The following is a 228103-nucleotide window of genomic DNA, read 5'->3' as shown; positions in this document are numbered from 1 at the left end:
GCTGACGTCGATGGCCGCCTCGGTCGGGCCATACAGGTTGTACAGGGAGGCACCCGGCAGACGCTGGAAGGTGCGCACTTGCAGCTCCGCCGGCAGGGCTTCACCGCTGCAGATAACGCGAGTCAGGCTCTGGCACTGCTCCACATCCGGGTGCAGCAGGAAGGCCTGCAGCATGGACGGCACGAAGTGCAGCGTGCTGACGCGGTGGCGTTGGATCAGCTCCACCAGCTTCTGCGGATCGCGGTGGTCGCCCGGCGCGGCCACGGCCAGGCAGGCGCCGGTGATCAGCGGCCAGAAGAACTCCCACACCGAGACGTCGAAGCTGAACGGGGTCTTCTGCAGCACCACGTCGCCAGCGCCGATCTGATAGGCCTCTTGCATCCACAGGATGCGGTTGGCCAGCGCGTCGTGGCTGTTGCCGGCGCCCTTGGGCTTTCCGGTAGAACCGGAGGTGTAGATGACGTAGGCCAGATCGTTGCCCTGCAGGCTGACTGCCGGCGGCGTGACCGGCTCGGCACTGCAGTCTTCGCGATCCAGGCCCAGGGCCTTGAGCCCGGCCGGCAGCGGCAGGCGCTCGACCAGCGCGCTGTGCGACAACAGCAGGTCGACGCCGGAATCCTCCAGCAGATAGGCCAGGCGTTCCAGCGGGTATTCCGGGTCGAGAGGCACGTAAGCACCACCGGCGCGGACGATGGCATGCAGGCCGATCACAAGCTCCAGCGAGCGCTCCAGGCTGATACCGACCAGGCTGCCGCGCTGCACGCCAAGGCTGCGCAGACGGTTGGCCAGCTGGTTGATACGTTGCTCCAGCTCGACGTAGCTCAGCGTTTGTTCGCCGAACACCAGGGCCGGTGCCTGCGGCGTGCGCGCGGCCTGCTGGCTGATGCGCTCACTGAGGTTGACCTGCGGCCCGTAGTCCTTAGCCGTGTCGTTCCAGGTGGCGAGCTGCGCCTGCTCGTCTTCCTCCAGCAACGGCAGCAGGCCGATGGGCTGACTCGGGTCGGCGCAGATGCCTTCCAGCAGACGCACGAAATGCCGCGCCAGACGAGCGATGGTGCGCGCCTCGAACAGCTCACCGGCGTAGCTGACGAAGCCGCTGAGGCTGCCGTCGGCCGCTTCCTCGGTATCCAGCGCCAGGTCGAACTGGGCACCAGCGGCGCCCGGGTCATGCGGTTGCACGCGTAGGCCCGGCAGGTTGCCGAGGGCGCTGAAGTCCACCTGCTGATGGTTGAACGCCACCTGGAACAGCGGGTGATGACTCAGGCTGCGCGTCGGTTGCAGCGCTTCCACCAGTTGGTCGAACGGCAGTTCCTGGTTGGCCAGGGCATCGCGGCTGGCCTGGGCCAGTTCGCCGAGCAGTTCGCGGAAGGGTTTCAGCCCAGCCGGCTCGCCACGCAGCACCAGGGTGTTAATGAAGCAACCGAGCACGCCGTCCATTTCCGCCAGGCTGCGTCCGGCTACCGGCACGCCGACACGGATATCTTCTTGGCCGCTGTAGCGATGCAGCAATGTCTGCCAGGCTGCCAGCAGCAGGCTGAACAGCGTGCTGCCCTCTCGCTGAGCCAGGGCACGCAGCTGTGCGGTGAGCAACGGCGACAGCTCGAAGCGCCAACGCAGGCCCTGGCGCGCCCCCTGAGCCGGGCGCGGATGGTCGGTAGGCAACTCCAGCAGCGGCTGGTGTTCACCCAGGCGTGCCTTCCAGTAATCCAGTTGGCGCGTGGCTTCGCTGGATTTCAGCCAGTCGTGCTGCCACTGGGCATAGTCGGCGTACTGCAGCGGCAGCGGCGCGAACTGCGCGGTACGGCCCTCGGCGAACGCCGCGTAGGCGGCGGCGAACTCGCCGATAAAGCGCTGCATCGACCAGCCATCGGAGACGATGTGGTGCTGGACCAGCAGCAGGCGGTACTCCTGATCGGCCAGGCGCAGCACGGCAACCCGCAGCAGTGGCTCGCTGGCCAGGTTGAACGGTCGCTTGAGCAGCTTCTGTGCGTAATCGCGGGCCTCGGCCTCGCGCTCGTTGGCGGCCAGCTCGCGCAGGTCGACCCAGTCGATACGCTGGCCCTGGGCAGGCAGAATGCGCTGGCGCGCTTCGCCGTTCACTTCGACGAAGCGGGTACGCAGCGCCTCGTGGCGCGCCTCCAACTGGTCAAAGGCGGCCTGCAGTGCTTGGCGATCCAGGCGGCCCTGCAGATCGAGGCCGGCCGGCATATGGTAGGCACCGTTGTTCGGGTCCAGGCGATTGAGGAACCACAGGCGCTGCTGGGCATGCGACAGCGGCAGATCACCGCAGCGCGGCAGCGCGCGCAGTACCGGTGCATCCGAAGCCTCGCGTTGCAGGGAGGCAGCACAGTCGGCCAGGCGGCTCTGCTCGAACAGTGCCTTGAGCGGCAGCTGCAGACCTTGCTGGCGAATGCGGCTGACCACCTTGAGCGCGACGATGGAATCGCCACCCAGCTCGAAGAAGTGGTCCTGGCGCCCTACTCGCTCCACACCCAGCACTTCGGCCCAGATGGCGGCGAGGATGCATTCGTTGTCGGTCTGTGGCGCCTCATAGCTCTGGCTCTGCCAGGTCGGTTCCGGCAGTGCGGCGCGATCCAGCTTGCCGGCCGGAGTCAGCGGCAGTTTGTCCAACGCAATGATCTGCGCGGGAACCATATAGTCCGGCAGCACCTTGGCCAGCACGGTTCTTAGCTCTCTCTCCCCTTGGGAGAGGGCTGGGGTGAGGGATGCATCGTGCAGCTCGGTAGCACCCTCACCCCCGTCCCCTCTCCCATTGGGAGAGGGGTGCTTCACTACTACGTAACCAACCAGTTGCTTGCCGGTAGGCGTCTCACGAGCGATCACCGCCGCTTCCTGCACGCCGTCCAGGGCCAGCAATTGGCTCTCGATCTCGCCCAGTTCGATGCGGAAGCCGCGGATCTTCACCTGGTGGTCGACCCGGCCCAGGTAGTCCAAGGTGCCGTCTTCACGCCAGCGCACCAGGTCACCGGTACGGTACATTCGCTCACCGGCAGCACCGAAGGGATTGGGCGGGAAGCGCTCGGCGGTCAGCTCCGGGCGCTGGAAGTAGCCACGGGCCAGGCCGACTTCGCCACCGATATACAGCTCGCCGGCCACGCCGATGGGCAGCAGGTTGAGCTCGGCATCCAGCACATACAGGCTGCGCGGGCCGACCGGGTTACCGATGGGCGCATAGGCGGCTTCGAAGCTGTCGCCCGGATAGGCCTCCCAGATCAGCGGGGTTACCACCGTCTCGGTCGGGCCATAGCCATTGATGATCCGTTGCGGTTGCAGGACTTTCTGCAGGCGCTCGTAGGTCTCGCGGGTAAAGGCTTCGCCACCCAGCGTCCAGGAACGTACCGGCAATTTCAGACCCTGCGACTCGACCCAGTCCAGCAACTGCTGGGCATAGCTCGGCGGCAGGCAGGAGATGGTCACGCCTTCGTCGGCGATCACCTGGCAGGTCTTCTCGGCGCTCCACAGCTCCTGGTCGCGAATGACCAGGCGGCTGCCAAAGGCCAGCGGCACCGTCCAGCGCTCCAGGGCGCCGTCGAAGCTGATCGAGGCGAAGTGCAGCTCCACATCATCCGAAGTCATGCCATAGCGCTGGCCGATAGTCTGCACATGCATGGTCAGGCCGAGGTGGTTTACCGCCACGCCCTTGGGCTGACCGGTGGAGCCGGAGGTGTAGATCAGGTAGGCCAGATTTAGCGGATGCTGCTGTACCGCAGGAGCAGAAGCCTCGAAGGCGCTCAGATCGAACTGATCCAGATACAGCGGCTCGACGCCCTCGCCCAGCGGCAGGCGCTTGGCCAGATCGGACGAAGTTATCAGCCACTTCAGCCCCGAGTCCTCGACCATATAGCTCAGGCGCTCACGCGGGTAATCCGGATCGAGCGGCACGAAGGCTCCGCCGGACTTCAGCACCGCCAGCATGGCCACGATCATCGCGTTGCCACGTTCCAGCGACACGCCAACGCGGGACTCCGGGCGTACGCCGTGGGCCACCAGCAGATGGGCCAGGCGATTGGAGCGAGCTTCTAGTTCAGCAAAGGCAATCCGCTCGCCACCATGTACCAGGGCGATGGCCTCCGGGCGCAGGCGCGCCTGCTCGGCGATCAGCTGCGGCAGCAGACGCGCAGCATCGAAGCCTTGGCGCGGCTTGTTCCACTCGTTCAGTAGGAACTGCCCGGCCTCGTCCAGCAGCGCCAAGCTGCCCAGTGGCTGGGCCGGATTGCCGCATACCAGTGTCAGCGCCTGGCGCAGCAGTGCCTCGACCTGAGCGATGCCATGGGCATCGAAGTGCGCGCGGTCATAGGCCAGCAGCAGCTCCAGGCGGCTGCCCGGCAGCACGGCCAGGGTCATCGGGTAGTGAGTGAACTCGTGGCTCTGCGGCATGCCAAGGCGCAGCTCGCCGCGCTCGGCCTGCTTGAGGGCGTCGCCTAATGGGTAGTTCTCGAATACCAGCAGGCTGTCGAACAGCGCCTCGCCGGCGCTGCCGACCCAGCGCTGGATATCGTGCAGCGGGCTGTGTTCGTGCTCGCGCAGTTGCAGGTTCTGCACCTGCAGCGCAGCCAGCCAGTCGCCCAGCGGCTGTTCGGCCGGCAGTTGCACGGCGACAGGAAGACTGTTGATAAACAGGCCGAGCATCTGCTCGCTGCCGGTCAGTTCGGTCGGACGACCGGCTACGGTGGCACCGAAGCACAGGCTGCGCTTGCCGGTCAGGCGCGCCAGCAGCAAGGCCCAGGCGGCCTGTACCACGGTGTTGAGGGTCAGACCATGGCGCTGGGCGAAGCCACGAATCTGTTGTTCGCTGGCGGCGTCCAGCGGCAGCGGATGGCGGGCATGGCCCTGCTCCGGTGCGCGGCACGGCAGGCAACCGGCGATGCGGGTGGCGCCATCCAGCGGGGCCAATTGCTCGCGCCAGAAGGCCTGTTCGACCGCGGCATCCTGGCCGTCGAGCCAGCTGATGTAATCACGGAACTGCCTGCTCGGTGCCGGCAGGCGATCACCGTGGTACAGGGCGAGCACTTCGGCGAACAGCAGGCCGTTGCTCCAGCCGTCCAGCAGCAGGTGGTGCAGGGTCCAGGCCAGCACGAAGTCGCCGGCGCCACGCTGGATCAGCGCCAGGCGCAGCAGCGGTGCCTGGTCGAGGGCAAAGCCGCGCTCGCGCTCGGCGCTGCAGAAGGCCTGCAGCTGCGCGTCGAAATCGGCGACGCCGCGCCAGTCGAGATCCTGCCAGTCCAGCTCGACTTCGGCCTGCACCAGTTGCAACGGGCGTTCGCCCAGCAGGAAGCGGCTGCGCAGCACGCCATGACGCGCCAGCACCTGGCGCCAGGCGCTCTGCAGACGAGCCGGATCGAGACCGGTGAACGGCAGCAGCAACTGGCTGACGTAACTGCCAGCGCCCTCCAGCTGGCTGTGGAACAGCAGGCCCTGCTGCAGCGGCGACAGCGGGTGGATATCTTCCACACCGGGCAGCGCATCCAGCTCGGCCTGGCTCAGGCCGGCCAGCGGCACGTCGCTGGGGGTCAGGCTCGCCGGGGTTTTCTGGCAGTGCTGGGCGATAGCGCGCAGTTCGTCCTGCAGGCGGGCCAGCAGACCTTCCAGGGTCGGTCGCGCCAGTTGCTGCGGGTTGAAGTCCAGGTGCAGATGCAGGGCGCCGCCACGTTGCTCGGCGTTGATCACCAGCGGTGCGTCCAGCGGCGCATTGGCTTCGCGCCACAGGCCGCCTTCGCGCAGGCGCAGGCCATTGCCACCCTCGTCGAACTGACCGAGGTAGTTGAACAGCAGTTGCGGGGCTCGCTCGTTCAGTTGCTCGCGCTGGCGCAGCAGGCCGTAACCGAGGCCCAGGTCGGGCACGGCGCGCAGTTGCTCCTTGATCGCCTTGAGGCTGGCAGCCAGCTCGGCTGCGGGCTGCAGGCGCACGGGGTAGAGGCTGGTGAACCAGCCGACGCTGCGCGACAGGTCGATATCGTCGAATAGCGGCGCGCGGCCATGGCTTTCCAGGTGCATGGTCAGCGCTGGCTGCTCGCTCCAGCTGCACAGCACGCGGCTCAGGGCGGTCAGCAGCAGCTCGTCGGCGCGCAGGCGATAGGCCTGCTGGCCAGCCTGCAGCAGGTCGCGGGTAAAGCCGGCGTCCAGGCTCAGCTCCAGGCGCTGGCGAGTGCCCTCGCTACCGGCCTCGCTGCTCAGCAGCGGCAGTTCGCCACCGGTGGCCTGCTGGGCCTGCCAGTACGGCAGTTGCGCGCCCACGTTCCAACCGACCAGGCGCTCGCCCCAGGTCTTGAAGGCGCTGGTCTTGCTCGGCAGTTGTACCGCTAGGCCGCTGGCCAGTTGCAGGCAGGCGCGCTGCAGGTCTTCCAGCAACACGCGCCAGGACACACCATCGACTACCAGGTGGTGGATGGTCAGCAGCAGGCGATCGGCCTGGTCTGGTTGTGTCAGGTAGAGGCCGCGCAGGTGCGCGGCGCTGGCCGGATCGATGCTGCGCTGGGCTGCGTCGTAATGCGGCTGAGGGTCTTCACCGGCGGCCAGTTCGACCTGTTGCAGCAGAGGGCTGCCGGTTTCGCTGGCATGCACTTGCTGCCACTGACCGGCGTGCTGCTCGAAACGCAGGCGCAGGGCATCGTGGTGCTGAACCAGAGCTCGTAGGGCCTGTTCCAGCTGGGTGGCCGGCAATGGCTCGGCCAGCTCCAGCAGCAGGTACTGGTTGCACGGGGCCAGGCCCTCGCGCTGCAGCAGGCGCGCCTGGATCGGTAGCAGCGGTGCCGATCCGGTCACCGGGCCCTGTTCGGCCAGCGGCGCGGCGACGCTTTGGGCAACGCCGGCCAGCTGCATAAGAGTCTGTTGCTGGAACAGATCCTTGGGCGTCAGACCCAGGCCCTGCTGGCGGGCGCGGCTGACCACCTGCAACGCGACGATGGAGTCGCCGCCCAGCTCGAAGAAATGGTCCTGGCGCCCTATCCGTTCCACACCCAGCACTTCGGCCCAGATGGCGGCGAGGATGCGTTCGTTGTCGGTCTGCGGCGCTTCGTAGCTCTGGCTCTGCCAGGTCGGTTCCGGCAGCGCGGCGCGATCCAGCTTGCCGGCTGGAGTCAGCGGCAGTTTTTCTAGCGCGATGATCTGCGCGGGAACCATATAGTCCGGCAGCACCTTGGCCAGCTCGGTTTTCAGCTGAATGGTGTCGGTGCCATCTTTGGCCACGACATAACCCACCAGCTGCTTGCCGGTCGGCGTCTCACGGGCGATTACCGCCGACTCCTGCACGCCATCCAGGGCCAGCAACTGGCTCTCGATCTCGCCCAGCTCGATACGGAAACCGCGGATCTTCACCTGGTGGTCGACGCGACCCAGGTAATCCAGGGTGCCGTCCTCGCGCCAGCGCACCAGGTCGCCGGTGCGGTACATGCGCTCGCCGGCTGCGCCGAAGGGATCGGGCAGGAAACGCTCGGCGGTCAGCTCCGGACGCTGAAAGTAGCCGCGGGCCAGACCGACTTCACCGCCGATATACAGCTCGCCAGCCACACCGATAGGCAGCAGATTTAGTTCGGCGTCCAGTACATAGAGGCTGCGCGGGCCGACCGGATTGCCAATCGGCGCATAGGCGGCTTCGAAGCTGTCGCCTGGGAAGGCTTCCCAGATCAGCGGAGTCACTACCGTTTCGGTCGGGCCATAGCCGTTGATGATGCGTTGCGGTTGCAGCACTTTCTGCAGGCGCTCGTAGGTCTCGCGGGTAAAGGCTTCGCCACCCAGGGTCCACGAACGTACCGGCAGTTTCAGGTTCTGCGACTCGACCCAGTCCAGCAGTTGCTGGGCATAGCTCGGTGGCAGGCAGGAGATGGTCACGCCTTCATCGGCGATCACCTGGCAGGTTTTTTCCGCGCTCCACAGCTCCTGATCGCGAATCACCAGGCGGCTGCCAAAGGCCAGCGGCACGGTCCAGCGCTCTAGGGCACCATCGAAGCTGATCGAGGCGAAGTGCAGCTCTACATCTTCCGAGGTCATGCCGTAGCGCTGGCCGATGGTCTGCACATGCATGGTCAGACCCAGGTGGTTCACCGCTACGCCCTTGGGCTGACCGGTGGAGCCGGAGGTGTAGATCAGGTAGGCCAGGTTTAACGGATGCAACTGCACTGCAGGAGCCGAAGCGTCGAAGGCACTTAGATCCAGTCGATCCAGATACAACGGCTCGACGCCCTCGCCCAACGGCAGGCGCTCAGTCAGGTCGGATGAAGTGATCAGCCACTTCAGGCCCGAGTCCTCGACCATGTAGCTCAAGCGCTCGCGCGGATAATCCGGGTCCAGCGGCACAAAGGCGCCACCGGACTTCAGCACCGCCAGCATGGCCACGATCATCGCGTTGCCGCGCTCCAGCGACACGCCGACGCGGGACTCGGGCTGCACGCCGTGGGCCACCAGCAGATTGGCCAGGCGATTGGAACGAGCTTCCAGCTCGGCAAAGGAAATTCCTTCGAAGCCATGCACCAGAGCGATGGCCTCGAGGCGCAGGCGCGCCTGCTCGGCGATCAGCTCAGGCAGCAGACGCGAAGCATCGAAGCCCTGCTGCGGCGTGTTCCACTCAGCTAGCTGCGCCAGTTCCGACGCGGTCACCAACGCCACTTCGCCCAGTGCCGCCTGGGGCTGGCTGGCGAAGCCGTCGAGTATCTCGAGCATGCCGGCAATCAGCCGTTCAATGCTGCTCTCGGCGAACAGGTCGGCCGCATAGGCGAAGTTGATCAGCAGCTCGTCACCACGGTCGCGCACGGCGTCCAGGGCCAGGTCGAAGGGAATCTGGCTGGACGGCAGCTCTGCCAGCTGGGTCTCGATGCCCGGCAGCCAGTTGGCCGCCAGCGGGTGTTGGCGACGGTAGTTGAAGGCCACCTGGAACAGCGGCTGCTGGCCCAGGCTGCGGCTCGGAGCCAGCTCTTCCACCAGGCGCTCGAAGGGCATTTCCTGGTTGGCCTGGGCCTGTTTGAGGCCAGTGCGGGCCTGCTCCAGCCACTCGGTGACCGACAGCTCGGGTCGCGGCTCGGCCTTGAGCACCACGGTGTTGACGAAGAAACCGACCAGACGCTCGAAGCCCTTGGCGCGGCCAGCCACCGGTACGCCGATGCGCACTTCGCGCTGGCCTGACAGGCGCGCCAGCTGCAGCTGCAGGGCCGCCAGCAGCACGGTGAACAGGGTGGCGCCATTGGCCTTGGCCAGATCGCTGAGGCGCGCCACCAGGCTCGGCTCGACCCTGAGCGTGCGGTAGGCAGCACGGCGCGCGGCCTGGGCGTTGTGCGGATAGTCCGGCGTCAGGCTCAGCGGCGGCTGCTCGCCTCCCAGGCGCTCGCGCCAGAAGGCCATCTGCTGGGCGCCGGCCTCACTGTCCAGCCACTCGCGCTGACCCACTGCATATTCGCTGTACTGCAGCGGTTGCGGGGTCATGAAGGGTTGGCGATTCTGCAGGCGGGCGCGATAGAACTCGGCCATCTCCTCCACCAGCACCCGTACCGACCAGGCGTCGGAGATGATGTGGTGCATGCCCACGGCCAGGGCGTGGCTGTTCTCGCCCAGGCGATACAGGGCGCAGCGCACCAGCGGGCCGCGGGTGAGGTCGTAGTCGGCCTCGATGAACTCGCGAGCCAGGGCTTCGACCCGCTCGGCGCCGCCCTCCAGTTCGATGATTTCCAGCGGCATGCAGCCCGTCGGCAGCACCGCCTGCTGGGCCAGGCCGTCATGCTCGCGGAACACGGTGCGCAGCGCGGCGTGGCGGGAATACACCTGATCCAGGCCGTGGCGCAGGCTGTCCATGTCCAGTTGCCCTTCGAAACGCAGCACCCCGCCGATGTTGTAGGCGGTGCTGCCACTCTCCAGGCGACTGAAGAACCACAGCCGCTGCTGGGCGAAGGACAGCGGCGCCCATTCCAGGGCAAAGTTCGACGGGACTTGCGCGTTCATCACAGCACCTCGCAAAGAGTGGCCTAGGCGCCCAGGGGCATGCCGGCCGCCTCGCGCCGCAACAGGCGCGTGGCATGGAATTCGATCAGGGACAGCAGTTCGTCTTCCTGGGGGCGCAGGTAGGCGTGGTCGCCATCCAGCCATTCCAGGGTGAAGGGACCGCGGGTCTCGCGGCGCCAGGCGCGCAGGTCGTCCTCGCTCAGGCAATCGCGGCGCGCGCCGAGCACATGCACGGCGCAGGGCAAGGGCGTGCGGCGCTGGTAGCGGTAGCTTTCGGCCAGAGCGAAATCGCTGCGCAGCACCGGCAGCAGCTCGCGGCGGAACAGCGGGTCGGCCAGCAGCTCGCGTGGCAGGCGGGCGAAACCATCCAGGCCGGCGAACAGTTCGCCGTCGCTGCGCGTGGTCATGCGCGGTGCCTGCAGGCGGCGCGATGGCGCGCGGGAGGCCGAGGCGAACAGCGCCAGTGGTGCTGCATGGCCATCGGCGATCAGCGCCTGGGCCAGCTCGAAGGCGAGCATGGCGCCCAGGCTATGGCCCCACAGCAGGTACGGACCGCTGCACTCGCGCAGCCAGGCCTGCTTGAGGTCGGCCAGCAGCGCCGGCAGCTCCTGGCATAGCGGCTCGCCCTCACGGGCACCACGGCCTGGCAACTCCAGCGGGCAGACTTCCAGCCAACGCGGCAGGCGCTTGCGCCAGCGTGCATAAGGCATGGCGCTGGCGCCGGCATGAGCCAGGCAGAACAGCTGCATCAGGCGTCCATGGCCTCGCGCAGGCTGCGCGGGCGCATGTCGGTCCAGACGCTGGCGATATGCGCCAGGCAGGTCGGCTTGTCGCCGCGCACGCCGTCTTCGCGCCACCCGGCGGGAACGGCCTTGTAGGCCGGCCAGATGGCGTACTGCTGCTCGTCGTTGACCACGACCAGGAAGGTGGTTTGCGGATTATCCAGACTCATGGGGTATCCCTCGTAAAAGGTGGCACGCTTTAAAGACGCACGAAGCTGCGAATAATTTTCATTTAATTCGTTTGCACGGACATGACAGTGCCCTGCCCCTGTTACCAGGGGCGAAGAAGACTGCAATCAGGCCGGGATGGAGCCGCCGATTTCCCTGACCGCGTCCTGGGTGGCGCGGTCCCGGGCTTCGCCGGTGAGCTCGGACAGACGACCGCCATCCATCTTCACCAGGCGGTCGGCCTGGTCGAAGTAATGGTCGTCGTGGGTGATGGCGAGCACGGTCTTGCCGGCGGCCTTCAGCTGCGGCAGCAGCTCGCGGTAGAACAGGCGGCGGAACAGCGGGTCCTGGTCGGCGGCCCACTCGTCGAGGATCAGGATGTCGCGGTCCTCGAGCATCGCCAGCATCAGCGCCAGTCGCTTGCGCTGGCCTTGGGAGAAGCGCGTGTCGGCCAGGCGGCCGGCGGCAAACTTGACCTTGTGGCGCAGGCACAGGCGATCCAGCCACTGGCCGACCAGCGACTCGTCCACCTCCGCTGCCGCCGGACCGAGCAGACGGGAGAACAGGTGGAAATCGGTGTATACGCTGGCGAACAGCTGGCGATAGGACTGCCACTGGTGCGGTTGCACGACGCGACCGTCCAGTCGGATCTCGCCAGCGGCCGGGCGATGCAGGCCGGTGAGCAGGCGCGCCAGGGTCGACTTGCCGCTGCCGTTGCCGCCGACCAGGAACACCAGTTCGCCACGGCGCAGCTCCAGGTCGATGGGGCCGACATCGAAACCAGCCTCCTCGCCCTCGCCCGGATAACGGTATTCGATACCGGCCAGCTGCAGGCTCTGCCATTCGCCGAGACCAGGCACCGCGGCGATATCGCTGGTTTCCGGCGCCAGGTCCAGCGCCTCCAGCTTGTCCAGCGAGATGCGCGCGGCCAGCAGGCTGGGCAGTGCGGCGACGGTGGCGACCATCGGCGCACGCAGGAACAGCACGGTCAGGGCGAAGGTCGCGGCGACTTCGCCGGAGGCCCAGCCCAGGCCGCTGGCGCAGAAGAACACCAGACCGATGCTGCCCAGCACCATGACGTTGGCCCAGTTGCCGGCCAGGCCGTTGAAGATGTCGGCGCGGGTGACGTTGTCGCGGTAGGCACGGGCGTCGCGGTCGAATTCCTCGTCGTAGAGCATGCGCGCGCGATCACGGTTGAGCGCCAGCTCCTTGCGACCGTCGATGATCGCCTGATAGTCCTGGTACAGGTGGTCTTCCGCTTCGCGCAGCAGACGGATGTGGTGGTTGACCTTGCCGACGAAGAACCAGCCCACCAGCAGGGTCAGGCCCAGCCAGCCGGCGGTGATGCCGAACAGCGCCGGCGACAGCCAGGCCAGGTAGCTGAAGGCGGCGATGCTGAGGATCAGGCCGTAGGTCAGCTCCGGCATATAGACGAAGGCGATGGTGATATTGCGGATGTCGCTGGACAGGCTGGCAAGGATGCGCGCGCCGCCGATCTGCTCCAGGCGCTCGATGTCGGTGTCCAGCACCCGGCGCACCAGGCTGCGACGCAGGCGGTAGACGAAACGATGGCCGAGGGTGTGCAGCGCCACCTGCCCTGCTCCCGAGCTGATCATCAGCAGCGCCAGCAGGCCGAGGAAGCTGAGCAGCGTGGTGACCAGCTCGCCTTCCAGACGGATCAGCTTGAGGTTGATGAAGGCGATCACGCCGACGCTGAGCACCGCGCTGCACAGGCTGAGCAGGACGATGCCGGAGAGCGGCAGGCGGTTGTCGCGGAACAGCAGCTTGAGCAGTTTCATATCGGATCCAAAACGGCGAAGGCGTCAGGCCGCCTCGGTGTCGAGGCGGCTCCGGCAATGGCTGAGAGCATCGCGCAGAAGGAAATGCACCAGGGTCGGCGAAGCGCTGAGGTGGGTGGCCACCTCGCGCTGGCTGTAGCCTTCCAGCTGGCTCATGGTAAACACGGTGCGGGTGCGCTCGGGCAGCTCGCCCAGGGCATGCTGCAGGCGCTGCCACTCCAGCTGGCCGATGGCGCGCTGCTCGGGGCCGGACTGCGGCGCCGGCAGCTCGTCGAGCGCATCCTCGTCGGCGCTGTAGCGACCTTCCAGGGCCTGGCGGCGCAGGCGGTCGATGGACAGGTTGCGCACCATGCGGAACAGGTAGCGGAGTGGGTCTTCGATGGCGTGGCGGTCGCCGCTTTCCCACAGCTTGAGGAAGGCATCGTGCACCACATCCTCGGCGCGCGCACGGCAGCCGAGCACGCCTTGAGCGGCGTCTATCAGTACCCGCCGGTGTGTGGCGTAGAGACAGTCCAGCCCGTTGTTCCTGGTGTCGGAGGCCAAGCGTACCGGTGTGCCGGCGGGCTCCCCCCAACGATGAAACGTTCCCATAGCCCGATCCTCGGCTGCAACGTGCTGCGCATCTTAATGATAATACTTATCAATTCAAGCCTCGAGTCAGTATTTTTCCTCAGAAATGCAAACGCCGCCCGAAGGCGGCGTTTTGCCAGCAGGATCACGCTGCTTATGCCGGGATATTCATCACCACCCGGCCACCAGCCGGACAGGTCTCCATGAACTGATTGGCGGCGACAAAATCCTCGAAGGCGAAACTCTTGGCGATGGTCGGCTTGAGCAGGCGGTCGGCCGTCATCTGGTTGATACGGGTCAGCGCCTTCTGCACCGCCTCCTCGTCGCGCTGCAAGCCCAGCTCCGGCTGGCCAGTGAAGTCCAGCACGCAGTGACGGAAGAACTGCAGGTGCTTCTTGAACGCCGCACAGGCAGGGAACGCGGCATCGTTGCCACCGTTGACGCCGTAGATGATCAGCTTGCCGCGAGTCGCCGCGACGTCGCCGAGCAGTTTCATCTGCGGGCCGGCGCACTGGTCCAGTACCACTTCCACGCCCTTGCCGTCGGTGAAGCGCTCGACCTCGAGGACCAGGTCCTGCTCTTCGGTGTCGATCACCTTGTCGGCGCCCAGCTCACGCAGGTAGGCACGGGTCGAGCCTTCGCTGGTAGCGGCTATCACCACGGCGCCCAGCGCCTTGGCCATCTGCACGGCCTGGGGCGCGAGGCAATGAGAAGCCTCGGTGACCAGCACGCGCTGGCCGGGCTGCACATCGGCCAGTTCGGCCAGGGCGAAGTACGCCAGCATATAGGGGGTGTAGTGCACCGCCGCTTCTTCCGGCGTCAGCACGTCGGGATAGCGGGTCAGCGCGCTGCGCGGCATCAGCACCAGATCACCCCAGGCCGGGTACTGGTTGGGGCTGAAGGCCGGGAAGCTGGCAACCGCCACGCCAGGGGTTAGATCGTCGACCCCAGGGCCAACGGCCTCGACCACGCCGGACAGCTCGAAGCCGACACCGGCCGGCAGCTGCGCCGCCTGATCGGGCGCCAGGTTCTGCCGCCACAGTACGTCACGCCAACCGACACCAAGCGCCTGGGTGCGGATCAGCACCTCGCCGTGGCCGGGTTTCGGGGTCGGCAATTCCTCCAGACGCAGCACGCTGGCATCGCCGAACTGGTGGAAACGGATCATGCGGGACATCACACACCTCGCCGTGGACTCTATGGCCCCGGACTCTATATGGGCTTATCCATCGACACCACCCGCGCACATTGATAGTCACCATAAATGTGGATGATCGGGCCGGCCGATGGCCGAGGCTGACGATAAGGTCAACCTCGCTCTTGACGTTATCTTGCCACGGCCGCACCTTTCACACACCCAACACGGAAGACAGTGATGAACCGCAACGACCTGCGCCGCGTCGATCTGAACCTGCTGATCGTATTCGAGACGCTTATGCACGAGCGCAGCGTGACGCGTGCCGCGGAGAAACTGTTCCTCGGCCAGCCGGCGATCAGCGCCGCCCTCGCCCGCCTGCGCAGCCTGTTCGACGACCCGTTGTTCGTCCGCACCGGACGCAGCATGGAGCCCACCGCGCGGGCCACCGAAATCTTCGGCCTGCTCTCCCCGGCGCTGGACTCCATCTCCACCGCCGTCAGCCGCGCCACCGACTTCGACCCCGCCACCAGCAACGCGGTGTTCCGCATCGGCCTGTCCGACGATGTGGAGTTCGCCCTGCTGCCGCCGCTGCTGCGCCGCCTGCGCGCCGAGGCCCCCGGGGTATCTATAGTGGTGCGGCGTGCCAACTACCTACTGATGCCCAACCTGCTGGCCTCCGGCGAGATCTCGGTGGGCGTCAGCTACACCGAGGAACTGCCGGCCAATGCCAAGCGCAAGGTGATCCGCCGTGGCGGTTCGCGCCTGCTGCGCGCCGACAGCGTGCCGGGCAACCTCAGCCTGGACGACTTCTGCGCCCGCCCGCACGCCATGGTGTCGTTCGCCGGCGGCCTGATCGGCTTTATCGACGAGACCCTGGAGAAGCTCGAGCGCAAGCGCCGCGTGGTGCTGGCCGTACCGCAGTTCAACGGTCTCGGCGCGCTGCTCGCCGGCACCGACCTGGTCGCCACCGTGCCGGACTACGCCGCCTCGGCGCTGATCGCCATCGGCGGCCTGCGTGCCGAACCCCTGCCGTTCGAGAGCAACACCTTCGAGCTGCACATGGTCTGGCGCGGCGCCCAGGACAACGACCCGGCCGAGCGCTGGCTGCGCTCACGCCTGCAGATGTTCTGCGGCGATCCCGACACCCTCGCCTGATTTCCCCAGGCGCTCTGCGACGGGCGCCACAGCCACTATTAACGCCAGAGCATGAATCATCATTCCGGATGATATTCAAATTCGGATCGTTCGATTCGTGCCTTCAAACTGCGCCGAGCAGACTCCGCCCATTCACAAATCCGACTGGCGGAGTCAAACATGGAACAGTCAAACAATATCTCCTGGCGCTTTCCCCTGGCCCTCGCGGCCGTCCTGGTGTTGAGCGCCTGCGGCAAGGGTGAAGACGCCAGCCAGCAGATGCCGGCCGCCAAGGTCAGCATCGCCGAAGTCATCGAACAGCCGATCAACGAATGGGACGAGTTCACCGGCCGCCTGGAAGCCCCGGAGTCGGTCGAGGTGCGCCCGCGTGTCTCCGGCTACATCGACAAGGTGGCCTTCGATGAAGGCAGCCTGGTGAAGAAAGGCGACCTGCTGTTCCAGATCGACCCGCGCCCGTTCGAGGCCGAGGTCAAGCGCCTGCAGGCCCAGCTGCAACAGGCCCGCGCCAACCAGACCCGCGCCGCCAATGAAGCCCGCCGTGGCGAGCGTCTGCGCCAGAGCAACGCCATCTCCGCCGAACTGGCCGATGCCCGCGCCAGTGCCGCCACCGAGGCCCAGGCCGCGGTCGCCGCGACCCAGGCCGAGCTGGAGAACGCCCAGCTCAACCTCAGTTTCACCCGCATCACCTCGCCGATCGACGGCCGCGTCAGCCGCGCCGAGATCACCGAGGGCAACCTGGTCGGCGCCGGCCAGTCGCTGCTGACCTCGGTGGTGTCCACCGACAAGGTCTACGCCTACTTCGACGCCGACGAGCGCGTGTTTCTCAAGTACGTCGAGCTGGCCCGCAAGGCCGGTAGCGACGCCCGTGGCGCCAGCCCGGTGTACCTCGGCCTGACCAGCGAGAACGGCCACCCGCACGAGGGCCAGCTGGACTTCCTCGACAACCAGGTCAACCCGCGCACCGGCACCATCCGTGGCCGCGCCGTGTTCGACAACCGCGACGGCCGCTTCACCCCCGGCCTCTACGCCCGCCTCAAACTGGTCGGCAGCGGCACCTACCCGGCCGCGCTGATCAAGGACGAAGCGGTCGGCACCGACCTGGGCAAGAAGTTCGTCCTGGTCCTCGGCGACAAGAACACCGTGGACTACCGCGCCATCGAGCTCGGTCCGAAGCTGGAAGGCCTGCGCATCGTCCGCAGCGGTCTTTCCAAGGGCGAGAAGATCGTGGTCAACGGTCTGCAGCGCGCCATGCCCGGTGCCACGGTCGACCCGCAATCCGTGCCGATGGCCGACGAAGCCACCCTCGCTCAACTGGCGCGCCTGCGTCAGGCCGTGGATGGCCGCGACGCCCCGCGCGTGGCCGAACAACAAGCCAAATCCAGCAACGCACCGCGCGGCTGAGGTAGAACGCCATGAACTTCTCCCAGTTCTTCATCAAGCGGCCGATCTTCGCCGCCGTGCTGTCCCTGCTGGTGCTGATCGCCGGTGCGATCTCGCTGTTCCAGCTGCCGATCAGCGAATACCCCGAAGTGGTGCCGCCCACCGTGGTGGTGCGCGCCAACTTCCCCGGCGCCAACCCCAAGGTGATCGGCGAGACCGTCGCCTCGCCGCTGGAGCAGGCCATCACCGGCGTGGAGAGCATGCTCTACATGTCGTCGCAGTCCACGGCCGACGGCAAGCTGACCCTGACCATCACCTTCGCCCTCGGCACCGATCTGGACAACGCCCAGGTGCAGGTGCAGAACCGCGTGACCCGTACCATGCCGACCCTGCCCACCGAGGTGCAGCGGCTCGGCGTGACCGTGGACAAGGCTTCCCCCGACCTGACCATGGTTGTGCACCTGACCTCGCCGGATCAGCGCTACGACATGCTCTACCTGTCCAACTTCGCCGCGCTCAACGTCAAGGACGAGCTGGCGCGCCTGGACGGCGTGGGTGACGTGCAGCTGTTCGGCATGGGCAACTATTCGCTGCGCGTATGGCTGGACCCGAACAAGGTGGCCTCGCGCAACCTCACCGCCTCGGATGTGGTCGCCGCCATCCGCGAGCAGAACCGCCAGGTCGCCGCCGGTGCCCTCGGCGCGCCGCCCTCGGACGCCGGCAACAGCTTCCAGCTGTCGATCAACACCCAGGGCCGCCTGGTCAGCGAGGAAGAGTTCGAGAACATCATCATCCGCGCCGGCGACGACGGCGAGATCACCCGCCTGCGTGACATCGCGCGCATCGAACTGGGCTCCAGCCAGTACGCCCTGCGCTCGCTGCTGAACAACCAGCCGGCCGTGGCCATCCCGGTGTTCCAGCGCCCCGGCTCGAATGCCATCGAGATCTCCGACGCCGTGCGGGCACGCATGGCCGAGCTGAAGAAGAGCTTCCCGCAGGGCGTGGACTACGAGATCGTCTACGACCCGACCATCTTCGTGCGTGGCTCCATCGAGGCGGTGGTGCACACCCTGCTCGAGGCCATCGTGCTGGTGGTGCTGGTGGTGATCCTGTTCCTGCAGACCTGGCGCGCCTCGATCATCCCGCTGGCCGCCGTGCCGGTGTCGCTGATCGGTACCTTCGCCGTGATGCACCTGTTCGGCTTCTCGCTCAACGCCCTGTCGCTGTTCGGTCTGGTGCTGGCCATCGGCATCGTGGTGGACGACGCCATCGTGGTGGTGGAGAACGTCGAGCGGAACATCGGCCTCGGCAAGACGCCCATCGAGGCCACCCGCCAGGCCATGAAGGAAGTGACCGGCCCGATCGTCGCAACGGCACTCGTTCTTTGCGCCGTGTTCGTGCCGACCGCGTTCATCTCCGGCCTCACCGGGCAGTTCTATCAGCAGTTCGCGCTGACCATCGCCATCTCCACCGTGATCTCGGCGTTCAACTCGCTGACCCTGTCGCCGGCCCTGGCCGCCGTGCTGCTGAAGGATCACCACGCGCCGAAGGACCGCTTCTCCCGCGTGCTCGACAAGCTGTTCGGCGGCTGGCTGTTCAACCCGTTCAACCGCTTCTTCGACCGCGCCAGCCATGGCTATGTCGGCACCGTGAAGCGCGTGCTGCGCGGTAGCTCGATCGCCCTGCTGGTCTACGGCGGCCTGCTGGTGCTCGGCTACCTGGGCTTCTCCAGCACCCCGACCGGCTTCGTGCCGCAGCAGGACAAGCAGTACCTGGTCGCCTTCGCCCAGCTGCCGGACGCCGCCACCCTCGACCGTACCGAGGCGGTGATCAAGCGCATGTCGGAGATCGCCGGCAAGCACCCGGGCGTGGAGAACACCGTGGCCTTCCCCGGCCTGTCGATCAACGGTTTCACCAACAGCCCGAACAGCGGCATCGTGTTCACCCCGCTGCGGCCGTTCGACGAGCGCACGGACCCGAGCATGTCCGCCGGTGCCATCGCCGCCGAGCTGAACGCCCAGTTCGCCGAGATCCAGGACGCCTACATCGCCATCTTCCCGCCGCCGCCCGTGCAGGGTCTCGGCACCATCGGTGGCTTCCGTCTGCAGATCCAGGACCGCGGCAGCCTCGGCTACGAGGAGCTGTACAAGCAGACCCAGAACATCCTGGCCAAGGCGCGCGCGCTGCCGGAGCTGAACCCCATGTCGGTGTTCACCAGCTACCAGGTCAACGTGCCGCAGATCGATGCCAACATCGACCGCGAGAAGGCCAAGACCCACGGTGTGGCCATCAGCGACATCTTCGACACCATGCAGGTTTACCTGGGTTCGCTCTATGCCAACGACTTCAACCGCTTCGGTCGTACCTACCAGGTCAACGTTCAGGCCGAGCAGCAGTTCCGTCTGGAGCCCGAGCAGATCGGCCAGCTCAAGGTACGCAACAACCGTGGCGAGATGATCCCGCTATCCACCTTCGTCAAGGTCGATAGCGCCTCGGGCCCGGACCGGGTCATGCACTACAACGGCTTCCTCACCGCCGAGATCAACGGCGCGGCAGCCCCCGGCTACAGCTCCGGCCAGGCCGAGGCGGCCATCGCCAAGCTGCTCAAGGAGGAACTGCCCAACGGCATGACCTACGAGTGGACCGAGCTGACCTACCAGCAGATCCTCGCCGGCAACACCGCGATCTTCATCTTCCCGCTCTGCGTGCTGCTGGCCTTCCTGGTGCTGGCCGCCCAGTACGAGAGCTGGAGCCTGCCGCTGGCGGTGATCCTGATCGTGCCGACCGTGCTGTTCTCCGCCATCACCGGCGTAATCCTGGCCGGCGGCGACAACAACGTGTTCACCCAGATCGGCTTGATCGTGTTGGTGGGCCTGGCGTGCAAGAACGCCATCCTCATCGTCGAGTTCGCCAAGGAGAAACAGGAAGAAGGCCTCGACCGCATGGCCGCGGTGCTGGAAGCCTGCCGCCTGCGTCTGCGCCCGATCCTGATGACCTCCATCGCCTTCATCATGGGCGTGGTGCCCCTGGTTCTCTCCAGCGGTGCCGGCGCCGAGATGCGCCATGCCATGGGCGTGGCGGTGTTCAGCGGGATGATCGGCGTGACCTTCTTCGGCCTGCTGCTGACTCCGGTGTTCTACGTGCTGATCCGCGGCTTCGTGGAAAAGCGCGAAGCGCGCAAGGCCAACCAGATCGCTCACGAGGTGCATGCATGAAGCCGTTGATTCCCGCCCTGCTCGCCCTCGCCGTCAGCGCCTGCGCCGTCGGCCCGGACTACCAGGCGCCAGAAACCCAGCCAGCGCGGATCACCGCGCTGGAGGCCGGCGACTACGACCGCACCGACTTCGAATCGGCCTGGTGGGAGCAGTTCGACGACCCCACCCTGAGCCAGCTGGTACAGCAGTCGCTCAAGGAAAACCGCGAGCTGCGCGTGGCCTTCGCCCGCCTGCGCGCTGCCCGCGCCATCCGTGACGACGTCGGCAACGACCAGATGCCGGTGATCACCAGCCGCGCCAGCGGTGAGTTCGGCAAGGCGCAGCAACCACCGACCAGCGAAGAGCGCATCCGTCAGGAACGCTACGACCTGGGCCTGGACATGGCCTGGGAGCTCGACTTGTTCGGCCGCATCCAGCGCACCATCGAGGCCAGCGACGCCCAGAGCGAGGCCGCCGAGGCCGAGCTGTACCAACTGCAGGTCAGCCTGATCGCCGAGCTGGTGGATGCCTACGGCAATTTGCGTGGCGCCCAGCTGCGGGAGCGGATCGCCCGCGACAACCTGAAGAACCAGAGCCAGTCGCGCGCCCTCACCGAGCAACTGCGCGACGCTGGCATCGGCAGCGAACTGGACGTGCTGCGTGCCGATGCGCGCCTGGCCGCCACCGAGGCCAGCCTGCCGCAACTGCAGGCCGAGGAGGCACGCGCCCGTCACCGCATCGCCACCCTGCTCGGCCAGCGTCCGGAACAGCTGACCGTCGACCTGTCGGACAAGCCGCTGCCGGTGATCGCCAAGGCGTTACCAATCGGCGATCCGGCCGAGCTGCTGCGCCGCCGTCCGGACGTACGCGTCGCCGAGCGCCAGCTGGCCGCCGCCACTGCCAATGTCGGGGTGGCCACCGCCGATCTGTTCCCGCGGGTCAGCCTTTCCGGCTTCCTCGGCTTCACCGCTGGCCGCGGCTCGCAGCTCGGCGCCGCCGATGCGCGGGCCTGGGGCGTGGCACCGACCATCAGCTGGGCGGCGTTCGACCTAGGAAGCGTGCGGGCCCGCCTGCGCGGCGCCGAGGCCGACGCCGATGGCGCTCTGGCCAGCTACGAGCAGCAAGTGCTGCTGGCCCTGGAAGAGTCGGAAAACGCCTTCAGCGATTACGCCAAGCGCCAGCAGCGCCTGGTCTCGCTGGCGCGCCAGTCCGAGGCCAGCCGCGCGGCGGCGGCCCAGGCCGCGGTGCGCTACCGCGAAGGCACCGAGGACTTCCTGGTGCTGCTCGACGCCGAGCGCGAGCGCCTGGCCGCCGAAGACGCCCAGGCCCTGGCCGAGATCGAGCTGTACCGCGGCATCGTCGCCATCTACAAGGCCCTCGGTGGAGGCTGGCAGCCCAACGCCTGATCAGATCCGGACCGAGCACGCTCGGGCCAAACAATCCCTCCTGGGCCGACCCTGCCCTTGTCGGCCATTGCGCTCCCCGCGGCTCGCTCCTGACCGCGGGGATTTTTTTGCCTGTAACTCAACGCGCCATGCCGATCTGTTGGCGCAGACGGCGGTTCTCGCGGTGCAGTTCGCGTTGCTGGAAGGCTTCGCGCAGCTGGTTGCGCAGGTCTTCCGGCTCCCAGGGGGTGGTGATGAAGCGGTAGATCACGCCTTCGTTGACCGCCTTGAGGATGCTGCCGACCCGGGCCGCGTCGCTCAGGGCGAGGCGGATGGCGTCCGGGTAGATGCTGCGGATCTTGCGCAGGAATTCCACGCCGTGCATATCCACCAGGCTCAGGTCGGTCAGCACCACGTCCACCGGGTAGAGCGCCATCAGATTGAGCGCGGCGGCGCCGTCGCTGGCGGTGAGCAGCTTGTAGCTCTCCAGCCGCAGTACGCGACGCAGGGCCTCGTGGCTCTCGGCGCTGCCATCGACGATCAGCAGATAGCGCTCGGTGCCGTCGAGGATATTGGCCGGCAGGCTCAGCGGCGCACCGCTCTGCAGGAACTGCATGCAGGCCAGCGGCGGCAACGGCGGTGAGTAGAAGTAGCCCTGCATCTCGTCGCAGCCGGCGGCGCGCAGGAAGCTCATCTGCTCCGATTGCTCCACCCCTTCGGCAATCACCTTGATCCCCAGGTTGTGGCCGATGGAGATCATCGAGCGGGCCAGCGAGGCGCTGTCCGGTTCGGTGAGGATGTCGGTGATGAAGCTGCGGTCGATCTTCAGCTGGCTGAACGGGAAGCGCTTGAGATAACCCAGGGAGGAATAGCCGGTACCGAAGTCATCGATGGAGAAGCGCACGCCCTGTTCGCACAGGTGCTGCATCTTGCGCTGCACCACGTCGGCGTCGCTGGTCAGGATGGTCTCGGTCAGCTCGATCTTGATCCAGCGCGAGGGAATGTTCTGGCTCCTCAGCACACTAAGGATGCGCTCGATGAAATTCTCGTCGGCAAAGCTGATCGCGGAGAAGTTCACCGCCACGCTGAGGTCCTGGCTGAAGCTCTCGCGCCAGATCGCCAGCTGCTTGCACACCATCTCGAACACGTAGAAATCGATATCGACGATCCAGCCGGTTTCCTCGGCCAGCGGTATGAATTCGCCCGGTGAAACCATGGTGCCGCCGCGGTTCCAGCGCACCAGTGCCTCGAAACCGCACAGGCGGCCGTTCTGCAGGTCCAGCTGGGGTTGGTAGAAGACGATGAACTCCTGGTTCTGCAGGGCGTGGCGGGTCTGCTGCTCCATGGCCAGGCGCGCTTGGACCTGCTCGTTCATCGCCGGCATGAAGGCGCAGATGCGGTTACGCCCCTGGTGCTTGGCCTGGTACATGGCGGTGTCGGCGTTGCGCAGCAGGGTGCCGGCGTCGCGCCCGTCGCTGGGGAAGCAGCAGAAACCGATGCTGCAGCTGACCGCCACTTCCTGGCCATCCAGCATCATCGGGCTGGCGATGCTGTCCTTGATCTGCTCCAGCAGGGCGAGTTGCTCGCTGAGCTGGTCGGTGTCGGCCAGCAGGATGATGAACTCGTCGCCACCCAGGCGTGCCACCGTGTCGATATCGCGCACGCTGGCGCGCAGGCGTGCGGCGATCTCGATCAGCAGCTGATCGCCGCTGCTGTGGCCCAGACTGTCGTTGACCACCTTGAACTGGTCGATATCCATGAACGCCAGGGTGAACTGGCCGCTGCCACGGCTGGCGAAGGCGATGGCCTGGCCGATGCGGTCGTTAAGCAGGTTGCGGTTGGGCAGGCCGGTGAGGCTGTCATGGTTGGCCTGGTGCTCCAGTTCCTCCTGGTAGCGCTTGCTCTCGGTGACGTCGTGGAGGATGCCGACGAAGTGGCTGACCTTGCCGCGATCATTGACCACCGGTGCTACCCGCAGGTCGTTCCAGAATTCCGAGCCGTCCTTGCGGAAGTTGCGCAGCAGGGCCGCGCCCTCCTCCTTCGCCGCCAGGGCACGGCGGATGCTGTCCAGCTCCGCCTGATCGTGGTCCTTACCCTGCAGGAAACGGCAGTTGCGCCCCAGCACCTCGTCCACCGAGTACCCGGTGATGCGTTCGAAGGCCGGGTTGGCATAGACGATGGGCTGATCCGGATGCTCCGCGTCGGTGATGATCACCGCGTTGACGCTGGCCTCGACCGCCCGCGTGCGGATGCGGATCTCCAGGTCGCGGCGGCGCTGTTCGGTGATGTCCTGGATCACCACGATGGCACCCTGGATCACCCCACTGGCGTCACGAAACGGCACTGCCGAGTTGAGGATGGTCTTGCGCTCGCCCTTGAAGGTCTCGATGTCGACCACTTCGTTGCGCGACACCCGGCCTTGCTGCACGGCACGCATCATCGACCAGCCCGACTCGGTGATGCGCTCGCCGGTCTCCGCCCACCAGCCGCGGTAGTGGCCGTAGCCGTCCGCGCCGCTCGGGTGGGCGCCGCCCCAGATCAGGCTGCTCTCCGGGTTGCTCATGATCAGGCGGCCCTGCTGGTCGGTGACGAACACCCCCACCGGTAGACTGTCCAGCACCTTGCGCAACAGTTCCTCGCTCTTGGTCAGCGCCTCGGTGCGCTGCTCCACCAATTGTTCCATGCTCTCGAACAGGCGCACGCGGCCCAGGGCCATGGCCAGTTGGCGGCCGATGGAAGCCAGGGCGCTGAGCGAGTCTTCCGACCAGGGCTGTGCGTCGCGCTGCACCACGTTGAGCATGCCGATGATCTCGCCGCCCATCTGCAGCGGGATGCTGGCGTGGATGGAGTCGCCCGGTTTGTCGAGCAGCGCCGGGCAGTCGCTGATGTTGGTTGGCCGCGACAGCTTGTCACTGACCCAGGCATGTCGGCACGGGCAGTTGCGTGCGCAGCTGTCCAGGTCATGCTTCGAATAGTTCTGCCCTCGCGCGCAGGCGCCGGCCACATGGGCCGGCTCGTGCGGTTCGTTGGCGTCGGCCAGCAGCAGCCAGGCACCGACCGCGTCGGGGAATTCCAGGATGCGGCGCAGCGCGGCGTCAATGACATTGCGCTCGCTCTTGGCATCGGTCAGGCCGCTGGTGAAGTGGAACAGGCAGTTGAGCAGCGAGTTGGTCCGCGCCAGCTCGTCGTGCTTGGCCTGCAGTTCGTTGTTCAAGCGCACGCCCTGCTCGTAGGTGGAGATCAGCAGGTCGAGGATCTGCTGGCGACTGGCGGTGATGAAATGGCGCTCGCCCTCCAGCACCACCTCGACCCCCATCTGCACACGCTCGTGGGTGCGCAGTTCGAGGTTGACCAGGAAGTAGCGGATGCGCGACATCAGGTACTTCTCGTCGAAGGGCTTGACGATGAAGTTGTCCGCGCCCGAGGCCAGGCCGTGCACCACGTCGCGGGCGTCGGCCAGGGCGGTGACCAGGATGATCGGGATGCCCTGGGTCAGCGCCGAGCTCTTCAGCTGGCGGCACAGCTCATAGCCGTCCATTTCCGGCATGACGATGTCGCTGATGACGATGGTCGGTTTGCGCACCGCCACCATCTCCAGCGCTTCGCGGCCATTGCTCGCCACCCGCACCTTGCAGCCAACGGCTTCGAGCATGTACTGCAGTTCGGTGGCCTGGGTGTGGCTGTCCTCGACCACCAGAATTTCGGCGTCTGCATACATGGTCATTCCCTCCCGTTACTTCCGTTTACTGCGGCCATGTGGGTAGCAATCGCGTTGAGCAGGTCGGCAATGCCTTCCGGCGGCAGCACCTGGCGGGCGGCCTGCAGGCCGATGGCGGCCTTGGGCATGGAGTCGATCACCGCCGTGCTTGGCTCCTGTACCAGGGTCAGGGCGCCGGCCTGGCACATGTCGGCCAGGCCCTGGGCGCCGTCGCGGCCCATGCCGGACATCTGGATGCCGATCGCCTGCTTGCCGAAGTGGCGGGCGACCGAGCGGAACAGGTAGTTGGCGGCCGGACGCACGTGTTCTTCTGGCGGCGCGTCGTCGAGGATCACGCTGCGGTTGGCGGCGAAGCCCAGGTGATGACCGTCCGGCGCCAGGTGCAAAGCACCCGGAGTCAGGCGCTGGCCGGCCTCGGCGATTACGATGGGTAGCGGCGTCAGCGTCGCCAGCCAGTCGCGGAAGCTCGGCAGGAAACCCGGCGCGATGTGCTGCACCAGCACCAGTGGCCAGGGCTGCAAGGGAGCCAGGGCTTGCAGGAAAGCCTTGATCGCCATCGGGCCACCCGCCGATGCGGAGATCGCCACCAGCTGCGGTGCGCACGCCGCCGTCTGCGCCACCAGCGGTGGGGTATCGGCAGAGCTGATCTGGCTGGGACGGCGCTTACGCCGCACGATCTTCACCTGGACCATGCTGCGCAGGGTGCGCAGCAGTTCATCGATACGCTCCTCGAAGTCGCTGGCGGTCGGCCCCGACGGCTTTTCCAGCACCGCCAGGGCGCCGGCCTCGAGGGCGCGCATGGCCGTGACCGAGGCCTGGTGGTTGACGCTGGCGGACAGAATCACCACCGGCAAGGCGTAGTGCTCGAGGATGCGCTCGGTAGTCTCGTAGCCATCCATGCCGGGCATGTGCACGTCCATGGTGACGATGTCCGGGGTGAACCCGGTGAGCACCTGCAAGGCCTCGCCACCGGTGCTGGCCTCGCGCACATCGTAGCCCTCCCCCTCGAGCACGGCGCGCAACAGCATGCGGCTCACCGGTGAATCGTCCACTACCAGCACACGCATTCCCTTCCCCCCTCAGATAAGCCGGCGCACCGCTTCGAGCAGGTTGTCCTGCTCGAAGCCGCTCTTGGCCAGATAGGCGTTGGCCCCCGCCTCCAGACCGCGGGCGCGGTCCTCGGCGGAATGCAGGGCGGTTACCAGCACCACTGGCAGATCCGCCAGGGTACGGTCGGCGCGAATGCGGCTGGTCAGGGTGAAACCATCCAGCCGCGGCATCTCCACATCGGACACCAGCAGGTCGAACTGTCCCTGCTTGAGTGCGTTCCAGGCCTCCAGGCCGTCGTTGGCGGTAGTCACCCGGTAACCCGCCGCCTCGAGAATGGCCTTGAGCAGGCCGCGTGAAGTAAACGAGTCCTCGGCGATCAGCAGGCGTTTCACCACCTCGCTGCGGCGCGGCTGCGCCTGCTGGCTGAGGCTGGAGTCCTGGGACTCCAGCGCGCTGCGATAGAGATCGGCGGGATGCAGGATGGGCACCAGCTGGCCATCGCCTAGCACGGTGGCGCCCATCAGGTTGCGCACCCGCTGCAACTGGCGGCCGAGGTTCTTGACGATGATTTCCTGGTCCCCCAGCAGCTCCTCCACCAGCAGCACGAAGCGCTCGCCGCGCACCTTGAGCAGCAACAGGGTCAGCTCGCTGGCGATGATCGGTGGCTGCGCCAGGCCGAGCACGTCGGCCAGTGGCCAGAGCGGCAGCACCTCGCCCTCGAAGGCCACCGACGGACGATTCTCCAGGGTGCGGATGGCACTCGCCGGCAGGCGCAGGCAGCGTTCCACCGCCAAAGCCGGCACTGCGAACACCCGCTCCGCGTTACGCACGATCACCGCGCGGAAGGTCGACAGGCTCAGCGGCAGATGCAGGTGGAAAGAGGTTCCGCTGCCACGGGTGGAGTCCAGCTCGATGCGCCCGCCGAGGCGCTCCACCGTGTCCTGAACGATGGGCATGCCCAGGCCGCGGCCGGAGATATCGGTGATCATGCCGCTGGTGGACAGCCCCGAGAGGAAGATCAGCCCCAGCGCCTCGCGCTCACCAAGGGCCTGCGCCTGCTCTGCGCCGAGCAGGCCGGCGGCCAGCGCCTTGGCCTTCAGCCCGGCGGGATCGATGCCGGCGCCATCGTCACTGACCCGCAGCTCGAAGCGGTCCGCCGATTCCTGGACCAGCTCCACCAGCAGCTTGCCCACCGGGTTCTTGCCCTGGCTGGTGCGCTGCTCCGGGGTCTCCAGGCCGTGGTCGATGGCATTGCGCAGCAGGTGGGTGAGGACGATGCGCAGCTCGTCGAGGATGCGCTTGTCGATCTGCAGGCTCTCGCCGCGCACCTGCAGCTCCGCGCGCTTGCCGGCCTGGCTGGCGATGTCCTGGACCATGGCCGACACGCCCTCCAGCAGACTGCTGCCGGACAGCAGCAGCGCGCCCTGCATCTCGCCGATCAGCGACTCGGACAACTGGGCCAGCCCCAGGGCCATCTGCGTTCCGGACTTGGCCAGGCGCGCGGCGCCGAAGTGCAGGCGGTCGAGCTGCGACAGGCTCCAGTCGAGATAGTCGAGCACGCTCTTGAGGCCGTCCTGGGCGCTGCTCGGCAGCTCGTCGAGGTTCTCGCGCAGCTGTTTGAGCGCGCCGGAGCCGAGCATGCGTTTGGTCCGCTGCGGTTCGAAGGCCAGCGCATGTTCCTGCAGGCTGCGCGCGTGGGCCTGAGCCTCCAGCTTGTGCTGCAGCAGCACCTCGCTGTGGAACAGCAGCGCATCCAGGCGCTCGGTGGCCACGCGCACGGTGGTCGGGTCCTGCGGCAGTTCGGCAATCGGCGCCTCCACCACCGGCAGCTCCACCTCCTGGCCCAGGGTGCTGTCGTTGAGGCTATCGATCATCTGCGCCAGTTCGTAGCCATCCACCTCCTGGCCCGCGTGCAGGCGCTGCACCAGCTTGAGCGCCAGGCGGCACAGCTCCACCCGCTCCGGCGTCAGTTCGATATCGGCGTGGCGCACGGCACCGAGCAGGCTCTCCCAGGCGTGGCAGATGCGCTCGATCTCACCGATCCCGGCGGCTCGCGAGGCGCCCTTGATGCTGTGCACCTCGCGAAACAGCGACTCGATGCCCTGCTCGCTGGTGCCGCCCTCGCGCCAGTTGGCCAGGGTGTCGGCGAGGATCGCCAGGCGCTCGGCAGCCTCGGCGCGGAAGCTTGCCTGCAGCCGCTGCCGAAGTGCGTCGCGATCGAAGCTCACGGGCGTCTCACAGCTTGAACCGGGCCGCCAGGCCCTTGAGCTTGAGGCCGAGCTGGTGCAGGTTGCGCGCGGCCATGTCCACCTGCCGCGCGCCGGCCACGTTGTCCTGGCTGGCCTGGCGAATGTTCTCCATGGCGCTGCCGATCTGGTCCATGCCGATCATCTGCTGCTGGCTGGTGGCAGCGATCTGCAGGGCGATATCGCTGGACTCCTCCACGCTGCTGCCCAGGGTGCGAATCGCCTCGCCGCTGACCTGGGCGCGCTGATAGCCGCCCTCCACCGACTTGCTGCCCTCCTCGGCGAGGATCACCGCCTTGGTCATGGCCTTCTGGATATCGCCGAGGATGCCGCGCACCTGGGCGGTCGCCTGCTTGGACTGATCGGCCAGGGTCTTCACCTCCTGCGCCACCACCGAGAAGCCCTTACCCGCCTCGCCGGCCTTTACCGCCTCGATCGAGGCATTGACGCCCAGCAGGTTGGACTGCTCGGCCAGGTCGTTGACCGAGGCGACTATCTCGCCAATGGTCTGGCTCTGCTCGCCCAGGCGCATGATGCTCTCGGCCACCGCCTGCATCTGCTCGCGGATCAGGCCCATGCCGCGCAGAGTTTCATCCACCGACTGGCGGCCGCTCTGCACCACCTGCCGGGTGCGCTCGGTGCTCTCGCTGACCGACTGCGACTTGTTGCCGGCCAGTACCGCCGTCTGCTTGACCTCCTCCACCGTGGTGGCGATCTCACTGATCGCCGTGGCGGTTTCCTGGGTGCTGGCCGCGACCTGGGTGGTCACCGCGATAATTTCCTCGCTGGCGCTGGCCACCACCGAGATGCTCTCGTCGAGCTCCTGGACCAGCTCGCGCAGGTACTGACTCATGTTGACGAAGGCCTGGCCCAGGCGCCCGACCTCGTCCTGGCGCGTATGTCCCGGCAGCTCGCGGGGAATCTCGCCACGGCCGATCTGTTCGGCCAGGTTGGTCAGCCGCGCCAGCGGCTGGGCGATGTGTCGGCTGAGCAACCAGGCCAGCAGCGCACCGCCCAGCACCAGGGCCAGGCCGGCCTGTAAGATGTCGCTGCGCAGTTTCTCCAGTTGCTGATGCGACTGGATGGTGCCCTCGGTGATGCGTTGGTTGGTGCGCGCCACCAGCTGCTCGGCCAGGTCATGCAGGCGCTCCACCCGCTGCCGCTGCGGGCCGGCAACCAGCGCCCGCACTTCGTCCAGCTTGCCGGCCTGCAGCAATGGCAGCAGCTCGTTGTCACGGCTGCGTACATAGCCGGCGCGCAGGCTCTGCATCTGCTTGAGCAGCTCGACGGTGACCTCGTCGCCTTTTACGGCGGACTGCAGGCGTTCCAGACGGCGTTCGTTCAGCTCGCTGCCGGCGCGAATGCTTTCCTCCAGCACCTGAGCATCGCCGCCCAGGGTGCTGAGCATTTCCACGCGCTGCAGGTTGATGCTGATCAGCAGGTCCTTGACGTCGGTCACCCGCGCATAACGCCGGGCGAATTGTTCCTCCTCGCTCTTCTGCAGGGCGACGAATTGCTCCAGCGTGGTGAACAGCAGCAATGCGAAACCCAGGATCAGCGCGGCGAATGCCAGCATCAGCTTGCTACCAATACGCAGGTTCAACAGGTTTGCCAGCATGAATCCTCCTTGCATGGTCCTTAGTCGTCGGCGTGGATGCGTAGGTTCGGGTCGCCGAGCAGGCGAGCGCCATCCAGCACCGTGGTCTGCTCCGCGGTAACCCCCAGCAGGTAGTTCGCGCGGATGCCGGTCAGGTTGGCCAGGCCCGCCTGCAAGCTGTCGCGCGGGATCTGCTCGATACCGCGGATGCGATCGGCCAGCAGGCCGAATTCCATGTCCTGATTGCGCAGCACCAGCAGGTAGTTCTTGTCGGAGAGACCCTCGATCGGCAGTTCGAAGAACACCCGCAGGTCCAGCACCGAGACGATGTGCCCGCGCACGTTGACGATGCCCAGCACGAAGGGCGGCGTACCGGGCAACGGGGTGAAGTGCGGCAGCGGCAGCACAGCGCCGACATGGCCGGTCTCGATGGCGTAGAGCTCCTCGCCGAGGGTGAAGCTGAGCAGCTCGATCAGGCTGTCCGGCCGTGTCTCTTCGACGCTGCGCGCCCACTCACGGGTGCGCTGCGACAGGCGTTCCTGATGCTCGCCGGGGTCGGCAGAGAATTCCTGGTCGATGCGCTGCTCGAACTCCGCGAGACGCTCGCGCAGCTGCGTCCAGCGCTCCTCGACGTTGCCTGGCTCGCTCATGCGGCGCCCTCCAGCAATTGTTCGCAGAGTCGGCGCAACTGGCCGGCGCTGAGCCCATCGCCGAGCGGGACCTGCGCATCGGCGGCAGCGGACTGCAGCAGGCCCAGACAGACGCGCAAAGCCTTGTCGCCCGGCTGACGGCGGCCGGCCTCGCGCAGCAGCAGCCCCTGCTGGAAATGCAGCATGCTGCAGTCCGGATCGAGATAGAGCGCCTTGTGCAGCGCCTGCAGGGCCGCGAGAACATCGCCCTCCTGGCGGGCCAGCAGCGCTTGCAGCCAGTAGGCCGGCAGCGCGGCAGAGTCCTGATCGAGGGCGCGCTGCAGCCACTCCCGCGCCTCGCCGCTGCGCTGCTGGTCGGCCCAGCTGCGCGCCATCAGCAGGCAGGCGTCGTAGCGCCTGGCCGAAACCAGCCCGGGTTGAGCCAGGTAGCTATCCAGCAGCTCCCGCGCCCGTTCCGTGCGGCCCTGCGCCAATGCGGCCTCGGCGTCGCGCCACAGGGCGTCGGGCTCGACCTGCGCCGGCGCGCTGGCAATGGGCTCGGGAAGCGCCGGCGGCACGAACTTGAATTGCGTCACCGGGGGCGGCGTCGGCAGTGTCTTCACTGTCGGTGGCGGCGAGGCCCGCAAGGCCGCGCCCGCGGCCAGGGCGTAGTTGCTGCCGGCCCAGAAGCCGTTGAGGCCGGCCTGGGTGGCGAGGCCCGCTTCCACCGCGCTGAGCACCAGGATGCCGTCGTCGCTGAGGCAGGCCAGCAGCCGGCGCAGCGCGGCCGTGGCATGTTCGGTGGAGAAGTACATCAGCACGTTGCGACAGAGGATCAGGTCGACCCCGGCCAATCCGCGGCTGGGGTTGGGCAACGCCTTGTCGGCCAGGTTGTGGCGCAGGAAGTGGATGCGCCCGCGCCATTCGGGGCGTACCCGCCAGCTGCGCTCGTCGGCCTGGAAATAGCGGGTGCGAAACGCCTCCTCGTTGCGCCGAAAGGCGTTCTGCCCGTAGAGCCCCTGTTCGGCGCGGGCGAGGAAACCTGCGTTGATGTCGCTGGCCAGCAGTTCCAGCGTCCAGCTGGCTGCCTCGGCGCCCAACAACCCGTCGAGCAGGAACAGCAGGCTGTAGGCCTCCTCGCCGGTGCAACAGGCCGCGCTCCACACCCTCAGGTAGCGCTGGCCGGCGGCGCGCCGGCGCTGCAGCAGTGGCGCCAGATGGTGCCGGGCCAGCCAGTCGAGGGCCTCGGCATCACGGCGGAAGTAGGTTTCGCCGACGCTGAAGGCGGAAATCAGGGCCTGGATCTGCGCATCGTCCCACTCGGCGAAGGCCAGGCTCTCCAGCCAGGTCGCCGGGTCATGCTGCTGCTCCACGGCCAGCTGGCGTAGGCGCCGCAGCAGCTCGGCCCGACGTGGCCCGCCGAAGTCCATGCCCAGGTGCTGGTGCACCTTGCTCGCCAGCACCTCCAGCAGCCGCGGCGAACAGATCGGCTCAGCCTGGCGCATGGTTCGCTCCGCTGACATCCAGGGCGCGCTGCAGCTCAAGCTCGTCGGCGTCGGTCAGCAGCTGCTCGACGTCCTGGATCAGCAGCATGCCCTCCTCGGTACGCAATACGCCGCGCACCATCTCGCTGGGTACCCGGGGTTGCGCCGAATCGACCACATCCGTGGCGGAGCACTGGGCCGCCGTCTCCACGCCATCGACCGGTACCAGCAGCTCGCGAGTGCGGCTGCGCAACCAGAGGAACGGCTGCCACAACGCGAGCGGCGCCGCCGGCCAGGCGAAGCGCCGTGCCAGATCCACCACCGGGACAATCTGCCCGCGCACATTGGCCAGGCCGAGAACGGTCTGCGGTGCACCCGGCAGCGGGGTGCACTGCAACGCCGGGATCACCCGGATCACGTTTTCCAGAGGAACCGCCAGATGCTGCCCCGCTAGCCGGAAAGGCAACACAGTAAATCTGTCCATAGAGGCGTCCAGTGCCGCTAGCTGTCTCCATTACCCTAGCCCAGCACGGCGGCACGTCCAGCGAACCGGTCCATCCGGTCAACTAGTGCCAACCCCTTGGCATCTGGCGTTCCCGCAAGCGCAGCGGCGAGAGATCAGCCCTGACAGACCTCCATGGCAGATGTAGGCACACCGAACAGCAGATCGAAGGCCCACTGGAACGCGAAGGCATAGAAGAAGAAAAACAGCAGCAGCCCCAGATCGGCCACCAAGGCCTGCAGCCAGGAGATGTCCAGCCACCAGGCCATCAGCGGTACCAGCATCAGCGCCAGGCCACCCTCGAAGCCCAGAGAGTGCAACAGGCGCCGCCCCAGGGTGCGGGTGCGGCGTGCCTGGCGCGCCTCCCAGTACTCGAACAGGCTGTTGAACAGCATGTTCCAGCTCAGCGCCACCAGCGACAGCAGCAAGGCCAGGGTGCCGGAATAGACCATGCTCTCGTCAAACGCGAAGGCGATCACCGGCGACACGAACAGCGCGCCGACCAGCTCGTAGAGCAGCGCCTGGACCACTTTGCGTTTCGCGCCTTGCATAGTTCACCTCACCCTTATCAGCGCCACCAGTGGCCCTTTGGTGTCGCTGAATCTATGAGTGATCAGACCTGCGAACAAATGACCTATAGTTCGCCAGGATGAATCCAACTCACCTGTTGATGAGCCGCCCATGTTCGCCCGCCTGCCTCTCACCGCCCTGCGCACCTTCGAATCCGCCGCGCGCCTGGCCAGCTTCCGCGCCGCGGCGCTGGAGCTGAATGTCACGCCCACCGCCGTGTCGCACCAGATCCGTGGCCTGGAGCAGTGGCTCGGCACCCTGTTGTTCGAACGCCTGGGCCGTGGCGTGCGCCTCACCGAAGGTGGCGAACGGCTGCGCCGCAGTCTGCATGGCGCCCTGCTGGAGATCGACCGCAGCCTGGAGGCATTGCGCCCGCAGGCCGGCGAGCACAGCCTGAGCCTGAGCACCATGCCAGCCTTTGCCGCGCTCTGGCTGATCCCTCGCCTCGGCCGCTTCTACCGGCGCCACCCGGGCATCCGCGTACGCATCGAAACCAGCAACGAGCTGGTCGACCTGCAACGCGACGCCAGCATCGACCTGGCCATCCGCTGTGGTCTGGGCGAGTACCCGCAGCTGTTCCAGCAACCACTGATGGAGGAGCGTTTCGCCGCCTATGCCGCGCCGCAGCTGCTGGAGCGCCTGCCGGCGCAGCGGCCGGAGCTGATCGGCGTGGGCTGGGAGGCGCCACTATCCGGTCTGCCGGCCTGGGAGACCTGGGCCGCCGAGGCCAACGCACCCTGGATCGTCGAAGCCATGCGCCGCGACTATCCGGACGAGCACTACGCCCTGCAGGCCGCCATCGCCGGCCAGGGCCTGGTGCTGGCCAGCTCGGTGCTGGTCTCCGACAGCCTGGCCAGCGGCCTGCTACAACCCTATCGTGCCGACATCAGCCTGCCCGGCGCGCGCTACCTGGCGCTGTGCGTACCGGGCCGCGAGCGCCAGCCGGCGATCAAGGCGCTGCTCAACTGGCTGGCGGAAGAAACGGCGCAGGAAAGCCAGCGGCCTGTCGATTGAGGCGCTCGCCGTTCGACCAGGAGCAAACCACCTCGACGGAGACCCACCGCATGGCCCTGGAACTCTACGCCCACCCCTTCTCCTCCTACTGCCAGAAGGTACTGATCGCCCTCTACGAAAACGCCATTCCCTTCGAATACCGCCTGCTGGCGCCGGAGCAGCCGCAGCACATGCAGCGGCTGGCCGAGCTGTGGCCCATGCGCCGCTTCCCGCTGCTGGTCGACGACGGGCGGATGGTGGTGGAGTCGAGCATCATCATCGAGCACCTGCAGCTCAACCATCCCGGGCCGGTGCGGCTGCTTCCGGACGATCCGCAGCAGGCACTGGAGGTACGTTTCATGGACCGGGTGTTCGACAACTACGTCTCCACCCCGCAGCAGAAGTGCGTGTTCGATGCCCTGCGCGCGCCGGAGGAGCGCGACGGCTACGGTGTGATCGAGGCGCGGCGCATGCTGGACACCGCCTACGCCTGGCTGGAGCAGCGTCTGCAGGGGCGCACCTGGGCCGCCGGCGAGGCCTTCAGCCTGGCCGACTGCGCGGCGGCGCCCTTCCTGTTCTATGCCGACTGGACCCAGCCGATCGGCGAGGCCTTCCCGACCGTGCGCGCCTATCTCCAGCGCCTGCTGCAGCGGCCGTCCTTCGCCCGGGCGGTGGATGAGGCGCGGCCGTATCGGGCGTTCTTCCCGCTCGGCGCGCCGGACCGGGACTGAATCCACACCTCGCACGACGGCGGGGTTCCTTTTGCCGGCGCGATGCCGCTAGCATCGGCCATCCGTATCCGTGCTTTACAAGGAAGGTCGATGAAAAAGCTCGCGCTGTCCCTGCTGTGCCTGTTCGCCCCGCTGGTCCACGCCGATCCGGCGCTGACCGAAAACAGCATCCGCAACCTGTACGCCCAGATAGCGGCCGACGCTTCGAAGCGCGATATCGACGCCACCCTGGCGCACATGAGCGACGACGTGCGCATCCACATCACCGCCGCCAAGGGCAGCATCGAGCTCGACGCGGACAAGTACCGCCAGCTGCTCAAGCAGGGCTGGTCCGGCCTGGACAGCTACAGCATGGAAGTGGACATCGAGTCGATCGAGATCGCGGACGACGGCCAGAGCGCCACGGTCAAGGACACCACCAAGGAAACCCTGAGCATGCAGGGCCACGAGATGAGCACCGGCATGCAGGAAACCGCCAGCCTGCGCCTGATCGACGGCGAGCCGAAGATCGTGCGTATCGAGGCGACCATCCAGCCTTGAACTGATGCCGGTGGTGCCTCTAGTGCTCGCTCCCACTGATTGGTTCTCGTGAAAGCAGAACCAGCGGATCAAGGCACTCGCGCAGTGGCCAGAACACCAACCCGAATGGTGCTGCGGCCACCATCACCCCGGCTGCGTTTACTCCCCATTCGGCCATCTGCGCCTGCGTTTCTATGACGGCCTCGACCGTACCGATAGTCCGCCCATGTTCCAGGGCGACACGGTCACCCCGAGTAATGGCCTCACCGGTCAGATAATTCATCTGTCCGCCAACTACTCTTCCGCCGGCAGCCCCTGCCAGCCACCACCCAGGGCCGCGATCAGTTGCACGCTGGCGGTCAGGCGACTGCCCTGCAGGGTCAGGCGGGTACGTTCGTTGGACAGCGCGGTGGTCTGCACGCTGACCACGTCTGTGAACTCCACGGTACCGGCGCGGTACTGGTTGAGCATCAGCCGCAGCGATTCGCGGGCGGCGTCCAGCGCCTCCTGCTGCACCACCGCCTCGCGCTCCAGTACGGCCAACTGCACCAGGTAATCCTCCACTTCGCGGAAGCTGCCCAGCACCGTCTGCCGGTAGTCGGCCACGGTCTGGTCGTAGCTGGCCTCGGCCTGCTCGACGCGAGAGCGGATCAGGCCACCATCGAACAGATTGAGGGCGAAGGCCGGACCGATGGACCAGAAGCGGTTGGGCGAGCTGATCCAGTTGTCCAGGCCCCCGCTGCGGTAACCTCCGGAAGCGGACAGGCTCAGCTCCGGATAGTAGGCGGCCTCGGCCACGCCGATCTCGGCGTTGGCGGCCATCACCCGGCGCTCGGCAGCGGCCACGTCCGGGCGGCGCTCCAGCAGGGTCGATGGCAGGCTGACCGGCACGCTGGGCAGTGCCGGTACGTCATCGCGCACCGCCAGCTCGAACTCGGACGGTGCCACCCCCACCAGCACGGCAATCGCGTGCTCCAGCTGGGCGCGCTGGTACTCCAGGTCCACCGCCTCGGCCTCGGTGCCCTTGAGCTGGGTCAGCGCCTGGGTCACGTCGGACTTCGGCACGATGCCGGCCTTGTACTGGTTCTCGGCGATGCGGAAGGCCTGCTTGTAGGCGGCGACGGTCTCGTTCAGCAGACGCTGCTGCTGGTCCAGCACCCGCAGTTGCAGGTAGTTCTGCACCAGTTCGGACTGCTGGCTGAGACGTACGGCGGCCAGGTCGGCCGCGCTGGCGTCGAGCCCGGCGTTTTCCGACTCCAGCTGGCGGCGCAGCTTGCCCCACAGGTCCAGCTCCCAGCTCACGCCGAGGCTGGCTTCGTAGCTCTTGGATACCTGCGACTGACCGCCGCCGCTGACGCTGATGCCACCGGTGGTGCCGATGGTGCTGTCGCCGCCACCCTGGCCGGCACGGGTCACGCCGGTGTTGAGTCCGACGGTCGGGAAGAAGCCGGCACGCGCGCCGCGCACCAGGGCCTGGGCCTGGCGGTACTGGGCCTCGGCGCTGGCGAGGTTCTGGTTATTGGCATTGAGGCGCTCGATCAGGCCATCCAGCTCGGCATCGCCGTACAGCTTCCACCAGTCGCCCCGCAGCTCGGTATCGGCCGGTGCGGCGGACTTCCAGCCGGCGGCCTGCTTGAACTCGGCCGACGGCGCGCTATCCGGGCGCAGATAATCCGGGCCGACGGCGCAGCCGGCCAGGGCCAGGGCAGCGAACAGGAAGGAAATGCGGGGCAATGACTTCATAGCGGAGTTTCCAGGGCGGCGTCAGTGCGCATACCACGCCAGCGGTTGACCCGATGGCGCAGACGGTCGAGGTACAGGTAGACCACCGGGGTGGTGTAGAGGGTGAGCAACTGGCTGAGGATCAGCCCGCCGACGATGGCCAGGCCCAGCGGCTGGCGCATCTCGGCGCCTTCGGCCTGGCCCAGCAGCAGCGGCAGTGCGCCGAGCATGGCGGCCAGGGTGGTCATCATGATCGGCCTAAAGCGCAGCAGGCAGGCGCGGCGGATCGACTCCTGCGGGCTCAGGCGTTCGTTGCGTTCCAGCTCCAGGGCCAGGTCGATCATCAGGATGGCGTTCTTCTTCACCACGCCGATCAGCAAGAACAGGCCGAGCAGCGAGACCATGCTGAACTCGCCGCCGGTGAGCAGGATCGCCGCCAGCGCGCCGACGCCGGCCGAGGGCAGCGTGGAGAGGATGGTCAGCGGGTGGATATAGCTCTCGTAGAGGATGCCGAGGACGATGTACACCACCAGCAGGGCGATCAGCAGCATCACCGGCTGGCCCTGGGCCTCCTTCTCGAACTGACCGCCGGTGCCGCCGAGCATGCCCTGCACCTCGGTGGGCAGGTTGAGCTCGGCCACCGCCCGGCGTATCGCCGCGTTGGCCTGGTCCTGGGTGACCTCCGGGGCCAGCGAGTAGCCGATGCTCTCGGCGGCGAACTGGCCCTGGTGGTTGACCCGATCCTCCTCCAGGCTGCGCTCCCAGCGGGCGAAGCCGGACAGCGGCACGCGCTGGCCATCGGCGCCGATCACCTGGATCTGGTCCAGCGCCTCCGGGTACTGGGCGTACTTGGGATCGATCTCCATCACCACGCTGTACTGGTTGAGCGTCTCGTAGATGGTGGAGATCTGCCGCTGGCTGAAGGCGTTGTTCAGCACGCTGGTGATCATCGCCATGTCCACGCCCAGGCGCTGGGCCGTGGCGCGGTCCACCACCAGGTTGATCTGCTGGGCGCCCTCGCCCTCGTTGGCGTCGATGTCGGTCAGCTCCGGCAGCGCGGCCAACGCATCGCGCACCTTGGGTGTCCACTCTTTGAGCAGGTCGAGTTCGCTGGCCAGCAACACATACTCGTTCTCCGAGCTGCGCCCCTGGCGGCCGCCGAACTGCAGGTCCTGGTCGGACATCAGCATCAGCCGTGCGCCGGGCACCTTGGGCAGCTCGTCGCGCAGGCGGTCCATCACCTCGCGGGCCGAGATGTCGCGCTCGGCGATGGGCTTCAGGCGCACCACCAGGAAGGCATTGTTAATGCCGCTCTCGCCGCCGATGAAGCCGGCCACGCTGTGGATCGCCGGGTCTTTGAGCAGGCCGTCACGGAAGGCGTCCATCTTCGGCTGCATGACCTGAAACGACAGGCCGTCGTCGCCGCGCACGAAGCCGATCAGCTGGCCGGTGTCCTGTTCCGGCATGAGGTTCTTCGGCACCGTGGCGAACAGGTAGAAGTTGCCGGCGATGGTCAGCAGCAGGCTGAACAGGGTCAGCCGCGAATGCGCCAGCGCCCACTCCAGGCTGCGTCCGTAGAAGGCCAGCACGCGCTCCTGCACCCGCGCGCCAAACTGCTGCAGTCGGCTCGGCTCGTGTTCCTCTTCCTCGGCCTTGAGCCAGCGGGCGCAGAGCATCGGCGTGAGGGTCAGCGACACGGCCAGGGAAATGAGGATGGCCGCCGTCAGGGTCACGGCGAACTCGCCGAACAGGCTGCCGACGATGCCGCCCATGAACAGGATGGAGAGGAACACCGCCACCAGCGACAGGTTCATCGACAGCAGGGTGAAACCCACCTCCTCCGAGCCCTTGAACGCGGCGGCCATGGGCTTCTCGCCGGCCTCGATATGCCGCGAGATGTTCTCCAGCACGACGATGGCGTCGTCCACCACCAGGCCGGTGCAGATGATCAGCGCCATCAGCGACAGGTTGTTCAGCGAGAAGTCCAGCAGGTACATCACCGCGAAGGTGCCGACCAGCGACACCGGCACCGCCAGCGCCGGGATCAGCGAGGCGCGCCAGCGGCCGAGGAACAGGAATACCACCATGATCACCAGCGCCACGGCGATCAGCAGGGTGCGCTCGGCCTCGTGCAGGCTGGCGCGGATCACCGGTGAGCGGTCCATCGCCACTTCCAGCTTGGCGCTGGCCGGCATCACCGCCTCCAGGGCCGGCAGTTCGGCGCGGATGTCCTCGATGGTCTGGATGATGTTGGCCCCCGGCTGGCGGTTGACCACCAGCAGCACGGCCTTCTCCTCGTTATAGAAGCCGGCGCTGTAGCGGTTCTCCACCGAGTCGCCGACCTTGGCCACATCGCTCAGGCGTACCGGCGCATGGTTCTGGTAGCGAATGATCAGGTCCTGGTAATCGGCGGCCTTGTGCAGCTGGTCGTTGGCCTGGATCTGCCAGTGGCGGTCGGCGTCGGCCAGGTCGCCCTTGGGTCGGTCGCGGTTGGCCTGGGCGATGGCCGTGCGCACCTCGTCCAGGGCCACGCCGTACTGATCGAGCAGGCGCGGCTCCAGCTGCAGGCGCACGGCCGGCAGCGAGCTGCCGCCGATCTGGATCTCGCCCACGCCCTGGACCTGCGCCAGCTTCTGCGCGATCACGGTGGAGGCCATGTCGTACAGCTGGCTCTTGTCCAGCTGCGGCGAGGTCAGCGACAGCACCATGATCGGCGCCTGGGACGGGTTGAACTTCTTATAGGTCGGCATGCTGCGCATGCCGCTGGGCAGCAGATTGCGCGCGGCGTTGATGGCCGCCTGCACCTCGCGGGCGGCGGCGTCCACGTTGCGGCCGATCTTGAACAGAATGACGATCTGCGTGTTGCCCTGACTGCTGCGGCTGGTCATCTCGCTGATGCCGGCGATGCTGCCCAGTGCACGCTCCAGCGGCGTGGCCACACTGGAGGCCATGGTCTGCGGGCTGGCGCCGGGCAGGCTGGCCTTGACCACGATGGCCGGGAAATCCATGTTCGGCAGCGGCGCCACCGACAGCAGGCGAAAGCTGACCAGCCCGGCGAGGATGATCGCCAGGCTCAGCAGCAGCGTCGCTACCGGCCGGCGAATGAAGGGCGCCGAGAGGTTCATGGCGCCAGCGCCACTCCCGAGGCGCTACGGCCCAGCAGGCGCCGCGACAGGCGGTCGAAGGCCAGGTAGATCACCGGCGTGGTGAATAGCGTGAGCACCTGACTCAGCAGCAGGCCGCCGACCATCACCAGGCCCAGCGGCTGGCGCAGCTCGGCGCCGGAGCCCGAGGCCAGCATCAGCGGCACTGCGCCGAACAGCGCGGCCAGGGTGGTCATCAGGATCGGGCGGAAACGCAGCAGCGCGGCCTGGTAGATGGCGTCCGCAGGCGCCATGCCCTGGTGCCGTTCGGCCTCCAGGGCGAAGTCGATCATCATGATCGCGTTCTTCTTGACGATGCCGATCAGCAGGATGATGCCGATGATGGCGATCAGGCCCAGGTCGTTGCCGGTCAGCAGCAGCGCCAACAGCGCGCCGACACCGGCCGAGGGCAGCGTCGAGAGGATGGTGATCGGGTGGATATAGCTCTCGTAGAGCACGCCGAGCACGATGTACATGGTGACGATGGCCGCCAGGATCAGCAGCAGAGTGCTCGACAGCGAGGCGCGGAAGGCCTCGGAGGCGCCCTGGAACTGGGTCTGGATGCCGGCCGGCAGGCCGATCTCCTGCTCGACCCGTTCGATCACCTGCACCGCCTCGCCCAGCGACACGCCCGGCGCCAGGTTGAAGGACACGGTGACCGCCGGGAACTGGCCGATATGGTTGACCAGCAGGCTGGCCGGGCGCTCTTCAACCCGTGCCAGCGAGGCCAGCGGCACCTGGCCGCCACTGGCGGTGGCCACATGGATGCGCTGCAGCGCCTGCGGGCCCATCTCGCCAGCGCCCATGCTCTCCAGCACCACGCGGTACTGACTTGCCTGGGTGAAGATGGTGGAAATCTGCCGCTGACCGAAGGCGTCGTACAGCGCGTCGTCGATGTTGCCGACAGTCACGCCCAGGCGCGAGGCGGCGTCGCGGTCGATATTGAGGAACACCTGCAGGCCCTGGTTCTGCAGGTCACTGGCGATGTCGCGCAGCTCCGGCTGCTCGCTCAGGGCGCTGATCAGCCTGGGCGTCCACTCCTCTAGCAGCTTGCCGTCCGGCGACTCCAGGCTGAACTGGAACTGGGTGCGGCTGACCCGATCCTCGATGGTCAGGTCCTGCACCGGCTGCAGGTACAGGGCGATGCCCGGCACCTTGGTCAGCTCGGGGCGCAGGCGCTCGATCACTTCGCTGGCGGTTGCGTCGCGCTCGCGGTGCGGCTTGAGGTTGATCAGCAGGCGGCCGCTGTTCAGGGTCGGGTTGTCGCCATCCACGCCGATGTAGGACGACAGGCTGGAGACGTCCGGGTCCTGCAGTATCACGCCGGCCAGGCGCTGCTGGCGCTCGCTCATGGCCTTGAAGGAGATCGACTGCGGCGCATCGGAAATACCCTGGATCACCCCGGTGTCCTGCACCGGGAAGAAGCCCTTGGGCACCGCCAGGTACAGCAGCACGGTGAGCGCCAGGGTGCCGATGGCCACCAGCAGGGTCAGGCTCTGGTGACGCAGGGTCCAGGTCAGGCCCACCGCGTAGCGCTCGATCAGACCGTCGATAAAGGCGCCGGCACGCTTGTAGAAGCGCCCCTGCTCCTCTTCCTTCTCGGCCTTGAGCAGGCGCGCGCACATCATCGGCGTCAGGGTCAGCGACACCACCAGGGAAATCAGGATGGCCACCGCCAGGGTGATGGCGAACTCGCGGAACAGTCGCCCCACGACGTCCGCCATAAACAGCAACGGAATCAGCACCGCGATCAGCGAGAAGGTCAGCGAGATCAGGGTGAAGCCGATCTGCCTGGCGCCCTTGAGCGCGGCGTTGAACGGCGTCTCGCCCTCCTCCAGGTGGCGGGCGATGTTCTCCAGCATGACGATGGCGTCGTCCACCACGAAACCGGTGGCGATGGTCAGGGCCATTAGCGTCAGGTTGTTGACCGAGAAACCGGCCAGGTACATCACGCCGAAGGTGCCGATCAGCGACAGCGGCACGGCGATGGACGGGATGATGGTGGCGGAGACCTTGCGCAGGAACAGGAAGGTCACCAGCACCACCAGGGCGATGGCCAGCACCAGCTCGAACTGCACGTCCTTGACCGCCGCGCGGATGGTCTGGGTGCGGTCGGTGAGCACCTGCACCTCCAGGCTGGCCGGCAGCGCCGCGGTGATCTGCGGCAGCAGACGCTGGATGCGGTCGACCACCTCGATGACATTGGCGCCGGGCTGGCGCTGGATGGTCAGCAGTACCGTCTCGTTGCGGTCGGCCCAGGCAGCCAGGCGCTCGTTCTCGGCGCCATCGACCACGCTGGCCACGTCGCGCAGACGCAGGGCCGCGCCGTTGTCGTACTTGAGGATCAGGTCCTGGTATTCGGCGGCAGACTTGAGCTGGTCGTTGGCGTCCAGCTGCGACACGCGGGTCGGGCCGTCGAAGTTGCCCTTGGGCTGGTTGACGTTCTGCGCGGCGATCAGCTCACGCACGTCGGCCAGGTTGAGGCCATGGCTGGCCAGCGCCTCGGGATCGACCTTGATGCGCACGGCCGGACGCTGGCCGCCGGCCAGGCTGACCAGGCCGACGCCGCTGATCTGGGCGATCTTCTGCGCCATGCGCGTGTCGATCAGGTCGTGCACCTGGGTCAGCGGCAAGGTGTTGGAGCGAATAGCCAGGGTCAGCACCGGGGTGTCCGCCGGGTTGACCTTGTTGTACACCGGCGGCGCCGGCAGGTCGTCGGGTAGCAGGTTGGTGGCGGCGTTGATGGCCGCCTGCACTTCCTGCTCGGCCACGTCCAGATTCACCTCCAGGCTGAAGCGCAGGGTGATCACCGAGGCACCGCCCGAACTGGTCGAGGACATCTGCTTCAGGCCCGGCATCTGGCCGAACTGGCGCTCCAGCGGCGCGGTCACCGAACTGGTCATCACCTGCGGGCTGGCACCCGGGTAGAGGGTGAGCACGCGAATGGTCGGGTAGTCGACTTCCGGCAGCGCGGAAACCGGCAACAGGCGGTAGGCGATCAGGCCGGTGAGGAAGATCGCCACCATCAACAGCGTGGTGGCGACCGGCCGCAGGATGAACAGGCGCGAGGCGTTCATGCGCCCTGCTTCTGTGAGGCCTGGCCCTGCGGTTGGGCCAGGGCGCCCGGCTCGTTGCCGATCACCTGCACCTGGCTGCCTTCCTTGAGCTTGTCGGTGCCTTCCAGTACCAGACGCTCGCCGACCTTGACGCCCGAGTCGATCAGGCTGGTGGCGCCATCGCTGGCAGCGACCTTGATGTCGCGCAGCTGCACCTTGTCATCGACGCCGAGGACGAAGACGAAAGTGCCTCGGGCGCCGAACTGCACAGCGGCGGATGGGATCAGCGTGGCTTGCTGGCGCGTTTCCACGCGCAGGCGCACGTTGACGAACTGGTTGGGGAACAGCAGCTCGCCGGCGTTGCTGAAGCGGCCCTTGAGCTTGACGGTGCCGGTGGCCACGTCGATCTGGTTGTCCAGGCTGTGCAGTTCACCTTCGGCTAGCAACTGCTGCTCGCCACGATCCCAGGCCTGCACCAGCAGCTTCTGGTTGGCGCGCACCTTGGCCAGCACCGGCGGCAGGTCCTTCTCCGGCAGGGTGAAGTTGACGGCGATCGGCTCGACCTGGGTGATCACCACCAGCGGCGTGGTGTCGCTGCTACGCACCAGGTTGCCGAGGTCCACCTGGCGCAGGCCGAGGCGGCCAGAGATGGGCGCGCGGATACGGGTGAAGTCGAGGTTGAGACGGGCATCGGCAACGGCGGCCTGGTTGCTCTTCACCGTGCCCCTGTACTGGCCGACCAGCGCCTGCTGGGTGTCCAGGGTCTGCTTGGCGATGCTGTCCTCGGCGTACAGACCCTGGTAGCGCGCCAGGTCGATCTCGGCGTTCTTCAGCTGCGCCTGGTTCTGCGCCAGGGTGCCCTCGGCCTGCTGCAGCGCCACCTGATACGGGCGCGGGTCGATCTGCGCCAGCAGGTCGCCGGCCTTGACCAGCTGGCCCTCCTCGAAGAACACCTTGACCAGCTCGCCGTCCACCCGCGAGCGCACGTTGACGGTGTTCAGCGCCGTGACGGTGCCCAGGGCCTTGAGTTCGATATGGAAGTCGCCACTGCCGACCTCGGTCAGGCGCACCGGCACCGGGCCTTCCCAAGGGCTGTTGCCCTCCGTCTTCTGTTCCGGCTTGCCGGGCAGCAGCCACCACACCAGCACGGCGCCGAGCAGTACGGTCAGGGCGATCAGCCAGGGGCGAGAGAGTCTGGGAAAACGACGGGATTCGGGCATTTGCGAGATCACTATCCTGGGGAGGGTGAACGATAAGTACTCCCAGCAGCCAGGCAAAGGGTCTTTACCGCCTTTTTACCCTTCTTAGACGTAACAAGAAGTTGGAAATTTAGAAACGACAACGGCCTGCAGATGGCAGGCCGTTGTGTGATACGCGCAAATTACTTCAGTGCGGCGATGGCGGCCGCGTAGTTCGGCTCATCAGCGATCTCGCCGACCAGCTCGCTGTGCAGCACCTTGTCATGCTCATCCAGCACCACCACGGCGCGGGCGGAGACGCCGGCCAGCGGGCCGTTGGCGATGGCCACGCCGTAGTCCTTGAGGAACTCGGCGCCACGCATGGTGGACAGATTGATCACGTTCTCCAGGCCTTCGGCACCGCAGAAACGCGCCTGGGCGAACGGCAGATCGGCGGAGATGCACAGCACCACGGTGTTGGCCAGTTTGCTGGCCTCGGCGTTGAACTTGCGTACCGAGGTGGCGCAGGTCGGGGTGTCCACGCTCGGGAAGATGTTCAGTACCTTGCGCTTGCCGGCCAGGCTGGCGAGGCTGACATCGGACAGGTCCTTGGCCACCAGCTTGAATGCCGGGGCCTGCTGACCGGCTTGCGGCAGCTGGCCGTCGACCTGAATCGGGGTGCCCTTGAGGGTTACTTGAGCCATTGCGAGTCCTTCTTTGGTTGAGTTACATACGGTCTAGCGAGCTAGAGCCAGGCTAGACGGGAAAGGGCCGAGGGCGCGGAGTTTACTGATAGTAAATGAGCACCCGAGGCCCTTTTCCAACGACGCCTGGCCGACGCGCAGCAGACCGTCAGGCGCTTGCCTGCTGCGCGGGCTGCGGATTGGGGTGGAAGAATACATGTTCGCGGATCGGTCCGACCGCCACTTCGCCGATTTCTTCGTAACCCTGGCGCTTGTAGAACTCCAGGTAGTGGGGGTTGCCGGTGTCCAGCACCACGCCTTGCGAGCCGGCATCCTCGGCGCACCATTCATGCAGCGCGGCGAGCAGTTGTTCGCCGAGCTTCTGGCCCTGGAACTGAGGGTGCACGCCGAGCAGCGGCAGCACGTGGTACGGCCCCGGCGGCAGGCAGGCGAGCACGGCATCGTGGTATTCCAGATAGCGCTTGGTGCAGCGGAAGCCGGTGGTCATCAGCATGCGTAGACGCCAGCCCCAGCTTTCGGTGATGCCCAGCCGGCGGATCGGCGGGGCGATCAGCGCGATGCCCACCAGGCGTTCCTCGATCAGCAGGCCGATGGCCGGCAGATCCTCGGCGAAATGCTGCTGTACCAGCTCGCGCACGGTGGCCCGCACGCGCTGGTCGAAGCCAGGGCGCTCGCTCTCGAACAGGTAGGCGAAGGTCGGATCGTGGCGGTAGGCGTGGTACAGCAGCGAGCGGGCCTCACGGCTGTAGCCATGATCGAGCAGGCGGACTTCGGCGGTACGGTGGGGCATCGGGCTGACCTCTTGTTGGGAGTTTCTTGTTGTTATGCATCCGACGGGTCGCCAGCCAAGGTAGCACCGCCGCCCCACCCTCGCCAGACGCTGGCCGCCGCGCGGGAGCTGGGCTAGCATCGCGGTTTTCCCTGTCGGTAGCCCTCCATGAAGATCGTTTCCTTCAATATCAACGGCCTGCGCGCCCGCCCGCACCAGTTGCAGGCGCTGATCGAGAAACACCAGCCGGACGTGATCGGCCTGCAGGAAACCAAGGTCTCCGACGACCAGTTCCCCGAAGCGGAAATCCGCCAGCTCGGCTACCACGTGCACTACCACGGGCAGAAGGGCCACTACGGCGTCGCCCTGCTCTCGCGCCAGGCACCGCTGGAACTGCACAAGGGCTTCCCCAACGATGGCGAGGAATCCCAGCGACGCTTCATCTACGGCACCTTCGCCGACCGGCACGGCAACCCGGTCACGGTGATGAACGGCTACTTCCCCCAGGGCGAGAGCCGCGACCATCCGGTGAAATTCCCGGCCAAGCAGCGCTTCTATGCCGACCTGCAGCAACTGCTGGTGGAACGCTTCGACCCGGCCCAGGCGCTGGTGGTGATGGGCGACATCAATATCTCCCCGGAAGACATCGACATCGGCATCGGCGAGCCCAATCGCCTGCGCTGGCTGAAGACCGGCAAGTGCAGCTTCCTGCCGGAAGAGCGCGAGTGGCTGGCCACCCTCAAGGGCTGGGGCCTGACGGACAGCTTCCGTCACCTCAACCCGGCGGTGAATGACCGCTTCAGCTGGTTCGACTACCGCAGCCGCGGCTTCGAGGACGAACCCAAGCGCGGCCTGCGCATCGACGTGATCCTGGCCACCGCGGCCCTGCAGGCGCGCTTCAAGGACGGCGGCATCGACTACGACCTGCGCGGCATGGAGAAGCCCTCGGACCACGCGCCGATCTGGCTGGAACTGAGCTGATCTGTCGCGCCCGAACCAGGCCACCAGCAAGGTGGCCTTTTTTATGCCCAGCCCGCATGCCAGAGCGGCGCACTGTAACCTGACTGCAACTTAACCGACTTATTCTGCGCGCACTTTCCCAGCCTCCTAGAAGGTGTCTGCTACATGTCGCGCGCCCTGCCAGTCAGTGATCGGCACAACCTCGGCCATGTCTACGCATGGCTGTTCCTCGGCTTCATCTGCTACGCCCTGCCCTGGTCGGTCTTCGCCGCCGACGGCACCACCCTGATACGCATCCAGGGCTCCAACACCATCGGCGCCAAGCTCGGCCCGGCACTGGTCAGCGGGCTGTACGAAAGCCAGGGCTTTGCCAATGTGCGTATCGAGAAAGGCGCGGAGAACGAGCAGCGCGTGCTGGCCGAGGACAAGCTGGGCCGCACCCTGCAGGTGAACGTGGCCGCCCACGGCTCGGGCACCGGCTTCGTCGCCCTGCAGGACGGCAGCGCCGACCTGGCCGCCTCCTCGCGGCCGATCAAGGATGCCGAGGCCACGACCCTGCAGCCCCTTGGCGATATGCGCGGTGCCAGCGCCGAGCAAGTGATCGCCATCGATGGCCTGGCCATCATCGTCCATCCGGGCAACCCGGTCGGCGCGCTGACCACCGAACAGCTTGCCGCCGTGTTCGCCGGCGAGATCAAGGACTGGAGCGCGCTGGGCGGCAACCCCGGGGCAATCCAGCTGTACGCCCGCGACGACAAGTCGGGCACCTTCGATACCTTCAAGGAGCTGGTCCTGGCCGCCCACGGCAAGAGCCTGGGCAGCGCCAAGCGCTTCGAGTCCAGCGACCAGCTGTCCGACGGCGTCAGCCAGGACCCCGGCGGCATCGGTTTCATCGGCCTGCCCTACGTGCGCCAGAGCAAACCGCTGGCGATAGCCGACGGCCAGTCGCAGCCGATGCTGCCGAGCGCCACGCTGATCGCCACCGAGGATTACCCGCTGTCGCGCCGGCTGTTTCTGTACAACCCGCCGGGTACAACCAACGAGTGGGTGCAGTCGCTGGTGCAGTTCGCCCATAGCCCGGCGGGACAAGCCATCGTGGCCAAGACCGGCTTCATTCCGCAGACCGTGCAGGCGGTCAAGGTCGAAGCCTCTGCGCAGATGCCGGCGGACTACCGCAAGCTGGCCGACGAGGCCCAGCGCCTGTCGGTCAACTTCCGCTTCCAGGAAGGCAGCGCCGAGCTGGACAACAAGGCGCAACGCGACATCGACCGGCTGCTGGACTACCTCAAGGCCAACGACAAGCTGCGCCAGAAGGTGGTACTGGTCGGCTTCGGCGATGCCAAGAGCGATCCGCAGCGCGCCGCCCTGCTGTCCAAGCTGCGCGCCATGGCGGTGCGCCGTGACCTGTCCAAGGGCGGCGTGATCTTCCGTGAGATCACCGGCCTCGGCGAGCAGATGCCGGTGGCGGCCAACAGCGCTGAAGACGGGCGCCTGAAGAACCGCCGCGTTGAGGTGTGGGTATATTGAGCAACGCATTCCCCCTCTCCCATTGGGAGAGGGCTGGGGTGAGGGACTGACAGGCAGAGCGCCCTCACCTTCCCTACGGGCACCCTCTCCCGCTGGAAGGAAACATTCAGGAACTTTCGCCGAGTTGCTGCCCCGAACCACTGGACTAGCCTTGTTCCTGACGGCTGCATGCGCAGCCTTCAGTGACGCCGGGCCCCTCTGGCGGCGAACCCTCGCCGCGATGTCGGAGTCACTGTCTGACTGACAGCGACGGAGGGGCCGATGGGCCAGCTACTCGAATTCCTCAATACCCCCATGCTCGGCACCGCCACCTGGCTGTGGCTGAGCTTCCTCGGCATCGTCGTCGCTCTGCTGGTGCTGGACCTGGGCATCCTGCATCGCGACCAGCACGAGATCGAGATGCGCGAGAGCCTGCTGCTGTACAGCGGCTACTTCAGCGTCGGCGTGCTGTTCGGCCTGTGGGTCTGGTACGAGCTGGGCGCCCAGAGCGCCCTGGAGTTCTACACCGGCTTCCTGGTGGAGCAATCGCTGTCGATGGACAACGTGTTCGTCATGGCGATGATCTTCGGTTTCTTCGGCATTCCCCGGCGCTACCAGCACCGGGTGCTGTTCTGGGGCATCATCGGGGTGATCGTGCTGCGGGCGATCATGATCGGCCTGGGCACGGCACTGGTGCAGGAGTTCGACTGGATCCTCTATATCTTTGGCGCCTTCCTGCTGTTCACCGGGGTGAAGATGATGTTCAGCCGCGAGGAGCAGCATCCCGACCTGTCGCAGAACCCCATGCTGCGTTTCCTGCGTCGGCACATGCGGGTCACCGACGAGCTGCACGGCGGGCACTTCTTCATCCGCAAGCGTCCGGAAGGCGCCAGCAAACACCTGCTCTACGCCACGCCGCTGTTCCTCGCCCTGGTGCTGATCGAGCTGGCCGACCTGGTGTTTGCCGTGGACAGCGTGCCGGCGGTGTTCGCCATTACCCAGGACCCGTTCATCGTCTACACCTCGAACATCTTCGCCATCCTCGGCCTGCGCTCGCTGTACTTCGCCCTGGCCGCACTGATGCACCGCTTCATCTATCTCAAGTACGCCCTGGCGCTGGTGCTGATCTTCATCGGCGGCAAGATCTTCCTGCACGGTTTCATCGGCAAGATTCCCGCCCTGCTCTCGCTCGGCGTAACCTTTGGCCTGTTGGCCGGCGGTGTGCTGCTGTCGCTGCTGAAGACCCGCAACCAGGAGACCGGGCCCTGATGCCTGATGTGCGTATCGAGCTGCGTGAAAGCAAAGGCCGCACCCTGTGGCTGGTATGCCTGGGACGCAGGACCCTGACCTTCCATGAGGAACTGGCGGCGCGCACCTTCGCCGCCCAACTGCACCAGCGCTTCAGCTGGTTGCGCCAGCAGTGGCGCGATGAGGGTGGCGACGAGCACTGAGGTGGGCTGCCGCTGCGCGGCGAGGCCACCCTACAAGCGCAACGAATAAATCGCTACAAACGACAAGGCCCGCTTATGCGGGCCTTGTGCATTGCAGCGGCTATGAATCAGCGGCTGGCTTTCATCGCTTCACGCGGCACGTACTTGCCGATCTCGAACTTGCCGATGGCGGCGCGGTGTACCTCGTCCGGGCCGTCGGCCAGGCGCAGGGTGCGCTGCATGGCGTAGAAGTAGGCCAGCGGGGTGTCGTTGGAGACACCGGCGCCGCCATGGATCTGGATGGCGCGGTCGATCACGTTGAGCGCGACGTTGGGCGCCACCACCTTGATCTGCGCGATCTCACTCTGCGCCACCTTGTTGCCCACGGTGTCCATCATGTACGCGGCGTTTAGGGTCAGCAGGCGGGCCTGGTTGATCTCGATGCGCGAGTTGGCGATGTGGTCGATGTTGCCCCCCAGGCGGGCCAGCGGCTTGCCGAAGGCGGTGCGGCTGACGGCGCGCTTGCACATCAGTTCCAGCGCGCGCTCGGCCATGCCGATGGAACGCATGCAGTGGTGGATGCGGCCCGGTCCGAGGCGACCCTGGGCGATCTCGAAGCCGCGGCCCTCGCCGAGCAGCACGTTCTCATAGGGCACGCGCACGTTCTCGAACACCACTTCGGCGTGGCCATGCGGGGCGTCGTCGTAGCCGAACACCGGTAGCGGACGGAGGATTTTCACGCCGGGGGTGTCGCTCGGCACCAGGATCATCGAGTGTTGCTGGTGGCGCGGCGCGTCCGGGTTGGTCAGGCCCATGAAGATCATGATCTTGCAGCGCGGGTCGCAGGCGCCGGAGGTCCACCATTTGCGGCCGTTGATCACCCACTCGTCGCCGTCACGCACGGCGTTGGCCTGCATATTGGTGGCGTCCGAGGAGGCCACGCCCGGCTCGGTCATGGCGAAGGCGGAGCGGATCTCGCCGGACAGCAGCGGCTCAAGCCACTGCTTCTTCTGCGCCTCGGTGGCGTAGCGCACCAGGGTCTCCATGTTGCCGGTGTCCGGCGCCGAGCAGTTGAACGGCTCGGAGCCCATCAGCGAGCGGCCCATGATCTCGGCCAGCGGCGCGTATTCCATGTTGGTCAGGCCGGCGCCGTACTCGGATTCCGGCAGGAACAGGTTCCACAGTCCCTCGGCTTTAGCCTTGGCCTTGAGCTCTTCCATGATCGCGGTCGGCTGCCAGCGGTCGCCTTCGTTGACCTGCTGCTCGAACACGGCTTCGTTCGGGTAGACGTGGGCTTCCATGAACGCGGTGACGCGCTCACGCAGTTCCTGGACCTTGGGGGAGTAGGCGAAATCCATGGGGACACCTTGTGGTTGGCTTCGATGTGGAAATGATGCTAGAACAGCACCCACGATTTATCTAAGCTATTTTCCTGCCTTATCAACATTCATAAGCAATATATGATGAGGCTCGATCCCGCGGAGAGAGACCATGAACTTGAACAAGGTAGACCTCAACCTCTTCATCGTCTTCGATGCCATCTATACCGAGGCCAACCTGACCCGCGCCGGACAGATCGTCGGCATCACCCAGCCCGCCGTGTCCAACGCCCTGGCGCGCCTGCGCGAGACCTTCAACGATCCGCTGTTCGTGCGTACCGCCCAGGGCATGGTGCCCACGCCGATGGCGCAGAACATCATCGGCCCGGTACGCAACGCCCTGCAGCTGCTGCGCGTATCGGTGCAGGAAAGCCGCACCTTCGACGCCAAGCAGGCGAACAAGACCTACCGCATCAGCATGACCGACCTCTCCGAGCAGATTCTCCTGCCGGCGCTGTTCCAGCGCCTGCGCCGCCTGGCTCCGGCGGTGCAGATCGAGAGCTTCCAGTCCAAGCGCCGCGAGACCACCAAGGAACTGGCCGCCGGCCGCCTGGACTTCGCCGTGGACGCGGTACTCAATACCGACCCGCAGGTGCGCCACGTCAAGCTGATGGAAGACCGCTACGTCTGCGCCCTGCGCCCGGGCCATGCGCTGGCCAAGGACAAGATCAGCCTAGACGAATACCTGTCGCTGACCCATATCCAGATCTCCAGCCGCCGCAGCGGCCTCGGCTACATCGACCTGTCACTGGGCAAGATGGGCCTGCAACGCAAGGTGGCCCTGCGCTCGCAGCATTACCTGATGGCCTCCACCGTGCTGCACAACACCGACATGGCGATGACCGTGCCCGAGCGCTTCGCCCGTCGCCACAACCTGCATTACGTGGAGCTGCCGGTGAGCGACGTGCCGGCCCTGGAAACCCACCTGTACTGGCACGAGAGCACCGACCAGGACCCGGCCAACCGCTGGATGCGCGAGCAGCTGATCGAGCTGGCCCAGCAGATCGGCGTCCAGGAGAAGAAGGCCGCCGAGCAGGCCTGAAAAAAACGAAGGGGCCGAACGGCCCCTTCTTCACGGATAAACGGCGCCTTCGAGGGAACCGGCCAGCTGGCCGGAGGTGGAACGAGTCCACCCAGCGCAAGGGGGAGTAGTCGTTACAGGCTGCGCGCGATCACCATCCGCTGCACATCGCTGGTGCCCTCGTAGATCTGGCACACGCGCACGTCGCGGTAGATGCGCTCCACCGGGAAGTCCTTGAGGTAGCCATAGCCGCCCAGGGTCTGGATCGCCGCCGAGCAGACCCTCTCCGCCATCTCCGAGGCAAACAGCTTGGCCATCGAGGCCTCGGTCAAACACGGCTGGCCGGCTTCACGCAGCGCTGCGGCGTGATGCACCATCTGCCGCGCCACGGCGATCTGGGTGGCCATGTCGGCCAGGCGGAAAGCCACGGCCTGATGCTCGATGATCGCTTTACCGAAGGTCTTGCGCTCATGGGCGTAGTCGCGGGCCGCCTCGAACGCGGCGCGGGCCATTCCCACCGACTGGGCGGCGATGCCGATGCGTCCGCCTTCAAGGTTGCTCAGGGCGATGCGGTAGCCCTCACCCTCCTCACCCAAACGCAACGACGCCGGAATGCGCACCTCGTCGAGCTGGATCTGGCAGGTGTCGGAGGCATGCTGGCCGAGCTTGTCTTCGACCCGCACCACCGAGTAGCCGGGGGTATCGGTCGGCACGATAAAGGCGCTGATGCCCTTCTTGCCGGCTTGCGGATCGGTCACGGCGAACACGATCACCATCCCGGCGTGGCTGCCGGAGGTGATGAACTGCTTGGCGCCGTTCAACACGTAGTGGTCACCGTCGCGCCGCGCGCGGGTACGCAGATCGCTGGCGTCCGAGCCGGCCTGCGGCTCGGTCAGGGCGAAGGCGCCGAGCATGGCGCCGCTGGCCAGGGGCTGGAGGAAGCGCCGCTTCTGCTCGTCGCTGCCGAACTTCAGAATGGGCATGCAGCCCACCGAGTTGTGCACGCTCATGATGGTGGAGCAGGCGCCGTCGCCGGCGGCTATCTCTTCCAGAGCCATGGCGTAGGCCAGGTGGCCGGTGGCTGCACCACCCCACTCCTCTGGCACCAGCATACCGAGGAAGCCGAGGTCGGCCATTTCCTTCAGCGCCTCGGCGGGGAAGCGGTGCTCGCGGTCCCAGTCGGCGGCAAAGGGTTTCAGGCGCTCCTGGGCAAACTGGCGGGCCATGTCGCGGATCAGGATGTCCTGTTCGCTGGGTAGCATCTGGCTCGTCTCCTCAATTGATCAGTTCGATGGCCAGCGCGGTGGCCTCGCCGCCGCCAATGCACACGGCCGCCAGGCCGCGCTTGAGGCCGTATTGGCGCAGGGCGGACAGCAGGGTCACCAGAATGCGCGCGCCGGAGGCGCCGATCGGGTGGCCCAGGGCGCAGGCGCCGCCATGCACGTTGAGCTTGTCGTGAGGGATGCCGAGGTCGCGCATGGCGACCATGGGCACCACGGCGAAGGCCTCGTTGATCTCGAACAGGTCGACCTCGCCCAGCGACCAGCCGGTGCTGGCCAGCAGGCGCTGGATGGCGCCAACCGGCGCAGTGGTGAACAGGTTCGGCGCCTGGGCCGCCGAGGCGTGCCCGGCGATCCGTGCCAGCGGGGTCAGGCCACGGCGCTCGGCCTCGGACTGGCGCATCAGCAGCAGCGCGGCGGCACCATCGGAGATCGAGCTGGCGTTGGCCGCCGTCACCGTGCCGCCCTCGCGGAAGGCCGGCTTGAGGGTCGGGATCTTGTCCGGGCGCGCCTTGGGCGGCTGTTCGTCCTGGCTGATGGTGACCAGCTCGCGGCCGGCTTTCGCCTGCACCGGCACGATCTCCTCGGCGAAGCGGCCCTCGGCGATGGCGCGCTGGGCGCGGGTCAGCGAGGCGATGGCAAACTCGTCCTGCTGCTCGCGGCTGAAGCCGTAGCTCTGCGCGCAGTCCTCGGCGAAGGTGCCCATCAGCCGGCCCTTGTCGTAGGCGTCTTCCAGGCCGTCGAGGAACATATGGTCGAGCACCTTGCCGTGGCCCATGCGGTAGCCGGCGCGGGCGCGCTCCAGCAGGTAAGGCGCGCCCGACATGCTCTCCATGCCGCCGGCCAGCACCACCCGGGCGCCGCCGGCCAGCAGCAGGTCATGGCCGAACATGGCGGCCTTCATGCCGGAGCCGCACATCTTGTTCACCGTGGAGCAGACCACCGACTGCGGCAGCCCAGCGCCGAGCACCGCCTGGCGCGCCGGGGCCTGACCCTGACCGGCCTGCAGCACGCAGCCCATGATCGCCTCGTCCACCGCATCACCGGCCACGCCGGCACGCTCGAGCGTGGCGCGAATGGCGGCGGCGCCCAGCTGGGCGGCCGTCAGATCCTTGAAGTCGCCGAGGAAGCCACCCATGGGCGTGCGCGCAGCGCCGACTATCACCACCGGATCGTTGTGCATGCTCGTGCCCTCACTTGGCCGCCATGCGCAGCGCGCCATCCAGGCGGATGACCTCGCCGTTGAGCATGGCGTTCTCGACGATATGGCGGACCAGCGCGGCGTACTCGGCCGGCCGGCCCAGGCGCGGCGGGAACGGCACGTTGGCGGCCAGGGAGTCCTGCACCTCCTGGGGCATGCCGGCCATCATCGGCGTCTCGAAGATGCCCGGCGCGATGCACATCACGCGAATGCCCGAGCGCGCCAGATCACGCGCCGTCGGCAGGGTCATGGCGGCCACGCCGCCCTTGGAGGCCGAATACGCGGCCTGGCCCATTTGCCCGTCGAAGGCCGCCACCGAGGCGGTGTTGATGATCACGCCGCGCTCGCCATCGGCGTTCGGCTGGTTCTGCGCCATGGCCTCGGCGGCCAGGCGCAGCATGTTGAAGCTGCCGATCAGGTTGATCTCGATGGTGCGACGGAAGCTGTCCAGGCCATGGGCGCCGTTGCGCCCAATGACCTTCTCGGCCGGCGCCACGCCGGCGCAGTTGACCAGCCCGTGTACGGCGCCGAAGGCCTGCAGCGCATTGGCCACGGCGGCGCGGCCATCGGCCTCGCTGCTGATATCGGTGCGCAGGAAGCGCGCCCGCTCGCCCAATGCGGCAGCCGCCTTGGCGCCGGCCTCGGCATTGATGTCCAGCAGCAGCACCCTGGCGCCCTGACCGACCAGCTCACGCGCAGTAGCCAGGCCAAGGCCCGAGCCGCCGCCGGTGATCAGGAACACGGAATCTTCGATACGCACAAGCCAACTCCTCACCCAGCATGAATGTCGATCGGACGCACCGGCGAGGCCGGAGCCCGAGATTGACAGTCAGACTGGCACAGGTTTACGTTAACGTAAAGGTAAACGAGAGTCGGCCATGTCCATCACCTATTCCATCTCCGATCTGGCCCGCGAGCTGGACGTCACCACCCGCGCCATCCGCTTCTACGAGGAGCAAGGCATGCTGGTGCCCGAGCGCCGCGGCCAGGAGCGCATCTACCGGCCCAAGGACCTGGTGACCCTCAAGCTGATCCTGCGCGGCAAGCGCATCGGCTTCTCGCTGGCCGAGTGCAAGGAGCTGATCGATCTCTACGACCCCAGCAGCGGCAACCGCAAGCAGCTGGAGACCTTCATGGCCAAGATCGCCGCCCGCCGCGCGCAGTTGGAGCAGCAGCTGCTGGACATCGAACAGATGCAGCTGGAGCTCGACACGGCCGAAGAGCGCTGCCTGGCAGCACTGGCAGAAACCGTTTCAGATCAAAGCGTTACTTCCTGAACTTAATCCAATAATTCACAGGTGGAACTCATGAGCTACCCAACCCTCAACTTCGGTCTCGGCGAGACCATCGACATGCTGCGCGACTCGGTACATCAGTTCGCTCAGGCCGAGCTGGCCCCGCGTGCGGCGCAGATCGACCGCGACAACGAGTTCCCCATGGACATGTGGCGCAAGTTCGGCGATATGGGCCTGCTCGGCATGACCGTGGAAGAGGAATACGGCGGCACCAATATGGGCTACCTGGCTCACGTGGTGGCGATGGAAGAGATCAGCCGTGCCAGCGCCTCGGTCGGCCTGTCCTACGGCGCGCACTCCAATCTGTGCCTGAACCAGATTCGCAAGAACGGCACCCACGAGCAGAAGGCCAAGTACCTGCCCAAGCTGTGCTCCGGCGAGCATATCGGCGCCCTGGCCATGAGCGAGCCCAATGCCGGTTCCGACGTGGTGTCGATGAAGCTGCGCGCCGAGAAGCGTGGCGACCACTACGTGCTCAACGGCAACAAGATGTGGATCACCAACGGCCCGGACGCCAACACCTACGTGATCTACGCCAAGACCGACATCAATGCCGGTTCGCGCGGCATGACCGCGTTCATCGTCGAGCGCGACTACAAGGGCTTCTCCCGCCACCAGAAGCTGGACAAGCTGGGCATGCGCGGCTCCAACACCTGCGAACTGGTGTTCGAGGACGTGGAAGTACCGGAGGAAAACGTCCTCGGCGGCGAAGGCCGCGGCGTGGCCGTGCTGATGAGCGGCCTGGACTACGAGCGCACCGTGCTCTCCGGCGGCCCGACCGGGATCATGAGCGCCTGCCTGGACGTGGTGCTGCCCTACGTGCACGAACGCCAGCAGTTCAAGCAGTCGATCGGCGAGTTCCAGCTGGTGCAGGGCAAGCTGGCCGACATGTACGCCGGCATGAACGCCTCCAAGTCCTACCTGTACACCGTGGCCAAGGCCTGCGACCGCGGCGAGGAATCGCGCAAGGACGCCGCCGCGGTGATCCTCTACACCGCCGAGATGGCCACCAAGATGGCCCTCGACACCATCCAGCTGCTCGGCGGCAACGGTTACACCAATGAGTACCCGGCCGGCCGCCTGCTGCGCGACGCCAAGCTGTACGAGATCGGCGCCGGCACCAGCGAGATCCGCCGCATGCTGATCGGCCGCGAGCTGTACAACGAGACGAAATAACTTTCAAACAACGCCGACATTCCCCTCTCCCATTTATGGGAGAGGGCTAGGGAGATGGGCTCTGAGTCGCCAGTTCACCCCTCTCCCCCGGCCCCTCTCCCGCAAGCGGGCAGAGGGGAGATAACAGCAGAATCGGAGCGCGCCAGATGGCCATCCTGCATACCCAGATCAACACCCGCTCGCCGGAGTTCGCCACCAACAGTGCGGCCATGCTCACCCAGGTCAGCGACCTGCGCGCCCTGCTCGCCCGCGTCCATGAGGGCGGCGGCGCCAAGGCCCAGGAACGCCACACCTCGCGCGGCAAGCTGCTGCCGCGCGAGCGTATCAACCGCCTGCTGGACCTCGGCTCGCCCTTCCTCGAAGTCGGTCAGCTGGCCGCCCACGAGGTGTACGGCGAAGACGTGCCGGCCGCCGGTGTGGTCGCTGGCATCGGCCGCGTGGAAGGCGTCGAGTGCATGATCATCGCCAACGACGCCACGGTGAAAGGCGGCAGCTACTACCCGCTGACGGTGAAGAAGCACCTGCGCGCACAGACCATCGCCCAGCAGAACCGCCTGCCGTGCATCTACCTGGTGGACTCCGGCGGCGCCAACCTGCCGCGCCAGGAAGAGGTTTTCCCGGACCGCGAGCACTTCGGCCGCATCTTCTTCAACCAGGCCAATATGAGCGCGATGGGGATTCCCCAAATCGCGGTCGTGATGGGTTCCTGCACCGCCGGTGGCGCCTATGTGCCGGCGATGAGCGACGAGACCATCATGGTGCGCAACCAGGCCACCATCTTCCTGGCCGGCCCGCCCCTGGTGAAGGCCGCCACCGGCGAGGTGGTGACTGCCGAGGAACTCGGCGGTGCCGATGTGCACTGCAAGACGTCCGGCGTGGCCGACCATTACGCCGAGAACGACGAGCATGCCCTGGCCTTGGCCCGCCGCTGCATCGCCAACCTCAACTGGCGCAAGCTCGGCCAGCTGCAGACCCGCGCCCCGCTCGCCCCGCTGCACAGCAGTGATGAGCTGTACGGGGTGATCCCGGCCGACGCCAAGCAGCCCTTCGATGTGCGCGAAGTGATCGCGCGCGTGGTCGACGGCAGTGAATTCGATGAGTTCAAGGCGTTGTTCGGCACCACCCTGGTGTGCGGCTTCGCCCATATCCACGGCTATCCGGTGGCGATCCTCGCCAATAACGGGATCCTGTTCGCGGAAGCCGCGCAGAAAGGTGCGCACTTCATCGAACTGGCCTGCCAGCGCGGCATCCCGCTGCTGTTCCTGCAGAACATCACCGGCTTCATGGTCGGCAAGAAGTACGAGGAAGGCGGCATCGCCAAGCACGGCGCCAAGCTGGTCACCGCCGTGGCCTGCGCCCGGGTACCGAAGTTCACCGTGATCATCGGCGGCAGCTTCGGCGCTGGTAACTACGGCATGTGCGGCCGTGCCTACGACCCACGCTTCCTGTGGATGTGGCCCAACGCGCGCATCGGCGTGATGGGCGCCGAGCAGGCTGCAGGCGTCTTGGTGCAGGTCAAGCGCGAACAGGCGGCCCGCGCCGGCCATCCGTTCAGCGACAAGGAAGAGGCGCGCATCAAGCAGCCCATCGTCGCCCAGTACGAACAGCAAGCCCATGCCTACTACTCCAGCGCCCGCCTGTGGGACGACGGTGTGATCGACCCGGCGCAGACCCGCGACGTACTCGGCCTGGCCCTGTCCGCCAGCCTCAATGCGCCCATCGAGCCGACCCAGTTCGGCGTATTCCGGATGTAAGCCATGACCGACTTCATCACCGTACAGCTGGAAAAAGACCCGCGCGGCTTCGCCACCCTGTGGCTGAACCGCCCGGACAAGAACAACGCCTTCAACGCCGAGATGATCCGCGAGCTGATCCTCGCCATCGATGCGATCGGCGCCGACAAGACCTTGCGCTTCCTGCTGCTGCGCGGGCGCGGCAGGCACTTCTCCGCCGGCGCCGACCTGGCCTGGATGCAGGCCTCGGCCAAGCTCGACTACAACGCCAACCTGAATGATGCCCGCGAGCTGGCCGAGCTGATGTACAACCTCAACGCCCTGAAGATCCCGACCCTGGCCGTGGTCCAGGGCGCGGCCTTCGGCGGTGCGGTGGGCCTGGTCAGTTGCTGCGATATGGCCATCGGCGCGGACGACGCGCTGTTCAGCCTGTCCGAAGTGCGCATCGGCCTGGCCCCGGCGGTGATCAGTCCCTTCGTCGTGCAGGCCCTGGGCGAGCGCGCCGCGCGCCGCTATGCGCTGACCGCCGAGCGCTTCTCCGGCAGCCGCGCCCGCGAGCTGGGCCTGCTGGCCGAGGCCTACCCGGCCGCCGAGCTGGCCGCCCAGGTCGAGAGCTGGATCAGCAACCTGCTGCTCAACAGCCCGCAGGCCATGCAGGTGAGCAAGGACCTGCTGCGCGAGGTCGGCAGCGGCGTGCTCAATCCGCCGCTGCGCCGCTACACCGAGAACGCCATCGCCCGTATCCGTGTCAGTCCCGAAGGCCAGGAAGGGCTCAACGCCTTCCTGGAAAAACGCACGCCCGCCTGGCAGGAGCCACAAGCATGAGCCGCAAGCACATCGACACCCTGCTGGTGGCCAACCGCGGCGAGATCGCCTGCCGGGTGATGCGCACCGCCAAGGCCCAGGGCCTGAAGACCGTGGCCGTGCACAGCGCCATCGACGCCAACGCCCGCCATGTGCGCGAAGCCGACCTGGCGGTGAACCTCGGCGGCGCCAAGCCGGCCGAGAGCTATCTGCTGATCGACAAGATCATCGCCGCGGCCAAGGCCAGCGGCGCCCAGGCCATCCACCCGGGCTACGGCTTCCTCTCTGAGAACGCCGGCTTCGCCCGCGCCATCGAGGCCGCCGGCCTGGTGTTCCTCGGCCCGCCGGCTTCGGCCATCGACGCCATGGGCAGCAAGTCCGCGGCCAAGGCACTGATGGAAGACGCCGGCGTGCCGCTGGTGCCCGGCTACCACGGCGAAGCCCAGGACGTGGAAACCTTCCGCGTCGCCGCCGAACGCATCGGCTACCCGGTGCTGCTCAAGGCCGCCGCCGGTGGCGGCGGCAAGGGCATGAAGGTGGTCGAGCGCGAAGCCGAGCTGGCCGAGACCCTGGAATCTGCCCAGCGTGAGGCCCAGTCCTCCTTCGGCGACTCGCGCATGCTGGTGGAGAAATACGTGCTGCAGCCGCGTCATGTGGAGATCCAGGTATTCGCCGACAGCCATGGCAACTGCCTGTACCTCAATGAGCGCGACTGCTCGATCCAGCGCCGCCACCAGAAGGTGGTCGAGGAAGCCCCTGCCCCAGGTTTGAGCCCCGAGCTGCGCCGCGCCATGGGCGAGGCGGCGGTCAAGGCCGCCCAGGCTATCGGCTATGTCGGCGCCGGCACCGTGGAGTTTCTGCTCGATGCCCGCGGCCAGTTCTTCTTTATGGAAATGAATACAAGGCTCCAAGTTGAACACCCGGTCACCGAGGCCATCACCGGCCTCGACCTGGTGGCCTGGCAGATTCGCGTCGCCCGTGGCGAAGCCCTGCCGATCACCCAGGACCAGGTGCCGCTCAATGGCCACGCCATCGAGGTGCGTCTTTACGCCGAGGACACCGACCACGACTTCCTCCCCGCCTCCGGCGACCTCAAGCTATATCGCGAACCGGCCGCCGGCGAAGGCCGCCGCGTTGACAGCGGTGTAGCTGAAGGCGACACCGTCTCGCCCTTCTACGACCCCATGCTCGGCAAGCTGATCGCCTGGGGCGAGGACCGCGAACAGGCTCGCCAGCGTCTGCTGGCCATGCTGGAAGAGACCGCCGTCGGCGGCTTTGCCAGCAACCTGCCCTTCCTCCGTCGCGTGCTGGCCCATCCGGCCTTCGCCAGCGCCGAGCTGGATACCGGCTTTATCGCCCGTCACCAGGCGCAGCTGCTGCCGGCCGTGACTGAACTGCCGAGCGAGTTCTGGCAACTGGCCGGCGAAGCCTGGCTGCAGAGCGAGGCGCTGCGCCGCAGCCACGAGGACTATCACTCGCCCTGGAGCGGCAACCTCGGCTGGCGCGCAGGCCTGGCCAGCGAGACCGACCTGCAGCTGAGCTGCGGCGAGCAGCGCCAGACCGTGCACCTGCGCGGCGCGCTGCAGTCGCAGCTGCTGGGCGAGCAATTGTGGATTGAGCAGGACGGCCTGCGGCGCAGCTACCGCGCCATCCGCCAGGGCGACGCACTCTATCTGGAATGGCAGGGCCGCCTGCACGAGGTGCGCCGCGTCGACCCGATTGCCGAGGTCGAGGCCAGCCACGCCCAGCACGGCGGGCTGACGGCGCCCATGAACGGCAGTATCGTGCGCGTGCTGGTCGAACCCGGCCAGCGGGTTGAGGCCGGCGCCGCTCTGGTGGTGCTGGAGGCCATGAAGATGGAGCACAGCATCCGCGCGCCCCACGCCGGCATAGTCAAGGCGCTGTATTGCGCCGAGGGCGACATGGTCGGCGAAGGTGCCGCCCTGGTAGAGCTGGAAGAGGCCTGAGGGCCACCCACGAAGCGAGAGAGAACGCGATGAACCTGCCGCAACACGTCCGCCTGGTCGAAGTCGGCCCGCGCGACGGCCTGCAGAACGAGAAACAGCCGATCAGCGTGGCCGACAAGGTGCGTCTGACCGACGACCTGAGCGCCGCCGGCCTGAGCTATATCGAGGTGGGCAGCTTCGTCTCGCCCAAGTGGGTGCCGCAGATGGCCGGCAGCGCAGAGGTGTTCGCCGGCATCCAGCACAAGCCCGGCGTGGTCTACGGCGCGCTGACGCCCAACCTCAAGGGCTTCGAGGCTGCGGTCGAGGCCGGCGTGAAGGAAGTAGCGGTATTCGCCGCCGCCAGCGAGGCCTTCTCGCAGAAGAACATCAACTGCTCCATCGCCGAGAGCCTGGAGCGCTTCGTGCCGGTGATGGAAGCGGCCAAGGCCCACGGCATCAGCGTGCGCGGCTATGTCTCCTGCGTGCTCGGCTGCCCCTACGAAGGTGACGTGGCGCCGGAGCAGGTCGCCGCCGTGGCGCGCGAGCTGTTCGCCATGGGCTGCTACGAGGTTTCGCTGGGCGACACCATCGGCACCGGCACTGCCGGCAGGACCCGCCACATGTTCGAGGTGGTCGGCCGCGATATCCCGCGCGACAAGCTGGCCGGGCATTTCCACGATACCTACGGCCAGGCCCTGGCCAATATCTACGCCAGCCTCCTGGAAGGCATCGCGGTGTTCGACAGCTCGGTCGCAGGCCTGGGCGGCTGCCCCTACGCCAAGGGCGCCACCGGCAACGTCGCCACCGAGGACGTGCTCTACCTGCTGCAGGGCCTGGGCATCCACACCGGCATCGACCTGGACAAGCTGATCGACGCCGGCGCACGCATCTGCCAGGTGCTCGGCAAGGACAACGGCTCGCGCGTGGCTCGCGCCCGCCTGGCGTCGCGCTGAACGCCAGCGCTGCGACCAAGGTCAGATTGCCCGATGACCAGCGCCGGTTAAGCTCCACCCCTCTTACCGCCTGCAGAGATCGCTGATGAAAGACGCCTCCACCCTGCGCGACTACCAGCACGTGCGCCTGCTGGCGATCCGCTCGCTGTTCGAGATCGTCGAGCAGTCCAGCGAGGGCACGGTGATCGTCGACAAGGACGCGCGCATCGTCTGGATGAACGAGCGCTACGCCCGCCGCTATGGCCTGGACGACGCCAGCCAGGCCATCGGCCAGGAGGTGGAGAAGGTCATCCCCACCAGCCTGCTGCGCCAGGTGGTGGAGACCGGCGAGCCGATCCTGCTGGACATGCTCGATACTCCCGGCGGCCCGCTGGTGGTGATGCGCCTGCCGGTGCACGACGACGCCGGCGCGGTGATCGGCGCCATCGGTTTCGCCCTGTTCGACCAGCTGCGCAACCTGGCGCCGCTGGTGACCCGCTTCATGCAGATCCAGGAGGAGCTGGCCTCGACCCGCTCGTTGCTGCAGGCGCGCCAGGCCAAGTACAGCTTCGCCCACTTCATCGGCGCCAGCGCCGCCAGCCTGGAGGTCAAGCGCCGTGCCCGCCGCGGCGCGGCCAGCGAGTCGCCGGTGCTGCTGCTCGGCGAGACCGGCACCGGCAAGGAACTGCTGGCCCACGCCATCCACAGCGCCTCGCCGCGGGCGCACAAGCCCTTCGTCAGCGTCAACTGCGCGGCGATCCCGGAGACCCTGCTGGAGGCCGAGTTCTTTGGCACCGCGCCCGGCGCCTTCACCGGCGCCGACCGCAAAGGCCGCCCCGGCAAGCTGCAGATTGCCCAGGGCGGCACGCTGTTCCTCGACGAGATCGGCGACATGCCCTTGGCCCTGCAGAGCAAGCTGCTGCGCGTGCTGCAGGAGAAGGAGTTCGAGCCGGTGGGCTCCAACGAGGTACGCCGCAGCGACGTGCGCCTGATCGCCGCCACCTCGCTGGATCTGGAGGCCGCCGTGCAGGAAGGCCGCTTCCGCGCCGACCTGTACTACCGCCTAAACGTCCTGCCGATCCAGCTGCCGCCGCTGCGCGAACGCCTGGACGACCTGCCGGCGCTGTGCGAGGCGATCCTCGACGAGCTGCCTGGCCACCACGAGCTGGACGCCGAGGCGCGCGCCCTGCTGGCCAGCCATGCCTGGCCGGGCAATATCCGCGAGTTGCGCAATGTGCTGGAACGCGCGGCCCTGCTCGGCGATGAACCTCTATTGGGTGCCGGCGCCCTGCGCGCGGCCATTGGTCGCCTGGTACCGCTACCCAGCCAGGTGGCGCCGGCCGCACTGGCGATTCCGCTCGGCGATTTCCACAGCGCCCGCGAGGCCTTCGAGCGTCAGCTGATCCAGGCCGCACTGGTCGAGCAGGCTGGCAATGTGGTCGAGGCCGCCAAGCGCCTGGGCCTGGGCCGCTCGACCCTGTACAAGAAGATGGTCGCGCTGGGCATTTCGTCTTGATAAAGAGACAAGTCTCAATAAAGAGACTTTTCAGCCGTACCAGTTTTTTCGGCTTTCCGCCCGGGATCGCCGGCCGCCGTGTCTCAATTACGAGACAAACGCTGCAGCCGAATCTCTCGAAAAACGTAGAAAATCCTTATAAATCAGCATCTTGTATTGTTGGCATAGAACTGGCTAAAGGCCTTGCGCGGCCAGACCGCAGCCGAAATAACAACAATACCGCTGCACGTAGCACGAACTTTGCTCCCGGGACGCCACGGCACCGTCTCCGTTCGCTACGCCGCCGCGCCAGGAGATATCCGATGAGCAAACTCCCGCTCAGCCATGCCGTCGCCCTCGCCACCCTCGGCGGTATCTGCACGTCCAGCCAGGCCGCCTTCCTCGAAGACAGCAAAGCCAGCCTTGAGCTGCGCAACTTCTATTTCAATCGCGACTTCCGCCAGGACGACGCCAGCCAGTCGAAACAGGAAGAGTGGGCCCAGGGCTTCCTCCTGCGCTACGAATCCGGCTTCACCGAAGGCGCCATCGGCGTCGGCGTGGACTCCCTCGGCATGCTTGGCGTCAAGCTCGACTCCAGCCCCGACCGCGCCGGCTCCGGCCTGCTGCCGCGCGACAAGGAGAGGGTCGACGGCGCCCAGGACGAATACGGCGAGCTGGGCCTGACCGCCAAGTTCAAGGCCGGCGCCAGCGTGCTCAAGGTCGGCACCCTGCTGCCCAAGCTGCCCACCGTGCTGGCCAACGACTCGCGCCTGCAGCCGCAGACCTTCCGCGGCGCGCACCTCAACTCCACCGACATCGCCGGCCTGACCCTCGATGCCGGCCAGCTGCGCCAGGTCAGCCAGCGCGACTCATCCGACAGCGAGGACATGACCGTCACCAGCGGCAGCGCCCGTGGCATCGTCGCCAGCGGCGACAGCGATCGCTTCGACTTCGCCGGCGCCAGCTACAAGTGGAACGACCAGCTCACCACCGGCTACAGCTACGCCAAGCTCGACAAGCTCTACGACCAGCACATCGTCAACCTGACCCACCTGCTACCACTCGGCGCAGGCCAGTCGCTGAAGAGCGACCTGCGCTTCGCCCGCTCCGACGACGACGACCACAGCAACGTCGACAACCGCGCCTTCGGCGCCATGTTCACCTACGGCCTCGGCGGCCACGCCTTCGGCCTCGGCTATCAGCGCATGAGCGGCGACACCGGCTTCGCCTACATCGGCGGCACCGACGCCTTCCTGGTCAACTTCGTGCAGATCGGCGACTTCGCCAACGCCGAGGAACGCTCCTGGCAGGCGCGCTACGACTACAACTTCGCCGCCATCGGCATCCCCGGCCTGACCTTCATGACCCGCTACCTGTCCGGCGACAACATTGAGCTGGGCGCCGGCAAGCCTGAGGGCAAGGAATGGGAGCGCAACAGCGACATCGCCTACGTGTTTCAGGACGGCCCGCTGAAGAACTTCGGCATCAAATGGCGCAACGCCACGCTGCGCTCCAGCCACTTCGGCAATGACCTGGACGAGAACCGCCTGATCCTCAGTTACGTGCTGCCGCTCTGGTAATGGACCAGCAAGCCCCCGACGTGACCCAAGACAACAAGATCGCTGCGCGTGAACGCCACGCCGCAGCACAGGAGATAGCTCCATGAGCGTGATCATCGCCCTCGCGGCCCTTGCCCTGCTGATGTTGGCCGCCTACCGCGGCTACAGCGTCATCCTCTTCGCCCCCATCGCCGCCCTCGGCGCCGTGCTGCTCACCGACCCGTCCGCCGTGGCGCCCGCCTTCACCGGCGTGTTCATGGAGAAGATGGTCGGCTTCATCAAGCTGTATTTCCCGGTGTTCCTGCTCGGCGCCGTGTTCGGCAAGCTGATCGAGCTGTCCGGCTTCTCGCGCTCCATCGTCGCCGCCGCCATCCGCCTGCTCGGCACCGGCCAGGCCATGCTGGTGATCGTGCTGGTCTGCGCCCTGCTCACCTACGGCGGCGTGTCGCTGTTCGTGGTGGTGTTCGCCGTGTACCCGTTCGCCGCCGAGATGTTCCGCCAGAGCAACATCCCCAAGCGCCTGATCCCGGCCACCATCGCCCTCGGCGCGTTCAGCTTCACCATGGATGCCCTGCCCGGCACCCCGCAGATCCAGAACATCATCCCCACCACCTTCTTCGGCACCACCTCCTGGGCGGCGCCTTGGCTGGGCGTGATCGGCACCCTGTTCGTGTTCAGTGTCGGCATGCTCTACCTGAGCCGTCAGTTGAAGAAAGCCAAGCGCAATGGCGAGGGCTACGGCACCGAGCTGCGCAACGAACCGGAAACCGCCGAGGACATCGCCCTGCCCAATCCCTGGCTGGCGCTGTCGCCGCTGGTGCTGGTGGGCCTGTCCAACCTGTTGTTCACCCGCTGGATTCCGGAGATCTACGGCAAGACCCACAGCCTGCAGCTGGCCGGCATGGCGCAGCCGGTGACCAGCGAAGTGGCCAAGCTGACCGGCATCTGGGCCGTGCAGGCGGCGCTGCTGCTGGGCATTCTGCTGGTGCTGATCTGCGGCTTCCGCGCGATCAAGGTCAAGCTCGCCGAAGGCACCAAGACCGCGGTCGGCGGCGCGCTGCTGGCGTCGATGAACACCGCGTCGGAATACGGCTTCGGCGCGGTGATCGCCTCCCTGCCCGGCTTCCTGGTGCTGGCCGATGCGCTGAAGAGCATCCCCAACCCGCTGGTCAACGAGGCGGTCACCGTCACCCTGCTGGCCGGCATCACCGGTTCGGCCTCGGGCGGCATGAGCATCGCCCTGGCGGCCATGTCCGATACCTTCATCGCCGCCGCCAACGCCGCCAATATCCCGCTGGAAGTGCTGCACCGCGTGGCCTCGATGGCCTCCGGCGGTATGGACACCCTGCCGCACAACGGCGCGGTGATCACTCTGCTGGCAGTCACCGGCCTGACCCACCGCGAGGCGTACAAGGACATCTTCGGTATTACCCTGATCAAGACCCTGGCCGTGTTCGTCGTGATCGGCGTGTTCTACGCCACCGGCATCGTCTAACCGTAGGGCGGGTGTAGCCCGCGACCGGGCCGCCGAGGCGGCCCGTGCAACAGGAGAAGCACATGAATCTGCAAGGCAAGACCGCCCTGGTTACCGGCTCCACCAGCGGCATTGGCTTAGGGATAGCCCTCAAGCTAGCCGAAGCCGGCGCCAACCTGGTGCTCAACGGCTTCGGCGACGTGGAGGCGGCCATTGCAGCCGTCTCCGCCCACGGCGGCCAGGTGCGTCACCACCCGGCGGACATGAGCAAGCCCGCGGAGATCGAGGCCCTGGTGCGCTTCGCCGAGGAACAGTTCGGCGGTGTCGACATCCTGGTCAACAACGCCGGCATCCAGCACGTCGCGCCGGTGGAGGAATTCCCGGTGGAACGCTGGGATTCGATCATCGCCATCAACCTCAGCTCCGCCTTCCACACCACGCGCCTGGCGCTGCCAGGCATGCGCACGCGCAACTGGGGGCGAATCATCAACATCGCCTCGGCCCACGGCCTGGCGGCCTCGGCCGGCAAGAGTGCCTACGTGGCGGCAAAGCACGGCCTGGTCGGCCTGACCAAGAGCGTGGCGCTGGAAACCGCCACCACGGGCGTCACCTGCAACGCCATCTGCCCCGGCTGGGTGCTGACCCCGCTGGTACAGAAGCAGATCAACGACCGCGCCGCCGCGGCCGGCGGCCTCGATCAGGCACGCCATAACCTGCTGGCCGAGAAGCAGCCGTCGCTGGAGTTCGTCACCCCCGAACAGCTCGGCGCGCTGGCCCTGTTCCTCTGCAGCGACGCCGCCGAACAGGTACGCGGCGCCGCCTGGAACATGGACGGCGGCTGGCTAGCCCAGTAACTCCGTAACCTACAATCGACACATAAAGAAGTCAGGATCGACCCGATGATCGCACCGCTCTGGACCCCCTCCGCCGAACGCATCGCCGCTACCCGCATGGATGCCTTCCGCCTCTTCGTCAACCAGCGCCACGGCCTGCAACTGGCCGACTACCCGGCCCTGCATGCCTGGAGCGTGGGCGAGCGCGAAGCGTTCTGGCAGGCCATCGTCGACTTCTTCGAGGTGCGCTTCACCGCCCAGCCCGAGGCCGTTTTGCGCGAAGGCGCCGCCATGCCCAGCGCCCACTGGTTCCCTGGCGCCACCCTGAACTTCGCCGAACACCTGCTGCGCCGCCGTGATGATCACCCGGCGCTGGTCGCCATCGGTGAGGATGGCTCGCGCGAGCAGCTCAGCTATGCCGAGCTGGCCGCCCATGTCGCCGGCCTGCAGCGCAGCCTCAAGGCCGCCGGCGTCGGCATTGGCGATCGCGTCGCCGCGTTCATGCCCAACACCTGGCAGACCCTGGTCGGCATGCTCGCCACCGCCAGCCTCGGCGCCACTTGGTCAAGCTGCTCGCCGGACTTCGGCACCCAAGGCGTGATCGACCGCTTCGGCCAGATCGAACCCAAGGTGCTGATCGCCGCCGCCGGCTACCGCTACGCCGGCAAGAACCTCGACCTGACGCCCAAGCTCAACGAAATCCTCGAGCGCCTGCCCAGCCTGCAGCAGCTGGTGGTGGTGCCCTACTCCAACCCGAACGCCCAGCAGGGCGACTTCAAGACGGTCGCGCCTGTGGCGCTGTGGGGCGACTTCTACCAGGCCGGCGGCGAGCCGCAGTTCACCCCAGTGCCGTTCGAGCAGCCGCTGTACATCCTCTACTCCAGCGGCACCACCGGCGTGCCCAAGTGCATCGTCCATGGCGCCGGCGGCACCCTGCTGCAGCACGTCAAGGAACTGGGGCTGCACACCGACCTGCATGCCGACGACACCCTGTTCTACTACACCACCTGCGGCTGGATGATGTGGAACTGGCTGGTCTCGGGCCTGGCCCTGGGCGCCACCCTGGTGCTGTTCGACGGCTCGCCGTTCCACCCGGGTGCCGAGCGCCTGATCGACCTGATCGACGCCGAGAAAATCAGCATCTTCGGCACCAGTGCCAAGTTCATCGCCGCCCTGGAAAAGGCTGGCGCCAAGCCGCGCGAGACGCACAAGCTGAACCGCCTGAAGGCCATCCTCTCGACCGGCTCACCGCTGGCCCACGAGAGCTTCGAGTACGTCTACCGCGACATCAAGCGCGATGTCTGCCTGTCCTCCATCTCCGGCGGCACCGACATCGTTTCCTGCTTCGCCCTCGGCAACCCGGTGTTGCCGGTGTGGCGCGGTGAGCTGCAGTGCAAGGGCCTGGGCATGGACGTGCAGGTATGGGACGACGCCGGCAAGGCGGTGATCGGCGAGAAAGGCGAGCTGGTCTGCGCCAGGCATTTCACCTCCATGCCGGTGGGCTTCTGGAACGACGCCGACGGCGAGAAATTCCGCAGCGCCTACTTCGACACCTTCCCCGGCGTCTGGGCCCATGGCGACTATGCCGAGGAGACCGAGCACGGCGGTCTGGTCATCCATGGCCGCTCGGATGCCGTGCTCAACCCCGGTGGCGTGCGCATCGGCACCGCCGAGATCTACCGCCAGGTGGAAAAGGTCGAGGAAGTGCTGGAGTCCATCGCCATCGGCCAGGAATGGCAAGGCGACGTGCGCGTGGTGCTGTTCGTGCGTCTGCGTGAAGGCGTGGTGCTGGATGACGAGCTCAAGCAGCGCATCTGCTCGGTAATCCGCGACAACACCACCCAACGTCATGTGCCAGCCCGGATCGTCGCCGTGGCCGACATCCCGCGCACCATCAGCGGCAAGATCGTCGAGCTGGCGGTACGCAACGTGGTGCACGGCAAGCCGGTGAAAAACACCGACGCCCTGGCCAACCCGCAGGCGCTGGAGCTGTACCGCGACCTGGCCGAACTGCAAGGCTAAGCTGCACCCGCGAAACCGGCGGCGCCCCGCTCCGCCGCCGGCTTGAGCAGGACAGCAGCACTGGGGCAGACTGCAACTCTCGCAGCCCCACCTCGGTGACAATATGGACGTTGTCAAAACCCTCAAGCCCGGAAAGCCTGGCACCAAGCTCCTACAAGAACGCTACGGCGATAAACTCGTCGCCGTGCGCTACCGCCTCGACCGCAAGACCCGCACCCACTACACCACGGTCGAGCTCATCGTCGAGCAGAAGTACGCCCTGATCAAAGGCCAGCCTGGCCCCTCCACCTTCACAGCCTCCTCCGCCACCAACGTCGCGCTACGCATCCACCGGCACGAGACCGACCTGCAGCGTCTGGTCAAAAGCGCAGGCGGCAAATGGCACCGGGACAACCTTGTCTGGCTTATCGCCTCAGACGAGGTAGAGCGGCTGGGGTTGCAGGAAAGGATTATCCACAGGGATGCCTAGATATGGATATCGGAATGCCTAGATACAGACATAACACCCAGATAAGGACATCATGCCTAGACCAAGGCATGTCGTATAAACACTAGTTATGGTAATACCGCCATGGAGCAATTCATCAAATCCAAGCTCCTGAAGGCTGATCTAAAAGAGATAGATCAGCAGCTTTCAGAGAATGGATTCAAAAACATGAGCAGCATGCTGCTCGTGAAGCAAGCACTCTTAACGGTATCAAACCTGGTCGATTTTGAAGTCACCATCAGAGAAGTCTACAAAGAGCATCGAGTTCTTTCTGAGAAATACAGAGCCTTTGAGAAAAATTATAAATTTGCTAAATACCTGCGAAATAAATTTATCGGACATATCAAGCAAGAATTAATTCAAAAATCTATCGAGTGGAAACCGGAGCTAAGGTACCTGCTCAAAGACTCAGATGAGAGCAATACAATTTTTGCATTCAATTTGTTCGTGCTAGAAACCGCTATAAACACATATGTCAACCCTGATGGCAGCCACCAACTCTTCGATTCAGAAACGGACTTAATATACCCTCCAGATATGAAGAGATTTCTCACATATCTTTCAGAAACAGTGAAGTCAGCAATAGATTACCTGCATGATCTAGGGCAAGCACTCGGCAAAAACATCGAAATGCTTGACCCTTCCGAGCAGAAGCTTGAACACTGGATGGCTGCTGGAAAAACAAAATTCGAGTTCATAAAGAAGTAGCCATAACAACTGGTTCAAGCCGTTCGCTTCGCTCACTCGGGACCGGCTAAAGCCGGCCCCTTAACCAAACGTTACGCACTAAGGAAAGTAATGCGCTCAGCCAACCTCATCATCACCGGCGGAATTGCAGCATTCACCACCCTTCTGGCCATCTATACCTCGCCAGTGGGAGATCGTGAGTTGCACTATTGGGCCATGAGCCTTGGGCTTTTCTCTAGTGCGGCACTCGTATCATGGCTTTTCTTTGCCACATTACTAACCTTCAAAAGCAATAAACTGAAGGGCCAATTACTCATTTTGCTTAGCTACGCAGGTGCTTTAATTTGCAGCATAATCTCCGGGGCTAGCTTCGGAACTATCTACTTCATAATGCAGGCAGAGAACACTACCTTTCAATCCGCCTTCCAATCTGTATCAATCGTCATGGTTGGCGGCTATTCAATTGCTATAGCAGTTCTAGCAGGCGTATGCATTTACCTATACAAACAAAACAACTCAGCGAAAAGCGCATAACAATGCGCTCAACTGTCGCTCACTTCGCTCGCTGGACAGCCAAAAGCTGCGCTTTTGTCTGCCCGTTAGCTTAATCGTTAGGCACTATGCGGGATACTCATGAATAAACTCATACTAAGCGTCTGCGCCCTGCTGTTATCAGGCTGTATAAATATAGCCGTAAGCCCTCAAGCAAAAGGAAGGGTAACAGACTCTGAGGGGAACCCAGTCTCGGCAACCATAGTGCTTCAACACAGCCAACTTGAATCCAGTTCAGAAACAACAGAAACCGATGAAGATGGCACATACTCTGTCGGAGAACTGCGCGTTTGGACGCCGATACCCTTCGCAGCTATAAAAATCGCCTGCACTATCACAATTAGTGCGCCAGGGTTCAAGTCAGCAAGCTATGAAGCTACTGGGTATGATGAACTCACAAGAGATATAGTCTTGGAGAGAGAGTAATGCCTAACAATCGGTTCAAGATCGTTCGCTTCGCTCACTCGGGACCGGCTAAAGCCGGCCCCTTAACCAAACGTTGGACGCCCGTTAGCTTAATCGTTAGAGAAAAACATGGAACGTAACCCGATACTACTTGGGCTGGCCGCAGCAGCGATTGCATTCCTGGTCGTTAAGCTTGTCAAAATCACACTGGGCAGCCACCTTGCAGACTTCATGCTAGAAGCTATCTATAACCTTCCATGGTTAGCTGGCGGCTTTGTCACTGGATACAAATCTAAATTTTCCCCACTCAAAAATGGTGCTATCGCTGGTGCGTTTTATGGATTCATTTTCTGCCTAATCGGAATAGCTCTGATTTCAGCTCAAACCTATGGGGTGCAAGAGAAAATTTCACAGCTTGGCTTCTCAGCGTTGGCCATTATAAGGTTTGCCTTTATGTTCTCCTTGGCGTCCGCCTTCGGATATTTACAAAAATTACCGCGTGCAGTTCTCTAACAATGCGCTCAACTGCCGCTCACTCCGTTCGCTGGACGTCCAAAAGCTGCGCTTTTGGCCGCCCGTTAGCTTAATCGTTATGTTCAAGCGCAAGAGATCGCTCACCACCATCAAACCGGGCTTCTTAAGCGCACTGTAGTTACCGGCAGAAGTCGGTGACATGGAGAATCGCCTGCGCCGCGTTCGGCAGGCGTGATGTAGTGGACATGTGTCTTGTGCGAGAAGGCGTAGGAATGATGGACGCCGAAGAACCCGCTGTAGCAGCGGGACAGATGTGCCGCATCGCTGAATCCTGCAAGCCTGATTGCCTCCGCGGCAGGAACCCCAGCCAGGCTGAGCCTGACGAAATCGAGCAGTCGATACCAGAGCCGGTGCCTGCGTAACGGTACCCCCACCTGCAGGGCGAATAGCTTGGTCAGCCCGGACTCGGAGAGCCCCACCTCAGCTGCCAAAGCGCCGACCGAAGTATTGAGCGCAGCATTGCCGCGCAGCCGCTCGACCACTCGAACCACCCTTGGATCAACCTGTGGCAGCGGCGCACCAGTGCCCCGATAGATCATGGTCTCGACACGCTGCTGGGCCTCGGTGTAGCCCGGCGCCTCGTCACGCAGGTTGGTCAGTGTCTCCACCAGGTAGCGAGCCTGCCGGTGGTGATAGTGAATGCCCTGGCAGGTCGCCGCCATCTGTCGGCGCAACACCGCGAAGTCGGGCCTGGCCGCATCCAGATAGCAGGCCGCCAGCACGGCGTCGCGGTTGTCGATGGCAATGCGGCTGCCCGCGGGAATCAGAACGCTGGCGCTGCTGAGCCACAACTCATCACCCGGCGTGCGAAAGCGCACCTCCCCCTCCAGACAGACAAGCAAGGACGCCGCTCCCGAATGCAGGTCGCGGATAGGTAGGCGGCCGCGCCCCAGATACAGGTAGCGTCGGTTCGAGACATACACCAGTGCAGGCAATGCGTTTCGCTCGGTGGGCATTTGAGAGTGCTCTTTTAACGAGTAGAAACATGCGACCAGATTCCAGATGGCAAGTTTGTTTTATTACTGAAAGCTGTCAACGAGACGATTACCGGACACTCTTGCAACACATATAAATGCAGCCTAAAGAGTGACAAACAGAGCTGCACTAATACTCAGGAGCTACACGGCTCTACTGACGCGCGCCATTCCTAGGCACCGAGGCAACCAGGCCATTCAGCGCACATACGACACAGCGCCATCAATTTCTCAACACTGCATTTCTTGTATGAATCGGGACGACTCGATTGTTGTTGCGCAACTTCCTCGTTGTTAGTTTCCAGCCGCGCTTGCAAATAAGCCGAAACCAATCGTCATGACGTAACAACAAAACAAACGAGGTAATGACATGGGAATCAAAGTAACGACTGCCAAGGCCATAGTGATGGCCGCCACGCTATTGGCGAGCACTTATGCCTTTTCCGCCCCCGGCCCCTCCGCGCCCTGCAGCAACTGCACCCGGGGCCCGGCACCAACGGCTAACGCGCTGAAGGCCTCAACCGGCCCCTTCACCACGGCCAGGTTCTCGGTGTCCGGCTTCCTCAAGGGCTTTGGCGACAGCACCGTGTATTACCCAACCAACACCACCGGGAAAATGGGCGCCATCGCCGTCATCCCCGGCTATCTCTCCTACGAAAGCAGCATCGAATGGTGGGGCCCGCGCCTCGCCTCCCATGGTTTCGTGGTGATGACCATGAACACCGAGACCATCTACGACCAGCCGGATAGCCGCGCCTCTCAGCTCAGCGAAGCGCTGGACTACCTGATCGCCCAGAGCGGCAGCTCGTCCAGCCCGCTCTACAACAAGATCGATAGCACCCGCCTGGGCGCCATCGGCTGGTCCATGGGCGGCGGCGGCTCGCTCAAGCTGTCCACCCAGCGCTCGATCAATGCCATCATTCCTCAGGCTCCCTGGTACTCCGGCAGCAACGCCTTCAACACCATCAAGACTCCGGCGCTGATCCTTGCCTGCAGCGCCGACACCGTCGCTCCGGTGGCCCAGCATGCCTCGCCGTTCTACAACCGGATCCCGGCCAGCACGCCAAAGGCCTTCCTGGAGATCTACGGCGGCTCGCATTTCTGCGCGAACTCCGGCTATCCCAACGAAGACCTGCTGGGCATGTACGGCATCGCCTGGATGAAGCGCTTCATCGACTTCGATAGCCGCTACAGCCAGTTCCTCTGCGGCCCGAACCACGAAGGCGACCTGGCCATTTCCGAGTATCGCCAGAACTGCCCGTACTGATCGGCACCCATGAAAAAGGGCAGCCCCTGGTCTGCCCTTTTTTATGCCCAGACGCCGTCAGAGGCCCTGGCGCCCCGGATCCTCTGGCGGAGCCTCTTCCTCGATATCCTCCAGTTTTAGCTCCATTGCCCAGTTGGCCGGAGCTGCGACCGGTGCGGCCTCGGGAGTAGGGACTGGCGCAGCAGCCTGCGGCGCGGCCGGGTTGTCCTTGTACAACTTGAGCTTGAGGCGCACGTTGTTCGCCGAGTCGGCGTTCTTCACTGCCTCCTCCTCGTCGATGCTGCCGTCGTGGACCAGGTCGATCAGTGCCTGGTCGAAGGTCTGCATGCCGAGGTTCTTCGATTTCTCCATGGTCTCCTTGATCTCGGAGAAATCGCCGCGCTTGATCTGGTCGCGAATGGTCGGCGTACCGAGCAGCACCTCAACGGCGGCGCGGCGCTTGCCGTCGACCGTCTTGACCAGACGCTGGGAGACGAAGGCCTTGAGGTTGTTGCCCAGGTCGTTGAGCAGCTGAGGCCTGCGCTCTTCGGGGAAGAAGTTGATGATGCGGTCCAGCGCCTGGTTGGCGTTGTTGGCGTGCAGGGTGGAGATGGCCAGGTGGCCGGTGTCGGCGAAGGCCAGGGCATGCTCCATGGTCTCGCGGTCGCGGATCTCGCCGATCAGGATCACGTCCGGCGCCTGACGCAGGGTGTTCTTCAGCGCGGCGTGGAAGCTGCGGGTGTCCACGCCCACTTCGCGCTGGTTGATGATCGATTTCTTGTGCCGGTGCACGTACTCCACCGGGTCTTCGATGGTGATGATGTGGCCGCCGCTGTTGCGGTTGCGGTAGTCGATCAGTGCCGCCAGGGAGGTGGACTTGCCCGAGCCGGTGCCACCGACGAACAGCACCAGGCCGCGCTTCTCCATCACCGTCTTGAGCAGCACCTCGGGCAGCTTGAGGTCCTCGAACTTGGGAATCTCCATCTTGATGTTGCGCGCGACGATGGAGACCTCGTTGCGCTGCTTGAAGATGTTGATGCGGAAGCGACCGACGTTGGGCACGGAGATGGCCAGGTTCATCTCCAGCTCCTTCTCGAAATCGGCGCGCTGCAGCTCATCCATCACCCCGGCCGCGATGGCGGCCACGTCTCCCGGCTTGAGCGGCTCCTGGCTGAGCGGCTTGAGCACCCCGTTGAACTTGGCGCAGGGCGGCGCCCCGGTGGACAGGTAGAGGTCGGATCCGTCCTGGCTGGACAGGATTTTCAGCATCTGAGTGAGGTCCATGGGGCGCGCTTCCATCGGTGTGGAGTAATCAAGTTAGGCCAAGTCGGCCCGCGTTTCCGGCCAATAGCAGCCTGAAAAATGACGCCATTCTGATGGCGCAAGGAATGCTGGCACAATAGCGCCCTCGCAAATTGAGGAACCGATCATGCCCAAGGCAATGGCCCGCCATATTCTGGTGAAGACCGAGGCGGAAGCGGCGGCACTGAAGAAGCGCATCGCCGCCGGCGAAGCCTTCGACGTGCTGGCGAAGAAGTACTCCACCTGCCCCTCGGGCAAGAAAGGTGGCGACCTGGGCGAAGTACGCCCGGGGCAGATGGTCCGCGCCGTGGACCAGGTGATCTTCAAGAAGCCGTTGCGCGAAGTGCATGGCCCGGTGAAGACCCAGTTCGGCTACCACCTGATCCAGGTGTTCTACCGCGAGTGACCTCAGCCCCAGCCGGATGCGGCCCAACCAAGCGTGATGGCCGCCAGCACCAGGTAGCGCCCGACCTTGGCCAGGCCGACCAGCAGCAGAAAACTCCACCAGGGCTCGCGCATCACCCCGGCCACCAGAGTCAGTGGGTCGCCAATGATCGGCACCCAGCTCAGCAGCAGCGACCAGCGCCCGTATTGCCGGTAGGTGGCCTTGGCTCGCTCCAGCCGCGCCTCGCTAACCGGGAACCAGCGGCGCCCGTGGAAGCGCTCGATGCCACGGCCGAGCGCGGCGTTCAGCACCGAGCCTAGGATATTGCCGAGGCTCGCCGCCAGCAGCAGACCGAGCGTCGAATGCCCACCGCCGAGCAACAGCCCGACCAGCACGGCTTCCGACTGCAGCGGCAGCAGGCTGGCGGCACCGAACGCGGAAAGAAACAGGCCGAGATAAGCGGAGTAATCGAGCAAGTACGGGCTCACGAAAACATCTGTGGGTTTGCCTTATAGCCTGTCCGGCGGCGCCTGCGAAGCTCTGCAACAGCAGCCTTGGTCTAGGCCAAAGCCATCGACCAGTGCAACAGCTCTGTCACGGACCTTTCTTGTCCGCCTTGCAAAACTGTAACAGTGCTCCAGGATTCTTCGGGCTTCTGGTCTATTCCAGAGACCGGGAACGCCACCAACAAGAGGCCGTAAAGGCCATCCAGGAGCCTTCAGGATGAAGTACACCACGCTCGCCTGCTGCACCCTCGCCCTACTCCATCTCGCCGCGCCGTTATCGGCAGCACCCAACGACCAGTACAAGCTGCTGGCCCACAACGTGTTCTTCCTGCCCAGCACGATCAAACCCGGTTGGGGTCAGGAGGAGCGCGCCAGGCTGATCGCCCAGGCCGACTATATGAAAGGCCAGGACGCCGTGATCCTCAACGAGCTGTTCGACAACCCCGCTGCCGCCATCCTGCTGGATGGACTGAAGAGCGAGTACCCGCACCAGACCCCGATCCTCGGCCGCTCGCGCAATGGCTGGGACGCCACGCTCGGCGCCTATTCAGACACCACGCCGGAAGATGGCGGCGTCGCCATCGTCAGCCGCTGGCCGATTGTCGAACGCGTGCAATACGTCTACGCCCAGGGTTGCGGCGCCGACTACTTCTCCAACAAGGGCTTCATCTACGCCCGCCTCGACCGCAACGGCCAGCCGCTGCACGTGATTGGCACCCATGCCCAGGCCGCCGATACCGGTTGCCCGGACGGCAAGGGCACGGCGGTGCGCGCTAGCCAGTTCGACGAGATGCGCACCTTTATCGAGAGCAAGGGCATAGCCGCGAACGAAGTGCTGTTCATCGGTGGCGACTTCAACGTGATCCGCGACAGCGCCGAATACCGCGACCTGCTCGAACGCCTGCAGGTGCACGCGCCGGACAGCTTCGCCGGCAGCGACACCACCTTCGACACCCGGCGCAATGGCATCGCCAGCTATCAGTACCCCAACCACGCGCCGGAGTACCTGGACTACATCTTCGTCTCACGCCACCACGGCCAGCCAAGCTACTGGCACAACCAGGCGCTGGACACCCCGTCGCCGCGCTGGAGCGTGACCCAGGCCGGCGCCACCTGGCAGTTCCAGGACTATTCCGACCACTCGCCAGTCGCCGCCTTCACCCGCGCTGAAGCCAGCACACCGACCCGCGCCGCCAAACCGCGGGAAAACCGCTACGGCCAGGTCACCCTGCGCAGCCAGAGCAACGGCAAGACCCTGCGTGCCGGCGCCAGCAAGGCCACGGACTGGTTACGCGTCAACGGCGACGGCAGCGAGGCCGAGAGCCTGTTCAGCCTGCGCAACTGGCACTATCCGGTGAGCTTCTGCATCCGCAGCGGCGATTACCTGGAGATCGAATCGGTGCGCCACCGTGACCACTGGCTGAACTGGTGGCTGGGCGGTGGCGGCGGCAACTATGCCTACTACCCCAAGGCCGGTGATTCCTCCAACCAGCTGCGCATCGAGCTGCCGGGCAAGCCCAGCGGCTGCCTGGCCGATGGCGATCTGGTGCGCCTACTCGACCGCGACACTGTGCGCGGCAGCGACTACTACCTGCTGCGCTGGACCTCGGGCAGCTGGAAGGACCACCTGTACCTGTGGACCGGCACCCCCGCCGAGGCCGAGCAATTCCGCGTGCAACTGAAACAGCCGGCCGTGTACGACGACTGGAGCGCCAAACTGCGCTACTGAGGCCACAGGCCGACCGGGGGAAACCCCGGTCGGCCGATCATGGCTGCCCTATCGACGGGAAACCGCTACAATCGCGCCCTTTTGCGCGCAAGCGCCCGTCTCTTCAGGAATACCGCCGTGATCTCCACCGCCAACATCACCATGCAGTTCGGCGCCAAGCCGCTGTTCGAGAACGTTTCCGTCAAGTTCGGCAACGGCAACCGCTACGGCCTGATCGGTGCCAACGGTTGCGGCAAGTCGACCTTCATGAAGATCCTCGGCGGCGATCTGGAGGCTTCCGGCGGCCAGGTGATGCTGGAGCCGAACGTGCGCCTGGGCAAACTGCGCCAGGACCAGTTCGCCTACGAAGACTTCACCGTGATCGATACCGTGATCATGGGCCACGAGGAGCTGTACAAGGTCAAGGCCGAGCGCGACCGCATCTACTCGCTGCCGGAGATGAGCGAAGAAGACGGCATGAAGGTGGGCGAACTCGAAGGCGAGTTCGCCGAGATGGACGGCTACACCGCCGAATCCCGCGCCGGCGAACTGCTGCTCGGCCTGGGCATTCCGCTGGAACAGCACTTCGGCCCGATGAGCGAAGTGGCTCCGGGCTGGAAGCTGCGCGTGCTGCTGGCCCAGGCGCTGTTCTCAGATCCGGAAGTGCTGCTGCTGGACGAGCCGACCAACCACCTGGATATCAACACCATCCGCTGGCTGGAAAACATCCTCACGGCGCGTAACAGCACCATGATCATCATTTCCCACGACCGCCACTTCCTCAACTCGGTCTGCACCCACATGGCTGACCTGGACTACGGCGAACTGCGCCTGTTCCCGGGCAACTACGACGAGTACATGACTGCCGCCACCCAGTCGCGCGAGCAGCTGCTGGCCGACAACGCCAAGAAGAAGGCGCAGATCGCCGAGCTGCAGACTTTCGTCAGCCGCTTCTCGGCCAACGCCTCCAAGGCCAAGCAGGCCACCTCGCGCGCCAAGCAGATCGACAAGATCCAGCTGGCCGAGGTCAAGCCGTCCAGCCGCGTCAGCCCGTTCATCCGCTTCGACCAGAACAAGAAGCTGCACCGCCAGGCCGTGACCATCGAAAAGGTGTCCAAGGCCTTCGACGACAAGGTGCTGTTCAAGAACTTCAGCTTCCAGGTCGAGGCCGGCGAGCGCGTGGCCATCATCGGCCCCAACGGCATCGGCAAGACCACCCTGCTGCGCACGCTGGTCGGCGAGCTGGCGCCGGATGCCGGTGAAGTCAAGTGGACCGAGAGCGCCGAGGTCGGCTACTACGCCCAGGACCACGCCCATGACTTCGAAGACGACGTCAGCCTGTTCGACTGGATGGGCCAGTGGACCCAGGGCGAGCAGACCATCCGCGGCACCCTGGGCCGTATGCTGTTCAGCAACGACGAGATCCAGAAGTCGGTGAAGGTGATTTCCGGTGGTGAACAGGGGCGCATGCTGTTCGGCAAGCTGATCCTGCAGAAGCCCAACGTGCTGGTGATGGACGAGCCGACCAACCACCTCGACATGGAATCCATCGAGGCGCTCAACCTGGCGCTGGAGAACTACCCCGGCACGCTGATCTTCGTCAGCCACGACCGCGAGTTCGTCGGCTCCCTGGCCACCCGCATCATCGAGCTGAGCGAGAACGGCGTGACCGACTTCAGCGGCACCTACGACGACTACCTGCGCAGCCAGGGCATCTTCGTCTGACGCCAGCGCCGTAACGAAAAAGCCCCGCAATGCGGGGCTTTTTCATGGCTGGGCGGATCAGACGCGGCCCAGGTAATCCATCTTGCCGACGTCCAGGCCGTTGTGGCGCAGGATGGCGTAGGCCGTGGTGACGTGGAAATAGAAGTTGGGCAGCACGAAGTGAAGCAGGTAGTCCGGGCCGCTGAATTTCAGCTCGGCGCCGGGAAACTTGAGGACGATCTCGCGGCTCGCGCCGCTGTCGATCTGCTCGGGGCTCAGGCTCTTGATGAAGTCCAGGGTCTTGGCGATGCGCGCCTGCAGGTCGGCGAAGCTGCTCTCGGTGTCCGCGAAGCTCGGCACATCTACCCCGGCCAGGCGCGCGGCGCAGCCCTTGACCGCGTCGCTGGCGATCTGCACCTGGCGGGTCAGCGGGTGCATGTCCGGCGCCAGGCGCGCGTTGAGCAGCACGCTGGGGTCGATCTTCTTGGCTTCGGCATAGGCCGCGGCCTTGTCGAGGATGGCCGACAGGTTGCCGAACATGCGCACGAATTGCGGCACGGAGGCCTGGTAGAGGGAGAGCGACATGGGTGGAACTCCTTTGCATAGAGGCGACGCGACTCTGCTAGGGTAGCCGCGGTTCAGCCAGAGAGATGAAGCCTGATGACCAACGCACAGATCGCCGTGTACTGCCTGAGCCTGCCCGGCGCCCGCGAGGATCTTAAATGGGGCAGCAACCGGGTGTTCTCAATAGCGGGCAATAAAATGTTCGCCATCCTCGACTTCATGGGCGAGCGGCTGGCGTTCAAGGTCGAGGCGGAGCTGTTCCTCGGCTACGTCGATCGGCCGGGCATCCACCCCGCTCCGTACCTGGCGCGCGCCCACTGGATCAGCATGGCGCCGCCCTTCCCTCTTGGTGACGATGAGCTGCGCGAGTGCCTGCAGCGCTCCCACCAGCTGGTGGTGCGCAAGCTGCCGAAGATTCGCCAGGCGGGTTTGCTGCTCGACTAGAGCGGCAACAGGTGGCCGAGGTAGCGGCCGCCCAGCGCCAGCTGGTCGATCCAGAAAGCCTGGTGCAGCGCAACGATGGCCCAGAACACCAGTTGGAAGGACGCCTTGCGCGTCTTGTGGCGGAACACCTGCTGCGCCACCAGGGCACCGGGCCAGCCGCCGAGCAGCTCGGCGATATGCAGGCTGTTCTCCGGGGTGCGCCAACGGCCCTTCTGCGCGGACTGCTTGTCCAGCCAGTACTGGCAGAAGCTGAACAGGCTGACCAGCGGATAGGCCAGCAGCACCCAGACCAACCCACGCTCCAGCAGCACCAGGCCGCCCCAGAGCGGCAGCACGCACAGCACAGCCAGCACCAGCAGCTTGAACGGCAATTGCTGAATGCCCGACTGCGGCGGACGCTCGCCGCGCGCCGGACGGGCGCTCTTCGCAGCGGCAGCTCTGGAGGATTGGGCCGACTCCGTGGGCTTGCGGCGAATGGCCGGTCGATCCAGGCTCAGCCCGGCGTGGCGCATATGCTGGGCCCGCGGTCGGCCCTGGGCATCGCTAGCGGCGACATAGACCACCGCGTCGCCGACCTCGGGCCGGCTATCGCCACGCATGGCGGAGATATGCACGAACAGCTGCTCGCCACCGCCCTCGGGCTGGATAAAGCCGAACCCCTTGGCATCGTTCCAGCTTTTCAGCGTGCCGCGCCGCTCCATATCCAGCCTCAGTGCGCCTGGGCGCTGCTCCAGTCGATCAGGCTGAACTGCCAGGTGGCCAGGATCAGCAGGCCGAAGCCGATGCGGTACCAGGCGAACAGCGCGTAGCTGTGGTTGGCGATGAATTTGAGCAGGCCGCGCACGGCGATCATGGCGAACACGAACGACACCACGAAGCCCAGGGCGAACACCGGCAGATCGCCGGGCTGGAACAGGTCGCGGTACTTGTAGCCGGAGTAGACGGCGGCGCCGACCATGGTCGGCATGGCCAGAAAGAAGGAGAACTCGGTGGCGGCGCGGCGCGACAGGCCGAACAGCAGGCCACCGATGATGGTGGAGGCCGAGCGCGAGGTGCCGGGGATCATCGCCAGGCACTGGGCGAAGCCGATCTTCAGGGCTTCTTTCCAGGTCATGTCATCCACCTCTTCCACCGTGACCTCATGCGGGCGCTGCTCGGCCCAGAGCATCACCACGCCGCCGATCACCAGGGCTGCGGCCACGGTGATGGGGTTGAACAGGTACTCGTGGATCAGATCGGAGAAGGCCACGCCGATCACCACGGCCGGCAGGAAGGCGATCAGCAGGTTGGCGGTGAAGCGCTGCGCCTCGCGCTGGCGCGGCACATTGAACACGGTGATGAGGATCTTGCGGCGGTATTCCCACATCACCGCCAGGATCGCACCGAGCTGGATGATGATGTTGAAGGCCATCGCCCGCTCGCCACCGAAGCCGAGCAGATCGGCAACAATGATCTGGTGGCCGGTACTGGAGATCGGCAGGAACTCGGTCAGCCCCTCGACGACGCCTAGAATCAGTACCTGCAGGGCTGTCCACAAATCCATGAATTACCTCGAGCTGGCCCTTTCCGTGAAACGGCCGATAACAGAATTGGCGCCTGAATGAAGCAGGCAGAAAACGGCGGGCATGCTACCAGATAGCCCCTTGCCGCGCTGCCTGGCCAACGGTTAATGGCGCAGCTTCTAGACTGGCTATTAGCTAGTAGCGATAACAAGAAACCGGAGTCGTCTTCCATGAGCAGTCTGCGCACCCTCCCCATCAGCCGCCGCCTGTGGCTGATCCTGCTGTCGTCCATCGTCATGCTGCTGGTCCTGGCCGGGCTGATGCTGCAGCAGATCCACGTCGACCTGTATAAGGCCAAGGCCCTGAAGACCCGCCACGTGGTGGAAAGCGCCATGGGCGTGCTCAAGCATTTCCAGGGCCTGGAGAGCGGCGGTCTGGCCCGGGAAGAGGCGCAGAAGCAGGCGATGGAGGTGATCCGCGGCCTGCGCTATGACCAGGACGACTACTTCTGGATCAACGACATGACCCCGGTAATGGTCATGCACCCGACCAACCCCAAGCTGGAGGGGCAGAACCTCTCCGGCCTGAAGGACCCGGACGGCAAGTTCCTGTTCAACGAGATGGTCGCCCTGGCCAAGAAAAGCGGCTCCGGCCAGGTCGACTACCGCTGGCCCAAGCCGGGCTCGGACGAGCCGGTGCCGAAGATCTCCTACGTCGAGCTGTTCCAGCCCTGGGGCTGGATTCTCGGCTCCGGCATCTATGTCGATGACGTGCAGACCGAGTTCCGCGAGCAGGCCCTGCGCGCCGTCGGCATCCTGGTGGTGATCGCCCTGCTGCTGGCGGCACTGGTCATCCTGATCGCCCGCAGCATCGCCCGGCCTTTGGACGAAGCGGTCAGCGCCATGGCCAACATCGCCAGCGGCGAGGCCGACCTGACCCGCAGCCTGGACAACCACGGCCGCGACGAGCTGACTGCCCTGGGCGGCCACTTCAACGCCTTCACCGGCAAGCTGCGCGGGGTGATCGGCGAATCGCTGCAGGCCGCCGGCAGCCTGAACCAGGCCTCGCAGTCCCTCGGCGAGATCGCCGGCAACGCCCAGCAGCACAGTCAGCAGCAGTCGCAGCAGATGGAGCTGGTGGCCACCGCGATCAACGAGGTGTCCTACGCCGTGCAGGACGTGGCGAAGAACGCCGAGCACGCCGCCAGCGAGGTGCGCCTGGCCGAGCAGCAGGCACTGCAGGGCCAGCAGAACATCGACGGCAGCCTGCGCCAGATCGACCAGCTGTCCGAGACCATTGGCCAGGCCGTAGAGGTGATGCAGAGCCTGGCCCAGGAGAGCACCCAGATCGGCAGCGTGCTGGAGGTGATCCGCTCCATCGCCGAGCAGACCAATCTGCTGGCGCTCAACGCGGCCATCGAGGCGGCGCGGGCCGGCGAGCAGGGCCGGGGTTTTGCCGTGGTGGCCGACGAAGTGCGCATGCTGGCCCAGCGCACCCAGCAGTCCACGGCGGAGATCCAGGGCATGATCGAGCGCCTGCAGGGCAACTCCGAGGCCGCGGTCAAGGTTATCAACGCCAGCAGCCAGGCCTCGCAGCAGACCGTCGAACAGGCGCGCCAGGCCGGCGAGAGCCTCAGCCAGATCGCCGCTTCGCTACGCAATCTGACGGGCTTGAATGCTTCGATCGCTAGTGCCACCCTGCAACAGTCGCATGTGGTGGACGATATCAACCACAATGTCACCCAGGCAGCCACGCTGGCGCATGAAAATGCCCTGGCGGCCGACCACTCCAGTGAGGCCAGCCGCCAGCTCGGCGAACTGGCCGGGCAGCTGAACCGTTTGTTGGGTCAATTCCGTGTATGAGGTGGCGATGAGCAGTATGGAGCACCAAGAGGTCAACCTCGGCCAGCAGCAGAACCAGGACCTGATCTGGGACCTGGACAGCATCGCTCGCCGCGAGCTGGCCGAGCGCTTCATCAAGCTGTTCGAGAACCGCCTGTGCGTATACTCCGAGTCGACCCGCCAGCTGTACACCAACTACAACCTGCACTTCCCCACCGACTACGGGCGCAAGATGGTGGTGCTGCCCAACCCCTACGCCTTCCATGACACCCTGCACGGCATCGACCCGCTGGCGGTGCGCAAGACCGGCCTCTGCGTGCTGCCCGGCGTGGTGCTGGGCAAGCCCGGCCTGCTGCTGACCACACAGATGAAGGATGGCGGCCCGGCGCCCAAGACCATGCCGTTCAAGCAGGCCCTGGCGCAGATCATCAGCAACCAGAAGAAGATCAACGACGTCTTCCTGCCGATCCTGATGAAGGGCGACCTGCGCGAATTCGACCAGAAGATGCCCTACATCCACCTGCATCGCCTGCAGGTACAGAAGCTCACCCGCCTGTCGTCCTTCGAGCGCGACGACATCCAGCAGAGCATCACCCGCAAGCTGCTGGCGCTTTACCGGCAGTCCGACAGCCTCGGCTGCTGATCCACAGACACCGGCAAATCCCGCGCGACTCAGCGCAGCTGATGCTTGTGCAGTAGCCGATAGAAGGTCGGCCTTGAGATGCCAAGCACCTTGGCCGCGTGGCTCATGTTGCCGGCATGGCGCAACAACACGTCATGCAGAGCCTGACGCTCGGCCCGGCGAATATAGTCGGCCAGACTGCTGAACAGCCCCTCCGTGCCCTCACCGGCGACCAGTCCCAGGTCCTCGGCATCGATCTGCCGCTGCTCGGTCAGCACCGTGCCGCGTCGCACCCGGGTGGCCAGCTCGCGTACGTTGCCGGGCCAATCGTGGTCCGCCAGGGCGCGGATGGCCTGGTCGCTGAAGCTGCGCGGGCGGCGGCCGACCTCCACCGCATAGCGCCGGGCGAAGTAGCCGGCCAGGCAGGAAATGTCCTCGCGCCGCTCGCGCAGCGGCGTGGTGCGCACCTGCAGCGCGCTGAGCAGGTAGTAGAGGTCTTCGCGGAAGGCGCCGCGTGCCACGGCCGCCTCCAGATCGAAGCGGCTGGTGGCCAGCACCCGCACATTCAGCGGCACCGCCTGGCCGCCCCGCTCCACCCGCATCTCCTGTAGCACGCGCAGCAGTCGCGCCTGCAGGCGCAGGGGCAGTTCGCTGACTTCGTCGAACACCAGGGTGCCGCCGTCGGCCTGCTCGATCAGTCCCGGCGTGCGCTCCCAGCCGAACAGCTCCTGCTCGTCCAGCACGCCGCTGCAGGCATAGATCAGCACCCCAGCGGCCCGCAGGGACAGGCGATGCAGGGTGCGCGCCACCAGCTCCTTGCCGCTGCCGCTCTCGCCGCGGATCAGCACCGGCGCACTCAGCGGTGCCAGCTTGGCCAGCAGATGGCGCAGTTCGGCAACGCTGCGGCTGTTGCCCAGCAGCTCGTGTTGCCCGGCATCGCCGGCGGCGACCTTGCCACGCAGACGCGCCATGCCGAAGGCGCGCCCGAGGGCCACGCCGACCCGCTCCAGGTCGAACGGCAGGGTGTGATAGTCGAAGAACCACTCGCCGATGAAATTGCCCGCATCGGGCATCTGCAGGGTTTCGGGGCTGAGCACGGCAATCCATTCGGTGCCGCTGAGGCTGATCAGACGCTTCAGGTACTGGGGGTTGTCCAGATGCTCGGGCGCCAGGCGCACCAGTCCAACGTCGCAGGCCTGGTCCTGGGCATCCGCCAGGCTGCAGCTCTGCACCTGCCAGCCGCCGGCCCGCAGTTGCGGCAGCAAGCGCTCGCATTCGACACAGGGATCGACGACCAAAAGGCGCCGGGGCGTAGCGACCTGGGTTCGCACTCTACCAATCCTTGGCGCCAATTTTTTGAAATATCCAGGTAAAACAATCGCTTGGCGCAGATAATTAAACCCTAGCAAGCGAATCGGGAGCTTCTAGGAACGTTTCTCTATAAAAACGGCAGAGAGTTGCGCACCTTTCCAAGTGTTATGGCCGCTTGCCATCGTCCCTGCGTATTGGCATAAACGTACCCAATAAAAAATCACACACGGATGTTGATGACATGCGATTGCTGCGCCGCGCCCTGATCGTCGTCCTGTTGCTCGCCCTCGCCGCCCTCGCGGTCGTCCTCTACTACATCGCCCGACCCAACCTGCCGGTGTTCGACAAGCCCGAGCAGGTCAACTACCTCGGCCAGTGGGACGAGCAGGCGCGCCAGACCTATTACTACACGCCCCAGGGCACCACGGTGAAAGGCCTGCGCTATGAGTGGTTCACCGCGCTGGAGCTGCCCTTCTCCCAGGACAAGTTCGCCAACCCCGACTACCTGGCTCGCTTCGGCTTCCTCACCGACCCGCGCCAACAAGCCAGCGCACTCAACCCAGGCAACCTGCCGGTAGGCTTCGCCCGCCACCCGGACGACGAGACCGGCATCCAGTACCTGGACATCACCTGCGCCGCTTGCCACACCGGCGAGCTGCGCTACAAGGGCCAGGCCGTGCGCATCGACGGCGGCGCCGCCCTGCATTCCCTGGCCTCCACCGTGCCCACCCTCAGGGGCGGCAGCTTCGGTCAGGCGCTGGGCATGAGCATGGCCTTCACCTACTACAACCCGATCAAGTTCAAGCGCTTCGCCAAGACGGTGCTGGGCGACAACTACGAGCGGGACAAGGGCCAGCTGCGCGACGACTTCAAGGCCGTGCTCGATCGCCTGCTCGGCACCGCGATGAACGACTGGCACCGCGGCCTCTACCCCACGGAGGAAGGCTTCGGCCGCACCGATGCCTTCGGCCGCATCGCCAACAGCGTGTTCGGCGACGCCATCGACGAGAGCAACTACCGGGTCGCCAACGCCCCGGTCAGCTACCCGCAGGTGTGGGATATCTGGAAGTTCGACTGGGTGCAGTGGAACGGCTCGGCCATGCAGCCGATGGCACGCAACATCGGTGAGGCCCTCGGCGTCGGCGCCACCCTGCACCTGTTCGACGAGAACGGCAGCAAGCTGCCGGAGAGCCAGCGCTATCCCTCCAGCGTGCGCCTGCGCGACCTCTATACCTTGGAAGAGACTCTCAAACAGCTGAAACCGCCAACCTGGCCGGAAGAGATCTTCGGCAAGGTCGACCTGGAGCTGGCCAGCCAGGGCCGCGCCCTGTTCGCCGAGAACTGCGCCTACTGCCACGCCCCCGACCCGGTGCCGCGGGACCAGCGCCTGGCGCCGGCGCGCGATCCGGAATGGCACCTGCGCATCGTGCCGACCCGCATCGTCGGCACCGACCCGACCACCGCCGACAACATCGCCGACCATCGCTTCGACATCAGCAAGCTGGGCTGGCAGAAGGCCGAGCTGGCCAAGCTCGATGTCAAGCTGTTCGGCGCCAGCCTGGACGAGGTCGACTTCGCCAGCATCTCCAGCGCCAAGGGCCTGGCCTACGTCACCGCTTACGTGGAAGACCGCGCCTACCGCGATGCCGGTATCCAGCCACGCGAACGCTGGCGCATGGACGGCTACGGCCTGGCCATCGGCGTGCAGGAGAAGCGCGGCTACAAGGCCCGCCCGCTGCACGGCATCTGGGCCACCCCGCCGTTCCTGCACAACGGCTCGGTGCCCAACCTGTTCCAGGTGCTATCGCCGGTGGTCGAGCGCGACACCCGCTTCTGGGTCGGCAACTTCGAGTACGATCCCAAGCGCGCCGGCTTCCTCACCGGCAAGTTCGACGGCGGCTTCCTGTTCGACACCAGCGTCACCGGCAACGGCAACCGCGGCCACGAGTTCCGCGACGGCTGCCGCAACGAGGGAGTGATCGGCCGCTTCCTCGAGCCGGAGGAACGCTTCGCCCTGATCGAATACCTCAAGGTGATGGGTGACGAGCGCCTGGAAAGCCAGCTCAAGCCCGCCGAGAGTCGCCCCTGGACTCCCGGCCCCAGCTGCCAGAACAACAACTAAAGGAAAGCCACCATGCTCAAACGCTTCTGGCTCTGGCTCGGTCGCCTGCTCGGCCGTCTGCTACTGACTCTCGTGGTCGTTGGCGCTCTCGGCTGGGGCCTGGGCGCCGCCTACTACGCCTGGAAGTTCTCCGGCCCAGTATCGGCCGAAGAAGAGATTCCCAAGGACGAGGCGGCCCTGACCCAGGGCATCATCGAGGATGCCATCCGCATCGTCGAACAGCACCGCGACAACACCCGTGTGCTGCGCGACGCCCACGCCAAGGCCCACGGCTGCGTGAAGGCGCAGTTCACCGTGCTGCCGAGCCTCGACCAGAGCCTGCGCCACGGCGTGCTGGCCGAACCGGGCAAGACCTGGCAGGCCTGGATGCGCCTGTCCAACGGCAACGCCTACCCGCAGTTCGACAGCGCCCGCGACGCCCGCGGCATGGCGATCAAGCTGCTCGACGTGCCCGGCGACAAGCTGCTGAGCAGCAAGGCCACGACCGGCAACCAGGACTTCGTGATGTTCAACCATCCGGTTTTCTTCGTGCGCGATGTGGCCGAGTACAAGCAGAACTTCGCCGCCCAGGCCAACGGCCAGAAGATCCAGGCGTTCTTCCCCACCCTCGACCCGCGCACCTGGGAGATCCGCCATCTGATCATCGCCCTGAAGACCCTGGCGCCGGCACCGGACAGCCCGGTGGCCGCCACCTACAACTCCATCGCGCCGTTCAAGCTCGGCCCGCACAACATCAAGTACCGGGTGATCCCCGATCCTGCGAGCTGCCCCGCCTATGAGCTGCCGGAGCAGAACACCGACCTGCCCAACTTCCTGCGCAACGCCCTGTACCAGCAGCTGTCGCTGGACCGGGTACCGGCCTGCTTCGCCCTGCAGGTGCAGCGGCAGAACGCCAACTACTACATGCCCATCGAGGACACCAGCGTGGAGTGGAGCGAGGACATCTCGCCGTTCGAGACGGTGGCGACGATCAAGGTGCCGGCCCAGGACTTCGACAGCCGCGACAAGAACCTCGCCTGCGACAACCTCTCCTTCAACCCCTGGCACGCGCTGCCCGAGCATCGCCCCATCGGCGGCATCAACCGCCTGCGCAAGGCAGTGTACGAGGCCGTCAGCGTGTACCGCCACCAGCGCAACGACGCCCAGCAGGCACACTGATCAACGGGGCGCGCCGCGCGTCCGGCGCGGCCCCATGACCAGCCAGTTGAACAGCCCGAGCAGCGGGAACAGCACCAGCAGCGCCAGCCACAGCAGCTTCTGCGGGCGCCGGCTGGCGCTGCCCTGCACATGCCACATGGCCCAGATCGTCAGCAGCAGATAGAGCAGAGCCGGCACGCCGTAGAAGAGCCAGTCCGGCAGGCGCATCAGGGGTTCGAACATCGGCAATCTCCCGGCAGCGGTTCCCTGTTAGGGTCGCGCCGCCGGGCCGTGGTTCAACCCAAACGGTCGAGGTCGATCACCGCGAAGCTGGCCACCGTGTCGTGGCCCGCCAGCCAGCCGCCATCACGAGCCAGGCCGACCGTCTGCATGCCCGCCTGCTGGGCGGCGTCCAGCTCCTGGACGATATCCGAGAGGAACAGGATTTCCTCGCCCGGCAGGCCGATGGCCGAGGCGATGCTGCGGTAGGACTCGGCCTCGCGCTTGGGGCCGCTGGTGGTGTCGAAGTAGCCGCTGAACAGCCCGCTCAGGTCGCCGGCCTCGGAGCAGCCGAAGATCAGTTTCTGCGCCTGCACCGAACCGGAGGAATACACGTACAGGGCATAGCCCTCCTCGTGCCAGCGTTTGAGCGCCTCCACCGCATCCGGGTAGACGTGGCCCTTGAGCTGCCCGGCCGCATAGCCCTGCTGCCAGATCATGCCCTGCAGCGCCTTGAGCGGCGTGGCCTTGCGGTCCTCGGCGATCCATTGCAGGAGGATCTCGATGACCCGGATCAGGTCCGCCTCGGTCTCGCCGCTCTGCGCGCGCACGGCGTCCAGCTGCAGCGCCACCTCGGCCTCGCCGGCATGCTCGATGACGAACTGTGGCAGATGCTCGGCGGCAAAGGGAAACAGCACGTCATAGACGAAGCTCACCGCGCTGGTGGTGCCTTCGATATCGGTGAGGATGGCTCTGATCGGCATGGTTTCAGTCTTCCAGGCGCGGGAAGCGGCCGGCGATATCGTCGCCGGTGAAGTTGGCCACCCAGCCTTCCGGGTTGTTGAACAGGCGGATGGCCACGAAGTGCGGGAACTCGCCCATGTCGAACCAGTGGCGAGTGCCGGCCGGTACCGAGATCAGGTCGTTCTTCTCACAGAGCACGGCGTACACATAGTCGTCGATATGCAGGGTGAACAGGCCGCGCCCGGCGACGAAGAAACGCACCTCGTCCTCGCCATGGCGATGCTCGTCGAGGAACTTGGCGCGCAGCTCGTCCTTCTGCGGGTGGTCCTTGTTCAGGCTGACCACGTCGACGGTGACGTAGCCGCGTTCGCTCATCAGCTTGTCGATCTGCGGGCGGTAGGCGGCGATCACCTCGTCCTGGCCGGCGCCGGGCTGGATCGGCGCACTGGCCTGCCAGCGCTCGAAGTGCACGCCGACCTCGGCGAGCGTGGCGGCGATGTCCTCGAGGTGGGTCAGCACCTTGTTCGGTACGTCGGGGCTGGATTGGTGATAGACGGTCAGGCTGCTCATCGGCGGCGTCCTCGCGGGTGGGTCGCTCAGCTCGTGCTGTGGCTGGATTCTTATGTGCAGGGTACGCCGGGCGTACCCCGGGTATTCAACGTTGCAGCGCGCGCACCTTGAGCTCGCACTCGAAGAGGAACTCGAAGGCCTCGACCTGGCGCAGGCAGTCGGCCATGGTCGCGCCCCAGGTGTACAGGCCGTGGCCGCGGATCAGGTAGCCGACGCAGTCCGGATGTTCATCCAGCCAGGGCTGAACCTGGGAGGCCAGGCGGGCGATGTCCTGGTCGTTGTCGAAGATCGGCACCAGCACCTGGCACTCGTGAGTGCTGACACCGCTGAAGGCCTTCTGCAGCTCGTAGTCGGCGAACACCAGAGAATCGGCCAGGGTCAGGCGCGACAGCACGGTGGCATTGACCGAATGGGTGTGCAGCACGGCGCCGATCTCCGGGTTCCAGCGGTACAGCTGGGTGTGCAGCAGGGTCTCGGCCGAGGGCTTCTTGCCTGGCTCCAGACTGTTGCCGTCGAGGTCGGTGGCCAGCACGTCGTTCTCGCCCAGCTCGCCCTTGTGCTTGCCAGAGACGGTCAGCAGCGCCTGGTCGGCCGCCAGGCGCGCCGAGTAGTTGCTGCTGGTGGCCGGCGACCAGCCGCGGCCGTACAGGAAGCGCCCGGCCTCGATGATCTGGCGGGTCAGTTGTTCACGGTTCATGCCCGCTCCTCATGCAAACGGATGGCAATGATAAAGGCCGCAGCCAGGGCGACCAAGCTGGCGATGGCGAAGGTCCAGCTCGGGCCGAGACCGACCCAGCTGTAGCCGGCGTACAATGCGCCCAGAGCGCCACCGGTGCCGGCCAGTGCCGCGTACAGCGCCTGGCCCTGGCCCTGCTGGTTGGGCCCGAAGCTGCGCTGGACGAAATGGATGGCGGCGGCATGGAAGCTGCCGAAAGTGGCGGCGTGCAGCAACTGGGCGAACAGCAGCACACCCAGGTGATCGGCCAGGTTGCCCAGCAGCAGCCAGCGCAGCGCCGCCAGCAGGAAGCTGATCGCCAGCACCCAGCGCACCGAGAAGCGATTGAGGATGCGCGCCATGAACAGGAACAGCACGATCTCCGCCACCACGCCCAGCGCCCACATCTGGCCTATGAAACCGCGCTCGTAGCCGAGGCTCTCCAGGTGCAGGGTCAGGAAGGTGTAGTACGGCCCGTGCGACAACTGCATCAGGCCCACACACAGGAAGAACGCCGGCACGCCCGGGCGCAGCAGCTGAGCCAGGAAACCGCCCTCGCCGCCCTGCCCGGCCCGTGGCTGCGGCACCGCATTGGGCACCCACAGGGTGCCGACCAGAATGCCGGCGAGGATCAGCACCACCATGGCCGGGAACAGCGCCGGGCTGGAATGCTCGAACAGCCAGCCGAGGCCGATCACCGCGACGATGAAGCCGATCGAGCCCCACAGGCGGATCTGCGAGTAGCGCGCGGTCTGCTCCTGCAGGTGGGCCAGGGTGATCACCTCGAACTGCGGCAGCACCGCGTGCCAAAAGAAGGCGTGCAGCGCCATGACCAGGGCCAGCCAGGCGAAGCTCTGGTCGACGAAGATCAGGGCGAAGCTGAGCAGCGTGCACAGCGCGCCGAAGCGCACGATGCGCAGGCGCTGGCCGCTGCGGTCGCCGAGCCAGCCCCACAGGTTGGGCGCCAGGCAGCGCATCAGCATGGGGATGGCCACCAGCTCGCCGATGCGCGCCGGCGAAAAACCCAGGTGTTGGAAGTACAACGGCAGAAAGGGCGCCGAGGCGCCCAGCATGGAGAAGTAGAAGAAGTAGAACGCGGACAGCCGCCAGTACGGCAGCAGCTGCGCCGTCACAGCTGCGGCAGTACCGGAGTGTTGACCTGCACGCCGGCGTTCTGCGCGCGGTGGCGCAGCAGGTGGTCGAGCAGCACGATGGCCATCATCGCCTCCGCGATCGGCGTGGCGCGGATGCCCACGCAGGGGTCGTGGCGACCCTTGGTGATCACTTCCACCGGGTTGCCATCGACGTCGATGGAGCGGCCCGGGGTGGTGATGCTGGAGGTCGGCTTGAGCGCCAGATGGGCGACGATCGGCTGGCCGCTGGATATGCCGCCGAGGATGCCGCCGGCGTTGTTGCTGAGGAAGCCTTCCGGCGTCAGCTCGTCGCGGTGCTCGGTGCCGCGCTGGGCGACGCAGGCGAAGCCGGCGCCGATTTCCACGCCCTTGACCGCGTTGATGCTCATCAGCGCGTGGGCCAGGTCGGCATCCAGGCGATCGAAGATCGGCTCGCCGAGGCCCGGCATCACGCCTTCGGCGATCACGGTGATCTTGGCGCCCACGGAGTCCTGGTCACGACGCAGCTGGTCCATGTAGGCCTCCAGCTCCGGTACCTTGTCCGGGTCGGGGCTGAAGAAGGCGTTCTGCTCGACGCTGTCCCAGGTCTTGAACGGAATCTCGATCGGGCCGAGCTGGCTCATGTAGCCACGCACCTGGATGCCCAGGCCGGCCAGCACCTTCTTGGCCACGGCGCCGGCGGCGACGCGCATGGCGGTTTCGCGTGCCGAACTGCGGCCGCCGCCACGGTAGTCGCGGATGCCGTACTTGTGGTGGTAGGTGTAGTCGGCGTGGGCCGGGCGGAACAGGTCCTTGATCGCCGAGTAGTCCTTGGACTTCTGGTCGGTGTTGCGGATCAGTAGGCCGATCGGGCAACCAGTGGTCTTGCCCTCGAACACCCCGGAAAGGATTTCGACTTCATCGTCTTCCTGGCGCTGGGTGGTGTGGCGGCTGGTGCCCGGCTTGCGGCGGTCGAGGTCGCGCTGCAGGTCTTCCAGAGACAGCTCGATGCCCGGCGGGCAACCGTCGACGATGGCGACCAGGGCCGGGCCATGGCTCTCGCCAGCGGTGGTGACGGTGAACAGCTTGCCGTAGGTGTTGCCGGACATGCAGGGCGCTCCGCGAAATCTGCCTCGAACAAAGGTCGGCGAGTATACCCCCGGCGCCCGGTCAGTTCACCTGCGAAACGGCCGTGATCCGGGCAAATGGCAGTTGGCCAGCCTGCAGTTGCGCCGAAAGTTGCCGATAATGCCTGTACGCATGCCCAAGGACGCCGCGATGAGCGATACCAACGCCCAGCAACCCGAAGAACAGGCCGAACAGACTCCGCAACCCCATCCCTGGGAAGGGCTGGAGGCGGAGCATTTCCAGTTGCTGCGCCTGGCGCCACTGCCGACCGACCGCAGCACGGGCCTGCGCCCCCTGCGTTTCGTGCGGTTCGGCCGCGCCGAGCGTCATAACAACGAGCAGAGCCTGCTACGCCTGTCGGTGGATATTCCCGGCCAGCGCCTGCGTCGCGAGCAGAACCTGCTGGAGGTGTGGGTCGACCACCGTAGCCGCGAAGTGCGCTTCGGCGCCGACAAGGGCCTGCAGATCGAGCCGCAGAACCGTGGCCTGGGGCGCTTCCTGCTGGCCCAGGGCATCGTCTGGGCACGCCAGCGCTGGGGCAGCTACACGGTCGAGGGCGGCGCCCTGGCGGTGAAGGACGTGCTCAGCGAGGACGCCCGCCTGCGCCGCGACCATTTCCTGCGCGTCCAGGGTTTCGAGGTGAGCTACCAGGACCTGGCACAGGTCAAGGCCAGCTACGCCGCCAGCCGGGTCAGCGTGCTCAACCCGGAGTGGAATCAGGAGCGGGTGCAGATCATCGACCTGCTCGACTGCGGCGCCATGCTGCAGCAGGCCGACCACAACCTGCACGAGCAGCAGGTGAAGATCAGCAAGCTGGAACGGCGCATCGACGTGTTCAAGCGCGAAGACAGCGGCCTGCGTTTCACCATCGCCTGCCTGGTAGCGCTGGCGCTGTTCCAGGCCGGCCTGCTGATCTGGATCGCCACCCGCTAAGCCGCGGAGATTTGGGCGCATCTTAGGGCGGCCTCGCTCGCGAAGCGAGCAGCCCGCCAGAGGCTACTCGATGGCCCGCATTCTGTAGCCCGGATGCATCCGGGCTACCTAGCTACCACTGGCAGTCCCACCCTAGCCTCAGCCCTTGGCCCGCGAGCGAAACAGCTTCTGGTACTCGCGGCACTGGGCGGCGGCCAGCAGGAACACGCCGTGACCGCCCTGCTCGAACTCCAGCCAGGTGAAGTCGATCTCCGGGTACAGCGCCTCGACGTGCACTTGGCTGTTGCCCACCTCGACTATCAACAGGCCCTTCTCGGTCAGGTGGTCGGCGGCCTCGGCCAGCATGCGTCGCACCAGGTCCAGACCGTCGTCGCCGCAGGCCAGGCCCAGCTCCGGCTCATGCTGGTATTCGGCCGGCATATCGGCAAAGTCCTCGGCATCCACGTAGGGCGGGTTGGACACGATCAGGTCGAAGCGCTGCCCCGGCAGCCCGGCGAAGCCGTCGCCCTGCACGGTGTAGACCCGCTCTTCCAGCTCGTGCCGCTCGATATTGTGGTTGGCCACTTCCAGTGCATCGAAGGACAGATCGCCCAGCACCACCTCGGCCTCGGGGAAGGCGTAGGCGCAGGCGATACCGATGCAGCCAGAGCCGGTGCACAGGTCGAGGATGCGTGCCGGCGTGGCGGGCAGCCAGGGCGCGAACTGGTTGGAGATCAGCTCGGCGATGGGCGAGCGCGGCACCAGCACGCGCTCGTCGACTAGGAACGGCAGGCCGCAGAACCAGGCTTCACCCAGCAGGTAGGCGGTGGGTACACGCTCCTCGACGCGCCGGCGAATCAGCTCCAGCAGATGCTGTTGCTCGTCTTCCTCCAGCCGGCAATCCAGGTAGCTATCGGCGATCTCGAATGGCAGATGCAGGGCGCCCAGCACCAGTTGGCGGGCATCGTCCCAGGCATTGTCGGTGCCGTGGCCGAAGAACAGCCCGGCCTCATGGAAGCGGCTGACGGCCCAGCGGATATGGTCGCGCACGGTGCGCAGGCGGGATGGAGACACGGTTCTGACCTCGAAAAGCGGTGCGCGATTCTAACAGGCTGTGACAAAACTGCCCCGCCCGGCGCAAGGCCAGACAAAGCGCGCCTTGGGACACCTCACCAGGCCATCCGTGCGCCCTCGACGCGCACTAGAGGTTCACAGATTGCGCTGGCGAGCAGAGAATAGACACATCGCCGCCACAGGAGCCCTCCCATGTCCGATCCGAAAACCCTGTTCCAACTGCTCGGACGCGGTTATGCCCCGGCCATTCTGGGTAAGGCCACCCTGCTGGTGATCGACGCTCAGGAGGAGTACCGCAGCGGCACCCTGCAACTGCCGGACGTGGAGTCCGCCATCGCGGAAATCGCCACCCTGCTCGGTGCCGCCCGCAACCTCGGCGCGCCGGTGCTGCATGTGCGCCATCTGGGTATTCCCGGCGGCCTGCTCGACCCGCAAGGCCCGCGCGGCCGCTTCATCGAGGGCCTGGCGCCACAGTTCGGCGAACCGGTGGTGGAGAAACGCCTGCCCAATGCCTTTGCCGGTACCGACCTGCACGAGCGTCTGCAGCAGCTCGGCCACCTCGACCTGATCATCTGCGGTTTCATGACCCACTCCAGCGTCAGTACCACCGTGCGCGCCGCGAAGGACTATGGTTACCGCTGCACCTTGGTGGACGCCGCCTGCGCCACCCGCGACCTGCCCTACGACGGTGAGCTGATTCCGGCGCGCGCCCTGCACCGCATGACTCTGGCGGCCCTGGCCGACAACTATGCGATGGTGGTACCGCAAGCCCGCGCACTGATCTGACCGGGCAGAACGACTTCTCGACCGGAACCCAGGCGGGCAAGGCCGGTCATAGCGCCGATACTCCAGAGGAAATCGGGATGAAGTTGTCTGAAGATGGATTCGATGCCCGCCGCCTGCGTCCCCGCGGCACATCCGGCTGGCGCTGGCGTTGCCTCGCCGCGCTGGCCGCCCTGTTCGCCGCCTTCGGCGTGATGCTGAGCATGGCCGGCGCGGCCACCCTGCTCGGCCGCCCCCCGGCCCTCGGCCCGTTGAACGACAGCATCGGCGCAGCCATCGTTCTGCTGCTGTTCGGCCTGTTCCTGCTGTGGGGCGGCATCAATGTCTGGCGCCGCTGCCGCCGACGCATGCGCCGCAGCCACGGCGACGAGCTGAGCCTGTCGCCGCGCCTGCTGAAAAAGCGCGGCTGAAGCCGGTAAACTGGCCTCATCCGTGGAGGCCTTTCATGCAAGACGACGATTTTTCCCTGTTCCAGTCCGCCGTGCGCGGGGTCAAGCCGATCAGCCATGACCGCGCCGACACCGGCAAGCCCAAGGCCGACCGCCAGCGCATCAGCGCCCTGCGCCAGGCGGCGACGGTGAAGACTGACCAGGTCAAGGTGGACGGCCTGTCCGACCAGTTCGTCATCGATGTCGGCGCCGAGGACGAGCTCTACTGGGCGCGCGATGGCGTGCAGGACGGTCAGATGCGCAAGCTCAAGGCCGGCCAGGTGTCCTTCGAAGGCAGCCTGGACCTGCACGGCATGAGCGTGGAGCGAGCGCGCGAGACCCTGTGGAGCTTCTTCGACGAGGCCGCGCGCATGGAAGTGCGCTGCGTGCGCATTACCCATGGCAAGGCCGCGCGCACCGACGGCAAGCGGCCGATGATCAAGAGTCACGTCAACACCTGGCTGCGCCAGCACCCGCAGGTGCTGGGCTTCACCTCCTGCATCGCCAAGCACGGCGGCACCGGCGCGGTGTATGTGCTGCTCAAGCGCACCATGCTCGACGGCCGCGACGAAGACTAGGCGGTAAAGCGCGGCGCATGGTCCTCCAGCTCCACCCGCAGGCCGTTCACCACGAAGGACACCGCGTGGTAGAAGCCGACCAGCAACAGACACTCGATCAGTTGTGCATCGCTGAAGTGCGTACCCAGCCGTTGCCAGAGTTCATCGCCGACCGTGGAACTGGTGTGCAGGCTGTCCGCCAGCTCCAACAGGGCCTGGTCCGCCAGGCTCCACAGGGCCGGATTGATGCGCCCGCTGCAGGTATCGGCGATCTGTTCGGCGCTGAAGCCGGCCTTGCCGGCGAAGCCCGCCACATGCACACCCCACTCGTACTCCGCCCCGCACAGCGCGGTGGCGCGCAGAATCAACAGTTCGCGCTCGCGCAGTTCGATGCTGCCACGGTCCAGCAGGCCGCCGGCGAGCATGCGCTGTAGTGCCCGAGGATTGTGGGCCATGCTGCGGAACAGCTTGAGCGGTGGCATGCCGGGGGGCATGACCCGGTCGAAGGCGGCCTGGATGTCGGGGCCGTAGGGATGGTTCAGGGGTTGTACGCGAGGCTGGTGCATAGAGTGGGCTCCTGTCATGCTACGAAATAAGTAGCAAGCAGAACCTATCACCGCTACTAAAAACGAAGCAAGGAGTTTGCATGAGCTTTCCCCAACCCGGCGATCCGGTCCGCGGCTCGGCCAGCGGCAAGCCGATCATGGCGCTGCTCGACCTGCTCGGCCGGCGCTGGACCCTGCGTGTGCTGTGGGAACTGCATCAGACGCCCGCCAGCTTCCGCGAGCTGCAGGCACGCTGCGAAGGCGTATCGCCGTCGGTGCTGAATACCCGACTGGGCGAGCTGCGCGAAGCCCAGCTGCTGGAGAACGGCGAGCGCGGCTACCAGCTTTCCGCCCTCGGCCTGGAGTTGGTGCAGCGCTGCCTGCCGCTGGCGGTATGGGCCGAAGACTGGGCCGCGCAACTGCCAGCACGGCCGAAAAAGTAGCTCAATGTGGCGCACTCCGCCCTTGCCAGCGCACTTGCTGCGCCCTACCCTGCGCCCCTGAGCATTACCACCCACAGGAAGACCCATGTCCCTGGAACAGCACTACACCGCGATTCTCGGCCAACTTGGCGAGGACGTATCCCGTGAAGGCCTGCTCGACACCCCGAAGCGCGCCGCCAAAGCCATGCAGTACCTCTGCCGCGGCTATGAGCAGACCCTCGAGGAAGTCACCAACGGCGCCCTGTTCAGCTCCGACAACAGCGAAATGGTGCTGGTGAAGAACATCGAGCTGTATTCGCTGTGCGAACACCACCTGCTGCCCTTCATCGGCAAGGCCCACGTGGCCTACATCCCCAGCGGCAAGGTGCTGGGCCTGTCCAAGGTGGCACGCATCGTCGACATGTATGCGCGCCGCCTGCAAATCCAGGAAAACCTCAGCCGGCAGATCGCCGAGGCCATCCAGCAGGTCACCGGCGCCCTCGGCGTTGCGGTGGTGATCGAGGCGCAGCACATGTGCATGATGATGCGCGGTGTGGAGAAGCAGAACTCCTCCATGGTCACCTCGGTGATGCTCGGCGAGTTCCGCGAGAACGCCGCCACCCGCAGTGAGTTCCTCAGCCTGATCAAGAGCTGAGCAACCTCGCCGTGAACGAAGCCGGCCTTGCGCCGGCTTTTTCATGCCTCAGTGATCCCGCCCATTCCACGGCACGATCTTGAACGGCGACAGATCGACGTCATCCAGGCAGCGCGCGTTGACCGCCGCCATCAGGCGCCCATCCGGCCCCGGCGCCTCGCTGAACGGCGAGCAGCCGCAGACGTCGCAGAAATGGTGGGCAATCTTGTGGGTATTGAAGCGATAGGTCGGCAGTTCGCCCTCCGGCGACTTCAGCTGCAGCTGCTCGCGACCAACGAACCACAGCAGCCCGCCACGCTTGCTGCACAGCGAGCAGTTGCACTCGGTCAGGCTGTCGATCTCGCCGCGCACGCTGAAGCTGATCTTGCCGCAGTGGCAACTCCCCTGGTGGCTCATGGCCGGCACTCCTGTGCGGTTTGGACAGGACTGCAAGCTAGTTCGCCACCACCCGGCTCGCCAGCGCCAGCCGAGAAATTCACCGGCGAAGCGATATCCGGCGCTGCCAAGGCCGGGCAACTCGGGTACCCTGCCGCCCCCTTTTCATCACTCCAGGAATGACCGGCGATGCTTATCAAGGCACTGCGGATCGGCCTCGGCCAGATCATCATCTTTCTCGACTTCATCACCCGCCCGCGCAAGCTCAAGCGCAGTCCACAGGAACAGGCCCGGGTCGAGAGCGCAGCCGCCGGCCTGGCGCTGTACCAGTTCCACGCTTGCCCATTCTGCGTGAAGACCCGCCGCACCCTGCACCGCCTGAATGTGCCGATGGTGCTGCGCGACGCCAAGAAGAACGCCGTGCATCGTCAGGAGTTGTTGGAACAGGGTGGCAAGCTGCAGGTGCCCTGCCTGCGCATCGAGGAGTCGGGCGGCGTGCGCTGGCTGTACGAATCCAAGGCCATCGGTGCCTACCTGGACGAGCGCTTCGCCGCCCAGTGATGGCTGGGGACGGGCAATTGCTGCCCGTCCCTCACTCGCGCGTCAGCCGAACATGCTCACATGCCGGGGATGGCTGGCGACGCGGTCGAGCCAGGCGTTGATCGCCGGGTAGGCGGCCAGGTCGAAGCCGCCTTCGTCGGCCACATGGGTGTAGGCGTACAGGGCGATGTCGGCCAGGGTGTACTGCTCGCCCACCAGGTACGGCGTGCGCTGCAGCTGCTGCTCCATCACCTTGAACGCCTTGTGGCCGCCCTTGTGGCACTCCTCGTACTCGGCGCGGCGCGCCTCCGGCAGGCCCAGGTACAGCTGGATAAAGCGCGCCACCGCCACATAGGGCTCGTGACTGTACTGCTCGAAGAACTGCCACTGCAGCATCTGCGTGCGCAGGCGCGGCTCCGTGGGGATGAAGGCGCTGCCATCGGCCAGAAAGTTGAGGATGGCGTTGGACTCCCAGAGGAAGGTGCCGTCCTCCAGCTCCAGTACCGGAATCTTGCCGTTGGGGTTCTTGGCCAGGAATTCCGCGGTCTGGGTTTCGCCCTTGAGGATGTCGATCGGCAGCCACTGGTACTGGTGGCCGAGCAGATTGAGCATCAGCTTGACCTTGTAGCAGTTGCCGGAACGGTAATCGCCGTAGACCTTGAGCATGACTACTAACCTCCCTGGGCTTCACGAACGACGGCCGCCAGACGGCGCAGGCCTTCGCCCAGCTTCTCCGGCGGTACATGGCTGAAGTTGAGTCGCAGATGCCCGGGGTTGGCATCCGGCTCGGTGAAGAACGGCTCGCCGGGCATGAACGCCACGTTCTGCGCCATGGCCGGCTGCAGCAGCGTGCGGGTATCCAGCTTGTTGTTCAGGGTCAGCCAGAAGAACAGGCCGCCTTGCGGTACCTGCCAGGTGGCCAGATCACCGAAATGCTCCGCCAGCGCCACCTGCATGGCATCGCGGCGTATGCGGTAGAAGTCGCGCAGCTCGGCTAGGTGCGACTGGTACTTGTCGGTCCCGATCCACTGCAGCGCCTGCCACTGGCCGATGCGGTTGGTGTGCAGATCGGCGGCCTGTTTCAGGCGCAGCAGGTGTGGGAACAGGTCCGGACTGGCGATCAGGAAGCCGACGCGCAGGCCCGGCAGCAAAGTCTTGGACACGGTACCGGTGTAGATCCAGCTGGCGCGCTGCAGGCGGCTGACAATGGGCGTGGCGCTGCCGGCATCGAACACCAGCTCGCGGTACGGCTCGTCCTCGATCAGGGTGACGTTGAATTCGTCGAGCAGCGCCGCCACGGCGTCGCGCTTGGCCTCGCTGTAGCGCACGGCAGACGGGTTCTGGAAGGTCGGAATCAGATAAGCGAAGGCCGGCTTGTGCTGCTGCAGACGCTCGCGCAGGACCTCCAGCTCGGGGCCGTCGGCTTCCTGCGGCACGGTGATGCAGTCGGCACCGAACAGCTGGAACGACTGCAGCGCGGCCAGGTAGGTCGGCGCTTCGACCAGGATCTCGGTGCCCGGATCGATAAACAGCTTGCTGGCCAGGTCCAGGGTCTGCTGCGAGCCGCAGACGATCAGCACCTGGCTGGCATCGCACTTCACCCCGAGCTTGTTGGCCTCGGCGGCGATGGCCTCGCGCAGCGCCGGCTCGCCCTCGCTCATGCCGTACTGGCCGATGGAGGTCGGCATCTCGCTCCAGTCCACCTTCGGCAGCATCGGTTCGGCAGGCAGGCCACCGGCGAAGGACATCACTTCCGGACGTTGCGCCGCAGCGAGGATTTCACGGATCAGGGAGCTTTTCAGGCGGGCAACGCGTTCGGAGAAGGCCATGGGAGTCACCGGTAGCACAGGCAGGATAAATTGGGTCAAACTGTTTGACCGAAACTACGACGGCCAGGACGGATACGTCAATATGCTTGACCTGAAAAAGCCGAGTTCCCAGCAAGCCGCCATGGAAGCCTTCTTCTTCGGCTACCAGGCCTTCACCGCCAAGCCCGACGAGATGCTGGCGCGCCGCGGTCTGTCGCGCGTGCATCACCGCATCCTGTTCTTCATTGCTCGCCACCCCGGGCTGAGCGTGAAGGAGCTGCTCGGCTACCTGGGCGTGACCAAGCAGGCGCTGAACACGCCGCTGCGGCAACTGCAGGAAATGTCGATGGTGGAGTGCGTGGCCGCCAGCGACGACAAGCGCAAACGCCAGCTCGGCCTCACCGTCGAGGGCGCCAAGCTGGAACAGGCGCTGCGCCACGAACAGTCGCGGCTGCTGGCGAAAGTATTCAAGGAGGCCGGCGAACCGGCCGTGCAGGCCTGGCTGGCAATCAACCAGGCCCTGGGCAAGGCCCGCCAGGCGGGCGGCGAGGATTGATCAGGCGGCCTGGCTGCCTTCGAGCTCCTTGGCGCCACGGAAGAACACCAAGGCCGCGGCGACCATGGCTGCCAGGAGAGGCAGTATGCCGACCAGGAACAGGAGGACCGAAGCCATTAGCACACCCGCAGCAATGTTTAGCCAGGCCAGCACGCGCAGGACCGGATAGGCGTTCTCCAACTTGAGCAGCACGATACCCAACCACAGAATGGCCAGCCCGAGCAGCGCTGCCAGACCGAAATAGAACACTGCCTGAGGAGTAAAACCCACACCCAGTTCGTCTCCGCGCCAATACAGATTGATAGCCTCCAGCACCACACTGAGCAGTATGCTCAGCCACACAGGCCTGGCCAGACCATGAGCGGAGAAGCGCGACTCGACGAAGGCCTTGAGACGCAACGCCAGGTAGCAGCCCAGCAGAGTGCTGGCCACGCCCAGTACGTCACCCAGCATGGCCAGATCCTCGATGAAGGCCAGGCCGAGCACCACCAGAGTCGCCAGCAAATAGATCAAACTCAGCCAGCCGAGCAGCTGCAGCTTGCCCGGGCTCCAACCCGGCAGGCTCCGCGGCGCCTGCGCGTCGATCAGCTCCACCGTGGGGGCGGCATAAGGATTGTTCGAATCCATGGCAATTTCCTTGAGTAATGGAACAGTCTCCTTCGCCCGAACAGCCATTCGAAACTGTACCGACGATTGTCGGTGCCGCTGTATCGCGACGCCCGGGCGGGCTGCGCATAGGCTGCCAGCATCCACGGAGAACTGCCATGACCCCGGAACTGCTGATCGCCTTCATACTCTTCGCCTTCGTCACCTCGGTGACTCCCGGCCCGAACAACATGATGCTGCTCGCCTCCGGGGTGAACTTCGGCGTGCGCCGCAGCGTGCCGCACATGCTCGGCATCAGCCTGGGCTTCATGGTGCTGGTGGCAGCCGTCGGCCTGGGTCTGGGCCAGCTGTTCGAACAGTTCCCGCCTCTGTACACAGCGCTGCGCTACGCCGGCGCCGCCTACCTGCTCTACCTGGCCTGGAAGATCGCCGGTGCAGGCGCCCCAGATGCGAGCGGCAAGGCCGCCGGCAAGCCGTTCACCTTTCTTCAGGCGGCGGCCTTCCAGTGGGTCAATCCCAAGGCCTGGATCATGGCCATCGGCGCCATCACCACCTACACCCCGCAGGACGGCTTCCTGGTCAACGTGCTGCTGATCGCCGCGCTGTTCGCCCTGGTCAACTGCCCCAGCGTGGGCCTGTGGACGGTGGCAGGCAGCCTGCTGCGCCGCTGGCTGGACAAACCGCGTGTGCTGCGCGCCTTCAACATCGGTATGGCCTTGCTGCTTGTGGCCTCGCTCTACCCTATCCTGATCGACGTCAAGGGAACCTTCTGATGAGCAACGTCACGGAAGCCATGGATACCTCGCGTCGCCTGCGCCCCCTCGCCGACTCCGCGCCCTCCGCCGTGGTGGCCGGCTTCGTCTCGGCGCTCACCGGCTACACCAGCTCGCTGGTGCTGATGTTCCAGGCCGGCCAGGCCGCCGGGCTCAGCGCCGCGCAGATTTCCTCCTGGCTGTGGGCACTGTCGATCGGCATGGCCATCTGCACCATCGCCCTGTCGCTGCGCTACCGCACGCCCGTGGTGGTGGCCTGGTCGACGCCGGGCGCGGCCCTGCTGATCACCAGCATGCCCGGCGTGAGCTATCCGGAAGCCATCGGTGCCTTCGTGGTCTGCGCCGTGCTGCTCAGCCTGATCGGCCTGTCCGGCGCCTTCGAGAGGGTCATGCGCTACCTGCCCGGCTCGCTGGCAGCGGCCTTGCTGGCCGGCATTCTGTTCCGCATCGGCAGCGAGATCTTCGTCGCCGCGCAGACCAGCACCGCGCTGGTACTGGCGATGTTCTTCACCTTCCTGCTCGGCAAGCGCCTGGCGCCGCGCTACGCGGTGCTCGCCGCACTGCTCGTCGGCGCAGTGATGGCCGCGGCATTGGGCATGCTGGATTTCAGCCAGCTCAAGCTGGAAGTGGCGGTACCGGTGTGGACCACGCCGAGCTTCTCCTTCGGCGCAGCCATCAGCATCGGCCTTCCGCTGTTCGTGGTGGCCATGGCCTCGCAGAACATCCCGGGCCTCGCGGTACTGCGTGCCGACGGCTATCACGTGCCGCCTTCGCCGCTGATCGCCACCACCGGCATCGCCTCGTTGCTGCTGGCGCCGTTCGGTTCCCACGGCATCAACCTGGCCGCCATCAGCGCCGCCATCTGCACCGGCGCCGAGGCCCACGAGGACAAGCGCAAGCGCTACACCGCTGCCCTGTGGAACGGCGTGTTCTGCGGTATCGCCGGAATCTTCGCCGCCACCCTGGCCGCGCTGTTCACCACCCTGCCCAGCGCCCTGATCCTGTCAATTGCGGCGCTGGCCCTGCTCGGTTCCATCGGCAACGGCCTGGCCCAGGCAATGAATGAGCCGGCCGAGCGCGACGCCGCGCTGATCACCTTCATGATCACCGCTTCGGGCATGAGCCTGCTGGGCATAGGCTCGGCCTTCTGGGGCCTGGTCGGTGGCGCCGTTACCCTGCTGATCCTCAACTGGCGCAAGCGCTGAGTCGCGGCAGAAACGAAAAAGCCCGGGCAAGTCCCGGGCTTTTTCATGCGGCAGCGGATCAGGCCGCCTGGACTTCCTCGGCCGCCAGCTCCTTGCCATGGGCGAAGTTGACCCACCAGCCGAAGGCGGCGGCGGTGAAGAACATGATGAAGCTGTAGATCGCCGCCGGTACGGCCATGGTGGCGTTGTTCAGCAGCATCGGGCTCAGCGCCAGGGCGATGGCCAGGGTGCCGTTGTGGATGCCGATCTCCATGCCGATGGCCACCGCCTGACGGCGCGGCAGCTTCATCAGGCGCGGCACGCCGTAGCCAACGGCCAGGCTGATCAGGTTGAACAGCAGCGCGGCCAGGCCCACCACCGGGGCATAGTCCACCACCGTCTGCCAATCCTTGACGAAGGCCAGCACGATCACCAGCAGCAGGAACAGCGCGGAGATGATCTTCACCGGCTTCTCCATGGCGTTAGCGAAGCCCGGCGCCAGCTTGCGGATGACCATGCCGATGGCCACCGGGCCAAGGACGATGGCGAACACCTGCACCACCTTGGCGAACTGCAGCGGAATGGCCTGGTCGCCTTCCATGAAGTGGGCCAGCGACAGGTTGACGATGAAGGGCATGGTCAGGATGGCCACCACCGAGTTGACCGCGGTCAGCGTCACGTTTAGCGCCACGTCACCGTGGGCCAGGTGGCTGTAGAGGTTGGCCGAGGTGCCGCCGGGGGATGCGGCCAGCAGCATCAGACCCACGGCCAGGGCCGGGGCCAGGCCAAAGCCCTTGGCGATCAGGAAGCACACCAGCGGCAACAGGAGCAGCTGGCAGCCCAGGCCGATCAGCACGGGTTTGGGGAATTTCACCACCCGGGCGAAGTCCGCCAGGGTCAGCGACAACCCCAGGCCGAGCATGATGATGCCCAGGGCAATGGGGAGGAAGGTGGTGGTCAAGGCACTTGCTGTCATTGTTATTGTTCTCCAGAACGAACTAGCCCTGCGATTCTTGACGAGCCGGCCAGGCCTTGTAACTGGCTTTTTAAGCCAAAGGCCGGGGATGTCGTTACAGAATGCAAAAAGGGCGCCTCGCGGCGCCCTTTCTCATCAGATCGCGGTAGCCCCGCCATCCACGGCCAGTGAGTGGCCGGTGGTGAAGGCCGCTGCATCGCAGCACAGATAGAGCACCGCCGCGGCGATTTCCTCGACCTTGCCGATGCGCCCAACCGGGTGCATGCCGGCGACGAACTCGGCCTTCTTCGGGTCGGATTCGGCGGCGCGGCGCCACATATCGGTGTCGATCACCGCCGGGCACACGGCGTTGACGCGAATCTTCTTCTTGCCGTACTCGACGGCCGCGGACTTGGTCAGGCCGATCACCGCGTGCTTGGAGGCGGCGTAGATGCTCATCTTCGGAGCGGCGCCGAGGCCGGCGACCGAGGCGGTGTTGACGATGGCGCCGCCACCCTGGGCCAGCAGCAGCGGCAGCTGGTGCTTCATGCACAGCCACACGCCCTTGACGTTGACGCCCATGATGGCGTCGAACTCCGCCTCATCGCCGTCGGCCAGCTTGCCCTTCTCGATCTCGATGCCGGCGTTGTTGAAGGCGTAGTCGAGGCGACCGAAGCTGGCGATCACCTGTTCCATCAGCGCCTTGACCTCGGCATCGCGGGTCACGTCGCAACGCACGAACACCGCTTCGCCGCCGGCATCGCGGATCAGCTGCACGGTGCCTTCACCGCCGCTCACGTCGACGTCGGACACCACCACCTGCAGGCCCTCGGCCGCGAAGGCCTGGGCGGTGGCGCGGCCGATACCGGCGGCACCGCCGGTCACCAGGGCTACTTTGCCGGAGAAGGTCATGCTCATTTCTGCATCCTCGCAGGAGTTGAAGTGAGCGGAGTCTAGCCAGCGCCGGCGACGGCGAGCAGCACTATCAGGGGGCGATGTGCAGGATCATCCAAAGGAATGATGAAGGCACCGGGCCTCCCATCACTCTTCTGGATGCAACCGGGCCGGGCTCAGCCCAGTTCGGCGACGATATCGGCCAGGGCCTTGGCCGGGTCGGCGGCCTGGCTGATCGGCCGGCCGATCACCAGGAAGTCGGAGCCGGCAGCCATGGCCTTGGCCGGAGTGAGAATGCGCTTCTGGTCGTCGATGGAGCTGCCGGCCGGGCGGATGCCTGGGGTGACCAGCTGCAGGGCCGGCTGGGCGATCTTCAGCGCCGGGGCTTCCTGGGCGGAGCACACCAGGCCATCCAGGCGCGCCTCGGCGGCCAGCGCGGCCAGGCGCAGCACCTGCTCCTGGGGCGCCACGTCCAGGCCGATACCGGCCAGATCGGACTGCTCCATGCTGGTCAGCACGGTCACGCCGATCAGCAGCGGCTTGGCGCCGGCCAGCTTGTCCAGCTCCTCGCGGCAGGCCGCCATCATGCGCAGGCCGCCCGAGCAGTGCACGTTGACCATCCACACACCCAGCTCGGCGGCGGCCTTGACCGCCATCGCAGTGGTGTTGGGGATGTCGTGGAATTTCAGATCGAGGAACACCTCGAAGCCCTTGGCCTGCAGGGCCTCGACCACCGCCGGACCGCTGCGGGTGAACAGCTCCTTGCCGACCTTGACCCGGCACAACTTGGGGTCCAGCCGCTCGGCCAGGGCCAGGGCGGCGTCACGGGAGGGGAAGTCGAGGGCAACGATGATCGGGGTCTGGCAGGACATGGCGGGCTCGCAGGAATCGAAAACCGCGGCATTGTAGCGGAAGCCGCCCGCCGCGGTCAGATCACCTCGTCCAGTGCCGGCGATCAGGCCCGAACCTCCTGTCGCGCAGACCGGCTGCACGGGCCAGGCATTCCGGCAGATCAAAAAAAGGATCGCCACCAGCATCACCAGGCTGACCCGACCACTTGCAGCAAAACAAGGCCACTCGCCTCATTCATCCCCGCAATGCTTCCTTACCGCAAGGCCGGCGGTAGACTGGCGCCCCTCTTCCTCCAGACCAGGCAGCAGTCATGGCCCGTCTCCAGCTCGATTTCTCCCAGCAACAGTTCTGCTACAGCACCCACATGACCGTGCGCAGCACCGACATCAACGCCAGCAACCACCTGGGCAACGACGCCATGATCTCGATGATCTCCGAGGCCCGCGCCCGTTTCCTCTACGACTTCGGCATCCGCGAGGCCGACCAGGCGAACGGCATCATCGTCACCGACCTGGCCACCATGTACCGCGCCGAGTCGCACTCCCGCGACCAGTTGCTGTTCGAGGTCGGCGTCATGGACTTCAATCGCTACGGCGGCGACATCATCTTCCGCATCACCCGCCCAGCGGACAGCACCCTAATCGCATTGGCTAAGTCCGGCTTCGTGTTCTTCGACTACCAGCAGAACAAGGTGGTGCCGATGCCGGAGGCCTTCCGAGCGACCTTTCCAGAGGTCAATTGCCTGGATTAGCGAATTCGGGCAATAGATGCCCCGCGGATTCCATCCAGAGCCTGCTCTCACGCCGGAGACAAGCACGCCGGCTTTCGATCTTGGCGCTCGTCCGTCTAGCACAGATCACCGACAGAGGTAGTCGACCGTTGTGGTGCTGTGACGGAACGGATCGACAAGGTCGTCGCCATAGCTGTCGAGCAAGAGTCTCTGCTTGGGCAACAGATGGGCACGAAAGAAACGGCTGAAGCTCGCCAGCCTGTCGCCCTTGGGCGTCAGATGAACACAACCGTTCTCGATGCGGATGGTGCCCGACTGAAGCTGCTCGGTCAGACGTACGTCGACCAGCCGATGCTCCTTGAGATACTCCTGCGTGAAGATTTCGGCGAAGCGGCTCTGCTGAATACCCCCTCCGCGCTGCTGCAGCTTCTCGAGTACGTAGAACGATAATGACCGATCGAGCACGGTAGGTACCGAGATGGCGAGCCCGTAGGCCGTCAGCAGCCAGATGAGAACCATCTGCAGTTTCTCGAAGGCGCCAAAGATGGCGAATACATGTAAACGCCAGATGGCGAGACCGGCGATCAAAACGGCAAGCACACCATCGAAGAGGGCGCTGTAGAAAACCACATCGACCCTGAAGAAGCCGGCATGGATCCAGTAGATCAGGCAGGCGAGTGCCAGAAAAGCCAGGGAAGCGGCGAGGAATCGTGCGATCTTCATGCTGCCTTGAAAACCAACAATCTGTTGCCCAGATAGCTCAGCACGGCCTGCATCATCGCGGCGAGAATGAGGCCGACGGTGTAGTCCAGGTGCAGTCGATCGGTCCAGGCATAGAGCAGAAGCCCGTGCAGGCAGGCAATCGCAGCGTAGGACGTGAGAAAGCGCATGGCCTGCTGCCACAAAGGCTCGCCAACGCGACGAAAAACGAAATAGCGGCTGCCGATGAAGGACGCCGCAATACCGAACCACGCGGCAAAGAAATTGGCCAGGCCTGCCGAAGGCATCTCAAGCACCCGCAGGTTGAAACTAAAGACGGCGTAGTGAACTGCGGTGGCGAACAGGCCGTTTATGACGAAGCGACCAACCTCGGCGGCGCGCGACTCTGTGCTCATTGGTCGCCGTCTTTGCGTGCCTGTGATGACGCACTGTGTTCGATGCGCTCGATGAACTGTGCATAGGGAATATGCACGAGCGCGCCGGACTTGCTGACACCGGTGAGCATGAGGCTGATCAGGGCCAGGGAACCTGTCTGGAGGAACATCAGCGCCAGGATGCCAAGCGCTACCGAGAACCAGCCGGGGGTCGCGAATCCCGACACCTTGAGAACCACTGTCGCCAGGCCTGCGACCAGTGCCAGCATGGCGATCAGCGCCGAGGCGATTCCGACGCGCACCAGCACGTCTTCGGCGAAGACCATCACGCCACGAAAGCCGTGCAACACGAGTCCCACAAAATCCATCTTGCTCTGGCCGGCATAGCGCGGACCGCGATCAAGTGCACAGGTACGGATCCGCAGCCGCGAACCCAGCACACAACTGGCGACGTGGGTCCAGAGCTCCTGCATAGCAGCGAGCCTCTTCACGGCCGCCGGCTTGAGCGCCATGAAATTGCCAAAGCTGATCTGGCGCCCGGTCAGTACCTTGAACAGCCACTTGTAGAAGAAATAGAAGGCCTTGAAACGCAGCGTTTCGACCCGGGTCTTGCGCTGGGCGACGACCAGATCCACATCGGGCGAGTCCAGTGCGTTGAGCAGTTCCGGAATGGATGCCGGCAGATCCTCTCCGTCAGAATCCATGACCACGACCTGCGCGGTGCCCATATGCTCCGCCACATAGCTGATGCCAAGCGCGATGGCGCGCTGATGGCCGACATTGCGACGCAGGCGAATGACCGTCCCGCGGAGTCCGGCGGCATTCAGCTTCCCGAGGTCGACCGGGTGCCGCACCGAACCGTCGTCTACGGCCACCACGTATACCTGCTGGCCGAAAGCCGCGGACAGCTCTTCGAATAGGCGGGCAGAAGCCTCTGCATCCTCGAAGACCGGGGTTACTACGACGAGGCTGGGGGAATTGGGTTGCATGTGCTCAGGGTTGATGTGGAAGGACGTGAAAGTGAAATCACAACGGGCCTGAAGGCCGAAAGGCTAGCTCACCCAATCAAACAGGACCGACCCGACTAGCATGGCGCCAATGAGGGCGTAGAGCACTCTATAGCATTTCTGGTAGGTGAGCAGGCTCTCGACACTGAGGCCGGCGCGCACGGCTCGCCAGGACGCATACAGATGCACCGGATAGAGCACGACGGCAAACACGAGAAGGCGCGGCAGCTGGCCGAACACAGCGAGTGCGATCAATAGCCCATAGGCCACAGTGAACAAGATCATACCTGCGACGAAGCTGCGCATCCGACCGAAGGCGACCGCATTGGTGCGGATGCCATTGAGCCGGTCGCCCTCGTAGCCTCGGGTCTCGTGCATGAGGTGGCCGGCTGCGAAGATCAGCCCGAAGAAGCAACCGGTGACGATGCTGCCTGCATCGATTGCGGAAAAGGTCGCGTAACCGAGCAGGAAATGCAGCGTGCCACCCACGAGATGGAGGCCGGAGCCCAGAATCGGGCGCCCCTTCATATGGATCACCGGGGCGGAATAGAGGGCGCTCAACCCCAGGATGGCCACTGCCAAGGCGAACGAGGCCGCCCCCAGCAGCGCGAACAACAGCAGCGTAATGCCCAGCAGCGCCGCGGCAAGGAGTCCGACGGCGCTACGGCTCACGCCCTGCGTGGCGAATGTCCGGGTGGCGCGGTGCGGGTCCCGGAGGTCACCATCGATACCGGCCCAATCGTTTATCACGAACACGTGCCCCACCAGGCACAGGCTCCCCAAACCGAACACGACAGCCCTGATGCAGTCGGCGACAGTCAGGCTATCGAGTGCCAGGATCGCACCTATCAGCGGAGTACCTTGCAACACCAAGACTTCGTCGAGACGAATGGCGGACAGTAACCGCAGCAACCGCCGCACCGACTGGAAGCGGAGATTGGTAGTGGCGATATTGCTCATAGCCCGACGCGGCCCTTCTCGGACTCATGCGCGGCACCCTCAGCATTCGCCGCGGATCGTGCACGCTCGCTCTCGTAGTAGAGCCTGAGCCAGAGGGCATAGCCAAACGACTCGGACCAGTAGTAGCGGCTCACGGAGGCACTCAGATCGTTGTGGTAGAGCAGCGGAGGCTCCCCCCTCAGCGCAGCGAAGTTGTTGGCGGCAAGCTTGTTCAACAAGAGCTCTACGGCTTCAAGCTGGCCTGCGGCAGGCTCATCCCCTGTCTCGAAATGAGCAAGATGGTTCAGAAGCTCGATCCAGATGCCCTGGCCCGCGACTGTAGTTTGCAGCCGCGCCGCAGGCAGCTGCAGCGGGCAGCCAGCCTTGCTCACCCGATTCAGACGCAGCAGAACGATTGGTGGCGCCAGGCGATAGTAGACCCACAACGACTCGTCGACAGAGCGCCTCTGTAATGCGGTGCACAGCGCACGGGCCGCGGGCGGATCCTCCTGCGCCAACAGCAGATATACGTGCAACTGGATGCCGATATCGGGCGGATTCGGATCCCTACCCGGGTCGATGCACCTGAAACGCGCCCTTGGCGCCAGCCAGGTCTGATAGAGACCGTCCGGCGTGCGGTACTGCTTGAGCGTGGACAGTGCCTGCACCAGCAATTCCGAGCGGGCACTCGGCGCAATTCGCCACGCGAGCGCAGTGTCGTCGGAGTCTGGGGTGATGACGCAGCCCATCACCCCCATCGTCGGCAGGTCGGGACGACCGTGATAGCGCACGAGGCCGTCATCCTCGATCTGATTCATGAGGAACTGGCGTGCCCGCTCCAGCGGACCGGTGAGGCCGCTCTGCTGCGCCACCGGCTCGATGGCCTCGATCAGGGCGGCGTTGGTAAACAGATTCAGCTCCTGCCCTTGCGGCGCGAACTGCGTTGTCTTGGAGAACTCGCTGAGCCAATAACCGGCGCGATCCTGGCGCTCGACGAGAATCGCAGCCGCACGCCGTGCTGCTCCCGCGAGATTCGCATCGATGTTCTCGATGGTGAATTCGCGAACACCCAACAGGCGATGCTGGCCGCCTGGATGAGCACGCACAAGTGCTGCCACCACATGTTTGCCGGGTGCCAGAGCATCTACGGCTAATGTCATCTGCCAACCGCTGAGTGCGGGTTCGCCGAGTGTACGCACCACGTCAGCGCGCTCGAAGAAGCGATCAGTGCCAACGATCACGCGACCATTCACCATCAGCGTGACATCCGAGGGCGTGCGGCCATCCATGAGCGCCCATCCGGCAACAACCATGCGCCTGCCGTCGCCCTCGTTGCGTACCTCGGCCAGATCGATATTCCCCCGCAGCATGCCGAAATCGGGGGCGACTCGCCCGTGCGTCAGTTCAGCAAAAAAAGGCAGGTTGTCGATATCCCAGACCAGTTGCTTCCATGTATCGCGGTTCACCACCGGCCCCTTGGCAGCCACCGCAGCCCCCAGGGCCTGCCCTGTGTAGCAGAAGGCGCCTACCGCCTGGATGGCCACGGAGGCTATGCAGGCGAGGATGAACAGGGCTCGGCCTGCGATGCGCAGGCGCTCGAAGACTGGCACCAGCATCCATATCAGGATCGGCAGCGACTCTGTGAGATAGCGAGGCCCCCAGCTCTGTCCTTGCACCCAATGCGTCGCGCCGTAGAAGAACACCTGCAACAGTAGAGCGCCGCCAATCACCAGGGTGAGGCTGCGCGAATTCCGGTCGCGCAACACCGAAGCCAGGAAGAGCGGCACGAACAGCAGGAATGGTGAAAAGACGAAAAGACCGTAGACCGGACTGAACAGCATCACACCGGCGCCGAATAGTGCGTCGTCACCGAACTGCGCCACTCTGCTGTCCAGCGTCGGCATCAGGCCATAGCCACCGAAGATATGCCCCACCACGAACAGGTTATAGGCCAGTAAAAGCCCGACCGGCACTAAGGCCGAAGCAAGGAATAGCGGGAAACGGGGCCCCGTCCAGCGGATTGCATAGAGCGCGAAACCGGCCGCGAGGATAGCGTCTGGCTGTCGATTGCAGGCCAGTAGCGCACAGAAGAGGCCAGCCCAAAGCGCACGCAGTGGTGTGCACGGCCCGGTCAGCAGGTAGAGCATTGCGACAACCAGCAGTCCGCCGAGCCCGTGCAACCACAGTGCCTGGCTGCTGATAACCCATGTCGTGGTGCCCAACGCATATGCGACGGTGAGCAACGCCGCGACAGGGGGCGGGCCACGCCGGCGCAACAGAAGGTAGAGCAGCATCGCCGACAGCGTCGCCACGAGCGACGCACAGAACTTCTCCATGATCCGTGCGACATGATCGACTCGCTGCGGATCCCAGCCCTTGGCGTCGAGATAGGCCACCGCCGGCAGGTAAAGTGGCGCGACAACCACAGGCGTCACTATGGGATATAGCGAGACGATGCTGCCCTTTGGGCTCTTGATCACCCAGAATGCGGCATTCGACTGGCCCTGCCCGGTCGGAACCGGCCGGCCCTGTGTTACCAGGGATACGATAGGGTCCAGCGTCAGGCTGTGGTGCTTCCAGATCGACAGCGGAAGGTAGCGCGCCGGATAGGTATCGCCACCACCGATGGACCTCAGGTTGGCGTTGTAGATCAAGAAAAAGGCGAGTCCAAGCAACAAGCAGATCGCCAAATCCCGGCGCCGTGAGCCATAAAAGGCGTTCGATGAAACTCCTGCTTCCGCAAGAGGCGCTCTCCCCTCCCCAACTGCCTGCATACGGCTCCAACGCGCTTTCTAGAATCGGTAAGCTACCGCTGCACCTCATAGGTCGGCGGAGCCTTGGACAAATTCGATCTGGCGCGACCCGGCGAAGCACAGGAATACTGCGTGCGCCGCCATTCACGCGCCGGCGAGTATAACTGCGATGCTGCAAGCGAGTCTTGAGCCTCACCGCCTGGATCGAGGCACATTCCTACTGAATATATCGATGGGTGTTGAATGAGAGGCCTGGCCGGGTGATTTCACGTGAAGATGTGATTGCAGGATATTCGATGATTCTCGGGCGCCACCCCGAGAACGAGAGCGCCATCGAGCATCACCGCCAACATGAGAGCCTTTCCGTGTTCAGGAAGGCTCTGCTTGAATCCGCAGAGTTCACTGCACTGTATCCACGCACGGCAGCCGACGCGTCGGATATATCATTCCCGAGCTGGGAAGACCTGAGTGCCCCTCGCCTGGTGTTCGTGCATAGCCCGAAGACCGGGGGAACGACTTTTCATGATCTTCTGGCCAGCCTCTACGCCGAAGACCGGGTCTGCCCGGAGAGATTCAATGGCCTTAAGAATCATCCGGCCGGAATGCTAGCCCACTATCACCTTTTCTCCGGCCACTACGACCTGGTTTCCTGCCAGCTCATACCAGGTGAAAAACAAATAGTGACTTTCCTGCGCGAGCCCGTGTCGCGCCTGATCTCGTTATATAACTTCCTGAAAGCACATCGCCCGGATGTGGCCGAGCGCAATGAGTGGGTACTTGCCGGGCTCGCATCCGACCTCGACGTTGCAGATTTCTTCCGCCATCCCCTTGTGACAAACCATCCCTACATCAGAGATGGAATGACCAGGGCACTGGTCGATTCGCTCCCCATAGAGATATGGCCGACCGTCGATGAGCAACAATCTCTGCGCGACCTATCGGGCGCTGGAAGGGAGGCGCTTGGGCAGCTTGCGGGCTTGGCAGCCTTTGGTGTCATGGAACGGTACGAGGAGTCGATCAAGCTGATCTTCGCTCGCCTCGGCATCCCCAGGCCTCACTCGATAGCACACAAGATGGTCCTGTCTGACCTGATCGAAAGCGAGGGCAACTACCGACCTATAGCGGTAGCGAGAGAGTCGACTGAACTGAGATCGCTCATTGAGGAACTGGTGCCGGCCGACCTCGAGCTATACGCAGGAGCTCTCGAACTATTCGAGCAACGCCTGCGCATTGCGCGAGAGTAAACAGCAGTGCGTGCCCCCTGGAATTTGGCTAACAGCTGAGGAACGCTGATCTCCGCTCAAGCTATTCCTCACTCGTATCCAAAGGCCTTGAGCTCGCTCGACAGCTTCGCGTTACAGTACTCCAGCAGGTCTGCTGGCATGTCGGCTCGCCATCGTCCGATGGATCTTTCAGGGCTTTCCGAAGTTTTATGATGCTTGCTCGAGGATGAGTTGAAGACTCTCTGCCTGATGGTTCTCATCAAACGATTGGATCCATCAATCTCGAGATAATTAAAGATCCTCTGCAACTGACCTACAGGATCCAGAACGAGATCCTCATACCTGACATGCAAGACAGAATTCTTCCTGTCATTCCAGGCCTCTACAACCCGCCTCGCCCCAGTACTGAAGACCCTGTGCACCCAGTCAAAATCATCGGCGGCGCGCTCTCGCCCAAAGGCCTGGCGATTGCGTTTCTCATTGAACGACAGGGCCGAGCAGATCATGTCGCGGAAGTCCCTGGTGAGGAGGATTTCCCTCGGCGATCTATAGACATCATTGAAAATCGACTGCAAGTGAGTCGGGAGAAACTTCTCGGCAAAATAAACGGCATCAGGCTTCTTTTCACTGGCCGCGATGAGCTCGTAGAACTCATCCGTACGCCTAACGGAAAAATCGATAAGTGATCGAGGGAGCCGGTTGTCGTAGTAGTCCCGAAAGCGCTCAGGCGTTTGAAACTGGCGCATGGACTCCTGATGGTTGTATGGGTTATGCCCGATCAGACCGAGATTGCTTTCGAACTTGTCCGGATGCGAGGAATTATCGAAGTCGGCCGGGTCGTTGAGAATCTTCAGCAGGTGCATCCAGTAGGCGGACTGCTTCACCTCGTAGGGATAGAAATTGGCGGTGAGAACTTGGCGGTGCTCACTGAGTACCTGCATGACCAGGGTCGTGCCACTGCGGCCGATGGCAGTGAGCATGAGGGGCTGGTACTTGCTGTCCGTCAGGATATTGTTGCGCGTCCGCCCATGAATGACCGCCACCTTTTCTTTTCTGCGGCTCTGATCGCGCGGGTCATATAGGTTAAGAACAATTTCCAGATGCGCGTTCTTGAGAAGACCCAAGGTGCCGATAAAGCCGTGAAATCCAAACGTGCTTCCGACTGAATCTTCTTTCTGAAGATGCGCAGCTACGTCCGGTCTGGGGACATGGACAGGGATGCGTTTGAGAAGAGTCTCCCCATTCATGATCTCGATGGATGGCACCAGATAGGGCGCTAGGCCAACAGCCCATCCTGCAATGGTCAGGCTGTGTCCTGCATTCGTAGTATTTGCTTTAGGCGCATCTAGGCTGAAACCTTCCACCTCTATCGGCAAAGCCAAACGCTCTATGCTGTGAACCTCAAAAGACAGCAAATCGGTACTCATGGGGCTCAGTTGATCGTGAGATTGATATCAGTCGCACGCGCGTTGATTAGCTGGGCGCTGCGACTCGGGCTGAAATCGTTGCGGATAGTCTCAAACGCTGCTCGCCCCAACTGAAGCGACAGTGCTCTATCTTCGACGACGCGGAGCATCTTTTCGGCCGCGTCGTCAATATCCGGCTCAGCCCAGACTTGCCCCTTCTGGTAGGGACCAATGTCCTGCTCGAGCTCCACCAGCGTGTAGCGCACCAGCAGGGAATTGCCATCGTTCATGAAGTCGACATTCCCGGACCAGTGCGTGGCAATGACCGGTTTGCCCAGATACATGGCCTCCGCAATCGGTAGTCCGAAGCCTTCGGCGCGGTGCAGGCTGACGTAGCAATCGCAGGCCTCGATCAGGTTGTTCAGCGTATTGCGGTCCAGATAGCCGCCGATCAGCTGGATGCGGGTATCATGCTCCATGGCAGCGTAGACTTCTGCCGCCAGCGCCGGATGGCGCTCGAGATTGGATAGCTTGATGACCAGCTTGACGTTGACTTCGGGCTTGTCTTGGAAGGCCTTCTGAAACGCTCTGATGACGCCGATCGGATTCTTGCGCTCAGGCATGCTGAGCGTGTCGGACATATGCAGGAAGAGAAAAGCTCCCTCATCCAAGTGAAGCTCGCTGCGGCTCAGCGGCTTCTCGATGACTACTTCGATTGCGGGCGGAATCAGGGTCACCGGCTTGCACGTGTATCGAGAGATAGCAGCTCGGTTGTACTCGGTCGATACCCAGATCTCGTCCACCTGATCGTAGGCGAAATGCAGAAACGCCGGAAAGACCGGCAGCTCCCAGTACCAGTAGCCGATGGTGTAGCGGTCATGGAAAAGCTCGCTGCCCAAATGGTCTCTGGCAATCTTGCTCTGGTCCGCGTTCACATGAACGAGATTGATCGGATAGCGGAACGCGCCGCCATGACCGTGCACCGTTTCCCCCATGCGAGAGACATTGCCGAGTCGATAGTCCACCAGCGAGAACGGCAGGCCCGAATGGCGCAACGCGCGCAAAGACGCACGCGCCGCCTCCCCGACACCGCTTTCTGCATGGAGATAGCCGATGAGGTTGATCCCCGTCTCGTTGCTGCGCTCGGGCGGCAGCTGCTGTAAGCGTGGATACGCATGCTTCAGCGCCCATCCGGCATACGGCGCCAGGGCGATGCGCATTTTCAGGGGAACACGGCGACGCTGCTGCCAAACCATTCGGAATAGTTTGCTCTTCAGTGTCTCACCGAGGGCCTTAGGCTGGGCCGCATCTGCCTTGCGGGCTCGCTCCAGTTGCTCGCGAACCGGTGCCAAATAGAGCTCGCTGAAACCTGCTTCGCGAGGCGCGGTATCGAGGAGCCACTCCGCAAACCTGAAGCTGTCGACGCTCTCCACGGCCGGGAAGGCGTCACGCAAATCGGCGCGGGAATCCCAGAGAGCCAGCGACAAGGCCGTGAGACTGATGCCGCCTTTCTTCGAATGTACGAGACGATTGAGCTCCTCATGGATACGCGGGCACTGCTTGCCATCGAAGAAGTCGACTCCGGCAAAGGCGTCGCAGGTACGAATCAGGCGACGTGCACTGTCAGGGACCTGGGTGCCGTCTGCAAAATGACTGAAAGCGTAAGGCAGATTGTTGAAGCGCTCGAAGCCATTGCGCGTCAGGGTTTCCTCATAGCGAGTGCACAATTCGCGCAGAGGTGTCCCGCGAGAACCTTTGTCGAAGCGATTCTGGTGCTTGCTGAGAGTATTTGCCTCGATGGAAAAACCGGAAAAATGGAAAAAGACCAGCGGTTTGCCATCGACCTCGAAGCTTCCGTCACTGGCAAGCTCCAAGGACCGTTGGCCGAGATTCCAATACGCGATATTCCAGCTGGTGTCCCGGTTGATATAGACCCCGGAGAACAGCGACGGCACGAGGTCCATCCATTTCTGGTCGACGAATAGGTTGCGCGGCAGGTCTACCACGCACTCCTTGTAAAGCTTGGCCTGCCACCACTTCACCAGCTTGCGGGTCTCGTCGCAGGTGCGCAGTGCGATGAAACCGAGATTGTATGAGCCTGCCTGAAGAATGCTGAGCTCCGTTGGCCACCTACCATCATCCAGCAAATCGGTGAGGTGCGGGGTCAGCAGCACATTGTGATCATCCAGCAAGCCAAGCATGGGGCCCAGAGTGCTGCACACGAGGATATCGGGGTCGAAATAGATGACTTTCTTGTATCCGCGGTTCATCAGCAATTCGATGACATATGGCTTGATGGCGGTGTTCAGCTCCAGGATCGAGTACTGATAGATGAAAGTGCCAAGCTCCGGGATATCCAGTTCGGCAATGTCGATGACTTCGGCAATCGGGCAGCAGGTATCTGCCACCTTCCTGTCGCATAACCCCAGGACCAAGTCGGCGTCTGGGCAGTACGCTCTCAGGCTCTCGAAGAGAGTATTGGCAAAATGCAGATAGTTGTTGGAAACGACCGTAAAGATACAGACGTCATGACCGGTGGGCTGACTCATAAGTTGCCTGTTGAAGCGATGACAGATATCTACTGATTTTCGGTTGCACCGGCTGCAAGAGCTTTTCATGGAGCTCCCGCGCCTCTGGCTTTTCCATCGAGCGTCTCGTTTAAACTCTGGCAGGAACCAGGCCACGACCCTGGACATCATCCTTGTGCTCGATTTACGCGATCGGGCTCGCCGAACGCCATTTCCAGAACCACCTGCCATCGCCCCAGATCGGCGCAACCCGCTCGTATTCCTCTTGCGCCTCAGAGCGAGCAATCCCTTAGCCCGGAGCAAGCTTACTCGAAAGTGCCCGCGCCAACGGGTTAAAGTGCAGCGTCATCTTCATCGCAGTGGTTTTTCTGCGTGTTTCGCAGTTCTTCCTCTTTCGATTGGAGAGCGACGAGCATGCTCTGAAGGTCTCTCTCCTTCTGTTCGTACGCCATCAGCAGATTTTCATATGCATGACCGGCATCGTCCAAAGCCGTGTCCTTGTGCAACAGCTGCTTCAGGACGGTCTGAATCTGTTGCCTCAGCGCCTCGTTGTCGAGGGTAAGACTCTCGTTGGCCTTTTCGAGCAGCACATGGGGATAGGGTTTGAATTGATCGAAGACGTTGGGAGGAACAACTTCGACTCCGGTGCAGAACTGCGAGCCCTTGCGGGCATAGAATCTGTTCAGGCCATCAAAGTAGATGAGCTGGTAGTAATCCAGGACAAGCTCTTCCCACTGCTCGTGGCAGAGCGCTTGAGAGTTCGGAATGGTCGCTTCTATAACCAGAACGGATGGAGCTACCAGAGAGAAATCCGCTCCTGACAGCACTTCCCTCTCGTAACCTTCGACGTCGATCTTCATGAAATCGACTTGCCGATCGCCCACATGCTCGGACCAAATTTGATTCAGGGTAACCAATTCGACGGTCAATTCCTGATCAATGCTCCTTTCCTCGCGGTATTGCTCGGCGATTACTTGGTTGAGCGTCGAAGTGCCGATATCGCGTGTGATGTAAAACGTCTGGTTACCAGACTGCGCCCCGACGCAGTACTGAAGGTTGATATCCCGCTCGCGAGCGGCCTTGAGCTCGATGAAAAGTTTCGGCTGTGGCTCGACGTTAATGCCACTCCAGCCCTTCAGATAGAAGTGATGGGTAACCGAGTCATAGATCGGATGACATGCACCTATGTCGACGTAAAAGCCGATCTTCCTACTCTTGAACAAGCGCTCAAGAATTACGTCCTCGAAGTTTTGTGCGTAGCTAATCATGACACGGACAGAACCTCTTCCGAGGATGAAGAGCAGATCATGCCCTTCTCAAAGGCAAGGACGGAATCCGTCCATTTCTTGAGCTTGACCGGTGAATGGGATACCAGAACCATAGCGCAACCTTGCTCGACGGCATGCCGCACTGCCTTTTCCGACTTTTCCTGAAAATCCTGGTCCCCGACCGATAGCACCTCATCGATCAGCAGAAGGTCAACTTCCATGGCCAATGCGACAGCAAAACCAAGTCGCGCTCGCATGCCGGACGAATAGGTGCCGAGCACATCATTCATCTGATCACCAAGCTCGCAGAACTCGTGGATTCCCTTGAGTCGAAGTCTGACTTCTTTGCGACTCATACCCATCAGGACACCGCTGAGAAGGGCATTGTCCCAGCCATTCAGGCGCGGGTCGAAGCCTGCCTGCAGCGACAGCAGTGACACGCGCGCACCGAAGTTGATTACCCGCCCACGATCCGGCGCATAGATGCCCGCCATCAACCTTAGTAGTGTCGATTTACCAGCCCCGTTGTGGCCCATGATTCCCAGACGCTGCCCCTGGTGAATCTGCAAGCTGACACCGTTGATGACGGGGTGGTGCTCGCTTCGGAAAAACGATTTGCGTAGACGGTACGCAAGATGCACGTCGTGCATTTCCAACAATAAGCGAGCCATTCTCACTCCTGAATGATTCGGGCGTACTGTCGGTTGTAGCGACCGAACAGCGCCACCACGAGCACATTAAACAACAGGAGCACTGCCAGGAGATTAGCCAGCATGTACCAATCGGGACTCTGCTGTCTGATCAAAATGTCCCTGTAGGCCTCCAGCAGCAAATAGGCAGGATTGAAGTTCAGGGCCCAGTGGAAGCTTTCAGGGACAAGGTCGCTCGAAAAGAAGACACCCGAGAGGAACATAGCGAGTTGCAGGCATGCCGGAACTATCACTCGCAGGTCGGGAATGAAGGGCATAAGCGCGGCGACAAGCCCCGCGCAAGGAAGAATCAGCAAAGTTTGCAGCAAGAAAAGGGCTGGATAAGAGAGCCAGTGAGCTGTCGGAAAGTAGCCCATGGCACTCAGGATTAGCATCAAGACCACCACGACCATGATCTGTTTGATCAAGTCTCTGAAAACTTCGGCAAGTGGGAAGATGCTGGTGTGAAGCGGTAACTGGAGTATCAGGCCGCGGCCAACCAGAATGGATTGGCTGGCATTCATGATGCTCTTGGAGAGCCAGAGCCAGTGCACGATGCCAATCAGCAGAAAGGCGACATAATCATCGCCACCATGCTTAAGCAGTACCCCGAAGGCGAGATAGTAAACCGCCAGATGCATTGCCGGTTCAATGATCCACCACAAGTACCCCAGCCGCGTACCGCGGGACTCCGACTTCAGCCCCATCACTGCCCGTAACCAAGAAACCTGGATTACTCTGGAAACGGCCCTTGAGCCGGTTGATTGCTTGCACATGAACAGCTCGATGGTTGGGGCGTTATACGTGGCCATAGTAACTTTCGAGGCACACGATATCACTCTCCAACGGAGTCGCCTGACTTCACCCAAGATGATGCTGTCACCTTTTGACCGGGCCACAGTCGCCTCAAGTCAGTGCGCATAGCCTCCTCAGCGCACCGCAATGATCCACCCACCTGACATCACAGCAGACTGAACCACTCATTCCCTGGCCTCTACAGCCTTGGCCCGAGTCTTGCTCAAGCCCTGACACAGGCATCCAACGGCGGTTGCCACCGATACGACAAAGGCGTCGCACCTCCTCCGCTCCGGCGGTCAGTGGTGCGGCGCCTTTTGCGTTTCAGCCCCAGCGAATGGGGCGGTTGGTGAGCCGTGATCCGGGCGCCAGCCGGTAACTCTCTCAACCTGTCTGTGGCTTTGGCCACGGGGCCGGGCGCCACAAGCGTCGGGCTCTCCCAAGGGTTGCTCGGCAAGGTGCCCACGATCACGGCGCCGCGCAACCCGCGGGATTTTCTCTCGATGATGAGGTGTTGGATGAATACAAGTTTCTGGAAAGCCGGCCACGCACCGACGCTGTTCGCCGCGTTCCTCTATTTCGACCTGAGTTTCATGATCTGGTACGTGCTCGGCCCGCTGGGCGTGCAGATCGCCACCGACCTGGGCCTGACCACCCAGCAACGCGCCATGATGGTCGCCACGCCGATCCTCGCCGGCGCTGTGCTGCGCTTCATCATGGGCCTGCTGGCCGACCGCACCTCGCCGAAGACCGCCGGCCTGGTCGGTCAGGTGATCGTCATCGCCGCCCTCGCCGTCGCCTGGCAGTTGGGCATCCATAGCTACGAGCAGGCCTTACTGCTGGGGCTTTTCCTCGGCTTCGCCGGCGCCTCCTTCGCTGTGGCCCTGCCGCTGGCTTCCCAGTGGTACCCGCCGCAGCATCAGGGCAAGGCGATGGGCATCGCCGGTGCCGGCAACTCCGGCACGGTGCTGACCGCCCTGTTCGCCCCGGGCCTAGCCGCCGCCTTCGGCTGGGGTAACGTGTTCGGCCTGGCGCTGATCCCGCTGCTGCTGACCCTGATCATCTTCGCCAGCGTGGCCAAGAACGCCCCCGAACGCCCGGCGCCCAAGTCCATGGCCGACTACCTCAAGGCCCTCGGTGACCGCGACAGCTGGTGGTTCATGTTCTTCTACAGCATCACCTTCGGCGGCTTCCTCGGTCTGGCCAGCACCCTGCCCGGCTACTTCCACGATCAGTACGGTTTCGATCCGGTGAAAGCCGGCTACTACACCGCCGCCTGCGTATTCGCCGGCAGCATGATGCGCCCGCTGGGCGGCGCCCTGGCCGACCGCATCGGCGGCATCCGCTCGCTGCTGGTGATGTACACCTGCGCCTCCATCTGCATCGCCGCGGTCGGCTTCAACCTGCCCAGCGCCTATGCCGCCCTCGGCCTGTTCGTGGCCGCCATGCTCAGCCTGGGCGCCGGCAACGGCGCGGTGTTCCAGCTGGTGCCGCAGCGCTTTCGCAAGGAGATCGGCGTGATGACCGGGCTGATCGGCATGGCCGGCGGCATCGGCGGTTTCTGCCTGACCGCCGGCCTCGGCGCGATCAAGCAGGCCACCGGCGACTACCAGCTGGGCCTGTGGCTGTTTGCCAGCCTGGGCGTGCTGGCCTGGTTCGGCCTGCATGGCGTCAAGCTGCGCTGGCGCACCACCTGGGGTAGTGCAGCCGTCACCGCCGCCCGCGTCTGATCCATCCGCCGGGCGCCTCGTGCGCCCGGCGTTGCGCAGGACGGTTGCGACAAAGGCGGGGCTGACAACAGACTCCTCGCACTGGTCAGGAAAGGTGGAGTGGCAACACTCCTGGGAGCCGCGCCGGCCCGGCCTTTGTCTCAACCGACTTGAACACCCAAGGGGCGCCACGGCGCCCTTCCTCATGTCCAGCCACAGGAGCGCCCGATGGCCCTGCAACTGAGCTTCGGCGAAGCCACCGCCACCGGCCCGCGCACGGAGAACCAGGACGCCATCCGCGTGGTCACGCCGGCGCCGACCCTGGCGGCCAGCAAGGGCTTCCTGTTCGCCCTGGCCGATGGCGTCAGCCAGTGCGCCGATGGTGGCCTGGCCGCCCGCGCCACCCTGCAGGCCCTGGCGCTGGACTACTACGCCACGCCGGAAACCTGGGCCGTAGCGCAATCGCTGGATCGCCTGCTGGTGGCGCACAACCGTTGGCTGCAGGCCAACGGCGGCGGCCAGCCGTTGCTCACCACCCTCTCCGCCCTGGTGTTGCGCGGTCGCCGTTTCACCCTGGCGCACGTCGGCGACTGCCGCGCCTATCGATTTCATTCGGGCCAGCTGGAGCGCCTCAGCGAGGACCACGTCTGGGAGCAGCCGGGCATGCAGCACGTGCTCAAGCGCGCCATGGGCCTGGACCAGCACCTGGTGGTGGATTACCTGGAGGGCGAGCTGCGCGAGGAAGAGCGCTACCTGCTGGTCAGCGACGGCGTGTGGTCGACCCTGGGCGACTCCGGCATCCGCAGCCTGCTGCTGGACGAGAGCGACCCGGTAGCCGCCTGCCAGGCGCTGGTAGCCGCCGCCCATCTGGCCGGCAGCCAGGACAACGCCAGCGCCGTGCTGGTGCAGGTCGACACGCTGCCGGACAACGACCTGGCCGACACCCTGGCGCAGCTGCAGCAGTGGCCGCTGCCGCCCAAGCTGCGCGAGGGTCAGGACTTCGAGGGCTGGCAGATCGAGCGGGTGCTGGCCGAGTCGCGCCAGTCGCTGGTGTATCGGGTGCGCGATGGCCAGGCGCGACGCTGGCTGCTCAAGACCCTGCCGGCCAGCCGCCACGATGAGGCCCAGGCCGGTCCGGCCCTGCTGCTGGAGGAATGGTTCCTGCGCCGCGTGGCCGGGCGCCACTTCCCCGAGGCGCACCCGCTGCCGCAGCGCCAGCACCTCTATTACGTGCAGCGCGAGTACGCCGGCCAAACCCTGGCCGAGCACCTGCGCCTCTCTGGCCCGCTAGGCCTGCCGGAATGGCTGGATCTGGCGCCGCGCCTGCTTAAGGCCCTGGGCCTGCTACACCGGCGCAATATCCTGCACCGCGACATCAAGCCGGAGAACCTGCTCTGGTGCGACGACGGCGAACTGCGCCTGCTCGATTTCGGCCTGGCCTACTGCCCCGGCCTGTCCCGCGACGAACAGCACGCCCTGCCCGGCACGCCCAGCTACATCGCCCCGGAGGCCTTCGCCGGCATCGCCCCGGATCGCCAGCAGGACCTCTACGCCGCCGGCGTCACCCTCTACCGCCTGCTCACCAGCCACTATCCCTATGGCGAGATCGAGGCCTTCCAGCATCCGCGCTTCGGCACCCCGACCGCGCCCAGCCGCTACCGCCCAGACCTGCCGAGCTGGCTCGACGACTGCCTGCTGCGCGCGGTGGCTGCCAACCCGGAGGATCGTTTCGAGACCGCCGAGGAATGGTTGCTCAGCCTGGAACAGGGCGAACGCCTAGCGCTCAACGTGCGCCCACGCCCGCTGCTGGAACGCGAGCCGCTGAAGGTCTGGCGAGGCGTGGCGCTGGGTTCGCTGCTACTCAACCTGATCCTACTGGTCGCTCTTCTGTAGCCGCAAGCCGCACCACAACGACGCAGCACCGCTTTAATCGGGTGCGAAAAGCCGCGAAACAGCCCTTGGAAACGGCGCCAACCCCAGGAAATACAGCCCCCACAGAGTTGGCACGCGCCCTGCAAAAGAGAAATCGACATTACATAAAAGCATCGCCGTCAACGTAGAAGGCAGTGCTTCCCGGCAGATCGGGACCAGGACAAAGGCGTCCTCGCTAGGCAACTAGCGGGACGCCTTTTTTGCTTTATGGCCTGCCACCCGGCGGCCAGTGTTCGAGTCGTCGCGGGGCCTGCCCCGGACCATTTTTCCGTGATCAACAGGAGAGAACCGGCATGAACAAACTCAAGCTGGTGATGGTAGGCAACGGCATGGCCGGGGTCAGAACCCTGGAGGAGCTGCTCAAGCTCGCCCCCGACCTGTACGAGATCACCGTGTTCGGCGCCGAGCCGCACCCCAACTACAACCGCATCCTGCTGTCCCCGGTGCTGGCCGGCGAGCAGAGCTTCGACGACATCGTGCTCAACGGCCTCGACTGGTACGAGCAGCACGGCATCGACCTGCGCCTGGGGCGCAAGGTAGTGAGCATCGACCGCAAGAAGCGGGTGGTCACCGCCGACGATGGCAGCAGCGCCCAGTACGACCGTCTGATCCTGGCCACCGGCTCCAACCCCTTCATCCTGCCGGTACCGGGCAACCGCCTGGAGGGCGTGATCGCCTACCGCGACATCGCCGACACCGAACAGATGATGAAGACCGCCCGTACCCACAGCCACGCGGTGGTGATCGGCGGCGGCCTGCTCGGCCTGGAAGCGGCCAACGGCCTGCGCCAGCGCGGCATGGACGTGACCGTGGTGCATCTGGCCGACTGGCTGCTGGAGCGCCAGCTCGACCGCACCGCCGGCGAGCTGCTGAAGCAGGCTCTAGAAGCGCGAGGTATCCGCTTCCGCCTGCGCGAACAGACCGAAGAGCTGCACGACTACGGCACCGGCCAGGTCTGCGCCGTGCAGTTCAAGAGCGGCGACACCATCCCCGCCGACCTGGTGGTGATGGCCGCCGGCGTGCGGCCCAACACCGAGCTGGCGGAGAAGGCCGGCATCCCCTGCAACCGTGGCATCCAGGTCGACGACTGCCTGCAGACCTACGACCCGCGCATCTACGCGGTCGGCGAATGCGCCAATCACCGCGGCATCGCCTACGGCCTGGTCGCCCCGCTGTTCGAGCAGGCCAAGGTCTGCGCCAACCACCTGGCCATGCTCGGCACCGCCCGCTACCAGGGCTCGGTGATCTCCACCAAGCTCAAGGTCACCGGCATCGACCTGTTCTCCGCCGGCAACTTCATGGGTGGCGACGACACCGAGACCATCACCCTCTCCGACCCCATCGGCAGCGTGTACAAGAAGCTGGTGATCAAGGACGACGTGCTGGTCGGCGGCTGCCTGTACGGCGATACCCTGGACGGCGGCTGGTACTTCCAGCAGATCTGCGGCGGCGCCGACATCAGCGGCGTGCGCGATCACCTGATGTTCGGCCAGGCCAGTATCGAAGCTGCAGGTCTGAGCGCAAGCGAAGGTGCCTCCCGTGCCTGAAGCCGCCCTGCAACCCGCCAACCGGATCACCGCCGCCACCTGCTGCTACTGTGGCGTGGGCTGTGGCGTGCTGATCGAACACGACGGCGCGAAGATCCTCGGCGTGCAGGGTGATCCCAGCCACCCGGCGAACCACGGGAAACTCTGCAGCAAGGGCTCGACCCTGCACCTGACCGGCGACCTCGACGCCCGCGCCCTGTACCCCGAGCTGCGCCTGGGCAAGGGTCTGGCCCGCGCCCGCAGCAACTGGGACAGCGCCCTCGATCACGCCGCCAACGTATTCGCCGAGACCATCCGCGAGCACGGCCCGGACAGCGTGGCCTTCTACATCTCCGGCCAGCTGCTGACCGAGGACTACTACGCCTTCAACAAGCTGGCGCGGGCTCTGGTCGGCACCAACAATATCGACAGCAATTCGCGTCTGTGCATGAGCTCGGCCGTGGTCGGCTACAAGCGCAGCCTGGGTGCCGATGCCCCGCCCTGCAATTACGAGGACATCGAACAGGCCGACTGCCTGCTGATTGCCGGCAGCAACATGGCCTATGCCCATCCGATCCTGTTCCGTCGCCTGGAAGCGGCCAAGGCCGCGCGGCCGGACATGCAGATCATCGTGGTCGACCCACGCCGCACCGATACCTGCGACCTGGCCGACCTGCACTTGGCCATCGCCCCGGGCAGCGACTTGGCGCTATTCCACGGCCTGCTGCACCTGCTGCTGGCGGGTGGCGACTACGACTTCACCTATATCGAGGCGCACACCGAAGGCTTCGAAGCCCTGCGCGAGCTGGCCGCCGACTACCCGCCGAGCGAAGTGGCGCGCCTGTGCGGCATCGACGAGGCCGACCTGCGCCGCGCCGCCGCGCTGATTGGTCGTTCTCCCGCATTCCTCTCGCTGTGGTGCATGGGCCTCAACCAGTCCACTGCCGGCAGCGCCAAGAACAGCGCGCTGATCAACCTGCACCTGGCCACCGGCCAGATTGGCAAGGTCGGCGCAGGGCCTTTCTCGCTCACCGGCCAGCCCAACGCCATGGGCGGTCGCGAGACCGGCAGCCTGAGCAACCTGCTGCCCGGCCACCGCGAGGCCGGCAATGCCGAGCACCGCGCCGAAGTCGCCCGCTACTGGGGCGTGGACGGCCTGCCGGAAAGCACCGGTTTGTCCGCCATCGAGCTGTTCGAGGCGGTGCGCGTCGGCAAGATCAAGGCCCTGTGGATCGCCTGCACCAACCCGGCGCAATCGCTGCCGGACCAACAAAAGGTCCACGAGGCCCTGGCCGCCTGCCCCTTCGTGGTTGTGCAGGAAGCCTTCTTCACCACCGAGACCTGCCACTACGCCGACCTCCTGCTCCCAGCCGCCAGCTGGGGAGAAAAAGAAGGCAGCGTGACCAACTCCGAGCGGCGCATCACCCATGTGCGCCGCGCCGTGCCAGCGCCCGCAGAGGCGCGGCCGGACTGGGCGATCGTCTGCGACTTCGCCCGTCGCCTGGAACAACAGCTCCGCCCCGGCCTGCCCAGCCTGTTCGACTTCGCCAGCGCGCAGGCGCTGTTCGAGGAATACAAGCACCTGACCCAGGGCCGCGACCTGGACCTCTCCGGTCTCAGCTACGCGATTCTGGACGACCAAGGTCCGCAACAATGGCCCTTCCCGGCCGGGGCCCAACAGGGCACCGCGCGTCTGTACGGGAACGGCATCTTCCCCACCGCCAGCGGCCGCGCGCGTTTCGTCGCCGATCCGTTCGTACCGGCCAGGGAGCGCCAGGAGAGCGACTTCCCGCTGCTGCTCAACACCGGGCGCCTGCGCGATCAGTGGCACGGCATGAGCCGCACCGGCACCGCCGCCCGGCTGTTCGGCCATGCTCCCGAGGCGGTGCTCGGCCTGCACCCGGACGAGCTGAAGCGCCGCGGCCTGCAGAGCGGCGAGCTGATCCACCTGCGCAGCCGCCGCGGCGGCCTGATCCTGCCGGTGCAGGCCGACGACGCCCTGCAGCCGGGCCAGGCCTACCTGCCGATGCACTGGGGCGACCGCTTCCTCAAGGGCCTGGGCACCAATGTGCTGACCCAGCCGGCCTTCGACCCGCTGTCCAAGCAGCCGGAGCTGAAGCTCAGCGCCGTGGAAGTCGAGCGTGCCGAGCTGCCCTGGCAGTTCTTCGCCCTGGTCGAAGGCGACGTGCAGCGCCGCCTCACCGCACTGCGCCCGCTGTTCGAAGGCTTCACCTACGCCAGCCTCACGCCGACCGGCCGCGAGCAGCGCCCCGCCCTGCTGATCCGCGCGGCCGCAGCAGAAGCGCCGGATGCCGAACTGCTGGCCGAGATCGACAGCCTGCTCGGCGTCGACCACGGCCCGGTGCTGGCCTACGACGACGTCAAGCGCCGCGTGGGCAAGCGCGTGCGCATCGAGGACGGGCGCATCGTCGCCATCCGCCTGGCCGGCGAAGCTGCCGCCCGCGACTGGCTCAAGGGCCTGTGGGAACAGGGCAGCACCGACGCCGACCTGCGCCGCTGGCTGCTGGCACCGCTGGCCACCCCGCCGGGTGGCGGCATGCAGGCCAGCAAGACCCTGTGCAACTGCATGAACGTCAGCCAGGACGCCGTGTGCGCCGGCATCGCCCGCGGCCTGGACCTGGACGGCCTAAAGCGCGAGCTGAAATGCGGCACCAGCTGCGGCTCGTGCGTGCCGGAAATCAAACGACTGCTGGTCACCCAGGTGACCTCCGTCGCCGTGGAAGCCTGAGGAGTAGAACCATGAATGCAAAAGTCTGGCTGGTGGGCGCAGGCCCTGGCGATCCGGAATTGCTGACTCTCAAGGCGGTCAAGGCCCTGCAACAGGCCGATATCGTGATGATCGACGACCTGGTCAATCCGGCCGTGCTGGAGCACTGCCCGGATGCCCGCATCGTGCCGGTGGGCAAGCGCGGCGGCTGCCGCTCCACGCCGCAGGCCTTCATCCATCGCCTGCTGCTGCGCTATGCACGCCAGGGCAAGTGCGTTGTGCGCCTGAAGGGCGGCGACCCGTGCATCTTCGGCCGTGGCAGCGAAGAAGCCGACTGGCTCACCACACACAGCGTGGAAGTGGAGATGGTCAACGGCATCACCGCAGGTCTCGCCGGCGCCACCAACTGCGGCATCCCCCTGACCCTGCGCGGTGTGGCCCGTGGCGTGACCCTGGTCACCGCCCACACCCAGGACGACAGCAGCCTCAACTGGCAGGCCCTGGCCCAGGGCGGCACCACCCTGGTGGTGTACATGGGCGTGGCCAAGCTGCCGGAAATCCGCGAAAGCCTGCTGGGCGGCGGCATGCGCGCCGACATGCCGGTGGCGATGATCGAGAACGCCTCTCTGCCGCACCAGCGCGAGTGCCGCAGCACCCTGGCCGGCATGCAACAGGCGGCTACCGACTTCCAGCTGAAGAGCCCGGCGATCCTGGTGATCGGTGAAGTGGCCGCGCAGCAACAGATTCAAGCTTTGGCAGAGATTGCCTGATCCCCTTCGCTCCTGCGGAGTAGTGCTTAGCCCGGCCGGTTTGGCCGGGCTTTTTTTTGCCCGTGCACCGGCGATGCGAGGTGCAGCCAACAAACAAAAAGCCCGGTCAAATGACCGGGCTCGATGACCACCAGCGGCGCGGGCCGCTAGCCGACCTGCTGGTGCCAGACCACGCCTTCGCGGCGCTGGCCCCAGGCATCGAAGTGCGGGCTGTAGGCAGTCTCCACCGAGGCGCGCTTGATCTTCAGGGTCGGCGTGAGGAAGCCGTTGTCCACCGCCCAAACTTCCGGCACCAGCACCAGGCCGTTGAGCTGCTCGTGCTTGTCCAGCACCTGGTTGGTCTCTTCCAGCAGGCGCTTGAGGCTGCCCTCCAGCTGCTCGCGCGACTCCTTGCGCCCGGCCTCGGACAGCACGCACAGGGCCAGCGGCTGCGGCAGGCCGTCGCCGACCACACAGACCTGCTCGATATGACTGTGCACGGCCAGGCGGTTCTCGATCGGCGCCGGGGCCACGTACTTGCCCTTGCTGGTCTTGAAGATCTCCTTGATCCGCCCGGTCAGGCGCAGGTTGCCCTCGGCATCCTGCTCGCCCTTGTCGCCGGTGCGCAGGTAGCCGTCCTCGGTGAGCACCTCGGCGGTCTTGCCCGGCTCCTTGTAGTAGCCCTGCATGGTCGAGCCGCTGCGCACCAGCACCTCGCCCTCCTCGCTGATACGCACCTCGGTGCCCGGGTTGTTCTGGCCGATCCAGCCCTTCTTGAACTTGCCGGGGCGGCACACGTGCGAGTAGCCGCAGTTCTCGGTCATGCCGTAGACCTCCTGCAGCTCCAGGCCCAAGCGGCGATACCAGGCCAGCAGCGCATCGGGCACCGGGGCGGCGCCGGACAGGGCGAACTGCACCGCATCCAGCCCCAGCCCGCGCAGGACCTTGCGCCCGATCAGACGGCCGAGCAGCGGGATGGACAGCAGGAAGTCGAGCTTCTGCGCCGACATCTTGGAGTAGACGCCCATCTGGAACTTGGTCCAGATCCGCGGCACCCCGAAGAACACCGTGGGCCGGGCGCGACGCAGATCGTCGAGGAAGGTATCCAGGCTCTCGGCGAAGAATACGGTCATGCCGCTGTACAGCGAGTTGAGCTCGACGAACATGCGCTCGGCCACGTGGCACAGCGGCAGGTAGGACAGCGCGCGGTCCTGCTCGCCGACGCCGAACAGCTCGGTGGCATGGCTGGCGGTGAAACCGAAGTTGCCGAAGTTGTGCATTACGCCCTTGGGCATGCCGGTGGTGCCGGAGGTGTAGATGATGGTGGCGAGCTGGTCCGGCTGGCTGCGCGGCCGGTCCTGGATCGGCGCGCAGGCCTGCAGGTCGCTCCACTGCTTGTCGAATTTGCCTTCGGCGTGCAGCGGCAAGGCCACGGTGATCACCCCCTCGGGTACGCCGGGAGCCATGGCCGGCCAGTCGTCGAGCTTGCCGATAAAGGCCACTTTCGCCTCGGCATGCTCCAGCACCTGGCGCACCGATTCGGCGGTGAGGTTGGGATACAGCGGCACCGAGACATGCCCGGCCATCCAGATGGCCAGGTCGGTGACTATCCAGTGGGCGCTGTTCTTGGAAATGATCGATATCTTGCTGCCCTGCGGCAGCTCCAGGCTGCGTAGCCAGCTGGCGGCGCGGCGGGCCTGCTCGCCCACCTCGGCCCAGGTCAGCTGTTCCACCCGACCACCGCCTAGGGGCTGGATCAGGTAGGTCTTGTTCGGATGACGCGACTCGCGCTCGAAAAACGCTTCGAGCGGCAAACGGACTGCACTGGCCACGGGGCCTCCTTGTTTGTTGTTTTTGTCACAGGGAGCAACCAAGCACTTGCTTGGTCGAATATTCCATGCGTCAGGAGGTGCGGCAAGTGAAGAAATGTTACAGGAGCGCAGGGTCGCTCTAGTGCGGGTGATGCAGGCCGGCCAGGTGCATCAGGCCAGGCACGATGTCGCCGTCGAGAGCGACCAGGCTGGCGGTGTGCAGGCCCAGGGGCTCCTGCAGATTGCCATGCAGCAGCAAGCCGGAAAGGTTGCCGAGCAGCGGGTTGTGGCTGACCAGCAGGCACTCGCCAGGATAGTGCTCGAAACGGTCGGCGGCCGTGCGCGGCGAGTCATCCGGCGTGGCCCAGTCCACCGTGGTCAGCGGCAGCGTGAGGCCGAGGGTCTCGCGCACCAGCTCCGCCGTCTGCTGGGCACGCAAGTAGGGGCTGACCAGGATGTGCGCCAGCTCCCGGCCACGCAGGTGCTCGGCGCTCTTGCGCACTTCCTTGCGGCCGCGCTCGGTGAGGGCGCGCTCCGCGTCGCTGCGCGCACGCGGTTCGGCCTCGCCGTGGCGCAGCAGCCAGAGGGTCACAGCTTGGGCTCTTCGTCGCGCACCGGGTGCGGCGCCGGCGGAATGCTGTGCGGCTCGATGCCTTCCGGGGCACGCGGAGTCGGCCAGTCGGCGAATGGCCAGGGCTTCTCCTCGCTATTGAAGGTGCCGAAGCGGCCGATCTGCTGCAGGTACTGGCTGAGGCTGTCGCCGAAGCCCTGCAGGGTACCGTTGGGCGCGCCGTAGAACAGGCGATAGCCGATCTGCAGCAGCACCACGCCGCCGAGGATGATCTCCGCCAGCTGCCAGACGATGGCGAAGATCACCATCCACAGAATGCGCAGGGCAATGGACTCGCGCTCCAGTTCCTTGTTCGGTTCGCTCATGGTGCTCTCCTTGGATGGTCAGAAACCGCTGGGGGAAATGAAATCCACGTCGGTCTTCGGTTCGCCGCGCATCAGCGCCTCTATGACCTGGGCCAGGGTGCGGCCCTCGAACAGGATGGCATGCAATCCGGCGACCAGAGGCATGTACACCTGCAGCTCTTCGGCCTTGTGCTTGAGCACCTTGAGCGTATTGACGCCCTCGGCCACCTCGCCCAGGCGCGCCACCGCGTCTTCCAGGCTGAGGCCCTCGCCCAGGGCATAGCCGACCTGGTAGTTGCGGCTCTTCGGCGAGGAGCAGGTGACGATCAGGTCACCGACCCCGGCCAGGCCGAGGAAGGTCATGGGGTTGGCGCCGAGCTTGACGGCGAAGCGGGTCATCTCCGCCAGGGCGCGGGTGATCAGCATGCTCTTGGTGTTCTCGCCCATGCCCATGGCCGCGGCCATGCCGGCGATGATGGCGTAGACGTTCTTCAGCGCGCCTCCCAGCTCCACGCCGAAGCTGTCGCGGCTGGCATAGACGCGGAAGGTGCGGCCGTGCAAAGCCGATTGCACGCGCTGGCAAAGCTCGTCGTCCTCGCTGGCGATCACCGAGGCGGTCAGCGCGTGTTCGGCAATCTCGCGTGCCAGATTGGGGCCGGACAGCACGCCGATGCGCGCCTGGGGTGCCACTTCGGCGAGGATCTGGCTCATCAGCTTGAAGCTCTCGGCCTCGATGCCCTTGGTGGTGCTCACCAACAGCTTTCCGGCCAGACCGGCGGCCACTGGCTGCAGCGCCTTGCGCAGGGCCGACGACGGCAGGGCGACAAAGACCAGTTCGCAGGCCGCCAGGGTGGCCGGCAGGTCGGTGACCGGCTCGATGCCGGGCAGCAACTTGATGCCTTTCAGATAGCGCGGGTTCTCGCGCTGGGCGCGCATCGCCTCGGCCTGCTCTGGGTCACGCATCCAATGCAGGACACGCTGGCCGTTGGCGGCCAGGAGGTTGGCGATGGCGGTGCCGAAGCTGCCGCCGCCCAGTACTGCAACAGGTTGTTGCTCGGTCATAAGAGTTCCAAACAGGCCATCCAGATGGCGAAAGCCGCATTATCACGAAGCCCTGGCCGACCGACCAGTCCCCAGCGTGACCCGCCGCGCAGAGCGTGCGCTGGCAAAGCTCGGCTTCTCGGTTAACATGCGGCAGTCATGCCCAGAGAACAAGGCCGTTCCGTGCTCACATCCCTTCCCCGCCAACTCCCGCGCCCAGGCTGCCGGGCCGCGCGGCGCGCAACACCCGAGCCTGCCAGCGTGGCGGGCCTCTCTCTGCGACTACGCGAGCCGGCCGATGTTCGGGCGTAATTGGGACATCCATACCCGCACCCAGCTGATCAGTGTCGGCCCGGCCCTGCTGCTGACCCTGCTGCTGACCGGTTTCTTCACCCATTCGCGCCTCGAAGACCTGCGCCAGGAGATCAACCACGCCGGCCAGCTGATGGCCAACCAACTGGCGCCGGCCTCGGTGCATGGCGTGGCAGCCGGCGATACCAGAGTGCTGGAGAGCCTGCTGCGCGCCACCCTGCAGACCCCCAACGTGCGCTTCCTCGAGGTGCGCGACCGGGCCGAGAACATCCTGGTCTACGTCGAGCAGCACAACGAGCAGAGCGCCTCGCGGGTGGGCATCTTCCATGCGCCGATCCGCCAGGAGAACGGTGCCGAGCCCGACGGCTACCTGGGGCGGGTGGTGGTCGGCATGTCCGACGAGTCCTTCACCAGCCGCCAGCAGGCGATCCTGCTCAAGGCCACTATACTGGCCCTGGTCGCCCTGCTACTGACCTTCTTCCTCGCGCGCCAGCTGGCGCGCCGCCTGGCGCAGCCGATCAGCGCCATGGGTGAGGCGGTAGAGGCGATCAAGGCCGGCGACTACCAGACCCAGTTGCCGGAGAGCGATACCGGCGAACTGGGCGACCTGGCCCGGCACATCAACAATCTGGCCGTGGAGCTGGACAACGCCAGCCGCGAGCAGCGCGAGGCCATGCAGCAGCTGATCCAGACCCGCGAGGAAGCCGAGCAGGCCAGCCGGGCCAAGTCGGACTTCCTGGCGATGATGAGCCATGAGCTGCGCACCCCCATGAACGGTGTGCTGGGCATGCTGCAGCTGCTGGAAACCACCGAGATGACCCGGGAGCAGGCGGAATACGCGGCCCTGGCCACCGAATCCACCGAACACCTGCTCAAGGTGATCAACGACATCCTCGACTTCTCGCGCATCGAACGCGGCGCGCTGGAGCTGGAGCGCATTCCGTTCAACCTGCAGGAACTGCTGCAGGGCTCGATCCAGGTGTTCCAGCACAGCGCCCACCAGCGCGGCCTCTACCTGCGCCTGGACACTCCGCCGGGGCTGGAACAGTTCGAGGTACAGGGCGATCCGACACGCATCCGCCAGATCCTGGTCAACCTGCTGGGCAACGCGCTGAAGTTCACCGAGGAAGGCGGCATCCGCATCGAGACCCACTGGCAGCCGCTGGACAACGAGGTGCTGTGGTTCACCTGCGCCGTGCACGACAGCGGTATCGGCATCGCCCCGCAGCGCCTGGAGCACATGTTCGATGCCTTCCAGCAGGCCGATACCTCGATCTCCCGGCGCTATGGCGGTACCGGCCTGGGCCTGTCCATCGCCCGTACCCTGGCCGAGCGCATGGGCGGCACCCTGCACGCCACCAGCCTGGAAGGCAGCGGCTCGGTATTCACCCTGGAGATTCCCCTGCCGTTCTGCCTGAGCAGCCCCAGCCAGGAGCCTCAGGAGCGCAGCGAGCCTGCGTCCGGCGAAGGCCAGGAAGTGCTGCTGGTGGAAGACAACCCGGTCAACCAGACGGTGATCGAGGCCATGCTGCGCAGCCTGGGCTATCGGGTCGAACTGGTCGGCGATGGCGCCCAGGCGGTGCAGCATTTCGACCCGCAGCGCTTCGTTGCCGTATTGATGGACTGCCGCCTGCCGGTCATGGATGGCTACGAGGCCACGCGGCAGATTCGCCGCCAGGCCCCGCAATGCAGTACTCCGATCATCGCATTGACCGCCAACGCCCTGCAGGGTGATCGTGAAGCCTGCCTGCAGGCCGGCATGAACGATTACCTGGCCAAGCCGTTCAAGCGCGCCGATCTGGAACGGGTGTTGCTGCGCTGGCTGGGCAAACGCAGCCAGACGCTGCAGCAGGAATACTAGAATCCGCCGAGCGAACGAGACGTAGAGGATTTGCGCCACACTCAGCCGGTATACAAGTGTTCACAAGAGGCTGTGACTTTCACCAGGACGCAACAGTCTATGACTAGTCTGCCGCTACACAAGAACATTCGCGGCACAGCTTTAGCCCCGCCGAGGGGACCATTTGAGGAGTTCGCATGACCAAGCAAAACGCCTATTCCCGGGAAGAATTGCTCGCCTGCAGCCGCGGCGAACTGTTTGGCCCGGGTAATGCGCAGTTGCCCGCCCCCAACATGCTGATGATGGACCGCATCGTCCATATCAGTGAAACCGGCGGTAAATACGGCAAGGGCGAGATCATCGCCGAACTCGACATCAATCCGGACCTCTGGTTCTTCGCCTGCCACTTCGAAGGCGACCCGGTGATGCCGGGCTGCCTGGGCCTCGACGCCATGTGGCAGCTGGTCGGCTTCTACCTCGGCTGGCAGGGCAACCCCGGCCGCGGCCGCGCCCTGGGCTCGGGCGAAGTGAAGTTCTTCGGTCAGGTGCTGCCGACCGCCAAGAAACTCACCTACACCATCCATATCAAACGTACCATCAGCCGCTCGCTGATCCTCGGCATCGCCGATGGCAGCGTCAGCGTCGATGGCCGCGAAATCTACAGCGCCGAAGGCCTCCGCGTCGGCCTGTTCACCTCTACCGACAGCTTCTGAAGGACATTTCCGCATGCGTCGCGTCGTGATCACCGGTCTGGGCATCGTCTCCTGCCTGGGCAATGACAAGGACACCGTTTCCGCCAGCCTGCGTGCCGGCAAAGCGGGCATCCGCTTCAATCCGGAATATGCCGAAATGGGCCTGCGCAGCCAGGTATCCGGCTCCGTCAAACTCAACCTGGAAGAGCTGATCGACCGCAAGGTGCTGCGCTTCATGGGCGACGCCGCGGCCTATGCCTACCTGTCGATGGAGCAGGCGATCAAGGATTCCGGCCTGACCCCGGAGCAGATCTCCAACCCGCGTACCGGCCTGATCGCTGGCTCCGGCGGTGCCTCCACGCTGAACCAGATGGAAGCCATCGACACCCTGCGCGAGAAAGGCGTCAAGCGCATCGGCCCATACCGCGTGACCCGCACCATGGGCAGCACCGTGTCGGCCTGTCTGGCCACGCCGTTCCAGATCAAGGGTGTGAACTTCTCCATCTCCTCGGCCTGCGCCACCAGCGCGCATTGCATCGGCCAGGCCATGGAGCAGATCCAGCTGGGCAAACAGGACGTGGTCTTCGCCGGCGGCGGCGAGGAAGAACACTGGAGCCAGAGCTGCCTGTTCGACGCCATGGGCGCCCTCTCCACCCAGTACAACGAGACCCCGGAAAAGGCCTCGCGCGCCTACGACGCCAAGCGTGACGGCTTCGTCATCGCCGGCGGTGGCGGCATGGTGGTGGTCGAGGAGTTGGAACACGCGCTCAAGCGCGGCGCCAAGATCTACGCGGAAATCGTCGGCTACGGCGCCACTTCCGACGGCTACGACATGGTCGCACCGAGCGGTGAAGGCGCCATCCGCTGCATGCAGCAGGCCCTGGCCACCGTCGATGCCCCGATCGACTACCTGAACACCCATGGCACCTCGACCCCGGTCGGCGACGTGGCGGAAATCCGCGGAGTGCGCGAAGTGTTCGGCAGCAAGGCACCGGCCATCAGCTCGACCAAGAGCCTCTCCGGCCACAGCCTGGGCGCCGCCGGCGTGCAGGAGGCGATCTACTGCATGCTGATGATGGAGGGCGGCTTCATCGCCGGCTCGGCCAACATCGACGAGCTGGACCCGGAGGTCGCCGACCTGCCGATCCTGCGCGAAACCCGCGATGCCCAGCTCAACACCGTGATGAGCAACAGCTTCGGCTTCGGCGGCACCAACGCCACCCTGGTGCTGCAACGCTACCAAGGCTGATCGCAGCTGCAATGAAAACGGCGCCCTCGGGCGCCGTTTTTCGTTTCAGCGGGCTCAGATCCGGAAGCGCGCCACCAGACCATTGAGGCTTACCGCCAGGCGCGACAGCTCCTGGCTGGCGGCGCTGGTCTGGTTGGACCCGGCCGAGGTCTGTAGCGACAGGTCGCGGATGTTCACCAGGTTGCGATCCACCTCGCGGGCCACCTGGGCCTGCTCCTCCGAGGCACTGGCGATCACCAGGTTGCGCTCGTTGATCGAGGTGATGGCCTCGGCGATTTCGTCCAGCGCGCGCCCGGCCGACTGGGCCAGGGCCAGGGTCGAGCCGGTGCGCTGGGTGCTGTTATGCATGGCACTGACCGCCCGCTCCGTGCCCTGCTGAATGCCGCCGATCATCTGCTCGATCTCCTGGGTGCTCTGCTGGGTGCGATGGGCCAGGGCACGCACCTCGTCGGCCACCACGGCGAAACCGCGCCCTGCCTCGCCGGCACGGGCCGCCTCGATGGCCGCGTTGAGCGCCAGCAGGTTGGTCTGTTCGGCGATGGAGCGGATCACGTCGAGCACCTGGCTGATGCCGTGGACCTGCTGGGCCAGGCGGCCGATCTGGGTCGAGGTCTCGGTCACGTCCTCGGCCAGTTGGCCGATCGAGTCCACCGTCTGGCGCACCTGCTCGCGGCCGTGCTGGGCGCTGCGGTCCGACTCGCGCGAGGCCTCCGAGGTGTTCACCGCGTTGCGTGCCACCTCCTCCACCGCCGAGGTCATCTGGTTCACCGCGGTGGCCGCCTGTTCGATCTCGGCGTTCTGCTGGTGCAGGCCCTGGGTGGCGCCGTCGGTCACCGCCGTCAGCTCCTCGGAGGCGGCGGCCAGTTGCCGGGACGAGTCGGAGATGTGCTGGATGGTCTCGCGCAGGCTGCGCTGCATGCGCTTGAGCGCCTCCAGCAGCTGGGCCGGCTCGTCGCGGCCCTCTATGCTGAAATCGCGGCTGAGGTCGCCGGAGGCCACCACCTCGGCCACCTCCACCGCCTGGGCCAGCGGCCGCACGATGCTGCGGGTGAGCAGCACGGCCAGCACCAGGGTCACCAGAGCCGCCACCAGCAGCATGCCGAGCACCATGCGCACGGCACTGCCGTAGGCGGCATCGCTCGCGTCGGCGGCCTTCTGCGCGCCCTGCTGGCTCATCTGGGTCAGTTCGCTCAGGGCCTTGGCCATGGCGTCGGCATGCTGACCGAGCGGGCCGTTGGCCACCGCCAGGGCCTCGTCCAGCTGCTCCTGGCGCGAATGCGCCATGATCTTTTCCTGCTCGGCCAGGTAGTTGCCTTGGGCCTTCTCGAATACCTGATAGGCGGCGCGTTCCTGCTCGCTGCCAATCAGCTTCTCGTAGCGCTGCTGGGCCGCACCCAACTCGCTCTTGAGGCCCTGCAGACGCTGCTCGTTCTGGCTCAGGCTCTGCGGGTCGCGGTTGATCAGCAGGCGCAGAGTCAGGGCCCTGATACGCAGGATGCTCTGGCTCATCTCGTTGAGCGCCTGGATGCTCGGCAGCCGGTTGTCGTTGACCTCGGCGGACTGGCGCTGCATCTGCCCCATCTGCAGCAGCGAGAAGCCGCCGAGGAGCAGCATCAACAACGCAAGCGAGGCAAAGCCCAGTCCGGCTCGGGGGGCGATCTTCAGATTTCGTAGGTACATGCAACGTCCTTGGCTTGGTCCATGGACTAGTAAGCCAAGCAAAAGGACGTGCCAAACGCCAGCCAGGCGGCTGGCGTCGCCGGGTTCAGCGCACCGTGAAACTTTGTTCGAGCAGCTTGCGGTCGCCCTGGAAGACCATGAACTGCCAGTCGCCCGGCACCACCTCATGGTGCTCGGTGAACTCGAAGGCCATCACGTCCTGCGGCGCGCCGACCACCAGTTTCTGCTGCAGCTCGATCTTGTCCTGGCGCCTGCCATCCGGACCGACCAGGCCGGGAGTGAAGTACATCAGGGTCAGCGGTTGCTCGGCCTCGGTCTTGCCGATCAGCTGATAACGCACGCCGAACTTGGTACCCAGGCGCGCCGGCACTACCTCGGTCTGCTCGATCGGCTGGTTGGCGCGGCTGAGGATGCGCTCGCCCGGCTGCGGGTCCTTGATCGGCGCACTGGCGAACACGCCGTACTCGATGGGGCCCTCCACCTGCACATCGGCCAGGGCCAGGTTGGAAAACAGGCCCAGCGACAGGGCCAGGGCAGACAGGCTGAACAGTTTCATCTCGCGCTCCTTGTGGAAAGTTGGCGCGAGGCTATGACGCGGCGGTTACAGGCTGATGACAGTCAGTCGCGCAGCTGCGCCTGGTGCTTGCGCGGCAGCACGGCGAGGAAGTTGTCGCGCGCCACCTTGTGCGCCACGTCCTCCGGCAGGGCATCGAGAAAGGGACGGAAATCGGCCATGTACTGGCCCAGGCCGTCGAAACGTCCGACTACGTCCGAACCCAGCATGAAGCGCGCCGGATAGCTGCTGACCAACTTCACCCAGCGCGGATCGGGCCGCCCCTCGGCGTCCAGCAGATAAGGCCGCAGCACGCTCCAGGACAGATCGATATACAGGTTGGGATACTCGCCGAGCATGCGCTGCAGGGTCGGCAGGAGGAAATCCAGCTTCTCCTGGTGCCGATGGATCTCCAGGCTGGTACCGGCGTGAGCCCAGATGAAGCGCACGTGCGGATGGTTGCGCAGCGGCTCCTCGATCTCCTCCAGGTACAGCGGATTGCGCTCGCGCTTGGAGGTGATGTTGCTGTGCACCAGCACCGGCAGATCGTACTCGGCCGCCAGGTGATAGATGCGGGTCATGGCCTCGTTGTTGGCCCGCGGCGTATCGCCGTAGGTCAGCGCGGTGAGGTCGTCGTGGCGGGTGAATACCTCGCCCAGGCCCTGCCACAGGCCGGGATCCAGCTCCAGCATGCGGCGGATATGCGCGTCGGAGTTCTTGTCGGCGGGATTGAAGCCGCTGAGGAAAGGATGGAAGCGCTGGCGCTGCTCGGCCGGCAGGCGCCGCAGGGCATCGGCCACCAGCACGTCGGTGGCGCTGTACCAGTACGCGCCGGCATCGTCGCCGGCGTAGTAACGCGGTCGCTTGGGCTCGTCCTCGTGCCATTTCTTGGCTACCGGAATGCCACTGATCATCGCGTGGTCGATGTTGCCGACGGCCATGGCCTCCAGCAGCGGGGTCATGCCCTCGCTCTCCTGGAAGAAGTCGACGTAGTGCAGATGGGCATCGCTGAAGCGATAGTCGCGGGCACTGGCTGGCAGGGCCAGCAGGCCGCAAAAGGCGGCGCACAACAGGCTGCGGACGGACAAAGGCATGACTCCCTGGCGTTTCGAGCAAGAGTAGACCGCCGCCTCTCCCATGCCGTTCACTGGCGAGCGTGCGTGCGAAAGGCCATCATGATGCATCCCTCAGCGCGAACCCTGTGCATGCCCATCGCCCGCCTCGCCACCCTGCTCATGCTCTGCGCCACGGCGCTGGCCGCCGAGCCGCTGACCTATCCGCTGCATTCCAATGGCGCCGATCCCGAGGCCTATGTGGTCGAGCTGCTGCGCCAGGCCCTGGCCAGGAGCGGCGGCGACTACCAGCTGCACCCGTCGCACCGGCCCATGACCCAGAGCCGCGCGGAACAGTCGCTGGAGCAGAACGACGGCAGCGTGCAACTGATGTGGACCATGACCACCAAGGCCCGCGAGGAAAGCCTGCTGCCGGTGCGCATCCCGATCTACAAGGGCCTGATCGGCTGGCGCGTGCCCCTGGTGCGGCGCGAGGACAAGGACTGGCTGGCCAAGGTACATAGCGCGGCGGATCTCAAACCGCTGCGCATCGGCCAGCGCGCCGACTGGCCGGACACCCGCATCCTGCGCAGCAACGGCCTGCAGGTGATCACCAGCCAGAGCTACGACAGCCTGTTCCGTATGCTCGATGCGGGCCGCTTCGATCTGTTTCCCCGCGAAGTGGTGGTGGTCTGGGACGAGCAGGCGCAAGCCGCCAAGGCGGGCCTCAATCTGGAAGTCGACGAGCACATTGTCATCCACTACCCCAGCGCCTTCTACTTCTTCACCTCGCGCGCCCGCGCCGACCTGGCCGGCCACATCGAGCGAGGCCTGGAGGCGATGATCGCGGACGGCAGCTTCGAGGCCCTCTTCCAGCAGTACCACGGCGCCACCATCGAGCGCGCCGAGCTGGAGCGGCGCCGGGTGATCGAGCTGGAGAACCCCGATCTGCCGCCGCAGACGCCGTTCCAGCGCGAGGAACTCTGGTACCGGCCGAACGCACCGCAATAGCGCCCGGCGAACCGTGTTGGCGCAGCCCTGGGCGCGGCTCGCCCGCCCGAGCCTTGTGACACAGCGCACAGAACCGCATGGCACCCTGCTTGCACCGCTCCCGGCAGAACCATCAGGGAGATGCACCATGCTGCAGTTGCTGCGCAAACCCTCGCGACGCGAACGGGACGAAGAAGCCTTCGCCGCCCTCTTCACCCGCCACGACCTCACCACCCGCCTGCCCGAGCAGCAGCCCTGGATGGGCCGCCTCAACCGCTTCAGCGACGGCCTGCACCAGCGCATCCGCACCAGCCTCGGTGCCGCCGTCGGCATCGCCGCCCACGCCCCGCAGCTGGCCAGCATCGCCAGCGCCAACCAGGAGAGCGGACAGAGCCTGGCGCAATCCTCGGAGCTGATCGCCAGCGCCAGCGAGCAGGTCACCACCACCCTGGACGCCGAGCTGGTGCCCGGCGCAGCCGAAGTCGCAAGGCTGTCCGGCGAGGTCGCCGCCACCCTGCGCCAGTGCCAGCAGAGCGGCCAGGCTGTGCTCGGCCAGGTGGACGCCATCGGCGCCTGCGAGGCGCAGCTGGGCCAGGTGATCGGCAACCTCACCGCGCAGCTGGAGGAAGTCAGCAAGGTCATCGGGGTGATCGCCAGCATCTCCCAGCAGACCAACCTCCTCGCGCTGAACGCCGCCATCGAAGCCGCCCGTGCCGGCGAGCACGGCCGTGGCTTCGCCGTGGTCGCCGAGGAAGTGCGCCGCCTGGCCGGCCACACCACCGAGGCCACCGGCCAGGTCGGGCAGATCATCGAGCGCTTCCGCGACGGCATGGACCAGCTCGGCGCCGCCGGCGAACGCATGCACCAGGCGGTCGAGGACGGCCGCAGCGGCATGCTGCAGGTCGGCAGCGGCCTGGACAGCACGCGCCAGGCCATGGACCGCCTGGACGAGCGCGTCGGCCATATCGCCACCGGCACCGAGCAGATCGGCGCGGCGGTGCGCTCGATCAACGGCGACGTGCAGCAGATCGCCCAGGTGGCCGGCGACCTGCTCGGCAAGGCCGGCCAGGTGCTGCGCCACAGCCAGGCGGTGCGTGAGGATGGCGACCGCCTGCTGCAGGGCCTGGGCGACTTCCGCCTGGAGCTGCACCGCTCGGTGCAGAGCGGTGTGGAGCAACTGGCGAGCGACGCGCGTCTGGCCGGCGACATCGCCGCCGCCGAACGCCTGTTGAGCGAGACGCTGCGCCGCGACGCGCGCTTCGAGCTGTTCTACCTGGTCGACGCCAACGGCCGGCAGCTGTCGGAGAACATCTTCGCCGCGGACGTGCCGCACCAGGGCGCGCCCAGCTGCCGCGGCCGCGACTGGAGCCAGCGCCCCTGGTTCCGCCGCGTGGCGGACGACCTGCGCAGTCACATCACCTCGGTCTATCGCTCCTCGGCCACCGACGACTTCTGCTTCACCGTGTCGGTGCCCATCCTCGGCACCGATGGCCGCTTGCTGCGCGTGCTTGGCGCCGATGTGCGCCTCTCCGTGCTGGTCTGAGGATCGCCGCCTGGGCTAGGCTGGAGCCATCCAACCTAGCCTGGGAGCCACCATGATCCGCATCAGCACCGAGTCCGGCCTGCGCCACAGCATCGAAATCGGCGAGCACGTGCTGCACACCGACGTGCCCGAATCCTTCGGCGGCAGTGCCTCCGGCCCCGAGCCGCACGACCTGTTCGACGCCGCCCTGGGTGCCTGCAAGGCCCTGACCCTGATGCTCTACGCCAAGCAGAAAGGCCTGCCGCTGGAAGGCCTCGACGTGCAGGTGCAACGCGACGACAGCGAGGAGCGCCAGGGCATCTACCGCCTCAACGTCGAACTGCAGCTGCACGGCGCGCTGGACGACGCCCAGCGCCAGCAGCTGCTGCGCATCGCCGACAAGTGCCCGGTGCACAAGCTGATGACCAGCACCGAAGTGCAGGTGGCCACCCACCTGGGCGACCAGGCATGAGCGAGCCGCTGCTGATTCGCCCCAAGGCCGAGGACATCGCCGGCCAGCCGATCCTGCGCCCGCTGCCCTCGGCCAATTGCCGCAGCGTCGGCCCGTTCGTGTTCTTCGACCATATGCTGGAAAAGGCCTATGCCCCCGGCAGCGGCATGAACATCAACCAGCATCCGCATATCGGCCTGTCGACCCTCACCTACCTGTTCGACGGCGAGCTGCAGCACAAGGACAGCCTGGGCTCGGACCAGCTGGTGCGGCCCGGCGACGTCAGCTGGATGACCGCCGGCCGCGCCGTCGCCCATGTCGAACGCACCCCGCAACACCTGTGGCAGAGCGGCTCGCGCCTGCACGGCCTGCAGGTGTGGCTGGCCCTGCCGCAGCACCTGGAAGAAGGCGAGCCGAGCTACAGCCACCACCCGGCCGCCAGCCTGCCGCGCAGCGAGGCCATGGGCGTGCAGATCACCCTGATCGCCGGCAACGGCTTCTGCCTCGAATCGCCGGTACCCATGCACTCGCCCACCCTCTATGCCGAGCTGAAGCTCGCGGCCGGCGCCAGCCTGCTGATTCCCGCCGAACACCGCGAGCGCGCGCTGTACCTGGTCGAGGGCGAGGCCCAGCTGGAAGGCAGCGACCTGCCGCTGCGTGGCCTGGCCGTGCTGCCAGAGGGCGAGGAGCTGCTGCTGAGCGCCTGCGGCGAATGCCACCTGGCATTGATCGGCGGCGAGCCGCTGGGGCCGCGGCGCATGTACTGGAACTTCGTCGCCAGCGATGCCGCACTGCTGGAGAAGGCCAAGCAGAACTGGGCGGCCTGGGACTGGCCACGAGTGCCCGGCGAGAGCGAGCGCATCACCCTGCCCGGCATCTGATGAGCTCGGATCAGGCGAAGACTTCCTCGAACAGGTCGTACATCGCGGCGAAGGCGCGGCGCGCCACCTTGGCGTCGTACTGCATCTTGCCGGGAATGTTGGCCTGTTTGTCGGTAAAGGAGTGTGCAGCGCCACCGTAACTGGTCAGCTGCCAGTCGACATTGGCAGCGCTCATCTCTTCGATGAATCCGGCCAGCTGCGCGCGGGGCACAAAGGGATCGGCGGCGCCATCGAGTACCAGCACGGCGCCTCGGATGTTCTGCGCATCAGCCGGGTTGGCCGTGTCCAGGGTGCCGTGGAAGGACACCGCGGCCTTCACCGCCGCGCCGTCGCGGGCCAGCTCCAGTGCGCAATGGCCGCCGAAGCAGAAGCCGAATACCGCCAGCCGGCTGGGGTCCAGCGCCGTGCCGGGCTGGGCCTTGAGCGTAGCGAGGGAAGCCTGCAGGCGCTGGCGCAGGATCGGCTTGCCCTTCACCGCCATCATCGCCGCGGCGGCCTCCTCGTGGTTCTGCGGGCGTATGCCGACACCGTAGACGTCGGCGACCAGCACCACGTAGCCGCGCTCGGCCACCTGGCTGGCGATCTCGATGGCACCGGCGGACACCCCCATCCAGTTCGGCGCCAGCAACAGGCCCGGCCGCGGCCGTGCATGCGACTCGTCGTACAGCAGCTGGCCCTCGAACGGCTGGCCATCGATTTCATAGCGAAGGGGTCGGTTGACGATCTGGCTCATGCTGCCTCCTCTCGGCCCGACGGCGGGCAAACGGCCGCCGCGAAGCGACAAGACTAGTCAGTCCTGAGGATTGCGCACTTCTTCATCGGCCAGGCCCTGGATATAGGCAGCGAAGCCCGGGTCCTCGCCGCGCAGCAAGTGCGGCAGGCGCTCGCGAAAGTCCTCGCGGCGGCTCCACTCGCGCATGTAGTCCTCCCAGGAGTGCCAGCGGCGGCGCTGCTTGTCGTCCATGTCATCTTCGTAGGCCAGCAGGTAGGCGCGCTCGAACAGCGAGATCAGCATGTCGAAGATCACCCACATGCGCTCGCGTTGCTCGTCGCTGAGGTCGGGGGTGGCGGCCTGGCTGCGCAGGCGCAGGTCGGGGTTGGCCAGCACCACTCCGAGGAAGGCGATATAGGCGTCGGATATCTGCTGCCAGATGGCCTCCTCCTCGTTCTCGCGCTCCTTGCGCTGCTCGAAGAGGAACACGCCGATGGCGAATGGCAACGCCACCACGGTGACGATGTAGGACAGCAGTTCCCAGGTAGGCAGACTCATGATGGCTTCCAGACGACAGAGGCCGGCATTGTGCCCTACTCCGTCTCCGCCCAGCGCTCCTTGATCTCGAGAATTGCCGGCAGCTGGCCGAGGAACAGCTCCACCAGCTCAGGGTCGAAGTGGCGGCCGCTCTCGCGACGCAGGAAGTCCACTGCCTCCTGCACCGGCCAGGCCGGCTTGTAGGGGCGCACGCTGGTCAGCGCGTCGAACACGTCGGCGATGGCGACGATGCGCCCGGCCAGGGGAATCTCCTCGCCCTTGAGGCCGTTGGGATAGCCGCTGCCGTCCCACTTCTCGTGGTGAGTGAGGGCGATGATGCGGGCGGTCCTGAGCAGGCCGGAGTCGTGTTCGCCAATGATCTCCGCGCCGATCTGTGCGTGGCTGCGCATCACCTGCCACTCGGCATCGTCGAGCTTGCCGTTCTTCTGCAGGATGGCGTCGGGAATGCCGATCTTGCCCACGTCGTGCATGGGTGCGGCGTTGAGCAGATCGTCCGCCTCGTGCTCGCTGAAGCCGGCGGCCTTGGCCAGGATATGGGTGTAGTGGCTCATGCGGATCACGTGCAGGCCGGTCTCGTTGTCCTTGTATTCGGAGGCCAGGCCCAGGCGCTGGACGATCTGCAGACGGGTCTCGTGCAGCTCGTCGACCCGCACCAGCGACAGGTGGGTGCGCACCCGCGCGCGCACGATGGCCGGGCTGACCGGCTTGGTGATGTAGTCCACCGCGCCGACCTCGAAGCCGCGGGCCTCGTCCTCGACGTCGGCCAGGGCGGTGACGAAGATTACCGGGATAGCCGCCGTCGCCGGCTGGGCCTTGAGTCGGGTGCACACCTCGTGGCCGGTCATGCCCGGCATCATCACGTCGAGCAGGATCAGCGCCGGACTCTCGCGCTCGGCCAGCTCCAGTGCCTTGTCGCCGTCCTTGGCGAACAGCAGGCGATAGTCCTCCTGCAGAATCTGCCGCAGCACCTGCAGGTTGGTCGGCTCGTCGTCCACCAGCAACAGCTTGGGGCGGGCATCGGCGGGTCTGATCATTGCGGCGTGTCTCCAGGGCCGAGCAGCTCGGCCAGCAGCGCGTCGGCGCGCTCGAAGTCGAAATCGTTGATGGCGCCTTCCAGGGCATGGGCCTGTCGGGCCGGCAACGCGGCGCTCAGGCGCTGCAGCGCCTCCTCGTCCAGCTCGCCATGCTGCAAGGCAGCGCGGGCGTGCTCGACCAGTTCGGCCAGTTCAGCGGCCGGCATGGCCGATGCGCTGCTCTCTTGCACTGTAGCCGGCAGTGGCAATTCGACCGGCAAGGCGGCGAGCGCGGCCTGCAGCGCCGCCAGCAAATCGTCCACCGAGGCCGGAATGGCGCCCTTGAGGGCATGCTCCAGCTGCCCGGCCAGGCGGCTGGCACGCAGCAGCGCCAGGTTGCCGGCGGCGCCGCGCAGGCGATGCACCAGTTCGATGGCCGCCTCGCGGTGGTTGTCCTGCAGCAGGCCCGCGACTTCGGCACAGCTGCCCGCGTGCTCGTCGAGGAAGCGGCGGATCGCGGCGGCCATGGCCTGCTGACTGCCCCAAAGCTGAATGCCGCGTGGCCAGTCGATGGCCAGGTCGGCCGAGACATCCACCGCGGCGGCCTGCTCGACGGTCGGGGCCAGGCCTATCACTCGGGCGATCTCGGCGAGCAGCTTGTCCATCTCCAGCGGCTTGGAGGCGAAGCCGTCCATGCCCGCCTCGCGGGCGGCGCGGCGGTCCTGTTCCAGCACGCTGGCGGTCAGGGCGATGATCGGCGTGGCGCGCAGGCCATGAGCCTGCTCGTGACGGCGGATGCGTCGGGTGGCCTCCAGGCCATCCATGCGCGGCATCTGCACATCCATCAGCAGCACGTCGAAGCGCCCGCCGACGAAGGCGGCCAGGGCCTGCTCGCCGTCGCCGGCGGTGGTCACCCGGTGGCCCAGGGCGCCCAGGGTCAGGCTGAGCAGTTCGATGTTCTGAGCCACGTCGTCGGCGGCCAGGATGTTCAGCGCCGGCAGCAGTCGCTCTGCGCCACTGCGTTCGCTCAGTTGCTCCACGCCGGCCTGCAGGGGCAACTGCACATGGAACACGCTGCCCGCCCCCAGGCGGCTCTCCACCGTGATGCTGCCGCCCATCAGCTCGGTCAGCTGGCGGGCGATGGTGGTGCCCAGGCCGGTGCCGCCGAAGCGCCGGCTCATGGAGGCATCGGCCTGGGCGAACGGATCGAAGATGTGCTGCAGGCGGTCCTCGGCGATACCGATGCCGCTGTCGCGCACGGCGAAGTGCACCTGGCCCGGCACGCCGCTGACCTCCAGGCGCACCCAGCCGCTCTCGGTGAATTTCACCGCGTTGCCCACCAGGTTGGTCAGCACCTGCTGGATGCGCAGGGAGTCGCCCTTGAAGTAGTCACCCAGGCTCTCCTGGTAGTCCAGGCTCAGGCTAAGGCCCTTGGCTTCCGCCCCCAGGCGCAGGGAATCGCAGACCTGCGCGCACAGCTCGCGCAGGGACAGGTCGCGGTTCTCCAGCTCCACCGCGCCGCGCTCCAGCTTGGCAGTATCGAGGATGTCGTTGAGCAGGCCGAGCAAGGAGCGCGCGGCCTGGCGCACGGTGCCCAGGTGCCGGCGCTGCTGTTCGTTGAGCACGCTGTCCAGCAGCAGCTCGGTGAAGCCGATGACGGCGTTCATCGGCGTGCGGATCTCGTGGCTCATGTTGGCCAGGAAGGTGGTCTTGGCGGCTGCCGCCAGCTCGGCCACTTCCTTGGCGTCGCGCAGGGCCTCTTCCATCTCGCGGCGCTGGCTGAGGTCGGTGGCAAACTTGATGACCTTGAACGGCTTGCCGTCGGCGTCGAAGATCGGGTTGTAGGAGGCCTGAATCCACACCTCGCGACCGCCCTTGGCCAGGCGCAGGTACTCGCCGGAGTCCAGCTCGCCACGCCCCAGTCGCGCCCAGAAGTCGGCGTACTCCTGGCTCTCGGCAACGTCCTGGGCACAGAACATGCGGTGATGCCGGCCCTGGATCTCCTCCAGGCGGTAACCCATCAGGTCGAGGAAATTCTGGTTGGCGTCGAGGATATTGCCCTGCAGATCGAACTCGACCACCAGCAGCGCCCGGCGGATGGCGGTCACCGTGCTTTCGAACTCGGCATTGCGCAGCTTGCTGTCGGTGATGTCGAGCAGCACGCCGTCGATCCACTTCGGCTCGCCGTGCTCATCGAGCACCGCGCTGCCGCTCTCCCAGATCCAGTGCTCCACACCCTGGCGGTCATACAGGCGGTACTCGACCGTGTAGTTGCGGCCCTGGCCGATGGCCGCCAGCACCTCCTCCGCCACGAGCTGGAAGTCCTCGGGGTGGTACAGGCTGCTGATCGACTTGCGCTGGCTCATGAAGTCGTCCGCGGTCCACCCGGTCAGCTTCTCCACCGCGTCGCTGATGAACAGCATGGTCCAGTCGTCATCCAGCAGGCAGCGGAACGACACGCCGGGAATATTGCCGATCAGCGAACGGTACTGCTGCTCGCTCTCGCGCAGGGCCTGCTCGATGCTCTTGCGCTCGCTGATATCGCTGACGAAGCCGACATACAGGGTCTTGCCCGGCAGGTTGACCAGGCCGATGGCCAGGCGGATCGGCAGCAGGCTGCCATCCTTGCGCAGCGCCTCCACTTCGCGACTGCCGCCGATGATGTCGCTGCGTCCTTCGCGCATCAGCCTGGGCAGGTAGTCGAGGAAGCCCTGGTGGTAGCTCTCGGGAATCACCGTGTTGATGTGCCGCCCGATCAGTTCGCCCCTGCCCCAGCCGTACATGCGCTCGACCGCGGGGTTGGTGCCCTCGATCACGCCCTGATCGTCGATGATGACGATGCCGTCCACCGCGGTTTCCAGGATCGCGCGCAGGCGCGACTCGCTGCCCTGCATCTGCCGGAACAGCTGGCGATAGCGCAACAGGCCGTTGGTGGCGGCGACGAACACGGTCAAGGTCACCGTGATCAGGGCCACGGCCAGGGCGATGAACACGCTGTCCGCATTGCTCTGCTGGTCCAGCGCTTCGCTGCTGCCGATGAAGCGCGCCGCCGCCATGCCGGTGTAATGCATGCCGGAGATGGCCAGGCCCATGACCACGCCGCTGGCCATGATCGCCTTGCCCGATGACAGGCGCCCACGCAGGCCGAAGCGGACCCACAGGGCGAGAATCGCCAGAACCACCGCCACCAGGATGGACAGCGCGAACCAGTAAGGGTCATAGCGCAGCAAGGGCGCCATCTGCATGGCCGCCATGCCGCTGTAGTGCATGGCGCCGATACCGGCGCCCACCAGTACGCCACTGGTGACCAGCTGGAAGCGGTTGATCGTGCGGCGCACCAGCAACTGCAGAGCCACCCAGGAGGCGCCCAGGCTCGGCAGCAGCGACAGCAGCGTGAGACCAGGGGCATAGTCGACCCGCGCGCAGAGCTGGAACGCCAGCATGCCGATGAAATGCATCGCCCAGACGCCACCGCCCAGGGCCAGCGAACCGGTGATCAACGCCACCTGCCGGTACAGGCGGTTGTCGCTGAGGCGTGCCATGCCCGCCACCTGCAAGGCCATGCCCGAGGTGAACATGGCAATGGCCAGCGACAGCCCCACCAGCCAGGGATTGTGGCTGCCGTACAGGAGCAGGTTGGGATCGGCGTCGAGCAGAAAAAGGCTGGTCAGATACGACATGCGGGGCGGCAACGGCAAGTTAGGCAGGCAGAAGCATATCGGCGGTGGGCCGTAGCTCTTTAGATGGCCATTAAATAGCCACTACCGCACAAGCTCCAGCGCTTTCTACTGTCTCCCGCCGGATGGCGGGCATAAAAAAGCCCGCCGAAGCGGGCTTTTCGTCACCACTGCGAATCAGGCAGAAAGCTCGACCAGCAGCTTGTTCAGGCGCTGCACGTAGGCAGCCGGGTCCTTCAGGCTGTCGCCGGCGGCCAGGGCGGCCTGATCGAAGAGGATGTGCGACAGGTCGGCGAAGCGGTCTTCGTCAGCCTCGCCATCCAGTTTCTCGATCAGCGGGTGCTGCGGGTTGATCTCGAAGATCGGCTTGGCGTCCGGCACCTTCTGCCCGCTGGCCTCGAGGATCTGGCGCATTTGCAGACCGAGGTCCTGCTCGCCGATGGCGAGGATCGCCGGCGAGTCGGTCAGGCGATGCGACACGCGCACCTCGGCGACCTGCTCGCCCAGCGCGCCCTTGAGGCGCTCCAGCAGCCCTTCCTTGGCCTTGGCCACTTCTTCCTGGGCCTTTTTGTCCTCTTCCGAGTCCAGCTTGCCCAGGTCCAGATCGCCACGCGCCACGTCGACGAAGTGCTTGCCGTCGAACTCCGTCAGGTAGCTCATCAGCCACTCGTCGATGCGGTCGGTGAGCAGCAGCACTTCGATGCCCTTCTTGCGGAAGACTTCCAGGTGCGGGCTGTTCTTGATCTGCGCAAAGGTCTCGCCGGTGAGGAAGTAGATCTTGTCCTGGCCTTCCTTCATGCGGCCGATGTAGTCGGCCAGGCCCACGGACTGCTCGCCGTCGTCGCCCTGAGTGGAGGCGAAGCGCAGCAGGCCAGCGATCTTCTCCTTGTTGGCGAAGTCTTCCGCCGGGCCTTCCTTCAGCACCTGGCCGAAGGCCTTCCAGAACTGCTTGTACTGCTCGGGCTCGTTCTTCGCCAGCTTCTCCAGCATGTCCAGCACGCGCTTGGTCAGCGCCGACTTCATCGAGTCGATCACCGGGTCCTTCTGCAGGATCTCGCGGGAGACGTTCAGCGACAGGTCGTTGGAGTCGACCACGCCCTTGATGAAGCGCAGGTACAGCGGCAGGAACTCGTCGGCCTGGTCCATGATGAACACGCGCTGCACATAGAGCTTGAGGCCCTTCGGCGCTTCACGCTGGTACAGATCGAACGGCGCGCGGCCCGGCACATAGAGCAGCGAGGTGTATTCCAGCTTGCCTTCGACCTTATTGTGGCTCCAGGACAGCGGGTTCTCGAAGTCGTGGGCGACGTGCTTGTAGAACTCCTGGTACTCCTCGTCCTTCACCTCGGTACGCGGACGGGTCCACAGGGCGCTGGCGCGGTTGACGGTTTCCCACTCGACCTCGGCCGGCTTGTCCTTCTCCTCACCGTAGTGCTCCTTCGGCAGCTCGATCGGCAGGGCGATGTGGTCGGAGTACTTCTTCACCACGTTGCGCAGGCGCCAGCCATCGGCGAACTCTTCTTCGCCCTTTTTCAGGTGCAGGACGATGCGGGTGCCGCGCTCGGCCTTGTCGATGGTGGCGACCTCGAAGTCGCCCTCGCCTTTCGACGACCAGTGCACGCCCTCGCTGGCGGCCAAACCGGCACGGCGGGTGAACACGTCGACCTGATCGGCAACGATAAAGGCCGAATAGAAGCCCACGCCGAACTGACCGATCAGGTGCGAGTCCTTCTTCTGGTCGCCGGTGAGGTTCTTCATGAAGTCGGCGGTGCCGGACTTGGCGATGGTGCCGAGATGGGCGATCACTTCCTCGCGGCTCATGCCGATGCCGTTGTCTTCGAGGGTGACGGTCTTGGCGTCCTTGTCGAAGCTCAGGCGAATCTTCAGCTCGCCACCGCCTTCGAGCAGCTCGGGCTTGGCCAGCGCCTCGAAACGCAGCTTGTCGGCGGCATCGGAGGCGTTGGAGATCAGCTCACGGAGGAAGATTTCCTTGTTGGAATACAAGGAATGGATCATCAGGTGAAGCAGCTGCTTCACTTCGGTCTGGAAGCCCAGGGTTTCTTTTTGAGTTTCCACACTCATGGTCGTCGAACTCCACATGCATGACAGGCCGCACCATTGCGGCGGATGTCATACAGATGGGGAGTTCGTGAGGGATTTCAAGGGGCTAGGTTTACAACTACGGCTCGAGCAATTCGATCCTGCCGATCTCGTCCGGCTTGAAACTGAAGCTGGCCTGGCCACCGCCGCCGCCCAGCTGCTGGCTCAGGCGAATGCTGCCGTCGCCGTCCACGCCGACGAAGCGCCCCTCCACCGCGCCGCCAGCGGCCTTGCTCACGCGCATGCTGAGACCGCGGTACTGTTCCGGATTGCGTTGCAGCCGTGGCAGGGAGAACCGCTGGCGGCGATCCAGCGCCGGTCGGCCGTTCTGCGCCACCGCGGGTTCTGCTTCCGGCGCCGGTTTGGCCGGCTCGACCGCGCGCGGTTCGGCCAACGCCGGGTAATGATCGCCCTGCACCTGCCAGCCACGGGCGCCCTTCTCCAGCACCAGCTCCAGGCTCTGCGCCTCGCCATTGACCCGTGCCTGCACGGCCAGCGGAATATGGCTGGCCGGGAAGGTCACTTCCGGCAACTCGGCCAGCTGCACCAGGCGAGTGGCGAAGCGGCGCTGCAGGTAATCGTCGATCACCTTGGCCAGGGTCTCGCGCGAGTCGAACTGGGCATCCAGGCGACCGTCCTTGTAGCGCAGGCGATCGGAGAACAGCTCCAGGCTGCCGCTCAGGCTGGTCTTGAACGCCGGTGGCAGGACCAGGTGGAAATCGCCCTGCAACTTGTTCGGTGGCAGCGCCTGCAGGTCCAGGTGCAGGGTGTAGCCCTTGCTCAGGCGGCGGGCCTCGGGCAGATCCTGCTCCGGCAGCAGCCAGCTGATCTCCACTTCCGGCAACTGGCCGACATCTTCCGGCAGCACGTCCAGCTTGATCGGCGCCTTCTGCGCCTGCGGCAGACGAATCATCACCTCGCGGCGGGCGAAGAAGTCCTCACCCTCGCGCAGGCTCAGCACACCATCGATCAGCTCGGCGTACTGCGGGTTGAACGGCTGGCCGTCGAGCTCGCCGTGCAGGCGGATCGCCAGTTCGGCCGGGGCCTTGGGCTGTTCCTTGAGCCAGCGCAGGCTGAGGATCGCTTCCAGGCGCGCCGCGTCCTGGCTGGCCATCAGCACCATGCCCACCACCAGCGGGATCACGCCCAGCGCCCCCAGGCCGACGGCCTTGCGCGCGGTGCGCCAGTGGCGCAGCACATAAATCAGGGTGATCGGCGGGATCAGGCTGCCCCAGCCCCACAGCAGGCTGGTGGAGAAGGCTCGCATCACCAGCCAGACCAGGCCGGCGAGAATCAGCAGCAGGCCGCCGAGGATCAACAGCGCATCCATTCGGTATTCCTTGTTGTTATGCGATGACCCGCCGCGCCCTCAGGGTTCGTCGACCTTGAAGTGCGCGCGGGCCGTGGCGATGGGTTCGCTCTGGCTGGTCTGCCAGGCCGTGATGGCGACGTTGGCCACCCGCCGGCCCTGACGCCAGACCTGGCACTGGGCGTAGGTGTCACGATAATGACCGGCGCGCAGGTAATCTATCGAGAAGTCGATGATTTTCGGCAAATGTGGAATGCCCATGAACATCAGCAGATGGAGCATGGCGGCATGTTCCATGAAGCCGGCGATCACCCCGCCATGCAGTGCCGGCAGGGTCGGGTTGCCGATGTTGTCCTTGTTCGCCGGCAGGCGGAACACCATGTCGTCGCCCAGGCGCAGGCACTCGATGCCGATCAGCTTGGCATAGGGAATCAGGCTGAGCAGCGCGTCGTAGTCGTTCTTCTCGTGCGCCTGGCGCACCAGGGTATTGAGATTTAGCGCAGTCATCGGGCACCTCCCTTGGCGCCGGCCTTGAGATCGGTCGGCTTGCCCATGCGCATGAAGGCACCGACCACGTGGGCGATCGGCTCGTCAGGGTTGTCCTGGTAGGCATAGCCACGGGTGAAGATGATGTTCTCGGTGACCCGGTAGCATTCGGCGAAGCCGTAGACGTCCTTGTGTGGCGCGGCCGGGCGCATGTAGTCGATGCGCAGGTCGAGGGTCGGGCAGATCTCGAACTCCGGCAGCACGCAGACGGTGGAGATGCCGCAGGTGGTGTCCATCAGCGTGGTGATGGCGCCACCGTGGATCACCCCGGAGTCCGGGTTGCCGATGATCTGCGTGCTGTACGGCAGGCGCAGGGTCAGGCCCTCCGGCTTGGCCTCATGCACGCTCAGGCCCAGGACCTGGCAGTGGCGCAAGGCCGCCAGAAAGCGCTGGGCGCGCTCAAGAACAGGGTTGTCAGCCATCGTCGGTACCTCGTGGCGATGCGGAAAAGCCACGCATGATAGCGTCGCCGCCGGTCGCGGTAAAAAACAGTCTGAACCATTGCCAACGGCTGCGCCTCGAAGCAGTGATGGCTTCATTCACGAGGAGAAACAGCTCATGCAGAAATCACTCGCCTATGCGCTCATGCTCGCCGCCACGCTCGGCCTCGCCGCCTGCGACAAACCGTCGGAGGACAAGGCCGAAGAGGCCCGCGAAGCCCAGTCTGAAGCCCAGGAGTCGATGAACGACGCCGCCGAGCATAGCAACGACGCCGCCCGTGCGGCGGATGAGGCCGCTCAGGAACGCGCCGAGGAAAACAGCGAGGCCGCTCCGACCCAGCCCGCCATTCCTGCTCCGCCACCCGCTGGCCAGCAACAGCAGTAACGCTCGCTCAATGCCTGCGGCTCGCCGCAGGCATTGTCGCGCCTGGAACTTAGGCGCGCCGCTCCGCTCCAAGCGATACGGATGCAGCACTACAGCATCCGCATCGACAAGGAGATCCAACCGTGCAAAAGCCCCTCACCTACGCCCTGCTGCTTGCCCTGGCCCTCGGCCTGAGCGCCTGCGAGAAGACGCCAGAAGACAAGATGGAATCCGCCAAGGAAAACGTGTCCGAAGCCATGGAATCGCTCGGAGATGCCGCCGAAGACACCGGCGAGGCCATGGAGAAGAAGGTCGACCAGGCCACCGGCCATGAGCCCACCACCGGCGAGAAGCTGCAGGAAGCCGCCGACGACGCGGGCGAAGCCATCCAGGATGCCGGCGACGAGGCCAAGGACGCCGTGGACGGCCAGTAACTGGTCAGCGTTTCAGCACAAGGCCCGCAATTGCGGGCCTTGTTCGTTTCAGGGCATCACCAGCAGCCAGCGTATCGCCGGGCTGAGCATCAGCAACAGGCAGCAGGCCAGGCCGACGGTCCACACCATGGAGCGCTGCCAGGCCAGGTCGCGCCAGTAGAACAACAGGTAGAGCACGCGAGTGGCGATGAACAGGATCGCCAGCAGGTCTACCCACCAGCCGAACACCTCGGTGGTATGGGCCATCAGCACCCCGGCGGCAAACAGCGGGAACATCTCGATGCTGTTGAGATGCGCCGCATGCGCCCGGGCACCCAGCCCGGTGAGACGCGCCTGCTGGGCCCGCGGGTTGTGATTGTCGTAGCCGCCGGACTCGGCGTTCATCGCGCGGGCGACTGGCAGCTTGGCGGCGTAGATCAGCAAGGCCGCGATAAAGACACACCAGAACGGAATGCTCATTCTTCTCTCCTTCGGCCACCTGGCCGCACATCAGCTGTAGCACACGGCGGCGCCGCTCTGTTTGGAGCCGCTTGGCTTGGCGCATGTTGCACCTAAATTGCAGAACCACACCGAGCAATCGCGCTCAGGGTTTCAATCGAGCCTTTCTCTTCACATTCTTTTCACATCGAGAGGCACAGAGTGGTGTCGTGATACTCCATGAATGCCACTTCTAACCCGGCCTAGCGCCGGGTTTCTTTTGCCCGGAAAACGCCCGGCGCAGCGCCAGTCCTGATGAACACCCCACCTCTCGCGCTCTCTGCCCGACAGTCGATTGCCGGAATCATCGACGCCGGCAGCGGGTCAGTAGTGCATCTGGGCGCTTGAATTCGGGTAACCACCGACTTAGACGCGCCCGTTCACGGCAGCCCATTGCGAGGTGAACCATGGCTATCGATCAAGAGCTTGAGAAGGAAATACTGACCCGCCTGCTGCACGCCGGGCCTGGCGGCCTTGGCAAGAAGATTCTCGATAACTATCGCGGCGAGCGCGTGGTCGCCGAAGCCATTGTCGAGCTACAGGCGCGCGGGCTGATTCAGGACAGGAAAGCAGAAGCGGACTGGAGCGATCCCTTCAAACTGACCGCGGCGGGAGCCGAAGCCGCGAGGCAGCATGAGAGCTGAGATCTAGCGAAGAGATGGTGCCCGAAGCCGGACTCGAACCGGCATGCCATTGCTGGCGAGGGATTTTAAGTCCCCTGCGTCTACCGATTTCGCCATTCGGGCGGTAGCACTGTGAAGCGAGGGCTGGACTATATACAGCCCGCGCCAGCCCGGCAAGATTGCAGAAAGGCCGGCACCGCAAAGAAAAAGCCCCGTAGATCAACGATCTACGGGGCTTTTCTATAGTGGAGGCCGATACCGGAATCGAACCGATGTACGCGGATTTGCAATCCGCTGCATAACCACTCTGCTAATCGGCCTCAAACGAAGACGCCGCAAAAGCGGCGTCAACGTCAACAAATTGGAGCGGGAAACGAGACTCGAACTCGCGACCCCGACCTTGGCAAGGTCGTGCTCTACCAACTGAGCTATTCCCGCGTCTTGGTGACGGGCGCAATTCTATAGATTCGAAACGCCGCGTCAACCCCTTGATTCAAAAAACTTTATTTCTTTTCGGCATCAATGCTGAGGTGCGGCCAGGCGGCCAGCAGGTACTGCAGCATGGACCACAGGGTCAGGCCCGCCGCGATGATCAACAGCACATAGCCACCGCCGACCCAGATGGTCAGCTGCGGCGGGTTGCCCAGCAGGATCACCAGCGCCACCATCTGCGCCGCAGTCTTCCATTTGCCCAGGTTGGATACGGCCACATGGGCACGCGCACCCAGCTCGGCCATCCATTCGCGCAGCGCCGATACGACGATCTCGCGGCCGATGATGATCACTGCCGGCAGGGTCAGCCACAGGTTGGCGTGCTCCTCCACCAGCAGCACCAGGGCCACTGCCACCATCAGCTTGTCGGCCACCGGGTCGAGGAAGGCGCCGAAGGGGGTGCTCTGCTCCCAGCGACGGGCCAGGTAGCCGTCGAACCAGTCGGTCACTGCCGCCAGGGCGAATACCGCGCTGGCCGCCCAGTAGCTCCAGGCGAACGGCAGATAGAAGAACAGGATAAAGACCGGAATCAGGGCGACGCGCAGTACGGTGAGCAGGTTCGGGATGTTCATCGGGACCACTGGCCAGCGAGTTGAGCGCGCATTCTACTCGCTGTGCAGGGCCGCATAAATCGACTCGGCGAGCTTTTTACTGATACCCGGCGCCTTGGCGATTTCTTCGACGCTGGCGCGATTCAGCTCCTGCAGCCCGCCGAAGTGCTTGAGCAGCTCGCGGCGACGCTTGGGCCCGATGCCCGCCACATCCTCCAGGCTTGAGGTGCGTCGCGCCTTGCCGCGCCGTGCACGGTGGCCGGTAATGGCAAAGCGGTGTGCCTCGTCACGGATCTGCTGGATCAGGTGCAGGGCCGGCGAGTCGGCCGGCAGGGTGAACTCGTGATCGGCATCGTTCAGATAGAGGGTTTCCAGCCCCGGCTTGCGGGTCACGCCCTTGGCCACTCCGAGCAGAATCAGCTCCGGCACCGCCAGCTCCTGCAGCACCTCGCGCGCCATCGCCAGCTGTCCCTTGCCACCGTCGACCAGGAGGATGTCCGGCAGCTTGCCCTCGCCATCCTTGAGCTTGCTGAAGCGCCGGGTCAGCGCCTGATGCATGGCCGCGTAGTCATCGCCGGCGGTCACGCCCTCGATGTTGTAGCGGCGGTAATCGGACTTCAGCGGCCCTTCCGGACCGAACACCACGCAGGAAGCGACGGTCGCCTCGCCGCTGGAGTGGCTGATGTCGTAGCACTCCAGGCGCTGCGGCGGCTCGTCCAGATCCAGGGCATCGGCCAGCGCCTCGAAGCGAGCCGCCACGTGCTGACGATTGGCCAGGCGCGCGCTCAGGGCCTGCTCGGCATTGGTCACCGCCAACTGCTGCCAGCGCGCCCGCGTGCCACGCACCCGGTGACTGATACCGATCTCGCGACCGCGCGACTCGGCGATGGCCGCGGCCACTGTCGGTAGATCCTCATGGTCAACGTTGACGATCAGTTCGCCCGGCAGATCGCGCTCATGGCTGGACAGGTAGTACTGGGCCAGGAAGGCCGACATCACCGCACCGCCCTCCTCCTCGATGCCCACCTGCGGGAAGAAATTCTTGCTGCCCAGCACCCGCCCGCCACGCACGCTGATCAGGTGCACGCAGGCGCCGCCCGGATTGACGATGGCGGCCACCACATCCACATCGCCGCTGCCGCCCTCCATGCTCTGCTGATCCTGCACCCGGCGCAGTTGGGAAATCTGATCGCGCAGCTCGGCGGCCAGCTCGAACTCCAGCCCCATCGCCGCCTTTTCCATGGCTGCGGACAATTCATCGGTCAACGCACTGCTGCGCCCTTCCAGGAACATCACCGAGTGGCGCACGTCCTCGGCGTACTCCTGCGGATCCACCAGGCCGACGCAGGGTCCCTTGCACCGTTTGATCTGGTACTGCAGGCAGGGTCGGGTGCGGTTCTTGAAGTAGCTGTCCTCGCACTGGCGCACCAGGAAGGTCTTCTGCAACAGCGCCAGGCTCTCGCGGATCGCACCGGCACTGGGATAGGGACCGAAGTAGCGTCCCTTCGCCGATTTCGCGCCGCGATGAATGCCCAGCCGCGGGTAGTCACCATCGGAAAGCAGCACGTAGGGGTAGGATTTGTCGTCGCGCAGCAAGATGTTGTAAGGCGGCCGCCACTGCTTGATCAGGGTCTGCTCCAGCAGCAGCGCCTCGGTCTCGTTGGCGACTATGGTGGTCTCGACCTGAGCGATGCGCGCCACCAGGGCGGCAGTCTTGGGCGCCAGGCCGGTCTTGCGGAAATAGCTGGCCAGGCGCTTCTTTAGATTGGACGCCTTGCCGACGTAGAGCAGCTTGCCCGTGTCGTCGAACATCCGGTACACGCCGGGCCGCCCGCTGCAGGTCGCGAGGAAAGCGCTTGGATCGAAAGGTGCGGCGGGCGTGGAAGTCATCGAAATCGGCAGGCTGAAAAGACGAAGACGCAGTTTACGTCCTCTTCCCTGGCTCGCCTAAGACTCTCAGCTGACGGCATCCACCATCCCGTGACGCACGGCCAGCAGGGCCAACTCCACGTCACTGGTGATCGAGAGCTTCTCGTAGATGCGATAGCGGTAGGTATTCACGGTTTTCGGCGACAGGCACAGCTTGTCGGAAATGGTCTGCACCTTCTGGCAGTTGGCGATCATCAGAGCGATCTGAATCTCGCGCTCGGACAGCAGATCGAACGGAGAGCCGCCGCTGTTAGGCTGGAAGGACTTCAGCGCCAGTTGCTGGGCGATCTGCGGGCTCAGGTAGCGCTGGCCGGCGAAGGCCATGCGGATGGCCTGGACCATTTCCTCGAGTGCCGCGCCCTTGGTCAGGTACCCGGCGGCGCCGGCCTGCAGCAGGCGGGTGGGAAACAGATCGTCCTCACAGGCGGTGACCGCGACGACTTTCAGATCGGGATGGCTGCGCAACAGCTTGCGGGTGGCTTCGAGGCCGCCGATGCCGGGCATCTTGACGTCCATCAGGACCACGTCCGGACGCACCTCGCGCACCTTCTTCAGCGCTTCCTCACCGGAGTCGGCCTGGCCAATCACCTGCAGGCCGTCGATGTCGGCCAACATGCGGGTGATACCCGTTCTAACCAGATCGTGGTCGTCGACCACCAGCACCTTAATCAAGCGACACCTCGCTGCACCTTTGTCGCAACACAGCAATCAACGAACTTAGCTTGGCGCATCTGCGCCAGAAAGCAAACGCCAGAAAACCGTACTTGGCAGGAAATTCGATACGGAAAAGTGGCGTTAGCCAGCTCTCCCAAAGATTGCGATTCACCGCATTAGCCGCCCCGATTTCGTCCTGAAATCGGCTTAGCAAGAGGCCTCGATGTTACACGCATCGCCCCCCGCCAGCAAAGCGCAGCGGCACTTTTGGCACTCTGGAACCAAAAACTAATTTACATAAATATCAATAACTTAATTGACACCAAGTCAATTAAGTTGCGACCGGATTGCAAATTCATCCCGGACTCATACCGCTCACCCGCAGCCGCAACGGGAACTCATGCCGGTGCGAAGGCATCGACACACAGGCGCGAGGCGAAAGACCCAAGCAACAGCAATACAGGAAACCGTCCATGGCGATGACTAGAACCGCAGGAATGCTTGGCCTATCCATGCTGCTGATCGGTTGCTCGCAGCCCTTCAAGTCACCCACCAGCGCCGACCTGACCCAGGCCGGCCGTTACCAGGAAGCGGCAGCGCTCAATCTTGAAGATGCCCACCGCAGCGAGCAGCAGGAGTTCTGGAGCAGTGCGGTGTCCTACTACGTTATGGCGGCGGACAACTACAGGCAGAGTAGCCTGCCCGAACGCGAGCTATCGGCGCTGACGGATGGTCGACGTACTGCACTACGGGCCTGGGACCAACCCGAGGAAAGCATGGACCGCAGCCCACGAGAAGGTGGCGCCGTCAGCCGGATCGAGGGACGCCTGGCCGAGTACTGGCTGAAACGCGACAAGGACAGGGCCGTCGAACACTACCAAGCCCTGCTCGCGAAGCAGAACGACGTCCGCATGCTCTATGGCGGCCCAGGCCTGGAGCTGGTCAAGGCCGCCAGTCGCTCCGAGGCCCTGCGCAACCCGAACCTGACCATGCGACTCTACCTGTTCGGCCTCTCCGGCCAGTATGTAGAGGACGGCAATCTGTATCCCCAGCTGGCCCTCGATTTCGCCAGGCAACATGGCTATGCCAACGAGGCCGGACAACTGCGCAAGCGAATGGCCAGAGTGAAACAGGTGCAGGCCGAAACGGCTCCCGGCTCGCGGAGCGACGACCCGCGGGAGCAGATGCGCATCGCCGAGGCCAGACGCGATCAGTATGCCGCGCTAGGCGAAGCCACCTTGGCGGCGGTCTATGCCGACCAGGCGGCGCGCCATGCCCGCTTCATTGCCGGCAGACCGACAGAGGAGCGCAGCGCTGTGATCGACAGAGGCCTTGAGCGTCTCGCCGCACAGCTGGCCAGCGTCGGCAAGGCGCGCCCCGCGGCGAAACCCTTGCCGCCACCTACCCCACAGCCCGGCGCCGAGACCGTCAACACCTGCATCCAGATCGCCAGCGGCGGCCCCAACATCATCACCCTCATCAACAACTGCAGCCACAACGTGAGCGTGGCCTGGTGCTACATCCCAGCGCCCGGCGCGTTGCAGTCGGACCGGCTGGCCGTTCAGGGCAACCAGATCTGCATCCACAACGGCACCGACTTCCCGCACATAGTTCTGGGTCGTTCCGGCACCGATGCCGACCTGTCCAAGACCTACCACTCCTGGGAGCTGCCTTACAGCCAGAACACCATCTACCACCTCGCCTGCAACGCCGGCGCCGATGGCAAGGCGCTGCCGCAGATCAGCGGCTTCGACGACAGCCTGCAAGGCAGCTGCCCGGCTCCCGCCAAGTGAAAGCCGCCTAGTAGTTTCTGCGGGCACAAAAAAGGGCCTAGACGCCGTCTAGACCCTTGATTGTCAATATGGTGGAGGGCCAGGGATTCGAACCCTGGGAACGCTTTCACGTTCGACGGTTTTCAAGACCGTTGCATTCAACCGCTCTGCCAACCCTCCGCGTAGCGGGCCGCCATACTACCCGAACGCAACACACTGTCAAACTCTCGCAATTGGCAGGCGGACCTCCTCTGTTATGATCGATCCCACCACGGATTTTCACCCCCTCAGGAGGGATGCCATGCACGAGCAAGACTACGCACTCGCCCACGCGCAGACGGACCAGTTGGAAACCAGCAAAGTCCTGCGCAACACCTATGGCCTGCTGGCCATGACCCTGGTGTTCAGCGCGCTCTGCGCCTTCTTCAGCGCCCAACTAGGTCTGCCGCACCCGGGCTTCCTCATCACCCTGGTCGGCTTCTACGGCCTGTTCTTCCTTACCGCCAAACTGCGCAATAGCGGCTGGGGCTTGGTCTGCGCCTTCGCCCTGACCGGTTTCATGGGCTACGTGCTGGGCCCGATCCTCAACCTCTATGCCGGCATGGCCAATGGTAGTGAGCTGATCGTCAGCGCCCTGGGCATGACTGCCCTGGTGTTCTTCGGCCTGTCCGCCTATGTGCTGACCACCCGCAAGGACATGAGCTTCCTCGGCGGCTTCATCACCGCGGGCTGCTTCGTCCTGCTGGGCGCCATGGTGGCCGGCTTCTTCTTCCAGATCAGCGGCCTGCAACTGGCCATCAGCGCCGGCTTCGTGCTGTTCGCCTCGGCCTGCATCCTGTATCAGACCAGTGAAATCATCCACGGCGGCGAGCGCAACTACGTGATGGCCACCATCAGCCTGTACGTCTCGATCTACAACCTGTTCGTCAGCCTGTTGCAGATCTTCGGCATCATGGGCAGCGACGACTGATTCGCCGCAGCGTTGAGAGAGCCCGCTTCGGCGGGCTTTTTCATGCCTCGGCGTTTATCATGGCGACATCCGCAAATAGCCGCAGACTCGCCATGAAATTCGCCATCGCCCTGTTCGCCCCGAGCCACGCGCCCTCCTCGCGCCGCGCCCTGCGCTTCGCCCAGGCGGCGCTGAATGGCGGCCACCAGATCGCCCGCCTGTTCTTCTATCAGGACGGTGTGCACAGCGCCTCGGGCAACATCGCCAGCCCGCAGGACGAACTCGACCTCTCCGGCGAATGGCGCACCTTCGTGCAACAGCACCAGCTCGACGCCGTGGTGTGCATCGCCGCCGCCCTGCGCCGTGGCGTGCTCAATGCCGAGGAAGCGCGGCGCTACAACAAGCCCGCCGCCAACCTGGACGCGCCATGGGAGCTGTCCGGCCTCGGCCAGCTGCATGAAGCGGCGCAGATGGCGGACCGCCTGGTCTGCTTCGGAGGCCACTGATGAGCAAGTCGATGCTGATCATCAGCCGCCAAGCGCCCTGGGCCGGCCCATCCGCCCGCGAGGCGCTGGATATCGCCCTGGCCGGAGGCGCCTTCGACCTGCCCCTGGGCCTGCTGTTTCTCGACGACGGGGTGTTCCAACTGGCCGCCGGCCAACAGCCCGGCGCACTGCAGCAGAAGGACCTGAGCGCCAACCTGCAGGCGCTGCCGTTGTTCGGCGTGGAGGAGCTATTCGTTTCCAGCCGCAGCCTGGCCGAACGCGGCCTGGATGAAGCGACGCTGGCGCTGCCCGCCGAACGCCTGGACGACACCGCCCTCACCCTGCTTCTCGACCGTTTCGATCTGGTAGTGACGATCTGATGGCCACCCTGCACCTGCTTTCCCACTCGCCTTTCAGCGACAGTCGCCTGAGCAGCTGCCTGCGCCTGCTCAGCCCTGAAGATGGCCTGCTGCTGACCGGTGACGCCGTGTACGCCCTGCAGCCCGGCACCACCCAGCTGCAGGCGCTGCAGCTGATGCCCGCCGGCATCGCCCTCTATGCACTGGAGGAAGACCTGCAGGCACGTGCGCTGCACGCCCCCGCTCGCGCCCAGGCCATCGACTACCCGGCCTTCGTCGAGCTCTGCGGCCGCTATGCCAAGGTCAACAGCTGGTTATGAGCACCCTGCAGATCGACGGCCGCGAGATCGCTCTGGACCAGGATGGCTACCTGGCGGACCTGGCCGACTGGTCGCCGGCCACCGCGGAAGCCCTGGCCGCCGGCGAGGAGATCCAGCTGTCCGGCGAGCACTGGGAGATCCTCGAACTGCTGCGCACCTTCTACGCCGAATTCAAGCTATCGCCGGCCACCCGACCGCTGATCAAGTACGTGGCCCTCAAGCTGGGCCCGGAGAAAGGCAACAGCCTGCACCTCAACCGCCTGTTCAAGGGCACGCCAGCCAAACTCGCCGCCAAGCTGGCCGGCCTGCCAAAACCCACGAATTGCCTGTGAAAACCTCGCCATGAACCTCGTCGCCCCGCCGGAACATCCCTTCGCCCAGTTCGTACGCATCCTCGGCAAGGGCAAGCGCGGCGCACGCAGCATGACCCGCGAGGAAGCGCGCGAGGCCATGGGCATGCTGCTCGACGGCAAGGTCGAGGACACCCAGCTGGGCGCCTTCCTCATGCTGCTGCGGCACAAGGAGGAAAGCGCCGAGGAGCTGGCCGGTTTCGCCGAAGCCATTCGCCAGCGCCTGAATGCGCCGCAGATCGCCGTGGACATCGACTGGCCGACCTATGCCGGCAAGAAGCGCCACCTGCCCTGGTTCCTCCTGGCGATCAAGGCGCTGGCCGGCAGCGGCCTGCGCATCCTGATCCACGGTGGCGGCGCCCATACCGCCGGGCGCCTGTACAGCGAGCAGTTGCTGCAGATGCTGGAGATTCCACTGTGCGCCGACTGGAGCGAGGTCGGTGCAGCGCTGGACAAGCACAACCTGGCCTTCACCCCGCTGGGCGCTTGGGCGCCGCAACTGCAGCGCATGATCGACCTGCGCAATACCCTAGGCCTGCGCTCGCCGATCCACTCGCTGGCGCGCATCATCAATCCGCTGGGTGCAAGGGTCGGCCTGCAGAGCATCTTCCACCCGGGCTACCAGGCGGTGCACCGCGAGGCCAGCCAGCTGCTCGGCGATCACGCCATCGTGGTCAAGGGCGAAGGCGGCGAGATCGAGGTCAACCCGGACGGCATCTGCCATCTGTACGGCACCGAGAACGGCGAGAACTGGGACGAAGAGTGGCCCGCCCTCTCCGCCCAGCGCCACGTCAAGCCGGAGAGCCTGAACCCACAGCAACTGCTGGCCTTCTGGCGCGGCGAGCAGCAGGACAGCTACGGCGAACTGGCGGTGCACAGCACCATGGCGCTGGCGCTGCACGCGCTGGGTCATGATCGCCAGGCGGCCTTCGCCGAGGCCCGCCGGCGCTGGGATGCACGCCAATTATCGGAATGACCGATAGTTGTCGCCTTATTTTTGCACTTATTCATCGAGCACAAATCAATAGACTGTCCCCCTAATCATTCATGAGGGAGCCAGTCATGGGACAGCTCATTGCTGGTCAATGGCATGACCAATGGTACGAGAACGGCAAGGACGGCCGTTTCCAGCGCGAGAACGCGCAACGGCGCAACTGGATCACCCGTGACGGCGCGCCCGGCCCGAGCGGCGAAGGCGGCTTCCGTGCCGAAGCCGGCCGCTACCACCTCTATGTCTCCCTGGCCTGCCCCTGGGCCCATCGCACGCTGATCTATCGCCAGCTCAAGGGCCTGAGCGAGCTGATCGACGTCTCGGTGGTCAGCTGGCTGATGCGCGAACAGGGCTGGACCTTCGATACCGAGACCGGCTCCAGCGGCGACGCCCTGGACGGCCTGCAGTTCCTGCATCAGCGCTACACCCTGGACGATGCGCATTACACCGGCCGGGTAACCGTGCCGCTGCTGTGGGACAAGCAGCAACAGCGCATCGTCAGCAACGAGTCGGCGGAGATCATCCGCATGTTCAATTCGGCCTTCGACGGCATTACCGGCAACACACTGGACCTATACCCCGAGGCGCTACGCGACGAGATCGACGCGCTCAACGCACGCATCTACCCGGCGGTGAACAACGGTGTGTACCGCGCCGGCTTCGCCACCACCCAGGAAGCCTACGAGGAGGCCTTCGGCACGTTGTTCGACGAACTGGATCGCCTGGAGCAGCTACTGGGCCAGCGCCGCTACCTGACCGGCGAGCACCTGACCGAGGCCGATATCCGCCTGTTCACCACGCTGATCCGCTTCGACGCCGTGTACCACGGCCACTTCAAGTGCAATCTGCGGCGCCTGGCGGACTACCCGAATCTCAGTGGCTGGCTGCGCGAGCTGTACCAGCTGCCGGGCGTGGCGCAGACCGTGGACTTCCAGCACATCAAGCACCACTACTACGCCAGCCACCGCACCATCAACCCGACCGGCATCGTGCCACTGGGCCCACAGCAGCGCTTCGATGAGCCCCATGGGCGTGAGCACCTGAGCGGGCGCGGTATCGCCCGCAAAGGATGAGCGCCTAAAGCCTACTGAGCCTTGTCGAACCAAGCCAGCTTCTCGCGCAGGGTGACCACTTCGCCGACGATCACCAGGGTCGGCGCATGCACCTCGTGCTCGGCCACCAGCTGCGGCAGGTTGGCCAGGGTGCCGGTGAACACCCGCTGATTCTGCGTGGTGCCCTGCTGCACCAGGGCCGCCGGCGTGTCGGCGGCGCGGCCGTGGGCGATCAGCTCCTGGCAGATGCTCGGCAGACCGACCAGGCCCATGTAGAACACCAGAGTCTGGCCCGGCGCCACCAGATCGGCCCAGGGCAGGTCGGTGCTGCCGTCCTTGAGGTGGCCGGTGACGAAGCGTACCGACTGGGCATGGTCGCGGTGGGTCAGCGGGATGCCGGCGTAGGCCGCGCAACCGGAAGCAGCGGTGATGCCCGGCACCACCTGGAACTGGATGCCCTCGGCGGCCAGCTGCTCGATCTCTTCGCCGCCCCGGCCGAAGATGAACGGATCGCCGCCCTTCAGGCGCAGCACGCGCTTGCCCTGCTTGGCCAGGTCCACCAGCAGTTGGTTGATCTCCTCCTGCGGCACCGCATGCTCGGAGCGGCGCTTGCCCACGTAGATGCGCTCGGCATCCCGGCGGCACAGCTCGATGATGGCCGGCGCCACCAGGCGGTCGTAGAGCACCACGTCGGCCTGCTGCATCAGGCGCAAGGCACGGAAGGTCAGCAGGTCGGGATCGCCCGGACCGGCACCGACCAAGTAGACCTCGCCCAGGGCGCGCGGCGCGGCGCCGGCGACCTTGGCTTCGAGCAGACGCTCGCCCTCAGCCAGCTTGCCGGCGAACACACTCTCGGCGATCTGCCCCTGGAACACGTCTTCCCAGAACACCCGACGCTGTTGCACATCAGGGAACAGCTGCTTGACCCGCTCGCGGAAGCGCTTGGCCAGCCCTGCCAATTGCCCATAGGTGGCGGGAATCCAGGTCTCGATCTTGGCGCGGATCAGCCGCGCCAGCACCGGCGCGTCGCCGCCACTGGTCACCGCGACGATCAGCGGCGAGCGGTCGACGATGGCCGGGAAGATCACGCTGCACAGGACCGGCGCGTCGACCACATTGACTGGAATGCCCAGCGCCTGGGCCTCGGCCGATATACGAGCATTGAGCGGCTCGTCATCAGTGGCGGCGATCACCAGGGCCACGCCCTGCAGATCCGCCGACTGATAGCCGCGCAGGAACACGCCCTCCGCGCCGGCCAGCTCGCGCAGGTCGCCGCGCACCTCCGGTGCCACCACGCGCAGTTGCCCGCCGGCATCACCGAGCAGGCGCGCCTTGCGCAGCGCGACCTCGCCACCGCCGACGACCAGCACGACACGCCCCTGAAGCTTGTGGAACAGCGGAAGGAAATCCATGACTCACTCTCACCAGAGATAAAAAACGGGGTGGCCATCGCCACCCCGTATTCTGCATTGCAATCAGGCCTTAGCCGATGATCTCGATGCCGCCCATATAGGGCTTGAGCACGTCCGGCACGCGGATGCTGCCGTCGGCCTGCTGGTAGTTCTCCAGCACCGCCACCAGGGTACGGCCCACCGCCAGGCCGGAGCCGTTGAGGGTGTGCACCAGCTCCGGCTTGCCGGTTTCCGGGTTGCGGTAGCGCGCCTGCATGCGGCGGGCCTGGAAGTCGCCGCAGTTGGAGCAGGAGGAAATCTCGCGGTATTTGTCTTGGCTCGGCACCCAGACTTCCAGGTCGTAGGTCTTCACTGCACTGAAGCCCATGTCGCCCGTGCAAAGGGCCAGCTTGCGGTACGGCAGCTCGAGCAGCTGCAGCACGCGCTCGGCGTTGGCGGTCATGCCGTCCAGAGCCTCGAAGGAAGTGGCCGGATCGACGATCTGCACCATCTCGACCTTGTCGAACTGATGCTGGCGGATCATGCCGCGCGTGTCACGACCAGAGGCGCCCGCCTCGCTGCGGAAGCAAGGGGTGTGGGCGACGAACTTCAGCGGCAGCTGCTTGGCGTCGAGGATCTCGCCGGAGACGATGTTGGTCAGGGAGACCTCGGCGGTCGGAATCAGGTAGAAGTCCGCCTCGCCTTCGCGGCTGATCTTGAACAGGTCTTCCTCGAACTTCGGCAGCTGACCGGTGCCCTGCAGGGCCGGGGCCTGTACCAGGTACGGGGTGTAGGCCTCCTCGTAGCCGTGCTCGCCGGTGTGCAGGTTGATCATGAACTGGGCCAGGGCGCGGTGCAGGCGGGCAATGGGGCCGCGCAGCAGAGCGAAACGCGCGCCGGACAGCTTGGCGGCAGTCTCGAAATCCAACCAGCCGTGCTGTTCGCCGAGGGCGACGTGATCCTTGATCGCGAAATCGAAGCTGCGCGGGGTGCCCCAGCGAGCCACCTCGACGTTGCCGTCTTCGTCGGCACCGACCGGCACGGACTCGTGCGGCAGGTTGGGGATGTTCAGCAGCAGGTTGTCCAGCTCGGTCTGGATGGCGTCCAGCTCGCGCTTGCCCTCTTCCAGGTCGCTACCCATCTTGTCGACTTCCGCCAGCAGCGGCGCGATGTCCTCGCCACGGGCCTTGGCCTGGCCGATGGACTTGGAGCGGGCATTGCGCTCGGCCTGCAGCTGTTCGGTGCGCATCTGCACCGACTTGCGCTGGGATTCGAGCGCTTCGAAGCGCGCCACGTCCAGTTGGAAGCCACGGGTAGCCAGGCGGTCCGCGATGTCCTGCAGTTGGGTACGGACCAGTTTGGAGTCGAGCATGGGAGGTTCTCGTTCAGAGCTTGGTTAATGTCAGGCCGGCCCAGGTAGCGAGCAGGCCGCCCAACACGCTGGCGGCCGCATAGCCGATGGCTACCGGTGCCTGGCCGTTTTCCAGCAGGCGCAGCGTGTCGAGGGAAAAGGATGAAAACGTGGTCAGGCCGCCAAGGAAACCGACCATCAGCCCGGCGCGCAGCGCTTCCGGCACTTCCGGGCGCATGAGGAACAGGCCATACAGATAGCCGATCATCAGGCAGCCAACCAGGTTGACCGCCAGGGTAGCGCTGTAGAAATGCTGGGGAAAGTGGCTGGTGACCCAGTTGCCGGTCGCGTAGCGCACTAACGTACCGATCATGCCGCCCAGGGCGACGGCGAACACAACGCCGATCATGGCTTGCGCCTCCGCCGTGGGCTGGCCGCATCCAGGCTCGCCAGGTGGGCTAGCTTGTCGCGAATCTTCAGTTCGAGGCCGCGTGGCACCGGATCGTAATAACGGCGCGGCTCCAGTTCCTCGGGGAAATAGTCCTCGCCGGCGGCATAGGCATCCGGCTCGTCGTGGGCGTAGCGGTATTCCTCGCCGTAGCCCAGCTCCTTCATCAGCTTGGTCGGCGCGTTGCGCAGGTGCAGCGGCACCTCCAGCGAACCGTGCTCGGCGGCCTCGCGCATGGCAGCCTTGAAGCCCATGTACACCGCGTTGCTCTTCGGCGCGCAGGCGAGATAGACGATGGCCTGGGCCACCGCCAATTCACCCTCGGGACTGCCCAGACGCTCCTGCACATCCCAAGCATTCAGGCACAGGGTCAGGGCGCGCGGGTCGGCGTTGCCGATGTCCTCGCTGGCCATACGCACCACGCGCCGCGCGAGGTAAAGCGGATCGCAGCCGCCGTCGAGCATGCGCGCGTACCAGTACAGTGCCGCGTCGGGATTGGAGCCGCGCACCGACTTGTGCAGCGCGGAAATCTGGTCGTAGAAGGCCTCGCCGCCCTTGTCGAAACGGCGGCGGCTGTCACCCAGCAGGTTCTGCAGCAGCTCGATGCCGATCGCGCCGCCGTCCTCTACCAGGTCGGCCGCGTTCTCCAGCAGGTTGAGCAGGCGCCGGCCATCACCGTCGGCGGCGGCCAGGAGAATCTGGAAGCTCTCTTCCGGCAGGCTCAGGTTGTGCTTGCCCAGGCCCTTGTCCTCGGTCAGCGCGCGCTGCACCAGCTTGCGCATGGCCGCTTCGTCCAGGCTCTTCAGCACGTAGACACGGGCCCGCGAGAGCAAGGCGTTGTTCAGCTCGAAGGAGGGATTTTCCGTCGTCGCGCCGATAAAGATCAGCGTGCCGTCCTCCACATAGGGCAGGAAGGCATCCTGCTGGCTCTTGTTGAAGCGGTGCACTTCATCGACGAAGAGGATGGTGCGACGGCCGTACTGGGCGGCCTGCTGCTTGGCCATCTCCACCGACTGGCGGATTTCCTTCACGCCGGAGAGCACGGCGGAAATCGTCTCGAAGTGCGCATCGGAGACCTGCGCCAGCAGCTTGGCCAGGGTGGTCTTGCCGACCCCGGGCGGGCCCCAGAAGATCATCGAGTGCAGCGCGCCCTGCTCCAGCGCCTCGCGCAGCGGCTTGCCGGGGCCCAGCACATGCTCCTGCCCGGCGTACTCGTCCAGGCTAGTGGCGCGCAGGCGCGCCGCCAGGGGCTGGGCGACAGGGGCGGAGCGGAACAGATCCACGGTGTGCGGCGGCCTCGTTATTCCTGGATGACGTCGGCGCCTTCCGGCACCTGGAAGTCGAACTGCGCGGCATCCAGCTTCTCGTTCATCTTCACGCCGAGGAACAGGATGTTGGTGCGCTGGCCGATGCTGTCGATCAGCTGCATGTCGTTGATCATGCCCTTGCGGAAGGACAGGCGCAGGTTGTCGAACAGGGTGTCCTTGGCCTTCGGCTTGAGGATAAAGTCGACCACGTCACCGCCTTCCTTGAAGGTGATCTCGAAGTTCTCGCGGATCTTCGACACATCACCGGACAGCAGCAGCGCCGGTGTGTGGGTCAGGCGCTGGTCGAGGGTCTGGATGGTCACCTGCATCAGGTCCGGGTCGTACAGCCAGACCTTCTGGCCGTTGGACACCAGCAGTTGCTCCTGCGGTGCATCGGTGTGCCAGCGAAACAGGCCCGGGCGCTGCAGCGCCAGCTGGCCGGAGGTTTCCTGCAGCTGGGTGCCGCTGCCATCCAGGGTCAGCTGGGAGAAGCGTCCGGTCAGGGTCTGGGCGCGGTCGAGCAGGCCGGTCAGGCGCTTCACCGCGGCCTCGTCGTCGGCATGGGCAAAAACGGGGCTGCAGGCCAGCGCGGCCAGCAGCAGCATGCGAATCAGGCGCATGGAAATCCTCTTGGTCAGTCTCGGGACGGCCCCGGCGCGATGACTTCGCGCGAGCCGTTGGTGTTCATCGCGGTCACCACGCCGGCCATTTCCATGGCCTCGATCATGCGCGCGGCGCGGTTGTAGCCGATCTTCAGCTTGCGCTGCACGGCGGAAATCGAGGCGCGGCGGCTCTCCAGGACGAAATTGACGGCCTCGTCGTACAGCGGATCTTCCTCGCTGCCCTCACCGCCTTCGCCACCGCCACTGCTGCCGTCGAAGCCGCTACCGGCCTCTTCGACGCCGGCCAGGATGTCTTCGATGTAGTCCGGCGCGCCGCGCTGCTTCCAGGCCTCGACCACGCGATGCACTTCATCGTCAGAGACGAAGGCGCCATGCACGCGAATCGGCAGGCCGGTGCCCGGCGGCAGATAGAGCATATCGCCGTGGCCCAGCAGCTGCTCGGCGCCACCCTGGTCGAGGATGGTGCGCGAGTCGATCTTGCTGGATACCTGGAAGGCCATGCGGGTCGGGATATTGGCCTTGATCAGGCCGGTGATCACGTCCACCGATGGGCGCTGGGTAGCCAGGATCAGGTGGATGCCGGCGGCCCGCGCCTTCTGTGCGATACGCGCGATCAGCTCTTCGACCTTCTTGCCGACGATCATCATCATGTCGGCGAATTCGTCGACCACCACAACGATGGTCGGCAGGGTCTTCAGCAGCGGCGCTTCGTCTTCCATCGACTGGCGCTTGTACAGCGGGTCGGACAGCGGCGTGCCGGCCTCCTCGGCGTCCTTCACCTTGCGGTTGAAGCCGGCCAGGTTGCGCACGCCCATGGCCGCCATCAGCTTGTAGCGGCGCTCCATCTCGGCCACTGACCAGCGCAGGGCGTTGGCGGCCTCCTTCATATCGGTGACCACCGGGCATAGCAGGTGCGGGATGCCCTCGTAGATCGACAGTTCGAGCATCTTCGGGTCGATCATGATCATCCGCGCGTCTTCCGGGCCGGACTTGAACAGGATCGACAGGATCATGGCGTTGACGCCCACCGACTTACCGGAGCCGGTAGTACCGGCCACCAGCAGGTGCGGCATCTTGGCCAGGTCGGTGATCACCGGCTTGCCGCCGATGTCGTGGCCTAGGGCCAGGGTCACCGGCGACTTGGCATCGTCGTACTCCGGCGAGGACAGCACCTCGGAGAAGCGCACGATCTGGCGATCCTCGTTGGGAATCTCGATGCCGACGGTGGTCTTGCCCGGGATGACTTCGACCACGCGCACGCTGATCACCGCCAGCGAGCGCGCCAGATCCTTGGCCAGGTTGGAGATGCGACTGACCTTGACGCCGATGCCCGGCTGGATCTCGAAGCGAGTGATCACCGGGCCCGGGTGTACGGACTCCACCACCACTTCGACGCCGAACTCCTTGAGCTTGATCTCCAGCAGGCGCGACATGGCCTCGAGAGACTCGGGCGAGAAGCTCTTCTGCTTCTTCTCCGCCACATCGAGGATGGAAATCGGCGGCAGGGTGCCGGCGACCGCGGAATCCTCGAACAGGGAAACCTGCTTTTCCTTGAGCACGCGCTTGCTCGGCTCGGCGGCCTTGGGCGGTGGCGGCGGTGCGATGACCGGCGCAACGCGGGTCTCGCGCTCGACCATGTGCTTGGCCAGGGTCTCCTCGCGCTCGATCAGGCGCTCCTTGACCTTGGCCTGCTCGCGACGATCCGACACCACGGGCGCCGCCACCTCGGCGACGCGCGCATCCACCTCGCGCAGCTGCGCCACCAGCTGCTTGCGTTGCAGGCGGGCCTCCCACCAGCGAGTGATCAGGCTGTTCACCAGCTCGATCAAGTCGAGGGTGATCTTGCCGGTCAGGTCCATCAGCTTGAACCACGACAGGTCGGCAAACACGGTCAGGCCGAACAGGAACAGCGCCAGGAACATCAGCGTGCTGCCCTGCACGTTGAGCGCGTCCTTGGCCAACTGGCCGAGGCTCTCGCCCAGCGCGCCGCCGGCCGAGGCCGGCAAGCCGGGGGCGGACTGGAACTGGATATGCGCCAAGCCGGCACCGGCCAGCACCAGGAAGACCAGGCCGATCAGGCGCCAGGAGAATAGCCAGCCGCTCCATTGCCAAGGCTGGTTGCGATTACGGAACACCTGCCAGGTCTTTACCGCCAGCAGCAGCGGGAACAGGTAGGCGAAATAGCCCAGGACCATGAACAGGATGTCGGCGCACCAGGCACCGGCACGCCCGGCGGCGTTCTGCACCTGCTGGGTGCTGCTGGTATGGCTCCAGCCCGGATCGTTCTGGTCATAGGTCAGCAACGCCATCCACAGGATCAGGCAGAGCGCGCCGAGCGCGATCAGGGCACCTTCCTTGAGGCGGTACTGCAATTGCTGGCGCCAGACCGGGGCCTGAGCTGCTGTGCTGGAATTCTTCAAAACGCTGTCATTCCTGCGCTCGGGGCGCGACTGACGATCGGTGGAACACGCAAAGTGGCGACCATTGTACAAATTTACAGGTATCGTGCCAGGCCGCTGGGCCGTTTTGCCGGCTTATCCTGCTTCGGTGTAGCATACCCGGCTATCTCTTACGTGCGGCTCAATTGGAGCATGCATTCTCTTTTGTGACAAAGGCTTATGGGGTCTTTTTATGAGCGAAGTCAAGCATTCACGCCTGATCATCCTGGGCTCCGGCCCGGCCGGCTACACCGCTGCCGTCTACGCCGCCCGCGCCAACCTCAAGCCTGTCGTGATCACCGGAATTCAGCCCGGCGGCCAGCTCACCACCACCACCGAAGTCGACAACTGGCCGGGTGACGTACACGGCCTGACCGGCCCGGCGCTGATGCAGCGCATGCACGAACACGCCGAGCGCTTCGATACCGAGATCGTTTACGACCATATTCACACCGCCGAGTTGCAGAGCAAGCCGTTCACCCTCAAGGGCGACAGCGGCACCTACACCTGTGACGCCCTGATCATAGCCACTGGCGCCAGCGCCCAGTACCTCGGCCTGCCGTCTGAGGAAGCCTTCGCCGGCAAGGGCGTGTCCGCCTGCGCCACCTGCGACGGCTTCTTCTACCGCAATCAGGTGGTCTGCGTGATCGGCGGCGGCAATACCGCCGTCGAGGAAGCGCTGTATCTGTCGAACATCGCCAAGGAAGTCCACCTGATCCATCGCCGCGACAAGCTGCGCTCGGAGAAGATCCTGCAGGACAAGCTGTTCGACAAAGCCGCCAACGGCAACGTGCACCTGCACTGGAACCACACCCTGGACGAAGTGCTGGGCGACAACACCGGCGTCACCGGCGTGCGCCTGAAGAGCACCACCGACGGCAGCATCAAGGAGCTGCAGCTGGCCGGCGTGTTCATCGCCATCGGCCACAAGCCCAACACCGACCTGTTCCAGGGCCAGCTGGAGATGCGCGACGGCTACTTGGTCATCCAGGGCGGCAGCGAAGGCAACGCCACTGCGACCAGCATCGAGGGCGTATTCGCCGCCGGCGACGTGGCCGACCACGTCTACCGCCAGGCCATCACCTCGGCAGGTGCCGGCTGCATGGCCGCGCTGGACGCCGAGAAGTACCTCGACGCCTGAGCCTATGGGCGGGCGCCTGACGCCCGCCCTGCCCTTCTCCTCCATGCTGACCTGGCTACAGCGCGACTCGCTGGACTTTCCACCACTGGACAAGGCCCTGCGCGAGCCCAATGGCCTGCTCGCCGCCGGCGGCGATCTGTCCGCGCAACGCCTGATCGCCGCCTACCGGCACGGCTGCTTCCCCTGGTTCTCCGAGGGCCAGCCACTGCTCTGGTGGTCGCCCGATCCGCGCACCGTGCTGATCCCCGACGAATTCCACCTGTCACGCAGCCTGGCCAAGCTGATCCGCCAGCAGCGCTATCGCGTGACCTTCGATCAGAATTTCGCCGCCGTCATCGAGGGCTGCGCCGGCCCGCGCGATTACGCCGACGGCACCTGGATCACCGATTCGATGCGCAGCGCCTATCTGGAACTGCACAGCCGCGGCTTCGCCCATTCGGTGGAAGTGTGGGACGGCGAGCTGCTGGTCGGCGGGCTTTATGGCCTGGCCATGGGGCGCCTGTTCTTCGGCGAGTCGATGTTCAGCCGCGCCGACAATGCCTCCAAGGTCGGTTTCGCCACCCTGGTCGGCAGGCTGCGGGATTGGGGCTTCGCCCTGATCGACTGCCAGATGCCGACCCAGCACCTGCACAGCTTCGGCGCGCGTCCCATCGCCCGCGAGGAATTTGCCAACTACCTGCAGCGCTACCTGGACCAGCCCAGCACCGCCGACTGGCAGCCATGAACCGGGCCTGTGGTAGCAGTCAGTAGCCTGACATACACTTGTCCCAGGGGTTTCCCGAGGGTTGACCATGACCGAGCTGGCTCGCCTCAAGTTCTACGCCACTCAGCCACATCCATGCAGCTACCTGCCCGAAGAACAGGCTACTACCCTGTTCCTCGATCCCAGCCAGCCCATGGATGTGCAGGTCTATGCCGAGCTGTCGGAGATGGGCTTCCGCCGCAGCGGTGACCACCTCTACCGCCCGCACTGCCAGCGCTGCACCGCTTGCGTGCCGGCACGCATCCCCGCCGACCAGTTCATCCCCAGCCGCCAGCAGAAACGCATCCTCAAACGCAACGCCGATATCCAGGTGCGCGCCGTGCGCCCGGCTTTCAGCGAGGAGTACTACGCCCTCTATGTGCGCTATATCGAGCAGCGCCACGCCGACGGCGACATGTATCCGCCGAGCCGCGACCAGTTCAGCACCTTCCTGGTCCGCGATCTGCCGTTTGCTCGCTTCTATGAATTCCGCCTGGCAGGAGCGCTGGTCGCGGTAGCCGTAACCGACGTATTGCCCAACGGCCTCTCGGCGGTCTACACCTTCTACGACCCCGCCGAGGAACGCCGCAGCCTCGGCCGCTTCGCCATTCTCTGGCAGATCGGCGAGGCTGCACGTTTGGGGCTGCAGGCGGTCTATCTGGGCTACTGGATCAAGAATTGCCGGAAGATGAGCTACAAGACCCAGTACCGCCCCATCGAGCTGTTCGTCAATCAGCGCTGGGTCGTACTGACCTGAGTGCAACGGCCACGGCCATTTCCCGACTCTCCAGCCACTTGGCGGCCCTTACCCTTTTCGGGCACAATGCACGCCGCTTTTGCCTGGGCGCCGTTGCACCGGGCCAATCTTTGGATACCGAGGGCTTTACTGCATGTCGAAAGAAGACAGCTTCGAATTGGAAGGTACTGTCGTCGACACCCTGCCCAACACCATGTTCCGTGTGGAGTTGGAAAACGGGCACGTCGTTACCGCGCACATCTCCGGCAAGATGCGCAAGAACTACATCCGCATTCTGACTGGCGACAAGGTCCGCGTCGAACTGACGCCGTATGACCTGAGCAAGGGCCGCATCACCTATCGCGCCCGCTGATTCCGCCCTGGCGGAGTCGACCAGACAAGGTCCGAATACAAAAACGCCCGGCATCGCCGGGCGTTTTCGTTTGCCTACGGGTATCAGGCCGGCTCGGCCGTGGTCTCGAACTCGAAGTGCAGCTCGCCACCTTCCATGTCGATGTGCACTACGCCGCCATGCTCGGCCAGTTCGCCGAACAGAATCTCTTCGGCCAACGGCCGCTTGATCTTGTCCTGAATCAGTCGCGCCATCGGACGTGCGCCCATCTGCACGTCGTAGCCACCCTCTGCCAGCCAGCCACGCGCCGCGTCGCTGACCACCAACTGCACCCGCTTGTCCTCCAGCTGCGCCTGCAGTTCGGTGAGGAACTTGTCGACGATGCTCTTGATCACTTCGTGAGTCAGGCGGCCGAACTGGATGATGGTATCCAGGCGGTTGCGGAACTCCGGCGTGAAGCTCTTCTTGATCACTTCCATGGCGTCGGACGAATGGTCCTGCAGGGTGAAACCGATCGACGCGCGCGCCGCAGTTTCCGCACCGGCGTTGGTGGTCATGATCAGGATCACGTTGCGGAAGTCCGCCTTGCGCCCGTTGTTATCGGTCAGCGTGCCGTGGTCCATCACCTGCAGCAGCAGGTTGAACACTTCCGGGTGAGCCTTCTCGATTTCGTCCAGAAGCAACACGCAGTGCGGCTGCTTGGTGATGGCCTCGGTAAGCAGGCCGCCCTGGTCGAAACCGACATAGCCCGGCGGCGCACCGATCAGGCGCGACACGGTGTGGCGCTCCATGTACTCGGACATGTCGAAGCGCACCAGCTCGATACCCATGGCCTTGGCCAATTGGCGAGCGGCCTCGGTCTTGCCCACGCCGGTCGGACCAGCGAACAGGAAGGAGCCCACGGGCTTGTCCGGCGCCTTGAGACCGGCGCGAGACAGCTTGATGGCGGTGGACAGCGAGTCGATCGCCGCATCCTGGCCGAACACGGTGAGCTTGAGGTCGCGCTCCAGGTTGCGCAGCAACTCCTTGTCCGAGCTGCTGACATGCTTCGGCGGAATCCGCGCGATCTTCGCGACGATATCCTCGACCTGGGCCACTTCAATGCGCTTGGCGCGCTTCTCTTCCGGCTGCAGGCGCTGGTAGGCCCCCGCCTCGTCGATCACGTCGATGGCCTTGTCCGGCATGTGCCGGTCATTGATATAGCGCGCCGCCAGCTCGGCCGCTGCACGCAGCGCCTCGTCGCTGTACTCGATATGGTGGTGCTGTTCGAAGCGCGCCTTGAGCCCCTTGAGGATGCCGACGGTGTCCTCGACGGAAGGTTCGGTGACATCGACTTTCTGGAAGCGCCGAGCCAGGGCCCGGTCCTTCTCGAAGATGCCACGGAATTCCTGGAAGGTGGTGGAGCCGATGCAGCGGATCTCGCCGGACGACAGCAGCGGCTTGAGCAGGTTGGACGCATCCATCACGCCACCCGAGGCCGCACCGGCACCAATGATGGTGTGGATCTCGTCGATGAACAGGATCGCGTGCGGGCGCTTGCGCAGCTCGTTGAGCAGCGCCTTGAAGCGCTTCTCGAAGTCGCCGCGGTACTTGGTGCCGGCCAGCAGCGCACCCAGGTCAAGGGAGTAGACCACGCTCTCGGAGAGCAGGTCCGGCACCTGGCCGTCGACGATGCGCTTGGCCAGGCCTTCGGCGATGGCGGTCTTGCCGACCCCGGCCTCCCCCACCAGCAGCGGGTTGTTCTTGCGGCGGCGTGCGAGGATCTGCGCCACGCGCTCGACCTCGTGCTCACGCCCCACCAGCGGATCGATACGACCGAGGCGCGACAGCTCGTTGAGGTTGCTGGCGTAGGCATCCAGCGGATTGCCCGAGGCTGCGGACTCACCGCCCTCCTCGTCCTGCATTTCCTGCTCGCTCTCGTGGTGGTCAGCATGACCGGGCACCTTGGAGATGCCATGGGCGATGTAGTTGACCACGTCGATGCGCGCGACGCTCTGCTGCTTGAGCAGGAACACCGCCTGGCTTTCCTGCTCGCTGAAGATTGCGACCAGCACGTTGGCGCCAGTGACTTCACGCTTGCCGGAACTCTGCACGTGGAACACGGCACGCTGCAGCACGCGCTGGAAGCCCAGGGTTGGCTGGGTCTCACGCTCTTCGTCGTGCTGCGGAATCAGTGGGGTGGTGGAGTCGATAAACTCCTGCAGATCATGCCGGAGCTTGTCCAGGTTGGCGCCACAGGCGCGCAGTACGGTTGCTGCAGCCTCGTTATCCAGCAAGGCGAGAAGCAGGTGCTCGACCGTCATGAACTCATGGCGCTTGGCACGTGCCTCCTTGAAGGCCAGATTGAGGGTGACTTCCAGCTCTCGATTCAACATAGCTTCACCTCTTGCCCAAGCGGGACGGCTCAACCGTCCTTTTCTATCTCACAGAGTAGCGGATGCTGGCTTTCCTTGGCGTACTGGTTGACCTGCATCGCCTTGGTCTCTGCGATATCGCGAGTAAACACCCCGCAGATTGCCTTTCCTTCCGTATGTACAGTAAGCATGACCTTGGTGGCCAGCTCCCGGTTCATACCAAAGAACAGCTCTAGTACTTCGACCACAAAATCCATCGGAGTGTAATCGTCGTTGAACATCAGCACCTTATACAGAGGCGGTGCCTGCAGTGCCGGCTTCGCTTCCTGCACTGCCAGGCCGGTCGAATCGTCCTCGTGCTCGCTCGGACGATCTTGATTGAATGTTAGTCGAATCTGGCTGCGTGGATGCATGCTGAACTAATGGTCTCGTGACCGGTCGGAGGTTGATGCTAGACGGAGTTTGATCGGTTTCTCAGCCGGCCGCCCTAGCACCTTGACTAAAGGCAAAACGGTGTTACAAACAGTGAATACCCTTCTCGGGTATCGGGGTTCCGCGGCTAGTGCCCTTACGGCCGAAGTCGGACGTGGAGCTGAAGTGGATGATACTCCAGTGATGGAGTCCTTTGCAGAGGGATGTCAGCATGCTCAGCGGTAAGGTCAAGTGGTTCAACAACGCCAAGGGCTACGGATTCATCGTGGCCGATGGCCGAGATGAGGACCTGTTCGCCCATTACTCGGCTATCCAGATGGACGGCTACAAGACTCTCAAGGCCGGTCAAGCGGTCAAGTTCGATATTGTGCAAGGTCCCAAGGGCCTGCACGCAGTCAATATCAGCCCGATTCTGGCAACCAGTGAATCCCCGGCGACCACCAGCTCGCCGCAAAGCACTCCGGTAGAAGCCTGATAAGAGAGCTTAAATAAAAAAGGCCGGTCAATGACCGGCCTTTTTGTTTACCACTCGTCGCTTACATGTGGGCGATGAGGGCGTCGCCGAACTCGGAGCAGGACAGCAGCTTGGCGCCTTCCATCAGACGCTCGAAGTCGTAAGTCACGGTCTTCGCGGCGATGGCACCGTTGGTGCCCTTGATGATCAGGTCGGCAGCTTCCAGCCAGCCCATGTGGCGCAGCATCATCTCGGCAGAGAGGATGACCGAGCCCGGGTTGACCTTGTCCAGGCCGGCGTACTTCGGCGCGGTGCCGTGGGTAGCCTCGAACATGGCGACGCTGTCGGACAGGTTGGCGCCCGGAGCGATACCGATACCACCCACTTCCGCCGCCAGGGCGTCGGACAGGTAGTCACCGTTCAGGTTCAGGGTGGCAATTACGTCGTACTCGGCCGGACGCAGCAGGATCTGCTGCAGCATGGCGTCGGCGATGGCGTCTTTCACCACGATGTTCTTGCCGGTGTTCGGGTTCTTGAACTGCATCCACGGGCCGCCGTCCAGCAGCTCGGCGCCGAACTCGTCACGCGCCACTTCGTAGCCCCAATCTTTGAAGGCACCTTCGGTGAACTTCATGATGTTGCCTTTGTGCACGATGGTCAGCGAGTCACGGTCGTTGTCGACGGTGTACTGCAGAGCCTTGCGCACCAGACGCTTGGTGCCTTCTTTGGACACCGGTTTGACGCCGATACCACAGTCCTGATCGAAACGGATCTTGGTGACGCCCATTTCTTCTTTCAGGAACTTGATGACCTTGGTCGCTTCTGGCGAGCCGGCCTTCCACTCGATACCGGCGTAAATGTCTTCCGAGTTTTCGCGGAAGATGGTCATGTCGACGTCGCCTGGCTTCTTGACCGGGCTAGGTACGCCTTCGAACCAGCGCACCGGACGCAGGCAGACGTACAGGTCCAGCTCCTGGCGCAGGGCAACGTTCAGCGAACGGATGCCGCCGCCGACCGGAGTGGTCAGAGGGCCCTTGATGGACACGACGTAGTCGCGCACGGCTTCCAGAGTTTCTTTCGGCAGCCAGGTGTCCTGGTCGTAGACCTGGGTGGCTTTCTCGCCGGCGTAGACTTCCATCCAGGCGATCTTGCGCTCGCCACCGTAGGCTTTCTGGACGGCAGCGTCGACGACCTTGATCATCACCGGGCTGATGTCGACACCGATGCCATCACCTTCGATGAAAGGGATGATTGGGTTGTTCGGCACGTTCAGGGACATGTCGGCGTTGACGGTGATTTTGTCGCCGTTCGCAGGCACCTGGATCTTCTGGTATCCCATGCTGGACTCCGTTTGTTTTCGTGGTCTGACAATCCGCCGAACGGGTGGCGCGACGGACGATACTTTGGGTCTCGGAAAGGTGCCGCATTCTTGTAGTTTTTCTACAGAAAGTCACGCACTTTTCGACATTTACTGACAGCCTGGTGACAGCCTAGACTGCTTAGATCCTGGCCCGGCGCCATTCATGTAGTCAAACTACAGGTACGCTACAGAATGCCCCGCAAGGCGTTTTCAATCCTAGCAGCTCGGCTCCAGAATGCTTTGACTCCGGTCTCAGCCGACAGTTAGCCCCGTTGCTTCGCAGAGGTTTCCGCAATGCGCTTTACCCCCCACGTCACAGTCGCCACCGTCGTCGAGGACCAGGGCCGCTTCCTGCTGGTCGAGGAGCTGGCCGGCGGCCAGGCGGTATTTAACCAGCCCGCCGGCCATCTGGAAGCCGACGAAAGTCTGATCGAGGCAGCCCTGCGCGAAACCCTGGAAGAAACCGGCTGGCAGGTAGAGCTGACCGCCGTCACCGGCATCTACCTGTATACCGCACCGAGCAATGGCGTGACCTACCAGCGCGTATGCTTCGCCGCCAGGCCGCTGCGCCACCTGCCGGATTCGCCGCTGGACGAGGGCATCATCGGCCCGCAATGGCTGACCCGCGACGAGCTGGCCGCCCAGCCCGAACGCTGGCGCAGCGAACTGGTGCTGCGCTGCATCGACGACTACCTGGCCGGCGAACGCCACTCCCTGAGCCTGATCCGCGACCCGGCTTATCGCGACCCGGCCTGATTCCCCGCGCGCCGCCCGCTCCTGATAGAATCGTCCACTTTCTGCAGTCAGCCCCTTCGAATTCCCATGCGCGAACCAGCCAATACCCGAGTGATCGTCGGCATGTCCGGCGGCGTCGACTCTTCCGTTTCCGCCCTCCTGCTGCTCGAGCAGGGCTACCAGGTGGAAGGCCTGTTCATGAAGAACTGGGAAGAAGACGACGGCACCGAATACTGCACCGCCATGGACGACCTGGCCGACGCCCAGGCCGTATGCGACCGCATCGGCATCAAGCTGCACACCGCCAACTTCGCGGCGGAATACTGGGACAACGTGTTCGAGCACTTCCTCGCCGAATACAAGGCCGGACGCACGCCGAACCCGGACATCCTGTGCAACCGCGAGATCAAGTTCAAAGCCTTCCTCGACTACGCACTGAGCCTCGGCGCCGACCTGATCGCCACCGGCCACTACGTGCGGCGTCGCGACGTCGACGACCGCAGCGAACTGCTCAAGGGCCTCGACCCGAACAAGGACCAGAGCTACTTTCTGCACGCCGTTGGCGGCGAGCAGATCGGCCGCACCCTGTTCCCGGTCGGCGAACTGGAGAAGCCGCAGGTGCGCGCCATCGCTGAGAAGTACGAGCTGGCCACCGCCAAGAAGAAGGACTCCACCGGCATCTGCTTCATCGGTGAACGTCGCTTCAGCGACTTCCTCAAGCAGTACCTGCCGGCCCAGCCGGGCGACCTCGAGACCACTGAGGGTGAAGTCATCGGCCGCCACGTCGGCCTGATGTACCACACCATCGGCCAGCGCCAGGGCCTGGGCATCGGCGGCCTGAAGAATGCCGGCGACGACCCCTGGTATGTGCTGGCCAAGGACCTGACCCGCAACGTGCTGGTGGTCGGCCAGGGCAACGAACACCCCTGGCTGTTCTCCCGCGCCCTGCTCGCCTCCGAGATCTACTGGGTCAACCCGGTCGATCTGCACATCCCGCGCCGCCTCACCGCCAAGGTGCGCTACCGCCAGGCCGACCAGGCCTGCACCCTGGAGAAGACCGAGAACGGCTACCGCGCCGTGTTCGACGAGCCGCAGCGCGCCGTCACTCCGGGCCAGTCCGTGGTGTTCTACGACGGCGAGATCTGCCTCGGCGGCGGTGTGATCGAGACGGCCGAGCCCTGGTTCGAGGGAGCCGGCCTGGCATGAGCCCCATTCAGGAACAGCTGATCGCCCTCTCCGCCGTGTTCCAGGCCGCCAGCCTGGTGGACAAGCTGGCACGCACCGGCCAGGTCAGCGACGCCCAGCTTGGCTGCCTGCTCGGCAGCCTGTTGGTGCGCGATCCGAAGAGCACCCTGGAAGTCTACGGCGGCGACGACCTCAATCTGCGTGAGGGCTACAAGGCCCTGGTCAGCACCCTGGAACGCAACCCGGCCAGCCTGCAGCGCGAGCCGCTGCGCTACGCCCTGGCCCTGCTCGGCCTGGAGCGCCAACTGGCCAAGCGTGACGACATGCTGCAGACCGTCGGCAACCGCCTCGACCAGATCCAGAATCAGGTCGAGCACTTCGGCCTGACCCACGACAACGTGGTGGCCGCCTGTGGCGGGCTGTACCAGGACACCATCAGCACCTTCCGCCAGCGCATCCAGGTGCACGGCGACATGCGCTTCCTGCAACAGCCGGCCGTAGCCTCCAAGGTGCGCGCGCTGCTGCTCACCGGCATTCGCTCGGCGCGCCTGTGGCGCCAGCTCGGCGGTCACCGCTGGCAGCTGGTGTTCAGCCGCGGCAAGCTGCTCAAGGAACTCTATCCGCTGCTGCGGAGCTGAGCCGTGGACATCCCCAGCCGCAGTGTGAAGCCGGTGCAGGGCGCCCTGCTCCTGGCACTTTCCGCCCTGCTGTTCTCGCTGATGGGCGTGGGCATCCGCGAGGTGTCGAGCGGGGTCAACAACGAGTCGGTGGTGTTCTTCCGCAACCTGGTCGGCGTGCTGTTCTTTCTGCCACTGGTGCTGCTCAAGGGCACCGGCCCGCTGAAGACCGGGCGCATCAGGTCGCACCTGTGGCGCACCACTTACGGCCTGGCGGCGATGTACTGCTTCTTCTACGCCATCGCCCACCTGCCGTTGGCCGACGCCATGCTGTTCACCTACTCGGCGCCGGTGTTCACACCCGTACTCGCCTGGTGGCTGCTCAAGGAACCGCTGACCAAACGCATGCTGCTGACTACCGCCATCGGCCTGGTCGGCGTGCTGCTGGTGGCCAAGCCCAGCGAGGCCCTACTCGACACCCAGGCCCTGGTCGGCCTGGCCGCCAGCATCCTGGCCGCCTTCGCCTTCGTCTCCATCCGCGAGATGAGCGACACCGAGCCGGCCTTCCGCATCGTCTTCTACTTCTCCCTGTTCAGCGCGCTGATTTCCGCCGTACCGCTGACCTGGGCCTGGCAGCCGCTGGACCAGCACCAGCTCGGCCTGCTGCTGGTGATCGGCCTGCTCGCCACCGTCAGCCAGATCGTCATGTCCAAGGCCTATGGCCTGGCGCCGCCCGGCCTGATCGGCCCCTTCGCCTACCTGGCCATCGTCTTCGCCGGCATCGTCGCCTGGCTGCGCTGGGGCGAGATGCCGGACCTCACTTCGCTGATCGGCGCGGCGTTGATCTTCAGCGCCAGCCTGCTGTCCATCGCTCGCCGACCCGCCGTCCGCTAACCGGACGGACCAGTCCAGGCGACTTCATGTATGATGTGCGCCCTTTTCGTTGACCGACCTGTCCGAGAACGCCCCCATGCAGCTCTCCTCGCTCACCGCGGTTTCCCCCGTCGATGGCCGCTACGCCGGCAAAACCAGCGCCCTGCGCCCGATCTTCAGCGAATACGGCCTGATCCGTTTCCGCGTGATGGTCGAGGTCCGCTGGCTGCAGCGCCTGGCCGCCCATGAAGGCGTCGCCGAAGTCGCGCCCTTCTCTGCCGAAGCCAACGCCCTGCTCAACGAGCTGGCCGAGAACTTCGCCGTCGAACACGCCGAGCGCGTGAAAGAGATCGAGCGCACCACCAACCACGACGTCAAAGCTGTGGAATACCTGCTCAAGGAGCAGGCCGCCAAGCTGCCGGAACTGGCCGCCGTGAGCGAATTCATCCACTTCGCCTGCACCAGCGAGGACATCAACAACCTGTCCCACGCCCTGATGCTGCGCGAAGGCCGCGACAGCGTTCTGCTGCCGCTGATGAAGCAGATCGCCGCCGCCATCCGCGAGCTGGCAGTCAAATTCGCCGGCGTGCCGATGCTGTCGCGCACCCACGGCCAGCCGGCCTCGCCGACCACCCTCGGCAAGGAACTAGCCAACGTCGTCTATCGCCTGGAGCGCCAGATCGCTCAGGTAGCCGCCGTGCCGCTGCTGGGCAAGATCAACGGCGCCGTGGGCAACTACAACGCCCACCTGTCCGCCTACCCGCAGATCGACTGGGAGGCCAACGCCAAGCAGTTCATCGAAGGCGACCTGGGCCTGCAGTTCAACCCCTACACCACCCAGATCGAGCCGCACGACTACATCGCCGAGCTGTTCGACGCCATCGCCCGCTTCAACACCATCCTTATCGACTTCGATCGCGACGTGTGGGGCTACATCTCCCTCGGCTACTTCAAGCAGAAGACCGTGGCCGGCGAGATCGGCTCCTCGACCATGCCGCACAAGGTCAACCCGATCGACTTCGAAAACTCCGAAGGCAACCTGGGCATCGCCAACGCGATCTTCCAGCACCTGGCCAGCAAGCTGCCGATCTCCCGCTGGCAGCGCGACCTGACCGACTCAACCGTGCTGCGCAACCTGGGCGTCGGTTTCGCCCACAGCGTCATCGCCTACGAAGCCAGCCTCAAGGGCATCGGCAAGCTGGAGCTGAACGAGCAACGCATCGCCGCCGACCTGGACGCCTGCTGGGAAGTCCTCGCCGAGCCGATCCAGACCGTGATGCGCCGCTACGCCATCGAGAACCCCTACGAGAAGCTCAAGGAGCTGACCCGCGGCAAGGGCATCAGCCCGGAGGCCCTGCTGTCCTTTATCGATGGCCTGGACATGCCGGCCGCCGCCAAGGAGGAGCTCAAGCAGCTCACCCCGGCGAGCTACATCGGCAACGCCATCGCGCAGGCCAAGCGCGTCTGAGCGGCACCAGCCTTATCGACGCCCGGCTGAGCCGGGCGTTTTTATTTTAGCCATTTCATTTCTTTCAAAGGCTTAGCCATGAATCCTGATACTCCTCTGCAGCTGCTGGGCGGCCTCACTCCTCGCGAGTTCCTGCGTGACTACTGGCAACAGAAGCCCCTGCTGATCCGTCAGGCCATCCCCGGTTTCGAAAGCCCGATCACCGGTGACGAGCTGGCCGGTCTGGCCCTGGAAGAGGAAGTCGAGTCGCGCCTGGTGCTGGAACACGGCGCGCACCCTTGGGAGCTGCGCCGCGGCCCGTTCGCCGAGGACGCCTTCAGCCAGTTGCCGGAGCGCGACTGGACCCTGCTGGTACAGGCCGTTGACCAGTTCGTGCCGGAAGTGGCCGAGGTGCTCAAGGACTTCGGCTTCCTGCCCAGCTGGCGTATCGATGACCTGATGATCAGCTTCGCCGCGCCCGGCGGCAGCGTCGGCCCGCACTTCGATAACTACGACGTGTTCCTGCTGCAGGCCGAAGGCCAGCGCCGCTGGAAGATCGGCCAGATGTGCGACGCCGACAGCAAGCTGCTGCAGCACGCCGACCTGCGCATCCTGGCCGACTTCGAGCAGACCGACGAATGGGTGCTGGAGCCCGGCGACATGCTCTACCTGCCGCCGCGCCTGGCCCACTACGGCATCGCCGAAGACGACTGCATGACCTACTCGGTCGGCTTCCGCGCACCGAGCGCCGCCGAAGTGCTGACCCACTTCACCGACTTCCTCGCCCAGTTCCTGCCGGACGAGGAGCGCTACAGCGACGCCGGCATGGCGCCGGTCAGCGACCCGCACCAGATCCAGCAGGAAGCCCTCGACCGCCTGAAGAAGCTGCTGACCGAACACATGAGCGACGAGCGCCTGCTGCTCACCTGGTTCGGCCAGTTCATGACCGAGCCGCGCTACCCCGAGCTGGTCGCAGGCCCGGAGATCGAGGAAGAAGACTTCCTCGCCGCCCTCGAAGACGGCGCCGTGCTGGTGCGCAATCCCAGCGCGCGCCTGGCCTGGAGCGAGGTGGACGTCGGCCTGGTGCTGTTCGCCAGCGGCCAGAGCCGCCTGCTGCCGGCGCACCTCAAGGAGCTGCTGCGCCTGGTGTGCGCCGCCGAGGCGCTGCACAGCGACAACCTGGCGCCTTGGTTGGCCGACGACGACGGGCGTACACTGGTAAAAGAACTGGTCCAGCAAGGAAGTTTGGAGTTTGCTGATGAGTGAGATCCACGTCCGCCTCGCCCACTGGCAGAAGGACAACGCCGATCTGCGGCGCATTCGCGAAGCGGTGTTCGTCGCGGAACAGGCCGTGCCGGCAGAACTCGAATGGGATGACGAGGACATCGAGGCCGTGCACTTCCTCGCCTGCGAGGGTGACTATCCGATCGGCACCGCCCGCCTGCTGGCGGACGGCCAGATCGGCCGGGTTTCGGTGCTCAAGGACTGGCGTGGCCTGAAGGTTGGCGATGCACTGATGCGCGCCGCCATCGAGGCCGCCGAGGCGCGCGGCCAGTACGAGCAGAAGCTCAGCGCCCAGGTCCATGCCACCGCATTCTACGAACGCCTGGGCTTCCAGGTGGAAGGCGGCGAGTACCTCGAGGCCGGCATCCCCCACGTACTGATGGTGCGCCACAGCGACTAGGACAGAGCTCATGCACGAAGAAGACGCCCCGCTCGACGCGAACGAACCGGACCTGCCGGCCATCGATTTCCAGTCGCCGGGGCGTTTTGCCGTGCACAACCCGGACAGTCTCCCGACGGTGACCGCCGAGCCGCGTGAGCCGGCGCCCTACCAGCTCGGCCAGGATGCCAACCTGCAGCGTTTCAGCCGCCCGGAACAGGCCCAGTCTCACGCCCTGGCCTTGCTGCAGCAGGCTCGCCATAGCCTGTGCATCTACAGCCCGGACCTGGAGTCCTGGCTCTACAGCCACAGCAGCGTGCAGGAGGCCTGCACGCGGTTCCTCCTGGCCAGCCCGAAGAACCGCCTGCGCATCCTGGTGCGCGACGCCGGCAAACCGGTCAAGCAGGGCCATCGCCTGCTCAACCTGGCCCAGCGCATCACCAGCAACCTGCATATTCGCAAGATCAATCCGGACCATCCCAGCGACGAAAGCGCCTACCTGCTGGCCGACGACCGCGGCCTGCTGCTGCGCGAGCTGCCGGAGCAATATGCCGGCTATGCCCTGTACAACGATCCCGGCCGCGTGCGCCAGCGTCAGGCGCAGTTCGACCAGGCCTGGGACATCAGCGTTCTCGACCCCGACCTGCGGAGTTTCCTGCTATGACCCTGCGCGCCTGCCTGCTCGCCCTGTCGCTTGGCCTCAGCCTGCCCCTGCAGGCCGCCACCGAGCTGATCCAGCTCAACTACCGCGCCGCCGAGGACGTACTGCCGGTGGTGCAGTCGGCGCTCGATGGCCAGGGCAAGGTCAGCACCTACGGCAACCAGCTGGTGATCAACGCCCCGGCGGAGAAGATCCAGGAGGTGCGCGACCTGCTGCAGCAACTGGATACCGCGCCGCGCCGTCTGCTGATCAGCGTCGACACCAACGAGAGCAGCTTTCAGGACCGCGACGGTTATCGCGTCGATGGCAGTGTCAGCGCCGGCGACGCCGAAGTGATAGCCGGGCGCGGCGAGGTGCACGGCCGCGACCAGGTACGCGTGATTCGCCGCTCCACCGACAGCCGCAGCGGCGGCACTCAGCAGGTCCAGGCCACCGAAGGCTATCCGGCGTTGATTCAGGTCGGCCAGAGCGTGCCGCTGACCAACACCAGCGTCGGCCCCTACGGCCAGGTCTACCAGAACACCGAGTACCGTAATGTCACCCAGGGCTTCTACGTCACCGCCAGCCTCACCGGCGACGTAGTGCACGTCAGTATCAGCAGCAACAACGACCGGGTGAATCGCTACCAGCCCGGCGTGATCGACGTGCAGAGCACCGATACCCAGGTCAGCGGTCGCCTCGGCGAGTGGATTCCCCTGGGTGGCGTCAGCCAGTCGAGCCAGGGCGACGACTCGGGCTTCCTGCGTCAGCAGTCCACCCGCGGCGCCAACGACATGAGCATGCGCATCAAGGTCGAAACCCTCGACTGAGGACGGCTCCAATATGTAGTTGCTCAAAAAAAGCACTACAAAGCGATTGACGAACGCCCGTTTGAAAGCGCATCATTGCCCCGCTCCCGCTAGCCAGGGGCTCTGTTGCAGAGCCTCCAGATCGATCCCGTAACACCATTCGGGTCGGTCCGTGTTCTAACAGCCCACAAGGCGTTTCGACGAGGTTGCGACTGGAACGTAAGTTGTCCTGAGGGACGGGGAAGCCTTAGCGTTATTAGCCAGATCGTTTGATCAGACCCGCATTGCCCAACGGTTTCCACGAGCCGACAAGCCGCGAATCTGCTCCTTCGACCTGTCTCGTTTCGTCCTCTCCTCCTCTCCGCAACACTCTCGTCCCCGTCAATATCTCGAAGTACGTCCTGTGTCGCCCGCAACACTGCAAGCTTTGTTTGCACGTTGGTTTTGGGTGGGAAGTCGGTGCTCAACCAAACTCATACTTTGAAGGATTGACCATGTCAGCTTATCAAAACGACATCAAAGCCGTTGCCGCTCTGAAAGAAGCCGCAGGCAGCAGCTGGAGCGCGATCAACCCCGAATCCGTCGCTCGCATGCGCGCTCAGAACCGCTTCAAGACCGGTCTGGAAATCGCCCAGTACACCGCTGACATCATGCGCAAAGACATGGCCGAGTACGACGCCGACTCGTCCAAGTACACCCAGTCCCTGGGCTGCTGGCATGGCTTCATCGGTCAGCAGAAGCTGATCGCCATCAAGAAGCACCTGAAGACCACCAACAAGCGCTACCTGTACCTGTCCGGCTGGATGGTTGCTGCTCTGCGTTCCGACTTCGGCCCGCTGCCGGATCAGTCGATGCACGAGAAAACCGCCGTCTCCGACCTGATCGAAGAGCTGTACACCTTCCTGCGCCAGGCTGACAGCCGCGAACTGGACCTGCTGTTCACCGCTCTGGACGCCGCTCGCGCCGCCGGCGACAACGCCAAAGCCGCTGAGATCCAGAACCAGATCGACAACTACGAAACCCACATCGTCCCGATCATCGCCGACATCGACGCTGGCTTCGGTAACCCGGAAGCCACCTACCTGCTGGCCAAGCGCATGATCGAAGCCGGCGCCTGCTGCATCCAGATCGAGAACCAGGTTTCCGACGAGAAGCAGTGCGGCCACCAGGACGGTAAAGTGACCGTTCCGCACGCCGACTTCCTCGCCAAGATCGCTGCCGTTCGTTACGCCTTCCTCGAACTGGGCATCGACAATGGTGTGATCGTTGCTCGTACCGACTCCCTGGGTGCCGGCCTGACCAAGCAGATCGCCGTGACCAAAGAGCCGGGCGACCTGGGCGACCAGTACAACTCCTTCCTGGATTGCGAAGAAGTTGCCGCCTCCGACCTGGGCAACGGCGACGTCGTGATCAACCGCGGTGGCAAGCTGCTGCGTCCGAAGCGCCTGCCGTCCAACCTGTTCCAGTTCCGCGCTGGCACCGGCGAAGACCGCTGCGTCCTGGACTGCATCACCAGCCTGCAGAACGGCGCCGACCTGCTGTGGATCGAAACCGAGAAGCCGCACGTTGGCCAGATCAAGGGCATGGTTGACCGCATCCGTGAAGTCATCCCGAACGCCAAGCTGGTCTACAACAACAGCCCGTCCTTCAACTGGACCCTGAACTTCCGTCAGCAGGTATTCGATGCGTTCGCTGCCGAAGGCAAGGACGTCTCCGCCTACGACCGCGCCAAGCTGATGAGCGTCGAGTACGACGAGACCGAACTGGCCCAGGTTGCCGACGAGAAGATCCGTACCTTCCAGCGTGACGGTTCCGCCCACGCCGGCATCTTCCACCACCTGATCACCCTGCCGACCTACCACACCGCCGCTCTGTCGACCGACAACCTGGCCAAAGGCTACTTCGCCGACCAGGGCATGCTGGCCTACGTGAAGGGCGTTCAGCGTCAGGAACTGCGCCAGGGTATCGCCTGCGTCAAGCACCAGAACATGGCTGGCTCCGACATCGGCGACAACCACAAGGAGTACTTCGCTGGCGAAGCTGCTCTGAAGGCCAGCGGTAAAGACAACACCATGAACCAGTTCCACTAATAGGAACCGGCTCTGCGGCCCAACCGCAGGTGTTATCAGACGAAGCCCCGGCAGCAATGCCGGGGCTTCGTCGTTTTCGCCCTTGCCATGAGTCAGCACTCTGGCGTACCAAGACCGCATCCCCATCAATGGAAGCGGCCATGCGCAACCTTCTGGCAACCTGCCTGCTCGCCCTCTGCAGCAGCGGCGCAGCCGCCGACGATCTGCAGCACCTGCTCCCCGCCGCCATCGCCAGCGGCGTCCTCGAACAACTGCAGGATGATCGGCACCAGCACTTCGCCGTGATCGACTACGCCCGCCACTCCAGCCAGCCGCGCTTCCTGCTGTTCGAACGCAACAGCCTGCGCCTGGTAGACAGCTATCGGGTGGCCCACGGGCGCGGCTCCGATCCCGACCACGACGGCTATGCCGACTCCTTTTCCGATGCCGAGGGCAGCCACGCCAGCTCGCTCGGTGTATTCCGCACCAGCACCGTGTATGTCAGCGAAGAGCCCGGCCATGGGCTATCCATGCGCCTGCTGGGCCTGAGCGACAACAACGCCAACGCCGAGCGACGCGCCATCGTGCTGCACGCTCGCGATTATGTGGAGGAGAATTTCGTCCGGCGCCACGGCGTGGCCGGTCGCAGCCACGGCTGCCTGGTGCTGGCCGAAGCCGATCGCGACCAGGCCGTCGCCGCATTGCGCGGCGGCGCATTGATCTTCGCCGTGGACAGCAGGCGTAGCTCGCCGAGCTATATCAGCCAGCGAAAATAGAAGTTCTGCCGGCAAAATAACAACGCTGCGCTCCACTCACGCATCAATTAAGCCCGCAGATGTAAACAATTCCCGACAGACTCTTTCGAAAAAGCGTCATCCGAATAACGAAATACCATAAGACCAAAGCCGTAGAGCCTCGCGCAGGCCCCGCCACACGGGGCGTGACGCCGATAGACGAACAAACAGAACGGAACGGCCGTTCATTTTTTTATTCGGAAAAATTTACTTAACGCGCCATGCGCGCATAAAATTGCCGCCACTACTCTGCAGGGCAGCCACCATCAGGTTGCTCTACCATTATTAAAAAGCCGCCCCTTTACCCAAGGAGCCCCGGCATGCCTGATGCGGTAACGACCATGTCCCATAACTGGGCTTTTGCTGTATTCCTGCTCGGAGTCTTCGGACTCATCGCCTTCATGCTCGGCCTGTCCAGCCTGCTCGGTAGCAAGGCCTGGGGGCGCAGCAAGAACGATCCGTTCGAGTCGGGCATGCTGCCGGTCGGCAGTGCGCGCCTGCGCCTATCAGCGAAGTTCTATCTGGTCGCGATGCTCTTCGTGATCTTCGACGTTGAAGCCCTCTTTCTCTTCGCTTGGGCTGTCTCGGTACGCGAAAGCGGCTGGGCCGGCCTGATCGAGGCTACAGTTTTCATAGCAATTCTGTTGGCTGGTCTTGTCTACCTTTGGCGTATCGGCGCGCTCGACTGGGCGCCCGAGGGCCGTCGTAATCGGCAGGCGAAGCTAAAACAATGAGGCTTTGGCGATGCAATACAAACTTACTCGGATCGATCCGGACGCTCCCAACGAGCAGTACCCGATCGGCGAGCGGGAGACCGTAGCCGATCCACTGCTGGAGGATGAAGTCCACAAGAACATCTTCATGGGCAAGCTCGAGGATGTTCTCAACGGTGCGGTGAACTGGGGTCGCAAGAACTCCCTGTGGCCGTACAACTTCGGTCTGTCCTGCTGCTACGTGGAAATGACCACGGCCTTCACCGCGCCCCACGATATCGCCCGCTTCGGTGCGGAAGTGATTCGTGCGTCCCCGCGCCAGGCCGACTTCATGGTCATCGCCGGCACCTGCTTCATCAAGATGGCCCCGGTCATCCAGCGCCTCTATGAGCAGATGCTGGAACCCAAGTGGGTGATCTCCATGGGCGCCTGCGCGAACTCCGGCGGCATGTACGACATCTACTCGGTCGTTCAGGGTGTCGACAAGTTCCTCCCGGTGGACGTCTACATTCCTGGCTGCCCGCCCCGCCCCGAGGCATTCCTGCAAGGTCTGATGCTGCTGCAGGAATCCATCGGTCAGGAGCGTCGTCCGCTGTCCTGGGTCGTCGGCGACCAAGGCATCTACCGTGCCGAAATGCCTTCGCAAAAGGAGCAGCGCCGCGAACAGCGCATCGCTGTGACCAACCTGCGCAGCCCCGACGAAGTGTGAGCCGGCTCTTTCGCCTGCTCACTGACGCCGTACACCGCCGATAGCGACCGAGACCATGACTGCAGACAGCATTCTGTCCGTTCCACCCTACAAGGCCGATGACCAGGATGTGGTCATCGAGCTGAATTCCCGTTTTGGTGCCGAGACCTTCACCGTCCAGAGCACCCGTACCGGCATGCCGGTGTTGTGGGTCGCCCGTGATCGACTGATCAACGTGCTGACCTTCCTGCGCAACCTGCCGCGCCCCTACGTCATGCTGTACGACCTGCATGGCATCGACGAGCGCCTGCGCACCCAGCGCCGCGGCCTGCCGGGCGCCGACTTCACCGTGTTCTACCACCTGATGTCGGTCGAGCGTAACAGCGACATCATGATCAAGGTCGCCCTCAAAGAGGGCGACCTCAACGTCCCCACCGTCACCGGTATCTGGCCCAACGCCAACTGGTACGAGCGTGAGGTCTGGGACCTGTACGGCATCACCTTCCAGGGCCACCCGCACCTGAGCCGCATCATGATGCCGTCGACTTGGGAAGGTCACCCGTTGCGCAAGGATTACCCGGCGCGTGCCACCGAGTTCGATCCGTTCAGCCTGACCCTGGCCAAGCAGCAGCTGGAAGAAGAAGCCGCGCGCTTCAAGCCGGAAGACTGGGGCATGAAGCGCCACGGCGAGCACGAGGACTACATGTTCCTCAACCTCGGCCCGAACCACCCGTCCGCCCACGGTGCGTTCCGCATCATCCTGCAGCTGGACGGTGAAGAGATCATCGACTGCGTCCCGGACATCGGCTACCACCACCGTGGTGCCGAGAAGATGGCCGAGCGCCAGTCCTGGCACAGCTTCATCCCCTACACCGATCGTATCGACTACCTCGGCGGGGTGATGAACAACCTGCCCTACGTGCTGTCGGTCGAGAAGCTGGCCGGGATCAAGGTGCCGGACCGCGTCGACTTCATCCGCGTGATGCTGGCCGAGTTCTTCCGCATCACCAGCCACCTGCTGTTCCTGGGTACCTATATTCAGGACGTCGGCGCCATGACCCCGGTGTTCTTCACCTTCACCGACCGCCAGCGCGCCTACAAAGTGATCGAGGCCATCACCGGCTTCCGCCTGCACCCGGCCTGGTACCGCATCGGTGGCGTCGCCCACGACCTGCCGCGCGGCTGGGACAAGCTGGTCAAGGAGTTCGTCGACTGGCTGCCCAAGCGCCTCGACGAGTACACCAAGGCCGCACTGAAGAACAGTATCCTGATCGGCCGTACCAAGGGCGTGGCCCAGTACAACACCAAGGAAGCGCTGGAATGGGGCGTCACCGGCGCCGGCCTGCGCTCCACCGGCCTGGACTTCGACCTGCGCAAGGCGCGCCCGTACTCCGGCTACGAGAACTTCGAGTTCGAAGTGCCGCTGGCCCACAACGGCGACGCCTACGACCGCTGCATGGTCCGCGTCGAGGAGATGCGCCAGAGCATCCGCATCATCGACCAGTGCCTGCGCAACATGCCGGAAGGCCCGTACAAGGCGGATCACCCGCTGACCACGCCGCCGCCGAAAGAACGCACCCTGCAGCACATCGAGACCCTGATCACCCACTTCCTGCAAGTCTCGTGGGGCCCGGTCATGCCGGCCAACGAAAGCTTCCAGATGATCGAGGCGACCAAGGGCATCAACAGCTATTACCTGACGAGCGACGGCAGCACCATGAGCTACCGCACGCGCATCCGGACGCCCAGCTTCCCGCACCTGCAGCAGATCCCCTCGGTGATCCGCGGCAGCATGATCGCGGACCTGATCGCCTACCTGGGTAGCATCGACTTCGTTATGGCCGACGTGGACCGTTAATCACATGAGCCAAACTGACCTGATTCAAACCGACCGCTTCGAACTCAGCCAGGCCGAGTACGACGCCATCGAGCACGAAATGCACCACTACGAGGACCCGCGCGCGGCGTCCATCGAAGCCCTGAAGATCGTGCAGAAGCAGCGTGGCTGGGTGCCGGACGGCGCCATCTACGCCATCGCCGACATCCTCGGCATCCCTGCCAGCGACGTCGAGGGCGTGGCCACCTTCTACAGCCAGATCTTCCGCGTGCCAGTCGGCCGCCACGTGATCCGCGTGTGCGACAGCATGACCTGCTTCATCGGCGGCCACGAGAACCTGCTCGGCAGCCTCAAGGACAAGCTCGGCATCGTCCCCGGCCAGACCACCGCCGACGGCCGCTTCACCCTGCTGCCGGTGTGCTGCCTGGGTAACTGCGACAAGGCCCCGGCCGTGATGATCGACGACGACACCTACGGCAACCTCGATGCCAACGGCATCGCCCAGCTGCTGGAGTCCTACGCATGAGTGCCAAGACCCTCACCTCCATCGGCCCGATCAACAGCATCGCCCGCAGCGAAGAGACCCATCCGCTGACCTGGCGCCTGCGTGACGACGCCCAGCCGGTCTGGCTGGAGGAATACCAGGCGAAGAACGGCTACGCTGCCGCGCGCAAGGCCCTGAGCGAAATGGCTCAGGCCGACATCGTGCAGACGGTCAAGGACTCCGGCCTCAAGGGCCGCGGCGGCGCGGGCTTCCCCACCGGAGTGAAGTGGGGCCTGATGCCGGCCGACGAATCCATGAACATCCGCTACCTGCTGTGCAACGCGGACGAAATGGAGCCGAACACCTGGAAGGACCGCATGCTCATGGAGCAGCTGCCGCACCTGCTGGTGGAAGGCATGCTGATCTCCGCACGCGCGCTCAAGGCCTACCGCGGCTATATCTTCCTGCGCGGCGAGTACGTCGACGCGGCAGCCAACCTGAACCGCGCCATCGATGAAGCCAAGGCCGCCGGCCTGCTGGGCAAGAACATCCTCGGCAGCGGCTTCGACTTCGAGCTGTTCGTCCACACCGGTGCCGGTCGCTATATCTGCGGTGAAGAAACCGCGCTGATCAACTCCCTGGAAGGTCGCCGCGCCAACCCGCGCTCCAAGCCGCCCTTCCCCGCCGCCGTTGGCGTGTGGGGCAAGCCGACCTGCGTGAACAACGTCGAGACCCTATGCAACGTGCCGGCGATCGTCGCCAACGGCGTGGACTGGTACAAGACCCTGGCCCGCCCCGGCAGCGAAGACATGGGCACCAAGCTGATGGGTTTCTCCGGCAAGGTGAAGAACCCCGGCCTGTGGGAGCTGCCGTTCGGCATCCCGGCCCGCGAACTGTTCGAGGACTACGCCGGCGGCATGCGTGACGGCTACAAGCTGAAATGCTGGCAGCCCGGCGGCGCCGGCACCGGCTTCCTGCTGCCCGAGCACCTGGACGCAGCCATGTTCGCCGGCGGCATCGCCAAGGTCGGCACCCGTATGGGCACCGGCCTGGCCCTGGCCGTGGACGACTCGGTCAACATGGTCTCGCTGCTGCGCAACATGGAAGAGTTCTTCGCCCGCGAGTCCTGCGGTTGGTGCACCCCGTGCCGCGACGGCCTGCCGTGGAGCGTGAAGATCCTCCGTGCCCTGGAAAATAGGCAAGGCACCCAGCAGGACATCGACACCCTGCTCGGCCTGGTCAACTTCCTCGGCCCCGGCAAGACCTTCTGCGCCCATGCACCGGGCGCCGTCGAACCGCTGGGTAGTGCGATCAAGTATTTCCGTCCGGAGTTCGAGGCTGGCGTATCCAGTTCGGCCATTCCGGCACCGGCCGCCGCGCAGTTCGCGCCGGCCTGAAGCATTGGCCTCGCGGCCAAGGCCGCGAAGCAACCGTGATTCCATTAGCCAAGCCCGCTTCGGCGGGTAAAGAAGAAACCTGAACCATGGCCACTATCCACGTAGACGGCAAAGATTTCGAAGTCGATGGGGCGGACAACCTGCTGCAGGCCTGTCTGTCTCTCGGGCTCGACATCCCCTACTTCTGCTGGCACCCGGCGCTCGGTAGCGTCGGCGCCTGCCGCCAATGCGCGGTGAAGCAGTACACCGATGAAAACGACAAGCGCGGCCGCATCGTCATGTCCTGCATGACGCCGGCGACCGACAACACCTGGATCAGCATCGACGACGAAGAGTCCAAGGCGTTCCGCGCCAGCGTCGTCGAGTGGCTGATGACCAACCACCCGCACGACTGCCCGGTCTGCGAGGAAGGCGGTCACTGCCACCTGCAGGACATGACGGTGATGACCGGCCACAACCAGCGCCGGTATCGCTTCACCAAGCGCACCCACCAGAACCAGCAGCTCGGCCCGTTCATTTCCCACGAGATGAACCGCTGCATCGCCTGCTACCGCTGCGTGCGCTACTACAAGGACTACGCCGGCGGCACCGACCTGGGCGTCTACGGCGCCCACGACAACGTGTACTTCGGCCGCGTCGAAGACGGCGTGCTGGAGAGCGAGTTCTCCGGCAACCTCACCGAGGTCTGCCCGACTGGTGTGTTCACCGACAAGACCCACTCCGAGCGCTATAACCGCAAGTGGGACATGCAGTTCGCCCCGAGCATCTGCCATGGCTGCTCCAGCGGCTGCAACATCAGCCCCGGTGAGCGCTACGGCGAAATCCGCCGCATCGAGAACCGCTTCAACGGCTCGGTGAACCACTACTTCCTGTGTGACCGCGGCCGCTTCGGCTACGGCTACACCAACCGTGAAGATCGCCCGCGCCAGCCGCTGTTCGGCGAGGCCAAACTGGGCATCGACGCTGCGCTGGACAAGGCCGCCGAGCTGCTCAAGGGCAAGCGCGTGATCGGCATCGGTTCGCCGCGTGCCAGCCTGGAAGGCAACTACGCCCTGCGCGAGCTGGTCGGCGAAGCCAACTTCTACAGCGGTATCGGCGCCGTCGAGCTGGAAAACATCCGCCTGATCCGCGACGTGCTGCAGAACGGCCCGCTGCCGGTGCCCTCGCTGCGCGAGATCGAAGACCACGACGCCGTGTTCGTCCTAGGTGAAGACCTGACCCAGACCGCCGCGCGCGTCGCCCTGGCCCTGCGCCAGTCGGTCAAGGGCAAGGCCACCGAAATCGCCGCCTCGATGAAGATTCAGGACTGGCACATGGCCGCCGTACAGAACGTTGCCCAGGACGCCCTGAACCCGCTGTTCATCGCCAGCGTCGACGCCACCCGCCTCGACGACGTGGCCGAAGCCTGCGTACACGCTGCCCCGGCCGACCTGGCCCGCATCGGCTTCGCCGTGGCCCACGCCATCGACCCGAGCGCCCCGGCCGTCACCGGCCTGGACGCCGAGGCCGCCGAACTGGTGCAGCTGATCGCCGAAGCCCTGCTGGCCGGCAAGCGTCCGCTGATCGTTTCCGGCGCCTCGCTGGGCGAGAAGAGCATCATCGAGGCCGCGGCGAATATCGCCCAGGCCCTGAAAAACCGCGAGAAGAACGCCTCCATCAGCCTGGTGGTACCGGAAGCCAACAGCATGGGCCTGGCCCTGTTCGGCGGCGACTCGGTAGACGCCGCGCTGGAAGCTCTGGCCGCAGGCAACGCCGACGCCGTGATCGTGCTGGAAAACGACCTGTACCGCCGCGCCGACGCTGCCAAGGTCGATGCCGCGCTGGCCGCCGCCAAGGCGGTGATCGTCGCCGACCACCAGCAAACCGCCACTACCGCCAAGGCCAACCTGGTGCTGTCCGCCGCCAGCTTCGCCGAAGGCGACGGCACCCTGGTCAGCCAGGAAGGCCGCGCCCAGCGCTTCTTCCAGGTGTTCGAGCCGAGCTACTACGACAGCAACATCCTGGTCCGCGAAGGCTGGCGCTGGATGCACGCGCTGCACAGCACCCTGCAGGGCAAGGCCGTGGACTGGACCCAACTGGACCAGGTCACCGCCGCCGTCGCCGCCAGCAGCTCCGTACTGGCCGCGATCACGGACGCCGCGCCGAGCGCCTCGTTCCGTATCAAGGGCCTCAAGCTGGCACGTGAGCCGCTGCGTTACAGCGGCCGTACCGCCATGCGCGCCAACATCAGCGTGCACGAGCCGCGCCAGCCGCAGGACCAAGACTCCGCCTTCGCCTTCTCCATGGAAGGCTACTCGGGCAGCAAGGAAGACCGTCAGCAGATTCCGTTCGCCTGGTCGCCGGGCTGGAACTCGCCGCAGGCCTGGAACAAGTTTCAGGACGAAGTCGGTGGCCATCTGCGCGCCGGTGATCCGGGCGTGCGCCTGATCGAGTCGCAGGGCAAGACCCTGGCCTGGTTCGCCGTGCCGGGCGCCTTCGCCCCGGCCCAAGGCACCTGGCAGGTCGTGCCAATGCACCACCTGTTCGGCAGCGAGGAGAATTCGTCGCGCGCTGCACCGGTGCAGGAGCGCATCCAGCCCGCCTACGTCGCCCTGGCCAAGGCCGAGGCCGACCGCCTGGGCGTCAACGACGGCGCGCTGATCAGCCTGACCGTCGCCGGCCAGGCCCTGCGCCTGCCGGTGAAAGTCAGTGAAGACCTGGCCCTGGGCCTGGTCGGCCTGCCGGCCGGCTTCGCCGGCATCCCGGCGGCCATCGCCGGCGCCACCGCTACCGGACTGCAGGAGGCCGCGCAATGAGCTGGCTGACGCCCGAACTGCTCGACGTCTTCATCGCGGTGCTCAAGGCCATCGTCATCCTGCTGGTGGTGGTGGTCTGTGGTGCGCTGCTGAGCTTCGTCGAACGTCGCCTGCTGGGCTGGTGGCAGGACCGCTACGGTCCCAACCGCGTCGGCCCGTTCGGCATGTTCCAGATCGCTGCGGACATGCTGAAGATGTTCTTCAAGGAGGACTGGACGCCGCCGTTCGCCGACAAGTTCATCTTCATGCTGGCGCCGATGATCGCCTTCGCCGCCATGCTGATGGCCTTCGCCATCATCCCGGTCACCCCGACCTGGGGTGTGGCGGACCTGAACATCGGCATCCTGTTCTTCTTCGCCATGGCCGGTCTGTCGGTCTACGCCGTGCTGTTCGCCGGCTGGTCGAGCAACAACAAGTTCGCCCTGCTCGGCAGCCTGCGGGCCTCGGCTCAGACCATCTCTTACGAGGTGTTCCTGGCCCTGGCACTGATGGGCGTGGTGGCGCAGGTCGGCTCGTTCAACATGCGCGACATCGTCGACTACCAGGCCGAAAACCTGTGGTTCATCATTCCGCAGTTCTTCGGCTTCTGTACCTTCTTCATCGCCGGCGTCGCCGTGACTCACCGTCACCCGTTCGACCAACCGGAAGCGGAGCAGGAGCTGGCCGACGGTTACCACATCGAATATGCCGGCATGAAATGGGGCATGTTCTTCGTCGGCGAGTACATCGGCATAGTGACCATCTCGGCCCTGCTGGTGACCCTGTTCTTCGGCGGCTGGCACGGCCCGTTCGGCATCCTGCCGCAGATCCCCTTCATCTGGTTCGCCCTGAAGACCTGCTTCTTCATCATGATCTTCATCCTGCTGCGCGCGTCGATTCCGCGTCCGCGGTATGACCAGGTCATGGCGTTCAGCTGGAAGTTCTGCCTGCCGCTGACTCTGATCAACCTGCTGGTGACCGGCGCGCTCGTGCTGGCCTCGGCCCAGTAAGGAGAAACACGCAATGCTCAAGTACATATGGGATGTGGTGCACGGCACCTGGACCCAGCTGCGCAGCCTGGTGATGGTCTTCGGCCATGGCTTCCGCAAGCGTGACACCCTGCAATACCCGGAAGAACCGGTTTACCTGCCACCGCGTTACCGTGGCCGCATCGTCCTGACCCGCGATCCCGACGGTGAGGAGCGCTGCGTAGCGTGCAACCTGTGCGCCGTGGCCTGCCCGGTGGGCTGCATCTCGCTGCAGAAGGCCGAGACCGACGACGGTCGCTGGTACCCGGAGTTCTTCCGCATCAACTTCTCGCGCTGCATCTTCTGCGGCCTGTGCGAGGAGGCCTGCCCGACCACCGCCATCCAGCTCACCCCGGACTTCGAGATGGGCGAGTACAAGCGCCAGGATCTGGTGTACGAGAAGGAAGACCTGCTGATCAGCGGCCCCGGCAAGAACCCGGACTACAACTTCTACCGCGTCGCCGGCATGGCCATCGCCGGCAAGCCGAAAGGCGCCGCGCAGAACGAGGCCGAACCGATCAACGTCAAAGGCCTGCTGCCCTAAGGAGGGGATGATGGAATTTGCTTTCTACCTCGCCGCGGGCGTTGCCGTGGCTTCTACTGTGATGGTCATCACCGGGACCAACCCGGTGCATGCCCTGCTCAACCTGATCGTCTCGCTGCTGGCTGTGGCCTCGACCTTCTTCGCTCTGGGTGCGCCGTTCGCCGGCGCCCTGGAGATCATCGTCTACGCCGGCGCCATCATGGTGCTGTTCGTCTTCGTGGTGATGATGCTCAACCTCGGCCCGGCTGCCGCCGAGCAGGAGAAACAATGGCTGAAACCCGGCATCTGGACCGGTCCCGCCATTCTCTCCCTGCTGCTGCTGGGCCAGCTGCTGTACGCCCTGTTCGCCAGCCCGAGCGGCGGCGCCATCGGTCTCGAGACCGTGGACGCCAAGGCCGTTGGCATCAGCCTGTTCGGCCCCTACCTGCTGGTAGTCGAGCTGGCCTCCATGCTGCTGCTCGCCGCCCTGGTCGCCGCCTACCACCTGGGCCGCCACGAAGCCAAGGAGCCGACCGTATGAATGCCGTTCCTCTGGAACACGGCCTGGCGCTGGCCGCCGTGTTGTTCAGCCTGGGCCTGATCGGCCTGATGGTGCGCCGTAACATCCTCTTCGTGCTGATGAGCCTGGAAGTGATGATGAACGCCACCGCCCTCGCCTTCGTCGTCGCCGGCAGCCGCTGGGTACAAGCCGACGGCCAGGTGATGTTCATTCTGGTGATCACCCTGGCAGCCGCCGAGGCCAGTATCGGCCTGGCGATCCTGCTGCAGCTGTATCGCCGCTTCAACACCCTCGATGTCGACGCTGCCAGCGAGATGCGCGGATGAACCTTCTATTCCTCACCCTCCTCTTCCCGCTGCTCGGCTGGTTCCTGCTGGCCTTCTCCCGCGGACGACTCACGGAAAACACCGCTGCCGTGATCGGCGTCGGCTCGGTCGGCCTGGCCGCGCTGAGCGCCGCCTGGGTGGTGTTCCAGTTCCTCGGTGCCGAGCCTGCCAACGGCGTGTACACCCAGACGCTGTGGCAGTGGATGAACGTCGCCGGCCTGGCGCCGAGCTTCACCCTGCACCTGGACGGCCTGTCGGCCACCATGCTCGGCGTGGTCACCGGTGTCGGTTTCCTGATCCACCTGTTCGCCAGCTGGTACATGCGCGGTGAAGAGGGCTACTCGCGCTTCTTCGCCTACACCAACCTGTTCATCTTCAGCATGTTGCTACTGGTTCTCGGCGACAACCTGCTGGTGCTGTTCTTCGGCTGGGAAGGCGTGGGCCTGTGCTCGTACCTGCTGATCGGCTTCTACTACAAGCACGTCCCCAACGGTAACGCGGCGCTCAAGGCATTCATCGTTACCCGTATCGGCGATGTGTTCCTGATGATCGGTCTGTTCATCCTGTTCCTGAACCTCGGCACCTTGAATATCCAGGAGCTGATGGTGCTGGCACCGCAGAAGTACGTGGCCGGTGATACCTGGCTGTGGGTCGCCACCCTGATGCTGCTCGGCGGCGCCGTGGGCAAATCCGCCCAGCTGCCGCTGCAGACCTGGCTGGCCGACGCGATGGCGGGCCCGACTCCGGTCTCGGCACTGATCCACGCGGCCACCATGGTGACCGCGGGCGTGTACCTGATCGCCCGTACCCACGGCCTGTTCCTGCTGACCCCGGAGATTCTCGAACTGGTCGGCATCGTCGGCGCCGTGACCCTGGTGCTGGCCGGCTTCGCCGCCCTGGTACAGACCGACATCAAGCGCATCCTCGCCTACTCGACCATGAGCCAGATCGGCTACATGTTCCTCGCCCTCGGCGTGCAGGCCTGGGACGCGGCGATCTTCCACCTGATGACCCACGCCTTCTTCAAGGCCCTGCTGTTCCTCGCCTCCGGTGCGGTGATCCACGCCTGCCACCACGAGCAGAACATCTTCAAGATGGGCGGTCTGTGGAAGAAGCTGCCGCTGGCCTACGCCAGCTTCATCGTCGGCGGCGCGGCCCTGGCGGCGCTGCCGCTGGTTACCGCGGGCTTCTACTCGAAGGACGAGATTCTCTGGGAGGCCTTCGCCAGCGGTCACAGCGAGCTGCTGTACGCAGGTCTGGCCGGTGCCTTCCTGACCTCGATCTACACCTTCCGCCTGATCTTCATCGCCTTCCACGGCGAGCAGAAGACCGAGGCCCATGCCGGTCACGGCATCGCCCACAACCTGCCGCTGGCCACCCTGATCGTGCTGTCGACCTTCGTCGGCGCGCTGATCACCCCGCCGCTGCACGGTGTGCTGCCGCAGAGCATCGGCCATGCCGGTGGTGAGGCCAAGCACGGCCTGGAGATCGCCTCGGGCGCCATCGCCCTGGCGGGTATCCTCCTCGCCGCTCTGCTGTTCCTCGGCCAGCGCCGCTTCGCCAGCGCCGTTGCCGCCAGCGCGCCGGGCCGCTTCCTGTCGGCCTGGTGGTTCGCCGCCTGGGGCTTCGACTGGCTCTACGACAAGGTCTTCGTGCAGCCCTACCTGCTGATCTGCCGCCTGCTCGGCCGTGACCCGATCGACCAGAGCATCGGCCTGGTGCCGCGTCTGGCCCGTGGTGGCAACGGTCTGCTGGCCCGTGCCCAGACCGGTCAGGTGCGCTGGTACGCCACTTCGATTGCCGGGGGTGCCGTGCTGGTACTCGCCGTCCTCATTTTTCTGAGTTAAGGAAAACAGCCTGATGATTCTCCCCTGGCTAATCCTGATTCCCTTCATCGGCGGCCTGCTGTGCTGGCAGGGCGATCGCCTCGGCAACACCCTGCCGCGCTGGATCGCCCTGCTGACCATGAGTCTGCTGTTCGGCCTCAGCCTGTGGCTGTGGGCCACCGCCGACTTCAGCCTGGCCCCTGCCCCCGGCGCCGATCCGGTCTGGGCTGCCGAGTTCAAGGTGCAGTGGATCGAGCGTCTCGGCATCAGCATCCACCTCGGCCTCGACGGCCTGTCGGTGCTGATGATCTGCCTCACCGGCCTGCTCGGCGTGCTGTCCGTGCTGTGCTCGTGGAACGAGATCCAGAACCGCGTCGGCTTCTTCCACCTCAACCTGATGTGGATCCTCGGCGGCGTGGTCGGCGTGTTCCTCGCCATCGACCTGTTCCTGTTCTTCTTCTTCTGGGAAATGATGCTGGTGCCGATGTACTTCCTCATCGCGCTCTGGGGTCACAGCGGCAGCAAGGGGCACTCGCGGATCAACGCCGCCACCAAGTTCTTCATCTTCACCCAGGCCAGCGGTCTGATCATGCTGGTGGCGATCCTCGCCCTGGTGCTGATCAACTACAACGCCACCGGCGTGCTGACCTTCAACTACGCCGACCTGCTGAAGACCGACCTGCCGGCCGGTACCGAGTACCTGCTGATGCTCGGTTTCTTCGCCGCCTTCGCCGTGAAGTTCCCGGTGGTGCCGGTGCACTCCTGGCTGCCGGATGCCCACGCCCAGGCGCCGACCGCCGGCTCCGTTGACCTCGCCGGCATCCTGCTGAAGACCGCTGCCTACGGCCTGATGCGCTTCGCCCTGCCGCTGTTCCCCAACGCCTCGGCCGAGTTCGCGCCGATCGCCATGTGGCTCGGCGTGTTCGCCATCGCTTACGGCGCCTTCCTGTCGTTCGCCCAGACCGATATCAAGCGCCTGGTGGCCTACTCCAGCGTCTCGCACATGGGCTTCGTGCTGATCGCCATCTACTCCGGCAGCCAGGTCGCCCTGCAGGGCGCGGTGGTGCAGATGATGGCCCACGGCCTGTCCGCCGCCGCGCTGTTCATCCTCTGCGGCCAGCTCTACGAGCGCCTGCACACCCGCGACATGCGCGAGATGGGCGGCATCTGGGCACGCCTGCCGTGGCTGCCGGCGGTGAGCCTGTTCTTCGCCGCTGCCGCCCTCGGCCTGCCGGGTACCGGCAACTTCGTCGGTGAGTTCCTGATCCTGATCGGCAGCTTCCCGGCCGCGCCGTGGGTCGTCGTGCTGGCCGCCTGCGGGCTGGTGCTGGGCTCGGTGTACTCGCTGGCGATGATCCACCGCGCCTACTTCGGCCCGGCCAAGTCCGATGCTCCGCTGCAGGCCCTGAAGGCCCGCGAGCTGTACATGGTGCTGGGCCTGGCCGTGCTGCTGATCCTCCTCGGCGTCTACCCGCAACCGGTGCTCGACACCTCCGCCGCCAGCATGCAAGGCGTGCAGCAGTGGTTCAGCGGTGCCCTCACTCAACTCGCCTCGGTCCGGTAATCAAGCGCTATGGAACTGACGACTCAACACTTCATCGCGCTACTGCCGCTGCTGGTCACCAGCGCCACCGTCGTGGTGGTGATGCTGGCCATCGCCTGGAAGCGCAACCACGCCTGGACCTTCATCCTCTCCGTGCTGGGCCTCAACCTGGCCCTGCTGTCGGTGATCCCGGCCGTGAGCGTGACGCCGATCCAGGTCACCCCGCTGCTGCTGGTGGACAAGTTCGCCTGCTACTACATGGCGCTGGTGCTGGCCGCCACGCTGGCCTGCACCACCCTGATCCACGCCTACCTGGGCGGTGAATCGGGCAAGCTGGGCTACCCGGGCAACCGCGAAGAGCTGTACCTGCTGATGCTGCTGTCCGCCGCCGGCGGCCTGGTGCTGGTCAGCGCGCAGCATCTGGCCGGCCTGTTCATCGGTCTGGAGCTGCTGTCGGTACCGACCTACGGCATGATCGCCTATGCCTTCTTCAACAAGCGTTCGCTGGAAGCCGGCATCAAGTACATGGTGCTGTCCGCCGCCGGCTCGGCCTTCCTGCTGTTCGGCATGGCCCTGCTCTACGCCGAATCCGGCAGCCTGAGCTTCGCCGGCATCGGCGCCAAGCTGGCCGCCGACGGCCTGCCGAGCCTGATCGCCCAGGCCGGCTTCGGCATGATGCTGATCGGCCTGGCCTTCAAGCTGTCGCTGGTGCCCTTCCACCTGTGGACCCCGGACGTCTACGAGGGCGCGCCGGCTCCGGTCGCCGCCTTCCTGGCTACCGCCAGCAAGGTGGCGGTGTTCGCCGTGCTGCTGCGCCTGTACCAGATCTCTCCGGTAGCCGCCGGTGGCTGGCTGAACGAGCTGCTGACCGTGCTAGCCATCGCCTCGATCCTGTTCGGTAACCTGCTGGCCCTGCTGCAGAGCAACCTCAAGCGCCTGCTCGGCTACTCGTCGATCGCCCACTTCGGCTACCTGCTGATCGCCCTGATCGCCAGCAAGGGCCTGGCCGAGGAAGCCATCGGCGTGTACCTGGCTACCTACGTGCTGACCAGCCTGGGCGCGTTCGGCGTGATCACCCTGATGTCCACGCCCTACAGCGGCCGTGACGCCGACGCCCTGTACGAGTACCGCGGCCTGTTCTGGCGCCGTCCGTACCTGACCGCCGTGCTCACCGTGATGATGCTGTCCCTGGCCGGTATCCCGCTGACCGCCGGCTTCATCGGCAAGTTCTACGTGGTCGCCACCGGCGTGCAGTCGCAACAGTGGTGGCTGCTCGGCGCGCTGATTCTGGGCAGCGCCATCGGCGTGTTCTACTACCTGCGAGTGATGGTCACCCTGTTCCTGCAGGAGCCCAACCTCAAGCGCCACGATGCGCCGTTCAACTGGGGCCAGCGCGCCGGCGGCGTCATGCTGCTGTTCGTTGCCCTGCTCGCCTTCTTCCTCGGCGTCTATCCGCAGCCACTGCTGGAACTGGTGCAGCACGCCGGCCTGGTGGCCGTGGCCCACTGAGGTCAGCGGCAATGAAAAACCCGGCGCTGGCCGGGTTTTTTCTGCCTGCGATTCAGGGCAACCGGGGCGTCTGGCTGCCGTTGCGGTACAGGTCCCAGCTGGCGATGAACAGCGCGGCGATCAGCGGGCCGATGACGAAGCCGTTGAGACCGAACAGGGTCAGCCCGCCGAGGGTGGAGATCAGCACCACGTAGTCCGGCATGCGCGTGTCCTTGCCCACCAGGATCGGCCGCAGCAGGTTGTCCACCAAACCGATCACCAGCACGCCGAACAGGATCAGCGTCACGCCCTGCCACAGCTCGCCGCGCGCCAGCAGATAGAACGCCACCGGCCCCCATACCAGCCCGCAGCCCACCGCCGGCAGCAGCGACAGGAAGGCCATCAGCACGCCCCACAGCAGTGGGCTGCTGATGCCCAAGACCCAGAAGATCAACCCGCCCAGCGCGCCCTGCACCACCGCCACGGCGATATTGCCCTTCACCGTGGCGCGCACCACCCGGGTGAACTTGATCTGCAGGCGACGCTTGAGGCCCTCGGCCAGCGGCACGGCGCTGCGCACGGTGCGCACCAGCTCCGGGCCATCGCGCAGGAAGAAATACAGCAGGTAGAGCATGACGAAGAAGCCGACCACGAACTCGAAGGTGTTCTGGCCGATGGCGAACGCCTTGGTCGCCAGGAACTGACTGCCCTCCAGCGCGCCGCGGGCGACGCGGTCGCGCAGGCCGTCGAAATTGCCCAGGCCGAGGCGGTCGAGCTGGCGCTGGATGGCCTGCGGCAGCATGTCCTTGCCCTGGGCGACGAAGGCACCGACATCCAGCTCGCCGGCCTCGATGCGCTGGTACACCGCCGCCCCCTCGTTCACCAGCATCAGGGTGATGACGATCACCGGCAGGATCGCCACCAGCAGGCACACGCACAAGGTGATCAGCGCCGACAGGTTGCCGCGCCCGCCGATACGCAGGGCCAGGCGCCGCTGCAGCGGGGCGAACAGCACGGCCAGCACCACGGCCCAGAACAGCGCGCCATAGAACGGCAGGAGGATCCAGGCGAAGGCCAGGGTCACCGCCACCAGCAGGGCGAGAAAGGCTTTGTGTTCGACGCGCGAAGAAGGCATTGGGCGACCGCCTGACAGGGCTGTTCCTGCTTAGTCCCCCAACGTGACGGCAAAGTGCGGCCTTTTTGCCCTGGCGCGGCCATGAAAAAAGGCGCCGCAGCGCCTTCTTTCACAGCACGGGCCTCAGATGCGGAACTGCCGCACCAGGCTGCCCAGGCGCTCACCCAGGTCGGACAGGCTGCGCGCGGTGGCGGCGCCGTGGCGGGTCTCATCCGCCACGCTGTCCACGGCCGCGGCGATCTGGTGCACGCTGCGGTTGATCTCCTCGGCCACAGCGGTCTGCTCCTCGGCGGCGCTGGCGATCTGCGCGTTCATCGCGTTGATGGTGCCGATCAGCCCGGCGATGGCATCCAGCGAGGAGCCGGCCTGGTTGGCCTGCTCGCTGGTGATCTCGCCGGCATCGCTGGAGCGGCGCATGGCGGTGACCGAGGCCTGGGTGCCCTGCTGCAGGCGGTCGATCATGCCCTGGATTTCCTGGGTGCTCTGCTGGGTGCGACTGGCCAGCGCGCGCACCTCGTCGGCCACCACGGCGAAGCCGCGTCCGGCCTCGCCGGCCCGGGCCGCCTCGATGGCCGCGTTGAGCGCCAGCAGGTTGGTCTGCTCGGCGATGGAGCGGATCACGCCGAGCACGCTGACGATGGACTGCACGTCCTGCTGCAGGCTGTCCAGCGACTGGCCGCTCTCACGGATGTCGCCGACCAGGGCGTGGATGCGGCTGATGCTGCCGTCGACCACCTTCTTCGCCGCCTGGCCCTCGTGATCGGTCTGCTGCGCGGCCTCGGCAGCGCCCTGGGCACTCTTGGCCACCTCGTGGGCGGCGGCGGACATTTCGTTGATCGCCGTGGCCACCTGGTCGGTCTCGTGGCGCTGGCGCTCCATGGCCTGCTCGGAGCGCTGCGCCTGGGCCGCCACCTCACCGACCAGGCCGGTCAGCTGGGTGGTCATCTCGGCGATCTGCCGCACCAGGCCGTGGATCTTCTCGACGAATCGGTTGAACGAGCCGGCCAGCTGGCCCAGCTCGTCGTCGCCGGCCACCGGCAGGCGGCGGGTCAGGTCGCCTTCACCGGCGGCGATGTCGTCCAGGTTTTCCTTGATCAGCTGCAGGGGGCGCAGGAAGGCGTTGCTCAGGGCCAGGCCGGCCACGCCGAACACCAGCAGCATCACCGCGGCGATCACCAGGATGCTGGTGAGGATGGTGCCGACGCGCTCCTGGATGGACGCCTCGACCTCGGCCACCTCGGCCGCGACGCCGTCCAGGTTGACGGCGGTGCCCAGCGCCAGGTCCCACTTCGGCAGGTAGTAGCTGTACGCCAGCTTGGGTACCAGCACGCTCTCGTCGGTGGGCAGCGGCGAGCTGTACTCCACGTAGTTGGAGCCGTCCTTGGCCACCCGCACCAGTTCGCGGTTGACGTAGACGCCGTTGGGATCCTTGCGCTCGGACAGGTTCTTGCCCACGTCCACCGGGCTGTCGCCACGGAACAGGCGCACCACGCTGGAGTCGTGGCCGAAGAAGTAGCCGTCCTTGCCATACTTGATCTTGGACAGGATGGCGATGGCCTGCTCGCGACTGGCCATATCGCCCTGGGCAGCGCCGTCGTACAGGCTCTGCACCGAGCCGAGGGCGATCTGCATGTAGTTCTTCAGCTCCTGGCGGTTTTCCTCCACCAGGCGCTCGCGGGTCTGCGCGACTTCGTCCTCGGCCAGGTCGTCGAGGATCTTCGCCGCCGCGCCGCTCAGCACCAGGGCGAACAGAATGACCGGCACCAGGGCCAGCAGCAGCACTTTGGTTTTCAGGGTAAGACGCATGATCCCTTCCTTTTGGGCAGATCCGCAGAAAGCAAAACGGGGTTGCCGTGTTATCGGCAACCCCGTTTCAGCCTGAAGTCATGTCTGCAGTTATTACAGCACCATCGCGGCGATCCAGCCAAACGCCAGCAGCGGCAGGTTGTAGTGCAGGAAGGTCGGCACCACGGTGTCCCAGATATGGTCGTGCTGGCCGTCGGCGTTCAGCCCGGCGGTCGGGCCCAGGGTCGAGTCGGACACCGGCGAGCCGGCATCGCCCAGGGCGCCGGCGGTGCCGACGATGCACACGATGGCCAGCGGGCTGAAGCCGAGCTGCACGCACAGCGGCACGAAGATCGCCGCGACGATCGGCACGCTGGAGAAGGACGAGCCGATGCCGGTGGTCACCAGCAGGCCGATCAGCAGCATCATCAGCGCGCCGATGGCCTGGCTGTGGCCGATCCAGTGGGAAGCCGAGCCCACCAGGCTGTCGATCTCGCCGGTGGCGCGCATCACCTCGGCGAAGCCGTCGGCGGCGATCATGATGAAGCCCATCATGGCCATCATCTTCATGCCTTCGGTGAACAGGTCATCGGCCTCGCGCCAGCGCACCACGCCGGACACCGAGAAGATCACGAAGCCCACCAGGGCACCGATGATCATCGAGTCCAGCCACAGCTGCACGGCGAAGGCGGCGGCCACTGCCACGCCGGCCACCAGCAGGCTGTAGGGGTTGTACTGCACCGCCACCTTCTCCACCTGCTCGATGCGCTGGATGTCGTAGTCGCGCTTGCCACGGTAGCTGAGGAACACTGCCACCAGCAGGCCGCAGAGCATGCCCAGGGCCGGCAGCAGCATGGCCTGAGTGACGCTGACGCCGGCGGTATCCACGCCGCCCTTGCGCACGCTGGCCAGCAGGATCTCGTTCAGATAGATGTTGCCGAAGCCCACCGGCAGGAAGATGTAGGGTGTGATCAGGCCGAAGGTGATGACGCAGGCCACCAGGCGGCGGTCCATGCGCAGGCGCGCCATCACATAGAGCAGCGGCGGGACCAGCAGCGGAATGAAGGCGATGTGGATCGGCAGGATGTTCTGCGACGACACCGACACCACCAGCAGCAGGCCGATCAGCAGCCACCCCACCAGATCGCCGCCACGCTCCTGCTGGCGGCCGACCATGGCCAGCGCCTTGTCCGCCAGGGCATGGGCCAGGCCGGACTTGGAGATGGCCACGGCGAAGGCGCCGAGCAGCGCGTAGGACAGCGCCACGTTGGCACCGCCGCCGAGACCCTTGTTGAAGGCGGCCAGGCTGGCCTGCAGGTCCAGCCCACCGATCAGGCCGCCGGCCAGGGCGCCGGCGATCAGCGCGATGACCACATGCACCCGGCAGAGACTGAGGATCAGCATGATGCCGACCGCGGCAACGACTGCGTTCATGAGGAGCTCCAACTACGATAAAGAGGCTACCCGACACGCGTCGCGCCCGGGAAAGGGCGCGAACTCTGCCCGATCGGTCAGGCTCTGTCAAAACGCAGGCGATGCGTGGAAAGCCGAGGGCTGAGCACAATTCTTGCCTGTAATTCAGAAGCTTCATCGAAAAAGCTCAAGTGGCTCATTAAATCGATTGGTATCGGTCAAGTTTTTGACGAAAACACCGATAAATGACCAGCAAGTCTGACTTTTGAAAGGACCCCTTCATGCTGTCGCGCCTGTCCATCCAGTGGAAAATCACCCTACTCGCCGGTCTCTGTCTGCAGGCCATCGTGACCCTGCTGGTGGGGGCCTCGCTGTACCAGTCCACGCACAGCGCGGCGCTGGTGAAGACCTCCAGCAGCGAGATGCTGGAAGAGTCCGCCCGCCTGCGCATGGCCGCACGCGGCGAGCTGCAGGGCATCCGCATCCAGCGCTACTTCATGGACGCCTACCAGTACGGCAAGGGCTTCTCGCGCCAGGTGCTGTTCCTCAAGGAGCAGGCCGAGAAGCGCTTCCTCGATGCCTTCGACCTGCGCGAAGACATGACCCGCCAGGTGCGCTCGGCCCTGGAGGCCAACCCCAACCTGCTCGGCCTGTACCTGGTGTTCGAGCCCAACGGCCTGGACGGCAAGGACGAGCTGTTCGCCGGCATCACCGAGGTCGGCGGTAACGACAAGGGACGCTTCTCGCTCTACTGGTCGCAGAGCACGCCGGGCACCCTGGAGTCGGAGACGATGGACGAGGCGCAGCTGGGCGACACCACCGCCGGCCCCAGCGGCGCGCCGTACAACGCCTGGTACACCTGCCCGCGCGACAGCAAGCGCGCCTGTGTGCTCGATCCCTATTTCGACGACGTCAACGGCAAGCAGGTGCTGATGACCAGCATTGCCTTCCCCCTGGAGCAGGGCGGCAAGGTGATCGGCGTGATGGGCGTGGACATCAGCCTGGAGAGCCTGCAAAAGTTCAGCCAGAAGGCCAGTAGCGAGCTGTACGATGGCCAGGCCCATGTCAGCATCATCAGCGCCGCCGGCCTGCTGGCCGGGCACAGCCGCGACGCGGGCCAGCTGGGCAAGCCGCTGACCAGCGCCTTCCCCAACCAGGGCGGCCAGATCGCCCAGATGCTGAGCGGCGGCCAGGCCCAGTTCCTCGAGCTGGAGGGCAACCTGCGAGTGTTCGAGCCGCTGCTGCCGATCCCCGAGGCCAAGTCCTGGGGCGTGCTGCTGGAAGTGCCCAAGGCCACCCTGCTCGGCCCGGCGCTGGCGCTGGAAAAGCAGCTGGACGAGCGCCGGACCAGCGACACCACCTTCTCCGTGGTGCTGGCGCTGATCGCCATCCTCATCGGCATCGCTCTGATGTGGCTGACCGCTCTCGGCGTGACCCGCCCGATCCTCGGCGTGGCCAGCATGCTGAAGAACATCGCCAGCGGCGAAGGCGACTTGACCAAGCGCCTGGACTACGCCAGGCAGGACGAGCTGGGTGAGCTGGCCGGCTGGTTCAACCGCTTCCTCGACAAGCTGCAGCCGATCATCGCCGACGTGAAACGCTCGGTACAGGACGCCCGCAGCACCGCCGACCAGTCCGCCGCCATCGCCAGCCAGACCAGCGCCGGTATGCAGCAGCAGTTCCGTGAAGTGGACCAGGTGGCCACCGCCTCCCAGGAGATGAGCGCCACCGCCCACGACGTGGCCAACAACGCCTCCCAGGCCGCCGATGCCGCCCGTGGCGCCGATGCCGCCGCCCGCGAAGGCCTGGCGGTGATCGACCGCACCACCCTGTCCATCGAACAGCTGGCCAACGAGCTGAACGCCGCCATGCAGGAAGTGGAAAGCCTGGCCAGCAGCAGCGAGCAGATCGGCTCGGTGCTGGAGGTGATCCGCGCCATCGCCGAACAGACCAACCTCCTCGCCCTCAACGCCGCCATCGAGGCCGCCCGTGCCGGCGAGGCCGGACGCGGCTTCGCCGTGGTCGCCGACGAAGTGCGCAACCTGGCCAAGCGCACCCAGGACTCGGTGGAAGAGATTCGCCAGGTGATCGAGAACCTGCAGAACGGCACCCGCGACGTGGTCGGCTCCATGCACAGCAGCCACAAGCAGGCCCAGGGCAGCGTCGAGCTGGTCGAGCAGGCGGTGACCTCGCTGCGCCGCATCGGCGACGCGGTCACCGTGATCAACGACATGAACCTGCAGATCGCCTCCGCCGCCGAGGAACAGAGCGCGGTGGCCGAGGAAGTGAACCGCAACGTGGCGACCATCCGCGACGTCACCGAGGCCCTGTCCGGCCAGGCCGACGAGTCGGCGCGGGTCAGCCAGACCCTCAACAGCCTGGCCAACCACCAGCAGGGTTTGATGGATCAGTTCCGCGTCTGAGCCCGGCCTGCATGACAACGCCCGGCCTTGCCGGGCGTTTTTCCTGGCGCCATCCGCCAGCCGTCCTGGCGCTCGCTCACTTGCCCCGTTGCAGAGCGGCCGGTAGCCTGCGCGACACCATTCGCAAGAGATCCCGAAGATGCTCAATATCGCCCTGATCGCCGGCTCCAGCCGCACCGGCAGCCAGTCCGCCAAGGTCGCCCGCTACCTGCGCCAACGTCTGATCGAGCTGGGCCTGACCTGCGCCGAGCAGAGCAGCCTGATCGACCTGGGCGAACGCGCGCTGCCGCTGTGGCCGGCCGATGACAAGGGCCCCTGGGCCGAGTACCAGCAGCAGCTGACCGCCGCCGATGCGCTGGTGGTGATCGCCCCGGAATGGAACGGCATGGCCTGCCCGGCGGTGAAGAACTTCTTCCTCTATGCCAGCAAGGCCGAGCTGGCGCACAAGCCGGCGCTGCTGGTGGGAGTTTCCTCGGGGATTGGCGGCGCCTACCCGATCAGCGAGCTGCGCGCCTCGGGCTACAAGAACTGCCGCATCGGCTACCTGCCGGAGCACCTGATCGTGCGGCATGTGGAAGCGGTGCTGAACGAGGACGAGGCCAATGGCGAGGACGACCTGCGCATCCGCAAGCGCGCCGACTACGCCCTGGACATCCTCGGCAAGTACGCCGAGGCGCTCAAGCCAGTGCGCGCGAGCATCGACCTGAGCAACCCCTCGTTCACCAACGGCATGTGATCAGCGCCGCTTCGGCAGCCGTATCTCCACCCGCAGCCCGCCCAGCGGGCTGTCTTCCAGGCGCAGGGTGCCACCCCAGGCATCGACTATGTCGCGCACTATGCCCAGACCAAGGCCATGGCCGGCGACCTGCTCGTCCAGACGGGTACCACGGCCCATGACCTCGTTGCGCCGTTCCGCGGCGATGCCGGGGCCATCGTCGTCGATGCACAGGCGATAGCCATCCGCCTCTTCCACCAGGCTCAGGCGCACCTGGGCATCCGCCCATTTGCAGGCGTTGTCCAGCAGGTTGCCGAGCAGTTCCAGCAGGTCCTCGCGGTCCCAGGGCAGGCACAGGCCGGGCTCGGCCTGCCAGTCCAGCTCGAGGCCGTGGCGGTGGATCATGCCCAGGGTGGAAAACAGCCCCGGCAGCTCGGCCGCGCAATCGAAGTGCGCACCGGGCAAGACCTCGCCAGCCAGGCGCGCGCGACCCAGTTCGCGCTCCAGACGCTGCTGGATCTGCGCCAACTGTTCGCGCAGGGTCGCCTGCAGCTCCGGCTGGGCGCGCAGGTCCTCCCGCTCGCAGAGGCTGACCAGCACGGCCAACGGCGTCTTCAGGGCATGGCCGAGGTTGCCCAGGGCGTTGCGCGAGCGCCTGAGAGTGTCCTCGGTATGGGTCAGCAGGTGGTTGACCTGGCCTACCAGCGGCTCCAGTTCCTGCGGCACGCGGGTATCCAGCTCGCTGCGCTGGCCCTGCTGTAACTGGGCGATCTGTCCGCGCACTCGCTCCAGCGGGCGCAACGCCGCACGCACCGTGTAGCGCTGGGCCAGCAGGATCAGCAACAGCGCCGCACCGCCCAGCCCCAGACCGAACCACTGCAGGCGGCGAAAGCTCTGCAGGATCGGCGTGTAGTCCTGGGCCACGCTGATGGAGAACGCCTTGCCGAAACGCTGGTAGTCCGCGCGGAACACCAGCAGGCGCTGGCCATGCGGGCCGTCGCCCAGGCCGTCCTGCAGGCCCTCCGCTGGCGGCAGCTGCAGGTCGCGATCCCACAAGGAGCGCGAGCGCCAGGTCTCATCGGCGAAATCGATGCGGAAGTAATGGCCGGAAAACGGCCGCTGGAAGATCGGATCTAGCCGGCGCTCGTCCAGCTGGATACCGCTCTGGCCACGTACCAGGGCGATCAGCAGGCTCTGCGTCTCGTCCTTCAGGTCTTCCTGCAGGTAGCGGCGCAGGCTGTGATCGAACAGCCACAGGCTGCTCTGCGCCAGAATCAGCCCCACCGCCACTAGCACACCGGCCAGGCCCAGGCTGAGGCGGCGCTGGATCGACCTCAAGCGCTTACCCCGGCATAACGATAACCCTGGCCGCGGCGGGTTTCTATCACCTCGCGGCCGAGCTTGCCGCGCAGGCGATTGACGTGGACCTCCAGCACGTTGGAATCACGTTCTGTCTCTCCGTCGTACAGGTGCTCGGCCAGTTGACCTTTGGAGAGGATCTGCCCCGGATGCAGCATGAAGTAGCGCAGCAGGCGGAACTCGGCGGAAGTCAGCTCGACCTCCTTGCCGTCACGGCTCACGCATTGCCGGCTCTCGTCCAGTTGCAGGCCGGCAGCCTCCAGCTGCGGCTGGTTGGCCAGGCCGTGGGCACGGCGCAGCAAGGCCTGGATGCGCAGGGCCAGCTCCTCGGGATGAAAGGGTTTGGTCAGGTAATCGTCGGCGCCGGCCTTGAGGCCGTCGATGCGCTCGGCCCAGGAGCCACGTGCGGTGAGAATCAGCACCGGCGTGGCCAGGCCGCCCGCGCGCCATTCGCGCAATACTTCGAGCCCCGGTTTGCCGGGCAGACCAAGGTCGAGAATGATCAGATCGTAAGGTTCGCTGGCGCCCTGGTAGACCGCATCGCGGCCGTCGGCCAGCCAATCCACCGCATAGCCCTGCCGGCTCAGGCCGGCGACCAGCTCGTCGGCCAGGGGCACATGGTCTTCCACCAGCAACAGACGCATCAGTCCTCCACTTCATCCTTGAGGATGCGACCGTCACGGGCATCCAGCTCCAGTTCGCGGACGGTGCCGTCGGCGGTCAGCAGCTCGACCTCGTAGACCAGCACATCGTCTTCCTCTTCCAGTTCCGCCTCCAGCAGCACGGCCCCGGGGTAACGCCCCAGGGCCGGCTCCATCAGCATTTCCAGCGGCTGAATCACGCCTTCGCGGCGCAGTTTCAGGGCCTCGTCCTGATCCAGGTCGCGGGCCTGCGCATCGAGCGCAAGCACCGCCAGGATCAGGGCGACTATGCCGCTATAGCGTGCAACGAATTTCATCAGTCATCCCGGTGCTCTTTCAGGATCTGGCCGTTGGTGGCGTCCAGCTCCACGTCCCATTGCACGCCCTGAGCGTCGCGCACTTCGACCTGATAGACGTAGCGGCCATGCTCCTGCTCGAGCTCGGTATCTTCGACCTTGCCGCCCGGGTACTTGGCCAGGGCTGCGGCGTTGAGCTTCTCGAAACTCTGGATGGTGCCGGCATCACGCAGCTTCAGCGCTTCGTCCGGGCCCAGGTCGCGGGCCTGAGCGATGCCAGCGGTGGCGGCCAGGGCGGTGATGGCAAAAAGGCTGGTCAGCTTGTTCATGGTGTTCTCCTCGGAGTATCTGTTTGTCTACGGCGCCCAAGATACCCAAGCCGACTTAATTGAAGCTGAATTGTCCCGATGTCGGCTGTGGCTCACAACTGCCGCATCATTCATATCCTGAAGCCGCTTGGCCTACCAGGCGACGCCACTATAATCGCTGGCTTGCTGTGTGGAGCCGAGCATGACCGCTATCCAGATCAAATCCCCCGCCCTCAGCCTGCGCGCCGGCAAACGCGCCCTCGCGCGCATCCGCGAACAGGGCCTGCAGCCAGCCGACGTCGGAATTCTGCCTGGCGCCGCCGGTGGCCCCAAAGGCCTGGGCATACAGGGCCTGGACTTGGCTCTGTTCGGCGACTGGCTACCGCGCGCACCGCGCGAACGAACCCTGATCGGCGCCTCGATCGGCTCCTGGCGCTTCGCCAGCGCTTGCCTGCCCGATGCCTGCGCCGGTATCAAACGGCTTGGCGAGCTGTACACCAGCCAGCGCTTCGCCAAGGGCGTGAGCATGGCCGAGGTCTCCCGCAGCTGCGTACAGCTGCTCGACGATCTGTTCGAAGGCCAGGATGCCGCGGTGCTGAACAATCCGCTGTATCGCCTGAACATAGTGGTGGTACGCAGCCATGGCCTGCTGCAGCACGACCATCGCGGCAAGCTGGGCCTGGGCCTGTCCTCGGTGATCGGCAACAACCTGCTGAGCCGCAGCCGCCTGGGTCGACACTTCGACCGGGTGATCCTGCACGATGCCCGTCTGGCACCGCCGCTCGCCGCATTGAACGACTTCCGCTCGCACTTCCACACGCTGGCCGAAGGCAATCTGCGCCACGCCCTGCTCGCCTCCGGCTCGATACCCATGGTGATGGAGGCAATCCGCGAGATTCCTGGCCTGGAGCCAGGCGCTTATCGCGACGGCGGCCTGCTTGATTATCACCTCGACCTGCCGTATCAGAGTGAAGGCGTGGTGCTCTACCCGCACTTCACCGACCGGGTCGTCCCAGGCTGGTTCGACAAGGGCCTGCCTTGGCGACGCGGCGACAGTGAACGCCTGCAGGACGTGCTGCTGCTGGCACCATCGCGCGAGTACCTGGCGGATCTACCACACGGCAAACTCCCAGACCGTAGCGACTTCAAGCGCTATCTGGGCGACGATGCGGGCCGCGAGCGTTATTGGCGTAAGGCCATGGCCGAAAGCCAACGCCTGGGCGACGAATTCCTTGAGTTAACCGACAGCGGCCGCCTCGGCGAGCGCCTGCAACCTCTCTGATCACATACTGCAAGGAAGCAACAAATGTCCCTTATCAGAACGCTCGCCCTCTCGACGCTGCTCGTCTGCGGCAGCAGTCAGGCAGCCCTCAATGAACAGGGGAAAAAAGAAGTTGAGGCCCTACTCGCTTTCGTCGAAAGCAGCGGCTGTCTGTTTATCCGCAACGGTAGCGAGCACCAGCCTGCAGATGCGCGTAAGCACCTGCAGAAGAAGCTCGATTATCTGGAGGACAAGGACAAGGTCGACTCGGCCGAGGACTTCATCGCCCTCGCGGCGACCGAGAGCAGCATGAGCGGCGAGTCCTATCAGGTGAACTGCCAGGGCCAGCTGCAGCCCTCTGCCGATTGGCTCAACTCCGAGCTCAGTCGCCTGCGACAGGCGCAGTAAGGGTTCGAACTGGTAAACTGCGAGGCGAGCTTCACGCCGCTTCGCGGCCTATCCAGCAGAGCGTTTACCTTGGAACTGTTCAAAGAATTCACCTTCGAATCCGCCCATCTCCTGCCGCATGTGCCAGCGGGCCACAAGTGCGGCCGTCTGCATGGCCACTCCTTCCGTGCCGCCATCTACATCGAGGGTGAGGTCGACCCCCACACTGGCTGGATCCGCGACTTCGCCGAGATCAAGGCGATCTTCAAACCGATCTACGAGCGCCTCGACCACAACTATCTGAACGATATCCCCGGCCTGGAAAACCCCACCAGCGAAAACTTGGCGAAGTGGATCTGGCTGGAACTCAAGCCTCTGTTGCCAGAGCTGTCCCGCATCCGCGTACATGAAACCTGCACCAGTGGCTGCGAGTACCGGGGCGACTGATCGCCTCTTCGGAAATAAAAAAGCCACCTAGATAGGTGGCTTTTTTGTGGGTGCAATTTGCGGCAGCAGCAAAGTCAGCGCCCGCTATCACGCTAGTTCAACAACAGGGCGAACAGCAGGCGCAAGCCTAACGCAAGCGGCGGTCAACCGCATGCCTCGGACCGGGTTGCCGAATATTTTTCTTGGGCGCAAAAGCCAAACCCCCACCCGATTTCTCGGATGGGGGTTTGGGGATAGGAGCTTGACGATGACCTACTCTCACATGGGGAAACCCCACACTACCATCGGCGATGCGTCGTTTCACTACTGAGTTCGGGAAGGGATCAGGTGGTTCCAACGCTCTATGGTCGTCAAGCAATTCGGTTGGGGACTCGGTGTTTAGTCGTTTCCCCTAATGGGTATGTGATATGTGGCGTTGCGGTTCTTAGCGAACTTTCGGTTCGTTTGTCGACTTCACCATACAACCCACAATCATCAGATTGTTTGGGTGTTATATGGTCAAGCCTCACGGGCAATTAGTATTGGTTAGCTCAACGCCTCACAGCGCTTACACACCCAACCTATCAACGTCGTAGTCTTCGACGGCCCTTTAGGGAGCTCAAGGCTCCAGTGAGATCTCATCTTGAGGCAAGTTTCCCGCTTAGATGCTTTCAGCGGTTATCTTTTCCGAACATAGCTACCCGGCAATGCCACTGGCGTGACAACCGGAACACCAGAGGTTCGTCCAACCCGGTCCTCTCGTACTAAGGTCAGCCCCTCTCAAATCTCAAACGTCCACGGCAGATAGGGACCGAACTGTCTCACGACGTTCTAAACCCAGCTCGCGTACCACTTTAAATGGCGAACAGCCATACCCTTGGGACCGGCTTCAGCCCCAGGATGTGATGAGCCGACATCGAGGTGCCAAACACCGCCGTCGATATGAACTCTTGGGCGGTATCAGCCTGTTATCCCCGGAGTACCTTTTATCCGTTGAGCGATGGCCCTTCCATACAGAACCACCGGATCACTAAGACCTACTTTCGTACCTGCTCGACGTGTCTGTCTCGCAGTCAAGCGCGCTTTTGCCTTTATACTCTACGACCGATTTCCGACCGGTCTGAGCGCACCTTCGTACTCCTCCGTTACTCTTTGGGAGGAGACCGCCCCAGTCAAACTGCCCACCATACACTGTCCTCGATCCGGATGACGGACCAGAGTTAGAACCTCAAGCATGCCAGGGTGGTATTTCAAGGATGGCTCCACGCGAACTGGCGTCCACGCTTCAAAGCCTCCCACCTATCCTACACAAGCAGGCTCAAAGTCCAGTGCAAAGCTACAGTAAAGGTTCACGGGGTCTTTCCGTCTAGCCGCGGATACACTGCATCTTCACAGCGATTTCAATTTCACTGAGTCTCGGGTGGAGACAGCGCCGCCATCGTTACGCCATTCGTGCAGGTCGGAACTTACCCGACAAGGAATTTCGCTACCTTAGGACCGTTATAGTTACGGCCGCCGTTTACCGGGGCTTCGATCAAGAGCTTCGCTTGCGCTAACCCCATCAATTAACCTTCCGGCACCGGGCAGGCGTCACACCCTATACGTCCACTTTCGTGTTTGCAGAGTGCTGTGTTTTTAATAAACAGTCGCAGCGGCCTGGTATCTTCGACCGGCATGAGCTTACGGAGCAAGTCCTTCACCCTCACCGGCGCACCTTCTCCCGAAGTTACGGTGCCATTTTGCCTAGTTCCTTCACCCGAGTTCTCTCAAGCGCCTTGGTATTCTCTACCCAACCACCTGTGTCGGTTTGGGGTACGGTTCCTAGTTACCTGAAGCTTAGAGGCTTTTCCTGGAAGCATGGCATCAACCACTTCACGTCCAAAAGGACGTTCGTCATCAGTTCTCGGCATTAAGATCCCGGATTTGCCTAAGATCTCTGCCTACCACCTTAAACACGGACAACCAACGCCGTGCTGGCCTAGCCTTCTCCGTCCCCCCATCGCAGTAACTAGAAGTGCAGGAATATTAACCTGCTTCCCATCGACTACGCATTTCTGCCTCGCCTTAGGGGCCGACTAACCCTGCGTCGATTAACGTTGCGCAGGAAACCTTGGTCTTTCGGCGTGCGAGTTTTTCACTCGCATTGTCGTTACTCATGTCAGCATTCGCACTTCTGATACCTCCAGCAAGCTTCTCAACTCACCTTCACAGGCTTACAGAACGCTCCTCTACCGCATCACTTACGTGATACCCGTAGCTTCGGTGTATGGTTTGAGCCCCGTTACATCTTCCGCGCAGGCCGACTCGACTAGTGAGCTATTACGCTTTCTTTAAAGGGTGGCTGCTTCTAAGCCAACCTCCTAGCTGTCTAAGCCTTCCCACATCGTTTCCCACTTAACCATAACTTTGGGACCTTAGCTGACGGTCTGGGTTGTTTCCCTTTTCACGACGGACGTTAGCACCCGCCGTGTGTCTCCCATGCTCGGCACTTCTGGGTATTCGGAGTTTGCATCGGTTTGGTAAGTCGGGATGACCCCCTAGCCGAAACAGTGCTCTACCCCCCAGAGTGATACATGAGGCGCTACCTAAATAGCTTTCGAGGAGAACCAGCTATCTCCGGGCTTGATTAGCCTTTCACTCCGATCCACAGGTCATCCGCTAACTTTTCAACGGTAGTCGGTTCGGTCCTCCAGTCAGTGTTACCTAACCTTCAACCTGCCCATGGATAGATCGCCCGGTTTCGGGTCTATACCCAGCGACTAAAGCGCCCTATTAAGACTCGCTTTCGCTACGCCTCCCCTATTCGGTTAAGCTCGCCACTGAATATAAGTCGCTGACCCATTATACAAAAGGTACGCAGTCACCCAACAAAGTGGGCTCCCACTGCTTGTACGCATACGGTTTCAGGTTCTATTTCACTCCCCTCTCCGGGGTTCTTTTCGCCTTTCCCTCACGGTACTAGTTCACTATCGGTCAGTCAGTAGTATTTAGCCTTGGAGGATGGTCCCCCCATATTCAGACAACGTTTCACGTGCGCCGTCCTACTCGATTTCACTTCTAAGACCTTTTCGCGTACAGGGCTATCACCCACTATGGCCGCACTTTCCAGAGCGTTCCGCTAAAATCAAAGAAGCTTAAGGGCTAATCCCCGTTCGCTCGCCACTACTAAGGGAATCTCGGTTGATTTCTTTTCCTCAGGGTACTTAGATGTTTCAGTTCCCCTGGTTCGCCTCTTGCACCTATGAATTCAGTACAAGATACCTAGGTTATCCTAGGTGGGTTCCCCCATTCAGAGATCTCCGGATCAAAGTCTGTTTGCCGACTCCCCGAAGCTTATCGCAGGCTACCACGTCTTTCATCGCCTCTGACTGCCAAGGCATCCACCGTATGCGCTTCTTCACTTGACCATATAACCCCAAGCAATCTGGTTATAGATTCGTAACGTGAAGACGACATTCGCCGAAAATTCGCGCTTGAACTCGCAAATTTTGCCTTGATTTGCTGAATGCAGTGAAACATTCAACAAGTCACTTCTATCACATACCCAAATTTTTAAAGAACAGTTCTGGCGCAAAGACCAGAAATCAACATTGAACTACCAATGTTCATTTCTGAGCTTTCAGCGATTATCGAGTTAATGGTGGAGCCAAGGAGGATCGAACTCCTGACCTCCTGCGTGCAAAGCAGGCGCTCTCCCAGCTGAGCTATGGCCCCATCTACGGACTTGGCCACATCCCTTGACAATTGGTGGGTCTGGGCAGATTCGAACTGCCGACCTCACCCTTATCAGGGGTGCGCTCTAACCAACTGAGCTACAGACCCAATCGTCTAACTCTCGGGTCTAAACCCAATCGCTTTTCGCAAGTGAATCAAGCAATTCGTGTGGGAGCTTATGAAGAAGCTGAAGTCTTCGATTAAGGAGGTGATCCAGCCGCAGGTTCCCCTACGGCTACCTTGTTACGACTTCACCCCAGTCATGAATCACTCCGTGGTAACCGTCCCCCTTGCGGTTAGACTAGCTACTTCTGGAGCAACCCACTCCCATGGTGTGACGGGCGGTGTGTACAAGGCCCGGGAACGTATTCACCGTGACATTCTGATTCACGATTACTAGCGATTCCGACTTCACGCAGTCGAGTTGCAGACTGCGATCCGGACTACGATCGGTTTTATGGGATTAGCTCCACCTCGCGGCTTGGCAACCCTTTGTACCGACCATTGTAGCACGTGTGTAGCCCTGGCCGTAAGGGCCATGATGACTTGACGTCATCCCCACCTTCCTCCGGTTTGTCACCGGCAGTCTCCTTAGAGTGCCCACCATAACGTGCTGGTAACTAAGGACAAGGGTTGCGCTCGTTACGGGACTTAACCCAACATCTCACGACACGAGCTGACGACAGCCATGCAGCACCTGTGTCTGAGTTCCCGAAGGCACCAATCCATCTCTGGAAAGTTCTCAGCATGTCAAGGCCAGGTAAGGTTCTTCGCGTTGCTTCGAATTAAACCACATGCTCCACCGCTTGTGCGGGCCCCCGTCAATTCATTTGAGTTTTAACCTTGCGGCCGTACTCCCCAGGCGGTCGACTTAATGCGTTAGCTGCGCCACTAAGATCTCAAGGATCCCAACGGCTAGTCGACATCGTTTACGGCGTGGACTACCAGGGTATCTAATCCTGTTTGCTCCCCACGCTTTCGCACCTCAGTGTCAGTATCAGTCCAGGTAGTCGCCTTCGCCACTGGTGTTCCTTCCTATATCTACGCATTTCACCGCTACACAGGAAATTCCACTACCCTCTACCGTACTCTAGCTCAGTAGTTTTGGAGGCAGTTCCCAGGTTGAGCCCGGGGATTTCACCTCCAACTTGCTGAACCACCTACGCGCGCTTTACGCCCAGTAATTCCGATTAACGCTTGCACCCTTCGTATTACCGCGGCTGCTGGCACGAAGTTAGCCGGTGCTTATTCTGTTGGTAACGTCAAAACAGCAAGGTATTAACTTACTGCCCTTCCTCCCAACTTAAAGTGCTTTACAATCCGAAGACCTTCTTCACACACGCGGCATGGCTGGATCAGGCTTTCGCCCATTGTCCAATATTCCCCACTGCTGCCTCCCGTAGGAGTCTGGACCGTGTCTCAGTTCCAGTGTGACTGATCATCCTCTCAGACCAGTTACGGATCGTCGCCTAGGTGAGCCTTTACCTCACCTACTAGCTAATCCGACCTAGGCTCATCTGATAGCGCAAGGCCCGAAGGTCCCCTGCTTTCTCCCGTAGGACGTATGCGGTATTAGCGTTCCTTTCGAAACGTTGTCCCCCACTACCAGGCAGATTCCTAGGCATTACTCACCCGTCCGCCGCTGAATCATGGAGCAAGCTCCACTCATCCGCTCGACTTGCATGTGTTAGGCCTGCCGCCAGCGTTCAATCTGAGCCATGATCAAACTCTTCAGTTCAATACTGCTTGGGTTTTGAGAAAACCCTAAACTTGGCTCAGCAATCGCACGCTCTACTTAAAGAGCTAAAACTCTCGAATTCACGAGTGTTACTTGCGCTGCTGATAATCAGTTGACCATCAGTCTTACATCACAAGCACCCACACGAATTGCTTGATTCAGTTGTTAAAGAGCGTTTCGGCTAAGTCTTTCGTCTCAACCGAGGCCGCGCATTCTACAGCAGCCTTTCAATCTGTCAAGCTGTTTTTGAAGAATTTTTCGTTTCTTCTCAACCGCTTGCGCTTCAGATCAGAACTTCTTCTCGTCAGCGGGAGGCGCATTCTACAGCGTTCAAAACCGCTGTCAACCACCTCTTTCAACCGCTTTCGATCCACCTGATCGAAGCAACCAACAAGATCAAACCACCACCTTGTCAGCCCGGCGCATTCTACTCGAATTCGCCATCCGGTCAATCTCTTTTTTCATCCAACTCTTTGAATTTCAAGGAGTTTTCCGAGAGAACTGCGCCGGAAGTGGTGCGCATTATAGGGGACCAAATCTAACCGTCAACTCCTTTATG

Annotated in this window: 195 protein-coding genes, 6 tRNA genes, 3 rRNA genes and 4 pseudogenes (1 of these 208 cut by a window edge); 106 read left to right on the top strand and 102 right to left on the bottom strand. The window is 64.9% G+C overall.

What is annotated here, in order from left to right:
* The 6 genes from OH686_RS01030 to OH686_RS01005 all read right to left on the bottom strand — a co-directional run.
* A protein-coding gene (locus OH686_RS01030; RefSeq protein ID WP_289535797.1) for a non-ribosomal peptide synthetase crosses the window boundary here: on the bottom strand, nucleotides 1-9945 show its 5' portion. The gene continues 918 nt to the left of window position 1, outside the view; 9945 of the gene's 10863 nt are visible here — the first part of the coding sequence; the start codon lies at nucleotides 9943-9945; its stop codon lies off the left edge, out of view.
* 23 nt (nucleotides 9946-9968) lie between these two features.
* The gene (locus OH686_RS01025) at nucleotides 9969-10694 is read right to left on the bottom strand and encodes a thioesterase II family protein (protein ID WP_289535796.1); all 726 of its coding nucleotides are present in this window, start codon (nucleotides 10692-10694) and stop codon (nucleotides 9969-9971) included.
* Complete coding sequence (locus OH686_RS01020) at nucleotides 10694-10897, bottom strand: MbtH family protein (RefSeq protein ID WP_137973081.1); 204 nt, start codon at nucleotides 10895-10897, stop codon at nucleotides 10694-10696. The genes OH686_RS01025 and OH686_RS01020 overlap by 1 nt, the downstream gene beginning before the upstream one ends.
* Nucleotides 10898-11023: 126 nt before the next feature.
* Entirely contained in the window at nucleotides 11024-12694 is a 1671-nt protein-coding gene (locus OH686_RS01015) for a multidrug ABC transporter permease/ATP-binding protein (RefSeq protein WP_289535795.1), read from the bottom strand.
* 24 nt (nucleotides 12695-12718) lie between these two features.
* Nucleotides 12719-13285, bottom strand: coding sequence for a sigma-70 family RNA polymerase sigma factor (locus tag OH686_RS01010; RefSeq protein ID WP_289535794.1), 567 nt, complete (start codon nucleotides 13283-13285; stop codon nucleotides 12719-12721).
* 133 nt (nucleotides 13286-13418) lie between these two features.
* Nucleotides 13419-14441, bottom strand: a complete 1023-nt coding sequence (locus OH686_RS01005; RefSeq protein WP_289535793.1) for a zinc-dependent alcohol dehydrogenase family protein — start codon at nucleotides 14439-14441, stop codon at nucleotides 13419-13421.
* Nucleotides 14442-14639: 198 nt separating this feature from the next.
* Here OH686_RS01005 and OH686_RS01000 point away from each other — a divergent pair, with 198 nt between their 5' ends.
* The 4 genes from OH686_RS01000 (at nucleotide 14640) to OH686_RS00985 (ending at nucleotide 21537) form a co-directional block, all read left to right on the top strand.
* The gene (locus OH686_RS01000) at nucleotides 14640-15557 is read left to right on the top strand and encodes a LysR family transcriptional regulator (RefSeq protein ID WP_137973077.1); all 918 of its coding nucleotides are present in this window, start codon (nucleotides 14640-14642) and stop codon (nucleotides 15555-15557) included.
* A 159-nt stretch (nucleotides 15558-15716) separates the two neighbouring features.
* On the top strand, nucleotides 15717-16958 hold the full coding sequence (mexE, locus tag OH686_RS00995) for a multidrug efflux RND transporter periplasmic adaptor subunit MexE (protein ID WP_289535792.1): 1242 nt from the start codon (nucleotides 15717-15719) through the stop codon (nucleotides 16956-16958).
* An 11-nt stretch (nucleotides 16959-16969) separates the two neighbouring features.
* Entirely contained in the window at nucleotides 16970-20152 is a 3183-nt protein-coding gene (locus tag OH686_RS00990; RefSeq protein WP_289535791.1) for an efflux RND transporter permease subunit, read from the top strand.
* On the top strand, nucleotides 20149-21537 hold the full coding sequence (locus OH686_RS00985; protein WP_289535790.1) for an efflux transporter outer membrane subunit: 1389 nt from the start codon (nucleotides 20149-20151) through the stop codon (nucleotides 21535-21537). The genes OH686_RS00990 and OH686_RS00985 overlap by 4 nt, the downstream gene beginning before the upstream one ends.
* Before the next feature lie 118 nt (nucleotides 21538-21655).
* Here OH686_RS00985 and OH686_RS00980 read toward each other — a convergent pair whose 3' ends face one another.
* The 8 genes from OH686_RS00980 to OH686_RS00945 all read right to left on the bottom strand — a co-directional run bounded on the left by OH686_RS00980 (nucleotide 21656) and on the right by OH686_RS00945 (nucleotide 33293).
* Nucleotides 21656-25234, bottom strand: coding sequence for an EAL domain-containing protein (locus tag OH686_RS00980; RefSeq protein ID WP_289535789.1), 3579 nt, complete (start codon nucleotides 25232-25234; stop codon nucleotides 21656-21658).
* Between the two features lie 2 nt (nucleotides 25235-25236).
* The gene (locus OH686_RS00975) at nucleotides 25237-26301 is read right to left on the bottom strand and encodes a chemotaxis protein CheB (RefSeq protein WP_289535788.1); all 1065 of its coding nucleotides are present in this window, start codon (nucleotides 26299-26301) and stop codon (nucleotides 25237-25239) included.
* 12 nt (nucleotides 26302-26313) lie between these two features.
* On the bottom strand, nucleotides 26314-28512 hold the full coding sequence (locus OH686_RS00970; RefSeq protein WP_289535787.1) for a hybrid sensor histidine kinase/response regulator: 2199 nt from the start codon (nucleotides 28510-28512) through the stop codon (nucleotides 26314-26316).
* A gap of 7 nt (nucleotides 28513-28519) precedes the next feature.
* The gene (locus tag OH686_RS00965; protein ID WP_289535786.1) at nucleotides 28520-30148 is read right to left on the bottom strand and encodes a methyl-accepting chemotaxis protein; all 1629 of its coding nucleotides are present in this window, start codon (nucleotides 30146-30148) and stop codon (nucleotides 28520-28522) included.
* A 20-nt stretch (nucleotides 30149-30168) separates the two neighbouring features.
* Nucleotides 30169-30777 (bottom strand): chemotaxis protein CheW, encoded by a 609-nt coding sequence (locus tag OH686_RS00960; protein WP_289535785.1) that lies wholly within the window; start codon nucleotides 30775-30777, stop codon nucleotides 30169-30171.
* Nucleotides 30774-32261: a CheR family methyltransferase gene (locus OH686_RS00955; protein ID WP_289535784.1), complete on the bottom strand. Its 1488-nt coding sequence runs from the start codon at nucleotides 32259-32261 to the stop codon at nucleotides 30774-30776. Before OH686_RS00955 ends, OH686_RS00960 begins: the two co-directional genes overlap by 4 nt.
* A complete protein-coding gene (locus OH686_RS00950; RefSeq protein ID WP_289535783.1) occupies nucleotides 32248-32724 on the bottom strand; it encodes a chemotaxis protein CheW in 477 nt (158 codons plus the stop codon). The genes OH686_RS00955 and OH686_RS00950 overlap by 14 nt, the downstream gene beginning before the upstream one ends.
* Nucleotides 32725-32858: 134 nt before the next feature.
* Nucleotides 32859-33293: a PACE efflux transporter gene (locus OH686_RS00945; RefSeq protein ID WP_289535782.1), complete on the bottom strand. Its 435-nt coding sequence runs from the start codon at nucleotides 33291-33293 to the stop codon at nucleotides 32859-32861.
* Nucleotides 33294-33423: 130 nt separating this feature from the next.
* On the opposite strand from OH686_RS00945, the gene OH686_RS00940 reads away from it, so the two are divergent.
* The 3 genes from OH686_RS00940 (at nucleotide 33424) to OH686_RS00930 (ending at nucleotide 35576) form a co-directional block, all read left to right on the top strand.
* A complete protein-coding gene (locus OH686_RS00940) occupies nucleotides 33424-34326 on the top strand; it encodes a LysR substrate-binding domain-containing protein (RefSeq protein WP_289535781.1) in 903 nt (300 codons plus the stop codon).
* Nucleotides 34327-34376: 50 nt separating this feature from the next.
* Complete coding sequence (locus OH686_RS00935) at nucleotides 34377-35036, top strand: glutathione S-transferase family protein (RefSeq protein WP_289535780.1); 660 nt, start codon at nucleotides 34377-34379, stop codon at nucleotides 35034-35036.
* Nucleotides 35037-35126: 90 nt separating this feature from the next.
* Entirely contained in the window at nucleotides 35127-35576 is a 450-nt protein-coding gene (locus OH686_RS00930) for a nuclear transport factor 2 family protein (RefSeq protein WP_289535779.1), read from the top strand.
* 19 nt (nucleotides 35577-35595) lie between these two features.
* Here the strand turns inward: OH686_RS00930 and OH686_RS00925 are convergent, their stop codons facing one another.
* The 7 genes from OH686_RS00925 to OH686_RS00895 form a co-directional block, all read right to left on the bottom strand.
* On the bottom strand, nucleotides 35596-35838 hold the full coding sequence (locus OH686_RS00925) for a hypothetical protein (protein ID WP_289535778.1): 243 nt from the start codon (nucleotides 35836-35838) through the stop codon (nucleotides 35596-35598).
* 11 nt (nucleotides 35839-35849) lie between these two features.
* Nucleotides 35850-37298, bottom strand: coding sequence for an efflux transporter outer membrane subunit (locus OH686_RS00920; RefSeq protein WP_289535777.1), 1449 nt, complete (start codon nucleotides 37296-37298; stop codon nucleotides 35850-35852).
* Nucleotides 37295-40402 (bottom strand): efflux RND transporter permease subunit, encoded by a 3108-nt coding sequence (locus OH686_RS00915; protein WP_289535776.1) that lies wholly within the window; start codon nucleotides 40400-40402, stop codon nucleotides 37295-37297. Before OH686_RS00915 ends, OH686_RS00920 begins: the two co-directional genes overlap by 4 nt.
* Nucleotides 40399-43497: an MdtB/MuxB family multidrug efflux RND transporter permease subunit gene (locus tag OH686_RS00910; RefSeq protein WP_289535775.1), complete on the bottom strand. Its 3099-nt coding sequence runs from the start codon at nucleotides 43495-43497 to the stop codon at nucleotides 40399-40401. The genes OH686_RS00915 and OH686_RS00910 overlap by 4 nt, the downstream gene beginning before the upstream one ends.
* Nucleotides 43494-44696 carry an MdtA/MuxA family multidrug efflux RND transporter periplasmic adaptor subunit gene (locus tag OH686_RS00905; protein WP_289535773.1) on the bottom strand — a complete coding sequence of 401 codons (1203 nt, stop codon included), beginning with the start codon at nucleotides 44694-44696 and terminating at the stop codon, nucleotides 43494-43496. Before OH686_RS00905 ends, OH686_RS00910 begins: the two co-directional genes overlap by 4 nt.
* Before the next feature lie 161 nt (nucleotides 44697-44857).
* Nucleotides 44858-45358, bottom strand: a complete 501-nt coding sequence (gene tpx, locus OH686_RS00900) for a thiol peroxidase (protein WP_137973236.1) — start codon at nucleotides 45356-45358, stop codon at nucleotides 44858-44860.
* 148 nt (nucleotides 45359-45506) lie between these two features.
* Nucleotides 45507-46148: a GNAT family N-acetyltransferase gene (locus OH686_RS00895; protein WP_137973237.1), complete on the bottom strand. Its 642-nt coding sequence runs from the start codon at nucleotides 46146-46148 to the stop codon at nucleotides 45507-45509.
* Nucleotides 46149-46295: 147 nt separating this feature from the next.
* Here OH686_RS00895 and xthA point away from each other — a divergent pair, with 147 nt between their 5' ends.
* The 4 genes from xthA to OH686_RS00875 all read left to right on the top strand — a co-directional run bounded on the left by xthA (nucleotide 46296) and on the right by OH686_RS00875 (nucleotide 50044).
* Nucleotides 46296-47108, top strand: a complete 813-nt coding sequence (gene xthA, locus OH686_RS00890; RefSeq protein WP_289535770.1) for an exodeoxyribonuclease III — start codon at nucleotides 46296-46298, stop codon at nucleotides 47106-47108.
* Nucleotides 47109-47252: 144 nt separating this feature from the next.
* A complete protein-coding gene (locus OH686_RS00885) occupies nucleotides 47253-48614 on the top strand; it encodes a substrate-binding domain-containing protein (RefSeq protein ID WP_289535768.1) in 1362 nt (453 codons plus the stop codon).
* A gap of 261 nt (nucleotides 48615-48875) precedes the next feature.
* Complete coding sequence (locus OH686_RS00880) at nucleotides 48876-49862, top strand: TerC family protein (RefSeq protein ID WP_289535766.1); 987 nt, start codon at nucleotides 48876-48878, stop codon at nucleotides 49860-49862.
* Nucleotides 49862-50044 (top strand): hypothetical protein, encoded by a 183-nt coding sequence (locus OH686_RS00875; RefSeq protein ID WP_289535764.1) that lies wholly within the window; start codon nucleotides 49862-49864, stop codon nucleotides 50042-50044. Before OH686_RS00880 ends, OH686_RS00875 begins: the two co-directional genes overlap by 1 nt.
* A 107-nt stretch (nucleotides 50045-50151) precedes the next feature.
* Here OH686_RS00875 and OH686_RS00870 read toward each other — a convergent pair whose 3' ends face one another.
* Nucleotides 50152-51381 carry an acyl-CoA dehydrogenase gene (locus tag OH686_RS00870; protein WP_289535762.1) on the bottom strand — a complete coding sequence of 410 codons (1230 nt, stop codon included), beginning with the start codon at nucleotides 51379-51381 and terminating at the stop codon, nucleotides 50152-50154.
* A gap of 133 nt (nucleotides 51382-51514) precedes the next feature.
* On the opposite strand from OH686_RS00870, the gene OH686_RS00865 reads away from it, so the two are divergent.
* Entirely contained in the window at nucleotides 51515-52444 is a 930-nt protein-coding gene (locus tag OH686_RS00865; RefSeq protein ID WP_137973243.1) for a LysR family transcriptional regulator, read from the top strand.
* Between the two features lie 113 nt (nucleotides 52445-52557).
* Here OH686_RS00865 and OH686_RS00860 read toward each other — a convergent pair whose 3' ends face one another.
* Genes OH686_RS00860 through OH686_RS00850 form a run of 3 tightly spaced genes read right to left on the bottom strand, consistent with a single transcriptional unit; the run spans nucleotide 52558 to nucleotide 55664 of the window.
* Complete coding sequence (locus OH686_RS00860; RefSeq protein ID WP_289535760.1) at nucleotides 52558-53685, bottom strand: acyl-CoA dehydrogenase family protein; 1128 nt, start codon at nucleotides 53683-53685, stop codon at nucleotides 52558-52560.
* A 13-nt stretch (nucleotides 53686-53698) separates the two neighbouring features.
* Nucleotides 53699-54886, bottom strand: a complete 1188-nt coding sequence (locus tag OH686_RS00855; protein WP_289535758.1) for an acetyl-CoA C-acyltransferase — start codon at nucleotides 54884-54886, stop codon at nucleotides 53699-53701.
* Nucleotides 54887-54896: 10 nt separating this feature from the next.
* Complete coding sequence (locus tag OH686_RS00850) at nucleotides 54897-55664, bottom strand: 3-hydroxyacyl-CoA dehydrogenase (protein WP_289535757.1); 768 nt, start codon at nucleotides 55662-55664, stop codon at nucleotides 54897-54899.
* Between the two features lie 118 nt (nucleotides 55665-55782).
* Here OH686_RS00850 and OH686_RS00845 point away from each other — a divergent pair, with 118 nt between their 5' ends.
* The 16 genes and pseudogenes from OH686_RS00845 (at nucleotide 55783) to OH686_RS00775 (ending at nucleotide 72817) form a co-directional block, all read left to right on the top strand.
* Nucleotides 55783-56181: a MerR family transcriptional regulator gene (locus OH686_RS00845; protein WP_043307280.1), complete on the top strand. Its 399-nt coding sequence runs from the start codon at nucleotides 55783-55785 to the stop codon at nucleotides 56179-56181.
* Between the two features lie 30 nt (nucleotides 56182-56211).
* The gene (locus tag OH686_RS00840) at nucleotides 56212-57375 is read left to right on the top strand and encodes an isovaleryl-CoA dehydrogenase (protein WP_289535754.1); all 1164 of its coding nucleotides are present in this window, start codon (nucleotides 56212-56214) and stop codon (nucleotides 57373-57375) included.
* A 146-nt stretch (nucleotides 57376-57521) separates the two neighbouring features.
* The gene (locus OH686_RS00835; RefSeq protein WP_289535753.1) at nucleotides 57522-59129 is read left to right on the top strand and encodes a carboxyl transferase domain-containing protein; all 1608 of its coding nucleotides are present in this window, start codon (nucleotides 57522-57524) and stop codon (nucleotides 59127-59129) included.
* Between the two features lie 3 nt (nucleotides 59130-59132).
* Nucleotides 59133-59933, top strand: coding sequence for a gamma-carboxygeranoyl-CoA hydratase (locus OH686_RS00830; protein ID WP_289535751.1), 801 nt, complete (start codon nucleotides 59133-59135; stop codon nucleotides 59931-59933).
* The gene (locus OH686_RS00825) at nucleotides 59930-61879 is read left to right on the top strand and encodes an acetyl/propionyl/methylcrotonyl-CoA carboxylase subunit alpha (protein WP_289535750.1); all 1950 of its coding nucleotides are present in this window, start codon (nucleotides 59930-59932) and stop codon (nucleotides 61877-61879) included. Before OH686_RS00830 ends, OH686_RS00825 begins: the two co-directional genes overlap by 4 nt.
* A 29-nt stretch (nucleotides 61880-61908) precedes the next feature.
* Nucleotides 61909-62811 carry a hydroxymethylglutaryl-CoA lyase gene (locus OH686_RS00820; protein ID WP_289535749.1) on the top strand — a complete coding sequence of 301 codons (903 nt, stop codon included), beginning with the start codon at nucleotides 61909-61911 and terminating at the stop codon, nucleotides 62809-62811.
* A gap of 85 nt (nucleotides 62812-62896) precedes the next feature.
* Nucleotides 62897-64334, top strand: a pseudogene (locus OH686_RS00815) (sigma-54 interaction domain-containing protein); the annotation flags it as partial.
* A gap of 274 nt (nucleotides 64335-64608) precedes the next feature.
* Nucleotides 64609-65865 carry an OprD family porin gene (locus OH686_RS00810; protein WP_289535747.1) on the top strand — a complete coding sequence of 419 codons (1257 nt, stop codon included), beginning with the start codon at nucleotides 64609-64611 and terminating at the stop codon, nucleotides 65863-65865.
* Between the two features lie 82 nt (nucleotides 65866-65947).
* Nucleotides 65948-67339, top strand: coding sequence for a GntP family permease (locus OH686_RS00805; RefSeq protein ID WP_289535745.1), 1392 nt, complete (start codon nucleotides 65948-65950; stop codon nucleotides 67337-67339).
* A 62-nt stretch (nucleotides 67340-67401) separates the two neighbouring features.
* Complete coding sequence (locus OH686_RS00800) at nucleotides 67402-68172, top strand: 3-hydroxybutyrate dehydrogenase (RefSeq protein WP_289535744.1); 771 nt, start codon at nucleotides 67402-67404, stop codon at nucleotides 68170-68172.
* Nucleotides 68173-68217: 45 nt separating this feature from the next.
* Entirely contained in the window at nucleotides 68218-70173 is a 1956-nt protein-coding gene (locus OH686_RS00795) for an acetoacetate--CoA ligase (protein WP_289535742.1), read from the top strand.
* Between the two features lie 103 nt (nucleotides 70174-70276).
* Nucleotides 70277-70642, top strand: coding sequence for a hypothetical protein (locus OH686_RS00790; protein WP_289535741.1), 366 nt, complete (start codon nucleotides 70277-70279; stop codon nucleotides 70640-70642).
* Between the two features lie 102 nt (nucleotides 70643-70744).
* On the top strand, nucleotides 70745-71368 hold the full coding sequence (locus OH686_RS00785) for a hypothetical protein (RefSeq protein WP_289535739.1): 624 nt from the start codon (nucleotides 70745-70747) through the stop codon (nucleotides 71366-71368).
* A 90-nt stretch (nucleotides 71369-71458) separates the two neighbouring features.
* Nucleotides 71459-71881, top strand: coding sequence for a hypothetical protein (locus tag OH686_RS00780; RefSeq protein WP_289535737.1), 423 nt, complete (start codon nucleotides 71459-71461; stop codon nucleotides 71879-71881).
* A gap of 99 nt (nucleotides 71882-71980) precedes the next feature.
* The gene (locus OH686_RS23210; protein WP_354005275.1) at nucleotides 71981-72325 is read left to right on the top strand and encodes a carboxypeptidase-like regulatory domain-containing protein; all 345 of its coding nucleotides are present in this window, start codon (nucleotides 71981-71983) and stop codon (nucleotides 72323-72325) included.
* A gap of 108 nt (nucleotides 72326-72433) precedes the next feature.
* Entirely contained in the window at nucleotides 72434-72817 is a 384-nt protein-coding gene (locus tag OH686_RS00775; RefSeq protein WP_289535736.1) for a hypothetical protein, read from the top strand.
* 110 nt (nucleotides 72818-72927) lie between these two features.
* On the opposite strand, the gene OH686_RS00770 is transcribed toward OH686_RS00775, so the two are convergent.
* Nucleotides 72928-73794 (bottom strand): AraC family transcriptional regulator, encoded by an 867-nt coding sequence (locus OH686_RS00770; RefSeq protein WP_289535735.1) that lies wholly within the window; start codon nucleotides 73792-73794, stop codon nucleotides 72928-72930.
* Nucleotides 73795-74182: 388 nt separating this feature from the next.
* Here OH686_RS00770 and OH686_RS00765 point away from each other — a divergent pair, with 388 nt between their 5' ends.
* Nucleotides 74183-75079 carry an alpha/beta hydrolase family protein gene (locus OH686_RS00765; protein WP_289535734.1) on the top strand — a complete coding sequence of 299 codons (897 nt, stop codon included), beginning with the start codon at nucleotides 74183-74185 and terminating at the stop codon, nucleotides 75077-75079.
* 57 nt (nucleotides 75080-75136) lie between these two features.
* On the opposite strand, the gene OH686_RS00760 is transcribed toward OH686_RS00765, so the two are convergent.
* Nucleotides 75137-76342: a PilT/PilU family type 4a pilus ATPase gene (locus OH686_RS00760; protein ID WP_289535732.1), complete on the bottom strand. Its 1206-nt coding sequence runs from the start codon at nucleotides 76340-76342 to the stop codon at nucleotides 75137-75139.
* 145 nt (nucleotides 76343-76487) lie between these two features.
* Here OH686_RS00760 and OH686_RS00755 point away from each other — a divergent pair, with 145 nt between their 5' ends.
* Nucleotides 76488-76766, top strand: coding sequence for a peptidylprolyl isomerase (locus OH686_RS00755; protein WP_021700093.1), 279 nt, complete (start codon nucleotides 76488-76490; stop codon nucleotides 76764-76766).
* Nucleotides 76767-76768: 2 nt separating this feature from the next.
* On the opposite strand, the gene OH686_RS00750 is transcribed toward OH686_RS00755, so the two are convergent.
* Nucleotides 76769-77221 (bottom strand): YqaA family protein, encoded by a 453-nt coding sequence (locus tag OH686_RS00750; RefSeq protein ID WP_289538757.1) that lies wholly within the window; start codon nucleotides 77219-77221, stop codon nucleotides 76769-76771.
* Nucleotides 77222-77468: 247 nt separating this feature from the next.
* Between OH686_RS00750 and sph the strand changes: the two genes are divergently transcribed.
* On the top strand, nucleotides 77469-78980 hold the full coding sequence (gene sph, locus OH686_RS00745) for a sphingomyelin phosphodiesterase (RefSeq protein ID WP_289535731.1): 1512 nt from the start codon (nucleotides 77469-77471) through the stop codon (nucleotides 78978-78980).
* Between the two features lie 117 nt (nucleotides 78981-79097).
* Nucleotides 79098-80684: an ABC-F family ATPase gene (locus tag OH686_RS00740; protein ID WP_289535729.1), complete on the top strand. Its 1587-nt coding sequence runs from the start codon at nucleotides 79098-79100 to the stop codon at nucleotides 80682-80684.
* Between the two features lie 57 nt (nucleotides 80685-80741).
* Here OH686_RS00740 and OH686_RS00735 read toward each other — a convergent pair whose 3' ends face one another.
* Nucleotides 80742-81248: a DUF1993 domain-containing protein gene (locus OH686_RS00735; RefSeq protein WP_289535727.1), complete on the bottom strand. Its 507-nt coding sequence runs from the start codon at nucleotides 81246-81248 to the stop codon at nucleotides 80742-80744.
* Nucleotides 81249-81323: 75 nt separating this feature from the next.
* Here OH686_RS00735 and OH686_RS00730 point away from each other — a divergent pair, with 75 nt between their 5' ends.
* Nucleotides 81324-81671, top strand: a complete 348-nt coding sequence (locus tag OH686_RS00730; protein WP_289535726.1) for an MmcQ/YjbR family DNA-binding protein — start codon at nucleotides 81324-81326, stop codon at nucleotides 81669-81671.
* Here the strand turns inward: OH686_RS00730 and OH686_RS00725 are convergent.
* Both OH686_RS00725 and OH686_RS00720 read right to left on the bottom strand, forming a co-directional pair.
* Nucleotides 81668-82372, bottom strand: coding sequence for a DUF1294 domain-containing protein (locus tag OH686_RS00725; protein ID WP_289535724.1), 705 nt, complete (start codon nucleotides 82370-82372; stop codon nucleotides 81668-81670). The two genes, OH686_RS00730 and OH686_RS00725, sit on opposite strands and share 4 nt — an antisense overlap.
* Before the next feature lie 8 nt (nucleotides 82373-82380).
* Complete coding sequence (locus tag OH686_RS00720; protein WP_289535722.1) at nucleotides 82381-83214, bottom strand: undecaprenyl-diphosphate phosphatase; 834 nt, start codon at nucleotides 83212-83214, stop codon at nucleotides 82381-82383.
* A 189-nt stretch (nucleotides 83215-83403) separates the two neighbouring features.
* Between OH686_RS00720 and OH686_RS00715 the strand changes: the two genes are divergently transcribed.
* Together OH686_RS00715 and OH686_RS00710 are read left to right on the top strand one after the other, a co-directional pair.
* The gene (locus tag OH686_RS00715) at nucleotides 83404-85035 is read left to right on the top strand and encodes a methyl-accepting chemotaxis protein (protein ID WP_289535720.1); all 1632 of its coding nucleotides are present in this window, start codon (nucleotides 83404-83406) and stop codon (nucleotides 85033-85035) included.
* A gap of 7 nt (nucleotides 85036-85042) precedes the next feature.
* Complete coding sequence (locus tag OH686_RS00710; protein WP_137973276.1) at nucleotides 85043-85657, top strand: hypothetical protein; 615 nt, start codon at nucleotides 85043-85045, stop codon at nucleotides 85655-85657.
* A 29-nt stretch (nucleotides 85658-85686) separates the two neighbouring features.
* Here OH686_RS00710 and OH686_RS00705 read toward each other — a convergent pair whose 3' ends face one another.
* On the bottom strand, nucleotides 85687-86967 hold the full coding sequence (locus tag OH686_RS00705; RefSeq protein ID WP_289535719.1) for a sigma-54-dependent transcriptional regulator: 1281 nt from the start codon (nucleotides 86965-86967) through the stop codon (nucleotides 85687-85689).
* A 221-nt stretch (nucleotides 86968-87188) separates the two neighbouring features.
* On the opposite strand from OH686_RS00705, the gene OH686_RS00700 reads away from it, so the two are divergent.
* Both OH686_RS00700 and OH686_RS00695 read left to right on the top strand, forming a co-directional pair.
* Nucleotides 87189-89069, top strand: a complete 1881-nt coding sequence (locus OH686_RS00700) for a di-heme-cytochrome C peroxidase (RefSeq protein WP_289535716.1) — start codon at nucleotides 87189-87191, stop codon at nucleotides 89067-89069.
* Nucleotides 89070-89081: 12 nt separating this feature from the next.
* Nucleotides 89082-90227, top strand: coding sequence for a catalase family protein (locus OH686_RS00695; RefSeq protein WP_289535714.1), 1146 nt, complete (start codon nucleotides 89082-89084; stop codon nucleotides 90225-90227).
* Here the strand turns inward: OH686_RS00695 and OH686_RS00690 are convergent, their stop codons facing one another.
* From OH686_RS00690 to aroC, 6 genes are all read right to left on the bottom strand, one after another.
* Nucleotides 90228-90449, bottom strand: coding sequence for a PLDc N-terminal domain-containing protein (locus tag OH686_RS00690; protein WP_289535712.1), 222 nt, complete (start codon nucleotides 90447-90449; stop codon nucleotides 90228-90230).
* Between the two features lie 53 nt (nucleotides 90450-90502).
* Entirely contained in the window at nucleotides 90503-91189 is a 687-nt protein-coding gene (gene mtnC / locus OH686_RS00685) for an acireductone synthase (protein ID WP_289535710.1), read from the bottom strand.
* A gap of 4 nt (nucleotides 91190-91193) precedes the next feature.
* Entirely contained in the window at nucleotides 91194-91739 is a 546-nt protein-coding gene (locus OH686_RS00680) for a 1,2-dihydroxy-3-keto-5-methylthiopentene dioxygenase (protein ID WP_289535709.1), read from the bottom strand.
* 85 nt (nucleotides 91740-91824) lie between these two features.
* The gene (locus OH686_RS00675) at nucleotides 91825-92436 is read right to left on the bottom strand and encodes a methylthioribulose 1-phosphate dehydratase (RefSeq protein WP_289535707.1); all 612 of its coding nucleotides are present in this window, start codon (nucleotides 92434-92436) and stop codon (nucleotides 91825-91827) included.
* Nucleotides 92433-93587, bottom strand: a complete 1155-nt coding sequence (locus OH686_RS00670; protein WP_289535705.1) for an MFS transporter — start codon at nucleotides 93585-93587, stop codon at nucleotides 92433-92435. Before OH686_RS00670 ends, OH686_RS00675 begins: the two co-directional genes overlap by 4 nt.
* The gene (gene aroC, locus OH686_RS00665) at nucleotides 93584-94675 is read right to left on the bottom strand and encodes a chorismate synthase (protein ID WP_289535704.1); all 1092 of its coding nucleotides are present in this window, start codon (nucleotides 94673-94675) and stop codon (nucleotides 93584-93586) included. The genes OH686_RS00670 and aroC overlap by 4 nt, the downstream gene beginning before the upstream one ends.
* A 169-nt stretch (nucleotides 94676-94844) precedes the next feature.
* Between aroC and OH686_RS00660 the strand changes: the two genes are divergently transcribed.
* Nucleotides 94845-95627 (top strand): hypothetical protein, encoded by a 783-nt coding sequence (locus tag OH686_RS00660; protein ID WP_289535702.1) that lies wholly within the window; start codon nucleotides 94845-94847, stop codon nucleotides 95625-95627.
* Between the two features lie 138 nt (nucleotides 95628-95765).
* On the opposite strand, the gene prmB is transcribed toward OH686_RS00660, so the two are convergent.
* Nucleotides 95766-96680 (bottom strand): 50S ribosomal protein L3 N(5)-glutamine methyltransferase, encoded by a 915-nt coding sequence (gene prmB, locus OH686_RS00655; RefSeq protein WP_289535700.1) that lies wholly within the window; start codon nucleotides 96678-96680, stop codon nucleotides 95766-95768.
* A gap of 192 nt (nucleotides 96681-96872) precedes the next feature.
* On the opposite strand from prmB, the gene OH686_RS00650 reads away from it, so the two are divergent.
* From OH686_RS00650 to OH686_RS00640, 3 genes are all read left to right on the top strand, one after another.
* Complete coding sequence (locus OH686_RS00650; protein WP_289535698.1) at nucleotides 96873-97466, top strand: cysteine hydrolase family protein; 594 nt, start codon at nucleotides 96873-96875, stop codon at nucleotides 97464-97466.
* A 77-nt stretch (nucleotides 97467-97543) separates the two neighbouring features.
* The gene (locus OH686_RS00645) at nucleotides 97544-97873 is read left to right on the top strand and encodes a hypothetical protein (protein WP_137973288.1); all 330 of its coding nucleotides are present in this window, start codon (nucleotides 97544-97546) and stop codon (nucleotides 97871-97873) included.
* Nucleotides 97874-97908: 35 nt separating this feature from the next.
* On the top strand, nucleotides 97909-98469 hold the full coding sequence (locus tag OH686_RS00640; RefSeq protein WP_289535696.1) for a Smr/MutS family protein: 561 nt from the start codon (nucleotides 97909-97911) through the stop codon (nucleotides 98467-98469).
* Here OH686_RS00640 and OH686_RS00635 read toward each other — a convergent pair.
* The gene (locus tag OH686_RS00635) at nucleotides 98466-99014 is read right to left on the bottom strand and encodes a carboxymuconolactone decarboxylase family protein (protein WP_289535695.1); all 549 of its coding nucleotides are present in this window, start codon (nucleotides 99012-99014) and stop codon (nucleotides 98466-98468) included. The two genes, OH686_RS00640 and OH686_RS00635, sit on opposite strands and share 4 nt — an antisense overlap.
* Nucleotides 99015-99094: 80 nt before the next feature.
* On the opposite strand from OH686_RS00635, the gene OH686_RS00630 reads away from it, so the two are divergent.
* Entirely contained in the window at nucleotides 99095-99436 is a 342-nt protein-coding gene (locus OH686_RS00630; protein WP_289535694.1) for a winged helix-turn-helix transcriptional regulator, read from the top strand.
* Between the two features lie 85 nt (nucleotides 99437-99521).
* A complete protein-coding gene (gene folE / locus OH686_RS00625; protein WP_137973292.1) occupies nucleotides 99522-100070 on the top strand; it encodes a GTP cyclohydrolase I FolE in 549 nt (182 codons plus the stop codon).
* A 48-nt stretch (nucleotides 100071-100118) separates the two neighbouring features.
* Here the strand turns inward: folE and OH686_RS00620 are convergent, their stop codons facing one another.
* The gene (locus OH686_RS00620; RefSeq protein WP_289535691.1) at nucleotides 100119-100466 is read right to left on the bottom strand and encodes a GFA family protein; all 348 of its coding nucleotides are present in this window, start codon (nucleotides 100464-100466) and stop codon (nucleotides 100119-100121) included.
* Between the two features lie 168 nt (nucleotides 100467-100634).
* On the opposite strand from OH686_RS00620, the gene OH686_RS00615 reads away from it, so the two are divergent.
* Nucleotides 100635-101006 (top strand): glutaredoxin domain-containing protein, encoded by a 372-nt coding sequence (locus OH686_RS00615; protein ID WP_289535689.1) that lies wholly within the window; start codon nucleotides 100635-100637, stop codon nucleotides 101004-101006.
* 42 nt (nucleotides 101007-101048) lie between these two features.
* On the opposite strand, the gene OH686_RS00610 is transcribed toward OH686_RS00615, so the two are convergent.
* Complete coding sequence (locus OH686_RS00610; protein WP_289535687.1) at nucleotides 101049-101651, bottom strand: glutathione S-transferase family protein; 603 nt, start codon at nucleotides 101649-101651, stop codon at nucleotides 101049-101051.
* A gap of 5 nt (nucleotides 101652-101656) precedes the next feature.
* A complete protein-coding gene (locus OH686_RS00605) occupies nucleotides 101657-102814 on the bottom strand; it encodes an aminotransferase-like domain-containing protein (RefSeq protein ID WP_289535685.1) in 1158 nt (385 codons plus the stop codon).
* An 82-nt stretch (nucleotides 102815-102896) separates the two neighbouring features.
* Here OH686_RS00605 and OH686_RS00600 point away from each other — a divergent pair, with 82 nt between their 5' ends.
* Complete coding sequence (locus OH686_RS00600; protein ID WP_289535684.1) at nucleotides 102897-103349, top strand: MarR family winged helix-turn-helix transcriptional regulator; 453 nt, start codon at nucleotides 102897-102899, stop codon at nucleotides 103347-103349.
* Here OH686_RS00600 and OH686_RS00595 read toward each other — a convergent pair whose 3' ends face one another.
* The gene (locus OH686_RS00595; RefSeq protein WP_289535683.1) at nucleotides 103350-103976 is read right to left on the bottom strand and encodes a hypothetical protein; all 627 of its coding nucleotides are present in this window, start codon (nucleotides 103974-103976) and stop codon (nucleotides 103350-103352) included.
* A gap of 137 nt (nucleotides 103977-104113) precedes the next feature.
* Here OH686_RS00595 and OH686_RS00590 point away from each other — a divergent pair, with 137 nt between their 5' ends.
* Complete coding sequence (locus OH686_RS00590; RefSeq protein ID WP_289535682.1) at nucleotides 104114-104728, top strand: LysE family translocator; 615 nt, start codon at nucleotides 104114-104116, stop codon at nucleotides 104726-104728.
* Nucleotides 104728-105933 (top strand): benzoate/H(+) symporter BenE family transporter, encoded by a 1206-nt coding sequence (locus tag OH686_RS00585; protein ID WP_289535681.1) that lies wholly within the window; start codon nucleotides 104728-104730, stop codon nucleotides 105931-105933. The genes OH686_RS00590 and OH686_RS00585 overlap by 1 nt, the downstream gene beginning before the upstream one ends.
* Nucleotides 105934-105991: 58 nt before the next feature.
* On the opposite strand, the gene OH686_RS00580 is transcribed toward OH686_RS00585, so the two are convergent.
* The 3 genes from OH686_RS00580 to pyrF form a co-directional block, all read right to left on the bottom strand.
* Nucleotides 105992-106888 (bottom strand): bile acid:sodium symporter family protein, encoded by an 897-nt coding sequence (locus tag OH686_RS00580; protein ID WP_289535680.1) that lies wholly within the window; start codon nucleotides 106886-106888, stop codon nucleotides 105992-105994.
* 135 nt (nucleotides 106889-107023) lie between these two features.
* A complete protein-coding gene (locus OH686_RS00575; protein WP_289535678.1) occupies nucleotides 107024-107785 on the bottom strand; it encodes an SDR family oxidoreductase in 762 nt (253 codons plus the stop codon).
* 152 nt (nucleotides 107786-107937) lie between these two features.
* Nucleotides 107938-108633, bottom strand: coding sequence for an orotidine-5'-phosphate decarboxylase (gene pyrF, locus OH686_RS00570; protein ID WP_289535677.1), 696 nt, complete (start codon nucleotides 108631-108633; stop codon nucleotides 107938-107940).
* 290 nt (nucleotides 108634-108923) lie between these two features.
* Between pyrF and OH686_RS00565 the strand changes: the two genes are divergently transcribed.
* The gene (locus OH686_RS00565) at nucleotides 108924-109364 is read left to right on the top strand and encodes a thioesterase family protein (protein ID WP_289535675.1); all 441 of its coding nucleotides are present in this window, start codon (nucleotides 108924-108926) and stop codon (nucleotides 109362-109364) included.
* A gap of 105 nt (nucleotides 109365-109469) precedes the next feature.
* On the opposite strand, the gene OH686_RS00560 is transcribed toward OH686_RS00565, so the two are convergent.
* The 5 genes from OH686_RS00560 to OH686_RS00540 all read right to left on the bottom strand — a co-directional run bounded on the left by OH686_RS00560 (nucleotide 109470) and on the right by OH686_RS00540 (nucleotide 115037).
* Nucleotides 109470-110066, bottom strand: a complete 597-nt coding sequence (locus OH686_RS00560; protein ID WP_289535674.1) for a hypothetical protein — start codon at nucleotides 110064-110066, stop codon at nucleotides 109470-109472.
* Complete coding sequence (locus OH686_RS00555) at nucleotides 110063-110458, bottom strand: GtrA family protein (RefSeq protein ID WP_289535672.1); 396 nt, start codon at nucleotides 110456-110458, stop codon at nucleotides 110063-110065. Before OH686_RS00555 ends, OH686_RS00560 begins: the two co-directional genes overlap by 4 nt.
* Nucleotides 110455-111426 carry a glycosyltransferase gene (locus OH686_RS00550; RefSeq protein WP_289535671.1) on the bottom strand — a complete coding sequence of 324 codons (972 nt, stop codon included), beginning with the start codon at nucleotides 111424-111426 and terminating at the stop codon, nucleotides 110455-110457. Before OH686_RS00550 ends, OH686_RS00555 begins: the two co-directional genes overlap by 4 nt.
* A 63-nt stretch (nucleotides 111427-111489) precedes the next feature.
* Nucleotides 111490-112404 (bottom strand): UbiA family prenyltransferase, encoded by a 915-nt coding sequence (locus OH686_RS00545; protein ID WP_289535669.1) that lies wholly within the window; start codon nucleotides 112402-112404, stop codon nucleotides 111490-111492.
* The gene (locus OH686_RS00540) at nucleotides 112401-115037 is read right to left on the bottom strand and encodes a hypothetical protein (RefSeq protein WP_289535668.1); all 2637 of its coding nucleotides are present in this window, start codon (nucleotides 115035-115037) and stop codon (nucleotides 112401-112403) included. The genes OH686_RS00545 and OH686_RS00540 overlap by 4 nt, the downstream gene beginning before the upstream one ends.
* Before the next feature lie 395 nt (nucleotides 115038-115432).
* Between OH686_RS00540 and OH686_RS00535 the strand changes: the two genes are divergently transcribed.
* On the top strand, nucleotides 115433-116380 hold the full coding sequence (locus OH686_RS00535; RefSeq protein ID WP_289535666.1) for a sulfotransferase family protein: 948 nt from the start codon (nucleotides 115433-115435) through the stop codon (nucleotides 116378-116380).
* Between the two features lie 68 nt (nucleotides 116381-116448).
* Here the strand turns inward: OH686_RS00535 and OH686_RS00530 are convergent, their stop codons facing one another.
* The 5 genes from OH686_RS00530 to OH686_RS00510 form a co-directional block, all read right to left on the bottom strand.
* Nucleotides 116449-117786 carry a sulfotransferase gene (locus OH686_RS00530; protein ID WP_289535665.1) on the bottom strand — a complete coding sequence of 446 codons (1338 nt, stop codon included), beginning with the start codon at nucleotides 117784-117786 and terminating at the stop codon, nucleotides 116449-116451.
* A gap of 5 nt (nucleotides 117787-117791) precedes the next feature.
* A complete protein-coding gene (locus OH686_RS00525) occupies nucleotides 117792-120314 on the bottom strand; it encodes a glycosyltransferase family 4 protein (protein ID WP_289535663.1) in 2523 nt (840 codons plus the stop codon).
* 311 nt (nucleotides 120315-120625) lie between these two features.
* Entirely contained in the window at nucleotides 120626-121561 is a 936-nt protein-coding gene (locus OH686_RS00520; protein ID WP_289535661.1) for an FkbM family methyltransferase, read from the bottom strand.
* Complete coding sequence (locus OH686_RS00515; protein WP_289535660.1) at nucleotides 121558-122232, bottom strand: ABC transporter ATP-binding protein; 675 nt, start codon at nucleotides 122230-122232, stop codon at nucleotides 121558-121560. The genes OH686_RS00520 and OH686_RS00515 overlap by 4 nt, the downstream gene beginning before the upstream one ends.
* A gap of 2 nt (nucleotides 122233-122234) precedes the next feature.
* Nucleotides 122235-123026, bottom strand: coding sequence for an ABC transporter permease (locus OH686_RS00510; protein WP_289535659.1), 792 nt, complete (start codon nucleotides 123024-123026; stop codon nucleotides 122235-122237).
* A gap of 537 nt (nucleotides 123027-123563) precedes the next feature.
* Between OH686_RS00510 and OH686_RS00505 the strand changes: the two genes are divergently transcribed.
* The 5 genes and pseudogenes from OH686_RS00505 to cobA all read left to right on the top strand — a co-directional run bounded on the left by OH686_RS00505 (nucleotide 123564) and on the right by cobA (nucleotide 131710).
* Nucleotides 123564-124775 carry a NarK family nitrate/nitrite MFS transporter gene (locus OH686_RS00505; RefSeq protein ID WP_289535658.1) on the top strand — a complete coding sequence of 404 codons (1212 nt, stop codon included), beginning with the start codon at nucleotides 123564-123566 and terminating at the stop codon, nucleotides 124773-124775.
* A 207-nt stretch (nucleotides 124776-124982) separates the two neighbouring features.
* Nucleotides 124983-126647 carry a bifunctional protein-serine/threonine kinase/phosphatase gene (locus OH686_RS00500; RefSeq protein WP_289535656.1) on the top strand — a complete coding sequence of 555 codons (1665 nt, stop codon included), beginning with the start codon at nucleotides 124983-124985 and terminating at the stop codon, nucleotides 126645-126647.
* A 332-nt stretch (nucleotides 126648-126979) separates the two neighbouring features.
* Nucleotides 126980-128224 (top strand): annotated as a pseudogene (locus tag OH686_RS00495) (NAD(P)/FAD-dependent oxidoreductase); the annotation flags it as partial.
* Nucleotides 128225-128240: 16 nt separating this feature from the next.
* Nucleotides 128241-130961: a nitrate reductase gene (locus OH686_RS00490; protein ID WP_289538754.1), complete on the top strand. Its 2721-nt coding sequence runs from the start codon at nucleotides 128241-128243 to the stop codon at nucleotides 130959-130961.
* A gap of 11 nt (nucleotides 130962-130972) precedes the next feature.
* A complete protein-coding gene (cobA, locus tag OH686_RS00485) occupies nucleotides 130973-131710 on the top strand; it encodes a uroporphyrinogen-III C-methyltransferase (protein WP_289535654.1) in 738 nt (245 codons plus the stop codon).
* Between the two features lie 146 nt (nucleotides 131711-131856).
* Here the strand turns inward: cobA and OH686_RS00480 are convergent, their stop codons facing one another.
* The 4 genes from OH686_RS00480 to OH686_RS00465 all read right to left on the bottom strand — a co-directional run bounded on the left by OH686_RS00480 (nucleotide 131857) and on the right by OH686_RS00465 (nucleotide 135477).
* Nucleotides 131857-133521: an AMP-binding protein gene (locus tag OH686_RS00480; RefSeq protein WP_289535652.1), complete on the bottom strand. Its 1665-nt coding sequence runs from the start codon at nucleotides 133519-133521 to the stop codon at nucleotides 131857-131859.
* Nucleotides 133522-133639: 118 nt separating this feature from the next.
* Nucleotides 133640-134092 (bottom strand): phosphohistidine phosphatase SixA, encoded by a 453-nt coding sequence (gene sixA / locus OH686_RS00475; protein WP_289535651.1) that lies wholly within the window; start codon nucleotides 134090-134092, stop codon nucleotides 133640-133642.
* Nucleotides 134089-134436 carry a DUF4389 domain-containing protein gene (locus OH686_RS00470; protein ID WP_137973310.1) on the bottom strand — a complete coding sequence of 116 codons (348 nt, stop codon included), beginning with the start codon at nucleotides 134434-134436 and terminating at the stop codon, nucleotides 134089-134091. The genes sixA and OH686_RS00470 overlap by 4 nt, the downstream gene beginning before the upstream one ends.
* Nucleotides 134437-134454: 18 nt before the next feature.
* Complete coding sequence (locus OH686_RS00465) at nucleotides 134455-135477, bottom strand: NAD(P)H-dependent glycerol-3-phosphate dehydrogenase (RefSeq protein ID WP_289535648.1); 1023 nt, start codon at nucleotides 135475-135477, stop codon at nucleotides 134455-134457.
* A 277-nt stretch (nucleotides 135478-135754) separates the two neighbouring features.
* Here OH686_RS00465 and OH686_RS00460 point away from each other — a divergent pair, with 277 nt between their 5' ends.
* The 3 genes from OH686_RS00460 to fabB all read left to right on the top strand — a co-directional run bounded on the left by OH686_RS00460 (nucleotide 135755) and on the right by fabB (nucleotide 139549).
* Nucleotides 135755-137629, top strand: coding sequence for an ATP-binding protein (locus tag OH686_RS00460; protein ID WP_289535647.1), 1875 nt, complete (start codon nucleotides 135755-135757; stop codon nucleotides 137627-137629).
* 176 nt (nucleotides 137630-137805) lie between these two features.
* Nucleotides 137806-138321: a 3-hydroxyacyl-[acyl-carrier-protein] dehydratase FabA gene (gene fabA / locus OH686_RS00455; protein WP_137973313.1), complete on the top strand. Its 516-nt coding sequence runs from the start codon at nucleotides 137806-137808 to the stop codon at nucleotides 138319-138321.
* A 13-nt stretch (nucleotides 138322-138334) separates the two neighbouring features.
* Complete coding sequence (gene fabB, locus OH686_RS00450) at nucleotides 138335-139549, top strand: beta-ketoacyl-ACP synthase I (RefSeq protein WP_289535645.1); 1215 nt, start codon at nucleotides 138335-138337, stop codon at nucleotides 139547-139549.
* Between the two features lie 54 nt (nucleotides 139550-139603).
* Here the strand turns inward: fabB and OH686_RS23295 are convergent, their stop codons facing one another.
* The 4 genes and pseudogenes from OH686_RS23295 to OH686_RS00435 all read right to left on the bottom strand — a co-directional run bounded on the left by OH686_RS23295 (nucleotide 139604) and on the right by OH686_RS00435 (nucleotide 142876).
* Nucleotides 139604-140659 carry a methyl-accepting chemotaxis protein gene (locus tag OH686_RS23295; protein WP_502942794.1) on the bottom strand — a complete coding sequence of 352 codons (1056 nt, stop codon included), beginning with the start codon at nucleotides 140657-140659 and terminating at the stop codon, nucleotides 139604-139606.
* 27 nt (nucleotides 140660-140686) lie between these two features.
* A pseudogene (locus OH686_RS23290) lies at nucleotides 140687-141229 on the bottom strand (MCP four helix bundle domain-containing protein); the annotation flags it as partial.
* An 85-nt stretch (nucleotides 141230-141314) separates the two neighbouring features.
* Nucleotides 141315-141785, bottom strand: a complete 471-nt coding sequence (locus OH686_RS00440) for a DUF3859 domain-containing protein (protein WP_289535642.1) — start codon at nucleotides 141783-141785, stop codon at nucleotides 141315-141317.
* A gap of 62 nt (nucleotides 141786-141847) precedes the next feature.
* Nucleotides 141848-142876 (bottom strand): amidohydrolase family protein, encoded by a 1029-nt coding sequence (locus OH686_RS00435; RefSeq protein WP_289535640.1) that lies wholly within the window; start codon nucleotides 142874-142876, stop codon nucleotides 141848-141850.
* A 111-nt stretch (nucleotides 142877-142987) separates the two neighbouring features.
* Between OH686_RS00435 and OH686_RS00430 the strand changes: the two genes are divergently transcribed.
* The 4 genes and pseudogenes from OH686_RS00430 to OH686_RS00415 all read left to right on the top strand — a co-directional run bounded on the left by OH686_RS00430 (nucleotide 142988) and on the right by OH686_RS00415 (nucleotide 146678).
* Nucleotides 142988-143845: a substrate-binding periplasmic protein gene (locus tag OH686_RS00430; protein ID WP_289535638.1), complete on the top strand. Its 858-nt coding sequence runs from the start codon at nucleotides 142988-142990 to the stop codon at nucleotides 143843-143845.
* A gap of 616 nt (nucleotides 143846-144461) precedes the next feature.
* A pseudogene (locus OH686_RS23285) lies at nucleotides 144462-145367 on the top strand (methyl-accepting chemotaxis protein); the annotation flags it as partial.
* Between the two features lie 40 nt (nucleotides 145368-145407).
* Nucleotides 145408-145818, top strand: a complete 411-nt coding sequence (locus tag OH686_RS00420; RefSeq protein ID WP_289538749.1) for an OsmC family protein — start codon at nucleotides 145408-145410, stop codon at nucleotides 145816-145818.
* Nucleotides 145815-146678 (top strand): pirin family protein, encoded by an 864-nt coding sequence (locus tag OH686_RS00415; protein WP_289535634.1) that lies wholly within the window; start codon nucleotides 145815-145817, stop codon nucleotides 146676-146678. Before OH686_RS00420 ends, OH686_RS00415 begins: the two co-directional genes overlap by 4 nt.
* A 10-nt stretch (nucleotides 146679-146688) precedes the next feature.
* Here the strand turns inward: OH686_RS00415 and OH686_RS00410 are convergent, their stop codons facing one another.
* From OH686_RS00410 to OH686_RS00375, 8 genes are all read right to left on the bottom strand, one after another.
* Nucleotides 146689-147411 (bottom strand): dienelactone hydrolase family protein, encoded by a 723-nt coding sequence (locus OH686_RS00410; protein WP_289535633.1) that lies wholly within the window; start codon nucleotides 147409-147411, stop codon nucleotides 146689-146691.
* A gap of 57 nt (nucleotides 147412-147468) precedes the next feature.
* Nucleotides 147469-147948, bottom strand: coding sequence for a hypothetical protein (locus OH686_RS00405; protein ID WP_289535632.1), 480 nt, complete (start codon nucleotides 147946-147948; stop codon nucleotides 147469-147471).
* Nucleotides 147949-147983: 35 nt separating this feature from the next.
* Nucleotides 147984-148982: an HD domain-containing phosphohydrolase gene (locus OH686_RS00400; RefSeq protein ID WP_289535631.1), complete on the bottom strand. Its 999-nt coding sequence runs from the start codon at nucleotides 148980-148982 to the stop codon at nucleotides 147984-147986.
* A complete protein-coding gene (locus OH686_RS00395) occupies nucleotides 148979-152641 on the bottom strand; it encodes a PAS domain S-box protein (protein WP_289535629.1) in 3663 nt (1220 codons plus the stop codon). The genes OH686_RS00400 and OH686_RS00395 overlap by 4 nt, the downstream gene beginning before the upstream one ends.
* A gap of 174 nt (nucleotides 152642-152815) precedes the next feature.
* Complete coding sequence (htpG, locus tag OH686_RS00390) at nucleotides 152816-154720, bottom strand: molecular chaperone HtpG (protein WP_289535628.1); 1905 nt, start codon at nucleotides 154718-154720, stop codon at nucleotides 152816-152818.
* Between the two features lie 97 nt (nucleotides 154721-154817).
* The gene (locus OH686_RS00385) at nucleotides 154818-156068 is read right to left on the bottom strand and encodes an MFS transporter (RefSeq protein ID WP_289535626.1); all 1251 of its coding nucleotides are present in this window, start codon (nucleotides 156066-156068) and stop codon (nucleotides 154818-154820) included.
* A 39-nt stretch (nucleotides 156069-156107) separates the two neighbouring features.
* Nucleotides 156108-156554 (bottom strand): PaaI family thioesterase, encoded by a 447-nt coding sequence (locus tag OH686_RS00380; RefSeq protein WP_137973326.1) that lies wholly within the window; start codon nucleotides 156552-156554, stop codon nucleotides 156108-156110.
* Entirely contained in the window at nucleotides 156551-157015 is a 465-nt protein-coding gene (locus OH686_RS00375) for a PaaI family thioesterase (RefSeq protein ID WP_289535623.1), read from the bottom strand. The genes OH686_RS00380 and OH686_RS00375 overlap by 4 nt, the downstream gene beginning before the upstream one ends.
* 136 nt (nucleotides 157016-157151) lie before the next feature.
* On the opposite strand from OH686_RS00375, the gene OH686_RS00370 reads away from it, so the two are divergent.
* Both OH686_RS00370 and OH686_RS00365 read left to right on the top strand, forming a co-directional pair.
* Nucleotides 157152-157418: a hypothetical protein gene (locus tag OH686_RS00370; RefSeq protein ID WP_289535622.1), complete on the top strand. Its 267-nt coding sequence runs from the start codon at nucleotides 157152-157154 to the stop codon at nucleotides 157416-157418.
* 122 nt (nucleotides 157419-157540) lie between these two features.
* Nucleotides 157541-157831, top strand: coding sequence for a hypothetical protein (locus tag OH686_RS00365; RefSeq protein WP_192398048.1), 291 nt, complete (start codon nucleotides 157541-157543; stop codon nucleotides 157829-157831).
* A gap of 48 nt (nucleotides 157832-157879) precedes the next feature.
* Here the strand turns inward: OH686_RS00365 and OH686_RS00360 are convergent, their stop codons facing one another.
* Entirely contained in the window at nucleotides 157880-158290 is a 411-nt protein-coding gene (locus OH686_RS00360) for an MAPEG family protein (protein ID WP_289535619.1), read from the bottom strand.
* 425 nt (nucleotides 158291-158715) lie between these two features.
* Between OH686_RS00360 and OH686_RS00355 the strand changes: the two genes are divergently transcribed.
* Complete coding sequence (locus OH686_RS00355; protein ID WP_289535617.1) at nucleotides 158716-158952, top strand: hypothetical protein; 237 nt, start codon at nucleotides 158716-158718, stop codon at nucleotides 158950-158952.
* 15 nt (nucleotides 158953-158967) lie between these two features.
* On the opposite strand, the gene OH686_RS00350 is transcribed toward OH686_RS00355, so the two are convergent.
* The 6 genes from OH686_RS00350 to gacA all read right to left on the bottom strand — a co-directional run bounded on the left by OH686_RS00350 (nucleotide 158968) and on the right by gacA (nucleotide 162575).
* A tRNA-Leu gene (locus tag OH686_RS00350) sits at nucleotides 158968-159054 on the bottom strand.
* Nucleotides 159055-159177: 123 nt separating this feature from the next.
* Nucleotides 159178-159251 (bottom strand) — tRNA-Cys (locus OH686_RS00345).
* A gap of 42 nt (nucleotides 159252-159293) precedes the next feature.
* Nucleotides 159294-159369: transfer RNA gene (locus OH686_RS00340), tRNA-Gly, on the bottom strand.
* Nucleotides 159370-159434: 65 nt separating this feature from the next.
* A complete protein-coding gene (gene pgsA / locus OH686_RS00335) occupies nucleotides 159435-159995 on the bottom strand; it encodes a CDP-diacylglycerol--glycerol-3-phosphate 3-phosphatidyltransferase (RefSeq protein ID WP_192398045.1) in 561 nt (186 codons plus the stop codon).
* A gap of 33 nt (nucleotides 159996-160028) precedes the next feature.
* Nucleotides 160029-161864, bottom strand: a complete 1836-nt coding sequence (gene uvrC / locus OH686_RS00330; RefSeq protein ID WP_289535614.1) for an excinuclease ABC subunit UvrC — start codon at nucleotides 161862-161864, stop codon at nucleotides 160029-160031.
* Between the two features lie 66 nt (nucleotides 161865-161930).
* Nucleotides 161931-162575, bottom strand: coding sequence for a response regulator transcription factor GacA (gene gacA, locus OH686_RS00325; protein ID WP_137973333.1), 645 nt, complete (start codon nucleotides 162573-162575; stop codon nucleotides 161931-161933).
* Between the two features lie 455 nt (nucleotides 162576-163030).
* On the opposite strand from gacA, the gene OH686_RS00320 reads away from it, so the two are divergent.
* On the top strand, nucleotides 163031-164350 hold the full coding sequence (locus OH686_RS00320; protein WP_289535612.1) for a hypothetical protein: 1320 nt from the start codon (nucleotides 163031-163033) through the stop codon (nucleotides 164348-164350).
* A 69-nt stretch (nucleotides 164351-164419) separates the two neighbouring features.
* Here OH686_RS00320 and OH686_RS00315 read toward each other — a convergent pair.
* A tRNA-Ser gene (locus OH686_RS00315) sits at nucleotides 164420-164509 on the bottom strand.
* 121 nt (nucleotides 164510-164630) lie between these two features.
* Here OH686_RS00315 and OH686_RS00310 point away from each other — a divergent pair.
* The 7 genes from OH686_RS00310 to OH686_RS00280 all read left to right on the top strand — a co-directional run bounded on the left by OH686_RS00310 (nucleotide 164631) and on the right by OH686_RS00280 (nucleotide 168856).
* A complete protein-coding gene (locus OH686_RS00310) occupies nucleotides 164631-165299 on the top strand; it encodes a Bax inhibitor-1/YccA family protein (protein WP_289535610.1) in 669 nt (222 codons plus the stop codon).
* A 92-nt stretch (nucleotides 165300-165391) separates the two neighbouring features.
* Entirely contained in the window at nucleotides 165392-165784 is a 393-nt protein-coding gene (gene tusD, locus OH686_RS00305; protein ID WP_289535608.1) for a sulfurtransferase complex subunit TusD, read from the top strand.
* The gene (tusC, locus tag OH686_RS00300; protein ID WP_289535606.1) at nucleotides 165784-166143 is read left to right on the top strand and encodes a sulfurtransferase complex subunit TusC; all 360 of its coding nucleotides are present in this window, start codon (nucleotides 165784-165786) and stop codon (nucleotides 166141-166143) included. The genes tusD and tusC overlap by 1 nt, the downstream gene beginning before the upstream one ends.
* Nucleotides 166143-166442 carry a sulfurtransferase complex subunit TusB gene (tusB, locus tag OH686_RS00295; RefSeq protein ID WP_289535604.1) on the top strand — a complete coding sequence of 100 codons (300 nt, stop codon included), beginning with the start codon at nucleotides 166143-166145 and terminating at the stop codon, nucleotides 166440-166442. Before tusC ends, tusB begins: the two co-directional genes overlap by 1 nt.
* Entirely contained in the window at nucleotides 166439-166774 is a 336-nt protein-coding gene (locus OH686_RS00290; RefSeq protein WP_289535603.1) for a TusE/DsrC/DsvC family sulfur relay protein, read from the top strand. Before tusB ends, OH686_RS00290 begins: the two co-directional genes overlap by 4 nt.
* Nucleotides 166775-166784: 10 nt before the next feature.
* Complete coding sequence (locus OH686_RS00285) at nucleotides 166785-167768, top strand: glycosyl transferase family protein (RefSeq protein ID WP_289535601.1); 984 nt, start codon at nucleotides 166785-166787, stop codon at nucleotides 167766-167768.
* 86 nt (nucleotides 167769-167854) lie between these two features.
* A complete protein-coding gene (locus OH686_RS00280) occupies nucleotides 167855-168856 on the top strand; it encodes a glutathione S-transferase family protein (protein WP_289535600.1) in 1002 nt (333 codons plus the stop codon).
* Nucleotides 168857-168867: 11 nt separating this feature from the next.
* On the opposite strand, the gene cysG is transcribed toward OH686_RS00280, so the two are convergent.
* The 6 genes from cysG to ftsK all read right to left on the bottom strand — a co-directional run bounded on the left by cysG (nucleotide 168868) and on the right by ftsK (nucleotide 176375).
* Nucleotides 168868-170247: a siroheme synthase CysG gene (gene cysG / locus OH686_RS00275; RefSeq protein WP_289535598.1), complete on the bottom strand. Its 1380-nt coding sequence runs from the start codon at nucleotides 170245-170247 to the stop codon at nucleotides 168868-168870.
* A 70-nt stretch (nucleotides 170248-170317) separates the two neighbouring features.
* Nucleotides 170318-171598: a serine--tRNA ligase gene (serS, locus tag OH686_RS00270; protein WP_289535596.1), complete on the bottom strand. Its 1281-nt coding sequence runs from the start codon at nucleotides 171596-171598 to the stop codon at nucleotides 170318-170320.
* Between the two features lie 13 nt (nucleotides 171599-171611).
* Nucleotides 171612-171986: a fluoride efflux transporter CrcB gene (gene crcB / locus OH686_RS00265; RefSeq protein ID WP_289535595.1), complete on the bottom strand. Its 375-nt coding sequence runs from the start codon at nucleotides 171984-171986 to the stop codon at nucleotides 171612-171614.
* Nucleotides 171983-173308, bottom strand: coding sequence for a replication-associated recombination protein A (locus OH686_RS00260; RefSeq protein WP_289535594.1), 1326 nt, complete (start codon nucleotides 173306-173308; stop codon nucleotides 171983-171985). Before OH686_RS00260 ends, crcB begins: the two co-directional genes overlap by 4 nt.
* Before the next feature lie 17 nt (nucleotides 173309-173325).
* Nucleotides 173326-173952 (bottom strand): outer membrane lipoprotein periplasmic chaperone LolA, encoded by a 627-nt coding sequence (lolA, locus tag OH686_RS00255; RefSeq protein WP_137973346.1) that lies wholly within the window; start codon nucleotides 173950-173952, stop codon nucleotides 173326-173328.
* Between the two features lie 14 nt (nucleotides 173953-173966).
* Nucleotides 173967-176375, bottom strand: a complete 2409-nt coding sequence (gene ftsK / locus OH686_RS00250; protein WP_289535593.1) for a DNA translocase FtsK — start codon at nucleotides 176373-176375, stop codon at nucleotides 173967-173969.
* Between the two features lie 211 nt (nucleotides 176376-176586).
* Here ftsK and trxB point away from each other — a divergent pair, with 211 nt between their 5' ends.
* From trxB to infA, 4 genes are all read left to right on the top strand, one after another.
* A complete protein-coding gene (gene trxB / locus OH686_RS00245; RefSeq protein ID WP_289535591.1) occupies nucleotides 176587-177534 on the top strand; it encodes a thioredoxin-disulfide reductase in 948 nt (315 codons plus the stop codon).
* A gap of 43 nt (nucleotides 177535-177577) precedes the next feature.
* A complete protein-coding gene (gene aat / locus OH686_RS00240; protein WP_289538746.1) occupies nucleotides 177578-178258 on the top strand; it encodes a leucyl/phenylalanyl-tRNA--protein transferase in 681 nt (226 codons plus the stop codon).
* Nucleotides 178259-178325: 67 nt separating this feature from the next.
* Nucleotides 178326-179033 carry an arginyltransferase gene (locus tag OH686_RS00235; RefSeq protein WP_289535590.1) on the top strand — a complete coding sequence of 236 codons (708 nt, stop codon included), beginning with the start codon at nucleotides 178326-178328 and terminating at the stop codon, nucleotides 179031-179033.
* Between the two features lie 133 nt (nucleotides 179034-179166).
* The gene (gene infA, locus OH686_RS00230) at nucleotides 179167-179385 is read left to right on the top strand and encodes a translation initiation factor IF-1 (RefSeq protein ID WP_137973350.1); all 219 of its coding nucleotides are present in this window, start codon (nucleotides 179167-179169) and stop codon (nucleotides 179383-179385) included.
* Between the two features lie 83 nt (nucleotides 179386-179468).
* On the opposite strand, the gene clpA is transcribed toward infA, so the two are convergent.
* Nucleotides 179469-181739 carry an ATP-dependent Clp protease ATP-binding subunit ClpA gene (gene clpA, locus OH686_RS00225; protein WP_289535589.1) on the bottom strand — a complete coding sequence of 757 codons (2271 nt, stop codon included), beginning with the start codon at nucleotides 181737-181739 and terminating at the stop codon, nucleotides 179469-179471.
* A gap of 29 nt (nucleotides 181740-181768) precedes the next feature.
* Nucleotides 181769-182131 carry an ATP-dependent Clp protease adapter ClpS gene (gene clpS, locus OH686_RS00220; protein WP_289535588.1) on the bottom strand — a complete coding sequence of 121 codons (363 nt, stop codon included), beginning with the start codon at nucleotides 182129-182131 and terminating at the stop codon, nucleotides 181769-181771.
* Between the two features lie 230 nt (nucleotides 182132-182361).
* Here clpS and cspD point away from each other — a divergent pair, with 230 nt between their 5' ends.
* Nucleotides 182362-182625, top strand: coding sequence for a cold shock domain-containing protein CspD (gene cspD, locus OH686_RS00215; RefSeq protein ID WP_137973353.1), 264 nt, complete (start codon nucleotides 182362-182364; stop codon nucleotides 182623-182625).
* A gap of 61 nt (nucleotides 182626-182686) precedes the next feature.
* On the opposite strand, the gene icd is transcribed toward cspD, so the two are convergent.
* A complete protein-coding gene (icd, locus tag OH686_RS00210; RefSeq protein WP_137973354.1) occupies nucleotides 182687-183943 on the bottom strand; it encodes an NADP-dependent isocitrate dehydrogenase in 1257 nt (418 codons plus the stop codon).
* A 315-nt stretch (nucleotides 183944-184258) separates the two neighbouring features.
* Here icd and OH686_RS00205 point away from each other — a divergent pair, with 315 nt between their 5' ends.
* The 24 genes from OH686_RS00205 to nuoN all read left to right on the top strand — a co-directional run bounded on the left by OH686_RS00205 (nucleotide 184259) and on the right by nuoN (nucleotide 209964).
* Nucleotides 184259-184720 carry an NUDIX hydrolase gene (locus tag OH686_RS00205; protein WP_289535587.1) on the top strand — a complete coding sequence of 154 codons (462 nt, stop codon included), beginning with the start codon at nucleotides 184259-184261 and terminating at the stop codon, nucleotides 184718-184720.
* Between the two features lie 66 nt (nucleotides 184721-184786).
* Nucleotides 184787-185905, top strand: a complete 1119-nt coding sequence (mnmA, locus tag OH686_RS00200; RefSeq protein ID WP_289535586.1) for a tRNA 2-thiouridine(34) synthase MnmA — start codon at nucleotides 184787-184789, stop codon at nucleotides 185903-185905.
* Entirely contained in the window at nucleotides 185902-186522 is a 621-nt protein-coding gene (gene hflD / locus OH686_RS00195) for a high frequency lysogenization protein HflD (protein ID WP_137973357.1), read from the top strand. Before mnmA ends, hflD begins: the two co-directional genes overlap by 4 nt.
* Nucleotides 186523-186525: 3 nt before the next feature.
* Nucleotides 186526-187395 (top strand): DMT family transporter, encoded by an 870-nt coding sequence (locus tag OH686_RS00190; RefSeq protein ID WP_289535585.1) that lies wholly within the window; start codon nucleotides 186526-186528, stop codon nucleotides 187393-187395.
* 76 nt (nucleotides 187396-187471) lie between these two features.
* Nucleotides 187472-188842, top strand: a complete 1371-nt coding sequence (purB, locus tag OH686_RS00185) for an adenylosuccinate lyase (protein WP_289535583.1) — start codon at nucleotides 187472-187474, stop codon at nucleotides 188840-188842.
* A gap of 78 nt (nucleotides 188843-188920) precedes the next feature.
* Nucleotides 188921-190087 (top strand): ribosomal protein uL16 3-hydroxylase, encoded by a 1167-nt coding sequence (locus tag OH686_RS00180; RefSeq protein WP_289535582.1) that lies wholly within the window; start codon nucleotides 188921-188923, stop codon nucleotides 190085-190087.
* Nucleotides 190080-190505 carry a GNAT family N-acetyltransferase gene (locus OH686_RS00175; protein ID WP_289535581.1) on the top strand — a complete coding sequence of 142 codons (426 nt, stop codon included), beginning with the start codon at nucleotides 190080-190082 and terminating at the stop codon, nucleotides 190503-190505. Before OH686_RS00180 ends, OH686_RS00175 begins: the two co-directional genes overlap by 8 nt.
* A 10-nt stretch (nucleotides 190506-190515) precedes the next feature.
* Nucleotides 190516-191148 carry a DUF7931 domain-containing protein gene (locus tag OH686_RS00170; protein WP_289535579.1) on the top strand — a complete coding sequence of 211 codons (633 nt, stop codon included), beginning with the start codon at nucleotides 190516-190518 and terminating at the stop codon, nucleotides 191146-191148.
* The gene (locus OH686_RS00165; protein ID WP_289535577.1) at nucleotides 191145-191954 is read left to right on the top strand and encodes a secretin N-terminal domain-containing protein; all 810 of its coding nucleotides are present in this window, start codon (nucleotides 191145-191147) and stop codon (nucleotides 191952-191954) included. Before OH686_RS00170 ends, OH686_RS00165 begins: the two co-directional genes overlap by 4 nt.
* Before the next feature lie 473 nt (nucleotides 191955-192427).
* The gene (locus tag OH686_RS00160; protein WP_289535576.1) at nucleotides 192428-194023 is read left to right on the top strand and encodes an isocitrate lyase; all 1596 of its coding nucleotides are present in this window, start codon (nucleotides 192428-192430) and stop codon (nucleotides 194021-194023) included.
* A 140-nt stretch (nucleotides 194024-194163) separates the two neighbouring features.
* The gene (locus tag OH686_RS00155; RefSeq protein ID WP_289535575.1) at nucleotides 194164-194778 is read left to right on the top strand and encodes a murein L,D-transpeptidase catalytic domain-containing protein; all 615 of its coding nucleotides are present in this window, start codon (nucleotides 194164-194166) and stop codon (nucleotides 194776-194778) included.
* Between the two features lie 338 nt (nucleotides 194779-195116).
* Nucleotides 195117-195530 (top strand): NADH-quinone oxidoreductase subunit A, encoded by a 414-nt coding sequence (locus OH686_RS00150; RefSeq protein WP_021700254.1) that lies wholly within the window; start codon nucleotides 195117-195119, stop codon nucleotides 195528-195530.
* A 10-nt stretch (nucleotides 195531-195540) separates the two neighbouring features.
* The gene (locus tag OH686_RS00145; RefSeq protein ID WP_137973365.1) at nucleotides 195541-196218 is read left to right on the top strand and encodes a NuoB/complex I 20 kDa subunit family protein; all 678 of its coding nucleotides are present in this window, start codon (nucleotides 195541-195543) and stop codon (nucleotides 196216-196218) included.
* A 55-nt stretch (nucleotides 196219-196273) separates the two neighbouring features.
* Nucleotides 196274-198055, top strand: a complete 1782-nt coding sequence (gene nuoC, locus OH686_RS00140; RefSeq protein WP_289535574.1) for an NADH-quinone oxidoreductase subunit C/D — start codon at nucleotides 196274-196276, stop codon at nucleotides 198053-198055.
* A 4-nt stretch (nucleotides 198056-198059) separates the two neighbouring features.
* Nucleotides 198060-198560: an NADH-quinone oxidoreductase subunit NuoE gene (nuoE, locus tag OH686_RS00135; RefSeq protein WP_043311295.1), complete on the top strand. Its 501-nt coding sequence runs from the start codon at nucleotides 198060-198062 to the stop codon at nucleotides 198558-198560.
* Complete coding sequence (gene nuoF, locus OH686_RS00130; protein ID WP_289535573.1) at nucleotides 198557-199915, top strand: NADH-quinone oxidoreductase subunit NuoF; 1359 nt, start codon at nucleotides 198557-198559, stop codon at nucleotides 199913-199915. Before nuoE ends, nuoF begins: the two co-directional genes overlap by 4 nt.
* Nucleotides 199916-200001: 86 nt before the next feature.
* Nucleotides 200002-202710 carry an NADH-quinone oxidoreductase subunit NuoG gene (nuoG, locus tag OH686_RS00125; protein ID WP_289535572.1) on the top strand — a complete coding sequence of 903 codons (2709 nt, stop codon included), beginning with the start codon at nucleotides 200002-200004 and terminating at the stop codon, nucleotides 202708-202710.
* The gene (nuoH, locus tag OH686_RS00120) at nucleotides 202707-203699 is read left to right on the top strand and encodes an NADH-quinone oxidoreductase subunit NuoH (RefSeq protein WP_137973369.1); all 993 of its coding nucleotides are present in this window, start codon (nucleotides 202707-202709) and stop codon (nucleotides 203697-203699) included. Before nuoG ends, nuoH begins: the two co-directional genes overlap by 4 nt.
* A 13-nt stretch (nucleotides 203700-203712) precedes the next feature.
* Entirely contained in the window at nucleotides 203713-204261 is a 549-nt protein-coding gene (gene nuoI, locus OH686_RS00115; protein WP_043311290.1) for an NADH-quinone oxidoreductase subunit NuoI, read from the top strand.
* Between the two features lie 10 nt (nucleotides 204262-204271).
* The gene (gene nuoJ / locus OH686_RS00110) at nucleotides 204272-204781 is read left to right on the top strand and encodes an NADH-quinone oxidoreductase subunit J (protein WP_289535570.1); all 510 of its coding nucleotides are present in this window, start codon (nucleotides 204272-204274) and stop codon (nucleotides 204779-204781) included.
* On the top strand, nucleotides 204778-205086 hold the full coding sequence (gene nuoK, locus OH686_RS00105) for an NADH-quinone oxidoreductase subunit NuoK (RefSeq protein WP_043311287.1): 309 nt from the start codon (nucleotides 204778-204780) through the stop codon (nucleotides 205084-205086). Before nuoJ ends, nuoK begins: the two co-directional genes overlap by 4 nt.
* Nucleotides 205083-206933 carry an NADH-quinone oxidoreductase subunit L gene (gene nuoL / locus OH686_RS00100; RefSeq protein WP_289535567.1) on the top strand — a complete coding sequence of 617 codons (1851 nt, stop codon included), beginning with the start codon at nucleotides 205083-205085 and terminating at the stop codon, nucleotides 206931-206933. The genes nuoK and nuoL overlap by 4 nt, the downstream gene beginning before the upstream one ends.
* Before the next feature lie 13 nt (nucleotides 206934-206946).
* The gene (gene nuoM / locus OH686_RS00095; protein ID WP_137973371.1) at nucleotides 206947-208476 is read left to right on the top strand and encodes an NADH-quinone oxidoreductase subunit M; all 1530 of its coding nucleotides are present in this window, start codon (nucleotides 206947-206949) and stop codon (nucleotides 208474-208476) included.
* A gap of 9 nt (nucleotides 208477-208485) precedes the next feature.
* Nucleotides 208486-209964 carry an NADH-quinone oxidoreductase subunit NuoN gene (gene nuoN / locus OH686_RS00090; RefSeq protein WP_289535564.1) on the top strand — a complete coding sequence of 493 codons (1479 nt, stop codon included), beginning with the start codon at nucleotides 208486-208488 and terminating at the stop codon, nucleotides 209962-209964.
* 52 nt (nucleotides 209965-210016) lie between these two features.
* Here the strand turns inward: nuoN and OH686_RS00085 are convergent, their stop codons facing one another.
* The 3 genes from OH686_RS00085 to OH686_RS00075 form a co-directional block, all read right to left on the bottom strand.
* Nucleotides 210017-211078: an AI-2E family transporter gene (locus OH686_RS00085; protein ID WP_289535562.1), complete on the bottom strand. Its 1062-nt coding sequence runs from the start codon at nucleotides 211076-211078 to the stop codon at nucleotides 210017-210019.
* Nucleotides 211079-211201: 123 nt separating this feature from the next.
* A complete protein-coding gene (ctpM, locus tag OH686_RS00080; protein WP_502942762.1) occupies nucleotides 211202-212884 on the bottom strand; it encodes a methyl-accepting chemotaxis protein CtpM in 1683 nt (560 codons plus the stop codon).
* A gap of 93 nt (nucleotides 212885-212977) precedes the next feature.
* Entirely contained in the window at nucleotides 212978-214297 is a 1320-nt protein-coding gene (locus OH686_RS00075) for a Na+/H+ antiporter family protein (protein WP_137973374.1), read from the bottom strand.
* A gap of 260 nt (nucleotides 214298-214557) precedes the next feature.
* On the opposite strand from OH686_RS00075, the gene OH686_RS00070 reads away from it, so the two are divergent.
* Both OH686_RS00070 and OH686_RS00065 read left to right on the top strand, forming a co-directional pair.
* Nucleotides 214558-216699 (top strand): methyl-accepting chemotaxis protein, encoded by a 2142-nt coding sequence (locus OH686_RS00070; RefSeq protein WP_289535561.1) that lies wholly within the window; start codon nucleotides 214558-214560, stop codon nucleotides 216697-216699.
* A gap of 139 nt (nucleotides 216700-216838) precedes the next feature.
* Nucleotides 216839-217435 (top strand): NADPH-dependent FMN reductase, encoded by a 597-nt coding sequence (locus OH686_RS00065; RefSeq protein ID WP_289535560.1) that lies wholly within the window; start codon nucleotides 216839-216841, stop codon nucleotides 217433-217435.
* On the opposite strand, the gene OH686_RS00060 is transcribed toward OH686_RS00065, so the two are convergent.
* The 4 genes from OH686_RS00060 to OH686_RS00045 are packed head-to-tail and all read right to left on the bottom strand — an operon-like array spanning nucleotide 217436 to nucleotide 220039.
* Entirely contained in the window at nucleotides 217436-218752 is a 1317-nt protein-coding gene (locus tag OH686_RS00060; protein WP_289535558.1) for a sensor histidine kinase, read from the bottom strand.
* Nucleotides 218749-219417 carry a response regulator transcription factor gene (locus OH686_RS00055; RefSeq protein WP_289535556.1) on the bottom strand — a complete coding sequence of 223 codons (669 nt, stop codon included), beginning with the start codon at nucleotides 219415-219417 and terminating at the stop codon, nucleotides 218749-218751. The genes OH686_RS00060 and OH686_RS00055 overlap by 4 nt, the downstream gene beginning before the upstream one ends.
* Nucleotides 219417-219731 (bottom strand): PepSY domain-containing protein, encoded by a 315-nt coding sequence (locus OH686_RS00050; protein WP_137973379.1) that lies wholly within the window; start codon nucleotides 219729-219731, stop codon nucleotides 219417-219419. The genes OH686_RS00055 and OH686_RS00050 overlap by 1 nt, the downstream gene beginning before the upstream one ends.
* Nucleotides 219731-220039: a PepSY domain-containing protein gene (locus OH686_RS00045; RefSeq protein ID WP_137973380.1), complete on the bottom strand. Its 309-nt coding sequence runs from the start codon at nucleotides 220037-220039 to the stop codon at nucleotides 219731-219733. Before OH686_RS00045 ends, OH686_RS00050 begins: the two co-directional genes overlap by 1 nt.
* Nucleotides 220040-220220: 181 nt before the next feature.
* Between OH686_RS00045 and OH686_RS00040 the strand changes: the two genes are divergently transcribed.
* The 3 genes from OH686_RS00040 to queD all read left to right on the top strand — a co-directional run bounded on the left by OH686_RS00040 (nucleotide 220221) and on the right by queD (nucleotide 222113).
* The gene (locus OH686_RS00040) at nucleotides 220221-221300 is read left to right on the top strand and encodes a patatin-like phospholipase domain-containing protein (protein WP_289535554.1); all 1080 of its coding nucleotides are present in this window, start codon (nucleotides 220221-220223) and stop codon (nucleotides 221298-221300) included.
* A 24-nt stretch (nucleotides 221301-221324) separates the two neighbouring features.
* Complete coding sequence (locus OH686_RS00035) at nucleotides 221325-221687, top strand: DUF5329 family protein (RefSeq protein WP_289535553.1); 363 nt, start codon at nucleotides 221325-221327, stop codon at nucleotides 221685-221687.
* 69 nt (nucleotides 221688-221756) lie between these two features.
* On the top strand, nucleotides 221757-222113 hold the full coding sequence (gene queD, locus OH686_RS00030; protein WP_081963315.1) for a 6-carboxytetrahydropterin synthase QueD: 357 nt from the start codon (nucleotides 221757-221759) through the stop codon (nucleotides 222111-222113).
* 239 nt (nucleotides 222114-222352) lie between these two features.
* Here the strand turns inward: queD and rrf are convergent.
* The 5 genes from rrf to OH686_RS00005 form a co-directional block, all read right to left on the bottom strand.
* A 5S ribosomal RNA gene (gene rrf, locus OH686_RS00025) occupies nucleotides 222353-222468 on the bottom strand.
* 139 nt (nucleotides 222469-222607) lie between these two features.
* Nucleotides 222608-225499 (bottom strand): 23S ribosomal RNA (locus OH686_RS00020).
* Nucleotides 225500-225730: 231 nt separating this feature from the next.
* Nucleotides 225731-225806 (bottom strand) — tRNA-Ala (locus tag OH686_RS00015).
* 31 nt (nucleotides 225807-225837) lie between these two features.
* Nucleotides 225838-225914: transfer RNA gene (locus OH686_RS00010), tRNA-Ile, on the bottom strand.
* A gap of 93 nt (nucleotides 225915-226007) precedes the next feature.
* Nucleotides 226008-227544, bottom strand: a 16S ribosomal RNA gene (locus OH686_RS00005).
* The 16S, 23S and 5S rRNA genes sit together here with 2 tRNA genes alongside, the layout of an rRNA operon.
* Nucleotides 227545-228103 lie beyond the last annotated feature (559 nt).

This window comes from Pseudomonas sp. SO81, from assembly GCF_030374125.1.
Classification (GTDB): domain Bacteria; phylum Pseudomonadota; class Gammaproteobacteria; order Pseudomonadales; family Pseudomonadaceae; genus Aquipseudomonas.
Note: the sequence above shows the minus strand (reverse complement) of the source record. Positions and strands in the feature narration are given on the sequence as shown.

What these genes read in the sequence shown, in the direction of transcription:
- OH686_RS01025 (WP_289535796.1), bottom strand. Translation starts at nt 10,694, where the DNA reads ATGCAGCTGTTCTGCCTGGCTCATGCCGGCGCCAGCGCCATGCCTTAT.
- OH686_RS01020 (WP_137973081.1), bottom strand. Translation starts at nt 10,897, where the DNA reads ATGAGTCTGGATAATCCGCAAACCACCTTCCTGGTCGTGGTCAACGAC.
- OH686_RS01015 (WP_289535795.1), bottom strand. Translation starts at nt 12,694, where the DNA reads ATGAAACTGCTCAAGCTGCTGTTCCGCGACAACCGCCTGCCGCTCTCC.
- OH686_RS01010 (WP_289535794.1), bottom strand. Translation starts at nt 13,285, where the DNA reads ATGGGAACGTTTCATCGTTGGGGGGAGCCCGCCGGCACACCGGTACGC.
- OH686_RS01005 (WP_289535793.1), bottom strand. Translation starts at nt 14,441, where the DNA reads ATGTCCCGCATGATCCGTTTCCACCAGTTCGGCGATGCCAGCGTGCTG.
- OH686_RS01000 (WP_137973077.1), top strand. Translation starts at nt 14,640, where the DNA reads ATGAACCGCAACGACCTGCGCCGCGTCGATCTGAACCTGCTGATCGTA.
- mexE (WP_289535792.1), top strand. Translation starts at nt 15,717, where the DNA reads ATGGAACAGTCAAACAATATCTCCTGGCGCTTTCCCCTGGCCCTCGCG.
- OH686_RS00990 (WP_289535791.1), top strand. Translation starts at nt 16,970, where the DNA reads ATGAACTTCTCCCAGTTCTTCATCAAGCGGCCGATCTTCGCCGCCGTG.
- OH686_RS00985 (WP_289535790.1), top strand. Translation starts at nt 20,149, where the DNA reads ATGAAGCCGTTGATTCCCGCCCTGCTCGCCCTCGCCGTCAGCGCCTGC.
- OH686_RS00980 (WP_289535789.1), bottom strand. Translation starts at nt 25,234, where the DNA reads ATGTATGCAGACGCCGAAATTCTGGTGGTCGAGGACAGCCACACCCAG.
- OH686_RS00975 (WP_289535788.1), bottom strand. Translation starts at nt 26,301, where the DNA reads ATGCGTGTGCTGGTAGTGGACGATTCACCGGTGAGCCGCATGCTGTTG.
- OH686_RS00965 (WP_289535786.1), bottom strand. Translation starts at nt 30,148, where the DNA reads ATGCTGGCAAACCTGTTGAACCTGCGTATTGGTAGCAAGCTGATGCTG.
- OH686_RS00960 (WP_289535785.1), bottom strand. Translation starts at nt 30,777, where the DNA reads ATGAGCGAGCCAGGCAACGTCGAGGAGCGCTGGACGCAGCTGCGCGAG.
- OH686_RS00955 (WP_289535784.1), bottom strand. Translation starts at nt 32,261, where the DNA reads ATGCGCCAGGCTGAGCCGATCTGTTCGCCGCGGCTGCTGGAGGTGCTG.
- OH686_RS00950 (WP_289535783.1), bottom strand. Translation starts at nt 32,724, where the DNA reads ATGGACAGATTTACTGTGTTGCCTTTCCGGCTAGCGGGGCAGCATCTG.
- OH686_RS00945 (WP_289535782.1), bottom strand. Translation starts at nt 33,293, where the DNA reads ATGCAAGGCGCGAAACGCAAAGTGGTCCAGGCGCTGCTCTACGAGCTG.
- OH686_RS00940 (WP_289535781.1), top strand. Translation starts at nt 33,424, where the DNA reads ATGTTCGCCCGCCTGCCTCTCACCGCCCTGCGCACCTTCGAATCCGCC.
- OH686_RS00935 (WP_289535780.1), top strand. Translation starts at nt 34,377, where the DNA reads ATGGCCCTGGAACTCTACGCCCACCCCTTCTCCTCCTACTGCCAGAAG.
- OH686_RS00930 (WP_289535779.1), top strand. Translation starts at nt 35,127, where the DNA reads ATGAAAAAGCTCGCGCTGTCCCTGCTGTGCCTGTTCGCCCCGCTGGTC.
- OH686_RS00925 (WP_289535778.1), bottom strand. Translation starts at nt 35,838, where the DNA reads ATGAATTATCTGACCGGTGAGGCCATTACTCGGGGTGACCGTGTCGCC.
- OH686_RS00920 (WP_289535777.1), bottom strand. Translation starts at nt 37,298, where the DNA reads ATGAAGTCATTGCCCCGCATTTCCTTCCTGTTCGCTGCCCTGGCCCTG.
- OH686_RS00915 (WP_289535776.1), bottom strand. Translation starts at nt 40,402, where the DNA reads ATGAACCTCTCGGCGCCCTTCATTCGCCGGCCGGTAGCGACGCTGCTG.
- OH686_RS00910 (WP_289535775.1), bottom strand. Translation starts at nt 43,497, where the DNA reads ATGAACGCCTCGCGCCTGTTCATCCTGCGGCCGGTCGCCACCACGCTG.
- OH686_RS00905 (WP_289535773.1), bottom strand. Translation starts at nt 44,696, where the DNA reads ATGCCCGAATCCCGTCGTTTTCCCAGACTCTCTCGCCCCTGGCTGATC.
- tpx (WP_137973236.1), bottom strand. Translation starts at nt 45,358, where the DNA reads ATGGCTCAAGTAACCCTCAAGGGCACCCCGATTCAGGTCGACGGCCAG.
- OH686_RS00895 (WP_137973237.1), bottom strand. Translation starts at nt 46,148, where the DNA reads ATGCCCCACCGTACCGCCGAAGTCCGCCTGCTCGATCATGGCTACAGC.
- xthA (WP_289535770.1), top strand. Translation starts at nt 46,296, where the DNA reads ATGAAGATCGTTTCCTTCAATATCAACGGCCTGCGCGCCCGCCCGCAC.
- OH686_RS00885 (WP_289535768.1), top strand. Translation starts at nt 47,253, where the DNA reads ATGTCGCGCGCCCTGCCAGTCAGTGATCGGCACAACCTCGGCCATGTC.
- OH686_RS00880 (WP_289535766.1), top strand. Translation starts at nt 48,876, where the DNA reads ATGGGCCAGCTACTCGAATTCCTCAATACCCCCATGCTCGGCACCGCC.
- OH686_RS00875 (WP_289535764.1), top strand. Translation starts at nt 49,862, where the DNA reads ATGCCTGATGTGCGTATCGAGCTGCGTGAAAGCAAAGGCCGCACCCTG.
- OH686_RS00870 (WP_289535762.1), bottom strand. Translation starts at nt 51,381, where the DNA reads ATGGATTTCGCCTACTCCCCCAAGGTCCAGGAACTGCGTGAGCGCGTC.
- OH686_RS00865 (WP_137973243.1), top strand. Translation starts at nt 51,515, where the DNA reads ATGAACTTGAACAAGGTAGACCTCAACCTCTTCATCGTCTTCGATGCC.
- OH686_RS00860 (WP_289535760.1), bottom strand. Translation starts at nt 53,685, where the DNA reads ATGCTACCCAGCGAACAGGACATCCTGATCCGCGACATGGCCCGCCAG.
- OH686_RS00855 (WP_289535758.1), bottom strand. Translation starts at nt 54,886, where the DNA reads ATGCACAACGATCCGGTGGTGATAGTCGGCGCTGCGCGCACGCCCATG.
- OH686_RS00845 (WP_043307280.1), top strand. Translation starts at nt 55,783, where the DNA reads ATGTCCATCACCTATTCCATCTCCGATCTGGCCCGCGAGCTGGACGTC.
- OH686_RS00840 (WP_289535754.1), top strand. Translation starts at nt 56,212, where the DNA reads ATGAGCTACCCAACCCTCAACTTCGGTCTCGGCGAGACCATCGACATG.
- OH686_RS00835 (WP_289535753.1), top strand. Translation starts at nt 57,522, where the DNA reads ATGGCCATCCTGCATACCCAGATCAACACCCGCTCGCCGGAGTTCGCC.
- OH686_RS00830 (WP_289535751.1), top strand. Translation starts at nt 59,133, where the DNA reads ATGACCGACTTCATCACCGTACAGCTGGAAAAAGACCCGCGCGGCTTC.
- OH686_RS00825 (WP_289535750.1), top strand. Translation starts at nt 59,930, where the DNA reads ATGAGCCGCAAGCACATCGACACCCTGCTGGTGGCCAACCGCGGCGAG.
- OH686_RS00820 (WP_289535749.1), top strand. Translation starts at nt 61,909, where the DNA reads ATGAACCTGCCGCAACACGTCCGCCTGGTCGAAGTCGGCCCGCGCGAC.
- OH686_RS00810 (WP_289535747.1), top strand. Translation starts at nt 64,609, where the DNA reads ATGAGCAAACTCCCGCTCAGCCATGCCGTCGCCCTCGCCACCCTCGGC.
- OH686_RS00805 (WP_289535745.1), top strand. Translation starts at nt 65,948, where the DNA reads ATGAGCGTGATCATCGCCCTCGCGGCCCTTGCCCTGCTGATGTTGGCC.
- OH686_RS00800 (WP_289535744.1), top strand. Translation starts at nt 67,402, where the DNA reads ATGAATCTGCAAGGCAAGACCGCCCTGGTTACCGGCTCCACCAGCGGC.
- OH686_RS00795 (WP_289535742.1), top strand. Translation starts at nt 68,218, where the DNA reads ATGATCGCACCGCTCTGGACCCCCTCCGCCGAACGCATCGCCGCTACC.
- OH686_RS00790 (WP_289535741.1), top strand. Translation starts at nt 70,277, where the DNA reads ATGGACGTTGTCAAAACCCTCAAGCCCGGAAAGCCTGGCACCAAGCTC.
- OH686_RS00785 (WP_289535739.1), top strand. Translation starts at nt 70,745, where the DNA reads ATGGAGCAATTCATCAAATCCAAGCTCCTGAAGGCTGATCTAAAAGAG.
- OH686_RS00780 (WP_289535737.1), top strand. Translation starts at nt 71,459, where the DNA reads ATGCGCTCAGCCAACCTCATCATCACCGGCGGAATTGCAGCATTCACC.
- OH686_RS23210 (WP_354005275.1), top strand. Translation starts at nt 71,981, where the DNA reads ATGAATAAACTCATACTAAGCGTCTGCGCCCTGCTGTTATCAGGCTGT.
- OH686_RS00775 (WP_289535736.1), top strand. Translation starts at nt 72,434, where the DNA reads ATGGAACGTAACCCGATACTACTTGGGCTGGCCGCAGCAGCGATTGCA.
- OH686_RS00770 (WP_289535735.1), bottom strand. Translation starts at nt 73,794, where the DNA reads ATGCCCACCGAGCGAAACGCATTGCCTGCACTGGTGTATGTCTCGAAC.
- OH686_RS00765 (WP_289535734.1), top strand. Translation starts at nt 74,183, where the DNA reads ATGGGAATCAAAGTAACGACTGCCAAGGCCATAGTGATGGCCGCCACG.
- OH686_RS00760 (WP_289535732.1), bottom strand. Translation starts at nt 76,342, where the DNA reads ATGGACCTCACTCAGATGCTGAAAATCCTGTCCAGCCAGGACGGATCC.
- OH686_RS00755 (WP_021700093.1), top strand. Translation starts at nt 76,488, where the DNA reads ATGCCCAAGGCAATGGCCCGCCATATTCTGGTGAAGACCGAGGCGGAA.
- sph (WP_289535731.1), top strand. Translation starts at nt 77,469, where the DNA reads ATGAAGTACACCACGCTCGCCTGCTGCACCCTCGCCCTACTCCATCTC.
- OH686_RS00735 (WP_289535727.1), bottom strand. Translation starts at nt 81,248, where the DNA reads ATGTCGCTCTCCCTCTACCAGGCCTCCGTGCCGCAATTCGTGCGCATG.
- OH686_RS00730 (WP_289535726.1), top strand. Translation starts at nt 81,324, where the DNA reads ATGACCAACGCACAGATCGCCGTGTACTGCCTGAGCCTGCCCGGCGCC.
- OH686_RS00725 (WP_289535724.1), bottom strand. Translation starts at nt 82,372, where the DNA reads ATGGAGCGGCGCGGCACGCTGAAAAGCTGGAACGATGCCAAGGGGTTC.
- OH686_RS00720 (WP_289535722.1), bottom strand. Translation starts at nt 83,214, where the DNA reads ATGGATTTGTGGACAGCCCTGCAGGTACTGATTCTAGGCGTCGTCGAG.
- OH686_RS00715 (WP_289535720.1), top strand. Translation starts at nt 83,404, where the DNA reads ATGAGCAGTCTGCGCACCCTCCCCATCAGCCGCCGCCTGTGGCTGATC.
- OH686_RS00710 (WP_137973276.1), top strand. Translation starts at nt 85,043, where the DNA reads ATGAGCAGTATGGAGCACCAAGAGGTCAACCTCGGCCAGCAGCAGAAC.
- OH686_RS00700 (WP_289535716.1), top strand. Translation starts at nt 87,189, where the DNA reads ATGCGATTGCTGCGCCGCGCCCTGATCGTCGTCCTGTTGCTCGCCCTC.
- OH686_RS00695 (WP_289535714.1), top strand. Translation starts at nt 89,082, where the DNA reads ATGCTCAAACGCTTCTGGCTCTGGCTCGGTCGCCTGCTCGGCCGTCTG.
- OH686_RS00690 (WP_289535712.1), bottom strand. Translation starts at nt 90,449, where the DNA reads ATGTTCGAACCCCTGATGCGCCTGCCGGACTGGCTCTTCTACGGCGTG.
- mtnC (WP_289535710.1), bottom strand. Translation starts at nt 91,189, where the DNA reads ATGCCGATCAGAGCCATCCTCACCGATATCGAAGGCACCACCAGCGCG.
- OH686_RS00680 (WP_289535709.1), bottom strand. Translation starts at nt 91,739, where the DNA reads ATGAGCAGCCTGACCGTCTATCACCAATCCAGCCCCGACGTACCGAAC.
- OH686_RS00675 (WP_289535707.1), bottom strand. Translation starts at nt 92,436, where the DNA reads ATGAACCGTGAACAACTGACCCGCCAGATCATCGAGGCCGGGCGCTTC.
- aroC (WP_289535704.1), bottom strand. Translation starts at nt 94,675, where the DNA reads ATGTCCGGCAACACCTACGGCAAGCTGTTCACCGTCACCACCGCTGGC.
- OH686_RS00660 (WP_289535702.1), top strand. Translation starts at nt 94,845, where the DNA reads ATGAGCGATACCAACGCCCAGCAACCCGAAGAACAGGCCGAACAGACT.
- OH686_RS00650 (WP_289535698.1), top strand. Translation starts at nt 96,873, where the DNA reads ATGTCCGATCCGAAAACCCTGTTCCAACTGCTCGGACGCGGTTATGCC.
- OH686_RS00645 (WP_137973288.1), top strand. Translation starts at nt 97,544, where the DNA reads ATGAAGTTGTCTGAAGATGGATTCGATGCCCGCCGCCTGCGTCCCCGC.
- OH686_RS00640 (WP_289535696.1), top strand. Translation starts at nt 97,909, where the DNA reads ATGCAAGACGACGATTTTTCCCTGTTCCAGTCCGCCGTGCGCGGGGTC.
- OH686_RS00635 (WP_289535695.1), bottom strand. Translation starts at nt 99,014, where the DNA reads ATGCACCAGCCTCGCGTACAACCCCTGAACCATCCCTACGGCCCCGAC.
- OH686_RS00630 (WP_289535694.1), top strand. Translation starts at nt 99,095, where the DNA reads ATGAGCTTTCCCCAACCCGGCGATCCGGTCCGCGGCTCGGCCAGCGGC.
- folE (WP_137973292.1), top strand. Translation starts at nt 99,522, where the DNA reads ATGTCCCTGGAACAGCACTACACCGCGATTCTCGGCCAACTTGGCGAG.
- OH686_RS00620 (WP_289535691.1), bottom strand. Translation starts at nt 100,466, where the DNA reads ATGAGCCACCAGGGGAGTTGCCACTGCGGCAAGATCAGCTTCAGCGTG.
- OH686_RS00615 (WP_289535689.1), top strand. Translation starts at nt 100,635, where the DNA reads ATGCTTATCAAGGCACTGCGGATCGGCCTCGGCCAGATCATCATCTTT.
- OH686_RS00610 (WP_289535687.1), bottom strand. Translation starts at nt 101,651, where the DNA reads ATGCTCAAGGTCTACGGCGATTACCGTTCCGGCAACTGCTACAAGGTC.
- OH686_RS00605 (WP_289535685.1), bottom strand. Translation starts at nt 102,814, where the DNA reads ATGGCCTTCTCCGAACGCGTTGCCCGCCTGAAAAGCTCCCTGATCCGT.
- OH686_RS00600 (WP_289535684.1), top strand. Translation starts at nt 102,897, where the DNA reads ATGCTTGACCTGAAAAAGCCGAGTTCCCAGCAAGCCGCCATGGAAGCC.
- OH686_RS00595 (WP_289535683.1), bottom strand. Translation starts at nt 103,976, where the DNA reads ATGGATTCGAACAATCCTTATGCCGCCCCCACGGTGGAGCTGATCGAC.
- OH686_RS00590 (WP_289535682.1), top strand. Translation starts at nt 104,114, where the DNA reads ATGACCCCGGAACTGCTGATCGCCTTCATACTCTTCGCCTTCGTCACC.
- OH686_RS00585 (WP_289535681.1), top strand. Translation starts at nt 104,728, where the DNA reads ATGAGCAACGTCACGGAAGCCATGGATACCTCGCGTCGCCTGCGCCCC.
- OH686_RS00580 (WP_289535680.1), bottom strand. Translation starts at nt 106,888, where the DNA reads ATGACAGCAAGTGCCTTGACCACCACCTTCCTCCCCATTGCCCTGGGC.
- OH686_RS00575 (WP_289535678.1), bottom strand. Translation starts at nt 107,785, where the DNA reads ATGAGCATGACCTTCTCCGGCAAAGTAGCCCTGGTGACCGGCGGTGCC.
- pyrF (WP_289535677.1), bottom strand. Translation starts at nt 108,633, where the DNA reads ATGTCCTGCCAGACCCCGATCATCGTTGCCCTCGACTTCCCCTCCCGT.
- OH686_RS00565 (WP_289535675.1), top strand. Translation starts at nt 108,924, where the DNA reads ATGGCCCGTCTCCAGCTCGATTTCTCCCAGCAACAGTTCTGCTACAGC.
- OH686_RS00560 (WP_289535674.1), bottom strand. Translation starts at nt 110,066, where the DNA reads ATGAAGATCGCACGATTCCTCGCCGCTTCCCTGGCTTTTCTGGCACTC.
- OH686_RS00555 (WP_289535672.1), bottom strand. Translation starts at nt 110,458, where the DNA reads ATGAGCACAGAGTCGCGCGCCGCCGAGGTTGGTCGCTTCGTCATAAAC.
- OH686_RS00550 (WP_289535671.1), bottom strand. Translation starts at nt 111,426, where the DNA reads ATGCAACCCAATTCCCCCAGCCTCGTCGTAGTAACCCCGGTCTTCGAG.
- OH686_RS00545 (WP_289535669.1), bottom strand. Translation starts at nt 112,404, where the DNA reads ATGAGCAATATCGCCACTACCAATCTCCGCTTCCAGTCGGTGCGGCGG.
- OH686_RS00535 (WP_289535666.1), top strand. Translation starts at nt 115,433, where the DNA reads ATGATTCTCGGGCGCCACCCCGAGAACGAGAGCGCCATCGAGCATCAC.
- OH686_RS00530 (WP_289535665.1), bottom strand. Translation starts at nt 117,786, where the DNA reads ATGAGTACCGATTTGCTGTCTTTTGAGGTTCACAGCATAGAGCGTTTG.
- OH686_RS00525 (WP_289535663.1), bottom strand. Translation starts at nt 120,314, where the DNA reads ATGAGTCAGCCCACCGGTCATGACGTCTGTATCTTTACGGTCGTTTCC.
- OH686_RS00520 (WP_289535661.1), bottom strand. Translation starts at nt 121,561, where the DNA reads ATGATTAGCTACGCACAAAACTTCGAGGACGTAATTCTTGAGCGCTTG.
- OH686_RS00515 (WP_289535660.1), bottom strand. Translation starts at nt 122,232, where the DNA reads ATGGCTCGCTTATTGTTGGAAATGCACGACGTGCATCTTGCGTACCGT.
- OH686_RS00510 (WP_289535659.1), bottom strand. Translation starts at nt 123,026, where the DNA reads ATGTGCAAGCAATCAACCGGCTCAAGGGCCGTTTCCAGAGTAATCCAG.
- OH686_RS00505 (WP_289535658.1), top strand. Translation starts at nt 123,564, where the DNA reads ATGAATACAAGTTTCTGGAAAGCCGGCCACGCACCGACGCTGTTCGCC.
- OH686_RS00500 (WP_289535656.1), top strand. Translation starts at nt 124,983, where the DNA reads ATGGCCCTGCAACTGAGCTTCGGCGAAGCCACCGCCACCGGCCCGCGC.
- cobA (WP_289535654.1), top strand. Translation starts at nt 130,973, where the DNA reads ATGAATGCAAAAGTCTGGCTGGTGGGCGCAGGCCCTGGCGATCCGGAA.
- OH686_RS00470 (WP_137973310.1), bottom strand. Translation starts at nt 134,436, where the DNA reads ATGAGCGAACCGAACAAGGAACTGGAGCGCGAGTCCATTGCCCTGCGC.
- OH686_RS00465 (WP_289535648.1), bottom strand. Translation starts at nt 135,477, where the DNA reads ATGACCGAGCAACAACCTGTTGCAGTACTGGGCGGCGGCAGCTTCGGC.
- OH686_RS00460 (WP_289535647.1), top strand. Translation starts at nt 135,755, where the DNA reads ATGTTCGGGCGTAATTGGGACATCCATACCCGCACCCAGCTGATCAGT.
- fabA (WP_137973313.1), top strand. Translation starts at nt 137,806, where the DNA reads ATGACCAAGCAAAACGCCTATTCCCGGGAAGAATTGCTCGCCTGCAGC.
- fabB (WP_289535645.1), top strand. Translation starts at nt 138,335, where the DNA reads ATGCGTCGCGTCGTGATCACCGGTCTGGGCATCGTCTCCTGCCTGGGC.
- OH686_RS23295 (WP_502942794.1), bottom strand. Translation starts at nt 140,659, where the DNA reads ATGGTGCTCGGCATGCTGCTGGTGGCGGCTCTGGTGACCCTGGTGCTG.
- OH686_RS00440 (WP_289535642.1), bottom strand. Translation starts at nt 141,785, where the DNA reads ATGAAACTGTTCAGCCTGTCTGCCCTGGCCCTGTCGCTGGGCCTGTTT.
- OH686_RS00435 (WP_289535640.1), bottom strand. Translation starts at nt 142,876, where the DNA reads ATGCCTTTGTCCGTCCGCAGCCTGTTGTGCGCCGCCTTTTGCGGCCTG.
- OH686_RS00430 (WP_289535638.1), top strand. Translation starts at nt 142,988, where the DNA reads ATGCCCATCGCCCGCCTCGCCACCCTGCTCATGCTCTGCGCCACGGCG.
- OH686_RS00415 (WP_289535634.1), top strand. Translation starts at nt 145,815, where the DNA reads ATGAGCGAGCCGCTGCTGATTCGCCCCAAGGCCGAGGACATCGCCGGC.
- OH686_RS00410 (WP_289535633.1), bottom strand. Translation starts at nt 147,411, where the DNA reads ATGAGCCAGATCGTCAACCGACCCCTTCGCTATGAAATCGATGGCCAG.
- OH686_RS00405 (WP_289535632.1), bottom strand. Translation starts at nt 147,948, where the DNA reads ATGAGTCTGCCTACCTGGGAACTGCTGTCCTACATCGTCACCGTGGTG.
- OH686_RS00400 (WP_289535631.1), bottom strand. Translation starts at nt 148,982, where the DNA reads ATGATCAGACCCGCCGATGCCCGCCCCAAGCTGTTGCTGGTGGACGAC.
- OH686_RS00395 (WP_289535629.1), bottom strand. Translation starts at nt 152,641, where the DNA reads ATGTCGTATCTGACCAGCCTTTTTCTGCTCGACGCCGATCCCAACCTG.
- htpG (WP_289535628.1), bottom strand. Translation starts at nt 154,720, where the DNA reads ATGAGTGTGGAAACTCAAAAAGAAACCCTGGGCTTCCAGACCGAAGTG.
- OH686_RS00385 (WP_289535626.1), bottom strand. Translation starts at nt 156,068, where the DNA reads ATGGATGCGCTGTTGATCCTCGGCGGCCTGCTGCTGATTCTCGCCGGC.
- OH686_RS00380 (WP_137973326.1), bottom strand. Translation starts at nt 156,554, where the DNA reads ATGACTGCGCTAAATCTCAATACCCTGGTGCGCCAGGCGCACGAGAAG.
- OH686_RS00375 (WP_289535623.1), bottom strand. Translation starts at nt 157,015, where the DNA reads ATGGCTGACAACCCTGTTCTTGAGCGCGCCCAGCGCTTTCTGGCGGCC.
- OH686_RS00370 (WP_289535622.1), top strand. Translation starts at nt 157,152, where the DNA reads ATGCAGAAATCACTCGCCTATGCGCTCATGCTCGCCGCCACGCTCGGC.
- OH686_RS00360 (WP_289535619.1), bottom strand. Translation starts at nt 158,290, where the DNA reads ATGAGCATTCCGTTCTGGTGTGTCTTTATCGCGGCCTTGCTGATCTAC.
- OH686_RS00355 (WP_289535617.1), top strand. Translation starts at nt 158,716, where the DNA reads ATGGCTATCGATCAAGAGCTTGAGAAGGAAATACTGACCCGCCTGCTG.
- pgsA (WP_192398045.1), bottom strand. Translation starts at nt 159,995, where the DNA reads ATGAACATCCCGAACCTGCTCACCGTACTGCGCGTCGCCCTGATTCCG.
- uvrC (WP_289535614.1), bottom strand. Translation starts at nt 161,864, where the DNA reads ATGACTTCCACGCCCGCCGCACCTTTCGATCCAAGCGCTTTCCTCGCG.
- OH686_RS00320 (WP_289535612.1), top strand. Translation starts at nt 163,031, where the DNA reads ATGGCGATGACTAGAACCGCAGGAATGCTTGGCCTATCCATGCTGCTG.
- OH686_RS00310 (WP_289535610.1), top strand. Translation starts at nt 164,631, where the DNA reads ATGCACGAGCAAGACTACGCACTCGCCCACGCGCAGACGGACCAGTTG.
- tusD (WP_289535608.1), top strand. Translation starts at nt 165,392, where the DNA reads ATGAAATTCGCCATCGCCCTGTTCGCCCCGAGCCACGCGCCCTCCTCG.
- tusC (WP_289535606.1), top strand. Translation starts at nt 165,784, where the DNA reads ATGAGCAAGTCGATGCTGATCATCAGCCGCCAAGCGCCCTGGGCCGGC.
- tusB (WP_289535604.1), top strand. Translation starts at nt 166,143, where the DNA reads ATGGCCACCCTGCACCTGCTTTCCCACTCGCCTTTCAGCGACAGTCGC.
- OH686_RS00290 (WP_289535603.1), top strand. Translation starts at nt 166,439, where the DNA reads ATGAGCACCCTGCAGATCGACGGCCGCGAGATCGCTCTGGACCAGGAT.
- OH686_RS00285 (WP_289535601.1), top strand. Translation starts at nt 166,785, where the DNA reads ATGAACCTCGTCGCCCCGCCGGAACATCCCTTCGCCCAGTTCGTACGC.
- OH686_RS00280 (WP_289535600.1), top strand. Translation starts at nt 167,855, where the DNA reads ATGGGACAGCTCATTGCTGGTCAATGGCATGACCAATGGTACGAGAAC.
- cysG (WP_289535598.1), bottom strand. Translation starts at nt 170,247, where the DNA reads ATGGATTTCCTTCCGCTGTTCCACAAGCTTCAGGGGCGTGTCGTGCTG.
- serS (WP_289535596.1), bottom strand. Translation starts at nt 171,598, where the DNA reads ATGCTCGACTCCAAACTGGTCCGTACCCAACTGCAGGACATCGCGGAC.
- crcB (WP_289535595.1), bottom strand. Translation starts at nt 171,986, where the DNA reads ATGATCGGCGTTGTGTTCGCCGTCGCCCTGGGCGGCATGATCGGTACG.
- lolA (WP_137973346.1), bottom strand. Translation starts at nt 173,952, where the DNA reads ATGCGCCTGATTCGCATGCTGCTGCTGGCCGCGCTGGCCTGCAGCCCC.
- trxB (WP_289535591.1), top strand. Translation starts at nt 176,587, where the DNA reads ATGAGCGAAGTCAAGCATTCACGCCTGATCATCCTGGGCTCCGGCCCG.
- aat (WP_289538746.1), top strand. Translation starts at nt 177,578, where the DNA reads ATGCTGACCTGGCTACAGCGCGACTCGCTGGACTTTCCACCACTGGAC.
- OH686_RS00235 (WP_289535590.1), top strand. Translation starts at nt 178,326, where the DNA reads ATGACCGAGCTGGCTCGCCTCAAGTTCTACGCCACTCAGCCACATCCA.
- infA (WP_137973350.1), top strand. Translation starts at nt 179,167, where the DNA reads ATGTCGAAAGAAGACAGCTTCGAATTGGAAGGTACTGTCGTCGACACC.
- clpA (WP_289535589.1), bottom strand. Translation starts at nt 181,739, where the DNA reads ATGTTGAATCGAGAGCTGGAAGTCACCCTCAATCTGGCCTTCAAGGAG.
- clpS (WP_289535588.1), bottom strand. Translation starts at nt 182,131, where the DNA reads ATGCATCCACGCAGCCAGATTCGACTAACATTCAATCAAGATCGTCCG.
- cspD (WP_137973353.1), top strand. Translation starts at nt 182,362, where the DNA reads ATGCTCAGCGGTAAGGTCAAGTGGTTCAACAACGCCAAGGGCTACGGA.
- icd (WP_137973354.1), bottom strand. Translation starts at nt 183,943, where the DNA reads ATGGGATACCAGAAGATCCAGGTGCCTGCGAACGGCGACAAAATCACC.
- OH686_RS00205 (WP_289535587.1), top strand. Translation starts at nt 184,259, where the DNA reads ATGCGCTTTACCCCCCACGTCACAGTCGCCACCGTCGTCGAGGACCAG.
- mnmA (WP_289535586.1), top strand. Translation starts at nt 184,787, where the DNA reads ATGCGCGAACCAGCCAATACCCGAGTGATCGTCGGCATGTCCGGCGGC.
- hflD (WP_137973357.1), top strand. Translation starts at nt 185,902, where the DNA reads ATGAGCCCCATTCAGGAACAGCTGATCGCCCTCTCCGCCGTGTTCCAG.
- purB (WP_289535583.1), top strand. Translation starts at nt 187,472, where the DNA reads ATGCAGCTCTCCTCGCTCACCGCGGTTTCCCCCGTCGATGGCCGCTAC.
- OH686_RS00180 (WP_289535582.1), top strand. Translation starts at nt 188,921, where the DNA reads ATGAATCCTGATACTCCTCTGCAGCTGCTGGGCGGCCTCACTCCTCGC.
- OH686_RS00175 (WP_289535581.1), top strand. Translation starts at nt 190,080, where the DNA reads ATGAGTGAGATCCACGTCCGCCTCGCCCACTGGCAGAAGGACAACGCC.
- OH686_RS00170 (WP_289535579.1), top strand. Translation starts at nt 190,516, where the DNA reads ATGCACGAAGAAGACGCCCCGCTCGACGCGAACGAACCGGACCTGCCG.
- OH686_RS00165 (WP_289535577.1), top strand. Translation starts at nt 191,145, where the DNA reads ATGACCCTGCGCGCCTGCCTGCTCGCCCTGTCGCTTGGCCTCAGCCTG.
- OH686_RS00160 (WP_289535576.1), top strand. Translation starts at nt 192,428, where the DNA reads ATGTCAGCTTATCAAAACGACATCAAAGCCGTTGCCGCTCTGAAAGAA.
- OH686_RS00155 (WP_289535575.1), top strand. Translation starts at nt 194,164, where the DNA reads ATGCGCAACCTTCTGGCAACCTGCCTGCTCGCCCTCTGCAGCAGCGGC.
- OH686_RS00150 (WP_021700254.1), top strand. Translation starts at nt 195,117, where the DNA reads ATGCCTGATGCGGTAACGACCATGTCCCATAACTGGGCTTTTGCTGTA.
- OH686_RS00145 (WP_137973365.1), top strand. Translation starts at nt 195,541, where the DNA reads ATGCAATACAAACTTACTCGGATCGATCCGGACGCTCCCAACGAGCAG.
- nuoC (WP_289535574.1), top strand. Translation starts at nt 196,274, where the DNA reads ATGACTGCAGACAGCATTCTGTCCGTTCCACCCTACAAGGCCGATGAC.
- nuoE (WP_043311295.1), top strand. Translation starts at nt 198,060, where the DNA reads ATGAGCCAAACTGACCTGATTCAAACCGACCGCTTCGAACTCAGCCAG.
- nuoF (WP_289535573.1), top strand. Translation starts at nt 198,557, where the DNA reads ATGAGTGCCAAGACCCTCACCTCCATCGGCCCGATCAACAGCATCGCC.
- nuoG (WP_289535572.1), top strand. Translation starts at nt 200,002, where the DNA reads ATGGCCACTATCCACGTAGACGGCAAAGATTTCGAAGTCGATGGGGCG.
- nuoH (WP_137973369.1), top strand. Translation starts at nt 202,707, where the DNA reads ATGAGCTGGCTGACGCCCGAACTGCTCGACGTCTTCATCGCGGTGCTC.
- nuoI (WP_043311290.1), top strand. Translation starts at nt 203,713, where the DNA reads ATGCTCAAGTACATATGGGATGTGGTGCACGGCACCTGGACCCAGCTG.
- nuoJ (WP_289535570.1), top strand. Translation starts at nt 204,272, where the DNA reads ATGGAATTTGCTTTCTACCTCGCCGCGGGCGTTGCCGTGGCTTCTACT.
- nuoK (WP_043311287.1), top strand. Translation starts at nt 204,778, where the DNA reads ATGAATGCCGTTCCTCTGGAACACGGCCTGGCGCTGGCCGCCGTGTTG.
- nuoL (WP_289535567.1), top strand. Translation starts at nt 205,083, where the DNA reads ATGAACCTTCTATTCCTCACCCTCCTCTTCCCGCTGCTCGGCTGGTTC.
- nuoM (WP_137973371.1), top strand. Translation starts at nt 206,947, where the DNA reads ATGATTCTCCCCTGGCTAATCCTGATTCCCTTCATCGGCGGCCTGCTG.
- nuoN (WP_289535564.1), top strand. Translation starts at nt 208,486, where the DNA reads ATGGAACTGACGACTCAACACTTCATCGCGCTACTGCCGCTGCTGGTC.
- OH686_RS00085 (WP_289535562.1), bottom strand. Translation starts at nt 211,078, where the DNA reads ATGCCTTCTTCGCGCGTCGAACACAAAGCCTTTCTCGCCCTGCTGGTG.
- ctpM (WP_502942762.1), bottom strand. Translation starts at nt 212,884, where the DNA reads ATGCGTCTTACCCTGAAAACCAAAGTGCTGCTGCTGGCCCTGGTGCCG.
- OH686_RS00075 (WP_137973374.1), bottom strand. Translation starts at nt 214,297, where the DNA reads ATGAACGCAGTCGTTGCCGCGGTCGGCATCATGCTGATCCTCAGTCTC.
- OH686_RS00070 (WP_289535561.1), top strand. Translation starts at nt 214,558, where the DNA reads ATGCTGTCGCGCCTGTCCATCCAGTGGAAAATCACCCTACTCGCCGGT.
- OH686_RS00065 (WP_289535560.1), top strand. Translation starts at nt 216,839, where the DNA reads ATGCTCAATATCGCCCTGATCGCCGGCTCCAGCCGCACCGGCAGCCAG.
- OH686_RS00055 (WP_289535556.1), bottom strand. Translation starts at nt 219,417, where the DNA reads ATGCGTCTGTTGCTGGTGGAAGACCATGTGCCCCTGGCCGACGAGCTG.
- OH686_RS00050 (WP_137973379.1), bottom strand. Translation starts at nt 219,731, where the DNA reads ATGAAATTCGTTGCACGCTATAGCGGCATAGTCGCCCTGATCCTGGCG.
- OH686_RS00045 (WP_137973380.1), bottom strand. Translation starts at nt 220,039, where the DNA reads ATGAACAAGCTGACCAGCCTTTTTGCCATCACCGCCCTGGCCGCCACC.
- OH686_RS00040 (WP_289535554.1), top strand. Translation starts at nt 220,221, where the DNA reads ATGACCGCTATCCAGATCAAATCCCCCGCCCTCAGCCTGCGCGCCGGC.
- OH686_RS00035 (WP_289535553.1), top strand. Translation starts at nt 221,325, where the DNA reads ATGTCCCTTATCAGAACGCTCGCCCTCTCGACGCTGCTCGTCTGCGGC.